Raw genomic sequence first — 220,067 nt, forward strand, 5'->3', positions numbered from 1 at the left:
ACCGGGAAATAGCGGTAGGGCGTCTGCACCCAGTGGTACGGGGCGAGCTCGCGGATGGCGGTGGCGAGTCGCTGCCGGTTGGCGTGCCCGCCGACGTGTTCGATCAGCGAGTTGGAAAAGACAAGATCAAAACGGGAGTGGCCGACGGCCTTCTCGAGCACCCGCACCGCGTCACAGGCGTCGCCGGTCACCGCGGTGATCCGGTCGTTGCTCTCGCCCGGCTCGAACAGGTTCACCACGGTGACATGGGCGGGCCGCACCGGCGACCGGAGCCAGGACTCGGCGGTCCCGCCGAGGTCGAGCACCCGCAGGTCCTCGATCGCGGGGAACCGTTGCCGGAACAACTCCCAGCGCCGGCTCCGGGCCTTGGCCCCGAGTGAGGTCGGCGAGTCGACGAAGGCGTTGCGGAGCAGGCTGGCGACGGACATGATCAGAACTCCCCGAGTGGCGCGGCCGTGGTCGACCTGGCGATGGATGTCGAGCCGGCTGGACCAGCAGTCCGGCCGAACAACTGGCGGATCGACCGCGGATCGATCAGCCGGCGTAGCGCGGCCCGGCTGGTCCGCCAGCCCAGGACGGCGCGGCTCGCCTCGCGCAGCATGATCGCCAGCCAGAACAGGACGGTCCGGGGCAGCGCGTTGCGGCGCCGGAACAGCCGCACGCGGTTCAGCACCAGCAGCGACCAGAGCGCCGGTGTCTGCCCGGATCCGCCCTCCAGGTGTACGGCCTGCGCGGTCGGGACATAGCGGACGGCGAAACCATGATCACGGGCACGAAGGTCGAACTCGGTCTCCTCGGAGTAGAGGAAGAACGACTCGTCCCACGATCCGCAGGTACGAAGACACTCGGCACTGATCAACTGCGTTGAGCCCTCGGCCCAGTCGAGATCGACCTCTCGCTCGTAGCGGGCCGGATCGCTGACCACCTCACCGAACCGCACCGTGCGGCCGGCCCGCTCGGCACCGACCAGGGCGTCGGCGAAGGCCCGGGCCAGGGTCGGCTCCCGCCGCTGGGACAAGATCAACTCTCCGGCCGCGTCGATCAGCCGAGGCACCGCGATCCCCACTCCGGGCGCCCGCAACGCGGTCAGCAGAGCCGGCAGGCAGCCCGGCTGCAGCCGCACGTCCGGGTTGAGCACCAACGCGGCGGTGTACGGAGCGGCGGCGGCGAGAGCGGCGTTCACCCCGGCCGCATAGCCGGCGTTCCGGCCGACCTGCACCAGCGTGGCTTCCGGCGCCAGCCGGCGCACCGTCGCGACCGAGTCGTCGGACGATGCGTTGTCGGCGACGACGAGGTGCCAGGCCACGCCGCTCGCGCCGGCGGGAAGCGAATCGACCAAGCCCTGCAGCTGGGCCGCGCTGTTGTAGGTGACGACGCAGATCGCCACGCTTTCGCTCGCGTGACCAGTCATGTCCGGGTCCCCATTTCCGTGCCGCGACGTTGCGGCAAGATCACGATCGGACGGGTTGTCAGGTCGCCCTGCGGACGGGTCAGATTGGCCACGCTGCCCGCCAGGCCGAAGAGCAGGAAGCCGAGCCCGGTGGCAAGCGGGAAGCCCCAGGCGTCGAAGGTCGCGTAGCTGAGCGCGATCCCGCAGATCGCGGCGGCGACGGCGAGGGCCAGGTGCCGCAGGGCCGGATCGACCGTCCGCCGCCGGGCCAGCAGTGCACCGAAGAACGCCGAGCCGATCGCGAGCACGAGCGCGATCAGGCCGAACAGTCCCAGCTCGATCAAGATCATCAGCAGCTGGTTGTCCAGGATCCGGTAGTAGCGGGGCACGAACGTGAACAGGCCACGGCCGAACCACGGGTTCTCCGCATAGAGCTGCAGCACGACCGTGTAGTCGTCGGTCCGGCCGGAGATGCTGGGATCGTTCCCCAGGTTCGTGAACAGCGATCGGATGGTGCCGATCAGTCCCGGTGCGAGCAGCCGCATCCCGACTGCGGCGAACGGCAGGATCACCAGGGCCCGCAGCCGCAGGCGCCAGCTCCAGCCGAGGAACAGGATCAGGCCGGCGACCCCGGCGGCCAGAATCGCCGACCGGGACACCGACATCGGCAGGGCTGCCCCGATCAAGATCGTCGGCACCCAGGTGATGATCCGGTGGCCGGTCGGTGAGCTCGGAAACAGACTCCGGTGTATGGCGAGCGGCAGCAGCCCGGCCATCACCACCCCGAACTCGATCGGGTGGGTCGCCGTGGCGACGACCCGGTTCACCACCGACCGGGAGTCGACCGCCCCGAAGTCGGAGTTCGCGGTCAGCCCGGGCAGCTGGAACAGGCCGGCGATGTCGAACCCGAAGAAGTACTGGACGATGCCGAGCACCGCGACGAAGGCACCGAACCGGACCAGCCAACGCAACACCAGATCCAGATCGGCACGCGACCGCAGCCCGTCCGCGGTGATCAACAGGATCCCGAGCCAGCCGGCGAACGCGAGCAGACCGCGGTCGGCGCCCGAGATCATCGTCGCGGTGACCTCCGTGACGGTCGTGGGCAGCAGCGTCCAGAACTCGTCGGTGACCTGCCGGATACTCGGCGGTGCGTACCAGCCGGAGACGTGCCCGGCGGCATAGCCGGCCAGGACGGACAGCGTCAGCAGGCCGAAGCCGACGCGCAGACCGGTCAGCCCGCGCACCGGATTGTGCCCGCGCAGCGTGATCAGGATCCACCAGATCAGGGCCCCGATCCCCCACAGCGAGGCCGGTGACCCGACGGCGCCCAGCGGCCTGATCACGAGCTGGGCCGGGATGCACAGCAACAACGCGCCGTAGCCGACGACGAAGATCGCCGCCGGCCCGGCGTACCCGGGATTCCTGATCCGGGCCAGCCAGGTCCGGAGCCGACGTCGGGACCGGGCGATCATGATCACCAGCGCCGGCCGGCGGGAGTCCGCTCCGGCTCCAACTCGGCGGCCTCCAACTCGGCGGCCTGCAACTCGGCGGGTTCCGGCTCGGCGGACTCAGGCTCCGGTTCGGCGGGCTCCGACTCCTCGGCGGCGGCATCTTCCGGGGCCGGATCGATCACCGATGCGGCCGGCCCTTCGACGGTCTCGGAGCGCGGCGATTCCGAAGCCATGTCCCACTCGGGTGCTTGTTCCGCTTGGGCGGCCGCGCGGCCGCGTCGCGGTCGAGGACGGGACCGGAGCCGGGCGGCGACCCGATCCCAGATCACGACGACGAACAAGAGCGCCAACATCCCCGCTGCTCCGACCGCCGCGACGGCCCGGGTGCGATCTCCCGTCAGCACCTCGGCCTCGTTGAAGGTGCTGTTCGTGCGGGTGTGGATGAACTGCCGCTTGGGCGCGTTCTCCTCGTTCTGGATCCGGTCCAACTCCCCCTGCAGCCGGCGAATGACCTCGTCCCGAGTTGCGATCGCCTGCTGCGGGTCCGGCCCCTCGGTCGTGATCACCAGCAGCGGTCCGGTGTTCGGGATCAACGCGATCGAGTACTCCGCGGTATGGCCGGCCTCCGCCACCGCCCGCTGGGTCTCGGGCGCATTCACCGTCGACGCGATCAGGGCGGCCGTCGTGGACAGTCCCGGATCGAGATTGAGGTACGGATTGATCGGCTTGTCGCCGCCGGCCTGCGGCGGCAGCAGCAACAGCAGCTGGCCGGTGGCCTGGTAGCTGACCGGCGACTTCAGCAGGACCGCGCCTGCTCCGCCGGCCACCAGCAGCAGTCCGACCAGCAGGACATACCAACGCCGCCGCACGATTCCCAGCACGTCACTCAGGTAGATCCCCGTCGCCGGACGATCGGGTGTCGCCGGACGTTCAGGAGACGAGTTGTCGTCCATACACTTCCTCCTCCACCACTCGGACCACACCGGACTGGGCCGGCGCCCAGCCGCGGCGCACCGACGCGGCGACCTCGACCGGGTCGGCCGGTGCGCTGACGATCATGGACAGCGCCTCGGCCATCGCGGACGGCGTCGGCCGGGCCCACCGGGCATGATCATTCTTCAGGTCGGCCCGGGCCCGCGGACTGTCGTTGATCACCGGCACCGTGCCGGCCGCGAGCATCTCCTCGGCGACCAGCGAGATGTTCGTGAACGAGAGGGCCAGGCCCGCGATGCACGTGTTGTACAAGGAGTTCAGCTCCACCGGGGTCAGCCGGCCGTGCCGGATCGCCTGGTACGGCAGTGTCCGCGGCGCGTCGCCGTACACGTGGATCGGTACGTCGTGGTGCCGACGCTGGAACTCCGTCAGGGCCAGGCTGCCGAGCCAGAAGCCGCGACGCGCCGTCCCCGGTCGGGCGTAGCAGACCACGCCGGTCCGCGGCTCGTCCGGGAGCAGCCGGTAGACGTCGGTGTCGCAGCCGAACGGCGCCACGTCCGGTTCCAGGCCGATCTCGTTCCGCAGCGCCGTGGCCACCATGTCGCCCAGCGCGATGCACCTGAACCCGAACCGGTACGAGTCCTCGGCCAGCGCGTACTCCGGGCTGTGCGGGTAGAAGTACGGCTCGTAGTCCTGGATGAAGTAGAGCCGCCGCATCGGGCCGACGCCGCGACTGGCCAGCACGTGGGCCGAGTCCCAGCCGGTGGCGATCCCGGCGTCCACCCCGCGGATCCCGTGCTTGGCGTCGCGCACCTCGGACTGCACCGCCGGCCAGCCCTGCCGGATCACCGCTCGATGATCATCGAGATCGCCGGAGTACCGGTCGTAGACGAAGATCACGCAGCGGTGCCCGGCGGCCTCCAGTGCCTCGACCATCCGGAACATCGTGGTGTGACCGCCGGAACCGAGGGCCGGTGGCGTGATCACCCACCCGATCGTCAGCCGGGTCCCGCGGACCGGCGCCGCGAACGGCACCGGCAACCGGAGTCGCTGGGAGTCGACCACGTCCTCCGGCAGCAGCAGCGGCTCCCAGGCCCCGGCACCCAGCCGGTGGTACGCGAACCGCGCGGTCCGCGCCGCCGCGCCGGACATCCCGTCCCGGCGGACGATGCCGACGATCTTGCCGACAGCCTTGATCATTCGGCCGGTCATCCCGATCTCCGTTCGCCCAGTGCCTTGATCAACACGTCGGCCACGCGCTCCTGCTGCCCGGCGGTGATGCCGGGGAAGATCGGCAGCGACAGGATCCGCTCCGCTGCGGCTTCGGCCTCCCGATAGCGCTCCCCGACGAACAGGTCCGCGAACGCCTTGATCCGGTGGATCGGCGCCGGATAGTGGATCCCGGCCCCGATCCCGGCAGCGGCCAGCTCGGCCAGGACCTGGTCGCGGTCGGGCACCTTGATCACGAACAGGTGCCAGACATGATCATTGCCGGGCGCCACCTCGGGCAGCTCGACCACGGGGTGTTCGGACAGTAGTTCCCGGTAGCGCGCGGCCGCGGCCTGCCGTTGCTCGTTCCAGCCGCGCAGCCGGCGCAGTTTGATCGACAGTACGGCGGCCTGGATCGAGTCGAGCCGGGAGTTCCGGCCGAGTTGATCATGCTGGTAGCGCTCGACGCCGCCGTGATTGCGCAGCGCCCGGAGGTTCGCGGCCAGGTCGGCCCGGTTCGTGGTGACGGCACCGGCGTCGCCGTACGCGCCGAGGTTCTTGCCCGGATAGAAGCTGGTCGCCGCCGCCACGCCGAACGCCCCGGCCGACCGGCCCAGCCGGGCCGCACCCTGGGACTGGGCGGCGTCCTCGAACAGCAGCACGTCGTCGGGCACCGCGGCGCGCAGCGTGCCGAAGTCGGCCACCTGGCCGTACAGGTCGACGCCGATCAAGGCTCGGGTGTGCCGGGTCAGCCGGGTCACCACGTGATACGGATCGATCAGGTGATCGGACCGGCAGTCGGCGAGCACGACCGTCGCGCCGACCTGGACCACGGCCTCGGCCGTCGCCACGAACGTGTTCGCCGGGATGATCACCTCGTCGCCGGGCCCGATGCCGGCGGCCCGCAGCGCCAGCTCGATCGCGTCGGTCCCGTTGCCGACACCGACACAGTGCCCGGTCCCGCAGAACGCCGCGTACTCCTCCTCGAACCGGGCCACCTCCGGCCCGAGCACGAAGGAGGTGCCGGCCATGATCGCCGCCAGCCGATCGCCCACCTCGGCGGCGATCTCGGTATGGGTCAGGGCCAGGTCGAGGAACGGCACCGGCAGTGCCGGGGCGAGGTCGACCGCCGGCGCGTCGAGCGGAACGTCCAGAGTCATGATCGAACGCCTTCCAGGGAACGGATCCGCCGCAACCACCAACGGTGCAGCGGGACGACATAGAGCCCGGCGGCCACCGCGGCACCGAGGGCCAGCACGGCCAGGTCGGGCAGGCCCAGTCCGGCCAGGACGAGCAGCGCCCCGACGGTCGGCATGATCACCAGCAGCGGGACGAGGCAGGACCGCAGCAACGCGGACGGCCTGACGCCGACCCGGTGCAGACAGAACAGGTAGGCCGGCAGGACGAAGCAGAGACCGATCGCCAGGTGAGCCAGCCCCGCGCCGGCCAGGCCGAGCCAGGAGATGCCCGCGACCATGCCCGGCACCATGATCAACAACCAGCCGACCTGGACCAGCAGCACCGGACGGGTCGCGCCGAGCGAGATCAGGTAGGTGGCGAACAGGTCGAACAGCACCCGCACCGCGCCGAACAACGCGAGGCCGCCCAGCGCCAGAGCGGCCGGTCGCCAGCGATCCCCGTAGAGCAGGCCGATCGCGGGCCCGGCCAGCGTCGCCAGCCCGACCCCGACCAGCAGCGCGACCGCCCAGACGGGTCCGCTCGCCGCAACCAGTGCCCGGCCCTGCTCGGCCCGGGTCTCCAGCCGGGCGAACGCGGGCAGTGCGACCACCCGGACCGATTGGCCGATCGCGGTCATCGGCCAGGACGAGACGTTGAACGCGAGCACGTACAGGCCGAGTTCGAACGGGCTCAGCACCCGCGCCACGATCAGGTTGTCCAGCGTGATCAACAACCAGGACAGCAGATTCGCGCCCGCGAGCGGCAGGCAGAAGGCAGCCGACTCCGCGGCGATCCGGCGGTCGAACCCGAGCCGCAGCCGCAGGCGAGTGGCGAGAAACAGCCCGAGCACCGTGACCACCTGCGTGGTCACCTGGCCGATCGCCAATGCCATCGGCCCGTGACCGAGCAAGGCCAGCACGGTCAGGGTCGCCGACGAGCAGAGCAGCGCGGCCCCGTTGATCAGGAACAGGGTGCGCTGCCGGAACGCGCGTTGCAGCATCGCCGCCGGAACGATCCCGAACCCGAACACGGCCAATGCGATCGCCATCACCATGATCACCGGAGCCGAGTCCGGAGACCGGAACGCCGCGGCCAGCGGTCCGGCCAGCAGGGCCATCCCCGCGGCCAGCGCCCCGCTGGTCAGCAGCCCCATCGTGGCTACGGTCGGGATCCGGCGCTCCGGGTCCCGGGCCCGGACTAGGTCCGAGCCGAGCCCGAACTCGGCCAGCGTGCCGAGCACGCTCCACACCGTCAGGGCGACCGCGAACACGCCGAACTGGTCCGGCGCGATCAGCCGGGCCATGATCAAACTCACCGCGAAGTTGCCGACCCGGAGCACCAGGTTGCTGACCGTGCTCCAGCCGAGGCCGCGCCGGACCTCGCGCCCTGACCCGGTCGAAGGGCCTTGATCGGTCTTCGACAGGCTCAGCCCGCGTTGGCCACTCATATCCCGTACCTCCGTTCGCGCCGCCACCACAGGTGGTGGCTGACCCGGGAGGCGAACCGGCGTACCGGAGCGGCCGGGAGCGAACGCCGGCTCAGCGGCCCGACCTGGCAGAGCCGCCAGAGCAGGTCGGTCCGGATCTTCGGGAACGTCTGCACCGCGAACTCGAGATGCTCCTCGATCATGGATCGGTCGGCATGATCACGGTGGGCCCGCAGCGCGAGCCGGAGCGACTCCCGGGCCAGCGCGCGCAGCGCCACCGGTCGCTGGGCCACCACGTCGGGCCGGTCGATCGCGTGCTCGTCGAACAGCAGGCCGAACGTGCGGCGACGTTCCCGCAGGTCGGTGATCATGCCGGCGTATGTGGTCAGGTGCATGTTCGCGTCGTGCACCCGGTAGAGCGCCTGGGCCGGTCCGTTCACGCGGCCGATGTCCCACCGCAGTGCGGTCCGTAGCCACAGGTCGAGATCGCCGGAGTGGGGCAGCCGCGGATCGTAGTAGCCGACCTGCTCCAGCGCCGCCCGCCGCATCACCACCTCGGGCGAGGAGATGAAGCACCGAGCCGTGCGGATCGACCAGCCCAGCCAGCTCGATCCGCGCCACCGACTCCAGTTCCGGACCGCGGTCGAGGTCTGCGGCGGTTCCGCGCTGAACGACCGGGCGTAACCGTAGACGAGGCCGACGGTGGGCTGCGCCTCCATCAGCGCCACGGCCCGGGCCAGCGCCCCGGGCGGCAGCAGATCGTCGGCCGACAGCAGCACCACGTACTCGCCGTCCACCGCGGCCAGGCCGTCGTTGTAGGTCTGGATGTGGCCGCGGTTCACGGGATGCCGGAGCACCCGGACCCGCGGATCGCCGTGCGCCAGTGCGGCGGCGACGTCGCCGCTGCCGTCCGGTGACGCGTCGTCGACGATCAGGACGTCCAGGTCGACTCCGGGCTGGGCCTTCAGCCCGGTGATCAACTCCGGCAGATAGCGGCCGTAGTTGTAGCAGGGCACCACGACGCTGACCCGTGGTCGCCGGGCCAGCGGCACCGGTCGCAGGAACGTCATCACGGCCGGGTCCTGTCGGAGAGCGGCCGGGCCGGCACGCCGGCCCACACCTCGCCGGCCGGGATGTCGCGGATCGCGGCCGCTCCCATGCCGAGCACCGCGTTCGCGCCGACGGTCCGGCCCTCCCGGACGCCGGCGTTCATGCCGACATAGGCCGCCGGACCGATCCGGACCTGGCCGCCGAGGGAGACGCCGGCACACAGCGTCGCGAAATCGTCCACCACGACGTCGTGGGTCAGGGTGACCCGCGGCATGATCACGACGTGTCGGCCGACCTGGACGTCGGCGGTCAGAACCGTGCCGGCCAGCACGATGCTGCCGACGCCGATCTCGCAGCTCTCCGGCACCCCTACCGTACAGTCGATCACGGAGACGTACCGATCGTCGGCGACGCCGGCGGCGTGCAGCCGGCCGGCCAGCGTGCGGCGGTCCCGGCCGCGGCCGGCGGCGATGATCACCGCGGTGTCCGGATGGTCACGGATCACGGCCGGCCGGCCGAGCACCGGCACGCCGTGGATCACCTTGCCGGTCAGCGCCGGGTCGTCGTCGAGGATGCCGCGTGGATGCAGCCGACCGCAGGACCGGAGCACCATGATCAGCTCTCGGGCCAGGCCGCTCGCGGCCACGATGATCAGATCCCGCATCAGCGCCGCCCGGCCTCGGACAGCACGCCGATCACCCGATCCTGATCGTCCTCGGTGAGCCGGTGGTAGAGCGGCAGGATCAGCGTGTGATCGGTCAGCCGCTCGGTGACCGGCAGCGGCGCCGTGATCAACTCCCGGTGGGGCGGCTGCCGGTGCGCCGCCATGATCCCCCGCCGCGCGGAGATCCCGTGCTCGGCCAGCTTGATCAACAACTCGTCCCTGCCGACCGGGAAGCCCGGGCCCACCTCCACCCAGTAGGACTGGAAGTTGCCGGTTCCCCATTCCGGGTCGGCGACCGGCCGCAGTCCGTCGATCCCGACCAGCGCGTCGGCATAGCGGGCGGCCAGGGTGCGGCGCCGTGCGATCAGGTCGTCCAGCCGGCCCAGTTGCACCAGCCCGACCGCGGCCTGCAGGTCGGTCATCCGGAAGTTGAACCCGACATCGGGGTAACTCTCGGCGGGTGCCAGCACCGACGCGTGCCGATCGGCGGCGGAGACGTCCATCGCGTGCTCCCGGAGCCGCCGGGCCCGGTCCGCCCAGTCCTGCCGGGGCGTGCTGAGCATGCCGCCCTCGCCGGTGGTGATGATCTTGCGCGGGTGGAACGACCAGGCGGCGACGACGGCCGACGCACCAACGGGCTCTCCCCGGTAGGTCGAGCCGGCGGCACACGCGGCGTCCTCGATCACGAGGATGCCGAGCGGCTCGCAGAGGTCCCGAAGTTGATCAAGATCGACCGGAACGCCGCCCTGATCGACCGCAATCACGGCCCGGGTCCGCGGCGTCAGGGTGCGCTCGACCGTCTCCGCCGTCAGGTTCCCGGTCACGACGTCGACGTCGGCGAAGACCGGTCGCGCGCCCACGTAGAGCGGCGCGTTGGTCGTCGCGATGAACGAGAACGACGGCACGACGACGTCGTCGCCCGGGCCGATCCCGGCGACGATCAGGGCCAGCTGCAGGGCCGTCGTGCAGGACGAGGTGGCGACCGCGTGACCCGCCGAGAACCGCTCGGTGAAAGCGTTCTCGAACGCCGCGACGCGCGGGCCCTGGGCCACCCAGCCGGAGTTGATCACGTCGGTGACGGCGTCGATCTCGGCCTGGCCCAGCTCCGGCATCATCACGTTGATCCGGGACATCGCGGTCTGGGTCATTCAGCTCACCGACACCCGGTCGCCGGCCGCCGCCGCGGCCCGCTCCGCACGCCACCAGCCGACCAGCCGGCGCAGGCCTTCGGCCAGGCCGATCTCGGCGCCGAAGCCGAGGTCCTGCGCGGCGGCAACGGTGCTGGCCAGCCGGCGCCGGACCCCGTTCACGGTCCGCTGCGGACCGAACTCGAGCTCCAGCTCCGACCCCATCGCCGCCAGCAGCGCCAGGGCCAGGTCCCGCAACGACGTCTCGGCTCCGCTGGCAACGTTGTAGACGCCGCAGTCGACGTCGCTGACCGCCGCCAGTACGTTGGCCCGGGCGATGTCGGTGGTGTAGACGAAGTCCATCGTCTGGCTGCCGTCGCCGAAGATCAACGGCGGCTGACCGGCCTCGATCCGTTCCATCCAACGGATCAGGACCTCGGTGTAGAGCCCGTGCACGTCCATCCGCGGCCCGTACACGTTGAAGTAGCGCAGCGCGACGAACGGCAGCCCGGTCATCGCGTGGTAGCTGCGCAACAGTCCTTCGTTGTACGTCTTCGCGGCGCCGTACAGAGTGTCGTTGTGGTACGGATGCTGGGCCTCCGTGGTCGGGAACTCGTCCGCCAGCCCGTAGACCGAGGCCGACGACGCGGCGACGATCTTGCGCACCTGGTGCCGGGCCGCCGCCTCGACCACGTTGAACGTCCCGTCCACCAGCACCTGGTGGGCCAGCCGTGGTTCCTCGGCACATTGGGTGATCCGGATCGCCGCCTGGTGGAAGACCAGATCGCAGCCGCGCATGGCAACGTCCACCTGATCGACATCACGGATGTCGCCGATGATCATCGTCAGTCGCGGATCCGTGGCCGCGTCGGCGAGGTTGGCCTCGCGGCCGCGGACCAGGTTGTCCAGCACCCGCACCTCGGCCGCGCCGGCCGCCAGCAGCTGGTCCACCAGCGTCGAACCGATCGTCCCGGCACCGCCGGTGACCAGGGCGACGGATCCCTCGATCTGGTTGGGGTTGCTCGTCACGCGTACTCCTTGATCATTTTTGCTGAGAGGTCCTGCACCTGAGCCGGTGCACCCGCGGAGGCGAGGCTGGCCGACGTCGCCTCCAAGATCGACAACACCCGCATCCCGGCCGTGCCGTCGGTGCTCGGCTCGCGCCGTTCGGCGATCGCGGCGGCGAATTCGGCGACCATCGAGGCCAGCGCCTCCCGCTCGCCGAGCGCCGGGGCCACCATGTCCCCCATCCGGTACGACACCGCGCGGGCCGTGCGCTCGCCGACGTCGGCGGCGGGCCCGGTCAGGTCCACCCCGCGGTCGTACACCGAGATCCGTTGCTGCGGGTTGAGGTCGTCCCAGACCAGGGTGCGCCGGCTGCCGCCGATCACCACCTGCCTGATCTTGGTCGGGGACAGCCAGTTGACGTTGACGTGCGCCGAACCGCCGGACGGCAGCGGCATCGTCAGATAGCCGATGCAGGCCCGGCCGGTGCCCAGAGGATCTGCGCCGACCGCGGACACGGCCTCCGGCCGCAGTCCGCCCGGCAACACGAAGTCCAAGATCGACAAGTCGTGCGGTGCCAGGTCCCAGAACACGTCCACGTCCGGCTGCACCAGGCCCAGGTTGATCCGGGTCGAGTCGACGTAGAGCACGTCGCCCAGCTCGCCGGCCTCGATCGTGTCCCGGATGAAGCGAGCCGCCGGCGTGAAGCAGTAGGTGTGGTCGATCATCAGCACCCGCCCGGCCCGGCGCGCACTCTCGATCATCAGCACCGCGTCCGCCGCGCTCTCGGCCAGCGGTTTCTCCACCAGCACGTGCTTTCCGGCCGCGAACGCGGCCAGCGCAAGCGAAGCATGGGTCCGGGCCGGCGTGGCGATCGCGACCGCGTCCAGGTCGTCCCGGGCCAGCAGCCGGTCCACCGACGTCTCCACGTCGACGGCGGTCCGGTTGCCGATCACCCGCCGGGCCCGCGCCTCGTCGAGATCGCAGACCGCGACCAGGTCCCAGTCGGGCGAGGCGAGGAAGTTCCGGATCAGGTTCGGCCCCCAGTAGCCGGCGCCGATCACGGCCACCCGGGGCGTCCCGTTCGTCTCCATGATCATTCCGGTACCACCATGATCACGTCGACCCAGAAGTTCGTCGCGGAGGCCGAGGTCGGCACACCGGACGGATAGCGGTAGCAGCCGCCCGTCGCCGGTACGGTCAGCGGCCCGGCCACGTACTCGGCGGTGAACTGGCCGCTGGTGACCGCGTACCGGCCGGCCGGCGCGAGATAGCTGGCCACGTACGTCGTGTTCGCCGCCACCTCGACCGGCGCGTCGAGCGCGACCACCCGCCAGCCGGTGCCGCTGGTCGAGTCGGCGGTGCCGCCGCCGAGCCGCGTACCGTCGGCGGACCACAGGGTCACCTTCGCGCCCGTGTTGCCCGGCCCGGCGTAGAACTTGATCGCCGTGATCACGCCGGCGGTCGAGGTCTGGAACCGGACGCCGAGCTCGGCCGAACTGGTGTCGTCCCAGGCCGCGTGCTGCGGCGTGGCCGACTCCGGGAACAGGCTGAACTGCTGCCCGGACGGCGGCCGGGCCGTGGTCGTGAACGTCCAGCTGTGCGGCTCGGACATGGCCACCCCGGACGTGCTCTTCGCCGACACCGTGGCGGTGAAGCCGGTCGCATAGGCGAGCGGATCGGCCGGCCGGAACGTCGCCGTCCGGGTCGCCGCGTCGTAGCTGGTCTGTCCGCTGACCGCTGCTCCGCCGGTCACCTTCAGGCTGAACTGGAGCGTGGCCGGGTCGATCCCGCGCTGGAACCGGGCCGTCAGGGCACTGCCGACCTTGCTCAGGGTCGAGTCGTCGGCCGGCGACGTCTCCGCCACGGCGGGCGCGTCGGCGTCGCGGTCATCGAACAGGACGTCGACGTAGTAGTGGCTGTTGCCCCAGCCGGCGTTCGGGAACCGGTCCGAGCCGTACCCGTACACCCCTCCGCTGCCGACCGACCGCAGCGGCGCGTTGATCACCGGCTCGTCGAAGAATCCGGCGGCCGCGGCGTAGTGCCCGTTCGGTGCGTAGTAGCTGGCGACATACTCCGTGCCGGCCCGGATCTCGACCGAGTTGTCGAACTCGGCGACCTGCCAGCCCGGCGGGCCGTCCGTGAACGTGAGCGTGGCCAGTCGATCCCCGCCCGCGGACCACAGCGAGCCCTTGTGGGTCCCGGTGTTGCCGGTCGAGCGGTAGTACCGCAGCCCGGTGACGAACCCGTCGACGGTCGAGGTGAACCGCAGGCCGAGGGTGACCGCGCCGCTGTCGCCGGCGTCGGCCGACGCGGGAACGGTGCTGGTCTCCAGCAGCGAGCACGGGCAGCCACCGGCCCCGGAGGTGGTGAACTTCGTCGTGTGCGGAGCGTCCATCGGCGCCCCGGACGGGCTCTTCGCTCCGCTGACGATCACCGTGTAGACGGTTCCCGCGGCGAGCGCTGCGCTCGGCCGGAAGACCGCGTCGTTGCCATCGGTGCCGTCGGACGTCGTCCCCGGGACGCTCGTGCCGTCGGGCCGCTGCACCTTGATCACCGCCGATCCGGGCTGGACGAGACTCGCGAACGAGACCCGGACCTGGGCCGACAGGGGAACCGACCTGGCCTGATGGCCCGGCGACACCGACGCCACCTCGGGCTTGGCCGCTGCCCCCGTGTTGAAGATCGGATCCACGAAGTAGTTGGTGTTCGAGGCGTACGTGGGCGCACCGGTGCCGTACCGGTAGCGGCCGGCCCCGGCTTCGGTGCGCAACGGCTCCCGAACCCGCAGACTCCCCAGGCCGCCCGGCTCCGCCGAGTAGCCCCCGTCCGGCGCGGTGTAGGAGGCGACATAGGTCGCGTTCGCCTGAATCGGCACCGGGCTCTCGAACATCGCCACCTGCCAGCCGGCGGTGCTCTCGGTGCCGGTCGTGGCGACGGCCAACCGGTTGCCGGCCTCCGACCACAGCGCGACCTGGTGCGGACCGGAGTTCCCCGGCGCCTTGTAGAACCGGATGCCGCTGATCTCGCCGCCGGTCGAGGACCGGAAGGCCACACCGAGCTGGACCGTCGCGTTCTCGCTGTCCGGTGGTCCGGTCGGGTTGGTCCCGTCGTCGTACAGGGTGCAGGGACAGATCCCCGGAGTCGCGTTCGGTTGGGCGCTGGTGAACGTCCACTGGTGGGGCGCCGGCATCGGCTGCCCATCGGCGGTCTTGGCGGTCACCGTCGCCGTGTACTTGGTCTCCGGAGGCAGGCTCTGGCTCGGCCGGAAGACGACCTGCCGGGCCGAGCTGTGGGTGAGCGTCCCGGCGACCTGCGCTCCCGCCGGGTTCTTCAGGGTCACCGCCACCGACGACGGCGTCACGTCCCGGGAGAAGTTGATCTTCACCTCGGCGCCGAACGAGACGGACGTCTGGCCGTCGATCGGCGTCACGGCGGAGACCGCCAGGGGTGTGGTGTCGGTGGTCGAGTAGAGCGCGTCGACGTAGTAGTTGCTCTGCTGGAAGCTCTCGCTCGGGAAGCCGTCGTTGGGGGTGAACACACCGTTGTTCGCGGTGCCGCCGCCCGGTGCGGTCATCCCGCCCGAGGAGTGACTCCGATAGGAGAAGAAGCGCTGGTCAGCCGCGTAGCCGCCCTTCGGGGCGAAGTAGGCGGCGACGTACTCCTTGCCGGCCACGACCGGGACCGCCGACGGGAAGTTCACCGTCTGCCAGCCGGTCGCCGTCTCGTTGCGGAACGTCGCCGTGGCGAGTTCGACCCCGTCGGCGTCGAAGAGCGTGCCGGTGTGGGTGCCGGTGTTCGTCGGCCCCTTGTAGAACCGGATCCCGGTGATGAAGCCCCCGGCGGCGACCGTGAACCGGGTGCCGAGGGTGACCGCGGCGGTGTCGTCGGTGCTGGCCGCGGTCGGGGTCAGCGCGCCGAACAGGCTGCATGGACAGTCCGCGCTGATGGTGATCTTGGTCGGGGTGGCCTGAATGTTCCCGGAGTCGTCGATCGCACGGACCTGGATCGCTCCGGCACCGCTGCCGGACAACACTCCGGTGTAGCTGTAGCTCTCCCGGCCCTCGGCCGGATGCCAGCTGAGGCCACCGTCGACCGACACCTCGACCCCGCCGATGCGGCCGCCGACATCGGTCGCCTGTCCCTTGACGGTGATCTTGCTGCCGTGTGCCAGCGTGCTGTTGTTGGCCGGAGCAGTGATCGTGCTGGTCGGCTTGCTCAGATCGGTCGAGGTGGTGGACCGGACCAGGCCGGGCTGGATCGTGCTCGCCAGGGCACCCATGTCGGCCAGGATGTTGATCGTCGCCTGACGAATCCGCGGGTCGACCGGCTCGGTCTCGCCGTCATGATTGACGTCGAGGCCCCACGACCATTGGATGGTTCCGGCCGAAAAGACCAGGGCACCGCTCGGCGCTCGATATTGAGTCAGATGATGCGTGGTCGTACCGGGCGTTACGACATTTCCGAAATCTTGTAGCAACTCCGGAGTCGGGCCGACCGTGGTCGACAGCCGAATCAATCCGGGCGGCCGGAAACCGTTGTCTCGATCCTCGTTCGATTCGTACCCGATCGTGTGCTTGGCCAGGGTCGCCGTGGAACCGGAGGAGAGGTTGGCCAACGTCGTGTTTCGCCAGAGCCGCAATTTCCCCTCGTCGGCGTTGACCTTGATCGCAAGATCGACGGAATTCGACTGATAGAGGGTTCCGGTGAGCTCATTCTCCGGGCCGTGGCCGAGATTGCCGAAGCGAGGATCTCGCCAGGTCGCGGTCGGCGTCACCGGGTCGATCTTGGTGTGCGCCCAGGTGTCCTTGTAACAGATCAGGGTCCGATTCGCCGTATTCGTGCCGTCCTGCGACGGCTCCCAGCGAGTCTTCCAGTAAACCTCGTTGCCGGAGAAGAACGCGAGGTTCGTGCCGGCGTTCCGCGCCGCCTGGACGTTGTCCCGCTGATCCTTTGACCAGTACTCGTCATGCCCCACCGAGAGGAACACCTTGTGCTTGGTGATCAAGGCGGGATCGAGGTGGGTGTCGAGTCCGGAGACATAGGAAACGTCGTAGCCGTTGGACTCCAGGAACCTGATCATCGGGTACTCGTTGGCGAACAGGAAGTCCCGCCCGTTGACCAGGTTCCGGGTGTTGAACGGCCGGTTGTAGCTGAGCTTGTACGCCCGCCCGTTGTCCTTGCCCCAGTAGAAATTCGAGCCGCCGTAGGTGTTGTACGCCTGCCACGTCGTGTCCGAGGTCTGGAACAGCACGTCGGACGTGTTGCCGTCCTTCCGGACGATGAACGGGATGTGCGAATCGCCCTGCGTGTCGGTCCGGATCAGCCGGGCGATGTAGACGCCCGAGACCGCGTCCGCGGGCACGTCCCAGGATGCCGAGACGCCCCAGGTGCCGCAGTCGTAGATCTCCGTCGCCGGGTCCGTCGCGCAGGCCGGCTGCCGCTGCGGGAGCGTTGCCCGCAGCGTCCCCGTACCGACCTGACGGGCGCCGTCGCCTCCGTAATAGCCGAGCCGATAGATCTTGACCTGATAATTCCTCGCATCGGTGTCGATCTTGAACTCGACCCGGGTACCGACGTTGACACTGATCTTCGTCGCGAATCCCTGAATCGAGTCGTCGCCGATTCCGTCGATATCCCATTCCGACTGCGGCGTTCCGGTCTTCTGGTTCTCGCACGCGATGGTATTTCCCGTGCAGGCGGCCGCCGCTGGCGGCGCGGCGACCGCGAGCACAGACATTCCGAGCACCAGAGCAAGAGCGATCACCCAGAATCGGCCAACCGAATTCGGGCATGCGCGAATCACAGGTCGTGCCATGAGAACTTCCCCCGATATCCCCCGTCGGCCCGTAGAACGGGCCAGATTTCCCCCCGTCGACGGCCGTGCGATACGCCCCGGCAGCCGAGCAACCGCAATCTAACCCGGCACCCTCAGCGCCAGCCCAACCGTGACCAAAACGTGATCTTTGCTTCTTGCCGCGTTCATCGCGCTCGCGGTCAAGAGTTCACTTGCACCGATTCCCGCCTGTATTTCCGAATCCATGCTTATGATCTTGAACAGGTGTGCGCCGGGTCGGTCAGGGGGGCCGACTCGGCGCGACGCCGAAGGAGCAATCACCATGGCCTCGCCCAGGCTGCCATCCATGATCATCTTCGCACTGCTCGCCGTTGCCGGCTGCAGCCAGTTCGACCCGGTGGTCCAGGGATCCGAACCGAGCGGGAGCCCAGCCGCCACCCGTACGACGGCGGCACCGGGGCCGAAGCCGAAGCCCACGAAGGTCCGCAACGACCTCCAGTCGGGCAAACTCAGCCACCGCCTGAACACCGACGACCTCGAGCTGCGGGTCGAGTACCGGACGACCCTGTCGACCAAGGAATGGACCGCCGGCGCGACGAAGCCGTTCAGGGTCACCGCCACGGCACGCACCCCGGACGCGGCCAGCCAACCGAAGATCTATCTGTCCAGGGTGACGATCAGCATGGACGGCCGGGACGACACCGAACCTGTCGACGCTCCGGCTCCGGTGGTCGACGAGGCTTCGATCGTGCCCGGCTTCCTGATCTCGAACCCGGCCTCGTACGGCCAGGAGTTCTTCCTGCCGACGCTGCCTCCCGGCACCAGGACGCTCACCCTGCGGCTCCGCTACGAACTGCTGATCGCCTCCCCGGGAGCCACGGCTGTCGAGGAGAGGGACTATTCACGGCGGACCGTGACCGACCTGCTGGTGGTGCCGATCGCCGCCCCGTGAGGCGCCGAGATCGATAACGAAAAGGTTGCGGTCACCGGATTGCCGATCCGGTTGGGGTCTGCGTACGATGAGCCAGCAAGGCCCAGGAACCCGTGTGATGACGATCGCGCAGGTGATCGGGCCGAGTTTGTGAGTCGGCGGCTGGACCGCTGGTTCGCATGGAGACTCGGGGGACTATCCATGGTGAACGCGTCCGTTCGACGTGTTTCGTTTTGCCCTGTTCATGCTCCGCCGTCACGGCGCACGCTGGACCTTGGGGCCGGGAAAGCTCGACGAGTCCGCAGGCTGCGTACGGTGGCCGGGCTGAGACCGCGGGGCAATCCGTAGACGCCCCCCACCCCGTCCGGATGCCCGACGGATCACGCCGTGGGCCTTCAGTGCCCGGGCCGTCCGGCCACCGTACGCTCTCCTGAAAACGGGCCGACTCCCCGTTCTACGGGAATTCGGCAGAACGTCTCGACCACGCTCCGATTCCGGGTTACGCTGCATGCGCCTGGAGATTCGGGGGATTCGCTCAGGCGTTCCTCAGCTTTTCGGCGTCGCGCCCTGCGCGCCCGAAACGGCTGAGCCTTCGAACGTCCGAACCTCCTGGCACGCATGATTCTGACCCGTCGGGGGACGGGGGCTTTCGGGGGAAAGTTGGGGGGACATGACTGTAGTCGAGCGCGTTTTCGCGCCCGAACGGACGGATGACGGGGCTAGGGGGCACACCCCTGAACCAGGTCGGGGACCGCGGCGGGGGCCGCGATTCCTGGACTGGAGCAGGCGGTATCTCGCCACGTTGATCTTGGTCGACGCCGTGATCGGCGTGGCCAGCCTGCTGATCGGGCATGCCGTCACGGGCGCACGCTATGACCATCTGCCTGAGCTGCTGCCGCTGGTGCTGGCGGCCGCGTTGGTCTGGCCGATGTCGATCGCGATGAACCGCGGTTACCTGCGGCACAACATCGGCGTCGGCAGCGACGAGATGCAGGCGACGGCCCGAGCCGGCATCGCCGTCATCGTGCTGGCCGCCGTGGTCGCCGAGCTGCGCGAGGCGCACGGGGTGCTCGGCATGGTGCTGGTCGCCGTGCCGGCCGGCATCGTGATCACCGTGATCGCCAGGTTCGCCGCCCGCAAGGTGCTGCACCACCGGCAACGAGCCGGGCGCAACGTGAAGGCCGCACTGCTGATCGGCCACACCGGCTCCGTTCACTCGCTGTCCGAGGTGCTGCAGCGGGAGGCGCACGCCGGCCTCCGCATGGTCGGAGTCTGCGTACCGGCCGAGGAGGTGCCGCTGGCCCGTGACCTCGGACTGCCGGTCTTCGGTGATCTTGATCAGGCGGCCCGGCTGGCGCGTGATCTCGACTGCGAGGCCGTCGCCGTGACCACCGGGGAACAGACCAGCCGGGACTACCTGCGCCGGCTCGCCTGGTCGCTCGAGGGCGCCCGGATCGAGCTGCTGGTGCACCCCGGGCTGGTCGAGGTGGCCGGACCGCGGATGCACATCCGGCCGCACGTCGGGCTGCCGCTGCTCAAGATCGAACAGCCGCACTTCACCGGCTGGCGACGGCTGATCAAGCGCGGCGCCGATCTGATCATGACCGGCGTGGGGCTGCTAATCATCAGTCCGCTGATGATCGTGCTGGCGCTGGCGATCAAGCTCTCCGACCGCGGGCCGATCTTCTTCCGGCAGACCCGGGTCGGCCTGGACGGCAGCACCTTCACCATGTGGAAGTTCCGGTCGATGCACGTCGACGCCGAGGAGCGGCTGGCCGCGCTGCGCGCCAGCCACCCCGAGGTCGGCCTGATGTTCAAGCTGCACGACGATCCACGGATCACCCGGGTCGGCCGGTTCCTGCGCCGCTACTCGCTGGACGAGTTGCCGCAGCTGTTCAACGTGCTGACCGGCTCGATGTCGCTGGTCGGGCCGCGGCCGCCGCTGCAGTCCGAGGTCGACGCGTACGAACACCACGCCCACCGCCGCCTGCTCGTCACGCCGGGACTGACCGGGCTGTGGCAGGTCAGCGGCCGCTCCCTGCTCAGCTGGGAGGAGACAGTGCGCCTCGACCTGCGCTACGTCGAGAACTGGACGTTGACGCTCGATCTGTTGATCTTGTGGAAGACGTTCTTCGCCGTGCTGGCGAAGCGCGGCGCCTTCTGATCATGCTCCGTCGCGGATTCAGTCCGCGGCGGAGCCGAAGGCGTAGGAACGGATCGGCTGCCAGCCCTGCGCACCCTCGGTGCTGTCGATGGCGGGCCCGGACCAGAGTTCCACATGATCAACAGGCTGCTCGAACGGCAACCGGGCCCGGACCTGCTGCTCGGCGGCGCGCAGCTCCTCGATCGGCCGCTCCATGGCGACAGTCAGATGCGGTACGACCTCGACGAACTCGCCGCCGTACGGCAGCAGCTCCGGGTACGCGGCGGTCACCCGCCTGATCAACGCGAGGATCGGCGCGGGATCGTCCGGCGCGACATAGAGGACCCGCTCGCCGAACCAGCCGGTCCGGCTGCCCCGCAGCACGAACGGTGCCGCCGCGCCACAGATCCGGCCCAGCTTCCGATGATCATCGTCGTCGAGTTCGTCCGACGGCTTGAAGGGATAGAGCACGGTCACGTGCGCGAGCAGTCCCTCGGCGGTTCCCGCCACCGCCCCGGAGATCACCGGCAACGCACGCGGACAGGTCAGCAACAACGCCGTCTCGAACGAACTCGCCACCCGCACACTGAACCACATCCGCGGCCCGGGCAGACCACCTCGCGACGTTCTTCTCGTCCGCGCCGTTGACCCGGCGGAATCGGGCCCGGTCAGGCGGTCCGGGTCAGGCTCCAGAGGGCGGCGATCAGGGGCCGGCGCAGGTCGGCCCGGCGGACGCAGAGCCCGATGGTGTGCGACTCCAGGGCCGGCTCGGCCGCGACCTCGGCCAGCCGGTCGGCCGAGGTGGATCGCTCCAGCACCAGGCGCGGCACGATGCCGGTCCCGTAACCGAGCGCGACCAGGGCCAGCAGGCCCTCGTGCCCGTCCGGTTCGGCGGCGATCACCGGCCTGATCCCGGCCCGGCGGAACCAGCGGAAGGCGGCCTCCCGGACCAGCCCTCGCGCCGGTACGACGAACGGCGGTGGGTCGTCCGGATCGAGCGGCCGGCCCGAGTCGCGGGCCGTCACCAGCACCAGGTCGGTCACCGCGACGGTCCTGGTGATCATGGTCTGCGGCAGCCGGGCCGGGATGCCGGCCACCGCCGCATCGACCTCGCCCTCGTCGAGCCGAGCCAGCGCGGTCGCCGCGTCACCGGTCCGCAGGTCCAGCCGGAGCTGCGGATGGGCGGCCCGGACCGGCGCCAGCAGGTCGGGCAGCAACGCCTGGCAGGCCGTCACCGTGGCGAACAGCCGGAGCTCGCCGGCCAGGTCGGCCGGTTCGCCGCCGCCGGCCCGGAAGTCGGCCCAGAGGGTGAGCGTCTGCTCCGCGTACGCCTGGAAGCGTTGCCCGTCGGCGGTCAGCGCGACGCCGCGCGGCCCGCGATCGAACAGCTTCACGCCGGTCCGGCGTTCCAGCCGCTGGATCGTCCGGGTCAGCGTCGCCGCGCTGACGTGGCCCTCGAGGCTGGTCCGCCCGAAGCTCAGGGTGCCGGCCAGATGCAGGAACAGCTCCAGCTCACGATGCTCCATCTTTCACTCTCCGCAACGGTCCGATGCGATTCTTGCGCTTGTCGCAATGCTCGGCTCCGACCTTAACTGAGGTTCATGAGCACCTTCACCTCATCGATCTTCCACACCGAGACCATGATCGTTCCGGGCGGCAGCGAGACCATCCTGCGCGGCGGCCGGGATCTGTTCCCGCTGCTTCCCGAGGCGCTGCACGGCGTCCGGCGGATCGGCGTGATCGGCTGGGGTCCGCAGGGACGCGCCCAGGCCAAGAACCTGCGCGACTCGCTCGCCGGGACCGGGATCACGGTGACCGTGGGACTGCGACCCGGCTCGGCCTCCGCCGATGATGCCCGCAGCCACGGCTTCACCGAGCAGGACGGCTCCCTCGGCGACTGGCTGGCGGTCGCCGCCGACTCCGACCTGGTGATCTTGCTCATCGCCGACGCCGCGCTGGCCGAAGAACACCGGACGATCTTCGACGTGCTCAAGCCGGGCGCGACGATCGGACTGTCCCACGGCTTCCTGCTCGGCCACCTGCGTGCGATCGGCAGCGACTTCCCGCCCGGGCACCCGGTGATCGCGGTCTGCCCGAAGGGGATGGGCGACTCGGTCCGTCGGCTGTACGAGCAGGGCGCGACGATCAACGGCGCCGGGATCAACGCGAGCATCGCCGTGCACGCGGACCCGGACGGTCATGCCACCGACCGCGCCCTCGCCTGGTCGGTCGGGCTCGGCTCGCCGTACACCTTCGCGACGACGCTCGCCGACGAGTACCGGTCCGACATCGTCGGCGAGCGCGGGATCCTGCTCGGCGCCGTGCACGGCCTGGTCGAGGCGCTCTACCGTCAGTTCCTGCTCGACGGTGCCGATCCGGTGACCGCCTACCGCCGCTCGACCGAGTCGGTCACCGGCCCGATCGCCCGGACCATCTCCGAGTCCGGCCTGCCCGCCGTCCGCGCCGGGCTGTCCGAGGCGGATCGGGAACTGTTCGACCGGGCCTATGCCGCCGGGTACGGGCCGGCCCGGGAGATCGTCGCGGAGATCTACGACGAGGTCGCCGACGGCACCGAGCTGCGCAGCGTGATCTTGGCCGACGGGCGGCTGGCGACCCGGCCGATGTCCAAGATCGGCGCCAGCCCGATGTGGTCGCACAGCAGCGAGGCACATGCGCTGCGGGACCGCGAGCCGGTGCCGGTCGATCCGGTCACCGCCGGCCTGTTCGTGGCGACCATGATCGCCCAGGTGGACGAGTTCGCCGAGCGCGGGCACGCGTGGTCCGAGATCGTCAACGAGTCGATCATCGAGGCGGTCGACTCCCTGCTGCCGTACATGCACGCGCGCGATGTCGCCTTCATGGTGGACAACTGCTCCCGGACCGCCCGGCTGGGCACCCGGCGCTGGGGTCCCCGGTTCCAGGCCGCGTACGAGCAGCTGGCCCTGCCCGCCCTCGACCAGCCCGCCGAACCCGCGCTGATCAAGGGATTCCTGGACAACCCGGTGCACGAAGCCCTGGCGGTTGCCGCGAAGCTCCGGCCCTCGGTGGACATCTCCGTCTCCTGAACAACCGTCTCCTGATCACTCCCGGCCGCCGATCGCCTCGACCGGCCGGTCCCGCAGCACCCGGAGCGCCGGAATGATCATGGAGAGTACGGCGATCGCCGCCGTCGCCGCGATGATCGCAAGATAGGTCAGCGGGTCGACGGCGGGGATCGGGTCGGCCCGCTCGGTCAGGCCGAGACTGACCCCGACCAGCGGCGGCACGGCGACGGCGGTCCCCAGCACGACCGCGATCATGATCACGACCGCCGCCTCGACCCGGACCATCCCGATCACCTGGCGCGGCTGGGCGCCGACCAGCCGGAGCAGCGCGAACTCGCGCCGCCGCGACGCGGTAGACATCACGAGGGTGTTGGCGACGCCGATGGCGATGTAGCCGAACACCGCGGACAGCAGGATCATCGTGCCCAGATTCTGCTGCTCGAACTCGCTGTGCCGGGCGACCGTGAAGTCGGCCCGGTCGAGCACGGCGACGCCCAGGTGGGCCGCGGCGAGCCGATCCAGCGTGGCCCGCAGGTCCGGCAGGGCGCCCGGCGCCGCGGTGATCAAGATCAGGTCGTCGAGTCCGTACGGGCTGTGCGCAAGCAGCCGGTCCCGGGGCAGCGTGACGTCGCCGAAGCCGAGTCCGTTGCCGTAGATCGCCACCACGGAAGGACTGATCGGGGAGCCGTCCGCGAGGTGCAGCCGGATCCGGTCGCCGACCTTGACCCCGAACACCTCGGCCGCGGTCTGGCTGAGTGCGACCGTGTCGCCCACCAGCTGGTCGGTGCTGCCCGAGCGCAGATCAAGATCAACGGTCCCGGCCAGCCCGGTCGACGCCACGCCCTGAGCCCCGAAGACTCGCCGGGTCGCGTCCCGTGCCCCGGGCAGCAGGTACTCCCCGATCACCTGGGACCTGATCACCGGTGTGACGGCCGCGGCCCCGGGCTCAGCGGCGATCCGCTCGGCGAGCTGCGGCGACAGCCCGGCCTGCCCGCTCACCACGACGTCGGCGACGAGCCCCGCCCGAGCCTGATCGGCGGCGACGGCCATCCGGGTGGTGCCGGTGAAGAGCTGGACGGAGGCGATCGCGATCGCCAGCACCAGCGGGGTGATCGCGGACGTCAGCCGGCGCGAGTTCGCCGCCGTGTTGGCCGCGGCGAGGTAGCCGCCGACCGGCGCGCCGCGCCGGATCAGCCGACCGGACAGCCGGATGGCGACGGAGACCAGCCGCGGTCCGAGCAGACCCACCGCGATCACCAGCACGATCACCGACATCGCCGCCGCACCGGTCGCCGCGTCGCCGCCGATGATCAACGGCAGCAGGGACAACCCGAGCCCGCCGGCCAGCAGCAGGGTACCGATCAGGGCGCGCGGAACGCCGAGCCGCGGGCTCTGCACGGCCGCCTCGCCCAGCGCCTCGATCGGCCGGATCCGGGCCGCCCGCTGGGCCGACGCGAGGGCGGCGACCAGCGCCGCACCGAGACAGAGAACGACCGCCACCAGCATCGGCACGGGCCCGACCGTGATCATGAAATCTGCCGGGATCACCCCGATCGCCGCGAACGCGTTCCGGAGCACCGAACTGAGCAACACCCCGGGGAGTAGACCGAGCAGCGCCGCCAGAACGGCGATGATCACGCTCTCCAGGGCGATCAGCCGGCGCACCTGCCGCGGCGTCGCGGCGATCGCCCGGAGCAGGGCGAGCTCGCGCCTGCGCTGCTGCACCTGCAGTCCCAGCGTCCCGGCGACGATGAACAGCGCGACCATCAGGGCGACGCCGCCGAACGACCCGGCGATCCCGACCAGGTTGCCGCGCGCCAGTGCCAGGTCGAGGAATTCGATCATGCCCCGCTCGTCGCCGGCGTACACCCTGGCGCCGTCCGCCGACACCGCAGCCGCCAGTGCGGTCTCGAGGGCCGCCAGGTCGGCGCCGGCCGCCGGGATCACTCCGATCGCGTCCACCTGGTCGGGATGACCGCTCAACCGGCGGGCCTCGTCGTCGGTGACGTAGGCCCCCAGCTCGCGTGGCTGGGGCGAACTCGGGGCCACCAGGCCGACCAGCCGGTAGTCGCGGCCCATTCCCCCGAGGCCGACGGTCAGCCGATCACCGACGCCGAGCCCCAGCAGCTCGGCGGCGCCCTGATCAAGGACAAGCTCTTCGGCGGTGGCCGGAGCACGGCCCTCGATCAAGGGGTACGGTCCGAGCTGCGTGGACGTCCAGCCGTGCCCGACGACGGACTGCCGACCAAGATCGATGATCTTGCCGTCCCGGGCGGGCAGCACCGGGAAGGCGACGTCGCCGATCGCCGACTGAACGCCCGGTACGGCGCCGACGGTCGCGACCAGTCCGGCCGGGACGCGGACCCGGCTGCCGAACGCCTGACTCGGCACGTTCGGGTCCGCGAGGGTCTGGTCCGCGCCGACCACCAGGGGCGCGCCGGCGTACCGCTGCGGCGGGGCCCCGGAGGTCAGTCCGGACTGGAGCAGGATGCCGCAGCCGGTGAGCAGGGCCGAGGCGGCGAAGAGGGCGACGAAGGCTCCGACGAAGCCGCCGGCCCGACCACGGATCGTCCGCAATGCCAGTCTGATCATGATCACCACTCACCGAGCTTGGTCATCCGTTCGGCCACCTCGTCCGGGGTCGGCCGGATCAGGTCGCCGGCCCGTCGGCCGTCGGCGAGGAAGACCACCCGGTCGGCCCGGGCGGCCGCCACCGGGTCGTGGGTCACCATCAGCACCCGCTGGCCGAGGGTCCGGACCAGGCGCGCCAGCAGGTCCAGCACCAGGGCCGCGGTTCTGGTGTCCAGGGCGCCGGTCGGCTCGTCGGCGAAGATCACCGCGGGCCTGGTGATCAGCGCCCGGGCGATGGCCACCCGCTGCTGCTGACCGCCGGACAGTTCGCTCGGTCGATGCCGTACCCGCTCCGCCAGCCCTACCTGCTGGACGATCGCGGCCAGCCAGGCCCGGTCCGCCGTCGCCCCGGACAGCCGGAGCGGCAGGGTGATGTTCTCCTCGACGGTGAGCGCGTTGATCAGGTTGTAGGCCTGGAAGATGAAGCCGATCTTGGACCGGCGCAGCTCGGTCAGCTCGGTCTCGGTCAGCCCGGCCAGGTCGATCGGACCGAGCCAGACCGATCCTGCGGTCGGCCGGTCCAGGCCGGCCGCGCAGTGCAGCAGGGTGCTCTTGCCGGAGCCGGATGGCCCCATCACGGCGGTGAACGACGCCGCGCGCAGGTCAAGATCAACTCCGCGCAGGGCCCGGACCGCGCCCGGTCCGCTGCCGTACACCTTGGTCACCGCTTGCAGCCGTACGTCCTCCGCAGGGTCCATGATCACGACCCTAGGAACGGAGCCAGGGCAGCGCAGGCCGGTGTTCCCCCGACCTCGTACTGCAGCTAACCCCACCGCCGCGACTGTCCGCAGGGTGGCCGAGGCCCGGGGCCAGGGGTGCGTCCCCCAGTGTTGTGTGCGAGGGTGGAGCGGGTGCGAAGCGATGCGACAGCGGTGGCCGGGAGGCGTCGGAACCTGTCCTGGTTGGGCTGCTGTGCGCTGGCCGGCCTGGTGGTCGCGCTGACCGGCTGGTTCTTGATCGATTCCACAGCGCTGGCGGCCGACGGCGACGAGGTGCTGCCGCCCTGCGTCGGTTCGGATTGTCCGGACGAATACCCCGACCCCGCTCCCGGCGTGGTCACCGGCCGCGATGCGGCCGTCAACGTTTTCGTCGGCGGTGACTACCGGGTCCGCACCAACGCGGCCGAGGTCGAGGGCCGCGTGGTCGTGCTCGGTGATCTTGACGTCGACAAGGACCCCGCCAATGCGCGCTACGACATGGGCGCGGTCGGGGTCGGCAGCGGCGTGGTGCCGCCGGACGGGAGCGACTTCGTCAGCGTCGCCGGCACGGCCTCGATCACTGACCAGAACACCGTCGGCATCGGCACCGTGGCCGACGGCGAGCGGGTCTACGGCCAGTTCGCGTACGGCGAGTCGGCCGCGACCGACCGGCTGGACATCCTGTCCCCGGGCACGGCGCGGCAGGACACCGGGATCGCCGACCGGTATGCCGATGTGGCCACCTCGATCCCGCACCTGTCCCAGTGCCTAGCTGAACAGACCGCCCTGGGTACGGTGACCAACACCGGCTCGCAGGTGATCTTCATCGGCGACGGGATGAGCTCGATCCAGGTCTTCAACGTGGACGAGGATCTGGCCAGCGCGGACGGCGGTTCGGTGGGACTGGAGTTCCAGGAGATTCCTGCCGACGCCACGGTGATCGTCAACGTGCTCGGCGCCGAACGCAAGATCAACACCTACAGCGGCGGAGGCTCCGATCCGATCAACCGGCTCCGGTCCCGGCTGATCTGGAACGTCCCCGAAGCCTCGTCCTTCACCGTGACCGGCCCGTCGCAGTTCCAGGGAGCGATCCTCGGCGGGAATCCGGACGGCGAGACCACGATCGAGACGCCCGGCACGAACGGCCGGATCGCGCTCGCCGGATCGCTGACCCATCGCGGTTCCGGTGCCGAGCTGCACAACTACCCGTTCAACGGGCGGTTCCCGTTCTGCTCCTCGACACCCTCGCCCTCCCCGAGCCCTTCCCCTTCGCCGAGCCCGAGTCCTTCGCCGTCGCCGAGCCCCTCCCCCTCCCCGTCGCCGCCGCCGTCGCCAAGCCCTTCGCCGTCGCCGAGCCCGTCCCCGTCGCCGAGCCCGTCTCCTTCGCCGACCCCGAGCGGATCGCCCACACCGAGCGGTTCGCCGACGCCGACCGTGCCGCCGACGACCAGCCCGAGCAGTTCCCCGAGCCCGAGCGCGTCGACCAGCACCTCGCCGACGCCGATCCCCTCGGAGTCCCCCAACCCGGCTGTACCGCCGTCGGACACGCCTCCGGCGTCGGCTCCCGGCGGTGAGGGCTCCACCCCGCCCGATGACGGCGGGCTGCCGTCCACCGGCGCCTCCATTCCCCCGGCCTTGATCATCGGCGTCGCCGCAATACTGGTGATCGGCGCCGCCCTGGTGATCATCGGCCTACGCCGTCGCCGTCGCTGACCGTACCGTCGAGGAAGACGATTCCCCTTCGCAGCAAGGCGTGTCAGGGTGGTCACCATGACCGCCGATGATCAGCTCAAGGTACGCCGCTATACCGCCGATGATCAGCCCGCTGTGCTGGCGCTGGCGCCGCGGCTGGCGGTGGGGGTTGCGCCCTGGCGTGATCCCGAGGCGGTGGTGGCGGCCGTGTCCGGCTGGATCAACGGCTATCCCGACGCCGAGCCGAGCGCCGCGGCCGCCGTCTTCGTCGCCGAGCGTTCCGGGCGGATCCTCGGCTTCGCCGGCGTGGCCGAGCGAACCCACTTCTCGGGCGAGCTCGACGGCTACCTCGGTGAACTGGTGGTGGCTCCCGATGCCGAACGTCAGGGCGTCGGTCGAGCCCTCGTCACGGCCGCGGAGGGATGGGCCGGCGCACGCGGCCTGCGCCGGCTGACCCTCGACACCGGCGCCGCGAATCAGGGAGCCCGGGCCTTCTACCGCTCGCTGGGCTACCTGGAGGAAGACGTACGACTGAGCAAGGAGGTCCTGCCGTGACCGAGCCCCACTTCACGGAATCCCTTCCCCGCAAGCGATCCGCAGCCGATTGTCTGATCATGGACCGGGCGGGACGGCTGCTCGTCCTGAAGCCGTCCTACAAGGAGGACTGGGATCTGCCCGGCGGGGTGATCGAGGAAGACGAGTCGCCGTTGGCCGGGGCCCGGCGCGAGGTGCGGGAGGAGCTCGGCCTCGACCTGGAGCCGGGACGGCTGCTCGCCGTCGACTGGATCGCCCGGGCCGGCGACTTCACCGAGGTGATCGCATTCCTCTTCGACGGCGGCACGATCCTGCCCGCGGACATCGACCGCATCGTCCCCCAGCCCGCCGAGGTGATCACCTTCAGGTTCGTCACCCCGGCCGAGGCGGGCCATCTCCTCGACGCCGGACAGTACGCCCGCGTGACCGCCGGCCTCGCGGCCCGGGAGCAGGGATCCACCGCCTACTTGGAGAACGGCCTCAGCCGTGCCGGATCGGCCGGTACGTGAGCTCCTGGGTGTGGCCGTCCAGCGTATGGCTCTCGATCAGTTCAAGATCGAAATCGTCGGCACCGCCGAACACCGGCGCGGTGCCGGTCCGGCCACTGATCACCGGGAAGATCGTCACCTGCACCCGATCGACGAGCCCGGCCGCCATCAGCGCCCGGTTCAGCGCCAGACTCCCGTGCGACCGCAACGGGACCTCCGACTCCTCCTTGAGCCGCGCCACGAGCTCGACCGCGTCGCCACGCACGACCGTCGCATCCCAGTCGAACGGCCCGTTCAACGTGCTGGACACCACCGTCGTCGGCAGATTCCGCATCCGGTAGTTGATCGGATCGTCCGGCCCGACGTCCCCGATGTACCTCATGAACTCCCGGAACGTGTTGGCCCCCAGCACCATCCGCTGCTCCGCCTCGTACTGCGACAGCCGCCGCGCCAGGAACTCCGGCCCCTGCTTGCCCCAGTAGCCGCCCCAGTCCCCGCCCTCGTCGTACGAGCCGAACCCGTCCAGCGTCGCCAGCACGTCAAAGGTGTACGTCGCGGTCATCCTGATCTCCTCGGTCGCTAATGGGCCGCCCGGTCCGGGCCGCCGCTCACCCTTGCGACGAACAGCAACACCCCGATCGGACACCCCTCGGTTCGGAGGCGGCGCAGAGAAAAGCGGTGGCCCGCCAGCAAGATCAGGGGAACGATCGGTCCCATGACGGCGATCGAACCGGACTTCGACTCGGATCCGGAGCGCGCCGGGTCGTGGGACTCGTCCTGGGTGGTGCCCGACCAGGATTGGGATGAGGGCGCCGGACGCCTGATCGACGAGGCCCTGGCCCCGGTGCTCGACGTCGGCTGCGGAAATGGCGCCTTCGCCCGCCGACTGCCGCCCCTGTCCCGTTGGATCGGCGTCGACGCGTCCACCGAGATGCTGGCCCTGACCACGGCTCGGCCGGTCGTCCGGGCCGACGCGCGGCGACTGCCGTTCCGGGACGGCAGCATGGGCGCCGTCGTCTGCAAGTACATGCTTTACCACTTCGAGGATCCGAGCCTCGTGATCACCGAGGCCCATCGGGTGCTGCGGCGGGGCGGCCTGTTCCTGGCGGTCACGAAGTCACGCTCCCAGGACCCCGAACTCGTCCCGGACGGCTATCCGGCGACCACCTTCGATGCCGAGGAAGCCCCGCACCTCGTCGCCTCGATCTTCGGAACGGTCGACGTCGAGACCTGGGACGGCCCGTACGTGACCCTTCCCGATCGCGCGGCGGTAGCGGCCTACGCCCGCCACCATCACCTCTCGCCCAGCCTCGTCGACCGCGTGGCGACCCCGCTCACCCTGACGAAACGCGGCTGCCTGGTCTGGGCCCGGAAGTAGCCCGCCGCCACTGGCACGATTTTGCACTTTCCGTCTTCGCGGCATCGATTTCTCGTCGTTCCAGCGACCGCAAACTGCAATCCCGTGCCACTCACTCACCGAACCGCCTTGACCAGCACGGTCCCCCGACCCGCCGCGCCCGCCTCGACGGTGGCCGCCCGGTCCACGACCCAGCCGCAGGACTCGTAGAAGCCAACCGCCGGCCCTCTTTCGGTCACCACCCAGACGCGTCCGAAGCCGAGCTCAACCGCCCACCGCTCGAGCCGAGCCAGCAGCGCCCTGCCGACCCCACCGCGCCGAAGCCCGGATGGACAACCATGCCGACGATCCACGGAGTCGCCCTCGGCAGCACCTCGGTCAGATCATGTTCGGCCAGGCCCACCCGCCCACAACATCACCGGTCCCATTGACAGCAACGAACGTCACCGGCAACCGCGCCCCCGACTCCCGGGCCGTCGCCGCGACCCAGTCGGCCCGCCGCTCGAGCCCCAGCTCCGGCCCCATCTCAAACCAACGCAGCTCCGCCAGCGACTCGATCAGTTCCGGCCGTCCGACCGCGTTCTCGATCACCAGCTCGCCGCTCATCCGACCGAGTCTGGCTCGGCGGGCGACACGACAGCAAAGGGATTTGGAGGTGGGATGGAGTGGAGCGGGTGACGAGAATCGAACTCGCATAACCAGCTTGGAAGGCTGGGGCTCTAGCCATTGAGCTACACCCGCGCGCGTGACGCGGTGACGATCATAACCGGTCCAGCGGCCGAGCCTGACATTCCCCTCGCGTGCCGCCGCATGTAAGAATCTGCGTGTGGATGCAGATAAGAAGATATGCGGGATGGACCCGGACAGCCAGTACGTTGAGCTTGCCGTCGAGGTGTTCGCGATGCTCGCGGAGGCGACCCGGGTCCGGATCATCCTGGCGCTGCGCAACCACGGGGAGCTCTCGGTCAACCATCTGGCCGAGCTGGTCGGCAAGTCGCCGGCGGCGGTGTCGCAGCACCTGGCGAAGCTCCGGCTGGCGCGCGTCGTCGCGACCCGGCAGCAGGCGCAGAAGATCTTCTACCGGCTCGAGAACGAGCACGCGGCCCAGCTCGTCACGGATGCGATCTTCCAGGCCGAGCATTCGCTGGGCGGTACGCCGCGCCACCACCACGGCGAGCCCGGAGCCGACGCATGACCACCTCCGATCACCGTCACGACCACGGTCACCATCATGATCACCCCCATTCCCACGGGCACGAGTCCACGCATACTCACGAGCACGGACATGACCACGGACACGGGCATGATCACGAGCACGGGCATGATCACGAGCACGGGCATGATCATGATCATGGCCACCACCATCATCACGGCCAAGGCATCCGCGGCATGCTCCGGGAGATCTTCGTACCGCACACCCATGATGCGGCCGACTCGGTGGACCACGCGCTCGAAGCCAGTACGGAGGGGATCCGTACCCTCAAGCTGAGTCTGCTGATCTTGCTCGCCACGGCGATCGGGCAGGGCATCTTTGTCGCGTTCAGCGGTTCGGTGGCGCTGCTCGCCGACACGGTGCACAACGTGTCGGACGCGCTGACGGCCGTGCCGTTGTGGGTGGCGTTCGCGCTGGGTCGGCGGGCCGCGTCCAGGCGGTACACCTTCGGGCTGGGCCGGGCCGAGGATCTGGCCGGGCTGTTCATCGTCCTGGTGGTCGCGTTGTCCGCGGTCGTCGCGGCCTGGCAGGCGATCGACCGACTGCTGAACCCGCGGCCGCTGGACCACCTGGGCTGGGTGATCGCGGCCGGCGTGATCGGCTTCGCCGGCAACGAGCTGGTCGCGATCTATCGGATCCGCACCGGGCGCCGGATCGGCTCGGCCGCCCTGGTCGCCGACGGCGTTCACGCGCGCACCGATGGGTTCACCTCACTCGCCGTCGTGCTGGGCGGAATCGGCGTGCTGGCAGGGTTTCCGCTGGCCGACCCGATCATCGGCCTGATCATCTCGGCGGCGATCATGGTGCTGTTGATCGGTACGGCGCGCAATGTCGGCCGGCGCCTCCTCGACGGAATCGAACCCGAACTGGTGGACCGGACCGAGCACGCACTCCGGCACATCCCGGAGATCAACCGGGTCGCCGACATCCGGCTGCGCTGGGTCGGCCACCGGCTGCACGGCGACGTGCAGGTCGTGGTTCCGCCGGTCTCCCTGACCGAGGCCAACCGGATCGCCGCGGCCGCCGATCAGTCGATACGCCGGCACGTCAGAAACCTGGAATCCCTCTCCATCCGTACGATCGCCGATGCCGAACCGGAGGGCGCGGCCGGCAACTCCTGATCATGACCGTGGCAGGATGCATCGATGGGCATACCGGACGGTGCGACCGAGGAACATCTCGAGGTCGACGGCGGACGGGTACGCCTGCTCCGCGGCGGCCGAGCAGACCGGCCGGTCCTGTTACTGATCCACGGCGGCGGTACGGACAACGCAGCGATCTCCTGGGCCACGGTGTTCCAGGACCTGGCCGAGCACTGGCAGCCGATCGCGATCGACCTGCCCGGCTTCGGCGGTTCGTCGGGGATCGAGCCGGTCGGCGGCCCGCAAGAGCTCGCCCGGTTCCTGATCATGGTGCTGGACCAGCTCATGATCGACCGGGTGATCGGCTTCGGCGTCTCGATGGGCGGCGACGTCGCCCTCAACCTCGCCCTGCTCGCACCGGAACGGGTCGACGGACTGGTCCTGATCGCGCCCGGCGGCCTGGCTGAGAGGGTCGGTAGCCGCCTCGTCCACACCGCCGCCTGGCTCGGCGCAAGCCTCCCGGATCCCCTGCTGCTGCCGCTGGCCCGGCTCGCCGGCCGGTTCACCGAACAGGCTCTGCGGGCGATCGTCCGCCACCCGGACCGACTACCGCCCGAGCTGGTCGAGGAATTCGTCCGGGAGGCCCAACGGCCCGGCGGCGGCATCGCGTACGGACGCTACAACCAGGCCACGATCGGTCGTACCGGCATGATCAACAATCTGCTCCCGGTGGTGTCCACGATCACCGTGCCGACCCTGATCGTGCACGGTTCCGACGACCCGATCGTCGACCCGCGCAATTCGATGCGGGCCGCCGACCTCATGCCGGTCGCGCAATTGGTCATGATCGACGACTGCGGTCACTGGGTCCAGGTCGAGAGGCCGGCTCAGTTCCTCGCCGCGGTCCTGCCCTGGCTGGACGCACAACGACGGCCGTAGGTGCTCAGCCAACACGACCCCAGGCCAGCAGGTGATTGCTGAGGTCACGCACGCCGGGGACCGGGCCGAACCGGCGGGCGATCGTGAGGGCCGGCTCGAGCAGATCGTCGCCCTCGGAACCCCGGACCTCGAGCGCGGGGCCGGCGGGACCCTCCAGGCCCTCGCACTCGACCAGTCCGGCCGATTCGAGTTCCTTGATCAACTCCTCGGCGGTGTGGAAATGGGCCCCGGGGGACCGGATGTGGTCGAACCGGAAGGTACCCCGCTCCAGCAGTTCGATCATGGACGGCGGCAGTGGATCGGGCGCCTCGTCGCCGAGCCAGGCCGAGGCGAAGGCCACGATCCGCGGGATGGCGGCGGCGAAGACCAGCCCGCCGGGACGGGTGACCCGGGCCGCCTCGGCCAGCGCCCGATGCCGGTCCTCCGCCGACGCCAGGTGATACAAGGGTCCGAGCAGCAGGGCGGCGTCGACGTCGCCATCCGGCCAGGGCAGCTCGCGGGCGTCGCCCACCTCGGCGCGGAAGGTCCCGATCTCGGCGGCGCGCTCCACCTGCACCGGCACCGGGTCCAGCAGGCGGACCCGGTGTCCGGCCGCGGCCAGCCATTCGGAGTGGACCCCGGTGCCGCCGCCGACATCGGCGACCCGTGACTCGGGTACCAGTCGCTCGGCGATGATCTCCCGGGTGCGCAGGAGTTCGATCTTGCCCGCAGTGGAGCGGGTGGTCAGCCGGGAACCCTCGTCGAACCAGGCTCCGTAGTAGTCCTGGATCGCCGCGTCGATCCCGCCCTGACCATGATCGTCGACGTCGTCGCCGTTCATCACCTTGTCCATGCTCGCGTACGTCCTCCTGTCGATCAGCGGGCGAACGGCGGCCGCTGGCCCGGTTCGATCATGGGTCCGGACAGCTGGATCCGGGCGATCCGCCAGGCTCCGCCGTCCTTGATCATCGTGAGGCCCGCACGGAACGAGCCGTTGTTCTCGTGGCCCCGGGCCGTCGTCCGCTGCGACTCCACGGCATGCACCACCGCCACGTCGCCGTAGCGGGCGATGTCGGGGTCGGCCACGTCGAACGCGTGATTGATCAGCAGGCCGTCCCGGTGCCGGTCCGCCCACTGGGTGGCGTTCAGGACGAAGCCGACCGGGCCGATCCCGGTGAACTCTTCGGTCAGCAGGTCGGCGAACCCGTCCGCGTCCTGGGTCCGCTCCAGCTCTGCCCAGCGTTCGACCAAGGCCCGGATTTGATCATCGTCAGCCGCGGCAGCGCCGGACTCCAGCGGCAGTCCCGCGGCGGCCCAGTCCGCGATTCCCTCCGCATAGGTGCGCACGTCGCGATAGCCCGCCGCGGCGAGCGCCTCGGCAAGCTCCGGGCCCCGGCCGCACGCGGAGTCGGAGGAGTACACCACGATGGCGGCGCCCTGGTCGGGCAGCACGGTCTCGGCCCGATCCAGTTCCTCGATGGTCAGATTGAGCGCACCGGGCAGGTGACGCTGGGCGTACGGCGCGGCCGGCAGCGCGTCGACCACCGTCACGGAACCGGCTTCGACGGCGACGGCAAGTTCGTCGCGGCTGATGGTGTTCATCTCGATGTCCCCTTTGTAGTAACGGCTCTGACGGACCGTTGATCAGCAGACTGACCCGGTTCGCCACCAAGTGGAAGTGGAGCTGTCACGATTTCGCGCGCACTCTGCACAACCACATGGCTAGAGTAGCTCTAATTTTAGGGTGACTTCAACTAGCTGAGCGAGTGGACGAACGCGGTCTTCCCGTCGACGTAGCCCTGGCGGTCGTCGCCGAAGCGTGCGGCCAGGTCGTCCTTGAGCCTGGCGTAGCGGTCCCGAGCAGCATCGTCGGCGCGGAGCCGATCCCGAAAGCTCAGGTACGCAGACCAGTGCGACCCGCCGTAGCGAACGAGGTGGGCGTTGACGAGCCGGACCCGCTCGTCCAACTCCAGACCGAAGTTGCGGTGCAGTTCCGGCTCGCCGGACTCGGCCCGGGGCAGGAAGCCGAACCGTTCGAGGGCCGCCGTCACCAGCGGCGCATCGGCATCGTGACGGGCCCCGATCACGACATCGAGGATCGCCTTCGCAGGCAGGCCCGGCACCGCAGTCGACCCGACGTGCTCCACCGCGACCACGGCAGCGGGCAGGTGCGGCAGCAGTTCGGCAACCAGCTCGTGGAAGATCACCGGCCACCGAGGGTCGTACGGCACGATCTCGACGACGCCCCGACCCAGCCCGAGGGAGTGACGGATCCGGCCGGCCAATCCTGCACTGATCACCGTTTCTGCAGACATGAGCCCAAGAATGCCCCACAACGACAGGTACAGCCCAGACCCGCCGAGGTCACGGCAGCCGACTCAAGATCATCAAGCGCACCGCCGGATCGCTGTCGGCCAGGTGATCAATCGCACCCGGCCGGCAGATCACCGCCGGGTGCAGACGAGTTCGCCACCGAGCCGGCCGGCCTGCTCCAGCACCGTGAAGCCGTGCTGGTCCAGTTCGCGACGGAGGGCCTCGGGGGTCAGGTGCCGGCGGTGCGGGACCCACCAGCCGCCGGCGCGCTCGACGGCGTCCGGGGCCGCCGGCTCGGCGGCGACCCAGACCACGCCGGTGGCCGGGTCGTAGTGGTCGTCCTCGTAGGCGCGGGCAGGGTCGTACATGGCGGTCGTGATCAGGTAGCGCCCGCCGGGTTCGAGGCGACTGCGCACCCCGGCCAGCACGGCGGCCCGATCGGCGTCGGTCACGATCGACTGCAGGCAGAAGCAGTCGATCACGTAGTCGAAACGATCATCGGGCTCCGGCCAGCGGCAGATGTCCTGGACGGCGAACCGCACGTCCAGCCCACGTTCGGCGGCGAACTGCCGGGCCATGGCGATCGCATCGGGGACCAGGTCGACCGCCGTCACGGCGAAGCCACGCGCAGCGAGGAAGCAGGCCGCCGCGCCGGTCCCGCAGCCGTACTCGAGCACGCTCAGACCCGTGCCGTCGGCAGGCAGCACCCGGTCCAGGAAGGAGCGCGTCTCGAAGTCGTCGTAGCCCTGACTGCGTTCGCCGGGATGAAGATCATTCCACTGGTTGAGCCCCTCCCGACGCAGTTGCCGGTAGGCCTCGACATGCTCTGCCTCGTAATAGCGACCGGACATCCGGCCAGTATGCCGAGCGACCACCCCGGCCACCATGGGTTTACAGTTAGGGCAGCCTAACTTTAGGGGGATGCATGGCGACGACCCGACGTGCCCTGCTGGCGGGAGCCGTACTGCTCGCGGCCGGCTGTGCCCGGACCACCGACGAGCCGTCCGCGGCACCGCCGGACGCGGCCGACCGGAGGACGATCAAGCACAAGTTCGGCGAGACCGTGATCGAGGGCAAGCCCGAACGGGTGGTCACGGTCGGCTGGAATGATCATGACTTCGTGCTGGGGCTGGGCGTCGTCCCGGTCGGCATCCGGGCCTGGTTCGACAACTACGACACGCTGCCCTGGGTGACCGAGGCGACCGGTGGGACGAAGCTGCCGACGGTCGCCGCCGACGAGATCGATCTTGAGGCGGTAGCCGCAGCGCAGCCGGAGTTGATCTTGGCGATCTACGAGTCGATCGACGAGGCCCTGTACGGCAAGCTCTCCCAGATCGCCCCGACCGTCGTCCAGTCGGCCGATCACCCGGACGAGGAGACGCCCTGGGACGTCCAGTTGATCACCACCGGGCAGGCGCTCGGACTGGCCGATCAGGCGGAGGCGACCAAGATCAAGCTCACCGACGCCATCGAGCAGGCCAAGACCGAGCATCCCGAGTTCGCCGGCAAGGTCCTGGTCGAGGACTTCGGGCCGGAGAACGGCGGGCACTACCTGATCGGCAAGGGAGATCCGCGCCGCGCCCTGCTGGACGCCCTCGGCTTCGACGCGCAGCAGGAGAAGGGCGACCTCAGCGAGGAGAACCTCCAGTTGCTGGACCGCGACGTGTTGTTCGTCGTCGGCGCGACCAAGGAACAGATGATCAAGTCCTCCCTGTTCGCGGCCCTCGCGGTGGTCAAAGAGGACCGGACGCTCTACACCACCTTCGAGTCCAACCTCGCCGCCGCGCTGTCGTACTCGGGACCGAGCGCCCTCGGCTACGCCCTGGACAAGCTCGTCCCGGAGTTGGCCAACGCGCTGAACGGACGACCGGTCACCGACCTCGCCGACGCGTAATGATCACCGGCGCACTGCGAAGCGCAGATGCAGCGCCCGGCGGCCCTGCACGACGATCGGGTCCTCCAGCAGCAGGTGCCCGCGATCCAGCTTCGCGAAGTACGGGATGCCCTCGCCGAACAGGACCGGGACCAGGCTGACGCAGACCTCGTCGACCAGGCCGAGATCCAACGCCTGCTGGGTGATGCTGGCGCTGGCGATCGTCACGTTGCCGTCCCCGGCGATCTCCCGGGCCAGCTCGACGGCGGTGGTGACATCGCCGACGAAGGTGGTCCGCGGCCACCGCTCGGCGGCGTTCTCCGGCACGCTGTGGCTGACCACGACGACCGGCGCCCCGACCGGATGTTGATCACCCCAGCCGTCGGTGAGGTCGAACAGGCGCCGCCCCGAGATCAACGCCCCCACGTCGATCAGTCCGCGCAGCACCTCGGCGCTCGCGGAGTCGACCGAGAGGCGGATGTCGGGATTGGCACTCTCGACCTCGACCTCGCCGTCGTCGTACCACTCGAAGAGTTCGTCGATGCCATCCTCGGGGTTCGCGATGAAACCGTCGAGCGACATCGTCATGTGGCTGAACACTCGTCCCATGATCGGGAGCTCCTTCCGGGTTCGGCGGCCGGTTGCCGCCCTTCACTCCCCGTACGGAACCGAACGCCCCGATCCGACACTTCATCCTCAAGATCGGGCGCATTCGAAGATTTCTTGGCCCGGTTGTCTGATTCGGCGATCCCTGTTCGACGGTGGGGTGAGAAGCCAAACAAGGGACATCGTCCCACCCGACCGAGGAGATCATCATGTACGACTACACGAGCCCCGAACTGCCGAACCAACGGTACGGCGAGCTGCTGCGGGCCGCGGACCAGGACCGGCTGGCCCGCCGGATCCTCAAGGAGCAGAAGGCCGCCAGCCGCGCCGCCCGGCGCCGGGGCCGGCACCAGCCCGCGTCCTACCCCGTGGTCCGGCCCGCCTGACGCGCGGGCCGACCATGATCGCCAACCTCGTGGTGCGTGCCGCTGGGCGGAGAACGATCCCCCACATCCTGCTCCCCCGCCGACGCCCGGCGCACGCCCCCCACGGTGCGATTCCGTTGAAGCATCACACATCGAGCCGTCTCGCTGCCAGGGACGAAGGTCCCAACTCCGCGGGCCTGCCGGTGGTGAATTCTTGACCCACCGACCATGATCACCGGATCGCCTCGCGGCGGCCGGATCGGCATACTCGGAGCATGATGATCCGACCGGCCGAACTCGAGGCCATTCGTCGCGGCGAGATCGACCTGGCGTTTCGGCGCTGGGACCGGGCCAGGGTCAAGGTGGGTACGAAGCTGCGGACCGCGGTCGGCCTGATCGAGGTCGTTGCGGTGGAGCAGGTGACGGCGGCGAGCCTGCGCGCGGCCGACGCCCGCCGGGCCGGACACCCGTCGCTCGACTCGCTGCGGGACGGGCTCGCGGCGCGGACCGACCGGCCGATCTTCCGGGTCGAGGTGCGCCATGCCGGCGCCGACCCGCGGGAGGCCTTGCGCGAGACGGTGCCGGATGCGGAGGAGCTGGCCACCATCGTCGCCGGTCTCGACCGGCTGGACGCGGCGTCGCCGATCGGCCCGTGGACCAGGGCGACGCTGCGGTTGATCGACGCCCATCCCGAGGTCCGGGCGCCCGAGTTGGCCGAGCGCGTCGGCCGGCCGACCGCCGAGTTCAAGACCGACGTCCGCAAGCTCAAGGACCGCGGCCTGACCGAGTCGCTGGCGATCGGCTATCTGGTCTCGCCGCGGGGCCAGGCCGTGCTGGACCACCTCGACGGCCCGAAGGTACGGACACCACGCAGGCCGGGCACCCCGCTGCCGCGCAACATCGGCGCCCCGGCCACCGGTGCGCTGCGCGCAGCTGAGGTGCACACGCTGGAGGCGGTCGCCGGCTGGCGTCGCGACGACCTGGCCGCCCTGCACGGGGTCGGGCCGGTGGCCCTTGATCGACTCGCCACCGCGTTGTCGGAGTTGGGGCTCGGCTTCGCCGACTGATCAGTCCGCTGGCGACACGATCCCTGAGCAAGGCGGAAGGGCGGACCACAGCTGGCTTGGCCCTTCGACAAGCTCAGGGCGCGTTACGGTACGGGCCGCTGCTCCGGTCCGGTGTAGGCGCTGAGCGGCCGGATCAGTGAGTTCGCGGCCTGCTGCTCCAGGATGTGCGCGGTCCAGCCGGTGATCCGGGACAGCACGAACAGCGGCGTGAACATGTCGATGTCGAAGCCCATCAGGTAATAGGCCGGGCCGGACGGGAAGTCCAGGTTCGGGTGGATCTGCTTCCGGTCCAGCATCGCCTGCTCCAGCGCCTGGTACACGTCCAGCCACTGCTGGCCGTCGGTCAGCCCGGCGACCTTGATCAACGACTCCTTCATGGTCGGCACCCGCGAGTCGCCGTTGCGGTAGACCCGGTGCCCGAAGCCCATCACCTTCTGCTTCGCCGCCAGCTGCTCGTCCAGCCAGGCCACCGCCCGGTCCGGCCCGCCGACGTCGATCATCATCCGCATCACGGCCTCGTTCGCGCCGCCGTGCAGTGGACCCTTCAGGGCCCCGATCGCCGCGGTCACGGCGGAGTAGAGGTCGGACATCGTCGACGTGACCACCCGGGCCGCAAACGTCGAGGCGTTGAAGCTGTGCTCGGCGTACAAGATCATCGAGGTGTCGAACGCGGCCACGATCTCCGGGTCCGGAACCTTGCCGAAGCACATCTGGAAGATGTTCTCGCTGAACCCGAGCGACGGATCCGGCGCGATCCGGTCCAGGCCCTGCCGGCGCCGGTAGAACGCGGCCATGATCGTCGGGAGCTTGGCGTACAACGCCTGCGCCTTGGCCAGGTTGGCCTCCCGGCCGGGCTCGTCCTCGGCCGGGTCCTCGGCGCCGAGCACGCTGGCCGCCGTCCGCAGCGCGTCCATCGGGTGGCAGGTGGTCGGGATTCGATCAAGGATCTCCAGCGTGGCCGAGCCCAGCTCGCGCTGCGACCGCTCCGTCTCCACGAACGTCCGCAGTTGATCTTCGGTCGGCAGCTCGCCGTTCCAGATCAGGTACGCGACCTGCTCGAAGGAACACTTGGCGCACAACTCCTGCACCGGATAGCCGTAGTAGGTGAGCGAATTGGTCTCGGGTACGACCTTGGAGATCGACGTCGTGTCGGCGACGACGCCGGCCAGGCCGCGGCGGACTTCGGTGTCACTGCTGCTCATTGATCATTCTCCTGTCGTCGCCGGGCCGGTGGGCCGGACGGGGATCTCGAAGTCGACCAGGTCCTGGTCGACCGCACGGTACGCGTCGTAGTCGATCAACTCGTAGAGCCGGGCGCGGGTCTGCATCCGGTCCACCAGATCCCGCTGGGTTCCCTTGTCGCGAAGGGCTCCGAGGGTCTCCTCGACCGTGCCCATCGCGGCCCGCAGCGTGGTCACCGGCCAGATCACGGCGTTGTAGCCGAGGTCGGTCAGGGTGGCGACGTCGAGCAGCGGGCTGCGGCCGAACTCGGTCATGTTGGCCAGCAGCGGTACGTCCACGGCCTCCCGGAACGCGGCGAACTCACGTTCGTCCTGCAGCGCCTCGGGAAAGATCAGGTCGGCACCCGCATCGACGTAGGCGCGGGCCCGTTCGATCGCCGCGTCCAGTCCCTCCACCGCGCGGGCGTCGGTCCGGGCACAGATCACGAAGCCGGGATCGCGCCGGGCCAGCACCGCGGCCCGGATCCGTTGCAGCATGTCCGACGACGACACCACCTGCTTGTGGTCCAGATGCCCGCAGCGCTTCGGGTTCACCTGATCTTCGAGGTGGCAGCCGGCCAGGCCCGCCTCCTCGAAGATCGTGATCGACCGGGAGACGTTGGCCGGTTCACCGAAGCCGGTGTCGGCGTCGATCAGCACCGGCAGGTCGGTCACCCGGGCGATCTGCTGGCCGCGGCCGGCGACCTCGGTGAGCGTGGTCAGCCCGATGTCGGGCAGCGCAAGATCAGCCGCGACCACGGCGCCGGAGACGTAGACGCCGTCGAAGCCGTACTCGGTGATCGTGCGGGCCACCAGCGGCGAGAAGGCGCCCGGGAAGCGGAGCAGCCGGCCCGAGGCCAGCCCCTCCCGCAGCGCCGCCCGCCGTTCGGTCGGAGTGGTGCGCGCCAGCCCGGGCGGCATCAGAAGATCCCCTGCGACTTCACGTCGGCCAAGGCGCCGTCAGGCAGCGTGACGGTCAGCTGCCGTACCTCCTCGGCGGACAGTTCCTCGACCCGGCCGGCCAGCTCCAGGAAACGATCTTGCTCGGCGGCCGGCACGATGCCCTCGGCGAGGGTACGGAACTTCGCGACGTAGTCCGGCCGGGCGTACGGTTTCGCACCGCGCGGGTGGGCGTCCGCGACGGCCAGTTCGTCGGTGATCGTGGTCCCGTCGGCCAGCACGATCTCGATCCTGCCACCGAATGCGCGCTCGTCGGGGTCGGGAGCGTGATATCGGCGAGTCCACTCCGGATCCTCGACGGTACGGATTCGTCGCCACAGGTCGATCGTCGAGGGGCGGTGCGCCCGCTCCGGCGCGTAGGACCGCTCGTGGTGCCAGCTGCCGTCCTCGAGCGCGACGGCCAGGATGTACATCAGGGAATGATCAAGCGTCTCCCGGCTGGCGTCCGGGTCGTACTTCTGCGGATCGTTCGCGCCGGAACCGATCACGTTGTGGGTGTGGTGGCTGGTGGTCACCACGATCTCGTTGATCTTGGTCGGATCGGTGATCTTGGACCGGACCCGGATCGCCAGGTCGATCAGCGCCTGCGCCTGGTACTCGGCCGAATGCGCCTTCGTGAACGTGTCCAGGATGCCCCGCTTCGGCTCGCCCGGGTCCGGCAGCGCAACCTGGTAGTCGGCGTCCGGGCCGTCCAGCAGCCAGGCGATCACGCCGTCCTCGCCCTCGTAGATCGGCGCCGGCGCCCCCTCGCCGCGCATCGCCCGGTCCACCGCCTCGATCGCGATCTTGCCGGCGAACGCGGGAGCGTAGGCCTTCCAGGAGGAGATCTCGCCCTTCCGGCTCTGCCGGGTGGCCGTCGTCGTGTGCAGGGCCTGGCCGACCGCCTGGTAGATCACCTCGGCCGGAAGTCCCAGCAGGGTGCCGATCCCGGCCGCCGCCGACGGCCCGAGATGCGCCACGTGATCGATCTTGTGGGCGTGCAGGCAGATCGCCCGGACCAGCGCCACCTGGAGTTCGTAGCCGGTGGCGATGCCGCGGACAAGATCATGACCGGTCTTGCCGGTGTGCTGGGCCACGGCGAGGATCGGCGGGATGTTGTCGCCCGGGTGCGCGTAGTCCGCGGCCAGGAAGGTGTCGTGGAAGTCCAGCTCCCGTACCGCGACGCCGTTGGCCCAGGCCGCCCACTCGGGCGAGTAGGCCCCGGCGATCCCGAACACCGTCGAACCCGGCCGATAGGGATGCGCCTCGGCCTGATGCCGCGCATGCACGACCGGGCCCCGGCGCAGCGACGCCACGGCGACCGCCGCGTTGTCGATGATCCGGTTGCCGATCATCTCCACGACTTCCGGCAGCACCTCGACCGGATCGACGGCGGTCTCCGCCAACCGCCACGCCAACTGCTGTTCCCGTGGCAACGCGTCCGCAGACGCCGCCACACCGACTCGAAGTGTCCTCACCCGGCCGAGTCTACGAAGCCGGGCGAGGATTTCAGGAGTAGGTCACCCGGTAACGCAGGTGGGTGACCCGGGTGCCCTCGACCAGCTGCAGCAACTCCAGGTGCGTGTGCTCGTTCTCGATCTTGTCGAAGTAGCGCACCCCGTCCCGGATCAGGATCGGCACCAGGTCCACCCGGAGCTCGTCCAGCACGCCGAGGTTCAGGCATTGCTGGGCGATGCTCGGCCCGGCGACGTTGATGTCGCGCCCGGCGGCGACGTCGCGGGCCTGGTCCAGCGCGCTCTCGACGCTGTCCACGAAGGTGAACGGAGCGTCCGGGACCGGCGGCCAGTCGGCCGGCGGCGGCCGGTGCGTGATCACGAAGGTCGGCGAGTCGTTCGGCGGCCTGCCACCCCAGCCGTTCGCATGGTCGAAGATCCCGCGGCCGCAGACGAACACGCCCTCGGTCTCGTTCCGGTGCCAGTACTCCGCGCTCGCGGCCGACATCCTGAACGTGATCGGATAGCCGGCCGGGCGCACCTCGACGTCGCCGTTGGTGTACCACTCGAACAGCTGGCCGACCGAGTCGTCGGGATAGGCGACGAAGCCGTCCAGCGACATCGTGAAGCTCGAGAAGACGATTCCCATGACGCTCAACTCCTGACCGGGCGGCACGTTGCGGCCGCCTCACCCGATGATCGGAGCCGATCGCGCGGACCGGACATCCCAACGCCGTTCAGAGGTACGGGCCGCCGACGGTCAGGGCTGGAGCCGTTCGGCCCGGAACCCCGTACCGTCCTTGAGATAGCGGAGCCGGCGGTGGAACCGGTCCGGGCTGCCGTGCCAGAACTCCAGCTCATCGGGTACGAGCAGCCAGGCGTGCCAGCCGGCCGGGCGGGAAATCGGCTCGGACGACGCGGCGAGGCGGTCCACGGTCTCGCGCAACTCGGCGGCATCGGTCAGCACGCCGGACTGGTGGGCCGTCGCGGCGACCGCCTGAGCGCCGCGCACCCGGCCCTGGAACAGCAGGTCGGACTCGGCGTCCCCGGCCGGGCTCAGCGTGCCGGCGATGGTGAGTTGCTGGAGCCGTTCCCGCCAGTACAAGTTGATCACCGCCCGCGGGTTCTCGGCGAGCTCGCGCCCCTTGCGGCTGGTCTCGGAGAATCCCATGATCACTCCGGCGGGCCCGATGTCCTTGATCAACAACGTCCGGGCCGAGACCCGGCCGGTGGCGGTCGCGGTGGCCAAGGTGGCGGCCCGCGGCTCCCGTACCCCGGAAGCCTCGGCGGCGGCCAGCCAATCGGCCGCCAAGGTCAGCGGGTCGACCGGTGGGCGGTCGAACTCCGGCAGCAGCAGCGTCGTATCTCCGGTCAGTGCTTCCACGCAAGCCATTCTGGCAGCACGACGACGCCCGGGAACGGACCAGAGAAGCCGCTGGACCGGGCAGGAGACCACCCGCATTCTGGACCGAGACACGCGCCCTCGGGGTGCCTAGGCTCGGTCCATGTGACCACCCGGATGACAGACGGATCCGCCGGTGACGCCGACTACGGGACGATCGGCACCGGCTACCGCAACTACCGCCGGCCCGAACCCGAATTCGAGGCCGCCATCGCCGCCCAGCTCGGCGACGCCCGGACCTTGATCAACATCGGCGCCGGCGCCGGATCCTACGAACCGCGCGACCGGATCGTGACCGCGGTCGAGCCCTCGGCCTCGATGCGGGCCCAGCGACCCGACTGGCTCGCCGAAGCCGTCGACGCCACGGCGGAGCAGCTGCCGTTCGACGACGACAGCTTCGACGCCGCGATCAGCACGTTCTCGGTGCACCAGTGGAGCGATCTCGACCGCGGCCTCGCCGAGGTACGCCGGGTCACTCGCGGCCCGGTGGTGATCATGACCTGCGATCCGGACCTGCTGGACCGGTTCTGGCTGGCCAAGTACGCGCCCGAAGTGATCGCCACCGAGGCCCGGCGCTACCCGACGCCCGCGCGGATCGCCGCCGGACTCGGCGGGACGACCGCCGTCGTCCCGGTGCCGATCCCGGTGAACTGTGTGGACGGGTTCGGCGAGGCCTACTACGGGCGGCCGGAGGCGCTGCTCGATCCGGGCGCGCGGCGGGCCAACTCGGCCTGGAGTTTCGTCGAGCCCGAGGTCGCCGAGGCGTCGGTCGAGCGACTCCGTACCGCGCTCGACGACGGCAGCTGGGAGGCGGCGCACGGGGCGCTCCGGACCCAGCCCCACTTCGAGGGATCGCTCGTGTTGATCACGTCACGGCCCTGACCGGCGGAAATCCACTGGACCGGCCAGCAGGAGGTCTGGTCTGATCCCGATCATGGCCGAGCACCGACCGCAGTTCGACGACGCGCTGGTCCGACAGCTGGTCGACGACCAGTTCCCGGACTGGGCCGGGCTGCCGCTGGACCGGGTCCTGCCCGGCGGTTCCGATCATGCGATCTACCGGCTCGGCCCGGAGCTCTCGGTCCGGGTGCCGCGCCACTCCGGCGCGATCAACGACGCCGCCAAGCACGCGTACTGGCTGCCGTTGCTGGCACCCCGGCTGCCGCTGGCCGTACCGGAGCCGGTGGCGGTCGGGCAGCCGGGACGCGGCTATCCGTGGTCCTGGCTGGTCTGCCGCTGGCTCGACGGCACGGTCGCGACGGCCGCCGAGTTCGCCGACTCCGTGGACGTCGCGCTGCAGCTCGCGGACTTCCTGGTGGCGTTGCGCTCGGTCGACCTGGAGATCCCCGAGGAGTGGCGGGACCGCATCGCCCGGGGCCGGATCAGCGGCCGGGATGCCGAGACGCGGAAGGCGATCGCGAAGGTCGGCGCGGACTTCGACCAGGACGCCCTGCTCGCCGTCTGGGAGGAGGCCGCGGCCGCCGAGCCGGGGCCTCAGAGCTGGGTGCACGGTGACTTCCACAGCGGCAATCTGCTCGCCCGGGACGGCCGGATCAGCACCGTGCTGGACTTCGGCAGCTTCGGCCGGGGCGATCCGGCCGCCGACCTCGACATCGCCTACTCGCTGATGTCGCCGTCGGTCCGGCAGCGGTTCCGCGACGCGGTCGGACTGGACGACGCCGCCTGGGTCCGGGCCCGGGGCAACGCGATCGCCGGCGGCGTGATCGCCCATGCCGCCTACGCGAGCACCCGGCCGGATATCCGCGCGTTGACCACCCGGCAGGTAGGGCAGGCGTTGATCGGCTGACCGAAATCGACGGCGATTCGCCCGTTCCGGGCCAATCCGGCGCAGCACGCGCGAGTTCCCGTCGATTTCGGTCACTCAGCCGCGGTCCAGCCGGTACACGACCTTGTCGTCCAAGATCAGGTCGAGCGCGTCGAGTGCCTCCTCCAGCTGGGCGAGCGACGAGGCGCCGAACAGCGGGATCGGGGTCGGTTCCTGGCGGAGCAGCCAGGCCAGCACCACCTGGTTCGGGGTCGCGTCGAGCTCCGCCGCCACCTCGCGCAAGGTCTGCAGCCGTTGGTACGCGCTCGGATGGGCGTAGCCGCGACCGGCCGGCAGCGGGCGTTCGGCGTGGCCGTAGCTGCCGGCGAGCAGCGGGCTGTAGGCGACCAGGGTGACGTCGGGGTGCTCGGTGACGTAGTCCAGCAGCTCCAGGCCGGCGATCTCGGGCCGGTTCGCGAGCGGCGTCGGCCAGAGGTAGGTGTATTCGGACTGGATCACCGTGAACCGCGGCAGTCCATGATCATCGGCGAGCCGCCGGGCGCGTTCCAGCCGCCAGGCGAGGTAGTTGCTGCAGCCGACCAGGCCCACGGCGCCCTGCTCGGCCAGCCGGCCGAGGGTGGTGACGGTCTCCTCGAGCGGGGCGGTGCGATCGTCGTAGTGGGCGTAGTAGAGGTCGATCCGTTCGACGCCGAGCCGGTCCAGACTGCCCCGGATCGCTGCCTCGATGGCGCTTCCGCCGAGGCCCTCCCAGTTCCCGATCACGTTCGGGTCGTCGCCCTTGATCATCTTCGCGCCGCACTTGGTGGCCAGCACGAGTTGATCACGGTTCCCGGTGGCCCGCAGCCAGTCGCCGAGCAGCTGTTCGCTCTCGTGGCCGGTGCCGGCCCACTGGTTGTAGTTGTCGGCGGTGTCGATGAACGTACCGCCGGCCTCGACGAACCGGTCGAGGATCCGGAACGCGGTCTCCCGCGGGGTGGTGGTGCCGAAGTTCATCGCGCCGAGGCAGAGGGCGCTGACCGTACGCTGCGCGCCCTCCGGGCCGATCCGGCGCTGCGGAATGATCTTGGTCGTTGCGGGCATGTCTGCACCCTAGGCCTGGCGGTACCCGGGCGAGCGGTCCGTTCCGGGCCGGGCTTTCCGGTCCAATCGGCTACCAGCCGGTCTGTCCGTCGACGGCCTGACGGAGCAGATCCGCGTGTCCGTTGTGCCGCGCGTACTCCTCGATCATGTGCAGCAGCTGCCAGCGCACGGACGCCGGCCGGCCGAACACCGGCGCGTGGAACACGTCGTCGAGCTCGAACCGGGCCGCCACCTCCCGACTGGCGGCGACCTCGTCGAGGAACCGCCCGTAGTCGTCGGCCGCCTGGTCCGGCTCGAGTTCACGCAGGTCCGCACCGCCGGCCGGATAGACCCGCGCCCGGTCCTCCGCGCCCGCCATCGACCGGGTGAACCAGGTCCGCTCGACCTGGGTCAGATGCCGCAGCAGCCCGAGCAGGGAAAGGTCCGACGGCGGAGCAGCCCGGACCGCGAGCTGGGCGCCGGTCAGCCCGGCACACTTCCGCAGGAACGTGCTCCGGTGCAGCTCCAGCCGGGTGTCGATCATGGTCCGTTCGTCGGCGATCAGCAGTTCGTGCGGATCGTCACGATCCACGTCGGGGGCGATCCAGGTCATCGGCAACTCCGTCCGGAAGGCTTGGCCCGGACATCTTCGACCCGCACCGGGGCCTTGCCGCAAGCCCCCGCTGCCGCTATAACGTGGGAGAAGGAGCCCAGTCCGTCCCGCGGCGCAAGATCAAATCCGTTGCCCGGGAGATCCGGAAACGGAAAGACTCGGGCCATGGAGCTGCTGGACGATGGTCAACGACGACGGCTCGTCACCTATCACCCGGGCGCCGAGGAATGGATCGAACGGCTGCCCGGACTGGTCGCCGAGTACGCGCGGAAGTGGCGGCTGACGATCGGGCCGAGCTACCGGCCCGGTGGCGACGCGAGTTGGGCCGCTCCGGCCGACCGGGCCGACGGGACGCCGGTGGTCCTCAAGATCGCCCTGCCCGATCCCGACTTCGCCGCCGCGTTCGCGGTGCTCCGGCACTACGACGGCCACGGTGCGGTACGGATCCACGAGGCCGACCCCGACGAACGTGCGACGCTCACCGAACGGTGCGAGCCGGGCAGCACCGCCTCCGAACACCCGCCCGAGATCGCCCTGGCCGCCGCGGCCGAGGTGCTGCCCCGGCTGTGGCGCTCCGAGCCGGACCCGAAGATCCCGGTGCCGCTGCTGCGGGACCTGGCCGCCGACCGAGCGGTACGCCTTCGGGAGCGGGCCGACCGGCTCGACGACGCGCTGCTCCGGGAGGGCGCGGCCCTCTACGCCGAGCTTGCGGTCGCGACCGAGGACGACCGGCTGCTGCACGGGGATCTCAACCAGCGCAACGTGATCCGCGGCGAGCGCGGCTGGCTGGCGATCGATCCCCGGCCCTGCCACGGCGACCCCGCGCACGAGCTGGCCGCGTGGCTGGTCAATCGCAGCGAAGCCGAGCCCGACCCGGTCGGCCAGGCCCGGCGGCTCGCCGATACCCTCGGCCTTCCGCAGGACCGGTCGGTGCGCTGGCTCGCCGCGCAGACGGTGCTGCTGTGCTCCTGGCTCATGGACAGCCGTGAACCAGGCCCACTGACCGCGTATGTCCGGACGGCCCGGACGCTGCTCGCCGCAGCTTGATCACCAGGGGGATGCATGGATGTCATCGTGGCCGCCGAGCAGCGGCAACGCGCGGCCGAGGCGATCCTCGGCGAGCTCGACCTGATCGGCCGGTGGTCGGCCGTGGGCCGGCCGGTGGTGGTCGGTGCGACCTCGTACGGGCTGATGGTGGCGCCCGACCTCGATCTCGAGATCTTCTGCGATGCCGAGCCGACGGCCGAGGCCGGCTTCGCGGTGCTGGCCGCCTGCGCCGCCCACCCGGGGACGATCAGAGCGGCCTATTCGAACCACCTCGACGGCGCCGACGAGGGCATCTACTGGAAGTTGGGCTTCCGGCACCAGGGCGAGGAGTGGAAGGTCGACATGTGGGCCCTCCGCCATGATCATCCGGGGCCGCTGTCGTCCTCGCTGGTCGAGCCGATGCGGGCGGCGCTGACGCCCGAGTCGCGGCGGACGATCCTCACGATCAAGCAGGAACTCGCCGCCCGCCCGGACCGGCGCTGCGGCTCGATCCATGTCTACCGGGCCGTACTGGCCGACGGCGTGGCGACCTTCGACGAGTTCGAGACCTGGCGGGCCGATCACGACACCGAGTCGCTGACCGACTGGCGTCCATGATCATCAGCGCCTGATCGTCAGCGCATGGTCGGCCGGGCCTGGACGAAGGTCCAGCGGTGCCCTTCCGGATCCTCGGCGACATACTTCCGGCTGCCGTGCCGGGCGATCTCCGAGATGATCACCGCGCCGGACTCCTTGGCTCGCGCGAAGTGGGCTTCGAGATCGTCCACATGCACCCAGACGCCGTGGGTCACCGGCCCGCCCGGCGGGCGCTCGCCCCGGAGCGGGAGCAAGATCAACAGCGAGTCGCCGATGTGCAGGTCGATCCAGCCCGGCCCGTCGCCCTCCTCCGGGACCCGGTCGACGTCCCAGGAACCGAGCCCGAAGGCCGACCGGAGCCACCGGGCCGCGGTGCCGGGATTCTTGTAGTACAAGGCGATCCCGAGCCGCCCGGTCTCTCGTGGTTCGCGGGGCGCGGTGTCCCGGCGCAGCGTCCAGGCCCGGAAGGTCGGCAGCATCGACACCCAACCGAAGCCCAGTCCGGTCGGATCGCCGCCGAGCACCAGCCGCTGCGCGACGCTGACCCTGGTGCCGCCGCCGGCCGGCTCGAAGCGCACCTCGGTCTCGGTGTCCTGCACGCTGTCCCGCATCACCAGCAGCACCCCCGGCTGCCAGGTGGTGATCCGAGCCGTCTCCAGTTGATCACCGGACGCCTCGTCGTAGATCTCGAGCATCCGCCCGCCGACGCCCGGTTCCAGCCGCAGCTCGGCGAGCCGGGACGCGTCGTAGTGGTTGATCGGGCCGCGGACCCACCACAGGTTGATCTCCTCGGTGAAGATCCGGAACGCCGTCTCGGGATCGGTCGCGATCTCCACGCTCGACTCGGCGGAGGTCCTGGTCATCGGCCGGCACCCTTCTCCAGCCGAGCGGCCGGCACCCGTACCTCCGCGTAGGCCTTGAAGCCGGCCAACTGCTCGTCCCAACTCGTCTGCAGCTGACCGAGCCACGCGCTCAACGGCGCGATGCCCTGTGTGCGCAGGCGGAACAGCCGCACCCGCGCATCGTCCGGCACGCGTTCGTCCTCGACCAGGCCGGCCTGCAACAGCGTGCGCAGGTGTCGGCTGATGATCGGGGCGGACACCCCGAGCAGCTCGGAGAGCTCGCCCGGCCGGTAGGCCCGGGAGCCCAGCAGGTCGACGATCCTGCGCCGGGCCGGATCGGCAAGCGCGGCGAGGACATCGTCGACGCCGTTCTGATCTGTCTCCACAAGGGCAATAGTTGCACATTTCGTTAATGATTGGCAGCATGGCCCCATGACCGAGGCAGCAACGACGCAGACTCCGACCCTCACCCCGATGCTGGCGTACGAGGACGCGAACGCCGCAATCGCCTTCCTCAGTGAGGCCTTCGGCTTCACCGAGACCATGCGCCTGGTCGGCGACGACGGACGGATCGGGCATGCCGAGCTCTCGTACGGGAACGGCAAGATCATGCTGGTCGACTTCGGCCGCGGCTACCAGAGCCCGCGGCACCACGCCGAGTCCTGTGCCGCCGCCCGGACCTGGCTCGACCATCCGTACATCGTCAACGGCGTCTACGTCGTGGTCGACGACGTCGCGGCGCACTTCGAGCGGGCGAAGGCGGCCGGAGCGACCCTGCTCTCGGAGGTCGAGGAGACCCCGCACGGCACGCTCTACCGGGCGGCCGACCCGGAGGGCCAGCGCTGGATGTTCAACCAGCCGCCCGCCCCGAGTTGATCATGCTCGGTCCGGCACCGCGTCGTCGAGCAGGTAGGCGCAGGACCTGAGGATCCACTCCGGCGGCTCGGCTCCCGCATAGGTGCCGAAGCCGAGATCGCCGAGCGCCAGGATCGCGCCGAGCACCGTCCGGACGTCGGCCGGGACCTCTCGCCGGACGAGTTCGCGGAGCAGGTCGCTCGCCTCGGGCTCGAGCCGCCCGATGCCGATCCCGGTCGACGCCATCCTGAGCAGATCGCGCCGCGCGTCGCCCGGCCGGGCACTCTCCCAGTCGAAGATCGCCACCAGCCGAGGCCCGTCGACCATCAGGTTGCGGTAGTGGAAGTCACGGTGCTCCAGGTCGGTGGCCCGCAGGTTCGTACCGTCGGCGGCGTCCAGGATCGCGGTGATCCGCCGAGCCAGCCGCTCCTGCGTCGTTCCGGCCAACCGTTCACAGAGCCGGTGCCCGATGGTCCGCGCCGCCGCTAACTCCGCCGGCCAATCCGCGCGCTCGGGTGCGGCGGCGCCGCGGTGGCGTCGCCAGAGTTCGTCCACCTGGCGTACGTGCGCGGCGGTGAGCAGGTTCGGCACGTCGCCGTCGACGAACTCCTGCACCGTGTAGACCTCGTCCTGCCGCCGACCATGATCAAGGAACCGCGGGATCGGGTACCCGTCCCGGCGCAGCCGGTCGGTGAGGCGGACCGCCAGAGTCACCCGTTCCAGGAGCCGGGTCTCGTGCCGCGGCATGATCTTGAGCACCACGCGCACACCGTCGGCATCGGTCGCCAGGTAGGCACCCCACTCGCCGCCGGCCAGCCGCCGCTCCACCGTGAGCCCGAGCTCGGCGGCCAGCCGTCGGACCGGCTGCGGCAGGTTCTCGGACTCGACCATGATCGGGCCAGTCTGGCGAGAACCGACCCGCCCGGCATCCGGATTTCCGCGCGCACGCTGCACGGACGCCCGAGGTTTCGAAGAATCTCGGGCGTCCGTGTCCGATCCGGGCTCGGCGATTCGTAGCAGAGGTGAGGAGCGGCCTTTACGATGGGCCCGCCCGACCAGAGGAGACGATCAGACGATGCAGTTCTTGATTTCCGTGATGGGCGACGAGACCGGCGCGGCCACGCCCGAGGAGCTGGCGGCCACCGACGAGTTCAACCAGCGGCTCGAGGCGGCCGGGCAGTTCGTCTTCGGCGACGGGCTCGCGGCGCCGAGCACGGCGACGGTCGTGGACGGCCGCGGCGAGGCGCCGGTGCTCACCGACGGCCCGTTCCTGGAGACGAAGGAATACCTGGCCGGCTTCTGGATCATCGAGGCACCGGATCGGGAGACGGCGCTCAAGCTGGCCGCCGAGGGATCGAAGGCCTGCAACGGCGTGGTCGAGGTCCGGCCGTTCCAGACCTTGTGACCGGGCCGGACGCCGAGGAGGCGATCACCCGAGCCCATCACGAGGAGTGGGCTCGCGTGGTGGCGTCCCTGACCCGACGTTTCGGTGATCTTGACATCGCCGAGGAGTCGGCCGCGGAGGCCTTCGCGACCGCCGTCGAGCGGTGGCCCGTCGACGGCGTACCGCCGAATCCCGGTGCCTGGCTGACCACCACCGCCAACCGCAGGGCCATCGACCGGATCCGGCGCGAGAGCAAACGCGACGACAAGCAGAAGGAGGCTCAGCAGATGTACGACACCGAACCGCCCGAGCCTCTCGGCGCGATCGAGGACGAACGGCTCCGGTTGATCTTCACCTGCTGTCATCCCGCTCTCGGCATGGAAGCCCGGGTGGCGTTGACGCTGCGCATGGTCGGCGGGCTGACCGTGCCCGAGATCGCCCGGGCCTTCCTGGTCCAGGAATCGGCCATGGGACGGCGGATCACCCGCGCCAAGGACAAGATCAAGGCGGCCCGGATCCCGTACCGGGTGCCGGACGCGGAGGACCTGCCGACCCGGGTCTCGGGCGTGCTGTCGGTCTTGTTCCTGGTCTTCAACGAGGGCTATCTGGCGACCAGTCCGGACGCCGACCCGATCCGGCACGACCTGACCACGGAGGCGATCCGGCTCACCCGACTGATCCGCAGCCTGCTACCCGCGGACGGCGAGGTGGCCGGCCTGCTGGCGCTGATGCTGCTCACCGAGGCCCGCCGCGCCGCCCGGGTCTCCACCACCGGTGAACTGGTCACCCTGGACGAGCAGGACCGCGGGTCCTGGGACCCGGAGTTGATCACCGAAGGCCACCGGCTGGTCCGGGAGCGGATCGCCACCGGCGTCGCGCCCGGGCGGTATCAGCTGCTCGCCGCGATCAATGCCGTGCACACCTCGGTCCGGGACATGCGGGACACCGACTGGTCCCAGATCGTCGCGCTCTACGACCAGTTCGTCCGGATCGACCCGTCCCCCATCGTCGAACTCAACCGCGCCATCGCGGTCGCCGAACTGGACGGCCCCGAGGTCGCCCTCGCGATCATCGACCGGCTGTCGGACGCGTTGATCAACTACCACGCCTTCCACGCGGCCCGGGCCGATCTGCTCCGCCGGCTCGGGCGCAGCCAGGATTCGCGGGCCGCGTACGACCGGGCGATCGAACTCGCCGGCAACACCGCGGAGACCGCCTACCTGACCCGCCGCCGCAACCAGCTGGCCTAGGAGGCGCTCCGCGCGGCCCGGAGTTGGCCGACCCACAGGTCCGCCAGCCGGCGCCCGTCCGGAAGTTGATCATTGGGCTCCCAGCGCCAACTCGTGTTCACGGCCAGGGCGAGCAGCCGGCAGTCGCGCAGCAAGTCCCGGTCAACGCCGGGATAGTGATCACCGACGGCCTCCGGTGCATGGGCGAGATCGAACTCGACCGGCCCGCGGCAGCAGGTCTCGAGGTCGATGAACAGCGGCCCGGCCGCTGTCGCCAGCAGGTTGCCCGGATGCGGCTCGCCGTGCAGCAGCTGGTCGCGGCCGCGCTCGGCGATCGAACGACCCAGCCCGGTCAGGGTGTCCAGCAGCAGTTCCCGGTCCGCGTCGCCGAGCTCGGGACTGCCGGCCCGGTTGCTGATGATCAACCGGGCCTCCTCCACCCGATCGGAGAAGTGCGGCGTCGTGATCTCCACCGTGCGCATGCCGGCATGCAGCCGGTGCAACGCGTCCGCGTAGCGGTCGGGCGGCAGTTCCCCGGTGATCACCGTCGCGTGGTACGTCCACAGGGTGATCACGAACCCGTCGCTCTGGTACGCCAGCGGCGCGACCCGCGGATCGAGGGCCGCCACCGGGCTCCCGGCCGCGACGAGGGCCTGGGCGAGCTCGATCTCGAACTCGGCGCACTGCTCGGCGACCGGCGCGACCCGGGCCAGCACGTCGCAGGGCAGCAGCCGGACGGCGGCCTTGTTCGAGTTCTGCAGCACGACCGCGTCGTCGACCTCCAGCCCGGCGTCGACGGCGATCCGGCGCGCCGCGGTCACCGCCCGCGCCAGTTCCGTTGCCTGCATCCTCGCCTCTCCCCTGCCTGGACCGAACTCGCATGCTATGCGGCCGGGCCGAACGAGGCTAACCTGTTTTCGACCCGTCGCCACCGCTGCCGAGGAGAAGCTGATCATGGACTACACCCTGATCCCACTCGCCGACCGACCGACCGGCACCGAGGGCGAGATGATGCTGTTCTCGCTCGACCGGGTGCACCGGCAGTTCGCCTGGAAGACCGGCGGGCTGACCGCCGAGCAACTGCAGCAGCGGCACCCGCCGTCGAAGCTGACCCTGGCCTGGCTGGTCATCCACCTGACCCGGGTCGAGGCGGACTGGACCGCCAAGGCCGAGGGACGCAGCCACGAGGAATCCTTGGACGGCATGGATTGGGACGAGCACGGCCGGCACCCGGACCGCCTCTACGGCCTCTGGTACGAGACGATCGCACGCACCCGGCAGTCCTGGGCGACCATGATCAACGACCTGGACACCGTCCTGCCGTGGGGGCCCGACTACACGGTGAACCGGCGGCGGACGCTGACCGACATCCTCGAGGAGAACCTGCTGCACACCGGGCACGCGTCGATCGTCCGCGAGGCCGTGGACGGGTTGATCGGCAACGACCCGCCCTGACTCAGGAGATCATGATCACGAGCCGCGCCTCGCCCGGCGCCGGCAGCGGGAGCGTGATCACGATCCGGCCCTCGGCCGGCTCCGCCGAACCATCCTTGGTGTACGGATTGTGCGGCAGCACGGGCCAGCTGAGCACCGCCTCGTCCGGCAGGGTCACCCGCCAGCCACGGTGCGCGAACCAGCCGCCGCAGTCGGCCCCGGTGAGCCGGATCGGCTTGGCGTCCAGCGTCCCGCCATGATCACCGGCCTGCCACGGCTCGCCGAGCTTCGCGACCAGGCCGGCCTGCGCGGCGACCGGCCGGTCGGACTCACCGTGCAGGCCGTACCGCACCGTGGCCGAGTCCTCGGTGAGCTCGAGCCGGACCGAGACCGGAACGCCCGCGTAGTCGAGATCCAGCCCCAGCTCGTCCGGTCGCAGCGTCGCCGAGGCCGGCAGATGATCCAGCCCGGGCCGTACCGAGAAGTCGGGATCCTCGTCGCCCGCGCGATGCGCCAGCAGCGCCGGATCACCGACGGTGAAGGTCGACCACAACGGTTGCAGCCGGGTGTTGCTGCCGCTCAAGATCAGGCCGACCGCGTCGTGATAGACGGACAGGTGCGCCTGCCGGTCCTGGATCCAGCGGTTCGGACCCTGCGGGCCGTGATAGGCCGAGACCGTCGCGAACCACGGTTCCCGGCGCTCCACCAGCGCGTCGTCCGCGCCGAGCACGAACCGGTGTTCGGCCCGTTCGGCCGCCACCTCCTCGGCCGGGCCGTCGTGGCCGTACTTGATCATCGAGGCGATGGTGTCGGCCGCCACCGGCCCGCCCTCCGAACCCTGCACCCGATGGAGCCAGCGCAGATAGCCGCGGCCGGCCGCCGACGCCAGGAAGCCGACGCTCAGCGAGGCCTGGCTGTGCCGGTAGTAGTTGCGTTCGTCGACGGTCTCCACCAGCGTCCCGTCGGGATAGGTGAGGTTGGCGTGGAAGGCCGCGGCCCGCTCCAGCGCCGGCAGCACCGCGCGGTCGCCGGACATCCCGAGATAGCAGCCGAGGGCATCGACGTACACGACGTTGTACGCCACGACGGGACCGCGATGCTCGGACCAGAAGCCGGCCGGGTCCTGCTCGGCGACGGTCCGGTGCAGATAGTCGGTCGCGGCCGCGGCCCAGTCGTCGCGGCCGAGCACCTGCGCCGCCGCGTACACGCCCATCGCGTGGTGCGCCGGGATGTTGCGGATCGGCTCGGTGAGCGCCGTCGCGACGATCCCGTCCACCGCAAGGGTCAGCGCGGAATCCCAAGCAGCACGGCGATCCGCGGGCATCGCGTCGCGGATCAGGCCCCAGGCCCGGATCCAGCGCGAGTACGTCCACGGCATGTAGATCGGACCCCAGGTCGAGTTGTCCTTCTTCCGGAACTCGAACTGGCCGCGCTCGTCCGCGGCGTCGATCAGGGCGTCGCCGCCGGCGATGATCGCCGCCAGCAGTTCCTGATCATGGTGGTACGGGTTCGGCCGCCCGGCGGCCGGCTCGGTGGCCCAGGCAACGGCGAGCGGCCAGAGCACGTTCTGGTCGTTGACGATGAACGGCTCGGTGCCGAACCGCCCGGTGGCCGGGTCCTGAGTGGCGAGGATCTCGGGAATCTGGGCCAGGAAGTCGGGCCACAGTTCGGTGACGAGCGCGTTGACGGAGGTCCCGTCGATCATGGAAAGGCTCCTCGGCTGCTCCGGGGTCCGCCCGGGCAGGTGGGGGTCAGCCAGACGACAATACCGAGTTGATCACCGGGCCGGTGGCTGCGGCAGGGCGGCGTCTCACCGGGCGGGCGGACCGGTCAGCCGGCCGTGCGGAGGTCGAGGCTGAAGCCCGGATACCGCGGATAGTCGCCCACCCGATCGGCCTCCAGCCCCAGCGACTCGTAGAAGGCGACCGCCTCCTGGCTCGCCTGCCAGTGCAAGATCATCGGCTCGGGCCGGCCGCGGGCCCAGGCGAAGACGCCGTCCATCAGCAGCCGGCCCAGGCCGTGCCGCCGGTGCTCCTCGGCGACGTAGAGATCGTGCAACCGGCCGATCGTGAACCGCAGCCGGAGATTCGGCCCGTAGTCCTGGGCGAGGGCGTAGCCGACGGGCTCGGCCTCCCGGTACGCCAGCAGCAGGCAGTAGTCGTCCCGGTCGACCAGCCGGGCGTAGCGATCATGGAACAGCTGCTCCGGCAGATCGATCATGCCGGGGTCGAAGCCCTCGATGACGGTACGGAAGTCGGCCCGGTCCCCGGCCGACGCGCGCCGGACGACCGCTGCGTTGGTCATGACGGCACGATGCCAGCGCGGTCCGGGCCGACGCCAGCGATATACCGGCCGCGAGGCTCAGGCGTCGTGTTCCTGGAGCAGCTCGTTCAGCCGCTTCAGGACCCGCAGCTGGGCCGGGTGGTACAGGTCGACGATGGCCTGCGCCATCGTCTCGCCGGCCTGCTTCGCTCCGTGCGGCGAGTCCGCGAGCGGGTCCCGCGCCCACGGGTTGTCGGCGCGGGACTTGATCACCATCGGCAGTAGCCGCTCCGCCAGCCGTTCGATCGTCTCGTCGTCCGCATCCTCGGGCAGGGCGTCGAAGTCGGCCTCGGTACCGTCGTCGGGCTGGCTGACCAGGGCGCGGAACTGCTCCTTGGACTCGTCGCTGAACAGGGTCGAGTAGACCATCAGCAGGGATCGCTGCCGGTCCGAGAGGTCCCGCGAGATCGGGGCGAACTCCGGTGGCACGTAGGCCGGTGCGCGGTGTTTCATGATCACGGCCAGTTCCGCCCGGACCCGGTTGAGCCGGTTCACGGTCGCCTCCAGCTCGGCGTCCAGCACCTGGATCGCCGCGTCCGGATCCTCGTCCGCCCGGCCCATCGTCGCCACGTCCGCCAGCGGGACGCCGAGCTCGCTCAACCGCCTGATCTGGAGCAGCCGGACCAGGTGCCCGACCGCGTACTGCTTGTAGCCGTTCGACCTCCGCTCCGGCAGCTCCAGCAGGCCGAGCTGGTGGTAGTACCGGATCGCCTTCACCGTCGTACCGGCGAGGTCGGCGAGCTGTTGGGTGCTCCAGGCCATGGCTCCAGTCCACACTCTGCCCCCGGGGCAGAGTCAAGGCGGGCCGCCGGGCTTGACCCTGCCCCGAGGTCAGGGTCTGAAGTGGTGGTCATGCGAATCCTGCGCGAACCCCTGCGGCTCATCCGCGCCAACCTGCGGGCCTACCTCGTCCTGAACGCCATCGTGTACGGACTCTGCCTGGTCGGCATGGCGGTGGCGATGATCTTCCCCCAACTGAACACGGCCCAGCAGACGATCATGAACGACAACGGCACCACGGGGCTGGTCACCTCGTTGCTCTCCAACGTCTGGCTGTTCGCGTTGACGATCTTCGCGGTCAACGTCGGCACGGTCGCGCTGCCGGTCATCCTGCTGCCGTCGCTGATCGTTCCGTTCTCCGGCATCGCCGTGTTCGCGTACCGTGCCTTCAACTTCGGCGTCACACTGGCGCCGGTCAACGAGGTGTCGGCGACGATCCTGATCCCGCACTCGTTGACCATGATCATCGAGTTCCAGGCGTACGCCGTCGTCATGTTCGCCGCCTACCTGATCGGCAAGGCCTGGCTGTGGCCGAAGACCGTCGACGCCAGCACCCGCCGGCAGGCGTACCTCCGCGGACTGGGGCAGGCCCGCTGGCTTGGCCTGCCCGCGCTGGCCCTGTTCGTCGTCGGCGCGGTCTACGAGGCGTTCGAGATCATCTATCTGGTACCGCCGCTGCTCGCCGGCTGAGCCGCGGACGATAGCGTTGGCGGCATGTGCGGCATCGTCGGAATGGTCGCGGGCGGCCCGGTCAACCAGCGGCTCTACGACGCGCTCCTGCTGCTGCAGCACCGGGGCCAGGACTCGACCGGCATCACCACCGCCGACGGGTCGACGTTCCACCAGTCCAAGGCCCGCGGCCTGGTCCGGGAGTCCTTCCGGACCAGGGACATGCGGTCCCTGCTCGGCAACGTCGGTCTCGGCCACGTCCGGTACGCGACGAAGGGCGATGCGGCCAACGAGCAGGAGGTCCAGCCGTTCTACGTGAACGCGCCGTACGGGATCTCGCTGGTGCACAACGGCAACCTGACCAACACCCGGGAACTCGCCGAGGACCTGTTCCACATCGACCGCCGGCACATGAACTCGACCAGCGACACCGAGATGCTGCTCAACGTCCTGGCCACCGAGCTGCAGGGTCAGATCGAGGGCCTCGACCTCGACCCGGACCAGATCTTCCGGGCCGTCGCCCAGGTACACGAGCGGGTCGAGGGGTCGTACGCCGTGATCTCCCTGATCGCCGGGCACGGGCTGCTCGCCTTCCGCGATCCGTTCGGCATCCGCCCGCTGGTGCTCGGCAAGCGCACCGAGGGCGGCCGGGACTCCTGGATGGTCGCCTCGGAGTCGGTGGCGCTGGAGGGCTCCGACTATCAGCTGGTCCGTGACGTCGCCCCGGGCGAGGCGGTCTTCATCTCGGCCGACGGCGAGTTCTTCTCGCGCCAGTGCGCCACCGCCCCGCGGCTGGTCCCGTGCTCGATCGAGTACATCTACCTGGCCCGCCCGGATTCGATCATGAACGGCATCTCGGTCTACGAGGCCCGGCTGCGGATGGGCGAACGGCTGGCGCAGACGATCAAGGAACAGCTGCCGCTCGGCGACGTCGACGTCGTGATGCCGGTCCCGGACACGGCCCGGCCGGCGGCGATGCAGACGGCCCGGACGCTCGGCATCGACTACCGGGAGGGCTTCTACAAGAACGTCTACATCGGCCGGACCTTCATCATGCCCGGGCAGGCGAAGCGCAAGCAGAGCGTCCGGCAGAAGCTCAACGCGATGAGTTCGGAGTTCGCCGGGAAGAACGTGCTGATCATCGAGGATTCGGTGATCCGCGGCACCACGTCCCGGGAGATCATCGACATGGCCCGCCGCTGCGGGGCCAACCGGGTGACCTTCGCCTCGGCCGCGCCGCCGGTCCGCTTCCCGCACGTGTACGGGATCAACATGCCGACCCATGGCGAACTGATCGCGCACGGCCGCGAACCGGACGAGATCGCCCGGCAGCTCGGCGCCGATCACCTCGTCTACCAGGACCGGGCCGGGCTCGAGTCGGCGATTCTCGCGGACTCCGAGGTGACCGAACTCGACCTGTGCTGCTTCACCGGCGAGTACGTGACCGGCACCGTGACGCCGGACTATCTCGACTGGGTCGGCCAGAACCAGCGCTCCTAACCTCACCGGCCGAGAACACGTTGACGGACGGCCGAACCCGTCCTACGTTTGGCCTACGGCATCCGTGCTGCGGATGTCGTTGGTGGTCCCAGACCCTGACCAGCTGTCGTTTCCCTTCGCCTTCTGTCGAAGCCGGGGGACGTGCGGCCCGGCACACGTCGGGGGGTCTCGGACCGCGCGTCCCCCGCACTAACAGTGGTTCGGGCACGCGGAACTTTCGTGCTGCCGAGGGGGCTGGACGCGTGAGCCTGGAACAGTTCGCCACCGATCCGGCGCGTTCGCGTCGGGTGGTGGGGCTGTGCCTCCTTGCGGTACGGACACTGCCGATCGACGGTGCCGCGGTAGTGCTGATCACCGACGGCGGCCATCGCGGCTATCTGGCGGGTGCGGGCGGCTTGTCGGCCGGGTTGGAGGAGTTGCTGACGCGGATCGGGGAGGGCCCAGCGATTGACGCGGCACGGCACGGGGTGCCGATCTTCGTACCCGATCTGGCGACCGCCGACTACCAGTCCCGCTGGCCGGTCTTCACCGTCGAGGCGTTGCTCTTCGGCGTCGCCGCCGTCTTCGCGTTTCCGCTGCGGATCGGCGCCATCGACCTCGGGGTCTTCGTCTGCTACCGGACGACGCCCGGCCCGCTGCCGCCGGAGGCGCTGGAACAGTCCCTGCGCCTCTCCGACACCGCCGCCTATCTGGCCCTGGATATGACCGCCCCGCTGACCGACGAAGCCGCGGCCCACCGCGACCGGCTGGCCGACCCCGGGTACGACGACGATCACCAGGTCAACGGCGCCCTCAACGGGGAGGGAGCGGACTTCATCGGGGCCGAGGTCCACCAGGCGTCGGGCATGCTGATGGTGCAACTCGGGGTGCCGATCGACGCGGCCCTGGCCCGCCTCCGTGCGTACGCCTTCGCTCACGATCGGCCGCTGGTCGAAGTCGCGCGCCGGGTCATCGCCCACCAACTGAAGTTTGAGAGATGATGACACCACCAATCCACCGCAGGACGGCGACATGAGCACAACACCATCCCGGGAAGTCCGGCTGGGGCGTCTGTTCGTCCGGCTGGCCGACAACCTGGTCAGCGAATTCGACGTCGTCGACCTCCTCGACGAACTGGTGGCCAGCTGTGTCGGGCTGCTGGACGTGTCGGCGGCCGGCTTGATGCTGGCCGATTCGCAGGGTCGGCTGCAGGTGATGGCGGCGACGTCGGAACAGACCCGCCTGCTCGAACTGTTCGAGTTGCAGAACCAGCAGGGGCCCTGCCTGGACTGCTATCGGAGCGGCGAGCCGATCACCGCGGCCGCTCCGGACGAGCAGTCGGACCGCTGGCCGATCCTGGCCCGGCGGTTCCGCGAACTCGGGTTCGGCCCGGTCTACGCGCTGCCGTTGCGGCTGCGCGACCGCACCATCGGCGCCCTCAACCTGTTCCAGCCGCCGGACACGCTGCTGTCCGACGACGCCCTGCAGATCGGCCAGGCCATGGCCGACGTCGCCACGATCACCCTGCTCCAGCACGAGTCGGCCGAGGCCAGCGAACGCCTCACCACGCAGTTGCAGACCGCCCTGAACAGCAGGATCACGATCGAGCAGGCCAAGGGCATCCTGGCCCAGTACGCCCGGATCGACATGGATCAGGCCTTCCAACTGCTCCGCAACCATGCCCGGACGGCCCGCGCGAAGTTGACCGACGTCGCCGCCGGACTGGCCACCGGCCAGCTCGACCCCGGCACCATCGCCAAGCCGAGCCCGAAGCCGTAGCCGCCGGCCTCAGGTGCGATCGGCGACCTTCGCCCCGGCGGCGGCCCGTTTCGCCGACTTGGTGGCGGTGATCGCGGCGGCCAGGGTGTCGTACTGCGCGTCGGAGCCGGCCAGGACCTCACCGTCCGCCGCCGCCAGCCGCCAGCGGTATTTGCCGCGGTTGTCCTTGTAGATGTCGAACGTAGCGGTCATGGCAGGTGTCCTGTTCAGGCGAGGTTGCGGGCCGCGGGGCAGTCGAACGGATCCCTGGCATGCAATCCGACCCGATTGAGATAGCGGACGATCCGTGCGTACGAGGCCGGCAGCGAGGTCTCCAGGTAGGGGATCTTGGCCTGCCGGCAATGCTCCCGGACGATGATCGCCGCGCGCCGAAGGTGCGGCCGCGGCATGCTCGGGAACAGGTGGTGCTCGATCTGGTAGTTGAGTCCGCCCATCAGCGTGGTCGTGCCGAAGCCGCGGATGTTGCGCGAGGTGAGCACCTGCTTGCGGACGAAGTCGAGCTTGCTGCGGGCGGAGATGATCGGCATCCCCTTGTGGTTGGGCGCGAACGACAGGCCCATGTAGAGGCCGAACACCGCCACCTGCACTCCGAGGAACGCCGCCCCCATGCCCGGCCCGAGGAGCAAGATCACGATCGTCGGATAGAGGGTCAGCCGGACCGTGATCAAGATCCGTTCCAAGATCGTCGCCGGGCCGCTCCGGCTGTACGCGCTGCGGACGGAGTCGAGGTGAAGCCCGAGCCCGGTGAACAACAGCAACGGGAAGAACAGGTAGCCCTGGCGGCGCGTGATCACGGCCCAGAGACCCTTCTTCCGGCGCGCGTTCTCCTCGTCGAACGACAGCGCCTCCATGTCGATGTCGGGGTCGCGGCCGATCTTGTTCGGGTTCGCGTGATGCCTGCTGTGCTTGGACATCCACCAGGAGTAACTGATCCCGGTGATGCCGGTGCCGACCAGGAGTCCGGCAAGATCATTCTTGCGGCCGGAGGCGAACACCTGCCGATGCGCGGCCTCATGGGCGAAGAACGCGAACTGGGTGAAGAGCACTCCGAGCCCGGCCGCGATCAACAACTGGAACCAGGACTGGCCGATCAGGAAGCCGCCCGTGACGACCATCCCGAGACAGGCACCGAGCACGGCCAGCAGGCCCAGATAGAAGCCGCGTCGGCGGTTCAACAGTCCGGCGTTCTGCACGGTCTTGATCAAGGCCCGGTGCAGGCTTTCCGGTTGATCGGGTTCGGCCGCCGGCGGCGGTTTGGCGAGAGTGGTGGTCGCCGCCTGGCGATCACTGAAAGTTTGCATGGTGAATTCCTCCTGACGAGGAAATCAAGGTCCAGGAGCCTCGTCCATCTGGTCTGCCCCAACCAAGGGTTGGGCCGGAGTGGTTGGCATCTCGAGACGGGACGTCGTCGAATTCCGGAACAGGGCCCAGCCTACTCCGCGGGCCCCTCCAGCCAAGGCGTTCGAGGGTTCTGGACGCGCGGCCAGGTGCCCTCAGGTAACGGGGAGTAGGGTCGGACACGATCGTGGATTCAGCAGAAAGGCCGGCCATGACCGCAGACCGGAGCGCACAGCGCCTCACCCGAGCCGTCAAGAGTCTCGGCCGTCGCGCTGCCGCCGTCATCGAGGACAAGATCAACAACGCCTTCGAGGTCCTCCGAGAACTCCTTCGCCTGCCCGGCGGCCGGACCCCGCAACCGGTCAGGGTGCGGGTCAGGAAGTAGCCGCCCACGGCGGGCCGGCCTTCCTGGGTGATCTTCGTTTGCTTCGACGGGGCAACTCCGGCGCGCTCGGACGGCCGAGGACGGGGAAACCCGACCGGAACGCGCCGAAGCCCCGATCGAGGAACGCGGGGAACATTCCTCCGCTCCATCGATACCCACGACGCGCCGTCCTGAAACACCGTCAGCCCGCTCGTCGCACCGATCGCGCCTCGAACCAGGCCCACAGGTCGTCGTCGACCGGATGCCCGGAGTACGCGTCGGCCTCCTGCCCGAGATCGACGGCCTCGGTGAGCAGCCGCCGGCGGCGCGGGTCGAGCCGCTCCACGAAGTCGGCGCCGAACCAGACCGGCTCCGGATTGCCCTGACCCGCGATCCGGGCCAGATCCTCGGCGCGGGTCACCGGCCCGCCGAAATGACAGGCCCGCTCGGCCGTCGAATCATGATCACGATTGGTGCTGATCGTCAGCACCGGCCCGGCGTCGACCCCGATCCCGGCCGCGATCGGCTCCCGGCCCTGCCGGCGCAACGCCTCGTTGACGACCCAGCCCAGCGTGTTCGCCCGCGCCGCAAGATCGAACACCGCGGCGATGTCGGACCGCGCCGGAGTCGCATAGACGGCGGTGATCCGATCACCGCCGGTGCCCAGGTGCCGAACCCGGCGGTCGTACAGCGCCTCCAGCACCTCCGTGGTCCAGACCTGATGAAGGCTGACCAGCTCGGCCGGCTGCTGCCGCGTCGCGGCGGCCGCGGAGACCCGCAACTCGGCCACGATCACCGCGCCCGGCCAGGCCAGCGCATCGCTGTCCGTACCGGCCCGCAGTTGCCGCGACGCGACTCCGGTCAACGCGCCGTCGATCCTGGCCGCCGCGGCCTCGGGGCTGAAGGGTTCGATCGGGTGCACGCCCTGCAGGTACCCACTCGGCCGGCGAACTCCTCGCGCTCACCGATGAGTTTGCGCCACTCCCGGTCTCTGTCCGTTCGAGACCCATCTCTTCGAGGAAAGTGAGCAAGGAATGCGCAACATCGTCGTCTCCACCATGGTCGGACTGGACGGCTGCTTCGACGGTCCGAACCGTGACCTCAGCCGACTGCCGATGGACGACTTCTTCAGCGCCCACAACGCCGAACGCATGCAGGCGGCGGAGGTGCTGCTGTTCAGCGGCCGGCGCACGTACCAGGACTTCAACGGCTACTGGCCCACCCAGCTGACCAGCGACGACGCGGCGCTGCGGCTGATCGCCCGGCGCTGCGAGGAACTCCCGAAGGTCGTCGTGTCCGACCAGTGGCAGGCCCCTCCGACCGGCGCCTGGGCGCCGACCACGACGGTCGTGCGGCGGGCCGAGGCCGCGGACCAGCTGACCCGGCTGAAACGCGAGGGCGACGGCGACATCGTCATGTTCGGCGGCCGCGCGCTGACCAACGCCCTGTTCGCCGCCGGACTCGTCGACGAACTGCACGTCATGATCGCGCCGGTCATGGTCCCGCACGGGATCAGGGCGTTCGACGAGGACGTGCTGCCGTCGCTGCGGTTGGTCGACGTGCGCCGGTACGAAGGCTCGGAGAACACCTTGATCACGTACCGACGGGCCTAGGCCGGCCGGGGCCGGGCACGCGGTTCGGCGGCCGCCGCTTGACAGGCCCCCTCCAGAACTCAATACTTAGTCATGTGACTAAGTATCCGGAGGGGGCCGAGGGCGAGGCCCAGCTCGACCGGATGTTCCGCGCACTGGGCGACAGCACCCGCCGGGCGATGGTGGCCCGACTGGTCCACGGACCGGCGTCGGTGAGCCAGCTCGCCGAGCCGTTCGGCATGGCGCTGCCCACCGTCGTCCAGCACCTCCGGGTGCTCGAGGCGGCGCAGCTCGTGTCGTCCGAGAAGGTCGGCCGCGTGCGTACGTACCAACTCGTGCCCGACGCCCTGGTCCCGGCCAACGCCTGGATCGTGGCGCAGCGCCGGCCGCAGGAGAGCCGGCTCGACCGCCTGGGCGACTTCCTCACCCAGCCCCAACCGACAGAGAAGAAGGACTGACATGACCGACCGCACCGCCACCCACGCCACGTTCGTGCTCGAACGCGAATACCCGGTCCCCGTCGACCGCGTGTGGGCGGCCTTCGCCGACCCCGAGCTCAAGCGCCAGTGGTTCGGCAGCGACGAGTTCGCCTACGTCGAGCGTGCCGACGACTTCCGGGTCGGCGGCGTGATGATCGACGACGGCCGGCACCGGGACGGCGGCCCGCTGTCGCGGTACCGCGCCACCTACACCGACATCGCACCGAACGAACGGATCGTCTACACCTACGACATGTGGCTCGACGAGGCGCACGCCTCGACCTCGATCACCACGATCACGTTCGAGCCCACCGACGACAGCGGCGCGGGGACCCGACTCACGTTCACCGAGCAGGGCGTCCATCTCGACGGCGTACACGGTCCCGGGCCCGAGGCCGCGGCCGGCCGCGAGTCCGGCACCGCCGGACTGCTCGACGCGATCGGCAAACTGCTGGTCGCGGTCGACTGAATCTCCATCGGAAAGGTTGAAGCTGATGACCGGAACAGTGCTCTTCAGTGTGGCGATGTCGCTGGACGGCTTCGTCGCGCCCGAGGCCGTACCCGCCGAGGATCTCTTCGGCCCGGCGCGGAAGCAGGACGATCCGAGAGTGCGGCTCTGGATGACGCGGTGGAGCGAACTGCATCAGGCCGCCTTCCCGCAGCGGTTCTTCCGGGAGAACCTCAAGCTCGGTACGGGCGGCGAGGAAGGGCTCGACAACGATCTCGCGCAGCAGACCCACGCCCGTACCGGGGCGAGCATCATGGGCCGGCGCATGTTCGACGCCGGCGAGCTGTCCTGGCCCGAGGAGGCGCCGTTCCACACCCCGGTCTTCGTGGTGACCCACTCCGAGCGGGAGCCCTGGGAACGGCCCGGCGGGACGACCTTCCACTTCGTCAACGACGGGATCGAGGCCGCACTCGACCAGGCCCGCGCGGCGGCCGGGGACCGCGACGTCCGGATCGCCGGCGGCGGCACGACGATCCTGGAATACCTGAACGCCGGCCTGGTCGACGAGTTCCGGATCACCCTGTCGCCGGTGCTGTTCGGCGTCGGAGTCCGCCTGTTCGAGGGCATCGATGCCGACCGGATCGCCTTGGAACCGGTCAGCGCGCAACCCTCGCCGAACGGGGTGACCCACCTGACCTACGCGGTACGGCAGCGGTAGCCGACCCCGAAGTTGATCATGAACCGAACCACTACCGGCCGGCGATGCCGAGGACGTGCGGCGTCGACGGTTGGGTGAACCGCCGCTCGGGAAACCGGAGTCGCTGGCTGGTCGTCACGGTGAAGCCGGCGGCGGTGATCAGGGCGACCGGGTCCGTGGCGGTGTGGCAGCCACCCGCGAAGCGCGGCCAGAAGGTGGCGTCGACCAGGCGCTGGACCGTTCGCAGTACGGGTGTGTCGGCGATGGTGTGCTCGAGGAAGTGCAGCGTCCCGCCCGGCCGCAGGACGCGTCGGATCTCCGCCAGCGCGCCGGGCCGGTCCGCCACCGAGCAGAGGACCAGGCAGAGGACGGCGGCGTCGACGCTGGCGTCCGGCAGCGGAAGCCGGCCGGCGGCGCCGGGTCGCACGGTGACGGAGACCGTTGCCGTCGTGGCCGCCCGCTCGGCCAGAGATCGCAGGTGTGGTTCGGGTTCGACGGCGATCACCCCGGTGACGGCGGCCGGGTAGTGCCGGAAGTTCATCCCGTTTCCGGAGCCGATCTCGACGATTCGTCCGGTCAGCGGGCCGAGCAGCTCCCGGCGAAGGGCGGCCAGCCCTTCGGTTTCGAGGGTCTCGCTGATCTTGGCGTAGAACCGGCTGAACCGGGGCCGGGGCAGGTCGGTCGCCGGCGGTTGATCTTGGGACTCGCTGGTATCACCTGACATCGATGGGCGTCCTCGTCGTTGCGGTCCGTTCGGTCGGAACTCCCGACGACCATCTCTCGTACGGCGACGTACCGCAAGGCCGGGCGCCCGTCCCCGGGTCGTGTGAGACGATGGGTGAGTTGGGACAAGCATCCCGGTGAATCTCAGCCACACCCCCTGCAGGTCGGGGTGCCCGGAGTCGTGGCCAGTTCATTCAGGAGCAAGATCAACTTCGCTGCCCGGGGACTCACTGGTTGATCTTGTGATCGCGCCACGTGGCACCGTCGCGAGGCCTACCGACCGGAGGAGGAAGCGATGAGGATCGCACCCGTGACCAGTTCGTCGTCAAGCTCGGCACCCGGGACCGGAACGGGGTCCGGACGGTGACGCGCGCCGAGGTCCTGGGCCTGGCCCGTCAGTACGTGGCCACCGACTCGCTGCAGCGCTGCATCGACGCGACCGCGAGCGGCCCGCGCTCCGACGCCGAGGTGATCGCCGACTACCTGGCCGACGCGAACCCGTACCCGGATCAGACCGAGGTCGAGGTCCTGGACCGGGTCTCCGGGACCTGGGAGCCGGCGATGATCGTCGAACGTTCCTGGCCGAACGAGTGGCGGATCGACTTCGACAACGCCCACCTCGGGCGGCGGTGGGCCGGCCACGCAGAGATCCGGTTCCTGGCCCATCCGGCCGGTCGCGCGAACGATCTCAGGCCGGCGACCGCACCAGGTCGTCGGGCGCTCTGACACCGCTCCCCATTCGGGGTCAGAGGTGTAGCCGCTTGGCGAGTTCATGGCGTACGTCCGGGCCGCTCACCAGCTGCAACGCGACCAGGGTGAGGACGCTGAGCGACCCGCAGATCGCCGACGGGACGGGGTTGGTCACCCAGCCGAAGGCGAGGAAGCCGATCGGCGCCAGGCCCAGCAACACCGTCAGTCCGCTGTAGACGATGTGCTCGCCGACCTCGATGCGCATCACCCTGACCGTGATCAACAGCGCGACGACCGCGCAGGCGCACACGATCGGCACCGCGTACGTCAGCGACCAGCGGTACCACCCGGTCAGATAGTCCCAGTAGACGCAGGCCAGCCCGATCAGGGCGACGAGGTAGACGATGCCCTTGGCGACGTTGCGCCGCTTCCGTACCGCCATCAACACCACCAGCCACATGGTGATCACGCCGAGCCACACCGAGCGGAGCACCCCGATCTCGTCGATCCCCCGGTTGAACAGCAGTTGGGCACCGTACGAGGCCAAGATCACCGCGATCGAGGTGAGGAACAGCACCCGCAGCACCCGGCGGCGCGAGAACGTGAGCGGCACCGCGGGCAGCGGGCTGCGGACCGCCTGACCCGCGACCGGCCCGGTACACAAGGGACAGTTGGCCCAGTCGCCCTCGATGTCGACGGCGCAGTCGGCGCACCGCTTCACCGTTCCACCTCCGCGAGTTCGGCCTCCGTCACGCGTGCCGCGGCGACCGTCACCTCAACACCGTCGGCGGCCAGCCGGCGGGCGAATTCCCGGACATGGCCGGTCTCCACGAACGGCGAAGTGAAGCTGACCGTGAGCAGCCCGGCATGGGACATGATGCCGACCTGAGGGCGGACGGCGGAGACGTGGAACAACATCCGCCCCACGTGCGCGCCGGCCGGTTCGGGCAGGCTCACCCGGCCCAGATTCGAGACCGCGACGGTGAGGCCCCGGTTGCTGCCCCGGTTGATCAGTCCCAAGATCACGTCCTTGAGCGGGCGCGGCACGATCCGCAGCACCGGCATCCGTTCGAACCGGCTGAACCGGCGCAGCTTCCGGTCCAGTGACTCGCGGGTCACCTTCCGGCGGAACTGATCATCGAGCTGGCGGCAGACCGTACCAAGATCATCGGCGCCCTCGCCGTACGTGTGTTCCACCCGGGTCGTCGCGAAGAAGTTCCGCGGCGACTGGGAGGGGAAGAACTGGCGCAGGTTCACCGGCACCGACGCCGTCAGCGTCCGGGACCGGCCCAGGCCGCCGGACGAGAGCCGGATGGACTCGAAGAGCAACCCGGTCAGGTACATGGTGAGCGACACGCCCTCGGCCCGAGCCAGGGTCAGCACCTCCGCCACCGGCATCGTGAACTCCACCAGGCGCGGGCGGTTGTCGGGCGTACGCGTCCCGTGGACCCGGTGCACCCGGCTGCCCGCGGGCCGGCCCTTGACCGGCTCGCCGCTGCTCATCGGTCCGGCCTCGACGCCGCCGCGGCTCCGGTTCTGGCGGAAGTAGTGGGCGAAGCTGTCCGGGACCAGCGCCCGCTGCCACTCGGCGTCGTCCTCGCCGGACCGGTCGATGACCTCCAGCGGATCGGGACTCCCGCCGGCAGAAGACTCGTCCGCTGCCGACGGCTCTCGTACGCGGAGCTGGACGTAGGCCGTGACCAGGTCGGACAGGAACCAGAGCGCGCCGATGCCATCGGACAGCGCGTGGAACAGTTCGAGGACGATCCGCTGCCGGTGGTGCATCACCCGGAACAGCAGGTTGCGCCGGTCCGCACGGTAGATCGGGGCGCAGGTGTACTGCTCGTCCGCCGTCACCTGGGGCCGCAGGTCGCTGTCCTGCAGGTAGTACCAGAACACTCCGCGGCGCAGCACCGCGTGATAGAGCCGGTACCGGTCGTACGTCGCGTCCAGCGCCGCCTGCAACACGACGGGATCCACGTCGTGATCCAGCTCCGCGCTGATCCGGAACACCTTGGGATCGGCATCGGTACGAGCAGCGAGAAAGATGTTGGACGCGTTGTCGAGCCGCACCCACTCCCGGTGGCGGCGCACGCCGGATCCCACCACGCCGAGAAGTCTGTCGAGCGTCCGCACAGCACCCATCATGGCCCGCGCCGCGCGGTCCGTCCGGAGCGGGACACGGTCGCCCGGCGTACTCCTAGCCGCCTTGGGTGCCGAACCCCGACCCGGGTCCGCCGTCCGGGCGGGTCAGCCGATCGAGGATGTCCTGAGCCTGCAGGTCGTTGCCCTGGGTCGCGGCCACCGTCATCGCGGCATCGGCCCGCTCGAACGTGGTCTCCGGAGGTACGACGACGAGGTCGATCCGTCCTCGCGCGGAGGCGCCGGTGAACGCGCTCAACAACCCGGCGGGATGGCTGTCGAAGTAGGCGACCCGAATGACCCGTCCGGCCAGGCCCAGCCGAACCGGCTGATGGGTCCAGTCGGAGCGGTGCAGCAGGATCCTGATCACCGGACCCTGAAGATGATCAAGGGCCAAGATCAAACCGGGCAGTTCGGCGACCGGGTTGGTCGAGCGAGGCCACCAGCCGCCGTCCAGCAACCCGTAGGGACTGCCCCGGCGTTGCAGCCGCAGCCGCGGCGTCGAGGGCTCGCCGATCGCCGTCGTCACGGCGTTGAGGTCATGAACTCGGGTCATCTGAAGATCACTTCCTGACAGGAAACATCGATCGAAGTCCCCGCCGCAGGACTCGCGGAATCATCACGGCTCGGAATGGGTCCTGGATCGCGCCGGTCTGGCTGCCATCTCAAGACGGGATGTCGTCGATTCCGGAACTACGTCCGAGTTTATCCCTCCGCCGTCAGGTCCAACCGCCCAGCCACGTCGGCCGGGACCTCCGGGTGGCGGACGGGTAACTCGGCCGCGGATCGTCCGAACAGATGGGTCCGAGAGGCCTTACGAGCGTCGCCGCGTCACCAGAGGCACCGGCCGTTCCGGTTCCCTGAAATCCAAGGAATGCGCTGGATCGAAGATTGGTCTGATGGATGCGGTGGCGGAACCAAGACGCCACGGCTCTCGTAAGAGGTCCACTGGCGGATGCCGTCAGACACCCTCACCTTACCCGGCCACCGAAACGGCAGCACCACCTTCGGGCAACCCTCGACCTAAGCACCAGGGTCCCCGCCGACCGCCCGGAGCGTCGCGATCGTGATCATGATCGGCGGTGATCAACACGGCGGTTCGGTACAAGACCGGCAGCCTCGGTTGTCGTTACCGTCCGGCCGTGGACTACAGCGGCCTCGTCAAACGCCTCTCGCTGCCGGCCGGGTGGGCCGCGCCGCGGGAGTTGATCTTCGAAGACCTCCGGGCCATCGCGCTCACCCGTGATCAACTGAAGGACGACGTCGCGGGGATCAACGCCAGCCTCGAGCTGATCCGCCGGACTCGCGGTGGCCGCTGGCCGACCGAACCGGTCACCGAGGACTACAACTACGTCGACCTGGTCTGGCACGAATGCGAATTCCGCGAGGGCGACTCGTACACCTACGCCGCCTACGACCTCGACGGCGGCTATCTGGGCTGCTGCTACCTCTACCCGATGGGACGGCGCCGGCCGCTCACCGAGGAGACGCTGGCCCACGACGTCGACGTCAGCTGGTGGGTGACGCCGGAGGCGTACCAGCGGGGCCGCTACGTCACGCTGTATCGCGCGCTACGCCACTGGATCGCCGCGCATTTCCCGTTCACGCATCCGTATTACTCCAACGCCGAGATCCCGCCTTCGGGTACGTCCCGATCCCTCAACAGCCCTGCCTGACGGTAGATCCGGCGCAGGTACTGGTGCATCTCCTCGGGCGTGATGTCGCCGGGTTGCAGGAGTCGGTAGATCAGCGCACCGACGGTCATGTCGATGATCACCTCGACGTCGGTGTCGGCGGGGAGGTGACCTTCCGCGACCGCGCGTTCGAGGACCGGGATCGCGACCGTACGGCGGGGCAGGATGTGGTTGTTCCAGTACGCGGCCATGATCGCCGGGTGGGTGAAGCGCGACCCGAAGGCCTGGGCCAGGAGCGCCCGGTACTCGGTGGTGACGAGGGTTCCGGCGGCCTCGGGCAGCGCCGCCTCGATGATCATGCTCAGCTGGTCATAGGTCAGGGCGGCGTCCGGCTCTCCGGTGGCCGCCTCGGCGTCGGTGCGGCCCGGGATCCCTTCCGCGGTTGACTCGATGGCGGCCGCGAGCAGGTCCTCCCGGGCGGTCCAGCGCCGGTAGACGGTCACCTTGCTGACCCCTGCGCGGCGGGCGACCTCTTCGATGCTGGCACCGGCGATGCCCTTGTCGATCATGAGCTCGCGCGCCGCGCGCAGGATCGCTGCGTCGGCCTCACTGCTGCGCGGCCGACCCGGGCGGGTCATCGCCCGAGCCCGAAGACCGACGCCAGCCGGTCCCGCAGGTCCGACAGTTCGGTGCCGCGCCAGGCCAGATGCCCGTCGGGCCGGACCAGCCAGAGCTCGTCCACGCCGTCGGCGCGATCCAGGACCACCGCGTGCTCACCGAGCGCCGTGGGGAACGCCCCGGCTGTACCGGGCGGCTGGAGGACGGCCCAGGTTCCGCCGAGCTCGGCATGGAGCCGGGAGCTGCCGCCGTCGGGTCCGGCGCAGGGCAGGTCGCCGACCCGGTCGCCGGGCCGGGGCACCGTGCCGTACGGGCGTCCGAGCGGTCCGCGTCGGTAGCTGACCCAGAGCTGGGACGCCGCCCAGGTCGCCTTGCGCTGGATCCAGGGCAGGCCGAAGAGCGGGGCGAAGACGCGGTCCCGGACGAACCGCCCCAGCGCGTGCCGGGTGACGTCCATGGCGGTCACCGCGGAGGTGCCGCGGAGGACGTCCTTGGCCAGCGGGCGACGTTCCGCTTCGTACGTGTCCAGCAGGGCCTCGCCGGCCTTGCCGTGCACGACGAGCGCGAGCTTCCAGGCCAGGTTCTCGGCGTCACCGATCCCGGTGAGCATGCCCTGGCCGCCGAACGGCGCGTGCGCGTGCGCGGAATCGCCGGCCAGGAAGATGCGTCCGGCCCGGTAGCGGTCGGCCAACCGCCGGTGGATCGTGAACTGCGACAGCCATTCGGGATCGCTGACCCGGACGTCGGCGCGGCCGCTGCGTTCGGGCAGGATCGCCCGGACCCGTTCGAGGATGGCGGCTTCGGTCAGCGGCTCGGCCGAGTGCTGGGTCTCCTCCGGGTCGTACGCCAGGATGCGCCACAGGTCGCCGGACGGGTGCGGCATGGGCATCACCCCGAGCAGTCCCGAGGGGTGGATCCAGCCGGTGGTGCCGGTCCGGTCCAGGTCCCAGTCCAAGTGGACGTCGGCGAGCAGGAAGCGCTCGGAGAGCCGGACTCCCGGGGCGCTGATCCCCGCCGCTTTACGCACCGTGCTGGCGGTTCCGTCGCACCCCACCAGCCAGCCCACCCGGACGCGTTCCCCGGTGCCGAGCACGGCGGTCACCTGACCGCCGTCCTGCTCGGCCGCGGTGAGCGCGGCGCCCCATTCGGGCTCGACGCCGAGTTCGCCAAGCCGGTGGCGCAGTTGGGCCTCGACCCGCGCTTGTGAGATCACCATCGGCGGCGCGGCGGTACGAAGACCGGGATCGCCGAACCTGAGGCTGACCAGGGGCCGGTCCCCGAGATAGCTCGTCACCGACATCGCGCGCTGCGATTCGTCCGGCAACGAGCCGAGCGCACCAAGACGGTCCAGCACCTCGGAACCGCGGGCATGCAGGAAGTTCGCCCGGGACGAGGTGGCCGGGCCGCCGGCCTTGTCGATCACCCGCACCGCGACACCGGCGAGCCGGAGCCCACAGGCGAGCGCGAGCCCGGTCGGCCCAGCGCCGACCACGAGCACCTCCGTCATGGCAACCTCCAACGACTTCATGAACGGTACCGTTCACATATTAGCCCATGCGCGCCGCACTCCAAGACGCGAAGGTGAGGAGATCGCGGCGACATTCGCCGAGGCGGGCGGGGACGCACACAGACCCTCGGACGGAACCGCAGTACTGGGGCGCTTGCCGGAGGGAACGCTCGGGGGTTCGTGCCCTCCAGCAAGCACGACCACGCTACTGGATTCCGACCCGCTGATGGAAGCCCACTCGACGGACTCCGGACCAATGACTCGAATGTTCTATGGTGGCAGACCCATTCACCTCAGGGAGGTCCTGATGATCGTCACCGTGGCCCGGACGACCGACCTTGATCGTTTCTTGGAGGTCTTCGAGACGATCGGCGCGAGAAAGCGGCGGGAACACGGCTGCCGCAGCGCCCGAGCTTTCGTCGATCCCGAGGATCCACAGCGGGTGTGGTCCGTCTTCGACTGGGACGCCGCCGACTACGAGGGATTCCTCGCCGACCCGGAGATCCCGGCCATCGCGCGCGAGCTCGCCCTCCAGGGGCCGCCGGTGCACGCGGTCGCCGCGGCCGAGCTCGACGCCTGACCTACCAGCAATCTGCCAGGACTCGCGCAACGGTCTCGTCGAAACCTTCCGCCGGACCGATGAATTCCTCGCTCAGGCCGGGAACCGGCTGGAAGCCGCGCCACCACCGGCGCAGATTGGCTTCCCAGGACTCCCGCGGCTGCGTCCCCGGCTTGGTCGCGGTCCGACGCACGGTCTCTTCGAAGGGCAGCTTCCAGAGGTAGGATCGCGAGACGCCCCGATGATCAGCGGCCAACCGGGTCAGCGGGTCGGTGTACCAGGCGGCGTTCAGGATGCCCTCGATGATCACGTCGACCCCGCGGTCCAGCAGGTGCCGGGTGATCATCTCCGTCAGCGAGATCGGATGGCCGCCCTGGTCCTCGCCGGCGCCCATGATCTCGCGCCGAATGACGTCCTGCCCGATGATCGCCACCGTCCCCGCGGGCCTCGCCGCCCGGATCGCGGCCGCGACCGTCGACTTCCCCGAACCGCTGTTTCCGCGGAGCGTGATCAGCCGGGTCGACTCCGTACCCAGACCTCGATCCGCGTCGTCGTTCGCCACCGGTCGATTCTGCAGGATGCACTGCCCTGCCGGTACGTGAGCAGCCGGCGGGTCACGTACCGGCCGGAGGCGGTGCGCCGACCGTCGACGTACCGAAGCGGTTTCGGTAGTCCGACGGGGCGATGCCGAGGATCCGGTGGAAGGTACGGCGCAGCGTCTCCGCGGTCCCGAACCCGTACCGCCGGGCGATGCCGTCGAGGGTGAGGTCCGTCTCGGCGAGCGCGTTCTGAGCCGCCTCGACCCGGACCCGTTCGACGTAGACCGTCGGCGGCATTCCCATCTCGCGGGTGAACCTGCGCTGGAAGTGGCGGGTGCTCAGCCCGGCGGACGCGGCCAGGTCCTCAATGGAGTGGCGATCACCGGGATTGGCGTGGATCGCGTCGACGGCCCGGTGGAGGGCGTCGCTGTTGGGCTGTGCCGCCCACAGCGGAACGCTGAACTGGGACTGACTTCCCGGCCGGTGCAGGTACAGCACCAGCTTCCGCGCCACCTTCAGCGCCACCTCCCGGCCGCGGTCGGCCGCAACCATGGCGAGCGCGAGATCCATCCCCGCGGTCACTCCGGCCGAGGTCCAGACCTTCCCGTCCTGAAGGTAGATCGGGTCGACGTCGACCATGATCGTCGGATACTCGCGCGCCAGCCGGTCCGCCTTGGCCCAGTGGGTGGTCGCGTGCCGGCCGTCGAGGACTCCGGCCGCCGCCAGCAGGAATGTTCCGGTGCACACGGACGCGACCCGGCGCGCGGCGGCGGCCGCTGCCGCGACCCACTCCACCAGGGCCCGATCCTGACCTGCATCGTGCACCCCGGCCCCGCCGGCGACGATCAAGATCTCGACGTTGCCCGGATCCGTGTCGGCGAGGGCACGGTCCGCGACGACCGACAGCCCGACGTCCGAGCGGACCGGGCCGGCGGCCGGCGCCACCACGGTGCAGGCGTAGCCGGCCTCGGCGAACACCTCGTACGGTCCGGTCAGGTCGAGTTGATCGTGCTCCTCGAAGATCACGAACGTCACCGATGCGGATCCCATGACGCCAGCATCCGCCCAGCAGGCCCAGGTCGTCTACGACATCCCGCCCACAGTCTGCGCCATCCGGCCGAGTTGATCTTGCGAGGGCGCATTGCGTGGGCAGGGCGTCGTTGACGCCCGTCCCGTTGATCACGGACGTTGGGTACGGGCCCGCCGTGACCCAGCAGAACGATCAAGCAAGGAGGAAGCCATGACCAGCCCCGCAGTGATCTACGCCGACCCAGCCGGGATGATCACGTACTGGAACGACGGCATGACGGCGCTCTTCGGACACAGCGCCGACGAGGCACTCGGCACCACCCTCGACCTCATCGTGCCGCCCGACTACAGCGAACGGCACTGGGCCGGCTTCCACGCCGCCATGAACCTGACCGACGGCGTGGTCGACCACGGATCGTTCGACGTGCCCGGCCTGCACAAGAACGGCAGCCGGATCAGACTCGAAGTCCACCTCCACCTCATTCACGACAGCAGAGGCCGGATCCTCGGCGCCCTGTCGGCCTTCAGCCCGGTCGGCGGACCGTCCGATTCGATCGAGCAGCTCTGAACACCGGTCGGACGGGCCTTCCTTCGGTACGAGTTGACTCGGCCCCAAGGGCACAGCGTGGGCTTGGTTTCACCAGAACGCTGTGACACGGAAGGCATCCGCATGACCATTCGACAGAGGACCCGACGACTGTCGGCGCTGGCGATCGCCGCCGGGATCGCTGCGGCGACGTTCCTGACCCCCGCCGCGGTCGCCGACCAGCAGGACACCGGCGGCGACGTCGCGGCTGCGCTCGGCTGGGGTGACTGCCCGGCCGGTACGGCACCGGGCAACCCACTGCTGCAGTGCGCGACCCTTGCGGTACCGCTCGACTACGACGATCCCGACGGCCGGACCATCGAGATCATGATCTCCCGGCTGCCCAGCCAGAACCCGGAGCGGCGACGCGGCATTCTGATCACCAATCCGGGCGGCCCCGGCGGGTCCGGCCTCTCCATGCCGGCCGACCTGCAGGCCCTGGGCGCCCCGTCCAGCCTGCTGGAAAGCTACGACATCATCGGCATGGACCCGCGCGGAGTCGGTCACTCGACGCCGGTCAGCTGCGGCTTCACCACTGATCAGGAGTACCTGTCCAACATCCCGCAGTGGGCGGCGGACCAGGAAGAGGTCAACCACTACGCCGAGGTCGTCAAGGGTGTCGCCGAACAATGCGCTGCCGCCGACACCGAAGGCCTGCTGCCACACCTCTCCTCCGCCAACACCGCCCGGGACCTGGAGCAGATCCGGACCGCGTTCGGCGAGGACAAGATCAACTTCTTCGGAGTCTCGTACGGCACCGCACTCGGCAGCACCTATGCCTCCCTGTTCCCCGAGCGGACCGACCGGATGATCATCGACAGCAACGTCGGCGGAACCGCGTTCGGCCGGGACGCGTTCCGCCGGATGGCTCGCGGTGCGGAGGAGGGTTTCGGCACCTTCGCCGGCTGGGCCGCCGCCCGTCACGACAGCTACGGCCTGGGCCGTACCGAACGCCAGGTCCGCCAGACCTGGTTCCGGCTCGCCGAACAGCTCGACGCCGAACCGGTCACCGACATCAACGGCAAGCTGTTCCGGTTGATCAGCTTCGGGATGCTCTACAAGGAGGACACCTTCCCCACCCTGGCCCAGCTGTGGCAGTCACTCGCCGAGGGCGACGAAGCGGCCGTCCGGCACTACCTGGCCAAGGATGCCCCCGAAGGCATCCGAGCAGCCGTGACGACCTCTGACCAGCCCCAGCCGTCCCCGAACGACAACGCCCTCTCCTCCTTCCTCGCGGTCACCTGCAACGACTCCCGGTGGAGCCGCGACGTGGACAGCTACCAGAGGTCGGTGGCCGAGGACCGGAAGAAGTACCCGCTGTTCGGAGCGGCCGCCGCGAACATCACCCCGTGCGCCTTCTGGCCGCATGACGGCGAGGAGATCGCCCTGGTCGACGAGGGCCCGCGGAACATCATGATCATGCAGAACCAGATCGACGTCGCGACTCCGTACATCGGAGGAATCCTGGCCCGCAAGGGATTCGGCGACCGCTCCAGGCTGGTCTCCGTCGACGGGTATCGGCATGGCGTCTACCTCTTCGACGACAACCCGTGTGCGCTCAACGTCGGCACGGCTTACCTGGTCGACGGAGAGTTCCCGCGGCGAGACCTCCACTGCCGGGCCGAGCGGGATTCCGGCCTGGCGCTGAACGCGGACCGACTCCGGCTCCGCGAACAGACCTTGGAGAAGCTGGGCCCGCGCCTCTGAGTCGCTAGGCGCCGTAGCCGCCGTCGATCCGCAGCACGGCACCGGTGACGTACGAGGCCTCCGGGCTGGCCAGGAAGACCACGCCGGCGGCGATCTCCTCGGGCCTGCCGTACCGTCCCAGGGCCGTCGTCGGAAGGAACACCGGTGCAGCGGAACTGTCGGCGGGATTCCCTTCGGTGTCGATGAATCCGGGCTGGATCACGTTCACGGTGACGCCCCGGTCCGCCAGGTCGCGCGCCGCGCCGCGGCTGAAGCCCTCGAGGGCCGACTTCGTACCCGAGTAGTAGGCCATGCCCCGGAAGCCCGCCCGGGTTCCCACACCCGAGCTGATGTTGACGATGCGGCCGCCCTCGGGGAGCAGCGGGACCGCCGCCCGGATGCCGGCCACCACGCTGGTGTAGTTGACCGCGAGCTGCCGGTCGATGGCGGCCTGGTCGACGGTCTCGCTGTCGACCAGTCCGCCACCGACCGCGGCCGCGTTGTTGATCACGATGTCCAGCCGCCCGAACTCCGCGGCGACGCTGTTGATCAGGCCCACGGCCTGCGCCTCGTCCGCCTGGTCGGCCTGGAACGCCGCCGCGCGCACGCCCTTGGCCTCCAGCTCGGCGACCACAGCCTTGGCCCGATCCGCCGAGGACGCATAGCTGATCGCGACGTCGGCCCCTTCGTCGGCCAGGGCCAGCGCCGAAGCCGCCCCGATCCCCCGCGATCCGCCCGTGACGATCGCCACCTTGCCGTCCAACTTCCCCATGATCATCCTGCCTCCCTGTCGATTCTTGACCGTTCGGTCCACCACCATAGGGAGTTATGGACCGTGCGGTCAAGAACGGGTATTCTGGCGGCATGGCACGTCCACGAGCGTTCGACGAAGAGCAGGTGCTGCATGCGGTCCGGGAGCAGTTCTGGACCGCCGGCTACAACGCGACCTCGTTGGAAGACCTGTTGCGGGTCAGCGGACTGGGCAAGGGCAGCCTCTATGCGGCCTTCGGCGACAAGCGCCGACTCTTCCTCCGGGCCCTGCACGGGTACACCGACCACGGCCATGATCAACTTCGGCGCATCCTGACCGACACGCCACGGGCCCTGGACGCACTGCGTACGCTCCTCGAAGCGCCGATCGACGAGACGAACGACGACGAAACGCGCCGCGGCTGCCTGATGGCCAACAGCACCTGCGAACTCGGCATCGCCGATCCGGACGTGCTCGCCCACGCCCACCGCACCTACGAGACGTCCACCGCCCTGATCGCCGACTGCGTGGTCCGCGCCCAGCACGAGGGCGACCTACCGGCCGAAGCCGATCCGATCGCCCTGGCCCGCGCCCTGCTCGCCGCACAGCAGGGGATCGTGTTCATGGGCCGGACCGGGATGGACACGGCCACCCTCACCGCCACGGCACGATCACTCGCTGATCACCTCCTGCCGGACCACTCAGCCACCCGCTCTCGCGGATGACGATCGAAGCAAGATCAAACCCGGTCACAGCCCCTGCGGACCGGCCCAGGCATTGAAGCGGCCCAGGCCACGGGGCCTGCGGCTCAGGCGGAGCGCTTCCCGGACGGCCGCGTACTGCTGTGATCTTGCCCGGTCCTTCGGCCGTGGCCGCTCGGGCAGCCGGCCGAGGACTGCGTCGGGATCGCAGACCCAGACCGGAGTCCCGGCGAGCACCATGAGGGTCGCGCCGGCGCGGAGCTCGTCGTACGTCCCGGTGAGCTCAGGCACGACGTCGAGTTGACCGAGCGTGGTGACGAACAGATGATCAAGCTGCCCCGGTGTCGCCGGCTCAGGCGTCCAGGCGCGGCACTCCGCCAGCGTGGCGGACTTGGACCAGCCTGGTTCGTAGCCAGGCGCGGCCTCGAGCTCGACGAGCACCTCCGCGAGGCGCTGCAGGTTCGCCGGGTCCGTTGCGGGGACAAGATCAAGATCATTCGGCTCGAGGTCGGCGCCGTAGAGGACGAGGACGGTCGAGCCGCTGAGCACCCAGTCGATCTCTCGCCGGTGGAGCAGTCGAAGCAGTTCGCCGATCTTGAGCGGGGGCCGGTCGCAGGGGTCGGGCACCCGACCGAGCTTACGTCTCCCGCTCGCCCGCTTCCATGATCACGAACCCTCGGAACACCCCGTCTCACACGAATGCGTCATATGCATGAATCTCTAGACAATGCGTCACGCGCATGCCAGGATCCCGGTTCATGGGCAACGATGCGACCATTCCTCTCAACCGCCGGCGCTTCGTCGCCCTCTCCGGAACCGGACTCGCGGCCACCGTCGTCGGGACCGAATTCCAGACCCAGACCGCTCACGCAGCCTTCACGTCCGACCCGTTCCAGCTCGGGTCCGCCACCGGCGATCCCACCACGGACTCGGTGGTGCTCTGGACGCGGCTCGCGCCCAACCCGACGGCGGCCGACGCCGGCATGACCGGGCAGCCCAGCCAGATCAACGTCGGCTGGCGGCTGGCGAGGACGTACGAAGACGTACGGGACAACGTGAACACGCTCTACTCGGGCACGGTGATCGCCCGATCGGACCAGCACTGGTCGGTACACGTCGACGTCAAGACCGCCACCGGCGGCGGACCGCTGCAGCCGGGAACCCAGTACTGGTACGTGTTCTCGATCCCCGACACGTCGTACCGCACCTGGATCGGCAGCACCCGGACCGCGCCGTCGGCGACGGCCGATGTCCAGGTCAACTTCGCGGTGATCAGCTGCCAGAGCGCCGCCACCGACACCGCCGCGAACAACGGCACCAGCTACTGGCACGGCTATGACCACCTTCAGGACAACCCGGTCGACTTCATGGTCCAACTCGGCGACAACATCTACCGCGAAGGCCACGTCAACACCGTCCCGCCCCGCTACTGCGCCAGCCTGGCCGACTACCGGCAACGCTGGGGCTGGTATCTCAGCCGCGCCGCCCTGCAACGCTGCCGGCGCTCTTACCCCACCTACTCCGTGATCGATGATCATGAAGTCGCCAACGATTTCAACGGCGCCGAGATCCCGAACAACTACGGGACCGGCTCCGCCGGTGACACGGCCCTGAACCAGCTGAACTGGGGACTCCAGGCGTACTGGGAGAACATGCCGGTCCGGGGCCCGGCACCGGTGGCGCCGACGGGCAGCGACAAGAAGAGGATGTCGATCGAGAAGTCGTCACTGCAGTGGGGGCGCCACCTGAACCTCGTCCTCTGGGACTGCCGCCAGGATCGCACCGATCCGGACACCGCCACCAACCCGACCATGCTCGGTGCAGCCCAGGTCTCCCGCACCATCTCGACGATCCAGAACAGCACGTCGACCTGGACCGTGATCGGTACGACCAGCCCGCTCAGCACCTATTGGGCCGCCATCGGCTCGGACGGGCAGCCGGTGCCGGCCGGCCGGGCCAACTGGAACGCCTACCCGGTCGAGCGCGAACGCATCACCGGAGCCCTCCGTGCCCGTCTCGATCAGCACAATGGATTCAACCCGGTGATCATCAGTGGTGACGTGCATTGCCCGTTCGCGTCCAAGGTCGTCCAGCGCACCGACCCGGCCGACCGAAGCTTCGTCGCCACCGAGTTCTGCGGCCCCTCCATGTCGAGCTACAGCGGCGTGAACTGGACCAGCCGGCTCAACGCCAACCCCGCGATCTTCGCCTGGATGGGATTGCGCGACGACACCTCCGGACGCTCGCCCCAGCCGCAACCACTCAAGGGCTACCTGCGCTGCGCCGCCAACGGATCGACGTTCTACTCGAACTACCTGGTGACGCACCAGACGAACGTCGCCACCGGGACGGTCACCTCGCAGTGGCGATCAAGAACGGCCGTCGGGACCATCGGCGCTGTCGGCTACTGACTCGCGGGACTACCGCTCCGGTCCCCTGAGCAGTCGATCCCGGCCGGCTTCGACGCCGGGAGGAAATCCCGTCACGTGGTAGTGGCGCACGTACCAGAGCCCGTGGAGAAGCCAGAGCGCACGGTAGGTGCGGTCGTTCGGGGGTTCGAACCACGAGCGGTCGCCATAGCCGGCCTGGATCCACTCGACCGGGAAGCGCCTGCCTTCCCGGAAGTCCCACAGGGCGAAGTCGTTCGCCGCGGGTTCGGCCGCGACCACACCGAAGTCGATGACCCCCGACAGCCTCCCCTCGTGCACCAGGACGTGTACGGCGAGGAGATCGTTGTGGCTCATCGTCATCCGAGGCGGGGCTGCGCGGAACGCGTCGACGATCTCGCGCACCCAGCCTCGGACCGTCGCCGGCTCGAATCCGGCGGCACGGCCGGCGTCCTCGAACACCTTCGCCTCCGCGGTGATATTGGCCAGCCACTCCTCCACCGTCTCGAACCTGCCGACACCGGAGCCGTCGAGGCTCCCGAGCCCTTGCACCGGGATGGTGTGGAGCTGCTTCAGCCAGGCTCCGACCTCTTCCAGCACGCGGCGAACGTCGCCCTCGCCGAGATCGAGGTCGGCGAGTCGCTCACCGGGCAGCTTCTCCATCACCATGACGGACCGGAGCTCGTTCCCGACCTCGACGCGACGAAGAGCGTGCACCCGCGGCGCCCGGATGCCCCGCGCCGCGCACTCGCCGAGGACCCACGCCTCCCGGTCGTGCGCCTCGGATCCGCGGTGCGAGATCCGAACGATCATGGACGGACCCTGCTCCACCGTGACGTCGTACACCTCGTTCACCTCGCCGTCGACGATGCGGCGGCACTCCACGACCGGCGACGTCGACACCTCGCCGACCACGGCCGTCACCACATCCAGCGGCGTCGCCCACGCACGGTGCAACGCGGCGAGGTGCTGACTGCGGTCGACGTCCGACGGTGACCTGACTTCGCGCTCCGACATCCCTCGACCGTAGGACAGACGCCCGATCCAGGCGACTGGGTTAAGCTACGTCGGTGAAGATGAAAACCATTGTCATTATGCTGATGGCCTTCCTCCTCGCCGCCTGCAGTACGACCGGGGGTCCGACCGACGACCGGAGTGCCGACGTCGGCGAAGGCAAGATCAGTTATCCGCTGAGCTACCGGAACTGTGGCGACCAGGTGACGGTCGAGCAGGCGCCGAGGCGGGCCGTCTCGCTCAACCAGTCGGCCACCGAGATCATGATCAGACTCGGCCTGGCCGGTCGGATGGTGGGCACCGCGTACGAGATCGAGCCGGTGCCGGACGACATCGCCGAGGCGTACCGGAGCGTGCCGCTGCTCACCGACGGCATCCTCAAGCACGAGGCCTTGCTCGAGGCCCAGCCGGACTTCGTCTACTCGTCGTTCGCGTCCTTCGTCACCGCCCAGAACGCCGGTGAGCGCGCCGAGCTGCACGAGCTCGGCATTCCGACCTATCTGACCGAGTTCGACTGCACGTACCACGCGTCCGTCGAAGGCGGCGCGAAGTTCGAGATGCTCGTCAACGAGATCGAGTCGATCGCCCGGATCTTCGACGTCGAAGCGGCGGGCCAGGAGCTTGTCGCCGGACAGCAGGCCACCATCGACGAAGGCCTGAAGATCGCCAAGGGGATCAAGGGCACGCCGAAGGTGGCCTGGTTCTACTCCACCGCCGCCTCGGCGAACACGCCCTCGGTCGCCGGCCCCGGCGGCCTGCCGCAGACGGTGACCGAACTGGTCGGCGCCGAGAACGTCTTCAGCGACGCCACCACGAAGTGGCCCGAGGTGAGCTGGGACGAGTTCGCGGCCAGGGAGCCGGACGTGATCATCCTGGCCGACCTGACCCGCGGCTACCCCGGTGACACCGCCAAGGAGAAGATCGACTTCCTCAAGAAGGATCCGCTCACGTCGACCATGGCGGCGGTCCGGCAGGACCGGTTCATCGTCATCCCCGGTCAGTACATGGATCCGTCGATCCACAGTGCGCAAGCGATCCCGGCCGTTGCGAAGGGACTCGTCGAGCTGGGGCCGTCATGGTGAGCCGGGCCGAGCAGCTGGGCCGACTGCTGCAGAGCTGGGATGATCAACAGGCCGCCTACATCAACCACCGCGAGCAGCGGTTCGCGATCATGCTCGAGGTCATCGGCCGCTACCTCGCGGCGTCGGCCGAGGCGGACGAGGACGGCAGCGGCGTGACCGTGCTCGACCTCGGCTGCGGGCCCGGCAGCCTCGGCGGTCGCGTCCTGGACCGCTTCGCCGGCATCCGGGTGATCGGGCTCGACTACGACCCGCTGCTGCTGGCCATCGCGAGCGAATGGCTCGGTGATCGACATGGTGAGCGGTTCACCGCCGTCGACGCCGACCTCGCCTCCGACGGCTGGCAGCGATCACTCTCTGAGCGACCGGTCCAGCTGGCCGTGTCCTCGACCGCGCTGCACTGGCTCCAGCCCGCCGAACTCGTCGCCGTCTACACGACGCTCGGGCGACTACTGCCGGCGAACGGGATCTTCCTGAATGCCGATCACCTGCGCTACTCCCCGCGTACCCAGCCATGCCTGGTGGCAGCGGCGGACGCCGATGATCAGCGCACGCAACAGCTGGCCCACGGGCAGGGCGTGCTCACGTGGGACCAGTGGCTGGAACAGCCCATGATCATCGACTGGTTCGGCCCGCAGCGGACGTTGCGCGAGCAGCGGTTCGCGGACCGGCTGCCGCCGCCGCACGCGCCGCTCGACCTGCACCTGCAGGCGTTGATCACCGCCGGGTTCGCCGAGACCGGAACCCTCTGGCGGCACTACGACGACGTCGTCCTGCTGGCCCGTCGATGACCCGGCTCGCCGAGCCTCGGCTGGTCACCGAGGGACCGGTAGCGAAGGAACGCCGTGGGCGGAGGACCGTACCGCAGGCGGCGTTCCTGCTCGGTGTCTTCGCGATGATCTTGGTCGTCTCCATCGTCGTCGCAACCCTTGTCGGTACGGCGAGCATCGGGCCGCTCGACGTACTCGGCATCGTGCTGCGCCGGCTGGGCCTCGAGACTCTCGCACCGACGCCGCCCGCTCCCCCGCTGATCGACGCGCTGATCTGGCAGTCCCGCCTGCCCCGGGTACTGCTCGCCGCCACCGTCGGGCTCGGGCTGTCGGTGTCGGGGGCGGTCCTGCAGTCGATCACCCGCAACCCGCTGGCCGAGCCCTATCTGCTCGGGGTGTCCTCGGGCGCGTCGACGGGTGCCGTGCTGGCGATCGTGTTCAGCCTCGGTACGGGCGCGTCGGTGTTGTCGACCGGCGCCTTCGCCGGTGCGCTGCTGGCCTTCGGCATCGTGATCATGCTGATCGGCGGCGGACGAGTCTCGAACCCCGCCCGGGTGGTGCTCACCGGTGTGCTCGTGTCCCAGTTCTTCTCCGCAATCACCTCGTTCGTGCTGATGATCAGCGGCGATGCAGACCTGACCCGGGGCTTCACGTACTGGCTGCTCGGCTCACTCGGTGGCGCCCGCTGGGAGCCGTTGTTGGTGGCGTCGGCGGTGACCCTGATCGGTGCCGTCGGCTGCCTGTTCTTCGCGCCGGCTCTCGACGCGTTCACGTTCGGCTGGGACACCGCAGCATCGCTGGGCATCAGGACCACCCAGGCCCGCCTGGTGCTCATGGTCCTCACCGCCCTGATGACGGCCGCCGCGGTGGCGGCCTCGGGAGCGATCGGGTTCATCGGGCTGCTGGTCCCCCACGTGGTGCGACTGCTCGCCGGCGGAACCCACCGAGTGCTGCTGCCGCTGTGCGGTCTCGGCGGGGCGATCTTCCTGATCTGGGTCGACCTGTTCGCACGGTCGGCGTTCACGCCGCACGAGGTTCCGGTCGGAGTGATCACAGCCTTGCTCGGCGCGCCGGTCTTCGCGGTCGTCCTCAACCGGGCGGCGGCCAGGCGATGACGGAACTGAAGGCTGATGATCTTGCCTGGAGCGTCGGCGGCGCCCGCATCCTCGACGGGGTGGACCTGCACGCGCGGGCCGGCGAGGTGCTCGGGGTTCTCGGGCCCAACGGCGCCGGTAAGACCTCGCTGTTGCGGATCCTGGCAGGGCTGCGACGGCCCGACCGCGGGACGGTCGAACTAGGCGGCATCTCGCTGCGGACCATGGCGCGGCGCCGGGTCGCCCAGCAGCTCGCCATCGTCGAACAGTCGCCCGAGGCCCATGCGGAGATCACCGTCGACGAGGCCGTCGCGCTCGGCCGTTCGCCGCACCGCGGAACCTTCTCGGCCATGACCGGGTCGGACCGGGTCGCAATCGATCGTGCCCTCGAGCTGACCGGGATGGCCGGGTTCCGGTCGCGATCTTGGCGGACCTTGTCCGGCGGTGAACAGCAACGCGCCCAACTCGCCCGGGCGCTCGCCCAGCAACCCGAGATTGTCGTACTCGACGAGCCGACCAATCATCTCGACATCCGTTACCAGCTGGACGTCCTCACGCTGCTCCGGCAGCTCGACCTGACCGTGATCACTGCCCTGCACGACCTGAACCTTGCGGCCCGGTTCTGTGATCAACTCGCCGTCCTGGACCGGGGTCGGGTGGTGGCGGCCGGGCCGCCGGAGGACGTATTCACGACTGAGCTGATCCGCGCGGTGTACGCCGTGGAGACCGTGATCGAGCCATCGCCGCACACCGGGACCCTGTCGGTGACCTACCTGGCACCCTCGGAACGGAGCGGCGCCTCGCGCGACGTTTCCGTGTAGCGCTCGCACAGCTTGAGCAGTTCGGCGATCACCCGGTTGGTCTCTGCCTTGGACAGGGCACCGCCGCGACTCCGCTCAACCAGGTAGTCCGCCGTTCCGTGCATCGTGTTGTAGAGCAGGACGACGGCCAGCGACGGGTCGGTGAGGGCGAAGGCGCCAGACTCGGACCCGGCCTGGATGATCTCGGCCAGCTCCGCAGCGTGGCCGTTGTGCGCCGGGTCGGCCGGGTGCCCGGTCGCCGATTCTGCAGCGTCCCCGTCGTGCTGGAACAGCGCGTCGTGAAGCTCGGCGTGGGCCAGGTAGCCGCGAAGACTCAACTCCATCCAGCGCCGGAGACGTCCCGGCCAGTCGTCGGCCGGGAGTCGGCGCAGCGCGGCCCGCTGCCGGGCGACCAGGTCGTTGATGAAGCGTTCCCGGAGTGCCCGGACGAGCTGCTCCTTCGACCGGAAGTACAGGTAGAACGTGCCCTTGGCCACCTGAGCCGCGTTCGTGACGTCCTCGACGGTGAATCCCGAGATCCCCTTCGCGAGGACGAGCTCCGCCGCCGCATCCAACAGCGCCGTCCGGCGCTGCTCCGGTGGCGCGGTCCGTGGCTTCATCCAGGCCCTCCTCGAATTCGATGATCCGAACATTCTGCCCCATCTTGTTTTCGACAATCATTGTCATTAGAGTGACTGGCGGTCAGTCAGCGAGAGGAATCAGATGACTTCAGAGGGGGCAGCGCCGGTCGCGGTGCCGACACCGCCGGCAGTGATGCCGTCCCGGGCCCGGCGGTTCGCGGTGATCGCTTCGCTCTACCTGGTGAGCGACATCGGGTACGCGTTCTTCTTCGGCGCGCTGACCACGATCCTTCTGCAGCGCGGCGTCCCGCTGAGCCAGTTGGCGTTGATCAACTTGCTCGGCCTGCTCTACTTCGGCCGGTTCCTGCTGGGACCGCTGATCGATCGACTCGGCCGCTATCGCGGCTGGTTGATGATCACTCAGGCTGCCCTTGTCCTGGTCTGGCTCGCTCTCGTACCGCTCGATCCGGGAGCGGACCTGATCATGGTGCTCGCCCTGACGGCGGTAGCCCTGGCGCTGTCCGCGTTCCATGACACCGCGATGAACGGACTCACCGTACGGCTGCTGCCGCCGGCGGACCGGGGCATCGGCAACGGCCTGCAGGCGGGCATGGCCTGCTTGTCGATCATTCTCGGTACGGGTGGCGCCCTGTTCCTGTACGCCCGGCTCGGCTGGGGCTTCACCGTGGGCGCCGTGGTGGTGATCTTCCTGATCCCCTTCCTCGTGCTGCTGCCGCTGCGGGAACCGCCGTCAGAGCCCGGGCCGGAGCGACACCGCCGGCCGTTCGCGGAGTTGATCACTCTGGTCCGCCGGCCCCGGATCGGGGTCTGGATGATGGTGATCCTGCCGATCTTCACCGTGGGCGGGTTCCTCGCCTCCGCGCTGCTGGCACCGATGATGATCGCGGCGCACTGGTCGATGGACCGGATCGCCCTGGTGCAGGGCACTCTTTCCGGCCCGGCCGGGCTGCTGGCCTCCCTGCTGATCGGTGCGCTGATGAACCGGATCGGCCGGCGTGGCTGTGCGATCCTCGTCGGCTGCTGCTGGACCGCCTCGATCGCACTGCTGCTGCCGTTGTCCTTCGGCGGCGCCCATCCCGTACTGGACGGCATCGCGGTGTTGTCCACCGTGCTCGGCTACTCCGGGGCAGCCCTCTGCGCCTACACCGTCTCGATGGACCTCAGCCGTCCGGCGAGTGCGGCCACCGACCTGACCGCCCAGGTCTCCGTCCTCGGCGTGCTGCGGCTGGTGATCACCCCTGCCGCGCTCGCGCTGGCCGGAGTCACGAGCTTCGCACCGCTGATCGGCGTCGCCGTGCTGCTCTCCGGGATCGGCACCTGGGTCACGGCGCGATGGCTGCGCCGACACCCGATCTCATCCACCACCTCGAAGGAGGACACATGACGACAGGCATCTTCCAGCAGGCCGTACGTTCAGCGCGCCCGCGCCTCGCAGCCACGGTCGCGATCGGCCTCGGCATCGTGATCACCCGGCTGGTGCAGGCCTTCGGCGTGGCCGTGCTGGTCACGGCGCCACTGACCGGCCGGCCCTGGGACACCGCCCTGACCGGGGTGGCACTGGCCGTGGCGATGGTGGTGCTGCGGGCGGCCCTGCTGTGGGTCGACGAGGCGATCGCCGAGGACACCGGTCAGCGGGTGACCCAGCAGGTCCGCCGTACGGTCCTTGATCAACTTCTGCGGCTCGGCCCCGGCTACCGGAGTGGCCGATCCACGGGAACGATCACCGCGCGGCTGGTCGACGACAGCGCCGCGCTGGAGGTGGCCGTGGCCCGCGGCGTGCCCGGCGGTCTGCTCAGCTGGCTCGGTCCGCTCCTCGCCACGGCCACCGTCGCGGTGATCGATCCGCTCGGTGGGCTGGTGCTCGGCGTCGCCCTTCTGGTGGCGAAGTTCGCCGCGCCGCTGTGGAACCGGATCGGACGGCGCGGGCACGACCAGGTGTTCGTCGACCTCGGCGCCATGGACGCCGGCTTCGTCGAAGCCGTTCAGGGCATGGCGACGGCCAAGGCCTTCGGCGCCGTCGGCCGGGTCCGCAAGCGGCTGGCCGGTCAGGCCGAGCAGGTCAGGGTCGCCGGGATGCGGGTCCTGAACGCGCTGTTCACGCACATGATCATCACCCGTCTCGCGATCACCGGCGCGATCGTCGTGATCATCGTCCGGGCCGGCCTGCTCGCCGCCCAGGGCCGGCTCGATCCGACCTCGGCCCTGACCGTCGCGCTGATCGCCTTGATCACCTTCGTACCGCTGGACGATCACGGGAAGTATCTGCACTCGACCCTGACCGCGCCCATGACCGCGGCGCGTCTGGATGCCTTCCTGGCCGAGAAACCGCCGCTCGCCGATCCCGGTGCGCCGCTCCCCCTGCCCACCGGACCGATCCGGCTCTCGCTGCGGGAGGTGCGGTTCCGCTATCCCGACCGGGATGTCGATGCCGTCGCCGGCATCGATCTCGACCTGGCCCCGGGACGGACCATCGGCCTGGTCGGACCGTCGGGCTCCGGCAAGACGACCGTGGTGTCCCTACTGCTGCGGCTGATCGATCCGACCGCGGGACAGGTGTTGATCAACGACCGCGACGCGGCGGGAACGTCCCGGCGGGACTGGTGGCGCCGGGTCGCGGTGGTCAGCCAAGACATCCACCTCTTCCCCGGCAGCCTGCGCGAGAACGTTGCTCTGGCCCAGCCCGAAGCCTCCGACGAGGAGATCCAGCACGCGGTGGCGGCCGCCGGCCTCGCGGCCGACGTCGCCGCGTTGCCGGAGGGACTGAGCACCCAGGTCTCCGAGCGCGGGACGAATCTGTCCGGCGGCCAGCGACAGCGGGTGGCGATCGCCCGGGCCCTGCTCACCGACCCGGAGGTGTTGATCTTGGACGAAGCCACGGCATCACTCGACGAGGAGACCGAGCGCCTCGTCCACGACGCCGTCCATCGGCTGTTCGCCGACCGGGCCGTACTCATCGTCGCGCATCGGATGAACACCGTCCGCGACGCCGACGAGATCATCGTCCTCGACCATGGCCGCATCGTCGAGCGCGGCGGTCACCACACTCTGCTGACCCTGGCAGGCACCTACCACAAGATGATCAACGCAGGAGCCACGGCATGACCACCACCTCAGACACTCCGACCGACCGCCGCCCGTTGCTTCGGCTGCTGCCGTACATGGCGTCGCGGCCACTGACCTTCGGGCTGGTGATCTTGTCCGGGCTGATCTACTACGGTGCCGTTGCCGTCCTGCCGGCCCTGGCGGCCTACCAGCTCGGCCTTCTGGCCGGCACCGGGGCGGTCGCCCCGGAGACCGGGCTGGTGGTCGCGCTCGGCCTCGGCGTCGTCGTGGCGGCGGTCGGCCAGTGGTGGCAGGGCAGCATCGGCCACGACTGGGCCTACCGGCTGCTCAAGGAGTTGCGGATCCGCATCGTCGACGGGATCGCCCGGGCGACGCCGGGGCGGCTGCTCGGTCGCCGTACCGGAGAGCTGGCCGACATCGCGAAGAACGACGTCAACGCCACCGAACTGTTCTTCGCCCACACGGCCGCCGACTACATCGGGGCCGGACTGGTGTCGGTCGCCACCCTCGTCGTGGCGGCCGTGCTCAACCCGCCCACCGCGCTCGCGCTCGCCGTGCCGATGCTGCTGGTCGCGGTGGTTCCCGCTCTGCTCGCTCGGCGCGCCGGCGCCCAGGGCCGCCGGCTCCGCGCGGCCCGCGGTCAGGTCGCCGCCGAGACCGCCGACGTCGTGCAGGGGTTGCGCGAGCTCGCGCTCGCCGGCCGGGAACACGACTTCGCCGCCCGGGTGCAGGACCGCAGCCGCGAGGTGACGTACGAACGACGGCGCTACGTCTGGCGCAGCGGCATGGAACTGATGATCACCGAACTGATCCTCGGACTCGGGCTGTTGCTCGTGACCGCCGTCGCGGCGAGCCAGGTCAGCAGCGGCGCGCTGCCGCTGCCCTGGCTGCCGGTCATGATGGTCGCGGCGACCTCGGCCCTGGCACCGATCGCGACCGTCTCCACGACCGCCCGATCACTGGGCGACGTGCGCGCCGCCGCAGCCCGGGTGCTGGCGATCATCGACTATCCCGCGCAGGTCGCCGAGCCGGACCGACCGTTGATGATCACCGACCCGGTCCCACCGGTCGAGTTCGATCAGGTCTCCTTCAGCTACCCGAGCCGTACCGAACCGGTGCTGCACAACCTGTCGCTGCGGATCGCTCCGGGCGAGACGGTCGCCCTGATCGGACGGTCCGGAGCCGGCAAGTCGACCTGTGCCAACCTGCTGCTCCGGTTCTGGGACCCGTCCAGCGGCATGATCAAGATCGCCGGCGTCGACCTCCGCGAACTTTCCGACGTGGGTCTTCGCCGGACGGTCTCGTTGGTCCCGCAGGACATCTTCCTGTACGACGACACCATCGCCGCGAACCTGAGACTCGGGCGACCGGACGCGACCGATGACGAGGTACGAGACGTCGCCCGGCTCACCGGCGCCGGCGGGTTCATCGAGGCGCTGCCGGAGGGCTACCAGACCAGAGTCGGCGAGTCCGGCTCGACTCTGTCGGGCGGTCAGCGGCAGCGCCTCGCCATCGCCCGCGCCCTGCTCACCCAGGCGCCGGTGTTGATCTTGGACGAAGCCGTGTCCAGCCTCGACACCGACAGCGAGCGAGCGCTGCACGAGAGCCTCGACGCCACCCGCGGCACCCGGACCACGCTGGTCATCGCCCACCGGGCCGCGACGATCCTGCGCGCCGACCGGGCCGTCCTGCTGGATGCCGGAAGGATCGTCGCCGACGGACCGCCGGAGGAGGTGCTGAACGCGGCCCGGCACCTCGAGGCCCGTACCGCTCCCTGAACGTCGCCGGAGGTCTAGCCGGCCTGGCCCCAGAACCGGTCCTCGGCGGGGCCGTCCTCGGAGAACAGGTGGACCTCGACGATCTTGCCCTCACGCACCGTGAGCAGATCGACTCCGCGCATGTCCATCGTCGCGCCACCACGGCTGCCGCTGAACCGTACCGGCACGGCCACCAGGTCGCCGTTGATCATGGCTGCGCCGTCGACCTTGAGCTGGAAGGTGCCCTGGCTGGCCTCCATCATGCCGCCGAGGAGCTGCCCGACCCCGGCACCGCCAACATGGTCGCCGCTGAACTGGTTGGCGCCCGGCTGGTGCCACACCACGTCGGGTGCGAACAGCGCCATCGCACCGGGCACGTCCCCCTGGGCCAGCGCATCGAAGTAGGTCCCGGCGACGGCGGCCGGCTGCTGATCGGACATCGGTTCTCCTCGGAGTCTGTAATCGAATCGACCCCTATAGTTACAATCGGTTACCTGTTACCTCAACGTAACTAACGGAGGGTGAGGAATGTCGACTCCGGTGTGGGATGTGATGGCGGAGGCCTGTCCGTCACGGACGTCCCTGGCCAAGATCGCGAACAAGTGGACCGCGATGATCGTGATCGCCCTCAGCGACGGACCGCTGCGGTTCGGCGCGATCCGCGAAGTCGTGCAGGGAATCAGCGGCAAGGTGCTGACCGACACCCTTCGTGATCTTGAACGGGACGGAGCCGTGGAGCGGATCGCCTACAACGAGATGCCGCCCCGGGTTGAGTATGAGCTGACCGAGCTGGGTCGGACGCTGAAGGAGCCGCTGGGCGCCCTCGGCCGCTGGGCGGAGCAGCACATCGAGCAGGTTCTCCGGGCCCGGGAGGCCTTCGATCAACAGCAGGACGCCGAGAGCGAGAGGTCGGCCGCGCGGGGAGTTCGGCGCGGCGCCCGGCTGGGCCGCTAGCGCGTCCTGGCCGGGGACTGGCCGGACAGTCAAGATCAAATGATGGTCAGCGCGCAAGGTCCGCCAGCGCACGCCAGTCAATGGGGTCTGGGCTGAACCCTCGCCGGTCCAGGTATTGCTGGGTTCGGGCCCGGCCGTCTTCGATCCAGTCCTGCCAGGAGCCGGTGTCGTGACCGCCGGTCAACGCCCCCGGGATTCGTCCCGGCCGGAATGACCACTCCCGGCCGGCTCCGGTGAGGTCACCGGTGACCTGCAGGGAGATCATCTCGCCCGCATGACCGTCGTGGCGATGCCAGAGCAGAGCAGCCTTGCCGTTGGTTCCAGCGAAGGCATCGGGGGTCTGCAGCTGCAGTTCATCACCATCGGTCGAGCGGGTGATCGTGGCTCGAGTTCCGGTCGGGTGACCCTCCAGGTCCCTGCTGGCAAGGATCACGCTCGGATAGCGGTCGACCGCGTCGGAGACTCGGCCGGGCAGGGACGCTGATTCGTCCGGGTACGGCTCGTGCCTGCCGCCCACGGGAAGCCGTACCTGAGTGATCAACCGGTCCGGGCTGACGTACAGCGGAAGCCGCAGGTAGTACCAACTCATGGTGGCCCGGACGGCCTCGTCACGCGTCTCGTCGGCCAGCCCCGGATTCCTCCTGAACAGTTCGGCCCAGTACGCCGGTATCTCGGCCGGCGTGACGACGCGGTCCGGTGCGGTCGCGGTCCCCTGCACCAGCAGACTGGGCGAACCGTCAAGGCCACTCCCGGTGAAGTCGGAGAACAGCAGCGCCACCCGGCCGTCGCGCCGCAGGTCGAACGCCTTCTGCGAATAGGCCAGCGGCGTCGTGATCAGGATGTGGCCCTCATCCGGCAGCCAGGCCCCAGCCATCGGGAGAATCCTCGGCCCACCGTCCTTGCCGATCATGATCAGTTCCAGCACTCGCACCTCGGCGAGTACCTTCGCCTGCTCAACAGCGATCTGCAACTCCGACTCCTTCAGCTCAACCACCCGTTGCCTCGACCATGCGGCCTGGTGGAAGGACCGTAGGAGCTCAACCTGCCTTGAGGTCAAGAATGATCACCTGCGGCCAACCAGCTCCTTGGTAACTACCGCGCAATTCGCGTTGCGGGTGGTGCCGTGGCATGCCAGTCTGGGGAGGTGCGGTCTTGAGCAGTGATCCCAAGTCCTCGCCCGCAAAGCGCGTGAGGTAGTCGCTCCTGCTCCCGAGAAGGTCAACTTTGTTCTGCTCAGCTCACGCTCATGCATTGATTCCCTTCCTGCCAAGACATCTGAGAATTCATGGCTGCCAGGCTCGCTCCGGCATCGGAGGTGGTGGCCATGGCTGAGGAGTCGCCAGCCTTGGTCGAGGCGCTTGAACGCGTACGCTCGTCAATCCTCACTCCGACCCGGCTCCGTCGAGCCGTTGCTGCCGGCCGACGGCGCGGTGAGAGTGTTCCGTGGCGACGTGCGGAGCTTCGCTACGTCGAGTTGAAGTCCGGACGATCACTCCAGCTGACCACTTACGACGACAGCCGCGCAACAGTCCAGAACGCACCCGCCCGTTCAGCGCAGGCCGCGGACCTGGTGGACCGCATCCTCGGTCTGCCCTTTGCCCACTGGCGGGTCGAGACCACCGATTCGGTCCTGCAGGTACGGGTGACGAAGAAGGGGCGGGCGATGGTCCACGTGCAGACCCTTGATCAGCCTCTGTCGGTGGATCACTCCCACGACCGCCAGAAGCCGCGGATGTTGACTCCTGATCATCCCGTGCTGCGAGCCGTCGGCATCACCGACCGGGAGGGGCGGGTGAAACCGAGCCGGCAGGCCAAGTACCGGCAGGTCGATGAGTTCCTCCGCCTCCTCGCATCGGCCGTCGACAGCGCGCTTGCGTCCGGGCGAATACCGCGACCGACCGTCGCCCGGCCGCTGCGGATCGTTGATCTGGGGTGCGGAAACGCCTACCTCACCTTCGCGGCGATCGCTTACCTGCTTGACGTCCGGCGCGAGCCGGCCCGCATGGTCGGAGTCGATCTCCGACCCCAAGCCCGGCACCGGAACAGCGACCTGGCGACGGCGACCGGTCTGGCCGATCACCTGACGTTCCAGGAGTCCGCCATCGCGACAGCCGAACTGACTGAGCCGCCCGACGTGGTGCTCTCGCTGCATGCCTGCGACACGGCTACCGATCAGTCGTTGGCCCGGGCGATCCAGTGGCGTACGCCGGTCGTGCTGGCGGCGCCGTGCTGCCATCACGATCTTCAGACCCAGCTCAGCCGAGTCCGTACCCCTGCTCCTTATGGATTGCTGGCCAGCGACGGGATCCTCCGCGAACGATTCGCCGACGTCCTCACTGACGCCTTCCGGGCCGCGATCCTGCGGCTCCATGGCTATCGGGTGGACGCGGTCCAGTTCGTCGAAAGTCACCACACGCCGCGCAACACCCTGTTACGCGCCATCAGAACCAACGCCCCTCCATCGCGGTCCCTGCAACGGGACTACGCCAACCTCACCGAGGCGTGGGGAGTTGAGCCGGCGCTCGCCCGAATGCTCGCCGAGTCGTCGCAAACGACTGCCGAGGCCAGCAATGATGAGAGGGCCCGCCACCATGTCTCATGATCATGAAACGCCGCTGATGCCCAACCCGGCGGCTCCCCGAGTGGCCCTTCACGACAACGAGATCCCCATCGACGAGAACGGTGTTCGGTCGTTGCTGGCGGAACAGTGTCCGCAGTGGGCAGACCTGCCGTTGTCGCTGGCAGGAGCCGGCACGGATAACCACATGTACCGGCTCGGCGATGATCTTGTGGTGCGGCTTCCCCGCACAGCAGAGAAGGCGCGTTCGTTGCAGAAGGAGCATCAGTGGCTGCCACGTCTGGCGCCACTGCTCACCTACGAGGTTCCTGAGCCGGTCTACGCCGGCGTACCGTCCGGAGACTTCCCCCTCGACTGGTCGGTCTTCCGCTGGATCTACGGTGAGGTGGCAGGCCCGGACACCGTCACGGACTGGGCCGGCCTCGGCACCGGGCTTGCGGAATTCGTACGGGAACTGCACGGCGCCGGCCTGATGGGTGCCGCGAGGGGCGACCTCAGCTCGAGCCAGGCCCGCCGCCCCCAGGGAGCCCGGCGGCACGGTCACATCGTCGAGCAGGTCCAACAGAACTTCGACAACTGCAGAATGATCATGGGATCGGAACTCGACCTCGACGCCCTGGAACAACTATGGCTGGCATCGCTATCGCTGCCGGAGCCTTCCGGACCTCACGTGTGGCGGCACAATGACCTCAAGCCCGCCAATCTCCTGGTCCGAGCCGGAAAGCTGCACGCCGTCATCGACTTCGGCGGCGGCCTCTCCGTCGGCTTTCCAGAATCAGAACACGATTCCCTCTGGCAGAGTCCACCCGAGACACGACAGGCCTACCGGGAGGCTCTTGAGATCGACGACCTGACCTGGATGCGCGTCCGTGCCCGCGTGATAGCCGGCAGCCTCGTCGGAATCCAGTACTACCGGCACAGCTGGCCCGCCGTCGCCGCCCGCTGCCAAGCGCTGCTCGAAGAAGTCCTTGCTGAGTCCACCGCATAGGTTGTTGGCCCGACTCATACACCGGCGGGTCAAAGCAGCAGATGCGCGATGTCGGCGCGCAGGCGCCCGGGGTCGGTGTGGTGGTAGGCGGATCCGCCCCAGGCGCGGAAGATCTGGCAGGTGTCGGCGCAGTCGTCGATGAGGACGGCGTCGGCCGGGGTCAGGCCGTAGCGCTCCAGGGTCGGGCCGAAGAATCGCTCCGGTGACTCCTTCTTCAACGCCCCGACCGACGAGGAGACGATCAACTCGTCAATGCGCAGGTCGCTCGTGAGCGCCCGTGGAGTGGCGCGGACAAAGCAGTCCATGTTGTCGGTGGCGACGGCGAGGAACGCGCGGTCGCGCAAGGCGCGGACGATGTCGGCCATGGCAGGATTGATCTTCGCGTCGCGGCAGTCGCGCAAGAGCTCTCGCAGGAGATAGTCGTCCTGGTATCCGTTTGGCAGGTTGAGATTCAGGGATGCGATGGCCTGTTCGTCGGTGACGTGGCCGCGCATCCAAGCACGGACGAATTCCTTACGACCACGGAACAGATCTTCCACCGCCGCGTTCAAGGGTCCCGCGAGAGGATGATCTCTGTCGCCGAGGATCGAGTCCCAGAACTGGGCGGTGGACAGAGTGTTGTACCAGTCGAAGAACACGAAGATCGGGGGCACGCTCTGACCTGTGGTCTCGGATGGCTTCGTCATTCTGTCGGGTTACGGGTCTGGCGTGGCCGGTGAGTGTACGAGCATCTGATTCGCATTCCAGATCTCGAGCGCCTTGCGCCGGCGTCTGATCTCGGCCACGATCCGCTGTCGCCGAACAGACAGGATCGCTACTTCGCGGATCGCCATGTTCCGGGTCCGGTTCCGTCCGCTGCCGTCGGGCATGCTGACGGTGCGGATCGCCTCGTCGACCTGGCGGAGCTGGGTCTCAAGATCGCCGAGCGAACATCCGGACAGGTCGGAGTCCGCGTCACCAACTGACATCCCTGATCCGCCCCTGCCTCTGTCCGCTCCGACACCGAAACTGCGGCAGCATCTTAGCCACGGGTGAGCAACGATCTCGTCACCACAGGTGGCACGGCATTTCAGCAGTCCTTGATCATGCTCGGCGTACTCGAACCGACCACGCTCCAGCCGACCAGTAGTCACCTCCGATGACGCTGATCTAGGGACCTTCGACCCGGTGTCGATCGGGGGCGCGGCGCCTATCGTGAAAGTGCGACAGCAGCTCTCCCGAGTCTGTACGCAGAACCGGGAGTCCCTCGAAGACTCCCGGTTCACCCATGACGTTGAAGGGCCGCACCCGCCAGTGCGGCCCTTCAACCGTCTCCAACTCCGACCGACGGCGGTCTGGTGCCTTTCGGCCCTACCTGCCCCGGCTGACGACCGGCAAGATCAGTCGAGAGGGGCTCACACCCGCCGAACCTGCGCAGGTGGGTCACCCTTAGGACGCCCTGCGGGGGGACCATGTCATCGGGGGAATGGTCTCGCGTCCGCCCCACACCCCGACCTACGGGGGACCGGGCCGATCGCGTGTCCGGATCAAGCCGGATCGAAGGCCCGACTGGCCAATTCCAGCCCTGCCTCCACCGTCCCCACGGTCAGTCCCGCCATCAGGTGCGGCCGGCGCACGCCGCGCCGTTTCAACTCCTGCAGCAGGACCCGGTGCCCCACGGTCGTCACCGCTGCGACACCCACGCTGATCAACAGACCGCGCTCGATCCTGCGGCGGGAGACGCGGAACCTCGGCTCATCCAGGACAGCGCGCACCGCGTCGGGACCGTCCTCACGAGCAGACCGCAGGGCAGCCACGTATTCGGGCTCTCGGTCCGTGCTCGATCCGCACCGGGTCTGATGGAGACCCAGCCCGAAGGCTCCGACAAGTTCAACGGCGCCGACGGCCCACCGAGCCCGCCGGCCGCCGAGATCACGCCTCACGCCGTCCAGAATCCGCAGGCCGAACCGCCCGCCGACCTGGATGATCATGGTCAGCCGAGAAGGTGGAACAACCGGCGCCTGCTTACCGCCGTCGACACTCATCTTCAAGATCACCACCTGGTTCCCTTGGGCCGTTCCGAATCGGCCCTCCGCAGCCGATCCTCGTCCTGCAACAGATCCCGCAGCTGGAACGCCTGGAGGAGCAGCCGGGAAAGTTCCCGCGGTGCCGCGGTCAGCGGGTTGTCCCGTTGCGCGGCCGCACTGACGTCGACGCCCAACTCGGTCACCGGATTTGTCCCCGCGTCGAGCGCCTCCTGGAGATCGAAATCCACCGCCTCGACCTCGCTGGCGAGCTTCCGGACCGCGCGCTGGGCCTGAGCCAACTGATCGCGGTAGGTGCCGCGGGCGAGAGCGATCAGCCCGTCCCGGTCGGGTAGCCCGGTCGAGTCGAGATGGTACGAGCCGGCATGCGGAATCGCATCCGGCAGCGCACCGACGCGGACCAGCGCGTGGATCAGTTGGCGACTGACCTGGAGCTGCTTGGCGTACCTGGTCGCCGAAATGGTCGACAGGTTCTGAGCCGCAGTCATCGTTCGGCCGACCCCCTTCTCGCTCGGGTTTCCGCTGCGGTCGCAACGGGAGCTCTCGACGCCTCACCGGCGGTTCCGGCAGGCCGTGATCGAGATCCGGCCTCGGCGCCGGACCCGGTCGCACGGTCGACGGTGGATGGCTGGTCGACCGGCATGGACCAAGGGAGTCGTACCTCGGCCACGACCCCGCCACCTGGCGCCGGGCGCAGGTTGAATTCGCCACGATTCGCCTGGACAAGGTTGCGGGTGATGGCGAGACCGAGACCGTGGCCGTCGCCGCCGACCCGGGTCCGGGTGAAGGGGTCGGCCAGCGTGTCAAGATCATCTTGGGTCAGGGTGTGACCGGTGTTGGTCACCGTCAGAACGGCCCAATCGTCCTGACGGGTGGTGGCCAGCTGGACGCGCCCACCCTGGACGTTGTGCTGAATGGCATTGCTCAGCAGGTTGGTGATGATCATGTGGACGAGCTGCTGGTCGGCGTAGCAGTCGATGTCGTTGAAGACGTAGCTGAGGTCGATCTGGCGGCGAACCGCCGTGGCACGAGTCTCGATCAAGACGTCCTGGCTGATCTGATCAAGGCTGATCAACTCGGGTTCGACCCGCGCATTCTCGGAGTCGGCAAGATCAAGGAGCGCTTCGACCAGGTGGATGGAACGGTTGTTGGTGGTACGCAATCGGTCGATCAAGAGCCGGAACTCCGCCGGGGTCGGCGGCGGCACCGATTCGTCGGCAGCGAGATCCAGGATGGCCTTGGTCGTGGCCAAGGGCGTCCGAAGCTCATGGGAGGCATTCACGGCGAAGCGTCTGTGGCTCTCGAACTGCTGATCAAGTCGACCGAGCATCTGGTTGAACGTCACTGCGAGGCGGGTCAACTGGTCCGGCGGACCGGTGACGGCGAGCCGATGGCGCAACTGCCCGCGCGCCGCCCGCCGGGCCGCGTCGTCCAGGTCGGACAACGGAGCCAGGGCTCGGCCGGCAACGATCCAACTCACGATGAACGAGGCGATCACCAGGACCAACACCACGCCTCCGGACACCAGCCACAGCGTGCGGAACAGGGCATCCGGTGTCGCGACACTGATCGTCCTTCCACGAGTGAGCCTGGTGACCGGAATCGACTCGTTGTTTTCGATCACGCGCGGAACAGCGAACATGTACGTCGGCAGCTGCTGCATCAGCACGTTGATACCGACCACCGCGACCACGCCGACGAGGGTCGCCAGCAACCCCGTCGTGATGGCGAGCCGCATCCGTACCGTGGGCCGAACGAACCGACGAAGCAGCCGGCGCAGTCTAGGCAGCATGATCGCCCTCCAGGATCCGGTAGCCGACGCCGGACACGGTGCCGATGATCGGTGGATCGCCGAGCTTCCGGCGAATCATGGAGATCGTGATCCTGATCGCGTTGGTGAACGGATCCGCGTGCTCGTCCCAGGCCTTCTCCAGCATCGTCTCCGCGCTGACCACGCCACCTCGAGCCTCGACCAGGAGCGCCAGCACGGCGAACTCCTTCTTGGTGAGCCGCACGAACTGGTCGCCGCGGAACACCTCGTGCCGGTACGGGTTCACGGTCAGACCCCCGTACGTCATCACCGGGTCCCGGCTGTCCGGATTGCGCCGGGCCAGGGCACGGAGCCGAACCACGAGTTCGGGCATGTCGAACGGTTTGCTGAGGTAGTCGTCGGCCCCCAGCTCGAAACCTGCGACCTTCTCGTCCAAGCGCCGCGCCGCCGTCAGCATGATGATCCGGACCTCCGGATACAGCCCGACCACCCGCCGGCACACCTCATCGCCATGCAGACCCGGCAAGTCACGATCCAAGATCACGACGTCGTAGTCGTAGATGCTGAGGTTCTCCAACGCCCGGAATCCGTCGTGTATGATGTCTGCCGCGATCGCCGCCCGACGCAGACCCTCATGGATGGCGTCGGCGAGCAGCACTTCGTCCTCGACGATCAGCACCCTCATCGCATCCACCTGACCTGTCTGCCCGTCCGGCTGGATCCGACCGAACGTTGATGCCCCCGCCTGCCAAGCCGCGCGGACCGGCAGCCCGGCCCCGTTCCCCCGAGGACGAGGCCACCCGCAGGTTGGCTGCCGGCCAGCCGATCGGATTCAACCGGCGCGACCAGTAAACCGACGGACTTGTACGGAAAACGTATGGAAGCCGGCCTCGGCTGATGGCCCGCCGCGAGGCCGTACCCACGGATCCTCACGACCGGCCCCCGCCCGTCGCCTCGGCGGGCGCCGTCAGATAGCGCTGCAGGGTGTCGCCGAGCCACGTGATCAGTTCCGCGCGTGGCATGTCGGCCACCGGTGGCAGGCCGAGCACGTACCGGCACAGGGCGGTGCCCAGGATCTGGCTCGCCACCAGACCGACCCGAGCGGTCGCCGAGTCCGGGTCCGGCGCAACCCGTGCGGCGAGGGCGGACAGCTCGGAGGTGAAGATCACCTGGTAGAGCCGGTCCCGTGCCGCCGGGTAGCCGACGGCGGCGTGCAACAGCGCGGTGAAGGTCTCGTCGCCTTCCCAGCGGTCCAGGAAGTGTTCGGCGAGCCGGCGCCCGATGGTGTCGACGTCCGCGCCGGACAGGTCCGGCAGGCGCAGATCGAAGTCGGCCGCGGCAGCGAAGAGCCCGTCCTTGTTGCCGAAGTAGCGCATCACCAGCGCAGGGTCGACGCCGGCGTCCGCCGCCACCGCGCGGATCGTCGTCTTCTGGTAGCCGTCGGCGGCGAACCGGTCCCGCGCTGCCGCCTTGATCAGGGCCTGAGTAGCGGCGGAGTTTCGGGGGCGCGTGGCGGACGTCATACCGGAAGCCTATGTCTACAACTGTTGATAACGGCCGGATCGGCCCTACCCTGGGTCATGTCAACAGTTGTTGACTTCCCTCAGGGAGGAGTTGCCATGACAGCAGCAACAGCGGACGTCATCGTGGTCGGCGCGGGGCCGGCGGGCCTGATGGTGGCCGGTGACCTGGCCGAGGCGGGCGTCGAGGTCGTGCTGATGGAGCGCCGCGCACCCGCGCAGTCGAACCTGACCCGGGCCTTCGTCGTGGCGCCCCGCACGCTGGAACAGTTCGACGCCCGTGGCATCGCCGATGACCTGGTGACGACCGGAAGCAAGCTGACCGAGATGCGGCTCTACGGTCGATTGCGGGTCGACTTCTCGAACCTTCCCAGTCGGTACCCCTACGAGTTGCTCACCCCGCAGTTCCGGACCGAGGCCGTCCTGCAGGCGAGGGCCGTACGGGCAGGTGTGCGGTTCCAGTGGCAGACCGAAGTCACCGGGCTGAGTCAGGACGAGGACGGGGTGGAGCTCCACACCACGGAGGGACCATGGCGGGCCCGGTACGTCGTCGGTGCCGACGGAGTCCGCTCCTCGGTGCGGCGGGCGCTCAGACTGCCGTTCCCGGGCGAAGTCGTGCTGCAGTCGATGATCTTGGCCGACGTGCAGTTCACTGATCATCCGGACGCGGAGATGCGCGCCGACGCCAACCGGGACGGCTTCGTCTTTCACGTACCGTTCGGCGACGGCTGGTACCGGCTGATGGTGTGGAACCGGAACAACGAACAGCCGGCGCACGCCCCGGTCGCCCTGGACGAGGTCCGGGGCATGCTGCACTCGATGTACGGAACGGACTTCGGGATGACCGAAGCCCGCTGGACCTCCCGCTTCCAATGCGACGAGCGCCAGGTCGCCCAATACCGAGTCGGCCGGGTGTTCCTGGCCGGCGATGCGGCGCACACGCACACACCGTCCGGCGGGCAGGGCATGAACACCAGCCTGCAGGACGCGGCCAACCTCGGCTGGCGACTCGCGGCCGCAATCCATGATCACGGACCCGCTCACGTCCTCGACGACTATCACCGGGAACGGCATCCGGTCGGCCGTCAGGTGATCGCCAGCAGCGGCGCCATGATGCGCGTGGCCAAGACCGGTTCACCGATCATCCGCGCCCTGCGGACTGCAAGAATCGGTGGCATCTCCATGCACCGTGCCGCACCGCAGCACGTCGCCGACGGACTGTCCGGAATCGGCTTCGACTACCCCGCACCCGCCGGCGCGGACTCTCGGATCGGCAATCGAGTTCCCGATCTCGAACTGGAGGACGGCAGCAGACTCTACGAAGCGCTGCGAGGCGGCCGTTTCGTGATGATCAAGGGAAGTGGCGGCAACGGCGACGCGGCGGCCGGCTTCGGCTGGCGCGGCCCGGTCACCGAGGTCGCCACCGCGCAACGGCCCGAAGCCGATCTCCTGATCCGTCCCGACGGCCACCTGGCCTGGGCGAGCTGACCATGATCACGTGCCGCACCCTTCCCACGAACCGGGCAACACGATGATCAACAACGCCGCCCGCCAAGATCACGGCGGTGCGCCGTCCCCGGTATCCGGGTCAACGAGGCTGGTTGGCAGCAGCCTCGGCGAGCGCTTCCGCGGAGTCTCGGACGGCCGCCTCCAGCTCGAGAGCCAGCTTGTCGAGGGCCGCTGTGTCGGGCTTGCCGCCGGCCGCCTCGATCAACGCCTCGGCCCTGGCTCGAGCCCGGGCGACCTCGGCCAGCCGGCTCCCCTTCTGCACCCGCGCCAGCAGTTCCTTCGACGGCTCGTACCCCTCGATCTCGCTGCCGGCTGACTGGAGCTGGTCAGCGTAGGACTCCAACCGGATCTGGGCTGCCGACCGCTCCGGGCAGTTCCGGTCGGGGTCCTCGCTGCCCGTCGCCTCACAGAAGAAGTACGGAGCCGCCGCCTCGGTCGTCGCCGGCGCGGAGCTGGTGGCCACCACGACCACGCCGACCCCGGCGACCACCGCCGCCACCACCCCCGCAACGGCGTACAACGTCCGCCGTCCGCGACCACCGCCCACGGCTTTGACCGGGACCGCGGCCGGGCTTTCGGCTGGCGGAGCCAGGTCCGCCGTCAGCGCGGACAGCGCGCTCGGCGTCTTCGCCTGCAGCGCCAGCCCGACCCGGTCGTCGAGGTCGACCTGGGTCAGCCGGCCCAGCGCGTACTGCCGCTGGATCTGTTCGATGCACGCCTCGCGCACGGCTTCGATCATGGGCTCGAGTTCCGTCGCCGCAGCCGGCTTCGGTCGCTGATCGGGCATGCCCGCCTCCTCCGTCGACATCGGGGAAGGGATGTCGGCTTCAGTGTGCCCCAGCGTGACCCCCTCGATCCGTTGCCGCGCCGGACGGACGGAGGCCAGGCAGGTCAGCCGATGGGGCCCTCGAACGCGTACACCTGGTCATCGTGCGGCAGTGGCTTGGGCTCGCAGACCGACTCCGACACGTACCCTCCGTCGCGCAGGAACCGGTCCCCGATCTCTTCGACACAAGGGGAATAGCCCTCACTCCAGAGTGCGTGGGCGCCGTTGTCGTTGAGGCTGATCAAGATGGTGGACGTGCGGTTCAACTCATGGGCATTCCGCGCACCTTCGTACGGCGTTGCCGGATCACCCTCGGACTGCACCATCAGGATCGGCTCCGGTCCGGAGAGCTCGATCGTGCGGGGCGTCGGCTCGTACTCCCAGAACGCGCAGGCCTCGGCGGCGTTGACGTACCCCACAAAGGGATACTCGGCTCCGTCTTGATCAGCTCGGGAGGTGTAGTAGCTCGGGAGATCGTTCCACTGCGAGTCGTTGCACTGGATGGCGATCGAGGCGTCAGCCAGGTCCACCTCGGTGGTCAGTTCGGTGTCGGGTGCCTTCTTCGCGGCATCGACCAGATCCTGGGCGGACGGCTCGGCGCCCTGATCCTCATCGATGGCGGCCGCACCTTCAACGGCAACCTTCTGGTGGTACTGCATGGCCTCGGCCACCTCGGGGAACTTGTCCCCGTACAGGCCGCCCGAGACTGCATCATCGAAGGACTCCGGCCGCATCACGGCCTCACCGGCGGCCGACCGCTCGGCGATCTTGGACCGGATCTCGTCATAGGACCGGGCCACGTCCTCGACGGTCTTGCCGAACTTGTACGTCTCGTGGTGTCGGGCCAACCAGGGAAAGAACATCCCATCGCGCCGCCGCTGGAACGCCCAACCGTCGCCGGCGACCACGGAGTCCCAATCACCGGTCCAGTCCATGTTCGAGTCCAGCATGAACCGACCGACCCGGTAAGGGAACGTATCCGCATACCAGGCACCGAGCCAGGTGCCATAGGAGAATCCCACGTAGTTCAGGACCTCCGCCTTGAAGTAGGCGCGCAGGAAGTCGAGGTCGTACACGGTCTGCTGGGTGCTGACGAACTCGGCGTACTCGACGTCACCGCAAGCGCTGGCCACCAACTGGGCCAGATCGGTCTCGGCCTGCCAGGTCTGATCGTTGCGGACCTTGTGGTCCGGGACGGAGGTCAGTTCGGCCAGCCGGCCGTTGGTCGCCTGGCACGACAACGGCGTACTCTCCCCCACCCCGCGCGGGTCGAAGCCCACCAGCTCGAAGCGCTCGAACAGCCAGGGCTTGCCCTTCGCCATCTCGGCGGGCAGCTTCACTCCGGCGATGTTCGGGCCGCCCGGGTTCGCGGTCAGGAGCCCGCTCGATGATTCGGAGGTCGGCAGGCTGCGCGAAATCGAGAGCTCGATGTCCGGATGATGGTTGGGATTGTTCCAGTCCATCGGCACCTTGATCATCGCGCACTTGATCTCCGGTGCCTTATCGAAGGACTCCTTGATCTCACCGTTCCAGTCGCAGGTCTTCCAGGTGACTTCTTGATCAAGGTAGCGCTGTGGGATCTCGGGTGTCTGAGCTTCCTCGGCCTGTGCCGCGGGCGCACCGCTCAGCACGGAGATGATCAACGCGGCCGCGGCCAGGGCCGAGACAGCAAGACGGGGACGAAGACGCATGGACGACCTTCCGCAATGATCTGTGAGTCCCCGAGTCGACGCTTCGACCGACCCTATCCGGGCCTCTCTCGCGCCAACAACTCCGGTGGCAGGTGGAGCGACGAAGGCCGGCGATCAACTCGTAGGTGATCAAGGCAGTGCGCTCCCCTCCCGAGACCTGCCACCGATGTCGCCGTGGCACGGCCTTCGCTGGTGATCACGTATTGCAGTCGGATCTGCACGCCGCACTCAGCGCGAGTTCGATCCCAGGACCAGGCAAGGGATCAGCCGGCGGGTGCGAAATCGCCGGACCGCCACGGCATCTCCTGCAGCACCCACGTGTTGCCGTCCGGATCGGCGAAGGGGACGAAGAGCATCCCGCCGGGGTGCTCGTCGACCTCCCCGAGCTCGACGCCCCGCGCCGCCAACTCGGTCCGGGCCGCGCGCGCATCGGCAACGACGAGATGCAAGGCGCGGAGCGAGCCCGGCACCTGGTCGGCAAGGTCCGGCAGGCCCGAGCACAAGGTGATCGAACAGGCAGAGCCCGGCGGGGTGAGCTGCACCACCCGGATCCCCGGCTTCGGTTCGACATCCACATCAACGGCGAACTCGAGCAGTTCGGTGTAGAACGCCTTCGCCCGGTCGATGTCGGCGACCGGAACCGGCACCAGTTCAAACTTCATCTCGATCATGGTCTGTCTCCCTCACTGTTGGTTGTCAGGTGAGACTGGCGCAGCCGGCCGTACTCATCGGCCTTGCGCGCCTGAGGTCAGCAGCCAAGTGATCAAGCGGACCTTCTCACCGGAACCCGATCCGGCCTACAGGGCCGTTGACACGATGAAGGCCAGGACGCCGATGAAGACGATCAACAGGATCGCCAGCAGCGCCAGGAAGACGATCCGGAAGACTCTGGCTCCGCCGCTCTTGGGACTGCCTTCGGCCTTGACCCTGGCCCCGGTGGTGAGGTTGCGCAGTTCGACGACTTCGATCCGTCCTGACCTGTCCGGCCGATCAGGGACTTCGACCTGATCACCCTCGTGGACGCTGCCGGCGATCGACAGGCCACGCAGCATGACCTCGACCAGCGACTCGTCTGGTCGACGGAGGCGAAAAGTGAGCGTGGTCGACCCGGACCGGCCGGTCGAATCGCCGATGCCGACCTGGCCGGGCTGGGTCACCACCGACACCGACTCGGCGCGGCCGACCAGTGGTCTGGCTGGCCCAGCTGCGGAGTGGGCCGGCTCGGGCAACCGGCCGCCGTCGTGGTTGGGAAACTCCGTCGACTCGGTCATGAGATGACTCCTGGTGGTCGCAGCCTGATCGAACAGCCTTCGAACCCTAGCTTCCGGGCGTGCGAAACGGCCGCTTCTGTACGGGCCCGCGATCCTGCGAGATCCAGGATTACTTGAATTCAGGCCTTGGCGACGCGACACGGTCCGGATCGTCAACCCCGGCAGCACCTAGCGCCGAGGTACGGAGCGAACAAGATCACGAACCGACCTGACGCGCTGACCCCGGCGGCTACGGCGCCGTGCCGACCAGTAGCTGCCTACGGGGCAGTCGCCTGGTGGAGTGCCGTCGAAACGCCAACTGATGGCACCGGGACCCGAACGCCTCGCACTGACGTATGATCCACCGACTGATAACACCGTTATGCCATGGGCCTGACACCGATCGCCAACAAAGGAGACCGACATGACCCAATACTTCCTAAGCCTTCCGCACGACTCCGAAGAAGAGCCGACGATGGCCGACATCGACCCCGCGGAGCTGCAGGAGCTGTTCGCCGCGGTCGGTGCGTTCAACACCGCGCTCGAGGAGGCGGGAGCGTTCGTGACCGCCGGCGGCCTGCAGCCGCCCTCGACCGCAACGACCGTTGACTGCTCCGGGGACAGCCCCGTCCTCACGCCGGGCCCGTTCGTCGAGGCGAAGGAGTACCTCGGTGGGTTCTGGATCATCGAGGCCGAGAACGACGACGCCGCGATCGAGTGGACCAAGCAGGCCTCGCGGGCGTTGCGCAGCCGGGTCGAGGTGCGGGCCCTCCAGGAAGCACCGGCCTGAGTTCACGTACGGCAAGCCCTACAGCGCCTGATTCAGGGGCCGGTGGGTGGCACCGTGCAAGCCGGGCGGCCGGCTCGGGTCAGGAGTCCGGCGTGGCGGGTGAGTAGACGAACAGCTGGTTCGCACGCCAGGCCTCGAGTGCCGCTTGCCGGCTCCTGATCTCGGCCGCGATCCGGCGCCGGCGAACCGACAGGATCGCCACCTCGCGCATCGCCATGTTCCTGGTCCGGTTCCGACCGGCACCGTCGGGCATGCTGACCGTGCGGATCAACTCGTCGACCTGGGTGAGCTGAGTCTCCAGCTCACCCATGGAACAGCCGGACAGGTCGGAGTCTTCGTCACCAGACTGCCCTGTCCGCTCTTCCGTCCGAACAACACCGGGGGTCACGCGTGCCGGAACCGCCGCGAGCCCCTCATCCACGATCACGTCCTGGACCGCCTCGGCAAGATCCTCCCAATGCCGCACCCAGTCGTATCGTCCAGCCGCACGGGCCTGCTCAGCCGCACGCAGCACCTCGGCGCGCAACTCGTATAGACTCGACGCCGCTGCCCTCATCCTGGCTGCCTCCCCCACGTTCACCAGGTGCATTCCCATCGCCCGTGACAGACCCCGCAGCAATCCGCACGCACCAGGATGCCCGACCAACCACCTGTCGTGTCAACCGGTACCAACGGTCACCGAGACTCGTCAACCCCGACATCGTCGATCCGTACCGGCCGATTGCCGCGGCCGCCGGGTACCGCCCGGCGGTGCAGACGCCTACCGTGACCCGCATGGAAAACCGCGACCGGCGTGATGGCGGCGGGTGTGCATGAGTGCTCCACGGCCGCCGACCGGATACCTGCTGCCGCCGAAAAGGCATGCCACCGCGGCGATCATCCTCAACCTTCTCGGCATCGCCGCCATGCTCTGGATGCTTTACGAGGCGATCGGGATCGAGCACATCTTCGACTACCAGGGACTCTCGAACGACGACGCCGAAGCGAAGGCAGCGCGCGACATGGCCGAGTTGGTGTGGGACCCCGCCGGGCTCGCCGCGACGACGTTCATCCTCGTGGTGTCCATCGTGATCCACCTGATCGCACGGCACCTCGCCAAGCCGGGTCGGAGCACCACCACCAAGGTGACCATGATCATCTCCGTCGTGTTCTACACGCTCTCGTTCTTCAGGATCTCCATGGTGATCCCCTTGTTGTTCTCTGCCGTGGGAAGCGTGAGCGCAACAGCACAGAACGAGCCGGACACGCGCATCCCGAGCGCGCAGGAACTGAAGATCGAAGAATCCCGGCTCGTGGTGTATCACGACACCAACGGCACCCGCGTGACGACCGTGCTCACGAATGCGACCGACGAGCACTGGCAGTCCGCGACCATCAAGATCACCGTCCTTGCTGCCGATGGTGCGGCCTGCACAGAGGGCAAGGTGGAAGAGGAGTGGCTCGCACCAGGAGAGCGCAGGGAGGTCGTGACCTCGTTCCTCGACCCGACAGACGATTTCTCCGACCCCTCGTGCGTACCTGAGAACGTCAAGGTGTCCCGGGTACGTGTCGATGTGGACTCTCGAAAGGAGATCGATCCCTTCGAGTACACGAGCAGCGCGGCTGAACCCGTGTTCACGTCCCTCTCGCCCGTCGAGGAGACCGAGAGCCATTCGAGCGAGGTGAAGGTGTCCGTAGCAGGGATTCTCGCCCCCGAGTCCATGAAGCTTCGCGACCGCACCGGGTCACTGCCAAGAAGGTTCGAGATCGCTGACGCACAAGGACGTCGACTGGCTTGGTGCTTCGAGCCTGGCAAAGTCGCGGAAGACGGCAGCTTCACCACCGACGAATATCTCCGCCGGGTTGACCCTGGCAAGTTCGTCAAGGCGATCACGGTCCCGGAATGCTAGGGCGGGCAGCCACGATCGGGCTTCTGGTCGGCGAGCTGGTCGAGCACGAAGGTCAGAATCGGCCGCTTCCAGTGATGTCGGTGGGCGCGTGGGACTCGAACCCACAGCCCGCGGATTGCAAGCGCGCAGCAATCCGCTGACACCCGTGTTTCTGAGCCTCAACAGATACCGCCAGTCCGCCGGAGGACGGTCCCGCGGCCGCACGTTGACACCAGTTGACTCCACGCACTTGTCAGCTTGAGCCTTCGAGAGGTTGTGCAACAGACACGATCTGGTTCCCGGCGGACGGCTTCTGCGGCAAGGGCAGGCATCCGTGCGGGCTGACGCTCTCCGGCTGGCGGACCTGATCGGAGGGCTGTGCGGGTTGTGCGGTTCGGCTCGCTGGCATGACGGCGGCCGTACAGCTGACCCCGTCTCGGCTCACAGAACTTCACCGCCCGGAGGTCAACGATGCCCCAGCAAGGTTTGAGCCGACGTTCCCTGATCCACACCGCAGCAGCCGTCGGAGCCGGCGCCGCGATCACCGCGGTTACCAGACACGATTTCATGGACAGGACCCTGGACAGAGCCGGCCGGCCCGCACAAGATTCGAACACTCGCCAGGAATCACAAATCCACAACTCGAGACCACCTGCACGTCATCCGACCAGGCCCAGGAGGCCGGGATGAGTCTGCGGTCGAGTTGAGGCAGGGTGTCCTGCGCTTCGCCGCCGATCTACTCGGCTGGACTCTCGCGTGAGTTGACGCTGGTGGCCGCCCAGGTCGCGAGGAGATGGAGTTGATCTTCGGCGGGTGAACCGGGGGCGGCGGTGTAGGCGATAAGGACGAGGCCATCGGCGGGGAGTTCGAGGGCGTTGCCGGTGAGTTCGATGTCACCGACGGCGCGGTTGTGGAGGAGTTTGCGGGTGGTGCGGTGCAGGCGGACGTTCTGGGTGGCCCAGCGGGTGACGAAATCGTCGCTGCGGGTGGAGAGTTCGCCGACGAGGTCGCTGAGGGCGCGATTGCGGGGGTCGCGGCCGGCTTGGGTGCGGAGGGCGGCAGCGAGGTCGTCGGCGACGGATTCCCATTCGAGGTAGACGTCGCGGGCGCGGGGGTCGAGGAACAGGAACCGGGCCAGGTTCAGCGGGAGTTTGTCGTTGTCGAGGGCGCCGCCGTAGAGGGCTTGGCAGAGCGGGTTGGCGGCGAGGATGTCCATGGTTTCAGTGCGGACGTAGGCGGGGATGCCGGTCAGCCCGGCGAGGATCGAGGTGACGGCTGGCCGTAGTTCGCTTCGCTGGGGCCGCGCCGGCCGACGAGCTGCGGCTGGTTCGTGGGATGCGCGGGCGAGGTCGAGGAGGTGTTGGTACTCGGCTTCGTCGAGCCGCAACGCTCGGGCGACGGCCTCGAGGACAGCGTCGGAGGCACCGGCGAGGTGGCCGCGTTCGAGCCGGGCGTAGTAGTCGACGCTGACCCCGGCGAGAAGTGCGACTTCTTCGCGGCGGAGGCCGTTGACGCGGCGGCGGTCGCCGAAGGCCGGGAGGCCGACTTGTTCTGGGGTCAGCCGGGCTCGGCGGCTGGTCAGGAACTCCTGGATGTCGCTGCGGCGGTCCACGTTTCCGACGGTACGGGCTCCACCGCCCGAGAAGACAGGTTCTGCCAGTACATGGCTCAGCAGTCACTGGTTCCGCCCGTGGCCGACGCGTTTGATGGACGACACATCGAACAGAAGGGCACTACAGATGCAACAGGTACGACTCGGATCGTCGGGGCTGAAGGTCAGCCGGATCGCGCTGGGCTGTATGAGTTTCGGTGACGGCTCCCGGATGCCGTGGGCGTTGGGGGACGAGGCCGGCGAGCCGATCTTCAGGCAGGCGATCGAGCTGGGCATCACGTTCTGGGACACCGCCAACATCTACGGCCACGGCAGCTCGGAGGAGATCGTCGGCCGCGCGCTGCGGAAGTACACCAGCCGAGACGACATCGTGCTGGCCACCAAACTGTTCCAGCCGATGCACGACGGCCCCGGCGGTGGCGGACTGTCCCGGCGGGCCGTGATGGAGCAGATCGACGCCTCACTGCGCCGGCTTCAAACGGACTACATCGACCTGTACCAGATTCACCGGTTCGACCCGGCCACGCCGATCGAGGAGACGATGGAGGCGCTGCACGACGTCGTGAAGGCGGGCAAGGTCCGCTATCTCGGCGCTTCGTCGATGTGGGCCTGGCAGTTCGCGTCGATGCAGCACGCCGCCGACCTCGGTGGCTGGACCCGGTTCGTGACCATGCAGGACCAGTACAGCCTGCTGCACCGCGAAGAGGAGCGGGAGATGTTCGGCCTGCTCGCCCACCAGGGCGTCGGGTCACTGCCCTGGAGCCCGCTCGCCGCGGGCCGACTGGCCCGGCCGTGGGGCGAGACCGGCACCGAACGATCGGCCAAGAACCCAGACGTCGACATGTACGGGACGCCGCTGTTCCTGGACAGCGACCCGGCGATCGTCGACACCGTGCAACAGATTGCGGAAGCTCGGGGTGTGTCGATGGCGCAGGTCGCGCTGGCTTGGGTGCTGCACAACCCGGTCGTGACCGCGCCGATCATCGGATCGACGAAGCCTCATCACCTCACCGACGCTGTGGCGGCGCTGGACATCGTCCTGACCGAGGACGAGCTGACCGCACTGGAGCAGCACTATGTTCCGCGCCGCCCGACCTACTTCCGCTGACGTTTCGTTACCTGCAAGGACATTGATCATGATCACCAGAACACTCGGCGCCAGTGGGCTCGAGGTCTCCGCGCTCGGGCTGGGCTGCATGGGACTCAGTCACGGCTTCGGCCAACCCGTCGATGATGATCACGGCATCGCGCTGATCCGTGACGCCGCCGACCGCGGTGTCACGTTCTTCGACACCGCCCAGGTCTACGGGCCGTACACCAACGAGGAACTCGTCGGGAAGGCCCTCGCCCCAGTCCGAGACCAGGTCGTGATCGCCACCAAGTTCGGCTTCGGCATCCAACCCGGCCAACCGAACACACTCGACAGCCGTCCCGACCACATCCGCGAAACGGTCGACGCGTCACTACAACGGCTCGGCGTCGAGAAGATCGACCTGCTCTACCAGCACCGCGTCGACCCCGACATTCCGATGGAGGAAGTCGCCGGCACCGTCAAGGACCTGATCACCGCGGGCAAGGTCGACCACTTCGGCCTCTCCGAAGCCGGCGTCGAGGCGATCCGCCGCGCCCACGCCGTCCAACCCGTCACCGCGCTGCAAAGCGAGTACTCACTGTGGTGGCGCGAACCCGAAGCCGAGATCCTGCCCACTCTCGCCGAACTCGGCATCGGGCTCGTCCCGTTCAGCCCACTGGGCAAAGGATTCCTCACCGGCGCCGTCAGCACTGACTCGACGTTCGAGGCCGGCGATGTCAGGGGCCGGCTGCCGCGGTTCGGTCGGCCGGAGCCGCAGGCCGACCGCCGCCTGGTCGACCTGGTCACCGAGATCGGGGCGCGCCACCAGGCCACCGCCGCACAGGTCGCACTCGCCTGGCTGCTCGCCCGTCACGACTGGATCGTGCCCATCCCCGGCACCACCAAGCTCCACCGGCTCGCCGAGAACACCGCAGCAGCCGACCTCCACCTCACCGCCGACGAACTCGCCCAGATCACCGCCGCCTCCGACCAAGTCGACAACACCGGCGACCGCTACCCGGCCGCCATGCAGGCCTGGATCAACCGCTGAATTCCGCCCCGATGACCGCACCCCTGCCGCGCCGCACCCTCCTGCTCGGCGGCCTCGCTCTCGGCGCCGCCAGCTGCACCCGCACCGAGCCCGACGACCAGACGCCTTCGCCATCCGCCGGCCGGTCTGGGCGGGTGCTGCTGGCCTACTTCTCCCGAGCCGGGGAGAACTACTACAACGGTGACCGCCGCAACCTGACCGTCGGCAACACCGAGGTCCTCGCCACCATGATCAGCGAGCAGATCGACTGCGATACCTACCGCATCGAGGCCACCGACCCGTACCCCGACAGTTACGACGCCACCGTACAACGCAACACCACCGAACAAGACGCTGACGCCCGGCCCGCGATCGCCAACCCGCTCGCCTCGATCACTGACTACGACCACGTCCTGCTCGGCAGCCCGATCTGGAACCAACGACCACCGATGATCATGACCACCTTCACCGAAGCCCACGACTTCACCGGCCTCACCGTCCACCCCTTCGTCACCTACGCCGTCAGCGGACTCGGCAGCACCGAACGCGTCTACACCGACACCTGCACCGGAGCCCGCATCAACCCCGGCCTCGCCATCCAAGGCGAAGAAGCTGGCGACCACCCCACAGACGTCGAGGATTGGCTCCGCAGATCCAACCTCATCTCCTGACCGCTGAACCCCTCGAACGTGATCGGATACCAGGACATCAACTCCACGTCGGCGGTCGGTCTGCAGGTGATCAGTCTGGTCTGCTGTCGTGCTTCGCCGGGTTGTGCCGGCCGCGGCGGGTCCATCGATTGCGTGATCTGCCATGATCGGACGGCGCCGAGGGGGTGTGTCGGACGAAGATCACGAGTTGCTGACCCTGCGGGAGGCGGCCCGGGGGCACCGAGCCGCCCTTCTCCATCCCGTACCCAGATCGATCGGCCGCAGACCAACCCGCTCACGGCGAGTGGTCTCGCATGCAGGGACTAGTCGGGTGTGGATTGCTGGTCGTTGATCCGGCGGGCTTCGGCGAGTTGGTCCTCGAGGATGATGATGCGGCAGGCGGCGTCGAGGGCGGTGCCCTGGTCGACGAGTTCGCGGGCGCGGGCGGCGAGCCGGAGCTGGTAGCGGGAGTAGCGGCGGTGTCCGCCCTGGGACCGTTGCGGGACGATCAGTTTCGCCTCGTCCAGGCTGCGCAGGAAGGCGGGCGTGGTGCCGAGCAGTTCCGCGGCGCGGCCCATGGTGTAGGCGGGGTAGTCCTCGTCATCGAGGTTGGACGGGCCGGGATCCGGCGTCGTGCTCATACAGGCTCCATCTGAGGGCGGATGCGCGCCCCCTTTCCACGCGAAAGGGCCCCCGGGTGCCTTCTGGCACCCGGGGGTCTCTGTCAGGAATTTCCCATTCCCGGCCGTGAGGCCGGGCCTGTGCTTGGACAGCGCATGGAAGCTGTCACTCCTACGGGGACTGCACACTGCGTAACTGGTGACCACCTCCTTCCGCGACGGGAACATCCCGCCCGCCGCGCGTTCCGCTGGCGGGCGCCGGCGTGTTCCTGTCCTGCCTTTCGCAACCAACAAACGAAATCTCCCGGCTGGCCGGCGACAGTTACTGCTCGGGGTGTCTCCGACCAGCCGGGGCCCTACCTACGCTCGCCGGGGCTTCGAGCGACCTTCGACCAACAGGCCCCGACGGTGTAGTCCTGCGTTCCTTCACACTCTTCAGACCTTGGACAGATCGGTAGTCTGTCCGCCTCAGCTCCACTAATCGACTCTTTCGACTCCAGAAACGCTACTCATTCCGAGTATGGATGTCTACATCCGACACTAGAGATTTCTGAGGCTGTCCGCGACGGCCAGAGGTCGTCAGCGTCGACGCTTAGCGCGGAAGCCGACGGGCGCCGTGTGGGCTCCCCGGATGGTCCTCAAATGTGAGTGACCCTGCCCTCGGCGGTCACGGTCTCGGCTGGGTGATGGTGGCTGGGTCGAGTTGTCCGGTGGCGATCTGGGTGGCCAGGTCTGTGAGGAGGTGGTGGCCGGCGCGGGCGTGGTCTCGGAGCAGTTTGAATGCCTGGTCCATGTCCAGGCCGGCGTGCTGGGCCAGGACGCCCTTGGCCTGCTCGATCGCGATCCGGCTGTTCAGCGCGGTCTGCAGCTGGATCGCGAGCCGTTCACCGGCCTCGGTGGCCTGGTGCTGCAAGAGGGCAATCGTCGCGACGTCGGCCATGGCCTGACCGACCTGGATCGCGTCTCCGGACAGCAGAGTCCCTGGTCGCTGGAACAGGTTGAGCGCTCCGATCGTGCGGTCGCGCAGTCGTAGCGGAAGAGCGTAGATCGGGCCGAACCCGACGGCCCGGAGCTGCACGGCCAGGACCGGCCACCGCGCCGCCTGCTCCGCCAGAGTCGGCGCCGCGATCGGTGTGCCGGACCGGTAGCAGTCCAGACACGGGCCCTGCTGGTTCTGCAACTCGAACAGCTCCAGCAGCCGGGTCCGCTCCGACGATGCCGCCATCACCCGCAGCCGGCCGCGGGGATCGGCCAGCATCAGCCCGGCCGCGGCCACGTCCAGCACTTCGACCGAACTTGAAACCAGCACGTCCAGAAGGTCAACGACATCGAACTCGCCGACCAGATTGTCGGCCAACCGAACGAACAAACGTCCGAGCTGGACCTCGCGGGAATCGATCATGCTCATCTCACTGCCCTCTTCGTCACAGTCATCATCTCGCAACGCCGGCTCCCGGTCGATCACCGGACGCACCGCCTCGATCAACGGCTGATCGTTTCGATTCGGGGCAGGAGACGTGACCTCGGCAGGTAGTCCATAGGCGTCGCTCCGCCGGGATGTTGCGGTCGACCTCTGGGTGCGCGAGGGGCGCCTACGATGGCCTCATGGGAACAGCGACCAAGATCATCATTGCTGTTCTGCTCGTCGCCTCGGCCGTTGTGCTCGTCGTCCTCATCGCTGATCCCGGACCTGCAGAACTCCGAGCCGCCGACTCGGCCTGGCTCGAATGCGTTGACTGATGCCTGAGGCGGGCCTAGGTTGAGGGCACGGCATCCACGATGACGGGTGCCCGTTAGTGGTCCTGGACCCCGACCGACGTCGTCCCTAGCCATCTTTCAAAAGCTGGGGGACGCGCGATCCGGCGAATGTCGGGGGGCTTCCGGGTCGCGCGTTCCTCGCACCGTTTGTTTGACCGAGCACCCCGCGCTCGGTCGTACCACGCCGTCACCGTTGACGGGGTGGATCTGGACCCCCGATTCTCTGGACCTCAACGGCCGGTGCCTCTGGGGACGCGGCGAAGCTCGTAAGACCCTACGGACCCACCGTTTGGTCAATCCACGGCCGAGCTACCCGTCCGCCAACCAGAGGCCTCGGCCAGACCCGACTCGGCAGCCCGCTGTGGACCGGTCGCGTTGGGGCCGCGGCGTAGACTTGGGGTAGTTCCGGAATCGACGGCATCCCGGTTTGAGATGCCAGCCATACCGGCCCCGTTGAGGGCGGACACGATGGCACGACAGCCGGCTTCACAGGTCTCCGGCGTCTCCTCCCGATGTCGACGACCGGCCGTCACTGGCTCGATGGTCAGGTCCAGGTCGTACGCGATCGTCCGTCCTCTTCAGGAGGAACTCCCATGACCAATGACCGTGACCGCAACCTGGTCACCACAGCTGTCGCCGAGCCGTCGACTCCGCGGCTCCGGCTACGGAACACGACCAGCCCCAGCAGCGCGTTGGACGGCGGTTGGTGGCCGCGCTCGACGAACCCGGTCGCCGAACTGCCCGGCCTGATCCTGGCACTGGACAAGATCCACGGCCCGGTACAGCGGATGGTGCTCCACCGCGCCGATTGGACCCACCGACCTCGGCGCCTCGGGCTGGACGGCCGAGTCATCCGGCTGGCCTACTTCGACAGCCACCCATCAGGCCTGGTGACGGCATTCAGCTCGACCTTCCTGAGCGGCCGGACCGACCTCTTGGTCGTGCCCGCCACGACCCGGCGTGACATCGCCACCGCCGCAATGAACGCCGCCGCAGACCAGGGCAACCGCCTCCGGGCCCGGCAAATCCTGACCTACCTGACCGACACGATCGAACAATCCGGCGTGCCCGGCGCCGAAGGCGACTGGGAGAACGAAGGCGGCAGCCGGCCAACACCCCTGCCCCAGATGATCTCCAGCACGGGATGACCCGAGACCACCGACCAAACGCCGCGTCCGCATTTGATCATGAAACGGCCCGAGTCAGTGAGCCACCACCGACCTGAGCCTAGGAGCCCGGCACCCGCTCGCAGCAAGGCCCGGATCCATAGAAAACAAGCCTAACCAAGGCGGAGGAAACCCGGACCGAGGACCGCGACCTCGTGACCGCGGTCCTCGGTTGACCGGCGTCCGTTCACAGTTCCCGACACAGGTGTCGGAGTGCTGGCCGGAGAGAACGCTCGGGGTTCGTCCCCTCTGGCAAGCACCACCGACGCAACTGCAGGCCACGTTCGCAGTACCAGACCTGCAAAGAAGGTCAACGCGCCGGAAGTAGGGACTTTCGACCGGTGCCAACCCCACCCCGCGATCCCTACCGTGAGAGGGCGCGACTGCAACTCATCTCCCGAGTCTGTGCGCCGAACCGGAAGTCCCTCGAAGACTCCCGGCTCACCCATCACGTTGAAGGGCCGCACCCGCTAGTGCGGCCCTTCAACATTTCTGGAGCTTCCAACCGGCCCGCCGTTCGAGCGACACTTCTCCCCCACCGCCGGCCCAGCTGCGCCAGCGACGCGCAGGCCCGGTACTCAACGATCACCTGATCCCAATCGACCGCGTCCACAACCGGCCTCAGCTGGGCTGATGTTCCGGAACGCTCCACGCCCAAATCTTCCAGCCAGTCCCTTCGTGGCCGCCTGATCGCGCCTCGGCGCACTCATCGGCCACACCGTCAACCTGATCCAACTCCCCCGGCACCATGAACGTCAGCTGGCATCCGGGCCACCTGATCGGCCCGGTCACCGACATGATTACACGTGACCGTTTTGAGCAACTCCGCCGATCGGCTAGCACCACAGAATTCCCTTGTATCCAAGGGACTCACAGGGTGGGCCCCGTGGGACTCGAACCCACAACCCGCGGATTAAAAGGGCGCAGCACGCCACTGACTCCCATGTTTCTGAGCCTCAGGAGTCGACACCAGTTCGCCCCGCGTGGTCTCCCGTAGCCACGTGTTGACTCCATTTCGCACCACGAATGATTACACGGCCGGGAAGCGTGAGCCTTAGGTTCGAGACCCCAGCTCCAGGAGGTCGAGCGCACCAGTGAGGCTGCTTACACGGCCCGCCCGAGCACGGGCATCGGATCGTCGTCGATCGACGGGGATCGCGCGAAGGCCGGCATGCCTGGAGTTGCTCGGCCTGCGCGCGGCGCTCCTCGGCGGTACTGGTGCTCTTGATCTTCTTCGGCATTGCGATCACTCCTCTGCTCGGTGGCCATTGGGTGGCGGCAGCCCCTGTCTTTGGGGGCCCGCCGACTGCTGCCGCATGCCGGCCCGGTAGAGGCTCGAAGGTCAATCAGGGTCCGTGACGTTCTCGATCTGGCGGACAAGGAAATGAGCGGAGCTTGCGGAGCGCCGACGCCCGTCAGGCGAGAACGTCACGGACCCTGATTGAGGTTGGAGGGACCGGGCTGGCACCAGGCCACCGAACCCGGCCAGGCGCTCTCTTTCCGTCCCCAGGGTCGTACTCGCGCGGCGGCTGAGCTCAGCCACATCGAGGTCGCATCGTGCACCGGAGTCTTCGGCGCCCTGATCTGTCTCGACTGCGCGGCCATGATCACGTAGGCACCTCGCAGCAGTCTCTATGTCCTCTTCTGCGGGCGGATGGCTACCTCCCGGTTCACGGGCGCCCCGCTCGGGCGGATAAGGGAGTGCGGCATTTCACAACCGGGGTACCAGTTCACGTGTTCTGGAGCTACGTTCGACAAGGAGGCGCCATGGATCGCAACGAACTCATCGCGGAGATGGAACGTGTTCAAGATGACTTCGCGCGGATGGTGACCCGGGCTTCAGCTGTCGATCTGAAACGGCGCAGCAGCGGCACCCGGTGGACGAACCGAGAGTTGCTCTTCCACATGGTCTTCGGCTACCTCATCGTGCGGACCCTGATGCCTCTGGTCCGGGTCCTGGGCCGACTGGGCTGGAGCCGGAGGTTCGCCATCACCCTGGACGCTGCCCGACGACCCTTCCACGCCATCAACTTCTTCGGCTCCTGGGCCGGCGGACACGTCGTACCACCGAAGGGCATGATCAACTTGTTGCGGCGCACACTGCGGGCCATTGAGCGCCGGCTCGACCGCGAGACCGAGGCGAGCCTTGCCCTGACTATGCACTTCCCGCCCAGCTGGGACCCGTACTTCCGTCCCACCATGACCGTCCGCGACGTCTATCGCTACGGGACCGAGCATTATGATCATCACCGCGAGCAGCTGACTCTCCCCAGAGCGGCACCTGAGTGCAGCGCGTGGGGCTAGGTCGAAATGATCAAGCCGCGCCAGGGGGCTTCTCGCGGCCTCACGAGCGCGCCCCCGTGAGGACGGCTGCACGAAGCGTGGCCGCCGCCGACTCGCCGGTCCGCGTCAGCCACGGTTCACCGTCGAGATCGAACGCGACCAGTCCTCGCAGGACCAACGTGACGAGGGTCCATTCCGTCGGATCGCCGTCGAGCAGCCAAGGCCCGAGGCGGCCGAGGAGTGGGTCGGGCGCGAGCTGCTGGTCCCGCACGGCCAGCAGGACTCGCGCCTGGCGCGACGTCAACGGTCGGCCGCGCCTCAACCTCCACCAAACCATAGATTTCAGTCTATATTTTGGCGGCGGGTTGCCTAGACCCCCAGGTCGCGGCCGTCGGGTCGCCAGGCGACCACCACGGCGGGCCGGGCGAAGCTGCCGTTGGGCCAGTTCGATGCGGGTTGATCGACGGTGGCGCCGTCGATCTCGCCGGGGTGCTGGACCGAGACGACCACGCTCTTGTTGTCATCCAGAACATAGGCGGACGCCTGCTCGGCACCGGGCGGCACGGACAGGAACTGCTTCACGTGGCCGCGCTCCGACCCCTCCAGCGACACGGCAAACAGGCCGTCGTTGTAGTTCTCTCCGCCGGAGTCGGTCAGCGCGTTTCCGTCGGTGGAGATCCAGAGGTTGCCGTGGGCGTCGAAGTCCAGGTTGTCCGGGCAGGAGATCGGCGAGACCTTCGACTTGTCGTAGCCCGCGAAGTACGTCGACGGGTCTTCCGGATCGCCACAGACGATGGGCAGGCTCCAGGTGAAGGTCTCCGCGGCGGCATCGTCACCGTCCTCGATCAGCTCGAGGATCTGGCCGTGCTTGTTACCCGTCCGAGGGTTCGCCTCGTCGACGGCCGGCTGGCCCGCCGCTCCACGGCGCGAGTTGTTGGTCAGCGCGACGTAGACCCGGCCATTGTTGGGGTGCACCTCGATGTCTTCCGGCCGGTCCATTTTGGTGGCTCCGGCCTTGTCGGCCGCGATCCGGGTGTGCACGAGGACCTCGTCGATCGACATGCCTTCGATCATGGACCGAGTGCCCCGGGTCAGCGGGATCCAGCGCCCGGTGCCGTTGAAGGCGCCGTCGTCTGGGATCGCGCCGGAGCCGTCGATCTCGTCCGCGCTGGTGAAACCGAGCTGGGCGACATAGAGGGTGCCGAGCTCCAGCAGGCTGCGGTTGTGCCGGCGGTCGGTGGCGGAACTGCCCTTGCGCAGCTTCCGGTCCGAGACGAACTTGTACATGTAGTCGAAGCGCTCGTCGTCACCCATGTACGCCGCGACCCGGCCATCCTTGGCCACGGTGAGCGCCGCGCCTTCGTGCTTGAACCGGCCGAGTGCCGTGTGCTTCTGCGGCGTCGAGTCCGGATCGTACGGATCGATCTCCATGATCCAGCCGAAGCGGTTGGCCTCGTTGGGGTTCTTGGCAAGATCAAATCGTTCGTCGGCCTTGTCCCAGTGCCGACTCCCGTCCGGATAGCGTGCTGAGGTGTTGATGCCGTAGCGGGCCAGGGCCGGCTTGACGGTCGCCGGTGCGCCGTCGCCGCCGACGAAGTACTGATTGAAGTTCTCTTCCCCGGACAGCACGGTCCCCCACGGAGTGATGCCACCGGAGCAGTTGTTGAGCGAGCCCAGCACCCGGCGGCCGTGCGGATCGGCAGCGGTTCGCAGCAGCGGCGAGCCCGCGGCCGGGCCGGTGAACTCCATCGGGGTTTCTGCTGTCGTCCGTCGGTTGTAGCGCCGCGAGCCCTTGCGGACCAGCCGCCATTCGCCGGAACCGCGGACCCGCTCGACCTCGACCACGCTCAGGCCATGGGCGGCCAGGGCCACGTTCGTCTGCTCGACCGTCGCAGTGGCGCCGTCGACGTACCCACGGAACATCAGTTCCTCGTTGGTGTACTCGTGGTTCACGACCAGCAGGCCGCGGTCGCCGCGTCGGTCCAGCGGTACGACGACGAGGAAGTCGTTGTTGTAGCCGAACTGCTTCCGCTGTGCCTCGGCGGTCTGGCGGTCGACATCGAACCGCGGCGCGCCGGGCAGGATCGGATCGCCCCATTGCACGAGGACCGAATGGTCGTAGCCGTTCGGCACGATCACCGCATCGAGCCGATTCGGCGGTACGGGCTTGAAGCTCAGCCCCGGAGCCGTGGCCGGCTTCGCGGCAGCCGGCTCCGGCGTACCCAGGACGCCGGCGCCGGCCGCGCCGACGACCATCGCGCCGATGGCAGCGGCCTTCAGCAGACCACGGCGGGACACCTCGGCTTGGACCAGATCGCCGAAGTACGGGTTGTCGGACTCGTTGGGGGCCGGATGCGCGCAGGCGTTGCCGCACCGGTACAAGCAGGTCATGGCGGTGCGGTTCGACCCGTGCAGCAGGGGCAGCAGGCGGCGATCGTTGACGGAGGTCATCGGTCGGTCCTCTCGGCTCGGTGGATTACCTGACAGCCGGACGATAATGTTTCGATAGACGCAGATCTATGGCCCCCGGTGTCTGATCGGCGACCTTCAGGTGAACATCCGGGAACAGGGTCGGCGCCGGTGAGCATGATCACCAATGTGGTCAATGTCGCCACAGCTTGACGGCGGAGATGATCAACAGCAGGGCGAGGGCCGGAATCAAGATCAGATTCGGTATCACCCCGAGGAGCATGGCACCGACGAGCGTGCCGACCACCGACCCAGCGGTCATGCTGATCATGAATCCGCGGTGCCGGGCCAGAACGGTGAACGCCTGATCCCGACTGTATCGGGCGATTGCCACCAGCATTGTCGGAAGAGAAACGGCGAGTGAGATGCTGCCGGCAACCTTGATGTCGAGGCCGTAGAGCAACACGATGGTGGGGATCAGGAGTTCGCCGCCCGCGACGCCCATGACAGCTGCGACAACGCCGATCCCGAATCCCGCAACGACTCCGAGCAACAGCTGGGCCACGGCCGGGAGCATCAAGCCGTGGGAGGCGCCGAAGTGAGTGAAGATCAGGGCGGCAGCCATCAGCACCAGCAGCCCGGCCAGAACACGATGCAACCTGGTCGCGGTCGCCCTGGCGGCCCAAGAGGCGCCGGCCCATGCCCCGATCAGGCTCCCGGCCAGCAGGTTGACGGCCACCGCCCAGTTCGGAGCCAATTCCGCGAAGGGGACTGCCATGAGTCGGGCCGGTAAAGCGGTGATGACCACGACCAGGCTCATCGCCTTGTTCATGATCACTGCCTGCAAGGCCGCGAACCCGAACAGCCCGATCAGGAACGGCAACCTGAACTCCGCCCCGCCGAGCCCGATCATGCCGCCCAGCAGCCCGACGGCCGCTCCGACCAGGAACGCCGCGAGGAGTGACTGCCGAAGGGAATCGAGCCATGATCGGGAGTCGCCGGTCGGCTGATCTTCCGGCGCCATCCGGAAACGCCGGCGGCGTCAGGTCACAACCGGTACGGAGAGTTCCCCGAGCAGCTTGATCACCCGGTTCTTGATCTCGTCCCGGATCGGCCGGACCGCCTCGATGCCCTGGCCGGCCGGGTCGTCCAGGACCCACTCCTCGTAGCGCTTGCCCGGATAGAACGGGCAGGTGTCGCCGCAGCCCATGGTGATCACCACGTCGGAAGTCTGTACGGCCTCGTCGGTGAGGATCTTCGGCCGTTCGGCCGTGATGTCGACACCTTCCTCGGCCATGGCCTGGACGGCGACGGGATTGATCTGGTCCGCGGGCTCGGAGCCGGCGGAGCGGACCTCGACGGCACCGCCGGAGAGCCGGCTCAGGTAGCCGGCCGCCATCTGGGACCGGCCCGCATTGTGGACGCAGACGAAGAGAACGGAGGGCTTGTCGGGCATCAAGATTCCTTCGGTTCAAGATCGAGTTCACGGAGCAAGGTGGACACACGCTGGGTGAGGTCGTCCCGGATCTCGCGGACGGCCTCGATCGACTGACCGTCGGGATCAGCGACCTCCCAATCAAGGTAGCGCTTGCCTGGATAGATCGGGCAGGCGTCCCCACAGCCCATGGTGACGATCACGTCGGCGGCGCGGACGACCTGATCCGTCAGCGGCTTCGGGTAGGCCTCGGTGAGCTGGATGCCCCGCTCGGCGAGGGCCTGGATGGCGACCGGGTTGACCACGCCGGTCGGCTCCGAACCGGCGGACCGGACATGCACCCGGCCGCCCGACAGGTGATCGGCGAGCGCGGCCGCCAGCTGCGACCGGCCGGCGTTGTGGACACAGATGAACAGCAGTTCGGGTACCTGTTTGGTCACCGCTCCGGTCGCCTGGGCCGCGGCCAGGAGTTGCTCCTTGGCGAACCGTGCGGTCAGGACCGGGAGGAAGGTATGGATCTTGGCGTTGGGCTCCAGCGCGAGGCGGGCGTCCTCGACGGCCTGCCGGATGGTCTCGGTCGAGAACACGCCCTCGTAGTCGTAGCTGAGGTCGTCGACGATGCCTTGATAGGCGGTACGGGTTTCGTGCTGACTCATGATCGTGCCTCCACAGTGGGATCCGTTGCCGGATCGGGGTTCGCAGGGGGAAAGCGGCGGCGCAGGGCGAGACTGACATAGACGAGCCCGACCAGGACCGGGACCTCGATGAGCGGGCCGACCACCCCGGCCAGGGCCTGACCGGAGGTGGCGCCGAAGGTGGCGATCGCGACGGCGATCGCGAGTTCGAAGTTGTTGCCGGCGGCGGTGAAGGCCAGCGTGGTGGTGCGTTCGTACGAGAGCCCGAGCAGCCGGCCGAGCAGGTAGCCGCCGCCCCACATCAGCGCGAAGTAGGCCAGCAGCGGCAGGGCGATCCGAGCCACGTCCAGGGGCTGGCTGGTGATCCGGTCACCCTGGAGCGCGAACAAGATCACGATCGTGAAGAGCAGCCCGTACAACGCCCAGGGCCCGATCTTGGGCAGGAACCGGTCCTCGTACCACGTCCGGCCCTTGGTGCGCTCGCCGATCACCCGGGACAGGAAGCCGGCCACCAGCGGCACCCCGAGGAAGATCAACACCGATTGTGCGATCTGCCACGGGCTGACGTCGAGCCTGGCCTGGTCCAGCCCGAGCCAGCCGGGAAGGACACTCAGGTAGAACCAGCCGAGCGCGGCGAAGGCAATCACCTGGAACACGGAGTTGATCGCGACCAGCACGGCCGCGGCTTCCCGGTCGCCACAGGCGAGGTCGTTCCAGATGATCACCATGGCGATGCAGCGGGCCAGCCCGACGATGATCAAGCCGGTCCGGTACTCCGGCAGGTCGGGCAGGAAGAGCCAGGCCAGCGCGAACATGAGCGCAGGCCCGATCAGCCAGTTCAGGACCAGCGAGGAGATCAGCAGCTTCCGGTCGCCGGTCACGGTGCGGACCCGGTCGTACCTGACCTTGGCGAGCACGGGATACATCATGATCAACAGCCCGAGCGCGATCGGCAGCGAGACCCCGTCCAGCTCCACCGCCCCGAGCCAACCACCGAGGCCCGGAACCAGCCGACCGGCGAGCAGGCCGACCACCATGGCCGCCACGATCCAGACCGGCAGCCAGCGATCGAGGGTCGACAGCTGGCGCAGCACCTGCGGCTGCTCCGACGTACGGGTGCTCATGCGCACTCCCGCCGATCGCCCGACGTCGCCCGGGCCCGGTCGGCAAGCGCCGCGATCCGGCTCGCCGTCCGGTCCAGCACCTCGGGCACAACGCGGTAGTACGTGTAGCGGCCGTAGGGCTCGGCCTCGACCAGCCCGGCCTCCCGCAGCACCTTGAGGTGGTGCGACACGGTCGGCTGCTTCGCGCCGGTGTCCTCCACCAGATGACAGGTACAGGCGGGCTGCTCGGCCAGCAGCTCGACGATCTGTTCCCGCAGTGGATCAGCCAGCAGCCTGATCACATCAACCTCGGCTGATATCAACATGTCTCGATAAGACACCGCGGGCACCACCGAAGTCAACTCGGGCCCGGTGAACACTCGGCCAACGACAAACTATAGACGGCGTTCGATACGATGGGTTCATGGTGGGGCCTCAGAACAAGCCGGCGGTGTCTCGGTTGCGTGCCGTGGTGTCGGACCCTGCGACGCTGCGACCGTTGGCGCGCGACGCCGCCGAGTCGCTGGCGCAGACGCTGCGGGTGGTGGCTGATCCGACCCGGCTGCAGTTGTTGAGCATGATCCAGGGCAGTTCCAGCCAGGAGGCGACGGTCGGCGACCTGGCCAACCATCTCGGATTGCGGCAGCCGACGATCACCCATCACCTGCGGCTCATGCACGAGGAGGGTCTGCTGCTGCGGGAGCAGCGCGGCCGCAATGTCTGGTACTCGATCGCGCCGGATCGCCGCAGCGCCATCGCCGATCTGCTCCGGTGACGCGTGTCCGAGCCGCCCAGGTCCTTCGGGACCCCGCTGGATCCGCAGTCGGCGACTGATCGGGCCCGGCAGATCGGGGCCCTGGCCGAACCGGACCGGCTGCGGGTGCTGAGCGCCCTGGCCTCGGTCCCAGGTGCGGTGTCCGATGCGAAACGTCTCGGCCTGTTGGTCGGGCTGGAGGCGTCGGTTGTCGATCGGCATCTTGCGGTGCTCTCCGGCGTCGGACTGGTCGCCGAGACCGATCAGAACGCCGACCTGTTTCGGCCCACGGCCGACAGTTGGGCCCGGTTCGGCCGGTTGCTCGGGACACCCTCTGTGCCTGATCATGCCGAGCCTGACGGCGACGGCGGACCGGCACCGTCCTGGACCGACATGCCGCCGGTCATCCAACGGATCGCGGACCGGCTCGCGTACCGGTTCAGTACGACGTTCTCGAAGGAGACCGTGCAGCGCTACGTTGCCGAGAGCTACCAGTTGCTTCGCGACCGGGCCCGAGTCACTCAGCACCTGCCGTCCCTGACCAGTAGGTTCGCCGGCGACCGCCTCAGCGCCCTCGCCGTCGCGCGGGGGTACGACGGCACCGGCATCCCGGAAGTCCTGTTCATCTGCGTCCAGAACGCCGGCCGGTCGCAGATGGCCGCCGCGCTGCTCCGGCAACTCGCCGGGCCCCGGGTCCACGTGCGCACGGCCGGATCACGGCCGGCCGGAGTGGTCGACGAGACGGTCGTCGCGGCCCTCGACGAGGCCGGCATTCCGATGGCCGCCGAGTTTCCGAAGCCGCTGACCGACGAGGTCGTCCGCGCGGCCGACGTGATTGTCACCATGGGCTGCGGGGACGCGTGCCCGATCTATCCGGGACGTCGGTACATGGACTGGCCGACAGCCGATCCCGTCGGTCGGCCGATCGAGGAGGTCCGGGCGATCCGCGACGAGATCCAGGGGCGGGTCGTCGAGTTGTTGGACGAGCTCGGCTTTCCTGTCGCCCCGAGGGCCTAGTCGGGATTGCGCAGTCGATAGCCGACGCCGCGTACGGTGACCAGCCAACTTGGCCCGACGCCGCCGGCCGCGGCGTCGAGCTTGTGCCGGATCCGGACGGCCAGTCGTTGGGCACGGATGAGGACGTTGTTGCTGGCAGCGACACCACAGGCCGTGAGGAGCTCGGCGAATCCGACGACGCGGGGCGCCTCGGTGATCAGATAGCGCAGAGCTTCGAATTCGCGGGGAGTCAACGCCACCTCGGTCGTCTGCACCCTGGCCTCGTGGGTCGCCGGATCCAGGTGGATCGGGCCATGGCTCACCGGACTCGGCGGTACGTCCTCGGCCCGCAGCCCGACGTTGTGCAGCGCGCCGAGCAGTTGGTCCGGCTCGAACGGGACCATGATCAAACCGCGGGCACCCTTCTCCAGTGCCTCATAGGCGAGGTCGAACGTCGACGGATCTGCGTCGACGCCGATGATCACCGGAATCTCGGTACACGTGCTGACGGCTTCGACGAAGGCCAGCAGGTCGACCTCCGCCAGCTTGGCCGGCACCAGCACGGCCGCAGGTTCGTCCGCGACCAGGCCGAGCAGTGCGGCCGCCGCGCCACGAAACGGCCGCAACTCGAGTCCGTGCTGCAACAGCCGGGCGCCGTCGGCACGGGTGAGCTGCAGGCCCTGGTCGATCACGACGACCCGGATGGCCCGTCGGAAGTGATTGAACTCGAGTAGCGCGCTCCGGTCCCGGGCGGTCGAGTGCCACCGCATGGAACGCCCCTCTCCCCCGAGCGCTTCTCGTTGCACGGCTCAGCCGAAGCGTCCGGAGATGTAGTCCTCGGTGCGCTTGTCGTCCGGGTTCTCGAAGATCTTGGTGGTGCGGTCGAACTCGACCAGAACGCCGGTACGGTCTCCGGTCGTCTCGTCCGCGAGCGCGGTGAAGAACGCCGTCCGGTCCGCGATCCGGGCGGCCTGCTGCATGTTGTGCGTGACGATCACGATCGTGTAGTCGTCCCGCAACTCTGACATCAGGTCTTCGATCTTCGTCGTCGCGATCGGATCGAGCGCCGAGCAGGGTTCGTCCATCAAGATCACGTCGGGCTTGACCGCAATCGTCCGTGCGATGCAGAGGCGTTGCTGCTGACCGCCGGACAGCCCGAACGCGGACTGCTTCAGCTTGTCCTTGACCTCGGTCCAGAGTGCCGCCCTGGTCAACGCCTCCTCGACCAGGTCGTCCATCGACGACACCCGCATCTTGGTCACCCGCGGTCCGTACGCGACGTTGTCGTAGATCGACTTCGGGAACGGGTTCGGCTTCTGGAACACCATGCCGATCCGGCGGCGGACCTCGATCGCGTCGACTCCGCGCGCGTAGATGTCCTCGTCGTGGAAGGTGACCTGGCCCTCCACCCGGGCGCCGTCGACAAGGTCATTCATCCGGTTCAGCGAGCGGAGCAGCGTGGACTTGCCGCAGCCGGACGGGCCGATCAGCGCGGTGATCTCGTTGTGTCCGAAGGCGAGGTCAACACCCGTCACGGCGCGGAAGTCGCCGTAGTAGACGTTGACGTCGTGACAGGCCATCACCGCGTACGGCGAGGGAGAGAGGTCGTCCACGCCGTGATGCAGCTGAGCCTGACCGGCGATCGAGGTGAGTTCGGTGTTCATGATCATGCCTCGTGTCTGCTACCAGCGCTGCTGGTAGCGGTTGCGGATGAAGATGGCCAGCCCATTCATGGCCAGCAGCAGTCCGAGCAGCAGGATGCTCGCGGCCGCCGCCAGCACGTGGAACTCCGCCTGCGGACGACCGGTCCAGTTGAAGATCTGAATCGGCATCGTCGTGTAGCCGCTGAGGAACCCGTTCGGGTCGTACGTCACGTAGACCAGGCCGCCGAGCAGCAGCAGCGGCGCCGCCTCGCCGAGCGCCCGCGACAGGGCGAGGATCGTCCCGGTGGCGATGCCCGGAACGGCGGCCGGCAGCGTCTGGCGCCACACGGTCTGGATCGGCGTCGCGCCCAGGGCGAGCGATCCGTGACGGATCTCCTCCGGCACGGCCCGCAGCGCTTCACGGGTCGAGATGATGATCACCGGCAAGATCAGCATGCCCAGCGCCAGCGCTCCGGCGATGACGATGTTCTTGTTCTGCACTCCGACCAGGGACAGTGCCGACAGCGCCAGCAGGCCGTAGACGATCGACGGCACCGCGGAGAGATTCTGGACGTTGACCTCGATCAGCCGATTGAACCGATTCCGCGGGTCGGCGAACTCTTCAAGATGAATGGCCGCGGCGATCCCGAGCGGGATCGCCAGCAGGGCCGTGGTTCCGATCACCCAGATCGAGCCCAGAATGGCTGCCCGCGCTCCGGCCCGTTCGGGCGACGACGACGAGTACTCGGTCACCAGGCGACCGTCGAGACGGGGCAGGGCTTCCAGGAGCGTCGAGCCGATCAGGACGACAAGGAAGATCATCGCGACAAGCAGGCTGAGCCAGAGCAGCCCGAGGAAGACCAGCGAGCGGAGGCTTTGCTCGCCACCACGCGCCCTGCGCCGGATGCTGGGCTGTGCCGATGCGTAGGCGGTGACCATCAGTACTTCTCCCGGAAGCGTCGGACGATGCGGATGCTGATCACGTTGATCAGCAGGGTGATCAGGAACAGCAGCAGGCCGACCGCGAACAGCGTGTCGTACTCCAGCGACCCGACCCGCGAATCACCCAGCGCGGCGTTGGCGATGAACCCGGTCATGGTCTGGCCCTGCTCCAACGGGCCGGTGACGATTCGGGCCTGGCTCCCCGCGGCGATCGCCACGATCATGGTCTCGCCCACGGCCCGGGAGATGCCGAGGACGATCGCCGCGACGATGCCCGACAGAGCGGCCGGAAAGACCACCCGCAACGTCGTCTGCATCCGATTGGCTCCCAGCGCCGCGGAACCCTGCCGCATCGCGTTCGGCACGGCCGACATGGCGTCCTCGCTGATCGACGCCACGGTCGGAATGATCATCACGCCCATCACCAGACCGGCCGCAAGGACGCTGAAGGCCGCGGTCGGGAGATTCAGGACACCGCGGAAGAGGTCGGCCTGGACGAACTGGAGCGCGAACAGTCCGTACACGACTGTCGGCACGCCGGCCAGGATCTCCAGAATCGGCTTCAGCACCCGGCGAACCCTGCGATGCGCGTACTCGGCGAGAAAGATCGCCGCCCCCAGTCCGAGCGGTACTGCCGTCAGCAGGGCGATGGCCGTCGTCCAGGCCGTGGCTGTGATCAGCGGCAGGACTCCGAACGAGGCGTCGGCGAACCGCGGCGCCCACCGGCTCCCGAACAGGAAATCGACGATCGGCACCTGCTGGAAGAAGCCGACCGACGGCACGACCAGCGCGATGACGATCCCTGCGGTGATCACCACCGACAGACCCGCCGCCGCACGCAGCGCGATCGCGGCCACCCGTTCGCCGTAGCGCGGGCGGGACGGGCCGAGCATGGACCGAGGCCGCCGGCCCCGCGCAAGCGCGGGGTCGGCGGACCCGTCGGTCACGATCCTTGGCCGTTTGATGACCTGACTCATCTCTGCTTCACTTCAAGAGCGATTCGAGCTCGGACTTCGCCGTCTGCTTCTGCTCCGGCGTCAGCCCGATGAAGAGCGCCTCCTCGGCGATCTTGGCCTCGTTCTCGACATAGAAGTCGATGAAGGCCCGCAACTCCGCCTTGTCCTTGTAGTGGGCGTTGTTGACGTAGATGAACAACGACCGGCCGAGCGGCTGGTAGCTGCCGTCCTGGACCGTATCGCTGGTCGGCGCCACGCAACCCTTGCCGCCGTCCACTTCGACGGCCTTGATCGCGCCGGGGTTCTCCTCGACGTAGCTGAGGCCGAAGTAGCCGACCGCACCCTTGTCACCCTGGACGCCCTGAATGGTGACGTTGTCGTCCTCCGAGGGGCTGTAGTCGGTGCGCGTCGCACCCTCCTCGCCGTTGATCGCCTCGGTGAAGTAGTCGAACGTGCCCGAATCCGTACCGGCACCGAACAGCGTGAGCGGCTGATCCGGGAACGACGGATCGATCTGTTTCCAGTTGTTGATCTTGCCCTCGGACTCCGGCGACCACATGGTCTGCAGTTGCTTCACGGTCAGACACTTGGCCCAGTCGTTCTCCGGATTCACTACGACGGAAAGGCCGTCGTTGGCGATGACGATCTCGGTGAACTCGATCCCGGCCTGCTTACAGGCCGCCACCTCTTCATCCTTGATCGCGCGCGAGGCATCCGAGATGTCGGTCTCTCCGGCACAGAACTTCTTGAACCCGCCACCGGTACCGGACGTCGCGACGGTGACGTTCACCCCGGGCTGTTCGGCCCGGAACAGATCGGCGGCCGCCTCGCTGAGCGGAGCGACTGTCGAGGACCCGTCGATGGCGACGGTCCCGCTTACTCCTCCCTCTCCGCCCGGGTTACCGGTGGTGTTGCTCTGCCCGCCACATCCGGACAGCACGATCGATGACGCGGCGAGCGCTGCTCCAGCCACGGCCAACCAGCGTTGACGAAGTTGCACCCCAACGTTCCTTTCCGATGTCTCCCTGCCCCCTCAGGCAGTGGCCGAAGAGATCACGCTCAGCAACCTCTTCGAAGGTATAGAAGACGATCTATGTGAACAAGGGGTAAACGACTGAGATGGGCTCAGAATCTATAGGCGAACACCTATGGATGAGACCAGGGCCGTCGATCGACCAAGGTCGCGCAGCCGAAACGACTCAGCAGCAGATGCTGAGATAGCGCTGGAGATCGCCGAGCGCCGCCTGAGTGCCGGTTCGGTCGGCCCGGTACAGCACGACCTTGCCATCCCTCCGGGACGTCACCACTCGCCCTCGCCGCAGGATCGCGAGCTGGCTGGAGGCGGTCGACTGGCCGATACCGGCACGCTCGGCCACCTCATTGACTGACAGCTCCGCACCGCGAGCGAAGAGGAGCATGATCTGCTGCCTGGTCGGACTGGCCAAGGCACGGAGGAACTCATGGGTGGCCGGGTCGAGTTCACTCAGATCCGCGACACTGCCCGGGATCGCGGCCGCGAGGTCCAGTGCGCCAGCCATCTCCCACCTCCGTTCCTCAGATCCCAGGATAGCTCACATCTTCATATTGACATATCTCGATCTTGCGATATGTTCGTCTCGTGACTCGCAGAATCATGATCATCGGCGGCGGGCAGTCCGGCCTGGCCGCGGCCCGGACTGCCCGAGACGCAGGCTGGGACCCGGTCGTGCTCGAGGCCGGAACCCGGCCGGTCGGATCGTGGCCGGACTACTACGACAGCCTGACGCTGTTCTCCCCTGCGGCCTACAGCGGATTCCCCGGCTACAACTTCCCCGGCCACCCTGACCGGTACCCGGCACGGGACGAGGTGGCGGCGTTTCTGAACGGCTACGCCGCCTGGCTCGGGGTCGACATCCAGACCGAGACGCGGGTGATCGACGTGTCCCCGACCGGTCCCGGATTCGCCGTTCACACCGACGACGGCCGTGTGCTGAGCGGCGACGCGGTGGTGGCCGCATCAGGTTCCTTCGGACATCCGGTCCGGCCACGGTTCCCCGGGCGGGACAAGTTCACCGGCGAAGTCCTCACGGTTGCCGAGTACCGGTCGCCCGAACGTTTCGCCGACCAGCGGGTGGTCGTCGTGGGCGCCGGGAACTCGGCCATCCAGGTCGGCTACGAACTCGCCGGAGTGGCCCGCGTCTCGCTGGCCGTACGGTCACCGGTACAACTGGTGCCCCAGGTCCGCGCCGGCCGAGACATGCACTACTGGTTCAAGACACTTCGGCTCGACCTGCTGCCGCCGGCAGCCCTCGCCAGACTGTTCAAAGGAACCCTCGTGTTCGACACCGGGACCTACCGGGCGGCCCTCGACTCGGGACGATTCGACCAACGACCGGTCTTCACCGAGTTCACCGAAACCGGCGTCCGCTGGGCCGACGGCACGACCGAGCCAGTTGACACGGTCATCTTCGCCACCGGATACCGGCCCTCGCTGCCGTACCTGGCCGAGCTCGGCGCGCTCGATCCGACGGGACTGCCGCTCCATCGGCGCGGGCTGTCCCTGACCCACCCGCGGCTCGCGTACCTCGGGCTGGAGTTCCAGCGTTCGTTCTCCTCGAACACGCTGCGCGGCGTCCACCGCGACGCCGGTTACGTCATCAACGTCCTGTCCAGCAGAGTCGCCACCACCGCGCTCACCGACACCACAAGGAAATGATCATGACCAAGACACCGGAGACGCACCCTGTCGTCGTCATCGGAGCGGGCCCGGTCGGGCTCGCCGCTGCCGCCCACCTGGTCGAGCGGGGCCTCGACCCGATCGTCCTCGAACAGGGCGAACAGGTCGGCGCCGCCATCCGCGACTGGGGCCAGGTCCGACTCTTCTCGCCCTGGCAGTACGACATCGACGCCGCCGCCCGACGGCTGCTGCAGCGCGCCGGCTGGACCGAGCCGGATCCCGACGGACTCCCGACCGGCGCCGATCTTCTTGATCAATATCTCGTCCCGCTTGCGGCGACACCGGAACTGGCTTCGCGGATCCGTACCTCGACCCGGGTCATCGGTGTGTCCCGGCGCGGCATCGACAAGACGCGCACTATCGACCGCGAAGATCAGCCCCTGCTGGTCCGCACCGTCCGCGACGGACAGGTCGAGGACATCGAGGCCAAGGCGGTCATCGACGCCTCCGGCACCTGGGGACATCCCAACCCGCTGGGCAGTTCCGGGCTGGCCGCACCCGGCGAGCACGAAGCCGCCGGTCACCTCGCCGGACCGCTCCCCGACGTCCTCGGCGCAAGCCGTACGCGATTCGCCGGACGTCACACCGTCGTCGTCGGCATGGGCCACTCGGCCGCGAACACCCTGCTCGCCCTCGCCGAACTCGCCGACGCCGAACCCGGCACCAAGATCACCTGGCTGATCCGTCGCGGCACCCCCGCCCGCCTGTACGGCGGCGGGGACGCGGACGGGCTGCCCGCCCGCGGCCGGCTCGGCACCAGCCTCAAGGCCGCCGTCGAGTCCGGCAAGATCACGCTGGTCCGCAACGCCACGATCACCCGGCTCACGGCCACCGACGATGGGCCCGTGAGCGTCGAGGCGGACACCCGTGACGGTGCCCAGACCTGGCAGGCCGACGCCATCGTGAACGCGACCGGCTTCCGGCCCGACCTGGACCTCCTCCGCGAACTGCGCCTCGAGCTCGACGCAGGAACCGAAGCCCCCGTTCGGCTGGCGCCCATGATCGATCCGAACTTCCACAGCTGCGGGTCGGTCCCGCCGCACGGCGAGTCCGTGCTGTCCCATCCCGAGCAGGGGTTCTACCTCGCGGGAGCCAAGAGCTACGGCAGGGCGCCGACCTTCCTGCTGGCCACCGGCTACGAACAGGTCCGCTCCATCGCCGCCGCCCTCGCCGACGACCGCGCCGCCGCCGACCTGGTCCAGCTCAACCTGCCCGAGACGGGCGTCTGCAGCTCCAACCCGCCAACCGAGGAGGAACTCGCCTCGGGCACCGCGACCGACAGCGCCTGCTGCGGCTCCAGCCCCGAGCCGCAGTTGATCACCGTCGGCTTCCGTACCGGACAGGAACACGGACTCGCCGGGGAACGGGAACGTGCCGACGCCTGAATCGGCAACCCTCACCGCCGCCGGGGCCGACACCGAACGGCCCCGGCTCGGATCCGTCCTCGCGGCGCTGTGCGTCACGGAGATCATCAGCTGGGGCGTGCTCTACTACGCCTTCCCCGTCCTCGCTCCGGCGATCACCGCCGACACCGGCTGGCCGACGACCATGACGACCGCCGCGTTCTCCGCGGCCCTCGTCCTCGCAGCCGTGGCCGGCATCCCGATCGGCCGGATCCTCGACCGGCACGAACCCGGATGATCATGACCGTCGGATCGATCATGGCCACCGGAGCAGTCCTCATGATCGCCTGGTCACCACATCCGGTGATCTTCGCGGCGGGCTGGCTGCTCGCCGGCCTCGCCATGTCCGGAGTCCTCTACCAGCCGGCCTTCGCCGCACTCACCCGCTGGTACGGGCCCCGGCGGCTCACCGCGCTGACCGCCGTCACCCTCGTCGCCGGCCTTGCCAGCACCGTGTTCGCCCCACTCACCAACGCGCTCGGCACCCGGCTGGACTGGCGGACCGTCTACGTCGTCCTGGGCGCACTCCTGGCCGTGACCACCATTCCCCTCCACGCGGTCGCACTGCGACGGCCCTGGCCCGCCGAGCCCCATCCCACCCTGCCGACGGCAGGCGCGGACGACGGCGACTACGCCACCAAGATCATCCGCAGCCGCAGCTTCGTCAGCCTCGCGATCGGGCTCACGGCCGCGTCACTCGCCATGTATGCCGTCGTGATCAATCTCATTCCACTCCTCACCGAACGCGGACTCACCCCGAGCCTGGCCGCCTGGGCCCTCGGCCTAGGCGGCGTCGGACAAGTCACCGGCCGACTGCTCTACGCCCCTCTCGCGGCCCGTCTCAACCTCAGGACCCGAACCATGATCGTCTTCGGGTTCGCCGCGGCCGCAACGGCTGCCTTCGCAATCGTCCCGGGACCGGCTGGACTCCTCATCGCCATCTCGATCGCCGCCGGGCTCGCTCGCGGAATCGCCACCCTCCTCCAGGCCACCGCCGTCCCCGACCGTTGGGGCAGCCGCAGCTACGGCAGGATCTCCGGCCTCCTCGCCGCCCCGATCACCATCACCAGCGCCCTCGCGCCCTGGATCGGCGCCGGCATCGCCGCCTTCACCGGCTACCAGACGATGTTCCTCTGCCTCGCCGTCATCGGCGCCGCGGCCGCTATCGTACTCACGGCGAGCACCGTCCCGACCGCCCGTCTACCCAAGATCATTGACTGACGTTGGCAATGGGCGGTCTGCAGCGAGGACGGCACCTGAGAGTGGGCCCCGTGGGACTCGAACCCACAACCCGCGGATTAAAAGTCCGCTGCTCTGCCAATTGAGCTAGAGGCCCGGTGCGCGTACGTACTGTACCTGGCACCCGCCCCCGAGACCCAACGGATTGGGGTGGACGTCGAGGGCGCGCCGACGCGTCAGAGCCGCGTCAGTGAGAGGGACCAGAGTGGGTCCGGTCGCAGGCCCCGGTCGCCGTTACGATCTTGGACCGCGCGCAGAGAGTGAGGAAGGAGACCCATGGCCTGGCCCAACCAACCCGGACCGCCCCCGCCGCCACAGCAGTGGGGACATCAGCAACCGTGGAGTTGGGATCGGCCGACCATGCCTCGTCCGGCTCGTCAGGCACCACCTCGGCACTACCCGCCGCCGGCCAATCCCCCGTACCCGCCGGCCGCACCGGCCGGACCCCCGCGCCGTCGGCCGACGAACACCGGGCCGGCGCACTACCCACCACCCCAGCCCGGACCACCGCAGCACCATCCGGCCCCGCCGCCCCCGCCTCCCCGCCGCGGCGGTGGGATCGCGGTGTTCGTGATCATCGGCGTTGTACTGGTTCTGGGACTCATCGGTGGGATCGCCGGGGTCAACTGGTACTTCGACCGGAGGGACGAGACGTCCGATTCGCCCGGCACGGCCTGGACGCCGCGGTCCACGGACCGGCCGCCGACGACCAAGGTGCCGGAGCCGTCCGAGCCCGAGCCGTCCGAGCCCGAGACGACGGAGCCGGCCCGCCCGACGAAGGAGCCGACCAGGACGCCGCCGCGGACCACCAGCCCTCCGACGAAGGCGCCGACGACCCGGCCGCCCACGAAGAAGCCGCCGGCCAAGAAGCCCGTACCGGCGCACCTCCGGCCGCAGCGCGGCTACGAGACGGTCCCGCTGCCCAGCTACGGGGACGATCTCGAGGAGGCGTCGGAGATCGCCCGGGACAACAGCGTGTACGGTCAGAAGGTCGCCAAGACCAAATGCTCGAACCTGCCGAACCTCTACAACCGCCCGTTCCCGGCGCTGTCAGAGAAGAAGATGCGCAAGGGGCTGCAGACGATGGCCGACTGCGTCGCCGCGATGTGGCAGAAGCCGATGGCCAAGGCCGGGTACCAGGCGACCAAGATCAAGATCCGGACCTTCCTCGAACCGGTTCGATCACCCTGCGGCAACAGCAACGCGGGCGCCTACTACTGCTCCGCGAACCAACAGATCTACATGGGGCGTGGCATGGGTCTCGGCCGGCGCGGCTACGGATACACCTGGGCGCAATACTTCGACACCATGGGTCACGAGTACGGACACCATCTCCAGGCCCGGACCGGCATCCTGCTGGCGGCCCATTGGCACCGGTCGAACTCTTCTGAGAAGGACTCGCTGGTGATCAGCCGGAGGATCGAACTCCAGGCCACCTGCTTCGGCGGCATGGCCATGAAGCAGACCGGCGAGCTGGAGGGCTCCCATTTTCGGAGGGTGGTCAGCTTGTACCTCGGCGACGAGGTGCACGGCACCAAGGAGCACATCCAGGGCTGGGCGATCCAGGGCTACCGGAACCGCGAGATCTACCAGTGCAACACGTTCCGCGCCCCGACGAAGGACGTCCGCTAGACGGGTTCGGGCTGGCCCGATTCGATGGACCGGTGTACGGCCTCGAGCAGGGCGATCACGTCGCGGGACGACTGCGGGTCGACCAGCGGCGGACGACCCTCGAGGATGCAGTCGATCATGTGCTGCTGGGCCGCCGTCACCGCGCCGCCCCGCCGTCCGTGCAGGTCGGCGCCGATCGACAGCCGCGGATACTCGTGGCTGTCCTCGGTGGTCAGCTGAAGTTGATCATCGACCCGGGGCAGCTGGATCACGCCGTGCTCGCCGACCACCTCGATGAACGAGTCGGTCATGGTCGGGAAGGTGTCCGGATAGATCCAGCACGACTCGAAGGTGGCCACCGCGCCGCCCTCGTAGGTGACCTGGGCCTGGATCGCGTCGGGCGTGTCGATGCCGCGCTCGCGGAGCACGCCGGAGACGGCGCTGGCGTACACCCGAACCGGCCGGGCGCCGAGGAACCAGCCGACCAGATCCATGTCGTGGCTGGACAGGAACCAGGCGCAGGTGGTCCGTTCCGACCAGGACAGCATGGTCGTCGGCACATGGATCCGATCGTTCTTCCGTGCGTACGCCAGCCGCGGCCGACCGATCCGGCCGGCCGCGATCTCGGCGCGCGCCTGGGCGTATGCCGGGATCCAGCGGTGGTTGAACGACACCATCAGCGTCGCCGCGGACTCCCGCTCCACGGCCAGGATCCGGTCCGCTTCGGCGAGCGAGGTGGTGAGTGGCTTCTCCACCAGGACGTGCTTGCCGGCGTTCAACGCGGCCAGGCAGATCTCCGCGTGCAGGTGGTCCGGCGTCGCGACGATCACCAGGTCGACCGCCGGGTCGGCCAGCAGGTCGGTGTAGTCGTCGGTCACCGTTTCGATCCGGTACGTCTCCGCCAGCTGGACCGCCGTCTCGCGCGGCAGCCCGGCCACCGAGCGCAGCCGTACCCGCGGATCTCCGACCGCCGAGGCCGCATGGCTGCGGCCCATGATCCCCGCCCCGATGATGCCGACGCCGACGGTTCCCGTTTCTCTGTTCAAGATCAACTTCCTGCCGTGCGCCGCCCGAACTGCGGCAACCGATTGCTTCGAGGGTACGGATCGGCGATGATCAAGGTCAAGCTCGGAACGGGGTGCCCGGATGAAGATCGCCGTCGTCGGACTCGGCGTGATGGGCCGCCTGCATGCCCAGGTGTTGCTGGCCGAACCGGCGGTGGAGTCGGTGATCGGGGTCGAGACCGATCCGGGCCGCGCCGCGGTGATCACCGCCGAGCTTGGCCTCGAGGTCCGGGAGACTCTGGACGAGGTACTGCCGGAGGTCGACGCGGTCTCGGTCACCCTTCCCGATGATCTTCATGTCGAAGCCGCGACGCTCGCCCTGACGGCCGGAAAGTATGTCCTGGTGGAGAAACCGCTGGCCACCACGGCCGTCGGCTGCGAGGCGATCCTGGCGGCCCAGCCTTTGCCGGGCCGGCTGATGGTCGGCCACCTGCTGCGCTTCGACGAGCGGCTTCGCGAGCTCAAGCGCCGGATCGACGCGGGAGAGTTGGGCCGGCTCCGCTACCTCCGGATCCACCGGGTGAACACCCGCAGCACGGCCGACCGGATCGCCGCCCGGGCCTCGGTGACCGCCTTCCTCGGGGTGCATGATCTCGACCTGCTGCTCTGGCTCACCGGGCAGGAGCTCCAGTCCGCGTCGGCGGCGGGGCGGCGGGTGTTCGGCAGCTATTCGGACGTCACCGTGGCGACCCTCGATCTCGCGGACGGAACGCTGGCCCTGCTGGAGAACCACTGGCTGCTGCATCCTGCGTCGGCGCGGAGCTGCCTGGCCGGCGTCCAGGTGTTCGGCGACGAAGGCTCGGCCCTGATCGACCTGTCCACGGACGAGCTGGAGTTGATCACCGAGACGGAGGGCCGTTCGGTACGGGTCGACACCAGGAACTGGACCCACGACCCGCAGATCTCCGGCGGCTCGCTGCGCCGCGAGCTGGCGTCGTTCGTCAACGCCGTGGTGACCGGGAGCCCGGTCGAGGTCAGCGGCGAGGACGGGCTGCGCGCGGTTCGCGCGGTCGAACTGGTCGAGGCGGCCGCGACCCGGCCGGCCGAGGACTGAGCGTAGACGCCGGGGCGAGAGTCAGGGCCGGACGGGACGGCCCTCGGCCTTCCGCCGGGTCCGCCACGCCTGCACGATCGGATCGACTTCGAGGGTCGCGATCGTGATCTTGAGCCCGTCGGTACGGCGGCGCCGCGCATCGACGATCCTGGCGTTCAGGTCGGTCACGATCTCGCGGACCACCTTCTCCGAGCGCTCTCCCGCGACGGTGTCGGAGAGCTTCTCGATCTCCTTGCGCAGGGCCAGCGTCTCCGGCAGCGGCATGTCCAGCTTCTCCCGCTTCAGATAGCCCTTCAGCCACCAGTCGGGATCCTGCCGGCGCCCGAGTCCCTCGATCGGCTTGCCGGCACCGGGCAGATCGTCGAAGTCCCCGCGCTCCTGTGCCTCACGGATCTGTGCGTCGATCCAGGATTCGCCCATCATGATCACCTCCGCCAGGGATCGGCCCATTCTAGCCAGCGCAGGAAAAATGGTTGACGGGTGGGTCAGGATGGCTGCATGACCACCCGCGCCCTGACCTTCGGTGCCGACGCGCCCGGCTACGAGCGGCATCGCCCCGGCTATCCCGATTCCCTGGTCGCCAAGATCATCGACTACGCGGAGCTGCCGATCCGGACCGCCCTCGAGGTGGGCGCAGGGACCGGGAAGGCGACCCGGGTGGTGGCGGCGCACAAGATCAGCGTGATCGCCAGCGAGCCGGACCCGCGAATGCTCGACGTACTCCGCGAGCAGACCGCCGGCCTACCGGTACGGACCGTGGTCGGAACGTTCGAGCAGCTGTCCCTGGACGACCTGGCCGGCCGGGTCGAACTGGTCTACGCGGCCGCCGCCTGGCACTGGACCGACCCCGCCACCCGGTGGGACCGACTGGCCACCATCCTGCCGGCCGGCGGCACGGCCGCCTTTTTCGGCGGCGAACTCGAGCTCGCCGATCCGGACGTCCGGGCCCGGTTCCAGCAGGCGATCGGCGACGACGCCGACCCGCACGCCGGTCCCCAGCTGAATCCGGTGGACCGGGTCGGCTGGGCCTGGCCGGCGAACGAGATCGCGGAGGATCCCCGGTTCGGGGCGATCGAGGAACACACCATCCCGCGCCGGCTCCAGTTCAGCCGGGACGACTTCATCGGCCACATCGGGACCCAGTCCCGCTTCCTGATCATCGAACCCGAGCAGCGGAAGTTGATCTTCGACCGGGTCCGGTCGGTGATGCCGGACACGATCGAGTTCGTCAGCGACCTGGTGCTCCACCTGGCCCGCCGGGTCTAGATCCCGGGCCGGCTCACTTCTCCGGAGTACGGATCACCATGCCTGCGTAGGCGAACCCGCCGCCGAAGCCGAACAACAGGGTCGGGGTGTCGGCCGGCAGTTCGTCGGCCCGGTACAGCTTGGAGAACGCCAGCGGGATGCTCGCGGCGGACGTGTTGCCGGAGGCGCTGATGTCGGTCGCAACGATCGCGTCGGTCAGGCCGAGCTGGCGGGCCAGCGGCTCGATGATCCGCAGATTGGCCTGGTGGCTGACGAAGACGCCGATCTCGGACACCTCGTAGCCGGCCCGCCGGACGCTCTTCCGGGCCAGCCCCTCGGCCGCCGAGATGCCCCACTTGAAGACCGATTTCCCTTCCTGGGCGAACTTTCCGGTCGGCGGCTCGATCCGTACCGCATCGGCGAGTTCGGGCACCGAACCCCAGGTGACGTCGCTGACCGTCGGCCGGTCGGTGCGCTGCAAGATCATCGCGCCGGCGGCGTCGGCGACCAGGACGCAGGTGGTCCGGTCGGTCCAGTCGGTGAACTCCGACAGCTTCTCCGCCCCGATCACCAGGGCCGTCGTCGCCGAGCCGGCCCGGATCGCCTGGTCGGCGACGGCCAGCGCGTGGACGTACCCGGAGCAGGCCACGTTGATGTCCATGATCGCCGGCCCGTTCAGACCGAGCCGCTGGGCCACCCGGCCGGCCGTGTTCGGCGAGCGCTGATCGGAGGTGCAGGAGGCGACGATCACCAGATCGATCTCGTCGGCCGTGATCTCGCCGGAGTCGAGGGCGTCCCGGCCGGCGGCCTCGGCCAGATCGACCACGGTCTCGTCGTCGCGAGCGATCCGTCGGGTGGAGATGCCGGTGCGCAGCTTGATCCATTCGTCCGAGGTCTCGACGATCGTCGCCATCTCGTCGTTGGTCAGCACCCGCTCCGGCTGGTAGTGCCCCGTCGCCACGAGCCTCGAACCGATGCGCACCGTCTCACTCATGATCAGACTGTAATCGAGCCGACCCGTGGCAGGCTGACGGGCATGGATTCCTGGATCCTCGGGCTGGTCGTGGTCGCGGTGATCGGCGTCGCCGTGATCGTCTACGGCGCAGTCTCCGACCGCCGCCGTCGCCGGCACGCCCTCGATCAGCTGGCGTCGCCGCCGAAGCGGGACATCCCGCGGTTCTCCCCGGACGCGGCGTCGCCGCACTACCTGAACGACCTGGAGGCGCACCGCCCGCCGGAGCACGCCCCGAGCACCGAGCTGTCAGCGAACGAGCGCACCGAACTCGCCGCGTTGATCAAGGATCCGGCGACGGTCACGCTGCCGGTCCGGCGGGCGTCGGACCACTTCGTCACGGACCAGGAGAGCGACTGGAGCGTGCTGGACGCGCCACGGGTGCTGCTCTGCGCCGACCCCATTCATTCGGTACGGGAGCTGCTCGGAGTCCTGGAACGGACGATCGCCGCCCGCGGCTCGTTGGTGATCATGGCACCCGAGTTCGCCGCTGACGTACGGAAGACGCTGGAGGTGAACCGGATTCGCCGGATGCTCGGCGTCCTGGCCGTGATCGGGGACGCGGAGGCGTTGGCGGCCGCCGCCGAGGCCACCGGCGCGACCGTGACGCCGGCGGGAGATCTGCGGGCCGGTTACCTCCCGGACGACGCGCTCGGCCGCTGCGCGCGCTGGGTCGCCGAGGCCAAGGTGAGCCACGTCGTCGTCGCAGCCGAGAAGTAGCGCCGGAGCGCCCACCACTAGGATCACAGCGTGACCGAACCGCCGTCCGGAGAGCCGGACCGCCGTTGGCCGCGCCACGTCTACGGTGTCGGCACGGAGCCCGATCCTCGGTTCACGCTGGCCAACGAGCGGACCTTTCTGGCCTGGATCCGTACCGCACTGGGGTTTCTGGCCGGCGGCGTCGGCGTCATGGCGATCGCCGGGATCGGCGGCCCGGTCCACCTTGAGGTACGGGTGGCAGCGATCGCGCTGATCGCCTGCGGCCTGGCCTGCGGCGTCGGCGGGCTGACCCGGTGGATCCGTAACGAACGGGCCCTCCGCCTGAAACTGCCGCTGCCGTCGTCGCCGTTGCTCACCCTGATCGCCGTCGGCATCGCCGTGGTCGCGGTCGTCGCGGTCGTCGTCGTGCTCCAGTAGCCGATCATGCCGACGGACCCTGGGCTGCAGAACGAACGGACCTCACTGGCCTGGCAGCGCACGACGTTGTCCGGCCTGGCCTGCGCCTTGATCATCGCCCGGCTGGTGTTCGGCGAGTCGCCGGCGTTGGCGATCATGGTCGCCGCGGTGGCGATCATCGTCGCAGGCGGGCTGGGCTGGCTGTCCGGCCTCCGCTACAAGATCAACAACGCCACCTGGCACACGAACCGGCTGGCCACCGACGGCCGTACGGTAGCCGGGCTGACCCTGCTGGTCATGATCATCGCGCTGGGTGCGACGAGCTACATCCTGCTCGGCTAGTGTCGCGGATCGACCAGGCGAACAGTCGGCCAAGACTTTGCACAGGTCTTCCACATCAGGTAAGGATCTGCCAGGATCGCAAGGGTGATTCCATCGAAGCTTCTGCGGGGCTCGATCGTCGCCGCCGCCACCACAGTCCTGGCCGCCCTGGTGAGTTCACTGGGCGTCACGCCCGCGCAAGCGGTCGCTCCTCAGTACGTCGCCCTCGGCGACTCCTATTCGGCCGGTGTCGGCACCCGGGACAAGCAGGACGACTGCTACCGGTCCCCGTACGGCTATCCGGCCCTGATCGCGGACACGTACGGGCTCGCCCTGAGCTATCAGGCGTGCAGCGGCGCGGTCACCGCCGACGTCGCCGCGAACCAGCTGCAGGCACTGAGCAGCGGCACCGCGCATGTCTCGATGACCATCGGCGGCAATGACGCGCACTTCGCCGACGTCATCACCGAATGTGCCCAGCCCGGCTGGCTGAGCGACTGCGAGGGCGCCATCGCCGACGGGAACGCGGTCATCGCCAACCAGCTTCCGGGCCGGTACGACTCGCTGTTCACTGCCATTGCGACCGCGGCACCCAACGCGACCGTGGCGATCGGCGGCTACCCGTGGATCTTCAACGGCGAGGACTGCAACCTGGCCACGTTCTTCAGCCCCTCCGAGCAGTCCGCGCTCAACGCCGGCTCCGACAACCTCGACGAACTCATCGCCGCCAAGGCCGCCGGCCACGGCTTCGCGTTCGTCGACCCGCGATCCTCGTTCGACGGCCACGCGGTCTGCGATGACCCGGAGTGGATCAACGGCCTGAGCAACCCGATCGAGGAGTCGTACCATCCGAATCGGGACGGCAACGTGGGCTACGCGGCGCTGTTCGGCCCGGCCCTGACTGGCTCCCCGTTCGACCCGACCAGCCTGAGCCGGACCGCGGCCGCCAAGCCGCGGGAGACTCGGGACGCGAAGCTCCGCCGCGAGGCCGACGTGGTGCTGTCCTTCGACCTGGACACGCCGGCCAACCTCCGTGCCGCCCGGCGGCACGGCATCGCGCCGGCCGAGATCAAGCGCCTGGTCCGCGCCCTGGATTCGGACGACCCGGCCGCCGTCGAACGCGCCCTCACCGAGCTGCGCCGCCTGGACCGCCAGACCAGCTGACGTTCCCGCGGGAACGTTTCGTCGGGCCACGGCGTGCCCAGCCGGCCCGGTACTGCGCCCTTCCTGATCGCACCCGCCCTCCCACCGACTGGGCAGTTCGGCACCGACACGCCGCCAGAAGGCCTGCGTTTGTGCCCGGTCGGCGGAGTTGGGGTTGGGGTGTCAGGCGTAGCCGAGGGCGTGTAGGCGGTCGTCGTCGATGCCGAAGTGGTGGGCGATCTCGTGCACCACGGTGATGTGGACCTCCTCGACGACGTCGTCGAGGGTGTCGCAAATAGCCAGGGTGGGCCGCCGGAAGATGAAGATCCGGTCCGGCAGCACGCCGGCGTAGTCGGTGCCGCGCTCGGTCAGTGGGATGCCGTCATAGAGCCCCAACAGGTCCGGTTCCTCCGGCGGCGGGTCATCCTCGACCAGGATCACGCAGTTGTCGATCAGGGCGGCCAGCTCGGGCGGGATCTCGTCGAGGGCGAGCGCCACCAGTTCCTCGAACCGCTCGGTCGACAGGTCGATCGCCACGCCCCACCTCTCGCGTCGCCGTACTTTCTCAGGCTTCTGCTGCCGGTTCGAGTTCTCCCTGAGGGTTCCGGCACGCCCGTACGGAGAGCGTAGCGACCACCTGCAGAGGGGTTCCATCGCTGGTCAGGGCGGAATAACACCGGTGTGATTTTTGACCCGCTGACGGCGTGTCGACTTGAAATCAACCTTAGATCCCTACTCAACCACTTGCCGTGACGGATGTTACGAGATTAAAGTCCTGCGCAGCTTGGGGTTGTTGTTACTGGCGTGACTTGGGGGACGCAGGTGACAGCGTCACCAGGGGTTCCGTTCAGACGGTCCGGGAAGGCCGCCTTAGGAGGAAGAGTCCGTGAGTATCACCATCCGCGCGGTCAAGACCGTGTCGGCCCTCGCCGTAACGGCGGGCGTGGTGGTCGGCCTGCTGGGGACGCAACCGGCCGAGGCCGGCTGGCAGGCCACCGCCACCGAAGGGGTCAACATCAGGTCCGGCCCGAGCACCTCGAAATCGATCATCGGCGGCCTGTACCGGGGCGGCACGATCACTGCTCTCGGTTCCAGCAACGGCTGGACCAAAGTCCGGTTCAACGGCAACGTCGCCTACATCTCCAGCAAGTACCTGGAGAAGGAGTCGGATCTGCCGGCGCCCGGTGACATCAACACCGGCAGCGTCAAGATCACCACCACGGATCTCAACGTACGCAAGGGCCCTGGGCTCTCCTACGATCGCGTCACCACCCTGCCCGAGGGCATCAAGGTGACGCTCACCGGCAAGACCTCACGCGGCTTCGCCGAGGTCGCCCTGAGCCAGGGCAAGGGCTGGGTCAGCACCCAGTACCTGGCCAGCTCGAACGGGCTGCCCAAGATCACGGGCACCCGGACTGCGACCGCCGACCTGTTGATCAGGACCACGTCGGACGCAGACTTCGGCATCATCACCGAGGTCAAGAAGGGCACCAAGCTCCAGGTCACCGGCGCCACCCAGAACGGCCGCGCGCAGATCATCTACGGCAACGCCGTCCGCTGGGTCACCGCCAAGTACCTGTCCAACACCAAGGTCAACACCCCGGTGGTGCCCAAGCTGCCGAAGGTGGTCGGCACCCGGTACGCGACCACTGAACTCATGATCAGGTCGAGCAGCTCGGACACCTTCAAGGACCTCGGCGATGTCCCGAAGGGCACCAAGCTCAAGATCACCGGCGTGACCCAGAACGGCCGCGCCCAGGTGATCTACGACAACGCCGTCCGCTGGGTCACCGCCAAGTACCTGTCGAAGTCGAAGCCGAAGAGCGACGACTCGGACGACTCCGGTGACGACAGCGGCCCGTCGATGGACGCCGGCGACTACGCCGACGAGAAGGGCCTGCAGGCGAACACGATCAAGGTCCATCGCGCGATCTTGGAGAAGTTCCCGCAGATCAAGACCTTCTACGGGGTGTCGCCCGGCTCCTGGAACGCGGAGCACCGGGACGGCCGCGCGATCGACATCATGATCCCGAAGTACGGCACTTCCTCCGGCAAGGCGCTCGGCGACGAGATCGCCTCCTGGCTGAAGAAGAACCACAAGACGTACGGGATCAACTACCTGATCTGGCAGCAGCGGATCTGGAACATCGAGCGCAACGACGAGGGCTGGCGCTGGATGGCCGACCGCGGCGGCGACTCGGCGAACCACTACGACCACGTCCACGTCACCACCTTCTCGTCCGGCCACCCGTCGGCCGGCGGCTCGGGCAACGTGGAGAAGTCCGGCGATGCGGGTGGGTCGGAAGACTCGGGCAAGTCCGAGGACTCCGGCAAGCAGGGCACCTGCAAGGCCTCGTTCTACGACGAGCCTCAGGTGACGGCGACCGGTGGCTGGTTCGACCCGTCGAAGCTCAGCACGGCCCACAAGTCGCTGCCGTTCGGCACCAAGGTCAAGGTGACCAACCTCAACAACGGCAAGACGGTGACGGTCCCGGTGACCGACCGCGGGCCGTACATCGAGGGGCGTTGTCTCGATCTCTCCACCGCGGCGATGAAGGTCATCGGTGGAATCTCCGCAGGGGTCGTCCCGGTCAGGTACGAGGTGCTGTAGCCCGACCCGGACCACCTCCGCCACGGATCATCCAGCCCGTAGCTCACACCGAGCTGCGGGTTGGATTCCGTTCCGGGCCATAATGAACGGCGTGACCGCACGCATCCTCGACGGAACCGCCACCGCGCAAGCCCTGCTCGACGAGACCGCCGAACGCGCGGCCAAGCTGACCGAGCAACTGGGTCGCAAGCCCTGCCTGGTGACCGTGCTGGTCGGCGAGGATCCGGCCTCCGTGACGTACGTGAAGATGAAGGGCACCCGCGCCCGGAAGTACGGGCTCGAGTCGCGCCGGATCGTGCTGCCGGACACCAGCAGCACGGCCGAGGTCGTGGCCCAGGTCGAGGCGCTCGCCGCGGACGACACGGTCGACGGGATCCTGGTGCAGCACCCGGTGCCGAGCCAGGTCGACGAGCCGGCCGTCTTCGAGGCGATCGGCGCCGCCAAGGACGTGGACGGCGTCACCATGGCCTCGTTCGCCGCGATGGGCCTCGGCCGGCCCGGCTTCCAGTCCTGCACCCCGGGCGGCATCATCCGCCTTCTCGACGCGTACGAGGTGCCGCTGGCCGGGCAGCACGCCGTCGTCGTCGGCCGCAGCCCGATCCTCGGCAAGCCGGTCGGCCTGCTGCTGCTGGAGCGCAACGCCACGGTCACCTACTGCCACTCCAAGACGCGCGACCTCGCCGAGGTGGTCCGTACCGCGGACGTCGTGGTCGCGGCGGTCGGCAAGCCGGAACTGATCCGGGGCGACTGGATCAAGGAGGGCGCCGTGGTCGTCGACGGCGGCTACAACCCGGGCAACGTCGGCGACGTCGAATACGCCGCCGCGGCCGAGCGAGCCAGCTGGATCACCCCGGTGCCGGGCGGCGTCGGGCCGATGACCATCGCCACCCTGCTCGCCCAGACCGTCGACGCCGCGGCCGCCCGGGTCGGCTGACCAAAGCCCTTCGACAGGCTCAGGGCACGGAGGGTTCAGGCGGCGAGCAGCATCGCCAGAGCGGCCGTGTCGGCGTCCGTGTTCGGATCAAGATCACCGCGGCTGACCAGGTGGGTCACCGTGCCCTCGATGTCGGCCTCGACCCAGGCCGCCCGGTGATCAAGTCCGAGGTACGGCAAGCCGGGCAGGAACACGCACCCCGACGCGACGTCATGATCACGTACGGTCGGGATGGTCTGCGCCGGCGGATGCAGTACGAAGAGCCCGGGCGGCTGTTCCTCGCCGGCGAACTGACCCGGCTGCAGCGCGTCGTCGCCGATCAGCGAGCCCTCGGCGATGACCAGCCCGACGGCGGTCGGCGTCAGATCCGGCTTGTCCTCGCGGACCCGGTAGACGGTGGTCGTCGGCACCAGACCGGGCACCGCGGCCAGTTGAACGGCCAGGATCAGCACCTTGGACCACTCCACCACGTCCTCCGGCCAGCGGCCCGAGACCACGAAGCCGTACAGCGATCCCTGGGACTGCAGTGGAGCGATCTCGATCGAGCCGGAGCGTTGATCGTCCATGATGACCCCCTCCCGACGAGGTGCCCGACACACAGGCCCCCGGAATGGATCCAACTCTGTATTTCATGATCAACGATCACGGCGTTAGCAGACAAGGGAGCCGGAGTGCCAACCATGTAACAGAATCCCGGCACGGGCACCGTGGGAGGGAACCGGTTTGGGTTGCGGGCGCGGTTCCGGCTACAGTTTTCCGGTCCGAGTCCCCATCGTCTAGTGGCCTAGGACACCGCCCTTTCAAGGCGGCAACGCGGGTTCGAATCCCGTTGGGGATGCCAGGAGCAAGCGGTCCTGACCAGGCAAAATGCCGGGTCGGGGCCGCTTTACCTTCCGGTGGTCAACGCGGCGGACACACTTGAGACACGGTTATGGCCTGCCGAGCAGATTGTCGAGCCGGTCGACAGCCGCCTCAGTTCCGTCCGGGAACAGCCATCGCGGTCCTTGCTGACCTCATGACGCCGAGTTCCGCATCAGACAAATCCGATCCCGTCGCCACCACAGCCCAGTGAAAAATCGTTCACCGGCCCCCGATCCCTTCGTCAATGACGGCCTTCAGACCCACGGCATGTTCCCCGTAGTGGTCGACCAGGACGGCATGCATGCCGGCCGACATCGCACCGGCGACGTCCTGCTCAGGGTGATCACCGACGAACAAGCACTCGGCCGGAGTCACGCCGAGCTTCCCGGCTAGGACCTCAAACGCGCGTTCGTCCGGTTTCCAGACGCCGAGGTCTTCGGCGGTGCAGACGACGTCGACCAGACCCTGGAGGCCGATCGCCTGCAACTTGTCGACCTGCTGTTCCTGGCTCCCATTCGTCAGGACGCCGAGACGTATCCCGCTGGCTCGCAACGAAATGAGGACATCCGCAGCACCCGGAAATGCCCTCCAAGCCGCCCGGTACTCACGCAAGTACTCCGCAAACAGCATGTCGAGTCCTGCTGGGTTGTCCGGGGGCGCGATACCGACAGCGGGGAGGACAAGGTTGAGTCGGTATCGGCGTTGCTCTTGAAAGCTGATCTGTCCGGATCGCCACTGCTCGTAGCCGGCCTCTTCGGCGGAGAACCACAGCGTCCGGATAGCGTCGGTTGGTTCGACGCCGAGTGAGCGGAGGAAGGCGTTCACGCCAGCAGTCGCTGAGTTCAGATGGTCGAACAGTGTCCCGTCGAGGTCGAAGCCGACAGCGCGAATCTCGGTCACCACCGCAACTCTACGATCGGGGCTGTCAGTCCCCGACTCCCAAGTCGAGAGCAGCAACGCCACCATTGCCAGACGTGTCCCACTCGGATCCAGTTCGGGCCACACATAGGGCACACGAGACTAGATCTCGCTGAAGCGTCCTGGTGACGGCGGCCAGTTCTGGCTGACCGGGAGATAGCTGTTCAGCGTGCGCCAGTGGGCGGCGTGATCCTCGGTGTCGTGGTGGGGCCTGCTGAAGTCGTGGACGTAGGCCGAGATCTCGCTCAGGTGCCAGTCGGCGCGGATCAGCTCGATCACGTCACGGCGCGGGGCGGCCGGGCCGGCGGTGCGCTGGTAGGCCCGGAGGATCTCGCTGTCGTCGTCGGCACGGCGCCGGTCGTGCGCGACGTACAGGAGGAGCCACAGGTCCCGTTCTCGGGGCGCAACCATCAGGTCGTCACAGTCGATCAGCCGGAGCTGTCCGCTGTCGTCGAGCATGGTGTTGCCGCCGTGCGGCTCGCCGTGCGTGATGACCCAGGCCTGGTCCGAGGCGGCGAGACGAGCGCTGAGGCTGTCGTGGAGTTCCAGTAGCTCGCGGACGCCGGGTAGGCCGGCCAGGAACAGGGCTTGGGCTCGGGCGGCGTAGGGCCCCGAATCCCAGGGGGCGTCGAGTCCGGCGGCCATGAGCCGATCGAGTTCGGGTCTCCAGAGACCGGGAGCCCAACGTGGCGCGTTGGGCATGGGAGGGCAGCTGTGCAGTCGGCCGATGGTCTCGGCGATCCGGCAACGTTGGGCGCTGTCGGCGAAGTCGGGGTTGCGACCGTTGATGAAGGGGAAGACGGTGAGCTTCCAGGGTCCGACCTGGCGTCTGAGTTCACCGGAGCGGCTCCGGATCGCGGCGTGCACCGAGTCCAGGCCCCCGTCCCGCAGCTCGGCCGCCGTCTGGTGGGCGGACTCGCGGAAGGCGGGCTCGGCCCGGTCCGCCTTGACGAACAGTTTCGTCCCGTCGTCGGTGCGCACCGTCCAGTTGTGGCTGCCGTGCCCGATCGCCGCGTACTCCGCCTCGGTTGCGGCCAGGCCCCAGTGCTCACGCAGTGTCGCCAAGATCAGCTCGGCGGTGAGGTCGGGCGGCGCTTCGAGCATCCCCTGAAACGCTACTTCTTCTTGGGTGGCAGTGAGGCGGCGTAGGCGACACCGACGGCGACCCACGTCGCCAGCTCGGACTCGCCCGCGATCAGCGGCTCGGGGACCAGCAGCCAGCCGTCCAGTTCGCGGCCGCGCATCTCCATCCGCTCGGCGCCGGCCGCGACCCGCTGGTCGGTCTCGGCCGGGTCGCAGCGCAGCATCAGTCCGCCGCGGCCGCTGGCGGCGGCGACCATCCGGCCGCGGAGCAGGAAGGCCAGGCCGCCGAACATCCGCTGCTCGGTCACGTCCGCCGCGTGCTCCGGATACTCCGCCAGCGCAGCCCCGATCCGCCGCGCCAGTTCCTCGTCGTAGGCCATGCCGGTCACGCTACGCGCCGGACCCGACAACCGCCGGTCGGAAGCGCAGGGCGGCTCGGGTCTGGCCCTTCGACAGGCTCAGGGAACGATCTGGCCGCCCTCCTAGGGCTCGATCGGGCGGATCCGGGTCCCGTACGCGGCGAGCCGGGCGGCGTTGGCCTGGTCGCCGTCGGGCAGGTTCATCGAGCGGTAGACCGGCGGCGTGACGCCGGCGGCGAGCATCCGGCGGGCGATGCCCTCGGTGAGCAGCTGGACGATCACGACGCCGACCAGGTTGGACAGGGCGCCGATCCTGGTGCCGTCGGTCAGCTCGAGGGCGGCGTCGCCGGCCGGGGCTCCGGTGTCGATCACGACGTCGGCCAGGTCGGGCAGACGGAGGCCGCTCGGGTGCCGGCTGGGCACCGCACTGCTGTGCGCGAGCGAGCAGACGGCGACCACGGGATGGCCGGCCTCGCGGACCAGCCGGGCCAGCTCGACGACGGAGCCGTTGATCCCGGAGTTGGAGGCGATCAGCCACGGGTCGCCCGGCCGCGGCGCGGCCAGCCTCAGCACGTCGGCGGCCAGGGAAGGGTCCCGTTCCAGGGTCGGGTCGAGCAGGCTGGCCGGGGCGCGGTCGCCGAAGAAGACCAGGTCCTGGATCCGGACCAGGTTGACCGGCATCAGTCCGCCGGCCCGGCCGGCCATCTCGTGCACGACCAGCCGGGCGTGGCCGGTGCCGAACGCCTGCAGCACGCCGTCGTCCAGCAGCGCCGCGGCGATCAGGTCGGAGGCTTGATCGATCCGCTCCGACTCCTCGGCGAGCAGCCGGTCGATGGCCGTCCTGGCGAGTTCGGGATAGTCATAGTTCATGGGTGTGCCTGTCGGTGGAGGGTGGACAGCAGGGCGAGGGCTCCGGCCACGACGGCTTCGGCCCCGGCCTCGTCGAACAGGCTGCTCAGTGCCTCGTAGCTGCCGTTCGCGATGGCCTCCGCATCCGCAAGGTAGCCGAAGTAGCCGTCCGCGTAGCCGATCACCCTGGTGTGCCGGTACGGGCTCGCCCGCTTGATCCGCAGCCCCAGCGAGGCGAACGGCTCGACCGGCAGGTGGATCCAGGCCAGGTCGCCGAGCGCGACCGCCGTGATCGGCAGCGTCCAGCGGTCCGGCAACTCCGCCTCGGCCAGGTCGGCCAGCACCCGGGCCCCGTCCAGCCGGGTCTGCGCGATCCGCAGCAGACCATGATCGGTTTCGTCGGACAGCGCGCCCAGGGCCGCCTCCGCTTCGGCCATCTCGGCCCGGGCCTGATCATGATCGGGTACGGACCGGCCGGGCACCAGCAGCCCGCTCCGGATGATCATCGGCGGCCCGTCGACCGGTACGGCGTCGGGGCCCTGGAGCACCTGCTCGGCCAGCCGGCCGCCGATCCGGTCCGCCTCCGCGAACGTCTGCCCGGACCGGACGAAGCGGGTGCTGATGTCACCGGCGGCGCCCTGCAGGAACAGCACCGGCGGCTCGCCCGGCAGGCCCGCGGCAACCCTTCGCCGGCAGGCGCCGGGCCAGTCCGCCGTGTGCTCAAGGTTGGCGGCCGGCAGCACCGTGGGATGACATCCGTGATCGATGATCACAGCGGCCAGGGTACCGTCCGAGATCCGTTGCAGGGTGAGGATCCCGGCCGTTGCGTCGTACGGCCCCGCCGGGTCCAGCCGGTTGCTGCCGATTCCGGTCACCGGGCGTTCGGCGAACGTGGGCCGTACCTCGGCGGCGGGTTGATCATGAACGGTGCGGAACAAGCCGGTCAGCCGGTCCGCCAGTTCCGCGACCGCGTCCTGGTCCACGTCGGCCGGGTGTCCGGGATGGAGTGAGCCGACCCAGCCGGACGGCGCCCCGTGCGTGTGCGAGGCAGTCATGATCAACTCCGGGACCGGGTCGAAGACCGTCGCCAGCCGGCGCCGGCAGGCGTCCCGCAACACCGGCGTCACGCCGATCACGTCGAGGGCGAGCCAGATCAGACCGGCATCGGCCGGACCGGACCGGAGCCAGACGGCGCCGGCCACGAGGTCGTCGTGGGTGCCCGTGCTCAGGGCCCCGTCCCGCGCCGCGTACCCGGACAACGGGCCCGGCCGACCCGGAGTGATCACGGTCATGGCCGCACTGGCCAGCAGCATCCGACTCACCTGATTCCCGCCGTCATCGCGATACCGCTGACGAAGCGTCGTTGCAGCGCCAGGAACAGCAACACCGTCGGCAGCAGGGCCAGCAGCGCCGCCATGACGATCACCGGGACCCCGGTGTCGCCGAGCTGGTTCGCCTGCATCGCCGCCAGGCCGACCGGCAGCGTCCGGTGATCATCGTCGGAGGCCACCAGCAACGGCCAGAGATGGCTGTCCCAGTTGGACATGAAGATGAACAGGGCCAGCGCGCTCATCGGCGCGGTCACCCCGGGCACCACGATCGAGACCAGCGTCCGCAGCTCCCCCGCACCGTCCAGCCGGGCCGCCTCGAGCAGCTCGTCCGGGACCGAGTCGATCGACTGCTTCATCAGGAAGATGCCGAACGCGCTCGTCGCGGCCGGGATGATCAAGCCGGCGAAGCTGTCCACCCAGTCGAGCCGGTAGACCAGGTGATAGAGCGGCACGTACAGCACCTCGAGCGGCACCATCAGGGTGGCCAGGACGACGACGAACGCCGCGGTCCGGCCCGGATAGGTGAACTTGGAGAAGCTGTAGCCGGCGGCGGTGCAGGTGATCACGTTCAGTACCGTCACCGCAACCCCGACGACGATGCTGTTCCGGAAGTACGTGGCGAACGGCGCGACCTGGAACGGCGCCAGCAGATTGCCCCACTGGAACCGTTCCGGCCACCACGGGCTGCCGGCACCGAATCCCTCCCCCGGCGACTTGAACGCGATCAGCACCGCGTACAGCAGGACCGAGACGACCAGCAGACCGCCGAACAGGCAGACGGCCAGGACGATGATCTTGGTCGGCAGGCGCAGCGTCATGATCAGTCCTTCCGCCGCAGGGCTCGCAGCTGGACCAGCGCCAGGGTCAGCAGCAGGAAGAACATCAGCACCGCGACCGCCGAGGCCCGGCCCATCCGGGAGCTCTCGAACGCGGTCTTGTAGACGAACAGGTTGATCACCTCGGTGCCGAAGGATCCGCCGGTCAGCACCACCTGCGGACTGAACGACTGGAAGCCGCGCAGCACGGCCATGATCGCGCAGACCACCGTGATCGGCCGCAGCAGCGGCAGGGTGAGATGCCAGAACCGCTGCCAGGCCGTGGTTCCGTCCAGCCGGGCGGCCTCGTACACGTCCCGCGGGACCGACTGCAGCCCGGCCAGGAACAAGATCAGGAAGAAGCCGGTCTCCTTCCAGACACTCATGATCACCAGCCCCCAGCGGGCGGTGCTGGAGCTGGTCAGCCAGTTCACGTCGAGCCCGAGCACGGTGTTGAGCAACCCGTCCGGGTGCAGCACCACCCGCCAGATGATCGAGACCGCGACCCAGCTGGCCGCCAGCGGCAGGAAGTAGAGCAGCCGGACCAGGCCCATCCCGGGCATCCGCAGCACCAGGCCCTGAGCCAGGACCAGCGCCAGCACCAGGGCCGGCAGATAGGTGCCGACGGCGTAGATCACCGTCTGCAGCAGGGCCTGCCCGAACCGCGGATCCCCGGCCAGGAAGGCGAAGTTGCCGAGGCCGACGAACTCGGGTGGCGAGGTCAGGCTGTAGTCGAACAGGCTGAGCACGAACACCTGGCCGATCGGGTAGATCGCGAAGACGCCGAACAGCACCAGGGCCGGCAGTGCCAGGGCGAACCCGATCAGGTGCCGCCGCCGGCGAAACCCACTGAACGAGGAGTGCATCAGTTCTGCAGGATCCGGGTGATCGCCTCGGTGGCTTCGGCGGCCGCGCGGTCGACCGGTACCTGATCGAAGACGGCGGCGTTCACCATCGTGGTCAGGGCGTCCTGCACCTCCGCGTAGTGCGGCGTGACCTGGTCGAACCGCCCGGTCGGGTAGGCGGCCGACCAGACGTCGATGAAGTCGATCTTGCGGGCGGCCGGCGTCTTGTCCCAGCCGACCACCGGCTGGACGAAGTTCGTCCCGGTTAGGAAGTCGTCCGACCGGCCGGCCAGGAAGTCGATGAACGCCCACGCCTCCGGCTGCTGCCGGCTGGCCCGGTTGACGGCCCAGTAGTAGCCGTACACCCGGTTGGCCGGCGCCGCCGCGTCCAGCTGCGGCAGCGGCACCACCTTCAGCTGCTTGTACACGTCAGGGTTGGTCTCGGCGATCTGATCCATCGCCCACGGGTAGACGATCGCCATCGACTGCCGGCCGGTCGCCAGGTCCTGGAACGGTACGGTCGCCTCGCGGCTGGTCTGGTTCGGATCGGCGGTGCTCCGGCTGCCGCCGGCGAGATCGACCCAGGTCTGCAGGGCCCGCTTCGCGGCCGGTTGATCAAGAGCACCATGATCACCGTCGGCGAGGACACCGCCGGCCTGCCCGAGCAGGGTCTGGAACTGCTGGCTGTACCAACCCGAATGCAGGTAGAGGAAGCTGAACGCCTGGGTGTGCCCGGCGGCGATCAGCTGCTGCCCTGCCTCGGCGACCTCGTCCCAGCTCGCCGGCGGGTCGTCCGGGTCCAGGCCGGCGTCGGCGAAGTGCCGGGTGTTGATCGCCAGCGCGGTGCCGTTGAACTCGCTGGGCAGGCCGTACAGCCGGCCGTCCGGCCCCGCGGCCCCGTCCAGCGTGCCGGGCACGTACCGGCTCTTGATCTCGTCCACCGACCCGGCACCGACGGCGGCCGGATCGATCGGGGCGACCAGGTCCTTGGTGATGTACTCACCACGCAGCGCGGAGTCGTCCATGTTGATCACGTCCGGGCCGGTGCCGTTGCTCAGCGAGGTCAGCATCTTGGTGCCGAACTCGTTGTTCGGGATCGTCTGGTAATCGATCTTGATGCCGGGATGCTCGTTCTCGTACTCGGTGATCAACTTCTGGTAGACCTCGATCATCGGCGGATGCGTGTGGGTCCAGAAGGTGATCGTCGTGGGGCCACCCGGTTCGGGGGTGCCACCGGCGCAGGCGGCCAGCAGGGTCAGCCCTGCGACCACGACCGCAGCGGCCGTGATCCGACGTCGTCTCATGACGCAAGTGGACCCGATCCGGCATCGGATTGACCAGGGAACTTCGGGGGTTGGGTTAGACCACTGCGCTGACGCTCCGGTACGAAATCCATGCCTGGAAGCCGATCTGGCGACCCGGCCACCCGGTCTTGGTCTATTCCGAACCCCTGCGGCACGAAGCCGGACGGACCAGCCGGGTCCACGAAACCGTGGATCCCGGTGGCGAGCCGACCGGATCGGTGCCTACCATCAGGCAGTGCAGCGGTTCGGGGTCCGTTTGACGATCACCGACGGCGATTCGGACCGGACCGCGCCAGCCGAGGAGACGCCGCGAAGTTGACCACCCCGACCGAGGACGACACGCCCCCGGCGCGACCGCCCGCCCGGCCGGCCCGCGAACTGGAGGCCCCGGACCTGGACGCCCCACAGCTGGCCACCCGGCCGGAAGCCGCGACACCGGGCCTGAGACCGAACCGCAACGGTCGCCGGACCTGGCTCGTCCCCCTGCTCACGCTGCTGCTCGGACTCGCCGTCGGCGCCGGCCTCGGCCTCGGCTGGGGCCGCTGGTGGCAACCCCAGCCGACCGTGATCTCCAGTGCGGCCCTGCAGCCGACCGCCGACTGGCCGACCGCCAGCGGCAGCGTCACCGTCGAGGTGACCCCGCAGGGCGAGCGGTACGTGATCGCGCAGATCGCCACGCCACCGCCGCGGGACGGCTACCGGCAGCTCTGGCTGGTCAGCAAGGACGGCCAGGGCTACTACCCGCTCGGCGCCATGGTCGGCGACGAGCGCCGATTCCCGTTACCGCCGGGCGTCGATCTCAGCGCCTTTCCGACCGTCGAAGTCAGCTACCAGCTGGTCAACGGCCACCCCGGTCCCTCCGGCGACACGATGCTCCGTGGCACACTGGCCTGAGTGCCTCGCTCGTCGTCTCAGAACGCATTTGGCGAACCCGGGCAGGCGTGCGTTATAGTTTCGCGGGCACCAAGTTTGAAGGTGTTCCTCTAGGCCCCGTGGCGCAGTTGGTTAGCGCGTCGCCCTGTCACGGCGAAGGTCGCGGGTTCGAGTCCCGTCGGGGTCGCGAGGGTGGTGCTGCCGGAAACGGCGGCACCGCCAACGGCTGGCGGCCGGCTCAGGCGCCGGCCATGGCCAGGTAGCTCAGTTGGTAGCAGCGTTCGCCTGAAAAGTGAAAGGTCGCCGGTTCGACCCCGGCCCTGGCCACTCCGAGCCCTCCGCGTGTTCGGTGGCAGATGCCACCTTCCCGGGGGCCCGTCGTCATTTGTTGCGGGGGCCGAGCCCCCGCAGGCCCCCACGTTCCGGTGAGTTGCGTCCCGCTGGGGTTGGTTTGATTGGCCCGACCCTCCTGTCGATGGGAGGGATCAGTCTGTGCGGGTAATGTCCTCCGGGATGATCTTGGCATCGCATTTCCGGAAGCACTGGGCTGAGGCGCCTGACGACTTCTTCGCGGTCGAGGCTGCCGGGCTTCGGTGGCTTGCCGAGGCCGGCTCCGCGGCCGTTGTCCCCGTACTCAGTGTCGGGCCCACCGAAATCACGGTGGCTCGGCTCGAATCCTCGCCGCCTACGCTCGCTGCGGCCTCGGCGTTCGGTACGGCGCTGGCGGGGACGCATCGGGCGGGGGCCGACAGTTTTGGCGCTCCTCCTCCTGGCTGGGACGGCGACGGGTACATCGGGCGGCAGCGGCTTCGGCTCCGGCCGGAGCGGCAGTGGGGGCGCTTCTACGCGGAGCAGCGGATGCTGCCGTACGCCCGGGCCGCGCGGGATCTCGACCATCTCACGGCACAACAACTGCGGGTGATCGAGCGGGTCGCCGAGCGGATCGCGGCCGGGGACTTCGACGACTCGCGGCGGCCGGCCCGGATCCACGGCGATCTCTGGTCCGGCAACCTGGTCAGCACGGCCGACGGCATGGTGTTGATCGATCCGGCCGCGCACGGCGGGCACGGGATCACCGACCTGGCCATGCTCGCGCTGTTCGGCGCACCGCACCTGGACACGATCCTGGCCGCGTACGCGGAGGCCGCCGAACTGCCGCTCGGCTGGCGGCAGCTGATCGGGCTGCACCAGCTGCACCCGCTGCTCGTGCACGCCGTCTCGCACGGCCCGTCGTACGGCTCCGAGGCCGCGGCGATCGCCCTGCGCTACCTCTGAACCCACCCGGTGACAGCCCGGCCGCGGGCGATGTCAGGTCAGTGTCAGGTCGGTGACAGGCGGTGCCGGAAATCTAGGGGTCACGGAGGCGGAACACCCGCCCACCACCCCGAAGAGAACGGCAGACGATCATGACCACGACCATCGCAGAGTTCACCACCAAGGTGATCGGTGACAAGCGGCGCTGGCGGGCCTACAAGGCTCGGACCCGGCAGCTGCCCGAGCCGTACCGCAGGACGATCAAGGCGCTGGAGCGCTACCTGCTCCGGTTCGGCCCCGCCGACGCCGACCAGGCGGCCACCGCGTTCGAGAACCTCGCCACCCGGTTCGAGCAGGCGGCCGCCGCCGGCACCCCGGTCCGCGAGATCGTCGGCGACAACCCGGTGACCTTCGTCAAGGCCTACCTCCAGCCGTACACCGACGGCGGCCTGTCCGCCGAGGAGCGGGAGCGGCTGATCTCCGAGATCGCCGGCGACAACCCCGTCGTGTTCGACGCCTTCCTGCAGGACTACGCCCGAGGCGGCTGGGTCGCCAAGGAGCGGAAGCGCCTGACCAAGGCCGTCGACCGCGCCGACGTACCGGCCGGCCGATGATGACCACCACCAACAGCCAGGAGGGCGGGACGATCGCTCCCGCCCTCCGGGACCCCGCCATCCGGGTCCAGGGCATCACGAAGTCGTTCAAGGACCTGCCGGTGCTCCGCGGCGTCGACCTCGAGGTCGCGGCCGGCAGCATCTTCGCGCTGCTCGGCTCCAACGGCGCCGGCAAGACCACGCTGGTACGGATCCTGTCCACCCTGCTCAAGGCCGACGGCGGCAACGCCACGGTGTACGGCCACGACGTCGCCACCGAGCCCGGCGAGGTCCGCGAGTCGATCAGCCTGACCGGCCAGTTCGCGGCCGTCGACGAGGTGCTCACCGGACGGGAGAACCTCGTCCTGATCGCCAAGCTGCGCCACCTGAAGAACCCGGCCGCGGTGGCCGACGACCTGCTCGCGCGGTTCTCGCTGACCGACGCGGGGAAGCGCAAGGCGGCCACTTACTCGGGCGGCATGCGCCGCCGGCTCGACATCGCGATGAGCCTGATCGGCGACCCGCCGATCATCTTCCTCGACGAGCCGACCACCGGGCTGGACCCGCAGGGCCGGATCGAGGTGTGGCAGACGATCAAGCAACTCGCCGACGGCGGCACCACCGTGCTGCTGACCACCCAGTACCTCGACGAGGCCGAACAGCTCGCCGACCGGATCGCCATCCTGCACGAGGGAACGATCATCCAGAACGGAACCCTCGCCGAACTCAAGCAACTCCTGCCGCCCGCCAAGGTCGAATACGTCGAGAAGCAGCCCTCGCTCGAGGACGTCTTCCTGACCCTGGTCGGCTCTTCTGCGAAGGAATCCTGATGACCACGCACGTTCTCGCCGACACCGGCGTCCTGACCAGTCGCTCGCTGCGCCACATCCTGCGCAGCCCGGACACGATCATCACCACCGCGGTCACCCCGATCGCACTGATGCTGCTCTTCGTGTTCGTGCTCGGCGGCGCGATCAACACCGGCGTCGACACGTCCTACGTCAACTACCTGCTGCCCGGGATCTTGTTGATCACGATCTCGTCCGGCATCGCCTACACCTCCTACCGGCTGTTCCTGGACCTGCAGGGCGGCATCTTCGAACGCTTCCAGTCGATGCCGATCGCGCGGTCCAGCGCGCTCTGGGCGCACGTGCTCACCTCGCTGGCCGCGAACCTGGTCTCGGTCGCGTTGGTCATCGGGGTGGCGTTGATCATGGGCTTCCGTACCGGCGCCTCGCCGTTGGCCTGGCTCGCCGTCGCCGGAATCCTGATCTTGTTCACCCTGACGCTGACCTGGATCGCCGTGATCGCAGGGCTGTCGGCCAAGTCCGTCGACGGGGCGAGCGCGTTCAGCTACCCGTTGATCTTCCTGCCGTTCATCAGCTCGGCGTTCGTACCCACCGCGTCGATGCCCGGCCCGGTCGCCTGGTTCGCCGAGCACCAGCCGGTCACCTCGGTGGTCAACACGATCCGGGCGCTGTTCGAGCAGCAGCCCGTCGGCAGCGACATCTGGGTCGCCCTGGCCTGGCTGGTCGGCATCCTCGTGATCGCGTACGCCTTCGCGATCGTCATCTACCGACGCAAGATCAACTGAGGCCCCGCCTATGCGGTGCCGAACAGGCGGCCGAGCAGTCCCGGCCGAGGAGCGGCGGCCGGGCCGGTGCCCGGCAGCCGCTTCGTCCAGTCCAGCGGAGCAATGTCGATCTTGCTCCGCTGGTCGCCGTTCCAAGTGGCCGGCAGCTCCTCAGCGATCAGCCGGCTGAGCACCTTCGGCATCATCCGGGCGATCCCGGCGTCACAGGTCGCCGGGTCCGGGCCGACCGCGAAGTAGCCGAGCCGCAGCACCCGGGTGTCCAGTGCAGTCTCGAGGTCCTGCTCGGTGTAGTAGACGCCGCCGAGGACGCCGGCCCGGGAACCGCCCCGGTCCTTGCACTCGGCCGCCACCAACTCCATCGCCGCGTCACGGGTGTAGCCGGCGTTGTGCACCGCCACCACCTGATCGGTCCGGTTCAGCCGGGCGAAGGCGCGGTCCAACCGCTCGAACGCCGTCGGGCCGATCCAGTCGCGCTGCTTCAACTCCGCCTCCGCCACCCGGCGGTCGATCTCGGCGCCGATCGTGGCCCGTTCCTGGTCGGTGACGTTGCCGTCCAGATACTCGTCGAAAAGCGCCGTCCGTATCTCGCTCGGGGTAAGGAATCCACCGTCGATCAGATGATCGAGAACGCGATCGTCATCGTCGTCCAGCGGAGCCATGCGGGCAGCCTACCCGGCCACCGGTCACCTGAAATCAGGGAGATCCCGGGCTCAGGAGCCCTCGATCGCCTTCTTCCGGGCGGGGGTGTCGAGCACGTCGCCGACGATCGCCCCGGACCGCTTCGGGCCGCCGTACCGGGAGATCAGATTGATCATGGTCTGGACCCGGTTCCGGTTGCCCAGCAGCGAAACGATGTGGACGGCGATCCAGACCAGCCAGGCGATCAGGCCGCGGCCCTTCACCCCGATCGGCAGCTGCATCACGGCGTCGGCCCGGCCGATCGTGGCCATGGTGCCCTTGTCGTGGTACGCGAACGGCTCGGGCAGCTCGTGCCGGTGCAGCCGCGCGATCTGGCGGGCCGCGTGCTTGCCCTCCTGGATCGCCGGCTGGGCCAGCTGAGCCTGCGGGTCGCGCACGATCAGGGCGATGTCGCCGGCCGCGAAGATCCGCTCCTGGCCGATCACCCGGAGGTCCGGCTCGACCTCGATCCGGCCACCCTTGCCTAGCGGCAGACCCCAGTCGGCCAGGCCCTTGTCGCCGGCCACCCCGGCCGCCCAGATCACCAGGTCGACCGCCATCGAGGTGTCGTCGGCGAAGTCGACCCGGTCCGCGTGCACCTGGGTGATCGCCGTCTTCAGCCGTACGTCGACGCCGCGCTTGATCAACTCGCGCAGCGCGTACTGCCGCAGCGAGTCGTCGAACGGCGCCAGCACGGCGTCGCCCATCTCGACCAGCACCACGTGCACCATCGCCGGGTCCAGCTCCGGATAGACGGTCCGCACCGCGTTGTCGCGCAGCTCGGCGAGCGACCCGGCCATCTCGACGCCGGTCGCGCCACCGCCGACGACGACCACGGTGAACCGGCCCGGGCCGGTCGCGGGATCGGTGTGGCTGGCGATCGTCTCCAGGCCGCCGAAGATCGTGTCCCGGACCCGGAGCGCCTCGGCGCGGGTGTACATCGACATCGAATACTCGGCGGCGCCGGGGATGCCGAAGTGGTTCGTGGTCACCCCGGTCGCCACGATCAGGTAGTCGTACGGGATCCGCAGGTCGTCCGCGCAGAGCAGCGCCCGATGATCATGATCGATCCCGGTCACCATGGTCCGGCGGAACCGTACCCCGCGGCGCCGGGCGGCGAAGAAGCGCAGCGAGTACGTGACGTCGCCGGGGTTCAGCCCGCCGGTGGCCACCTGGTAGAGCAACGGCTGGAACGTGTTGTACGGGTGATGATCGACAAGGGTCACCCGGAATCCCGACTTCGCCAGCTCGGCGGTCGCCGAAATCCCAGCGAATCCTGCCCCCAACACCACGACATGAGGCATCTCGGTCATATTCATAGTCAACCAGTCCGGGCCGGGCCGGATTCCTGGGCCACCCTGTGGCGTCGGTCTCGCGGCGCCTCGGACCCGGGCCCGTACGCCCCGAGCCAGTAGCCGAGCTCGTCCAGCACCGTCGTCCGGACCGGCTCGGCGGACAGCAGCAGATCGTGGATGCCGCCGTCGAACCGCAACACGGTCACCTGCCGGCCCAGCTTCGGCGCCCGGGCAACGATCTGGTCGACGTCGAGCACGATGTCGGCCTCCAGGAACGTCTCCTTCCAGCGCAGCCCGAAGTCGCTCCGCCCGGCCGCCATCACCAGGATCGGCTGGGTCAGCGAGAGCCCGGCCGCGATCCGCTGGTGGCCGCGCAGGATCGCCCGCAGCCAGCCGACCCGGACCGGCGGCGACGGCGACTGCTTCCAGGTCTGGTCGTAGTCCCATTCGCCGCCGAGGCCGCGGTGCAGCGTCCGGGCGTAGTAGCCGCGGTCGGGCAGCGGCAGGGTCGCCGTGGGCCGCCGGCCGCCGATCGCATCGATCACCGGCGAGCCGAGCGCCCGGACCACCCAGGAGCCTTGCAGGTCCAGCCACGGCGAGTTGAGCACCAGCGCCGACAGGAGTTCCGGATGCCGCTCCGCCCACAGGCTCGCGACCAGCCCACCGGTCGAGTGGCCCATCAGCACCAGGTGGTCGTGCTCGGCCAGCACCTCCGCGCTGGCGGCGTCCAGCTCGGCGTCGTAGTGGTCGAGATCGGAGACGAAGCCGGCCAGCTGACCGGGCCGCAGACTGCGTCCGTACCGGCGCAGCTCGACGGCGTAGAAGTCGTAGCCGAGGGCGATCAGCGCGTCGGCCAGGTGGGTCTGGAAGAAGTAGTCGTTCCAGCCGTGGACATAGAGCACGGCGACCCGGGACCGCCGGCCCGGCCGCAGCCGGCGGACCAGCGTGCCGACCAGCTCGGTGTCCGGCGCCTCGCCGATCGCCAGCTCGGCGCCCGGGAGTTCGAGATCAAGTCGTTCGTAGCCGTCCAGGACGTCCGGACGCCAGCCCGTCATCGCCCGCGCCCCACTTACCGTACGATCCGCAGATTCACCGGATAACGGTACTGCTCACCGCGATGGACGGCCATCGTCGCCAGGATGCACACGATCACCGCGGCGATCCCGACCAGCGGCACCAGCAGGACCCCGATCAAGATCACGATCAGCAGCGTGGAGACGACCTGCGCGATCGTGTAGAGGATCGAGAAGTTCAGCGCCTCCGCGGTCGTCTCCCGCAGCCAGGCGCTGCGGTGGGCGAACGCGAACCACACGATGGTCGGGCCGACGAACCCGAAGACCGGGATCGAGAGATGCGCAACCGTCGCCCACAGCCGCTCGTCACCCTGGGACAGCGACGGCATCGGTGCCGTGCCGAACGGTTCGGGTCCCGGCTCGCCGGGTCCTTGCGGGCCGTGGCTGTACGGGCCAGCGCCGCCCGGGCCGGGCCGAGGGTCGTGACTCATGGGCTCAACGTAGACCGGCCAGGCCGGTCGTCCGCGGGATCATCCGGACTTGCGGAGATCCCCGAAGCCGTCCGAATTGGAGTCGGAGTCCTGGTCGTACTCGGTAGCCAGGTCCTCGTAGCCCGGAGGTACATGACCCCCAGGATCGCTACGAAGCTCTTGCTCGAGCGAAGAAATATCCATATCCACCGGACGATATTTCAGCTCGCGGGCTACCTTCGTCTGCTTCGCCTTCGCACGGCCGCGCCCCATATCGGGTCGACCCCCTCGCATGTGTCTGCCGGCGGACTAAGCCGCGGGCTCAAGTCGGTCATGTCGTGACAGACAGGCTACCCAATGGTCGGGACACCGCCAACCTGAGGGCCGTTGTCCCGCGCGCCGGATTCGGAGTCCGGACACCGCTTACCTCCGGCGGTGATTCCCGGTCAGTGAGACGCGTTCTCCGGCGACGGCCGGATCGGCGGCCACGGTCTCCCCGCAAACCCAGGCCTGGACGCCCCGATCGGCGAGTACGGCGAGCGATGCGTCGGCCGCATCGGCCGGGACGACGGCGATCATGCCGACACCGAGATTGAGCGTCGCCTCGAGATCCGGGACCGAAATGTCGCCGATCTCACGGATGAGATCGAAGACCGGCTGCGGCGTCCAGCTGGACCGGTCGACCGTGACCTGGACCTGGTCCGGGATCACCCGGGCCAGGTTGGCCGCCAGGCCGCCGCCGGTGACGTGGGCGAAGGTGTGTACCTCGACCGCGTCCAGCAGGGCCAGGCAGTCGAGGGCGTACACCTTGGTCGGGGTGAGCAGTTCCTCGCCGAGGGTGCGGCCGAGCTCGGGCACGTCGCGGTCGAGCGCCCAGCCGGCGTCGGTCAGCAGCACCTTGCGGGCCAGCGAGTAGCCGTTGGAGTGCAGGCCGGAGGAGGCCATCGCGATCACCGCGTCGCCCGGGCGGACCCGGTCCGGCCCGAGGATCTTGGAGCGCTCGACGACACCGGTGGAGGCGCCGGCGACGTCGTACGCGTCCGGCTCGAGCAGGCCCGGATGCTCGGCGATCTCGCCGCCGACCAGGGCACAGCCGGCCGCGACACAGGCCTCGGCGATGCCCTTGACGATCGCCTCGATCCGCTCCGGTACGACCTTGCCGCAGGCGATGTAGTCGGTCATGAACAGCGGTTCCGCGCCGCACGCGACGAGGTCGTCGACCACCATGCCGACCAGGTCGAACCCGATCGTGTGGTGGACGTCCATCGCCTGCGCGATCGCCACCTTGGTCCCGACGCCGTCGGTCGAGGTGGCCAGCACCGGGTGGTCGTACCGCTTCAGGGCGGAGGCGTCGAACAGCCCGGCGAACCCGCCGAGGCCGCCGATCACCTCGGAGCGGGTGGTCTTGCCGACCCATTCCTTGATCAGGTCGATCGACCGGTCCGCGGCGTCGATGTCCACGCCGGCGGCCGCGTAGGCCGACTTCTGTTCAGTGCTCATGGGCGGTCCGTCGTTCATGGTCGAGATAGGGCGTCGGCGGCACCGAGGCCGGCGGTCAGGGTGGCGACGCCGTCGAGATCGGTCCGGCGTTCGGTGTCCAGGACCTGCTTGCCGAGGCGTTCGGCCAGCGGCAGCTCGACCGGGTAGACGCCGTCGAAGCAGGCCCGGCAGAGGTCGTCCTTGGGCACCGTGGTGGCCTCGATCAGGCCGTCCAGGCTGACGTAGCCGAGCGAGTCGGCGCCGATCGAGCGGCAGATCTCGTCGGTGCTCAGGCCGTTGGCGATCAGCTCGGCCCGGGTGGCGAAGTCGATGCCGTAGAAGCAGGGCCACTTCACCGGCGGCGACGAGATCCGGACGTGCACCTCGGCGGCGCCGGCCTCACGGAGCATCCGGACCAGGGCGCGCTGGGTGTTGCCGCGGACGATGGTGTCGTCGACGACCACCAGCCGCTTGCCCTCGATCACGTCGCGGAGCGGGTTCAGCTTGAGCCGGATGCCGAGCTGGCGGATGGTCTGGCTGGGCTGGATGAAGGTCCGGCCGACGTAGGAGTTCTTGACCAGCCCGACGCCGTACGGGATGCCGGACTCCTCCGCGTACCCGATCGCGGCGGGGGTGCCGGACTCGGGCACCGGGATCACCAGGTCGGCCGTCGTCGGATGCTGGCGGGCCAGGATCCGGCCGATCTCGACCCGGGTCGAGTGCACCCGGCGGCCGGAGATCGTGGTGTCCGGACGGGCCAGGTAGATGTGCTCGAACAGGCAGCCCTTCGGCTCCGCCGCGGCGAATCGGCGGGACCGCAGGCCGCCGGAATCGATGGTGATCAACTCGCCGGGCTCGACCTCGCGGATGAACGAGGCGCCGACGATGTCCAGGGCCGCGGTCTCGCTGGCGACCACCCAGCCGGACTCGAGCCGGCCCAGCACCAGCGGGTGGATGCCCTGCGGGTCGCGGGCCGCGTAGAGGGCCTCCTCGTCCATGAAGACGAGGCAGTACGCGCCGCGCAGCCGGGGCAGCACCTCGGCGGCGGCGTCTTCGGTGTTGAGGTCGGGGTAGGTGGCGATCAGGGCCGTCACCAGCGACGTGTCGTTGACCGCCTCGCCGCTCAGCGCGCCCGGCACCAGGGAGCCGCCGGAGCGGTCCCGCTCGGCCAGCCAGTCGGACAGCTCGACGGTGTTGGTCAGGTTGCCGTTGTGCCCCAGCGCGATGCCGCCGGTGGCGGTCGGCCGGAACGTCGGCTGGGCGTTGGCCCAGACACTGGCGCCGGTCGTGGAGTATCGGGTGTGGCCGACCGCGACGTGGCCGCGGAGCGACTCCAGCGAGCGCTCGTCGAACACCTGGGAGACCAGCCCCATGTCCTTGAAGACCATGATCTGGGACCCGTTGCTGACCGCAATCCCGGCCGACTCCTGGCCGCGGTGCTGCAGCGCATAGAGGCCGAAATAGCTCAGCTTGGCGACTTCCTCACCGGGCGCCCAGACCCCGAACACGCCACACGCATCGCGAGGGGTGTCGCCGTTGCTGGGGGTGTCGGAGGAGTCGCAGGGGTGGGCCGGTCGGTGATCAGCACGTGCCACTGCTTCATCGTAGCGTGACCTGCTGTTCCGGCCGCATTTCCGAATCCGGCACGTTCGGGGTAGCGGACTCGCGGGGCGTACGGGCGAGGCGCAGCCAGCTCGCGACCGCGACGACGGCGAGCAGGACCGCGCCGACCACGGCGACCGCGACCAGACCCTGGGTGAACGCCTGCCGGGCCGTCGCCGCCAGCACCTCGCCCTGGTCGGCCGGCAGTTCGGCGGCGATCGCCAACGCCTTGGAGATGCCGGACGAGGCCTCGGAGCCGCCGGCCCCGCCCAGGCCGGCCCGGTAGACCAGCGTGCCGATGCTGCCCAGCAACGCGATGCCGAGCCCGATCCCCAGCTCGTTGCCGGTCTCCGAGATCGCCGAGGCAGCGCCGGCCTGGTCGGGCGGGGCCGAGCCGACCACCAGGTCGGTGGCCAGCGCCGTCGCCCCTCCGATCCCGCCGCACGCGACGGTGAAGCCGATCACCGGGATCAGCGGACCGCCGGTCGCGGTGGTCAGGGCCAGGATCGCGAAGCCGATCATGGTGATCACGATCCCGGCGAAGATCAACACACCGCGGCGCACCCAGCGCAGCAGCACCGGCGCGGCCAGACTGGAGATGATCATGACGACCATCTGCGGCAGCAGCCAGAGCCCGGCCTCGATCGGGGCCAGCCGGGCCACCGTCTGCAGGTAGAGCGACACCAGCAGGAACGTGCCGCCCATCAGCGAAGCCGACACCACCATGATCACGATGACGGTACGGAAGGTGGGCTCGGTGAACAGCCGGAGCTGGAGCAGCGGATCGGCCAGCCGACGCTGCCGCCGGACGAAGATCACCGCGCAGGCCACCCCGATGATCACCGGCAGCACGCTCAGCCAGACCGGCGCACCGCGGGCGAACTCCTTGATCCCGAAGACGAACGGCAGGATCGCGGCCAGCGACAGCCCCACGCTAGGCAGATCGATCCGGCCCGGCTTCGGCGCCCGGAACTCGGGCAGCAGGAACGGCCCGGCGATCAGCAAGATGATCATCACCGGTACGGCGATCAGAAAGACCGAGCCCCACCAGAAGTGCTGCAGCAGCAGCCCGCCGACCAGCGGCCCGGCCGCGCTACCGCCCATGAAGCAGCACATCCACGCCCCGATCGCGATCGCCCGCTGCCGCTCGTCGCTGAACAGGTTGCTGATCAACGCCAGCGTCGATGGGGCGACCGTCGCGCCCGCGATGCCGAGCAGGGCTCGGGCTGCGATCAGGATCTCGATCGTGGGGGCGAACGCGGCAATCACTGAGGCGATGCCGAAGATGACGGCGCCGATCAGGAGCAGGCGGCGGCGCCCGATGCGGTCCCCCAGGTTGCCCATGGTGATCAACAGGCCCGCAACCACGAAGCCGTACACGTCCGTCACCCACAGTTGCTCCGTCTGACCGGCACCGAGGTCTGTGCTGAGTCGCGGCAGAGCCAGGTAGAGCACACTCATGTCCAGCGACAGCAAAACTGTCGGCAGACCGAGCACTACTAGGCCTAGCCAGCGCTTCAACGATCCTGATCTTTCCATGCGTGCCAGCCTAGGTCATTCTGATTGCAGATTGCAAGCAGTGTGAGAGGGGGCAGGGAATCATGCCGCGGGAGGTCTGGGGGTTTGTGCGCGGACAACCATCCGCCCGCGATGGCCTGGGTGCCGCTGCCGCAGTACTGCGATGCGGGCTCCCGCCAGGCCCGTCCACGTCCGCGCACAAACCCCCAGACCTCCCGCTTCCTTGTGGATGCTCAGTCAGGGTTTATAGGTCCCGAGCCGCGCGTGACCAGGTCTGCGGTCCTCGCCAGACCGAGCGCTCGGTGGAGTCCCTACGGTGCAGTGACTGTGTTCTGGCGAGGGGCAGTTGATCTTCGTGATCATGGGGTTGCTTGGGCGGGGGCTGGTTCAGAGGGCCGGCGGCTCGTGAGTCACGGGTGTCCATGCGTTCGTCACTCACTGAATAGTTGATCTTCAAGTCACCCCCTGAACCAGCCCCCGACCCTGCATCCCCCACCGATCCACCAAAAGTGCAGCGCACGTACTCGCTCCACCAACACCCTCGTGACCCCCACCGAGCGCTCGGTCTGGCAGTCGGGGCAGGTCTGATACCGCGCGGCTTTGACCGAAAAATATGACCGTACGGCCCAAAGAGAGCGGGAGGTCTGGGGGTTTGTGCGCGGACGTGGACGGGCCTGGCGGGAGCCCGCATCGCAGTACTGCGGCAGCGGCACCCAGGCCATCGCGGGCGGATGGTTGTCCGCGCACAAACCCCCAGACCTCCCGCGGCATGATTCCCTGCCCCCTCCCGAAGACAGACAACCAGCCCGAATTGCAGCAACGCTCTAGTCGGAGTCGGAGTGGGCGACCGTGGGTGCGTGGCGGAGCAGGACGGTGGCAACGACGGCCAAGATCAGGACCGCGCCAGAGGCGGCCCAAGCAGTGAGTTGGAGCGCCGAGGTGAAGGCGGTCCGGGCGGCGGCCAGGACCTCGTCACGAAGGGCCGGCGCGAGTCCCTGAACGGCCTGGTAGGCGCCGGCCAGGGAGTCGACGGCGAGTGCGCGGGCGCCGGCGGGTAGGCCGGGCAGCGCGTGGCCGGACATGATGGCTTGGTAGTACGCGATGCCCAGGCTGCCCAGGATGGCGATTCCGGAGGCGTTGCCGAGTTCGTTTCCGGTCTCCGACACGGCGGCCGCGGCTCCGGCTCGCTCGGCCGGCGCGGAGCTGATGATCAAGTCCGGGCCGAGGGTCCCGGCCGGGCCGAAGCCGAGTGCGGTGAGGAAGGAGCCGATCACGATTGGCGCGATGCCGCCGCCGGGATCGACCCGCGTGAAGGAAATCAGGCCGGCGATCGCGATCACCATCCCGCCGGTGATCAGATACGCCGGCCGGATCCGCCGGGCCAGGCGCGCAGCGAGCGTCGAGGAGATGATCAAGGCGGCGGTCTGCGGTAGCAGCCAGAGGGCGGCGAGCAGGGCGGGCAGGCCGCTCACCAGCTGCAGGTACTGCGCGGTGAACAGGTAGGTGCCGGCCATGGTCGTACCGATCAGGAGATTCAGCCCGACCGCGGTGGAGAAGGCGGGGATCTTGAACAGGGACAGGTCGAGCAGTGGATGGTCGATGGTTCGTTGCCGCCGGATGAAGAGAAGGCCCAAGATCAGGCCGGCCAGGCCGGTGCCGATCGCGACCGGGGTCGGGCCGTCCTTGGCCAGGGTCTTCATCGCCAGCACCAGGGCCAACATGGTGGCGGTGGCCAGCACGGCACCGAGCAGGTCGAACCGGCCGGGAGACGGGTCCTTCGACTCCAGCAGCAGGGCCGGCGCCAAGATCAACAGCAGGGCCATGATCGGCAGATTGACCAGGAAGACCGAGCCCCACCAGAAGAACTGCAGCAGCACCCCGGCGAGCAGCGGGCCGACCACGATGCCGATCGAGAAGCAGACCACCCAGATCGAGATCGCGAAGGCCCGCTCGTCCCGGCGGTGGAACAGCGATCTGATCAAGGAGAGGGTCGACGGCATCAGCGTAGCGCCGGCGATGCCCTGCACCGCCCGGGCCGCGATCAGCCACTCCGGACCCGGTGCGAAGGCCGCCAGCGCGCTCGCCGCGGCGAAGGCGGCAGCGCCGAACATCAGCAGGCGGCGCCGCCCCAGCCGGTCACCGAGCGTGCCCATCGTGATCAACGCGCCGGCGATCAGGAAGCCGTAGATGTCGGTGATCCAGAGCGCCTGAATCCCATCCGGGCGAAGATCGACCGACAACGACGGCAGCACCAAGATCAACACCGACAGATCCATCGAGACGAGCAGGGTCGGCAGCGCCAGCACGGCCAGCCCACCCCAGGCCCTCGGCCCGGCCTTCGCCGTCTCGCCACTGACGGAGGTTCCACCCACCGGTTCCTGGCCCGACATCCTGCGCTCCCTTCCGCGAGTTTCGTTACGATCTGTACCGTAACATAAGTGCTAGGATGCGGACCATGACGAGTCCGGCGGAATCACGGCGTGGTGGCCGGCCGCGTAGCGCGGAGATCGATGCGGCAGCGCTGGACGTGACCCTGACGCTGCTCGACGAGGTCGGCTATCGGCGACTGTCGCTGGAGGAGGTCGCGCGCCGGGCCGGCACCTCACGGCCGGCCCTCTATCGGCGCTGGCCGACCCGACCGGCGCTGGTGCTGGCCGCGCTGGCCGGCCGGCTGGGCGCAGTCGGCGTGCCGGACACCGGCTGCACGATGTGTGACCTGGGCGAAGCGATCGGCGTCTTCGTCGCCGTGTACCGCCGACTACCACCCGACGTGATCGGCTCGCTGCTGGCGGACTGCGCCGGCGACGCCGACCTGCACGCGTTGTTCATGACCGCCCTCTTCGACCCGCCGCGGCAAGCAGTCCGGCAGACCCTCGCCAAGGCCGTGGCCCGCGGCGATCTTCGTCCCGACCTCGATCACGAACTCGCCGTCGACCTCCTCGGCTCCTGGGTACACCACCGGGTCCTGTTCGGCCACGCCTCGTTCGACGACGCCGACATCGAGACCGCGGTCGAAACCCTCCTCGGCGGCATCGCCGCCGACTACCCCGCCCTCCGAGAAGGCAGCCGCCAAGACCTAGCCACCCCCACCCCCCTCCACGGCCTCCACTCCGACACCGCATCCCCGAGGTAGCGGCCTCGCGGCGCCTCTGCCCCTCCGACCCGAACCGCCAGCTCCCTAGTGACTCCACCGAGCGCTCGGCCTGACAGTCGAGGCAGGCCTGATCACCGCGCGGCTTCGACCGAAAACAATGACTGTGTCGGCAAAAGGAAGCGGGAGGTCTGGGGGTTTGTGCGCGGACGTGGACGGGCCTGGCGGGAGCCCGCATCGCAGTACTGCGGCAGCGGCACCCAGACCATCGCGGGCGGATGGTTGTCCGCGCACAAACCCCCAGACCTCCCGCGGCGTGAGTCCCTGCCCCCTCCCGAAAGGCCCTTCGACAAGCTCAGGGCACGTACAAAGACAAGGATCAGGCCGGCGGCCCAGACCGAATCCGCTCCAACAGCCGATCAGGCGCCACCTCAGATCCGTCCTCCAACCACCAGGTCACGCCGGCATCCTCGTACTCACCGGCCCGGCTCGAATCGGGAGCCCAGGTCGGGTTCGGCGACCAGATGACCACATCACCGCCGGCGCGCCCGCCGGCCCGTTCGAAGTCGGCCCGGATGGTGATCAATTCCTCCGGCGTCGGGATCCGAAAGTCGTCGGACTCGTCGCGAACCTGCGGAAACAGACCGTCTGCGCCAAGAGCGCCGCGCACAGGCCCGCGGCGGGGCCAGAAGCCGCTCGTCCAGAGCGGTACGTCGATCGGCGGGAACCGTACCCCGCTCACCTGGTAGTGATCACCGGCATGATCGACCAGCTCACCGGCCAGCAGCCGGCGCAGCACCGGTACGCCCTCGTCGAGCCGCGCCGCCAGTACGGAGCGCTTGCCGGACTCACCCCAGCGAGTGAAGTCGCCGCCGCCCCCGGTGGCGAGCCCGAGAATCAATCGGCCACCGGACAGGGATTGCAGCGTGCTCGCCTGCAGGGTCAGGGTGCCCAGCCGGCGTCGCGGCAGCGGGGTCGACAGCGGGCCGATCATGATCGACTCCGTCGCCTGGGCGATCGCGGCCAGGGACACCCACGGGTCGGCGAAGGGCGGTTCGTAGTCCGCCGGGGTGATCAGGTCCCACATGAAGAAGCCGTCCCAGCCGGCCTGCTCCGCCGCGACCGCAAGATCACGAAGGGCGGCCGGGTCACCGTACGGTCCGTAGGAAGGTACGTACACTCCGTAGCGCATGATCAACACAGCGTCACGGGTGCGCCGGATTATTCCGCTCAGCTTCCCGTGATCACGCCGATCGCGATGCCGAGCGTCGCGGTGTTGTACAGAAACGACAACACGGCGTGCGAGAGCAGTTGCGCGCGGATCGGCGTGGCCCGGGTCTCGACATCGGAGACCGCGAAGGACACCCCGATGGTGAAGGCGAAGTAGGCGAATTCGACCAAGGTCGGCTCAGGCTTCTCCGGGAAGTCCAGGATCCGTTCCGGCAGCGCGTCCTCGTAGAGGTGGGCGTAGCGCTCGGCGTACCCGAAATGGAGGATCGCCCAGGACAGGATGACGGCCGGCACGGCGAACACCTTCGACAGGGCCGGCGGGATGCCCTCGAAGAGCGCCTCGTCGAACCGGTCCCCGATCACGATCGCCAGGCCGGCACCGATCCCGGTCAGACTGATCAACAGCGTGAACAGGTAGCCGAGCCGACGCGGCATCAACGCGTCGCGCCAGTCGGGAGCCCGGCCGAGCCGGACCCGGCGGAGCCGCCGGCCCCGGATCAGCAGGTAGCCGATCGCGGCGACGGTCCAGGCCAGCAGGACCAGGAAGTCGTCGTTGACGACCAGGGCAAGACTCAACGCGATCAACGTGAGGTCGAGCACCCGGGCCGGCAGGTACTTGAGGTTCCGCATCCCTCTCCCTCTGGAGCCGATGCGGAGACCGTAGCAGTGGGCGGCCCGGCCCCCGCGAACCGACGGGGGACGGTACGGGAGCCGGGCCTGTGGCGGGTTGTGGGGGGCCTTGGTCAGAGACGACCCGCCTTCATCTCGCTGACCAAGTAGTCGGCCTGACGGATCGCCAGCGCGACGATCGTCAGGGTCGGGTTGGCGGCGGCCCCGGTGGTCATCACCGACCCGTCGCTGATGAAGAGATTCGGTACGGTGTGCGCCCGGCCCCAGCGGTCCACGACGCCGTCCTCGGCCCGCTCCGACATCCGGCAGGTGCCGAGGTTGTGCGTCGACGGGTACGGCGGCGTGTGGTGCACGCTGAGCGCCCCGACGGCACCGTAGAGCGCATCGGCCGCGGCATAGGCGTGCTCGCGCATCGCGACGTCGTTCGGATGATCATCGAAGTGGACGTTCGCCACCGGGATCCCGTGTTGATCATGGACCTCGGTGTTCAGGGTGATCCGGTTGGTCGGCTGCGGCATGTCCTCGCCGACGATCCAGAGCCCGGCCGTGCGGACGTACGCCTCCAGCTTCTCGGTGAACGGCCGGCCCCATTCGCCGGGTTCGATGAAGCTGGCCAGGAAGGCCGGACCCAGCGACAGGGTCTCCAGGTAGTAGCCGCCGGCGAACCCGCGGCCGGGATCGTGCCGGGCCTCGTCGGCGATCAGCCCGGCCATCGTCTCGCCGCGATACATCCGGACCGGGTTCTCGAAGGTCGCGTACGCCGAGCCGGTGGTGTGCCGCAGGTAGTTCCGGCCGACCTGGCCGGACGCGTTGGCCAGCCCGTCCGGGTGCAGCGAGCTCTCGCTGAGCAGCAGCAGTCGCGGTGTCTCGATCGAATTCCCTGCCACACAGACGATCCGGGCCGCCTGCCGGTGCAGCCGGCCGGCCGCGTCGACGTACTCCACCGCGTCGATCTTGCCGGCCGGGTCGTGAGTGATCTTGGTCGCCTGGCACTCCGGACGCAGGTCGAGCTTGCCGGTCGCCAGCGCCCGCGGGATCTCCCGGACCAGGGTGGACCACTTCGAGCCGTTCTTGTCGCCCTGGAAGTTGAAGCCGTCCTGGATCGAAGCCGGCCGGTCGTCGTAGGGCTCGGCGTTCGTCGCGTACGGGCCGGTCGCGTAGAACTTGTAGCCGACCCGCTCGGCGCCGTTGGCGAAGACGAAGTAGTTGCTGTTGGCCGGCAGCGGCGGCCGGCCGTGCCGGTGGGTGGAGCCCATCGCGAGCTCCGCCTTGTCGTACCAGGGCGCCAGCTCGTCGAGCGTGATCGGCCAGTCCAACAGGGCGGCGCCGTCGAGGTCGCCGTACACGGAACGGGTGCGGAACTCGTGCGCGAGGAAGCGCGGCGTCGCGCCGGACCAGTGCGTCGTCGAGCCGCCGACCGCCTTGACGATCCAGGCCGGCAGGTTCGGGAAGTCCTGGGCGATCCGCCAGGAGCCGCTGGTGGTCCGCGGGTCCAGCCAGGCCATCTGCTGGAACGCCCGCCACTCGTCGTTCTCGTAGTCGTCGTTGGTCAGGTGCGGACCCGCCTCGAGCAGGACGCAGGGCACCCCCGCCACGGTGAGTTCGTACGCCAGCGTGCCGCCGCCGGCCCCGGACCCGATGATCACGACCGCCGGTTCGCCGGTGTCGATGGCAGCCATCAGTGATCACCGCCGACCAGCTCGACCCGCGGCTCCGCGGTGTATTCCTCGACCCGCGGCCGGGGCAGCCAGTCAAGATCGTCGAACCCGCGGTTCAGGTAGCCGCCCTTGTCGAAGGACGGACCTTCGTAGCCGAGCAGCTCCCAGACTTCATGATCATCGTAGAGCGCGACGATCACGGTCCCGTGCACCAGGCCGAAGAAGTCGGAGTCGGCGATCCGTTCCACCGCGGCGGTCGCCTCGTCGTCACCGAGCCCGGTGAACGAGCCGCCGGCCTCGGTGTCGAGTTGATCAAGGCCTTCGGCGAGTGGCCCGCCGGCGTTCTGCACCGCCTCCGCGGCCCGCTGGTACGGGCCGTCCGGGAAGTCGGGGTGCGGGTAGGCGACCCTGATCAACCGGACCAGGGTGTTGCGTTGCGCCTCGGTCAGCGGTCCCGGTTCATGATCAGGTTCGGTCGTGGTGTCCTGGCGCAGGTCGACCGGTTCGAGTTGATCTTCACCTGGCGATTCGTTCGGCATCAGTGCCCCCTTGTCCCGCACCGCAGCGGGATAGCAGGAGGCTAGCCTCGCTGAACCTCCTTGACCACAACGATTCTCACTCGCCGAGAGGCCGGCCGATCAGGTTTCGGAGCCCCGCAGACAGGCGCCGACGCGGGACGCGACCTGCCGCAGCCGGGCCGCCAGCCGCTGCTCGGCACCGGTCAATCGCTCGGGCTGCGCGGACACCGCGACGGCGCCGAGCAGGGCCGAGTCGCCGCCCCGGACCGGCACCGCGGCACAGGCCCAGCCGGGCAGGAATTCCTCGTGTTCCCAGGAGATCCCGCGGCGCGCGACCTCGTCCAGTTCGGCATCCAGGGTGATCCGTTCGGTGATCGTGTTCGCGGTCAGCGCCCGCAGCGGGTGCCGGCCCAGGAAGAGGTCGCGGCCGGCGCGGTCGAGATCGGCCAGCAGGATCTTGCCGAACGCGGTGCTGTGCGGGACCTCGTGGAAGCCGAACCGCAGCGGCTTGAGGCGAGGGCAGTCCGGCGAGTCGACCACGTGCACCAGCACCAGTTCGCCGCCGCGGTAGAGCGCGAGATAGGCGGCGAATCCGGTCGACTCGTGCAGCGCGGCGATCTCCCGGGCGACCGGCCGGGACAGTCCGAGCTGGCGGTGCAGGGCCAGGCCGAGCCGGTGCAGCTTGTAGCCGAGTTCGTACCGTCCCTCACTGCGGATGTGCACCAGGTAGTCGCTGTCCACCAGGTCCTTGGTCAGCCGGTAGACGGTCGGCAGCGGCAGCCCGAGGGCGTCGGCGACCTCGCGCGCGCCGGCTCCGCCTCGCTCGGCGACGAGTTCGAGGATCGCCAGGGTGCGCTCCACCGGACCGGAGCGGCCTTGATCAGGCGACCGCGCCTGCTCAACCATGGGTCCATCGTGCCCTACCGAGCCCGCCCGCGTGGGCGATTCGATGCCATGATGGCCGCATCCCGTACCCCTGAGAGCGGAGGCGCCGATGCATTTCATCGTGGTCAAGTTCACCACCAAGCCGGACTGGTCGGAGCGCTGGCTGGAGCTGGTCGCCGGCTTCACCGCGGCGACCCGCGCCGAGCCCGGCAATCTCTGGTTCGACTGGTCCCGCAGCGTCGAGAACCCCGCCGAGTTCATCCTCGTGGAGGCGTTCACCGACGACGGCGCCGGGCCGCACGTCAACAGTGATCATTTCAAGCAGGCGATGCAGGACATGCCGCAGGCGCTGGCCTCGACGCCCAAGATCATCAGCCGGTCGGTCGACGGCGACGACTGGGACGACATGGGCGAACTCACCGTCGAGTGAGCCGCCGGCCGCGGGTGAGGTCCCGGACGTAGTCGGCCACGGCCTCGGCGGACTCGGAGCCGTGGAACGGGCCCAGGTAGTAGGTCCGGCGTTCGGCGCGCAGTTCGGCCAGCGGATCGGGCCCGAACAGGTCGTCCAGGACCCGGTCCAGGTCGGCCAGGTCACGGTCGATCACGTAGCCGGCGCGGCTGATCGGGAACGCGGCTCGGAACGCGTCGGCGTCCGGCTCCGACATCGCGGTCATCGCGTACGGGCGCCCGGAGGCGAGGAAGTCGGTCACCACGGCCGACACGTCGGAGATCAGGGCGTCGGCGGCGTTGATGCACTCGGCCAGTGACCGGTCCAGCTCGGCCGCCGCGCCCCACAGGTGCTTCCGGCCGCTCTGCGCGCGATCCTCGGCGAGCATCATGTGGGCCTCGGCGATCGCCGTCCGGTCGCCGGCCTGGCGGCCGCCGAACGGGTGGCCGCGGAAGATCACGGTCAGCTCGCGGTCCAGCAGGGCCTCGATCAGTCGGGTCGCCAGCGGCAGCGACGTGTAGTCGTAGCGGGCGTCGATGCCCCGCCAGGTCGGGGCGTAGAGCACGGTCGTCGGGGTGGCCCCGGGCCGCGGACCCTCCGCGATGTCGCCCGCCTGGGGCCGGCCCAGCACGTCGAACTGGTCCCGCGGGATCTCGATGCCGTGGGCCGCGTACCGCTCGATGCCGGCCTCGCCGCAGGTGACGATCCGGTCGTACTCGGCGTGCCGCTGGTTGAAGTTGGCGGGCTTGTCGGAGTCGCCGTGGTTGAGCCAGACATGGGTCATCCGGTCCAGCTTCAGGAAGGTACGGTTCCGCTTGCTGTTCTGGACGTAGAACGCGGCCCGGACGGTCTTCGGCAGCACCAGCTCGAGATCGTCCGGCGTCGGGTCGGGGACCAGCAGCAGCGGCGCCCGGGTGACCTGGCGGATCAGGTCCGCGGCGCCGGCATCGCTGGTCAGCAGGAGGTACGGCTCGCCGGAGGCGGCCAGGTACGGCTCCCACATCTGGCACTGGTAGCGGGCCCCGCCGTGTCCCGCGTACGGCATCGCGAAGGTCGGCCGCAGCGTGCGCAGCGCCCGGCCCAGCCGGGCCCGGTCGGCCCTGCCGACCCGCGGATCGGCGGAGGTCTCCGCCGGTGCCCCGGGCAGGTTCCAACTCGTGATCACCGGCAGCGGCTCGCCGTCCGCCGTGTCGTTGCCCCGTCGCCGCGGAAGCAGCCGTCCGATTGCTGCCCGCATCTCGCGTTCCATCAAGCCCCGCCGCTTTCCCTGGAAGGGAGCCCGTCCTCCCCTCGTGCTGATCCACCGTACTGCCGCGGAAATCCAACCGGGCCCGCGACGCGAGGTTTACGCTGGCCGGGTGGCCGCGCTCCCGGCCCGCCTCGGGAAGCTACGTCGACTCCCGATCGACCCCGTCTGGCATGGCCTGATCAATCTCGGGTCGGTGGCGGCTGTGGCCCTGCTGCTCGCCGGCGGCGGACTCGGGACCCTGATCCTCGGCATCGTCTGCGGCCTGGCCGCCCTGGCACTCCTGGTCCGGCGGCTGCGTCGCCCCTTGCTCCGGCCCGCCGGGGCCAAGGCGGAGGCCGCGACGGTCGGCGCGCGGGCACTGCTCGTCCTCGCCGTCGCTGCCGGGGCTTCGATCCGCCGCCCGGAGGATGCCGGCTGGTCCTACCTCGCCGCCGGGATCGCGATGCTGCTGGTGCTCAGCGAGCCGACGGTCCGGACCCTGCTCACGGCGCGCGGGCAGCGGGCGGTGCAGTTGCCGGGTGCGCCGACGATCCCGCAGCCGCGGCTGCCGTCCGGGATCCAGGTGCAGGCCTGGCTGGCGGTGATCATGATCGGCGGCGTGCTGGCGGCGGTCGGCGCCCCCGGCTGGGGCTGGCTGATCGTCGTGCTGCTCGCCGTACCGCTGCAGGCGATCGTCGCGTTCGACGCGCTGCTGGCGCGGCTGGCCGAGCGGCGTGCGGTCCAGGGCATCCCGGCCGCGCTGGCCCGGTACCGGCCCGAGTTCGTCGTCTACTACGCGGCCAGCTCCGGCGTGGACTACCAGCTGGGCATGTGGCTGCCGTACCTGGAACGGCTGGGCCGGCCGTACTTCGTGATCACCCGCGAGACCGCAACGATCCCCGCCATCAGGGAACTCACCAGGGCACCGATCATGGTCCCGGACCCGGCCGACGTGTCGCGCAGCCTGGACCGGATGGTGGTGCCGACGCTGCGGGCCGCGTTCTACGTGCAGGGCAGCCCGGCGAACCAGACCTTCCAGCGGTTCCGCACCCTCACCCACATCTGGCTCAACCACGGCGACTCCGACAAGCCGGCCAACTTCCATCCCCGGCACGCCAGCTACGACCGGTTGTTCGTCGCCGGACGGCTCGCGATCCAGCGGTACGCCGACCACGGGATCACCGTGCCGGACGAGAAGTTCGTCCTGATCGGCCGGCCCCAGATCGAGCGGATCGCCGTGGCCGACGAGGCCCGGCCGGGCGATCCGCGGACCGTGCTCTACGCGCCGACCTGGCGCGGCGGACGGGAGAGCACGAACTACTGCTCGCTGGCCTGGGGCGCCGGGATCGTCCGGGCGTTGCTGGACCGCGGCGTGATCGTGATCTTCCGGCCGCACCCGCTGAGCCACCGCGATCCCGACGACGCGCGCCGGATCGCCGAGATCCACCGGCTGCTGGCCGATGATCAACAACGGTCCGGCCGGCCGCACCGCTGGGGCGCGGCCGCGGAGGTGGACGCCGAGGTGGCCGACTGCTGCAACGCCGCCGACGTGTTGATCACCGACGTCTCCTCGGTCGCGTCGGACTTCCTGGCCTCCGGCAAGCCGTTCGCGATGATCACCACGAAGCTCGACGCCGACGCCTTCCGGGCCGAGTTCAAGGTCGCCAACGCCGGTTACGTGATCGGCCCCGAGCTGGCCGGGCTGGAGCCGGTTCTTGATCAACTTCTCGGGCCGGACGAGCTGCGGCGGGACCGGCTGGCCTTCCGTACCCGCTGTCTGGGGGATCGGCTCGGCCCGGCGGCAGCCGAGCCCTTCCTGGAGGCGGTCACCGAGATTCTGGACCGGTCCAGCGATACTCCACCTCCGGGCGGCCCGGCCCACCGTAGCGAGAGTCCCGCTCAGCCAGCCGGGTCTCGGCCAGGTGCTCCAGGTAGCGCCGCGCCGTGACCCGGGAGACACCCACCGTGGCAGCCACCTCGGCCGCCGAGGCCGCGCCCTGCCGGAGCAGTGCCGTGACCCGCTGCAGCGTGTCCGGGCTGAGGCCCTTGGGCAGTTCCTCCTGGCCGGGCGGCGGGCGGAGCAACCCGATCATGGCGTCGATGCCGGACTGGTTCACCACCTCGGGCCCCGCGGCCAGCTGCTCCCGGTAGGCGGCATAGGACTCGAGCTTGGCCCGGAAGCCGGCGAAGGTGAACGGCTTCAGCAGGTACGACACCACGCCCTGCGCCACCGCCTGCCGGATCAGCGCCACCTCCCGGGCCGAGGTCACCGCGATCACGTCGCAGGCGCGGCCGGTGCCGCGGACCAGCCGGAGCAGCTCGAGGCCGTGGGTGTCCGGCAGGTTCATGTCCAGCAGGATCAGGTCGACCGCCGGATCGGCGTTCAGCACCCGGACCGCATCGGCGGCCGAATGGGCCACCCCGGCCACGGCGAACCCGGCCAGCCGGCGCAGATACTCCGCCGCGGCCTCGGCCGCGATCGGCTCGTCCTCGACCACCAGCACTCGGAAGGTCATCCTGGTTCCCCGTTCGGTGCCGCCGTCGGCGCGACCATGATCACGAACTCGGCGCCGCCCAGGTCGCTCCGGCCGACATCGATCCGGCCGGACAGCCGCCGCACCGTCTGCACGACCAGGGCCAGGCCGATCCCACGGCCGTGGGCGCCGGCCGGCTTGCTGGACCAGCCGCGGTCGAATGCGTACAGCCGGGCGGCGGCGCTGAGCCCGGGACCGCTGTCGCCGACGGCGATCCGGAGCGACTCCCCGCGCAGGGTGATCTCGATCTCGACCTGACGGGTGCCGTCCGGCCGGGCGGCCGCGGCGTCGACGGCGTTGTCGATCAGGTTGCCGATCATGGTGATCAGGTCGCGGGACTGGAACCGGTGATCACCGACGACGTCGGCCGACTCGATGATCAACTCGACGCCCCGTTCGCCGGCCTGCTCCACCTTGCCGAGCAGCAGCGCCGCGACCACCGGATCCTCCACCTGCCCGACCACCCGGTCGGTCAGCCGCTGGGCCAGTTCCAGTTCCGCCGTGGCGAAGTCGATCGCCTCGTCGGAGCGGCCCATCTCGATCAGGGACACCACCGTGTGCAGCCGGTTGGCGGCCTCGTGGCCCTGCGCCCGCAGCGAATCGGCCATCCCGCGCACCGCGTCCAGCTCGGTGGCGATCGCCTGCAGCTCGGTGTGATCACGGACCGTGACGACGAAGCCGAGGCTCCGGCCCTCGCTGGTGGTGGCCCGGCGGTTCAGGACCAGCAGCCGGTCCCCGACCAGCTGGACCTCGTCCCGTACCTGATCATCGCCGGTCAGCGCCGCGGTCAGCGTCTCCGGCAGTCCGAGCTCGCCGATCGGCCGGCCGGCCGGGTCGCCGGACAGGCCGAACAGGCGCACCGCCTCGTCGTTGGCCAGCCGGACCCGGCCGGACCCGTCGAGCAGGATCAGGCCCTCCCGGATCGAGTGCAGCACCGCGTCGTAGTACTCGTACATCCGGCTCAGCTCGGCCGGCCCGAGCCCGTGCGTCTGGCGGCGCAGCCGGCGGCCGATCACGGCGGCGCCGATCACGCCGATCAGCAGCGCGATCCCGATCGCGCCGACCAGCGCGGGCAGGCTCCGCAGGACGGCGGCATCGATCCGCGCGATGGTGATCCCGACCGAGACCAGTGCCACCACCCGGCCGTCGGCGGTCACCGGGACCACCGCTCGCATCGAGGGCCCCAGCGTGCCGGCGTACTGCTCGACGTGGCTGCGGCCCTGCCGCGCCGGTTCGATCGAGCCGAGGAACCGTTGGCCGATGACGGCCGGATTCGGATGCGTGTAACGGATCCCGTCCGGGTCCATGATCACGACGAAGTCGGTCTCGGTGTCCAGCCGGACCCGCTCCGCGTACGGCTGCAGGGTCGCCGACGGGTCGGCCGCGTCGACCGCCCGGACGATCTCCGGCGAATCGGCGACGCTGCGGGCGATCGCGAGCGCGCGGTCGCCGGCCCACTGCTCGGCGTCCAGCCGGGCGTCGACGTACCCGAAGCCGGCGGCCAGCCCGATCACCACCAGCGCCGCGGCGAGTTGCAGCGCCATGATCTGGCCGGCAACGGTCGGGCCTCGTGACTTCGTTGCCACCGCGCCCCCCTTTCTTCTGGAGCAAGGGGGGCGACCCCCTTGAACCCCCGCTCCGCTCCGCGAACGGACAGGCACACTTCCTTGCCGATTCCGAAGAACTCTATGTACGAAAGCCCGTCCCGGGCACCCACCTGCCCCACCGTGAGAGCACCGTCCGGATTCGAGAACAGCGTCGTCCCGAGGAGCCACCATGTCATCCACCGGCAGCGAAACCGTAATCCCGCCGCCCCTGTCGGGCCGCAAACGGAAGCGCGACAAGACCCACTTCCTCTACATCGCGGTGATCGTCGCCGTCCTGCTGGGCATCCTGGTCGGCCTGGTCGCCCCGGACGTCGGCAAGGCCATGAAGCCGCTCGGCACCGGCTTCGTCGACCTGATCCGGATGATGATCACCCCGGTGATCTTCTGCACCCTGGTGCTCGGCATCGGTTCGGTCCGCAGCGCCGCCCAGGTCGGCCGGGTCGGCAGCATCGCCCTGGTCTACTTCATCGGGATGTCGACCGTCGCACTGGCGATCGGGCTGGTGGTCGGCAACGTGCTGCATCCCGGCGAGGGGCTGCGGCTCACCGACGAACTGGCCGGGCAGGGCCAGAAGCAGGCCGAGGGCGGCGAGGAATCGACCGTCGACTTCGTCCTCAACATCATCCCGGACACCCTGTTCTCGGCCCTGACCACGGAGACCGTGCTGCAGACGCTGCTGGTCGCCCTGCTGGTCGGCTTCGCCTTGCAGGCGATGGGCAAGACCGGCGAGCCGATCCTGCGCGGCATCGGGCACCTGCAGAAGCTGGTCTTCCGGGTGCTCGCGATGATCATGTGGGTGGCCCCGGTCGGCGCCTTCGGCGCGATCGCGGCGGTGGTCGGCGCGACCGGCGTCGACGCGCTGCGCAGCATGGCGGTGATCATGGTCGGCTTCTACGCGACCTGCATCGTGTTCGTCTTCGGCGTGCTCGGCCTGATGCTGAAGATCTTCACCGGACTGAACATCTTCAAGGTGCTGCGCTATCTGGCCCGGGAGTTCCTGCTGATCGTCTCCACCTCGTCGTCGGAGTCGGCGCTGCCCCGGCTGATCGCGAAGATGGAGCACCTCGGCGTGTCCCGGTCCACCGTCGGCGTCGTGGTGCCGACCGGCTACTCCTTCAACCTCGACGGTACGGCGATCTACCTGACCATGGCCTCGCTGTTCATCGCCTCGGCGATGGGCGACCCGCTCCAACTGCCGGAACAGATCTCGTTGCTGATCTTCATGATGATCGCCTCGAAGGGAGCGGCCGGGGTCACCGGTGCCGGCCTGGCCACCCTGGCCGGCGGCCTGAACTCGCACCGGCCGGACCTGGTCGACGGCGTCGGACTGATCGTCGGCATCGACCGGTTCATGTCGGAGGCGCGAGCGCTGACCAACTTCGCCGGCAACTCGGTGGCCACCCTGCTGGTCGGCACCTGGACCAGGACGATCGACCGGGATCAGGTGCGCCGGGTGCTCGCCGGCCAGGATCCGTTCGACGAGACGACCATGGTCGACGACGATCATGAACCGGCCCGGGAGTCGGTCGCCGAGCCGGTCAAGGAGCCGGCGAACGCCTGACCGGCACTGACCGCAATCGGTTGCACCGAGCGGCGAGACGATCTTGACGCGGCTCGCTGGGGCCACCAAGCTTGTGCGGAAACCCCTCCCGGACAAGGATTTCCATGAGCACAGTCCCCGCTCCGGCCCGCACCGGGCTGCGCGGCCGGCTCGGCCCGGCGTTCATCACCGCCGCCCTGGTCTTCGGACCCGGCAGCATCACCACGGCGAGTTCGATGGGCGCCGGGTTCTCGTACCAGCTGGTCTGGGTGCCGGTGATCGCGACGCTGCTGATGCTCTGCTTCGTCGACCTCGCGGTCCGGATCGGGCTGAGCACCGACACCGGACCGGTGGCCACGATCGAGCGCCGGCTCGGCCGGGTGGTCGCGGCCGGTGTCGGGATCGGCGGGTTCCTGGTGACGGCGTCGTTCCAGGCCGGCAACTCGGCCGGCACCGGGGCGGCCGGCTCCGTGCTGTTCGGCGGCGGCGCCGCGATCACCGCCGCCGTGTTCACCCTGCTCGGGATCGGCTTCCTCTGGCTGCCGTCGTTCTACAAGTACCTCGAGCGCACCATGGTCGTGATCATCCTGGTGATGCTGCTGATCTTCGTGATCACCGCGGTGGTGTCCCGGCCCGATCCGCTGGCCATGCTCGGCGGGCTGGTGCCGTCCCTGCCCACCGGGTCGGCGGCGCTGGTCGTCGGCGCCGCGGCGACCACGTTCTCGGTGGTCGGTGCGCTCTACCAGATCCAGCTGGTCCGGGAGAAGGGCTGGGGTCCGGCGGACTACCGCACCGCCCGCCGGGACGCGGTCGTCGGCACCCTGATCCTCGGCACGCTGTCGCTGGTGATCATGGTCGCCGCCGCCGCGGTGCTCCACCCGGCCGGGGTGAAGGTGACTGCGCCGACCGACATGGCGGCGATCCTGACCCCGACCGTCGGCCGTTGGGCGACTGTCCTGTTCGCGCTGGGCCTGTGGGCCGCCGCCTTCTCGTCGCTGGTCGGCAACAGCACGATCGGCGGCGGCCTGCTGGCCGGCACGTTCAAGATCGACCGCGGCGGGCTGCAGTCGGTGCCGGTCAAGATCTGCATCACCGCGGTGATGGTGCTCGGCGGCGTGGTCGCGATCGCCTTCGGCCGGGTGCCGCTGCAGTTGATCATCACGGCCCAGGCCGTCACCATCCTGGTCGCCCCGTTGATCGGGATCGTGATGCTCGTGCTGGCCCGGCACCGTGATCGCGGTGCGCTCCGGATCGGCATCCCGCAGTTCGTCCTCGCCCTGGTCGGGCTCGCGTTCCTGTTCCTGCTCGCCGCGAACTACGTCCGGAACCTGCTGGCCTGAGCCTGATCAACCGGCGAGCCGCTCCAGGAACAGCGCCTCGGCCAGGCAGGCGGCCCGGAAGTCGCCCAGGTGCAGGGATTCGTCGATCCCGTGCGCCCGGCAGGCCGGGTCGCCGACGGCGGTCAGGAAGATCGCCGCCTCCGGGTACGCGGTCGCGAACTCGGCCGCCATCGGGATCGACCCGCCCTGCCCCATCAGCACCGGCTCGACGCCCCAGGCCTCCGTGATCGCCCCGCCCAGCGCGTCGGCGAACCGGCCCTCGAACGGGATCCGGGACGGCTGCCCGAGATCGCCCGGGGTGACGGTCACCTGGGCACCCCAGGGCGCGTTCGCGGTCAAATGCTCGGCCAGGCTGCGCAGTGCGGTCGGCGCGTCGTCGCCGGGCGCCAGCCGCATGCTGATCTTGGCCCGCGCCGTGGCGTGCAAGGTATTGGAGGCCTTCGCCACCGGCGTCGCGTCCAGCGCGATCACCGCGATGGCCGCCTTCTCCCACAGCCGCTGCCCGACCGATCCCTCGCCGAGCGTCCGTACCGAATCGAGCATGCCCGACTCGGCCCGGAACCGCCCCTCGGGATAGTCGAGGTCCGGCCCGGCGCCGGCGACCAGGCCGGGCACGGCGACGTTTCCTTGATCATCGTGCAGAGTGGCCAGCAGCCGGCAGAGTGCGGTCAGCGCGTCCGGGGCGACCCCGCCGAACGAGCCGGAGTGGATCGCGTGATCAAGGGTGCGCACCTCGACGACGCAGTCGGCCAGGCCGCGCAACGTCGTGGTCAGCGCGGGCCGGCCGGCCTCCCAGTTGCCGGAGTCGGCGATCACGAACGCGTCCGACGCGAGGGCCTCCCGGTGCGCCGACAGCAGCTTGGCGAGCCCGGGCGACCCGATCTCCTCCTCGCCTTCGATGAACAGCTTCACCCCGACCGGCGGCCGGCCGTCGAAGGCCCGCAGCGCCGCCAGATGGACGGCCAGGCCGCCCTTGTCGTCCGCCGTGCCGCGACCGTACAGCCGGCCGTCCCGTTCGGTGGCCTGGAACGGCGGCGTGGTCCACTGCGCGACGTCGCCCTCGGGCTGCACGTCGTGGTGCGCGTAGAGGCAGACGGTCGGCGCGCCGGGCGGCGCCGGGAACGAAGCGATCACGGCGGGCTGGCTGGCCTCGGTGACGATCTCGACCGTCTCGGCCCCGGCCTCGCGGATCAGCTGCGCGGCCAGCTCGGCGCTGGCCTGCACCTGGTCGGCCCGGCCCGGATCGGCGCTCACCGATTCGACCGCGACCAGCCGCTTGAGATCGTCCAGGACTCCGGGCAGCACCCGCTGCATCGCTTCACGTACAGTCATGTGGAACACCCTACGGAATACGGAATGCGAGCAGCCATGCGTCCGATCATCCAGAGCCGCAAGCTTCGCGGAGTCCGCTATGACGTCCGCGGCCCGATCCTGACCGAGGCGGAGCGGCTCGAGGCCGAGGGCCACAAGATCCTCAAGCTCAACATCGGCAACCTGGCCCTGTTCGGTTTCGACGCCCCGGAGGCGATCGTCGCCGACATGGTGCACCACCTGCCGAACTCGCAGGGGTACGGCGACTCGCGCGGCCTCTACTCGGCCCGGACCGCGGTCGCCCATCACTACCAGGCCAGGGGCCTCACCGAGACCACCGTCGGCGACGTGTTCATCGGCAACGGGGTGTCGGAGTTGATCACGATGGTGCTGCAGGCCTTCGTGGACGACGGCAACGAGATCCTGGTGCCGGCCCCGGACTACCCGCTCTGGACCGGCGCGGTGACCCTGGCCGGCGGCACCCCGGTGCACTACCGCTGCGACGAGGACAACGGCTGGGACCCGGACCTGGCCGACATCGAGTCCAAGATCACCGAGAACACCCACGCGATCGTGATCATCAACCCGAACAACCCGACCGGCGCGGTGTACGCCGAGGACACCGTCCGCAAGCTGGTCGACATCGCCCGCCGACACGACCTGGTGATCTTCTCCGACGAGATCTACGAGAAGATCATCTTCGACGACGCGGTGCACCACCACACCGCGGCCTACTCCGGCGACGACGTCCTCTGCCTGACCTTCTCCGGCCTGTCCAAGGCCTACCGGGTCTGCGGCTACCGGGCCGGCTGGGTGATGATCTCCGGCCCGCGGCACCTGGCCGGCGACTTCCTGGAGGGCCTGACCCTGCTGGCCAACATGCGGATGTGCCCGAACGTTCCGGCCCAGCACGCGATCCAGACCGCGCTCGGCGGCTACCAGTCGATCAACGAGTTCATCGAGCCCGGCGGCCGGTTCTACGAGCAGAGCAAGCTCGCCTGGCGGATGCTGAACGAGATCGAGGGGATCAGCTGCGTCGAGCCCCGCGGCGCCCTCTACTGCTTCCCGAAGCTGGACGTGGAGATGTTCGGGGTCGACGACGACGAGAAGTTCGTGCTGGACCTGCTGCGGGCCAAGAAGCTGCTGGTCACCCACGGCACCGGCTTCAACTGGCCCGCCCCGGACCACTTCCGCCTGGTCACCCTGCCCGACACCGAGGTGCTCACCGAGGCCATCGAGCGGATCGCCGACTTCCTGGACAGCATTCGACGTTGATCATCGTCGTCCCTGGGTGAGCCGGACCCGAACCAGCGCGAAGCCCCGTTCCAACAGCGCCGAACGATCCGCGGCCCCGTCCGACCGCAGCCATTCGCCGGCAACCGCATCGAGGACGGCCGCCGCCGCGTTGGTGAGCAGATCCGCCGTGTACGCGTCGATCCCGGCTCCCGGCCACGCCTGCAGCGCCCGGCTGACCTGATGACGCCACTCGGCCCGCCGCTGATGGAGCCGTCCGCCCAGGGCCGGATTGGCCTCGATCAGCCGCAGCGCCGTCGCCGCCCGCTCGCTCCGATGGATCTCCTCCTGCCAGTCCCGCAGCACGTGGTGCAGGGATTTCCACGGGTCCTCGCCGGCGGGCCGCGCCCCGAGGTCGGCCACCACCCTTTCCCCGGTGACGTCGATGCCTTCGAAGACGACGTCCTCCTTGGTCGGGAAGTAGCGGAAAAAGCTGCGCTTCGTCAGCCCCGCCGCACGCGCGATCTCGTCGACCGTCGTCGCCTCGAAACCCTGCCGCGCGAACAGATCCACCGCGACCTCGGCCAGCTCCGCCCGTACCGCTCGACGCGTTCGATCCCGTAGTCCCTCTGGCATGGCACTCAGCCTACTTTGTAGCATGTAGTGTCTATCTTGACACCGAGTGACACGAAGGAGAAGTGCCGCATGACGATGGAGGGAAAGATCGCGCTGGTGACGGGGAGCACCGGAGGAATCGGCAAGGAGACCGCGCGGCAGCTGGCCGAGCTCGGCGCCGGCGTCATTCTGGTCGGCCGCAACCCGGACCGGGCCGAGGCCGCGGCCGCCGAACTCCGCCGGGCCACCGCCAACGATGAGGTCATGGCCCTTCCGGCCGACCTGTCCCGGCTCGGCGACGTTCACCGACTCGCCCGGCAGCTGGCCGACCGCGCCGACCGCCTGGATGTCCTGATCAACAACGCGGGCGCCGCCAGGTCGCAGCGGGAACTGACCGAGGACGGCATCGAGACCGCGTTCGCCGTCAACGTCGTCGCGCCGTTCTGCCTGACCCACTGGCTGCTGCCGGTCCTGATCAATTCACCGCAGGCACGAGTGATCAACATCGCCGGCGGCGTTCCGCGGGGGCCGATCGACCTGGACAACCTGCAGGGCGAGAAGTCCTACGTGGGCCTGTCCTTCTACAACCAGACCAAGCTCGCCTCGATGGCGATGAGCTACCGCTTCGCCGAAGAACTCGCCGGCACGGACATCTCGGTGAACTCCGCGTACCCGGGTCACGCCTACACGTCGATGAACCAGGATCTTCCGACCGAGGCCTACCCGGCCGTCGCCCGCCCGATCGTGCCGCTGCTGCGCCGGGCCATGCCCGTCCTGTACGGCCGGCGCGCCCTGATCAACGCCACCCGCTCCAGCGTCTCCCTGGCCTCCGGCTCCGAGGTCAGGACCGGCAGCTACGTCAACAGCAAGGCCAGCCCGGCCCGGTGGCCGAGGGCCGTCCTGGACCAGAACACCCGGGACACCATCTGGGACCTCTGTGAGCGGCTGCGCGATCGCTGGGTGTTGTCGCAGAAGTCCCCCGCTGTGGGGTGAAAGGGCCGCATTCAGCCACTTTCGCCCAGAGCGAGGGACCTTCGCGACAGTGGTGCCCCTAAGGTCAGGCGACCCCGAGTGTCTCGGGTACGGGAGCGGTCCAGGTCTCCCGGATCCGGTCCAGCGGCAGCGTGAACTGGTCGGTGACGGCGAGCTCGGCCGCCTCGGTCACCTCACCGAGCCGGGTCCGCGGGACGCCGTGGGTGGCGCAGAGGCCGAGGAACTCGGCGCGCGACTCCGGGCGGACCGAGACCAGCACCCGGCCGGAGCTCTCCGAGAAGAGGGACACGAACGGGGTCGGGCCGGCCGGCAGCTCGACCGTGGCGCCGAGGTTGTTGCGCAGCGTCGTTTCCACCAGGGCCTGGGCCAGGCCGCCGTCGGACAGGTCGTGCGCGCTGGCCAGGATGCCGCGCCGGGACCCGGTGATCAACAACTCGGCCAGCCGGCGTTCATGATCGAGATCGAGCTCCGGCGGGCGGCCGCCGAGATGATCATGGACGACGCCGGCCCAGACCGACCCGGCCAGCTCGTCGGCCGTCTTGCCGAGCAGGAAGATCACGTCGCCGGCCTGCTGGAAGCCGGACGGCGTCCGCTTGGTCACGTCGTCGATCACGCCGAGTACGCCGACCACCGGCGTCGGCAGGATCGCCACGTCGCCGGTCTGGTTGTAGAAGCTCACGTTGCCGCCGGTGACCGGCGTGCCGAGCTCGCCACAGGCCTCGACCAGGCCGCGGATCGCCTCCGAGAACTGCCACATCACGGCGGGTTCCTCGGGTGAGCCGAAGTTGAGGCAGTCGCTCACCGCGACCGGGCGGGCACCCGACACGGCGACGTTGCGGTACGCCTCGGCCAGCGCCAGTTTCGCGCCCTGGTAGGGATCCAGGTAGCAGAACCGGCCGTTGCAGTCGGTCGCCAGCGCGACGCCGAGCCCGGACTGCTCGTCGATCCTGATCATGCCTGCGTCCTCGGGCTGGGCCAGCACCGAGTTGCCGCGGACATAGCGGTCGTACTGATCGGTCACCCAGGACCGGTCGCACAGGGCGGACGAGCCGGCCAGCCGGAGCAGCGTCTCGGCGAGCTCCTCGCCGGTCTCCGGCCGGGCAAGATCATCGACGCCGCGGGCCTGCACCTCGTCCTGCCAGTCCGGCCGGGCCAGCGGGCGTTCGTAGACCGGCCCCTCGTGCGCCACCGTACGGGGATCGACGTCGACGATCGTCTCGCCGTGCCAGTCGATCACCAGCCGCTTGTCGCCGGTCACCTCGCCGACCACGGTCGCCTGGACGTCCCACTTGGCGCAGATCTCCATGAACTTCTCGACGTCGGCCGGTGCGACGACCGCCATCATCCGTTCCTGGGACTCGCTCATCAGGATCTCTTCCGGCGCCAGCGTCGGGTCCCGCAGCGGCACCAGGTCGAGCTCGACGTGCATGCCGCCGTCGCCGGCCGCGGCCAGTTCCGAGGTGGCGCAGGAGATCCCGGCCGCGCCGAAGTCCTGGATGCCGTTGATCACGCCCGCCGCGAACAGCTCCAGCGTGCACTCGATCAGCAGCTTCTCCATGAACGGGTCGCCGACCTGGACACTGGGCCGCTTCGCCGTACTGCCGTCCGCAAAGGATTCCGAGGCCAGGATCGACGCGCCGCCGATGCCGTCACCACCGGTCGCGGCGCCGTACAAGATCACCTTGTTGCCGGTGCCGGTCGCATGCGCCAGGTGCAGGTCCTCGTGCCGCAGCACGCCGACGCACAGGGCGTTGACCAGTGGGTTGCCAAGATAGGTGGGATCGAACGCCACCTCGCCGCCGACGTTGGGCAGGCCGAGACAGTTGCCGTACTGGCCGACGCCGGCGACCACGCCGGGCAGCACCCGCGCGGTGTCCGGTGCGTCCAGCGGGCCGAACCGGAGCGAGTCCATCACGCCGATCGGCCGGGCGCCCATGGCCAGGATGTCGCGGACGATGCCGCCGACCCCGGTCGCGGCGCCCTGGAACGGCTCGACGTAGCTCGGGTGGTTGTGCGATTCGATCTTGAACGTGACCGCGTAGCCCTGGCCGACGTCGATCACGCCGGCGTTCTCGCCGATCCCGGCCAGCATCTTGCCGACCGGCGTCTCCTGGGTCAGCTCACCGAACCGGCGCAGGTGCACCTTGGACGACTTGTACGAGCAGTGTTCGGACCACATCACCGAATACATGGCCAGCTCGGCCGAGGTCGGCCGGCGGTCCAGGATGGTCCGGATCCGCTCGTACTCGTCGGCCTTCACTCCGAGGTCGGCCCAGGGCTGTTCCTGGTCAGGCGTCTTGATCGCGTTCTCAACGGTGTCGGCCACGTGACAATTCCTAGGTACGGGGCCGTCAGGCCCGGGCGGCGAGGAAACTCAGGACGCTCTCGAAGAACGGCCGGCCGTCGGTGGTCGGTCCGGTGAGGGTCTCGACGTTGTGCTCCGGGTGCGGCATCAGGCCGACCACGTTGCCGCGTTCGTTGCAGATCCCGGCGATGTCGCGGTACGAGCCGTTCGGGTTGCCGTTCAGGTAGCGGAACACGACCCGGCCCTCGCCCTCGAGCTGGTCCAGGGTCGGCTCGTCGGCGACGTACCCGCCCTCACCGTTCTTGAGCACGATGGTGATCTCCTGGCCCTGCTCGAACGCCGAGGTCCAGGTGGTGTCGGTCGACTCGACTCGCAGCCGCTGGTCCCGGCAGACGAAGGTCCGGACATCGTTGCGGACCAGCGCCCCGGGCAGCAGGTGTGCCTCGCAGAGGATCTGGAAGCCGTTGCAGATGCCGAGCACCGGCATCCCGGCCTGGGCCGAGCTGATCACCTCGGTCATGATCGGGGCGAACCGGGCGATCGCACCGCAGCGCAGATAGTCGCCGTACGAGAAGCCGCCGGGCAGGATCACCGCGTCGACCCCGTCCAGCGAGTCGCTGCCGTGCCACAGCGGGACCGACTCCGCGCCGGTCAGCCGGATCGCGCGCAGCGCGTCCTGGTCGTCGAGCGAACCGGGGAAGGTGACGACGCCGATGCGAGGCATCAGGCCGTGACCTCCGCGGCCGCCGGTTCCTCGGAGTCGGCCTCGACCCGGACCGTGAAGGTCTCGATCACGGTGTTCGCCAGCAGCGTCTCCGCCGCCTTCTCCACCTCGGCCAGCCGCTCCGGGGTCGCCTCCCCGTCCAGTTCCAGCTCGAATCGCTTGCCCTGCCGGACCGAGATCCCCGAGAAGCCGAGTCGACCGAGTGCGCCGGTGACGGCCTTGCCCTGCGGATCGAGAATTTCCGGCTTCGGCATCACATCCACCACTACGCGCGCCATGCTCGGAATCCTATCGGCAGCTCGCCGATCACTCGACATCGCGGCGGATGGTGAGCAGCGTCCCGATCACGCCGGGAACCAGACACCAGCCGATCAGCACCAGCGCGGCCAGTCCGGGCGGGAACGGGTTCGCGCTCAGCATCATCAGCGGACTGTGGCTCTGCACCATCGCGGCGGTGGCGCCGCCGGGCAGCAGATTCTGGACCAGCGTCCAGCCCTGCTGGGCGAAGATCGCGGACAGCGTCGGGTCGACCAGGAAGCAGAATCCGAGCACCACGGCGAGCGTGATCACGACGTCGCGGATCAGCACGCCGGCGGCACAGCCGATCAGCGACCAGACGGTGACCGACAGCACCCCGAGCAGCAGCGCACCCCAGGTCCCGCCCTGGTCCAGGAACAACGAACCGCCGCAGGCGATCACGAAACCGATCGCGACGACGAGGCCGATGACGACGCTGATCAGCCCGATGATCAGGCCGACCAGCAGCTGGGCGCCGGCCTTGGCGCCGATCACGCTGTAGCGGTTCGGGGTGGAGAGGTACGTCTGCGCGAGCGTCTTGTGGCTGTACTCCCGGCACATCGCCATCACGCCGGACACGACGGCCAGGATCCGGGTCATCGGGATGGCCCCGTTGAGGATGGCGATCACCGCACTCGGCTCCCGGCTCAGCACCGTCACCGGCTGCCCGGCAGCCAGTTCGGGCTGGATCACCAGCAGGCCGGCCAGGACCGCGGAGCCCAGACCGAGCAACAGACCCAGCAGCACCAGCACCCGGCTCGGCCGGTCGGCCCGGACCTTGAGGAGCTCCGCTCGCAGGACACGGATCATGCAGCGCCCTCGAGCGCGCTGAAGAACAGCTGCTCCAGGTCCAGTTCCTCGCGGACGAGTTCATACACGATGATGTCGGAGCGGTAGAGCCGGAACCCGATCTCGGTCACGTCCTGGCTTCGTACGCGGAGGAAGCGGCCGTCCTCGTCATTGCAGACGATCGTCTCGGCCAGGTCGGCCAGCGCGGTCCGGGCGGCGCTCAGGTCGTCCACCCGCAGTCGGGTGGTCCCGACGCCGGTCGCGGCCAGCCCGGCCATGTCGATCGTGTCGAGCAGCCGGCCGTCCCGGATCACCACCACGTCGTCGACGATCTGTTGGGCGTCCTTGAGCAGGTGGGACGAGATCAGCACGACCCGCCCGGTCGCCGCGAACGAACGCAGGAAGGCGCGCAGCCAGCGGATCCCCTCCGGGTCCAGCCCGATCGCCGGCTCGTCCAGGATCAGGTAGTCCGGCTCGCCGAGCAGGGCGCCTGCGATCGCCAGCCGCTGCTGCATCCCGAGCGAGTACGTCTCCGCGGGCCGGGCCGCCGCGTCGGCCAGGCCGACCAGGTAGAGCAGGTCGTCCACCTGCTCGTCGCTGACCCCGGCCGTCGCGGCCGCCACCCGGAGGTGGTCCCGGCCGCTGTGCCGCGGGTGGAAGTTGCGGCCGAGCACCGTACCGACCCGGCGTTGCGGGTGCCGCAGGCCGGCGTAGGAGTGGTCGCCGAACGTCGCCGTACCGGAGGCCGGCCGGGTCAGCCCGACCAGCATCCGCAGCGTCGTCGTCTTGCCGGCGCCGGTCGGCCCCAGCAGGCCGGTGACCCGGCCCGGCTGGGCGGTGAAGGACAGGTCCCGGACCGCCCATCGGTCGTCGAACTGCTTGCTCAGCCCGTCGATCAGGATCGGCTCGACGTCGACCGCCGGCATCAGGTTGGCGTCGACCTGGAGCGCACCGCTGCGGGCCCCGGAGCGCCGGCCGCGGCCGCGGGCCCCCGGCTCGGGGCGGGCTTCCAGTTCGGGGCGGGACCGCTGCCTCGGCTCCGGCCGGGCGACCGGCTCGGGCCGTTCCCGGCGCTCCGGCCGGGTCCGCGGGTCAGGCTTGCCGCGGGTCTCGGGGGCGAGCCACGAGCTGGGGTCGATCCGGCGTTCCGGGCCGGGCGGCGGTTCGGACCGGTCCCGGGGTTCCGGTCGCGGCGGCGCATCGGCGGCAAAGCGGGTGGTGCGTTCCGCGGGCTCGGCCGGGCTGGGCTGGGCCGCGGCGGCCGACCGCCGCGAGGGCCGCCCGGTCGGCACCGGGGCACCGGAGATCAGGGCCTCGAAGGAGCGCTCGCTGGGGTGCACGGCCCGGTCCGGTGCGGGATCGGGGCGCGAAGGTTCGGCCCCGCGGCTCGGCGTCGGCTCGGAGCGCGCAGCCAGGGACTCCCGGGCCGGCGTCTCCCGGGCCGCCGGGGACACCTCGACCGGTCGCGATGAGGCCCGGGCGGGCGGCCGTTCCGGCTCGGCCGGACGGCTCGGCGGGGTGGCCGGCCGGGCGGGTGCCGAGGAACCGAACAGGTCCGTGGTGGACGAGGTGTCCTTCCAGTACGAGCTGTCGATCGCGATGGGCGACGGCAGCGACAGCGGTGACGTGCCGGAGTCGCGGGACGGGGTCGGATCGGAGATCCGCGCCGACGGGATCGGGGCGGCAGATCGGGACGGCCGGACCGGGTCGGCCGACCGGGACGACGGCGGCTGCTGCTCGGCGGCGCGGGACGTCGTGGTCCGTGGCTCCGCGACCCGAGGCGGTACGGGCTCGGACCGGACGGCGCGGTCCGAACGTGCCGAAAGATCGGAGCGCTCCGGCGTCGTCGGCTCGGCGCGGGGCGGGCGAACCGGCTCCGACGAGGGGTGTCGCTCCCGTACGGCCGAGCGTTCCGGCGCCGACGACCGCTCGGCTGTCGACGAGCGTTCGGGTGCCGCTGACCGTCCGGGGGTGAAGGACCGATCCGGGGCGACAGGGCGTTCCGGGGCGACGGGGCGTTCCGGGGCGACGGGGCGTTCCGGCGCCCGGTACGGCTCGGGGGCGACGGACCGGGCCGGACGCCAGGAATCCCGCGAGTCCTGCGCCGAGCGGTCCGGGTCGTGGGCCGCGCCGCGGCCCGGCTCCTGATAGGCCCGCGAGGGACGATCCGGACGGCTCCCGGCGGGCGACGCTTCGGCCGCCCGGCGGCTCGCGGAGGTCGGTGTGGACGGTGCGGCGGCCCTGGCCCTGGCACCCGAGGCGGGTTCGGGCGGAGCGGCCCGGCGGCTCGGCGCCTGGTCCGCGTGCCGCGAGGGCGTGGCGGCCGACCGGGCCGGCACGGCGGAACGGGACGCCCGCGGCGACTCGGCGGAACGACCGGGCTCCGCGGCCCGGCCGGGCTGGACCGGACGCGAGGGATCGAGGCCCGTCGACCGTCCCGGGGTCACCGAACGGCCCGGTTCCGCCGGCCGGGGCGGCGCGGCGGAACGGGTCGGAGCCGCGGGGTGGCTCGGCGCGGCCGGTCGTCCCGGCTGGTCGGCGTACCCACGCGAGGGCGGTGCCGCGGCACGACCGGGTTCGGAGCGGCGACTGCCGACGGCCGGATCGACGGGACCGGAGCGTCGCGCGCCCGGTGCCGGATCCGCGGGACTCATCGGGGGTTCGCCGGTGTCGTCGGCCGATCTCGGCGGCCGCGCGTAGTGCTGTGCTGGTGTCTGGGGTACCGCCGCCCGCCCTGCCACCGCTCGGCGCGCGGGATCGCGCGCTGGCTCGGATACCGGGGCCGATTCCCGTACCGGAAGGGTTGTCGGCGCAGCCTTATCCGCGTCGTCAACAACCGCTCGGCGCGGATGAACCACGTTCGCCTACCTCGTCCGGAGAAAGGTACATCGCAGCAACCCCCGAAGCCGCCCAGGTTCAGGCCAAGGGTTAGCGGAGAAGGTGAGTAACCACGGCCTTGAGGGCTAACCTACAGCGCTCAGCAGCGCCCCGAGGACAGGGTTGCCGAACGTGTCCACATCCGGGGACGGCCGACCTCTCGGGGTCTCACCCATCGGGTCCCTGAGCGGCTCCCGGAGGATGCCTGCACAACGGCCTTCAGGTGGGTACGGATACGGCAGAGTGGGTTCAACGAAGGAACCCGATCCAGTCCAGGAGGACACCATGGCTAGCCTCGCCCGACCGCGCACCGACCGGATGATCGCGGGGGTGTGCTCGGCCATCGGCCGCCGGTTCGGCATCTCCGCCAACGTGGTCCGCATCATCTTCGTCCTGTCGATGCTGCTGCCCGGACCGCAGATCCTCATCTACATCGGCGGCTGGCTGTTGATCCCGGAAGAGGGCTCGACCCGGTTGTGAACCGGGTCACCCTGCGGAACCCGGCCCGGTCATCGAGACGTTGCACCCGATACCGGCCGGCACTGTCAGACGTCAGGTGTTCAGTAGCGGCCAGAGTCGTGAAGGAGACAAGAATCATGAAGGAGATCACTCTTCCCACACCCACCGCGGCCGATTACCTGGCCGAGGAAATCCAGGCTCGCGGCTGGGGGGTCGCCGGGTTTGCCGCCCGATCGGGGATCGCACTCGAACTGTTGAAGGACATCCTGAGCGGTGCCACTTCGATCAATCTGCAGACTGCACGCCGGCTCGCCATCGCGACCGGCACCACCATCTGGACCTGGCTCCGGGTCGGCGAGGACGACTTCGCCTTCGCCTGATCCGTCAGGACGCGACCTGACCGTGGTAGAGAGTGCGGACGATCTCCTCGATCGCCGGCTCCTCCAGGGTCAGGTCGACCACCTCGGCCTGGGCCGAGACCTCGGCCAGCACGCGCGCCGCCGTCGTCTGATCCGGCGAGAATGCGAGCCGCTGCCGCTGGCCGTCCAGCTCCGTCCCGATCGTCTCCGCGCTCGCCACCGCCAGCGGTGCGTGGGCAGCCGTGAGATCGACCACCAGCACTCGTTGTAACGCGACCCGTTCGGCCAGGCCGTTCAGGGTTCCGTCGTACGCGAGCCGCCCGTGGTCCACCACCAGCACCCGCTCGCAGAGCCGCTCGATGTCGCCCATGTCGTGGGTGGTCAGCAGCAGCGTCGTACCCTGCTGGGCCCGCTCGGCCTGGAGGAAGTTGCGCAGCCGCTCCTTGCTGATCATGTCCAGGCCGATCGTCGGCTCGTCGAGCACCAGCAGCCGCGGCCGGTGCACCAGCGCGGCGGCCACCTCACCGCGCATCCGTTCGCCGAGCGACAGCTGCCGGACCGGGGTGTCGAGGAGGTCCCCGAGCGCCAGGTCGGCGATCAGCTGGTCGATCCGCGGCCGCGCGTCCTCGGCCCGGATCCGGTGGATCGCGGCCAGGATCCGGAACGACTCCCGCAGCGGCAGGTCCCACCAGAGCTGGCTGCGCTGGCCGAACACGACGCCGATCTCGCGGGCCAGCCGGCGCCGGTTGGCCACCGGCTCCATCCCGCAGGTCCGGACCCGGCCCGCGGACGGCACCAGGATCCCGGTGATCATCTTGATCGTGGTGGACTTGCCGGCCCCGTTGGCGCCGATGTAGCCGCACGCCTCGCCCGGCTGGATGGTGACGCTGATCCCGTCGACGGCGTGCACCTCACGCTTGGCCCGGCGCAGCAGGCCGGCCTTGGTCCGGACCACGAAGGTCCGGCGCAGGTCGGTGAACTCGATGATCGGTTCGGTCACGGTTTAACCTCCGGCTCCGGTGAACTTGCGGACTCCCGACCGCCAGGCGAACGCCGCCAGCAGCCAGGCCCAGATCGCGAACAGCGGGGCGAACCAGCCGAGCCAGCTCGGCAGCAGCGCCGGCCCGGGTTCGCCCATGATCAACAACGCCGGCAGGTAGGCGGTCACGGTGGCCGGGATGACGAACGTGAACAGCACCCGGACCGGCAGCAGCAGCACGCTGCCCGGCAGCTGGCCGGCGTAGCCGCCGCCGTAGACGAACGCGTTGGTGAACTCGGCCCCGTCGATCACGTAGAACTGGATCCCGCCGGCCAGGGTGAACATGGCACCGTAGATCGCGGCGCCGGTGATCGGCGTGATGATCAACAGATAGAGCGTGCTCGGTGTCATCGGCAGCCCCAGGGCGACCCAGGCGATCACCAGGATGACCAGGCCGACCAGGGCCCGGCCGAGCCGGCGCAGCTGGAGGTCGGACGTGATCATCTGGGTGATCAACGGCATCGGCCGGACCAGGAAGGATTCCAGCCGGCCCATCCGCAGGTACTGCGGGATCGAGTCGAGCTGGCCGAAGATCATGTCGGCGATCGAGAAGCCGAGGTTGGCCAGCGCGAACACCAGCGCCGCCTGGGCCAGGCTGAGCCCGCCGAGCTGCGGCACGTTGGCCAGCAGGACATAGATCTCGGCGAACTCGACGATCCCGACCAAGATCGAATTGAAGGTCTCGACGGTGAAGCTCAGCCGGTACGAGGCCTGGGCCCGGATCCGCGAGCCGATCACCGTCCGGTACGAGTCGATCACGGACAACTCAGCCACCTTGCACCACCAATCGTCGCGACGCCCGGTGCTGCACCAGCCGGGCCAGGGCGAAGGTCCCGGCCAGCCATGCCGCCTGGACGCCGATCACCTGCAGCGCAGCGAAGCCGGAGGCGCGACCGGAGAACACGTCGATCGGGAACTGCAGGATGGATGGGAACGGCGTCGCGTACGCGATCGTCCGGAGCCAGTCCGGGAACAGGTGGACCGGGACGAACAGCCCACAGAAGAAGCTGCTGACCACCACCGAGACGCCGACCAGACCACGGATGTCGATCACCCAGAAGGCGGCCAGGTTGATCAAGAACTTGAGGGTGAAGCTGATCGAGACGGCCAGCACCATGCTGACCACTCCGATCAGGTACGACAGCGGAGTCGGCGGCAGCGCGACGCCCATCACCAGCGCGCCGATCAGGAACGGCGGCAGCCCGCGGGCCGGCAGCGTGAAGGCAGCGCGGCCGAGATCCCTGGCCCACCAGGAGAAGTAGAGGTCCACCGGACGCGCCAGGTCGACGGCGATGTCGCCGTTCTTGACCCGGTCGGCGATCTCCGACCAGCCCCAGATGGCCACCGAGGCGAGCAGCGCCTGCCCCAGCCAGACATAGCTGGACGCCTGCTCCCTGGTGTAGCCACCAAGATCACCACCGGCACTGTCCACCGCACCCAACAGCACGCTGGCCCGGATGAATCCGAAGACCGAGTTGGTGAACACGCCGGCAACGACCGCCATCCGGTAGCTGCTGAACCTCCGGAACTCCGCTCGGGCGAGTTCTGCGAAGGTATGCACAATCGCGGAACTCTAGGAAGCCCCCGGCCGGGCGGTCAACGGGGCAAGGTGTGTCGGCGGTCCCGTGCGGCGTGTCGTTGCGGTGATCAGCGGAGCCGGGCACGCAGCTCCCGCGGGCCGCAGCCGAAGTGCTGCCGGACGGCCTTGTTGAACGCCTGCAGGTCCGGCATGCCGAGCTGGCCGGCGATCACCGCGATCGGCATGTCGGTGGCCAGCAACTGCTGCGCCTGCTGCATCCGGCGCCGGCGGATGTAGCCGACGATCGAGTCGCCCTGCGCCTGCCGGAACAGCGCCAGCAGGTGGCCGTGCGAGTAGCCGGTCGACGCGACCAGGTCCCGGACCGAGAGCCGGGTGTGCAGGTTGGCCTCGATCCGCTCGACCAGCGTCGCGATCACGTCCGGCGGCCCGGCCGGCCGGTAGGCGTCGCCGATCAGGAACAGCAGGTCCCAGAGGGCGATCTCGGCCCGGTCGCGATCCTCGGCGAAGCAGCGGGTCACCACGGCGAACCGGTCCCGTACCCCGGCCGCCAGGTCGCCCGGGTCGAACGCCATCGGCACCCGCGGCGCGTCCGGTGGCGGCGCCGGGCAGCGGAAGTGCGCCACGTAGTGGCTGCTCGCCCGGGTGTGCCGGTAGTCCTTCGGAACCCCCGGTTCCATGATCATCACCGTGCCGGGCCGGAGCTGCACCTGATGCCCGTTGAGGATCGCCCGAGCCGGATAGTTCACCTGAAGCAGACTCCACAGGTCGGGCAGCCGGTACTGGTGCCGGCCCGGCCGGATCGCCATCAGACCGGCAAAGGCGAGCCGCGGCCGGGTTCCGGTCGGCAGCGGCGTATCTGAATTCGCTACCACAAATCATGACTCTAACCAATGGTCCGCGGAGCCGGTCCCTGATCGACTGGTGATCATGAACGATGGATCGCTGCCCCGGCGTCGGCTGCTCGCCGGCGGCCTGGCCGGGCTGTCCGTACTGACCGTGCCGGCGGCCGGCTGCGCCCCCGGCGAACCGACCGGCGGCAGCGGCGCCGAGGGACCGACCGGCAGCCCGGTGGACCTCGGACCCGAGACGGCCGGGATCGACTATCCGGACCCGTACACCGGCCCGCGGGCGCGCACCGTGGAGCCGTTCGGTGACCCGACGGCGCCGTTCCGGGTGGTGGTCCGGCAGGACGCCGAGGTGGTCGGTGACTGGGCCCGGAACGGCTTCACCCGCTGGCTGGAGCAGCGCACCGGCGTCAAGATCGACTTCCAGACGGTGCTGGTCACCGGCTCCGACGGCTCGACCGACCTGACCAAGATCAACGCGATCCTCGCCTCCGGCGATTTGCCGGACGCCTTCCTCGGCATCCCGCTGACCGACGACCAGATCTCGCTGTACGGCCAGCAGGGCGCACTCACTCGGCTCGACCCGTACCTGGAGACCCAGGCCCCGCAGCTGAAGCAGGCGATGACCGACTACCCGGACCTGCGCACCCTGAGCAAGGCCACCGACGGCGGGATCTACCAGTTCCGCGGCCTCAACGACTGCTTCCAGTGCCGCGCCGCGACCGGACGTTCCTACATCAACCAGGCCTACCTGGAGCGGGTCGGCGCCGAGGTGCCGACCGACCTGGACCAGTTCGCCGAGGTGCTCCGGTTGTTCCGGGATCGGGACCCGAGCGGGACCGGCGGCATGATCCCGTTCGGTGCCGGCGTGAACCAGCCGATCGACGGCTTCGTGATGAACGCCTTCCTCTACAACCCCGGCGGTACGCCGAGCGGCGGCTGGCTGGCCCTGGACGGCGATCGGGTCGCGTTCCAGGCGACCAAGCCGGAGTGGCGGGCCGGCCTGCGTTACCTGCGGTCGCTGGCCGACGAGAAGTTGATCACTCCCGAGGCGTTCACCATGACCGACGACGCGATGCGTCGGGTCGGCAACCAGGGCCGGTTCGGCGCCGTCCGCGCGTTCGCCTGGATCACCTTCGTCGACGTCACCCCGGGCCGGGAGGGCCGCTGGACGGACTACGTCGCGCTGCCGCCGCTGGCCGGCCCGGACGGGGTCCGCTACGCGGCCTGGGACCACTACTCGGGCATCCGCGACGCGGCCGGCCTGGTGATCACCAGCGCCTGCCGCAGCCCGGAGACCCTGGTCCGGTGGGCCGACGCGCAGTTGGAGCTGGAGGCGACCCTGCGCGCGTACGGCGGCACTCCGGGCGAGAACTGGGACTGGGCGAAGCCGGCCGATCGTGGCATCGACGGGCGGCAGGCGATCTGGGACCTGAAGGAGTTCCCGCCGCCGGCCGGGCAGTCCTGGAGCCAGAACTCGGTGATGTACCGCTCCAACGACTTCCGGCTCAGCCAGCGGGACGACCCGACCCGGCCCACCCTCGCCGGCCGGCTCTACCGGGACGCGCTGACGTACCAGAAATTCCAACAGCCCAAGGAACATCAGCTGCCACCGCTGATCTTCGACGAGGCCGACGCGGCTCGCCGGGCCGATCTTGGGGCCGCCCTGGCTGCCGCGGTTCGGACCGCGACGGCGGAGTTCTCGCTGGGCCGGCGGCGGGTCGACGACGAGGCCGACTGGCAGGCCTACCTTGATCAACTCGCCGGCATCGGCGTCCAGGACTACGTCGACCTGCACCAGCGGGCGTACGAGACGAGGCCGCGATGACCGCCCGGCGCAACGTGGTGATCATCCTGGCCGACGACCTCGGCTGGGCCGACACCGGCTGCTACGGCGCGGCCGCGATCCCGACCCCCAACATCGATGCCCTGGCCGGCCGCGGGGTGCGGTTCACCGACGCGCATGCGGCGTCGGCGGTCTGCACGCCGAGCCGGTACGCACTGCTGACCGGCCGGTATCCGTGGCGGAGCCGGATCAAGCACGGCGTGCTCGGCGGCCTGGACGCGCCGCTGCTCGATCCCGGCCCGCCGACCCTGGCCGATGCGTTCGGCGGCCTCGGCTATCGGACCGGGATGTTCGGCAAGTGGCATCTCGGGCTCGGCTGGCACCGGCGGCCGGACCGCGAGCCGATCCCGGCCGGCGCTCCCGATCCCGGTTACGACGTCGACTACGCCGCCGGGTTCGACGACGGCCCGACCCGGCGCGGCTTCGACCGGTTCTTCGGCATCTCGGCCTCGCTCGACATGCCGCCGTACTGCTTCCTCGACCAGGACCGCACCGTCGAGCTCCCGACCGAGGACAAGGACGTACGGGAAACCGGGCAGCGGCCCGGTCTCACCGTCCCCGGCTGGCGGGACGACCGGGTCGACCTGACCGTCGTCGACGAGGCGGCCCGCTGGATCGGCTCCGCGGCGGCCGCGGGCGACCCGTTCCTCGCCGTGGTCGCCACCCTGTCGCCGCACCGGCCGTGCGTTCCGCCGGCCGAGTTCCAGGGCGCGACAGGGCTCGGCCGGCGGGCCGACGCGGTCGTCTTCCTCGATCACCTGGTCGGCCGGATCCTCGGCGCGCTCGGCCCGGCCCGGGACGACACGATCGTCGTCTTCACCAGCGACAACGGTGCCCCGGTCTGCTATCCCGACGACGGCGACACCTTCCGGCACCGGCCGAACGGCCCCTGGCGAGGCCAGAAGGCGGACATCTGGGAGGCCGGTCACCGGGTCCCGCTGATCATCGACGGGCCGGGCCTCGCGACCGCCGAGTCGCACCGGACGGTGTCGCTGCTCGACCTGTATCCGACGCTGCTGCGGACCGCCGCCGGGACCGCGGCGCCGACACCGGTGGACGGCGTCTCCTTCGCGGGCCTGCTCGGTGCCGCCGAGCCGGAGCCGGCCGAGCGGCTGCTCGGGATGCAGGCGCTCAACGGCATGCTGGCGCTCCGCCGAGGGCCCGGCAAGGCGATCCTCGGTACGGGTTCCGGCGGCTTCACCGAGCTGCGCGGCGGGGCCGACTGGCGGCTGGACCGGGGCCAGTTCTATGACCTGGACCGGGACCCCGGCGAGCAGTTCAACGACTGGCGCCGGCAGCGCGAGCAGGCGGCGCACTGGTATCGCGAGTTCGCCGCGGCGACCGGATTCACGGCCGCCGATCAGCCCTGACCGGCGCCCTCGGCGTTGGCCTTGAGCGCAGCGGCGAAGGCGCGGCCCGGGGCCGGGTCGACGCCGAAGGCCGCGGCGTACCGCTCGTGGGCCTCCGCCCAGGCCTGGTGCGCGACCTCCTCCGAGACCGGCTGGCCGGCCAGGTGCGGCTCCAGCCGGGACAGGTAGGTGTGCCAACCGGTCGCGGTCTGCGCCAGCGGCATCCCGTCGCCGACCACGTGGATGAAGACGAGCCGGGTGCCGTCACCTTCGGCAGTCAGGTCGAAGCTGTGCACCTGGCCGGCGTAGGTCCAGGCCAGCCGGTGCGGCGGGTCGACCTCCGTGACCTCGCCGACCGCGCCACCGGCCTCGAAGGTCTCGCCGACCGCCGGCGTCCAGTCGGCCGCGGCCGGGAACCAGTTCACCAGCTCGGCCGGGATGCTGACCGCCCGCCAGACCCGCTCCACCGAGTGCGGCAGCACCCGCTCGAAGCGCAGGGCCGGGCGGCCGTCGATCGTTTCCAGGGTTCCGTCGGTCATGGGTTCTCCTCAAGGTGTTGTTCCAGGGCGTCGAGACGACTCGACCAGTACGCGCGGTACGGCTCCAGCCAGCGATCGACCTCGGCCAACGGCTCCGGCCGCAGCGCATAGAGCCGCTGCTTCCCCTCCGCCCGTACGACGACGAGTCCGGCCTCCCGCAGCACCTTGAGGTGCTTGGACACGCCCGGCTGGCTGAGATCGAGCCGCTGCACCAGGTCCCCCGCAGCCCGCTCCCCGTCACGCAGCAGATCCAGAATCTGCCGGCGATGCGGCTCGGCCAGGGCGGCGTACGCGCTCATGCAGAACATATTACCGATCGGAAATATGAAGTCAAGCGAACCATCGGGCGTCTCTGTTCGACACTGAGTGGACGCTTATGGCAGGTCTGGGCGCGGATGGCTGCCTTTTGCGTCCACTCGATGAAGTGCGGCGAGCCCTACTCGATTCGGCGAGGAAGTCAGCTGGTCGCGGCCGCGGACCGCCGGAACAGTTCCACGAGCAGGTTGGCGTAGCCGAGGGCGTCGTCGATGGCACGGTGGGTGTGCGGCACGTCGCCGAACCAGGCCGGCGGCAGCGTCTCCGGGCCGGCGTCGGCGACCGGCAGTCCCGTCACCGCCGCCGCATAACTGCGCAGGCAGAGGCCGGGGCCGTCGAAGAGCCGCTCCGACTCGTACGGCCCCTGGGCGAGGCCGTACCTGGTGTAGCGGCGCAGGTAGTAGTCGAACCAGGTGCCGTCGAACGCGATCGGGCAGGCAGCGAACATCCGCCGGCCGGGCAGCTGGGCGACCCAGGCCGTGAAGTCGGCCAGCACCTCGGCAACCGGCCTCGGGTCGGTGGTCGCGGCCGCCCACGCTTCGCCCTGGGTCTGGAACCAGGCCAGCGTGTCCGGGTTCGGTGCCGCACCGGGCAGGGGTTCCAGCACCGCCTCGAAGACTCCGTGCCGCTCGCCGGACGCCGTGACGGCGACGGAGGCGAAGGATCGCATCGAGTTCGGACCGGGCCACGGCCCGTCGGTCTCGATGTCGGTGACGATGTAGGTCCAGTCGTCGGCCGTGATCATGGACCGGTCAGAGGGTGGGGCCGGGGGTGTAGCCGGCGGCTTCGGGGTGGGTTTCGGTGATCTCGGCGATCCGGGCAGCGAGGGCCTGGACCTGCTGCGGGGCCACGCCGGCCAGGTCGAGCGGGTCGGCGACCAGGGCTTCCAGGTCGGCCCGGGTCAGGCCGAGCCGCGGGTCGGCGGCGAGCCTGTCGTAAAGATCATTCCCGGGGCTGCCGGACTGGCGTTGATCAAGGGCGACGGCGACCGCGTGTTCCTTGATCGCCTCATGCGCGGCCTCCCGGCCGACACCCTTCCGGACCGCGGCCATCAAGATCTTGGTGGTGGTCAGGTACGGCAGGTAGCGGCGCAGCTCGGCGTCGATCACGGCCGGGTAGGCGCCGAAGTCGTCCAGCACGGTGAGGAAGGTCTCGAACAGCCCGTCCAGCGCGTAGAAGGCGTCCGGCAGAGCGACCCGGCGGACCACGGAGCAGGAGACGTCGCCCTCGTTCCACTGATCACCGGCCAGCTCGCCGATCATGGAGACGTAGCCGCGGATGATCACCGACAGCCCGTTCACCCGCTCGCAGGAACGGGTGTTCATCTTGTGCGGCATCGCGCTGGAGCCGACCTGGCCGGGTCGGAAGCCCTCGGTGACCAGTTCGTGCCCGGCCATCAGGCGGATGCTGGTGGCCACGTTGGACGGGGCGGCGGCGGCCTGGGCCAGCGCGGTGACCACCTCGTAGTCCAGCGAGCGCGGGTAGACCTGGCCGGTGCTGGTCAGCACCGCGTCGAAGCCGAGGTGCGCGGCGACCCGCTGCTCCAGCTGGGCCAGCTTGGCAGCGTCCCCACCGAGCAGGTCGAGCATGTCCTGGCCGGTGCCGACCGGGCCCTTGATCCCGCGCAGCGGATAGCGGGTGATCAACTCCTCGATCCGCCGGTAGGCGATGATCAACTCGTCGGCGGCGGTGGCGAACCGCTTGCCCAGCGTGGTGATCTGGGCCGCGACGTTGTGCGACCGGCCGGCCATCGCCAGCTCCCCGTACTCGACGGCGAGGCGACCCAGCCGGGCCAGCACGGCGACGATCCGGTCCCGGACCAACCGCAGCGAATCCAGCTGCTGCAGCTGCTCCACGTTCTCGGTGAGGTCCCGGCTGGTCATGCCCTTGTGGACGTGCTCGAAGCCGGCCAGGTCGCTGAACTCCTCGATCCGGGCCTTGACGTCGTGCCGGGTGACCCGCTCCCGCTCCGCGATCGAGGCGAGATCAACGTGCTCGACGACCTTGGTGTACGCGTCGATGACGGTCGCCGGGTCGTCGCCGCCGAAGTCGACCCCGAGATCACGCTGGGCGGCGAGCACGGCCAGCCAGAGCCGGCGCTCGGCGATGATCTTCTGCTCCGGCGACCAGATCGCGCGCATCGCCTCCGACGCATAGCGCGAAGCCAGCACATTCGGCACCACCATGATCAACTCCCTACTCTGTTCAGCAAAGGGGGGCGACCCCCTTTGGATCCCCCGCTCCGCTCCGCGGACGGACCTGGCTGATTGTCGGCGGCCGCCGCTGCAGCCCCGATGTCACGCCGATAGAAGGATCCGTCCAGGCCGATCCGCTCGATCCCCCGGTACGCCAGCTCCCGCGCCGACCCGAGATCGGCGCCGGTGCCGACCACGGCCAGCACCCGGCCGCCGGAGCTGACCAGCCGACCTTGATCATCGAGCGCGGTACCGGCGTGCACCGCGTGCACGCCGTCCGGAAGTTCGGGGATGGACAGCGGATCGAGGCTGCGCGGCGCCTCCGGATAACCCTGGCTGGCCAGCACCACCGTCACGGCGGCGCCGTCGGCCCACTCCAGTTCGGGCTGCCCGGCCAGCTCGCCGGCGGCCGCGGCGGCCAGCAGCGTGGCCAGCGGCGTCCGCAGCAGCGGCAGCAGGGCCTGAGTCTCCGGGTCGCCGAACCGGGCGTTGAACTCGACCACCCGGGTGCCGCGGCCGGTCAGCGCCAGGCCGGCGTAGAGCAGGCCGACGAACGGCGTGCCGCGCCGGCGCAGCTCGTCCACGGTCGGCTGCAGCACCGCGGCCAGTACGTCGGCGACAAGATCATCGGGCGCCCACGGCAGCGGCGTGTAGGCGCCCATCCCGCCGGTGTTAGGGCCCGCGTCGTCGTCGTACGCCCGCTTGAAGTCCTGGGCCGGGCGCAGTGGTCGTACCTCGGTGCCGTCACAGATCGCGAACAGGCTCACCTCGGGCCCGTCCAGGAACTCCTCGATCACCACCGGCGCGCAGCGCAGCGCGTGTTCCAGCGCGAGCGACCGGTCGTCGGTCACCACGACGCCCTTGCCCGCGGCCAGCCCGTCGTCCTTGACCACGTAGGTCGGGCCGAACTCGTCCAGCGCGGCCTCGATCTCGGCCTGGGTGGAGCAGTTCCGGGATGCCGCGGTCGGCACCCCGGCCGCGGCCATGATCTCCTTGGCGAACGCCTTGCTGCCCTCGATCCGGGCGGCCGCGCCGGAGGGACCGAAGACGGCGATCCCGGCCTCCCGGACCGCGTCGGCGACGCCGGCCACCAGGGGCGCCTCGGGCCCCACCACGACCAGGTCGGCCGCGAGCCGGACGGCCAGCGCGGCGACGGCCGGTCCGTCCAGCTGATCGACCGGGTGCAGGGTCGCGATCTCGGCGATCCCCGGGTTGCCGGGGGCGACGTGGACCTCGTCCACCGCCGGATCTGCTGCGATCGCGAGGGCGAGCGCGTGCTCGCGCCCGCCGGAACCGATGATCAGGACGCGCATGCGGTCAGCCTAGTGGTGCGGTCCGGCGCGGGAATAACCGGCGGCGGACCGGGCTTGCAGCCTGACGTGACCGATTTCGACCCCCGCGACCTGCTCGCGGCGAGCAGCCTCGGCGTGCTGGCGACGATCAAGTCCGACGGACTGCCGCAACTGTCGCCGGTGACGCCCTTCTACGACCGGGAGAACGAGACGATCCTGGTCTCGATCACCGAGGGCCGCGCCAAGACCGCGAACCTGCGCCGGGACCCGCGGGCCGCCCTGGAGGTGACCAGCGCCGACGGCGGTTCCTGGGCCACCGCCGAGGGCCCGGCCACCCTGATCGGACCGGGCACCGACCCGGCCGGCCCCGAGGTGGAGGCGCTGGTCGACTACTACCGCAAGGCGGGTGGCGAGCATCCGGACTGGGACGAGTACCGGTCGGTGATGGTGTCCGACCGTCGGGTGCTGCTGGTGCTGAAGGTCGACCACGTGTACGGCGCCAAGCTCCGCTAGGAGATCCCCGGCAGACCGCGGGCGCCGACCTGGGTACGCCACCACGGCGTCTCGACGAAGCCGCGCTTCGGATTGAGCAGCTCCATGCTCGCCTCCCAGCCCTCGACGCCCTCGAGGTGGGACAGCGTCTCGGTGATGAACCGGTAGAGCTCCTCATTGCTGCCCGCGATCACCTCGCAGAACAACGAGTTCTGGTCCAGCGTCGCGGACAGATAGCGCACCGACGAATGCGGGACCAGCCCGTCCACGACCCCGTCCAGGTAGCCCGGCCGGACCTTGACGATGATCAAGGTCTCCGCGCCCATCCCGAGCGCCGCGGCCGGCACCAGGGTGATCACGTCCACGCAGCGGTTCTGCCGCATCCGCTCGAACCTGCGGCGGACACTGCTCTCGTTCATCCCCAGCTCGGCGCCGATCGCCTTGAAGGTGGTCCGGCCGTCCTGCTTCAGCGCCGCCAGGATCTGCCAGTCGACGTCGTCGAAGTGGTCCGGGGCGCACTCGGCCGGCGTACTGGCCGGCGGTTCGCCCGGTTCGGAGGCCAGCCGCTCGGTGAGCAACTGCCGGCTCCAGTCATGGCCCACCTTGTAGACGTGCAGCAGCAGGTCGCTGCGCCAGCGCTCGATCCCGTCGATCGACTGCAGCGGCGAGATCAGGTCCGGGTAGTGCGAGGCGCCGCCGCGGACCATGATCTCGGCGACGATGTCGTACTTGCCGGTGACCAGGGACAGGAACCGTACGTCCGGCCGGGAGACCAGGGCCCGGGCGACCTCGAGCTGGGTCCCCGGGGTGCAGTTGATCCGGACCACGAACATGTCGACCTGGCCGAAGCTGCTCGGCGTCGGCAGCACGGTGATCTTGACGACGCCGTCGGTGATCAGCTGCTGGCCGCGCCGGGTGACGGTGGCCACCGACGACCCGATGATCTCCGCGATCGAGGTCCAGCTGGCCCGCCCGTTCTGCTGCAGGGCGACGATGATCCGCCGGTCGAGCTCGGTGAGATCGTCGATGACACGAAGATCCACGGGTGCGGTCAGCGCGTCGTAGACGTGGAGATCCCCGGATACACCTCGGCCAGGAAGTCCCGCACCGTCCTCGTCCATGCGTCCGCCTCCTCGATCTGTGGCGAGTGCCCCGACCGCTCGAAGATCGCCAGCCGCGAGTCGGGGATCAATCCGCCAATCGTTTCGCTGCAGGATACGGGGGTGATCCAGTCGGTGCGGCCGACCGTGATCAACGTCGGCGCGGTGATCCCCGGCAGCTGCGGCTTCAGGTCGTAGTTCGGCAGGTTGGTCGAGAACGCGTAGTTGTGCGCCTGATAGCGGTACGGGGTCGCAGCGACCTTCCGCTCCACCGAGGCCGGATCGTAGTGGAAGTCGTACAGCGGAAGGATCTCCCGCCAGCAGTCGCGAAGATCATCGTCGTCGGCGACCTGGCCGGCATCGATCCGGTCGAACTTGGCGATGTCCACCTTGACCCGGTCGGAGGCGAGCGCGTTGCGCCGGGCCAGCTCCGCGTGCGCGTTGTCCGGTGCGGTGTCGCGGAGCACCAGGGCGGCGACCCGGTCCGGGTAGCGGATCGCGTACTCCATCGCCATGAAGCCGCCGTACGAGCCGCCGGCCATGCAGATCCGGTCCGCGCCGATCCACTCCCGCAGCGCGTCGAGGTCGGCGGCCCACTGCTCGTGGCTGAAGGTGCCGTTTCCTTCGCTCTGGCCGGAGCCGCGGGCGTCGAAGACGACCACCCGGTACGCATCCGCGAGCCGGCCGAAGCTGGCCTTCGGCTCCGCCCGGGAGCCGAGCCCCGGCGCGCCGTGGTGCGTGATGATCACCGGCGCGCCCTCGGGCCCGAGCACCTCGACGGCGAGCCGGTTGCCGTTGATCATGATCATGTCGGCGTCGCCGTCGGCGCGGGCGAACTCGGCGGTGGTATCGGTTCCGGACATCGGCGGCTCCTCAGCGTTTCCGTGATCTTGGGTTGCGGGCATCGTTGTACGCGATCGAGAGGCAGGTCGCCGACAGCACCAGGAGCAGGATCGCCGCCGACGGGAACAGCGTGAGCCACCAGGAGCTGGACATCGCGCCGGACTGCTGGGCCTCGTAGAGGATCCTGCCCCAGGACCAGGTGTTCGGGTCACCGAGGCCGAGGAAGGCCAGGCCAGCCGCGGAGAGCACGGCCCGGGACGCGGTCACCACGACCGAGACGACGATCACCGGCGTCACCGCGGGCAGCACGTGCCGCCCGATGATCCAGACCGGCGAGGTGGTCATCAGCCGCGCCGCGTCGACGTACGGCAGCCCGACCACGGTCAGCGCTTGGGACCGGACGATCCGGGTCACCTCCGGCCAGGAGAACGCCGCGACGACCGCGATGATCGTGCCGGTGCTGGGCCCGACCAGGGCCGCGGTCAAGATCATCAGGGGCAGCACGGGCAGCGACAGCACCAGGTCGACCAGCACGCTGATGATCTTGTCCAGCCAGCGCAGGTAGGCGCCCACCACGGCCAGCAGGGTGCCGATGACGATCGCGATCGCCGAGGCGGCGAAGGCGACGAGCAGGCTCTGCCGGCTGCCCCAGACCACCGACGCGTAGACGTCCCGGCCCAGGGCGTCGGTGCCGAACCAGTAGTCGGCGCCGGGCGGCCGCAGCACGTCGACGCCGTAGCTCGCCGGGTACGGGGCGAGCAGCGGAGCGGCCGCCGCGACCAGGATCAGCACGATCAGGATGGCACCGGCGAAGACGCCGAGCGGTTCCCGCCGGAAGGCGTGCCAGGTGGCCGAACGCGGGCTCTCCACGGCGGGCGTGGTCACGGCGGTCATGTCTGCACCCGCGGGTCGAGGAAGCCGTAGACCAGGTCGGTGATCATGTTCGCCGCGACCACGGTCAGCGCGAGCAGCAGGAACGCGCCCTGCAGCACGGCGTAGTCGAGCTGGGTCACCGCCTCGTAGATCACCCGGCCGATGCCCGGGTAGGCGAACACGGTCTCGGTCAGCACCGCGCCGCCGACCAGGAAGCCGAGCTGGAGCCCGATCAGGGTGGTCGCCGGCAGCAGTGCGTTGCGCAGCGCGTGCTTCCAGAGCACCCGGGCCGGCGACAGCCCGTTCGCCCGGGCCAGCGTCACGTAGTCCTCGCCGAGCGCCTCGATCAGCGTCGAGCGCATCGTCAGTACGTACGAGCCGAGCTGGATCAACATCAGCGACACCGCCGGCAGGATCAGGTGCCGCAGCACGTTGCCGTACCAGGCGGTGCCGTAGACCCCGGTGTCGTAGGCGCCGCCGATCGGCAGCCAGCCCAGCCGGAGCCCGAACAGGAACAGCAGCAGCACCGCGAGACTCGGCACGAAGATCGACTGGCCGGTGACGCCGAAGATCTGCACCGCCCGGTCCAGCAGCCCGCCGCGCCGGGACGCGGCGAGCACGCCGAGCGGGATGCCGATCACCACGGTCAGCACCAGCGCGGTGCCGGCCAGCAGCAGCGTCCACGGCAACCGGGCCAGCAGCACGTCGGCGACCGGGATCTGTTGTGTGAAAGAGATCCCGAGGTTGCCCTGGAGCAACTGGCCGAGGTAGAGGCCGTACTGGACCGGCAGCGGCTGGTCCAGCCCGTAGGAGGCGAGGATCGCCGCCCGGGTCTCGGCCGTCATGTTCGTGCTGGCCAGCGCCAGGGCCGGATCGCCCGGCAGCAGGCGCAGCATCAGGAACGTCACGGTCACGGCGAACCAGACCGTGAGCACGCCGCGACCGAGCCGGGCCAGCACGAACCTCAGCACCGGGTCACTTGACCTTGGCGGCGCCGGCCACCGACTCGGGATTGACGATCGACAACAGTTCGGACGGCTTGGCCTGGAACCCGTCCCACTCGTCGGAGTAGGCGAAGTAGAGGTTCTGCGTGTACATGATGTTGTCGTACATCTGGTCCCGGACGATCTTGGCCGCCTGGCGCATCAGGGTGATCTTCTGCTGCTTGTCCTGAGTCACCGCGGCGTCGTTGATCAGCTTGCTCAGCGCCGGGTCGTCGACGTAGCTGTAGTTGATCACTCCACCGGGCAGGTAGGTCAGGGACATGTTGGTGACCGGGTCGTCCATGATCGCGAAGTTGCCGGCGTAGATGTCGAAGTCACCCTTGTCGGTCTTGGCGAGGTAGGTGTTCCGCTCCATCCCCTGCAGTTCGATCTTGATCCCGGCCTCGGCCGCGGAGTCCTTGATCATCGTCACCCACTGGTCGGTGACGCTGTCCTGCAAGGAATAGATCAGCCGGAAGCTCGGCTCGAACATGCCGTCCGCACCCGGTTGGTAGCCGGCCTGCTCCATCAGCTGACGGGCCTTGGCCGTATCGAACGGGTACTCGGTGATCGACGGATCGTGGTAGTCCGACAGCACCGGCATCAGCGGGCTGTGCCCGGTCGAGACGGCCTGGCCCTGCAACACCACGGTGCGGATCGCGTTGTAGTCGACCGCGTGGGCGAGGGCTTGCCGTACCTCGACCTTGGCCAGGTCCGGCTTCGTCATGTTGTACGTCAGGTGGGCGTAACCGAGGCCCTTGGACTCGGCGATCTTGACCCCGGCCGTGCTGCGCAGCTTCTCCACCTGGGCCGGCGGCAGCGCGTTCGCGATCACGTCCACCTCGCCGCTCTGCAGGGCGAGGATCTCGGTGTTCACGTCCGGATAGACCCGGTAGACGACCTGCTTCGGGCCGGGTTTGCCGCCCTCGACCAGCGGGTAGCCGTCCACCCGGTCCAGCGTGTAGCTCTGGCCGACCTGGACGCTCTTCAGCTGGTACGGGCCGGCGCTGACCCAGCCACCGTCGGACCCGTCGTTGGCGAACGTGGCGACCGACTTCGCCTTGCCGAACACGTGTTTCGGCACGATGTTGCCCCAGAAGCCGATCTCTTCGATGATCGACGTGTCCGGCTTGGACAGCTTCAGTTCGACCCGGGTGGCCGAGACCGCCTCGGCGGACTCGAAGTTGGCCAGCTGGCCGTAGAAGGTGCCGGACGGCTTGTCCTGCTTCACCGTGTTCAGGGTCCAGGCGACGTCCTCGGCGGTCAGCTTGGTGCCGTCGCTCCAGGTGAAGTCGTCCCGGATCTCGTAGAACCCGGTGGTCGGGTCGACGTAGCCCCACTCGGTCGCCAGATGGGCCGTCTTGCTGCCGTTGTCGGCGATGCCGAGCAGATGCGGGTACATCAGGTTGGTGATCCAATAGTCGCTGCGACTGTTGCCGATCAGCGGGTTGTAGTTGACCACGTCGGTGGTCGTCGCGATCGTCAGGGTCGGGTCGGCCACGGCACCGCCGCTCGGTGCCGCCGGATCGCCGGCGGGGCCGGTCGGGGCGGTCGGCGCGCAGGCGGCGACCATGATCATGATCACCGCCCCGGCCAGCAGAATCAGAGCGTTGGCACGTGCGCGCGGACGCGGGTCCATCAGATCCATACCTCCTCGAGAACCCGCAGCGTGTTGCCGCCGACGACGGCCCGGATCTCGTCGTCGGAGTAGTCGTGCTTGACCAGCCAGCCGATGATGTTGAAGAACTCCTCGGCGGGGTTCTCCAGACCGTCGACGTACTCGACTTCTTCGAACTCGACGCCGGCATGGGCCTGCCCGATCGACAGGTTGCCGGCGAACGCGTGATGCAGTCCGACGTGATCACCGAACAGGGTGTCCGGGCCGAAGCTCACGTGCTCCAGGCCGACCAGGTCGACGCAGTAGACGAAGTGATCCATCACCGACTCCAGCGAGTGCCGGGGATGCTGCGGCGACAGGGTCGTGTGCGGCGCCGCCTCGAGCCCGATCACGCCGCCGCGCTTGGCACATTCGGTGATCGTCTCGTCGGTCTTCATCCGGTTCGTCGGCCAGACCGACCGGGCACCGGCGTGGGTGATGAAGACCGGCTTCTTGGACGCCTTGATCACGTCGACGCAGGTCTGGTCGCCGGAGTGCGAGATGTCGATCGCGATGCCCAGCTTGTTCATCCGCTCGACGGCACGTTCGCCGAAGTACGTCAGCCCGCCGTCGCGGCGCTCCTTGAGTCCGCTGCCCAGCGTGTTCGCCTCGGAGTAGGCGATGCCCATCTGCCGGACCCCGAACCCGTACAGGACATCCAGCCGGTCGACCTCGTTCTCGATCATGGTCGAGGCCTCGAGCGCGAAGACGTGCGCGATCCGGCCGGTCTGGTGGGCGTACTCGAGGTCCGCCAGCGTCTCGCCCTTGATCACGAAGTCCTGGTGCGCCAGGTCGGCCATCCGGACGCCCAGGTCGAACAGGACGTCGGTGTACTTCCAGCCGGCGTCACTGCTGATGCAGCAGGTGCCGTCCATCCCGTTGTCGAACACGGCGGTCAGCCCGGACCGGGACAGGCCTTCGTAGCCGGTCGGTTCCCGGCCCTGCCGGATGTGATCACGCAGCTGCCCCATGTCCTCCGGGAACACCTGGACGTGATCATGGAGCGAGATCACCTTCTCGTCCGCCAGCAGGCGACGGGTGCGCTCACGCTGGGCGTCGTTGAGGTCGAGGCCCGTGTATTCCGGGACTCGGTTGAGCTGCTTGGCGTAGCGGAACTCCCGGAAGTCCTTGCCGGCCTCCAGGTAGTCGTACGCCGTGTAGCCGGTGTAGCGCTTCGCGGGCTCCAGCACAGTCGATCTCCTTCGTCGAACGTCGGCCTGTGCTGCCTCTCGAACCTTCGGCACAGGCATCGCAAGGTTGACCGATCGTCGGCACGAATGTCAATGTTGATGACGAATCTCGGCACAGATCGCTCACAGCTGATACATATCGGTAACAATGGACGTGTCATGATGAATTCCGTGGACAACTCTCCGCCCGAACCCGGGCCCGAACCGGTGCTGCGGGTGCGCGGCCTCGACGTCCGGTTCCGCACCCGGTCGGGCGACCTGTCGGTGGTCCGGGACGTCGACCTCGAGGTGGGCCGCGGCGAGGTGGTCGCGCTGCTCGGCGAGTCCGGTTCCGGCAAGTCGGTCACCGCCCGGGCGATCATGGGACTGCTCGAGGACACCGCGACCGCGACCGCAGACGAGTTGTGGCTGGCCGGCCGGGACCTGACCGCGCTGGACGAACGGGGCCGGCGGGAGCTGCGCGGCACCGAGATCAGCCTGGTCATGCAGGACGCGCTGTCGGCGCTCAATCCGGTGCTCAGCGTCGATGATCAACTCGGGGAACTGTTCCGTGTCCGGCGCGGGCTGAGCCGGTCGGCGGCCCGGGCCAAGGCCGTCGAACTGCTCGGTCTGGTCGGCATCCCGGCGCCCCGCCAGCGGATCCGTGATCATCCGCATCAGTTCTCCGGCGGCATGCGGCAGCGGATCCTGATCGCGATGGCGATCGCCCTGGAGCCGAAGGTGCTGATCGCCGACGAGCCGACCACCGCCCTGGACGTGACGGTGCAGGCCCAGATCCTCGACCTGCTGGACCGGCTGCGCGATCAGCTCGGGATGGGCATCCTGTTGATCACTCATGATCTTGGAGTCGTGCTGGAGGTCGCCGACCGGCTGGCGGTGATGTACGCCGGCCGGGTGGTCGAGGCCGGCGCCGCCGACCCGGTGCTGGACCGGCCGGCGCATCCGTACACGCAGGCTCTGCTGCGGTCGATGCCGCAGGCGGCCGGCCAGGGATCGCCGTTGATCGCCATCCCTGGTTCGCCGCCGAACCCGGCCCGGACGCCGTCCGGCTGCGCGTTCCATCCGCGGTGTCCGGTCCGGCTGCCATTGTGCCGGGAGGTCCGCCCGGAACCGGCCGAGCCGGGTCCGGGCCGGATCGCCGCCTGTCACCGGAGCCGGGAGTTGATCACCGGCACCATGATCAGTGAGGAGCCGGTTCATGGCGGAGTCTGAGGTGGTGCTGGCCGCGACCGACCTGGTCCGTACCTTCCCCACCGGATCGGCGCTGAGCCGGTCCCGGGTGTCGGCCGTGGACGGCGTCAGCCTCGACCTGCAGGCCGGCCAGACCCTCGGCGTGGTCGGCGAGTCCGGCTGCGGGAAGTCCACCCTGGCCCGGCTGCTGGTCGGCCTGGAACGCCCGGACTCGGGAACGTTGCGCTATCGCGGCACCGACGTCACGGCCGGCCGGTCGCGGGACCGCAAGCTGCTCCGGCAGGGCGTCCAGTTGATCTTCCAGGACCCGTACACGTCGCTGGATCCGCGGATGACCGTGCTCGAACTGGTCGCCGAGCCGCTCGCCGCCAGCCGGACCGGCCGCCCCGCGCAGCGGCGGGACCGGGTCGCCGAGCTGCTCGACCTGGTCGGGCTGGATGCGGACATGATGGCCCGGTTCCCGCACCAGTTCTCCGGCGGCCAACGGCAGCGGATCGGGATCGCGCGGGCGCTCGCCCTCGATCCCGACGTCCTGGTCTGCGACGAGCCGGTGTCCGCGCTGGACGTGTCGGTGCAGGCCCAGGTGGTCAACCTGCTCGGCGACCTGCAACGGCGGCTGGGCGTGGCGATCTTGTTCATCGCTCATGATCTTGCGGTCGTCCGGCACATCGCGGACCGGGTGGCCGTGATGTATCTGGGCCGGGTGGCCGAGCTCGGCCCGACCGAGGAGATCTACTCCCGGCCGCGGCACCCGTACACCCAGGCCCTGTTGTCCGCGACGCCGCCGGCCACCCGGGCGGAGCGCGGCAAGCTCTCCCGCCGCCGCGCCCTGACCGGCGAGCCACCGTCTCCCGTCGACCCGCCGGCCGGCTGCCGCTTCCATCCGCGCTGCTGGCTGGCCACCGACGAGTGCCGTACCGTCGTGCCGGTGCTGCGGGTGCCCGAGGGCGACCATGATCATCGCCGCAGCGCCTGCCACCACGCGGAGCAGCTGGACCCGCTGCCGGCCTGATCAGAGCCGCGCGGCCGCCGCGGCGACGAACGCGTCGAGCGCCGGATCCGGTTCGTCGTCGCTGCCGGTCCAGGAGATGACATCGGTCAGATCCCAGTACGGGTGGTAGTCGGCCGTACCCGTGATCGTCTGCCACATCGCCAGGAAGCGATCCGCGACCTCGAGGTCGAACTGGCGCGCCAGGTTGGCCCGGCAGTGCGCGACGTCCGCCTCGGCGGCGCCGACGCAGGCACTCGGCCAGTCCACGATGCCGCTGAGTTGATCTTGTGACCACAACACGTTGCCGGGGTGGTAGTCGCGGTGCAGGAAGACCTGCGGCACGTCCGGCTGCGGCCCCTCGTACAGCTCGATC

General features: G+C 69.3%; 229 protein-coding genes, 6 tRNA genes and 1 pseudogene (2 of these 236 cut by a window edge). 96 read left to right on the top strand and 140 right to left on the bottom strand.

The window, feature by feature from the left end; all coding sequences use genetic code 11:
* From ACFQU4_RS13625 to ACFQU4_RS13690, 14 genes are all read right to left on the bottom strand, one after another.
* Positions 1–428: the 5' portion of a hypothetical protein gene (locus ACFQU4_RS13625; protein WP_377492587.1), read on the bottom strand. Its footprint begins 241 nt before the window's first position; 428 of the gene's 669 nt are visible here — the first part of the coding sequence; its start codon is at positions 426–428; the stop codon falls past the left edge of the window.
* 2 nt (positions 429–430) lie between these two features.
* The gene (locus tag ACFQU4_RS13630; RefSeq protein ID WP_377492590.1) at positions 431–1,411 is read right to left on the bottom strand and encodes a glycosyltransferase family 2 protein; all 981 of its coding nucleotides are present in this window, start codon (positions 1,409–1,411) and stop codon (positions 431–433) included.
* On the bottom strand, positions 1,408–2,865 hold the full coding sequence (locus ACFQU4_RS13635; protein ID WP_377492593.1) for an O-antigen ligase family protein: 1,458 nt from the start codon (positions 2,863–2,865) through the stop codon (positions 1,408–1,410). Before ACFQU4_RS13635 ends, ACFQU4_RS13630 begins: the two co-directional genes overlap by 4 nt.
* A gap of 2 nt (positions 2,866–2,867) precedes the next feature.
* A complete protein-coding gene (locus tag ACFQU4_RS13640) occupies positions 2,868–3,797 on the bottom strand; it encodes a hypothetical protein (protein ID WP_377492596.1) in 930 nt (309 codons plus the stop codon).
* Positions 3,775–4,989 carry a glycosyltransferase family 1 protein gene (locus ACFQU4_RS13645; protein WP_377492600.1) on the bottom strand — a complete coding sequence of 405 codons (1,215 nt, stop codon included), beginning with the start codon at positions 4,987–4,989 and terminating at the stop codon, positions 3,775–3,777. The genes ACFQU4_RS13640 and ACFQU4_RS13645 overlap by 23 nt, the downstream gene beginning before the upstream one ends.
* Positions 4,986–6,146: a DegT/DnrJ/EryC1/StrS family aminotransferase gene (locus ACFQU4_RS13650; protein ID WP_377492603.1), complete on the bottom strand. Its 1,161-nt coding sequence runs from the start codon at positions 6,144–6,146 to the stop codon at positions 4,986–4,988. The genes ACFQU4_RS13645 and ACFQU4_RS13650 overlap by 4 nt, the downstream gene beginning before the upstream one ends.
* A complete protein-coding gene (locus ACFQU4_RS13655; protein ID WP_377492606.1) occupies positions 6,143–7,612 on the bottom strand; it encodes an oligosaccharide flippase family protein in 1,470 nt (489 codons plus the stop codon). Before ACFQU4_RS13655 ends, ACFQU4_RS13650 begins: the two co-directional genes overlap by 4 nt.
* Complete coding sequence (locus ACFQU4_RS13660; protein ID WP_377492609.1) at positions 7,609–8,661, bottom strand: glycosyltransferase family 2 protein; 1,053 nt, start codon at positions 8,659–8,661, stop codon at positions 7,609–7,611. The genes ACFQU4_RS13655 and ACFQU4_RS13660 overlap by 4 nt, the downstream gene beginning before the upstream one ends.
* Positions 8,661–9,305 (bottom strand): NeuD/PglB/VioB family sugar acetyltransferase, encoded by a 645-nt coding sequence (locus ACFQU4_RS13665; protein ID WP_377492612.1) that lies wholly within the window; start codon positions 9,303–9,305, stop codon positions 8,661–8,663. Before ACFQU4_RS13665 ends, ACFQU4_RS13660 begins: the two co-directional genes overlap by 1 nt.
* On the bottom strand, positions 9,305–10,453 hold the full coding sequence (locus tag ACFQU4_RS13670; protein ID WP_377492615.1) for a DegT/DnrJ/EryC1/StrS family aminotransferase: 1,149 nt from the start codon (positions 10,451–10,453) through the stop codon (positions 9,305–9,307). The genes ACFQU4_RS13665 and ACFQU4_RS13670 overlap by 1 nt, the downstream gene beginning before the upstream one ends.
* The gene (locus tag ACFQU4_RS13675; protein ID WP_377492618.1) at positions 10,454–11,461 is read right to left on the bottom strand and encodes an NAD-dependent epimerase/dehydratase family protein; all 1,008 of its coding nucleotides are present in this window, start codon (positions 11,459–11,461) and stop codon (positions 10,454–10,456) included.
* Positions 11,458–12,537, bottom strand: a complete 1,080-nt coding sequence (locus ACFQU4_RS13680) for a Gfo/Idh/MocA family protein (protein ID WP_377492621.1) — start codon at positions 12,535–12,537, stop codon at positions 11,458–11,460. The genes ACFQU4_RS13675 and ACFQU4_RS13680 overlap by 4 nt, the downstream gene beginning before the upstream one ends.
* Positions 12,534–17,177 (bottom strand): DUF4082 domain-containing protein, encoded by a 4,644-nt coding sequence (locus ACFQU4_RS13685; protein WP_377492623.1) that lies wholly within the window; start codon positions 17,175–17,177, stop codon positions 12,534–12,536. Before ACFQU4_RS13685 ends, ACFQU4_RS13680 begins: the two co-directional genes overlap by 4 nt.
* 177 nt (positions 17,178–17,354) lie before the next feature.
* Positions 17,355–17,588 carry a hypothetical protein gene (locus ACFQU4_RS13690; protein WP_377492626.1) on the bottom strand — a complete coding sequence of 78 codons (234 nt, stop codon included), beginning with the start codon at positions 17,586–17,588 and terminating at the stop codon, positions 17,355–17,357.
* Between ACFQU4_RS13690 and ACFQU4_RS13695 the strand changes: the two genes are divergently transcribed.
* Positions 17,581–18,186 carry a hypothetical protein gene (locus ACFQU4_RS13695; protein WP_377492629.1) on the top strand — a complete coding sequence of 202 codons (606 nt, stop codon included), beginning with the start codon at positions 17,581–17,583 and terminating at the stop codon, positions 18,184–18,186. The genes ACFQU4_RS13690 and ACFQU4_RS13695 overlap by 8 nt on opposite strands.
* A 781-nt stretch (positions 18,187–18,967) precedes the next feature.
* On the top strand, positions 18,968–20,329 hold the full coding sequence (locus ACFQU4_RS13700) for a sugar transferase (protein ID WP_377492632.1): 1,362 nt from the start codon (positions 18,968–18,970) through the stop codon (positions 20,327–20,329).
* Between the two features lie 18 nt (positions 20,330–20,347).
* On the opposite strand, the gene ACFQU4_RS13705 is transcribed toward ACFQU4_RS13700, so the two are convergent.
* A complete protein-coding gene (locus tag ACFQU4_RS13705) occupies positions 20,348–20,887 on the bottom strand; it encodes a 2'-5' RNA ligase family protein (protein WP_377492635.1) in 540 nt (179 codons plus the stop codon).
* Positions 20,888–20,976: 89 nt separating this feature from the next.
* Positions 20,977–21,834, bottom strand: coding sequence for an HTH-type transcriptional activator IlvY (gene ilvY / locus ACFQU4_RS13710; protein WP_377492638.1), 858 nt, complete (start codon positions 21,832–21,834; stop codon positions 20,977–20,979).
* A 75-nt stretch (positions 21,835–21,909) separates the two neighbouring features.
* Here ilvY and ACFQU4_RS13715 point away from each other — a divergent pair, with 75 nt between their 5' ends.
* A complete protein-coding gene (locus ACFQU4_RS13715) occupies positions 21,910–23,373 on the top strand; it encodes a ketol-acid reductoisomerase (protein WP_377492641.1) in 1,464 nt (487 codons plus the stop codon).
* A 15-nt stretch (positions 23,374–23,388) separates the two neighbouring features.
* Here ACFQU4_RS13715 and ACFQU4_RS13720 read toward each other — a convergent pair whose 3' ends face one another.
* Together ACFQU4_RS13720 and ACFQU4_RS13725 are read right to left on the bottom strand one after the other, a co-directional pair.
* Positions 23,389–25,944, bottom strand: a complete 2,556-nt coding sequence (locus tag ACFQU4_RS13720) for an ABC transporter permease (RefSeq protein ID WP_377492644.1) — start codon at positions 25,942–25,944, stop codon at positions 23,389–23,391.
* A gap of 2 nt (positions 25,945–25,946) precedes the next feature.
* Entirely contained in the window at positions 25,947–26,681 is a 735-nt protein-coding gene (locus tag ACFQU4_RS13725; RefSeq protein WP_377492647.1) for an ABC transporter ATP-binding protein, read from the bottom strand.
* 153 nt (positions 26,682–26,834) lie between these two features.
* Here ACFQU4_RS13725 and ACFQU4_RS13730 point away from each other — a divergent pair, with 153 nt between their 5' ends.
* Genes ACFQU4_RS13730 through ACFQU4_RS13740 form a run of 3 tightly spaced genes read left to right on the top strand, consistent with a single transcriptional unit; the run spans position 26,835 to position 29,416 of the window.
* Positions 26,835–28,394, top strand: coding sequence for a choice-of-anchor A family protein (locus ACFQU4_RS13730; RefSeq protein ID WP_377492650.1), 1,560 nt, complete (start codon positions 26,835–26,837; stop codon positions 28,392–28,394).
* Positions 28,395–28,451: 57 nt separating this feature from the next.
* Positions 28,452–28,928, top strand: coding sequence for a GNAT family N-acetyltransferase (locus ACFQU4_RS13735; RefSeq protein WP_377492653.1), 477 nt, complete (start codon positions 28,452–28,454; stop codon positions 28,926–28,928).
* Positions 28,925–29,416 (top strand): NUDIX domain-containing protein, encoded by a 492-nt coding sequence (locus tag ACFQU4_RS13740; protein WP_377492656.1) that lies wholly within the window; start codon positions 28,925–28,927, stop codon positions 29,414–29,416. Before ACFQU4_RS13735 ends, ACFQU4_RS13740 begins: the two co-directional genes overlap by 4 nt.
* Here the strand turns inward: ACFQU4_RS13740 and ACFQU4_RS13745 are convergent.
* On the bottom strand, positions 29,388–29,957 hold the full coding sequence (locus tag ACFQU4_RS13745; RefSeq protein WP_377492659.1) for a dihydrofolate reductase family protein: 570 nt from the start codon (positions 29,955–29,957) through the stop codon (positions 29,388–29,390). The genes ACFQU4_RS13740 and ACFQU4_RS13745 overlap by 29 nt on opposite strands.
* Positions 29,958–30,110: 153 nt before the next feature.
* Between ACFQU4_RS13745 and ACFQU4_RS13750 the strand changes: the two genes are divergently transcribed.
* The gene (locus tag ACFQU4_RS13750) at positions 30,111–30,773 is read left to right on the top strand and encodes a class I SAM-dependent methyltransferase (RefSeq protein ID WP_377492662.1); all 663 of its coding nucleotides are present in this window, start codon (positions 30,111–30,113) and stop codon (positions 30,771–30,773) included.
* Between the two features lie 95 nt (positions 30,774–30,868).
* On the opposite strand, the gene ACFQU4_RS13755 is transcribed toward ACFQU4_RS13750, so the two are convergent.
* The 3 genes from ACFQU4_RS13755 to ACFQU4_RS13765 form a co-directional block, all read right to left on the bottom strand.
* Entirely contained in the window at positions 30,869–31,105 is a 237-nt protein-coding gene (locus ACFQU4_RS13755) for a GNAT family N-acetyltransferase (protein ID WP_377492665.1), read from the bottom strand.
* Positions 31,106–31,130: 25 nt separating this feature from the next.
* Entirely contained in the window at positions 31,131–31,358 is a 228-nt protein-coding gene (locus ACFQU4_RS13760; RefSeq protein ID WP_377492668.1) for a hypothetical protein, read from the bottom strand.
* Between the two features lie 60 nt (positions 31,359–31,418).
* Positions 31,419–31,493, bottom strand: a tRNA-Gly gene (locus ACFQU4_RS13765).
* Positions 31,494–31,605: 112 nt separating this feature from the next.
* Here ACFQU4_RS13765 and ACFQU4_RS13770 point away from each other — a divergent pair.
* From ACFQU4_RS13770 to ACFQU4_RS13780, 3 genes are read left to right on the top strand one after another with little or no spacing between them, the layout of a single operon-like run.
* Positions 31,606–31,947 (top strand): ArsR/SmtB family transcription factor, encoded by a 342-nt coding sequence (locus ACFQU4_RS13770; RefSeq protein ID WP_377492671.1) that lies wholly within the window; start codon positions 31,606–31,608, stop codon positions 31,945–31,947.
* Complete coding sequence (locus ACFQU4_RS13775; RefSeq protein ID WP_377492674.1) at positions 31,944–33,086, top strand: cation diffusion facilitator family transporter; 1,143 nt, start codon at positions 31,944–31,946, stop codon at positions 33,084–33,086. The genes ACFQU4_RS13770 and ACFQU4_RS13775 overlap by 4 nt, the downstream gene beginning before the upstream one ends.
* Before the next feature lie 24 nt (positions 33,087–33,110).
* Entirely contained in the window at positions 33,111–33,986 is an 876-nt protein-coding gene (locus tag ACFQU4_RS13780; protein ID WP_377492677.1) for an alpha/beta fold hydrolase, read from the top strand.
* Between the two features lie 4 nt (positions 33,987–33,990).
* Here the strand turns inward: ACFQU4_RS13780 and ACFQU4_RS13785 are convergent, their stop codons facing one another.
* The 4 genes from ACFQU4_RS13785 to ACFQU4_RS13800 form a co-directional block, all read right to left on the bottom strand.
* Complete coding sequence (locus ACFQU4_RS13785) at positions 33,991–34,818, bottom strand: class I SAM-dependent methyltransferase (protein ID WP_377492680.1); 828 nt, start codon at positions 34,816–34,818, stop codon at positions 33,991–33,993.
* 23 nt (positions 34,819–34,841) lie between these two features.
* Positions 34,842–35,567: a DUF4440 domain-containing protein gene (locus ACFQU4_RS13790; RefSeq protein ID WP_377492683.1), complete on the bottom strand. Its 726-nt coding sequence runs from the start codon at positions 35,565–35,567 to the stop codon at positions 34,842–34,844.
* Between the two features lie 152 nt (positions 35,568–35,719).
* Positions 35,720–36,280: a GrpB family protein gene (locus ACFQU4_RS13795; protein WP_377492686.1), complete on the bottom strand. Its 561-nt coding sequence runs from the start codon at positions 36,278–36,280 to the stop codon at positions 35,720–35,722.
* Between the two features lie 129 nt (positions 36,281–36,409).
* Entirely contained in the window at positions 36,410–37,129 is a 720-nt protein-coding gene (locus tag ACFQU4_RS13800) for a class I SAM-dependent methyltransferase (RefSeq protein ID WP_377492689.1), read from the bottom strand.
* Between the two features lie 74 nt (positions 37,130–37,203).
* Here ACFQU4_RS13800 and ACFQU4_RS13805 point away from each other — a divergent pair, with 74 nt between their 5' ends.
* Positions 37,204–38,172, top strand: coding sequence for an ABC transporter substrate-binding protein (locus ACFQU4_RS13805; protein ID WP_377492692.1), 969 nt, complete (start codon positions 37,204–37,206; stop codon positions 38,170–38,172).
* Positions 38,173–38,175: 3 nt separating this feature from the next.
* On the opposite strand, the gene ACFQU4_RS13810 is transcribed toward ACFQU4_RS13805, so the two are convergent.
* A complete protein-coding gene (locus ACFQU4_RS13810; protein WP_377492695.1) occupies positions 38,176–38,760 on the bottom strand; it encodes a dihydrofolate reductase family protein in 585 nt (194 codons plus the stop codon).
* A 206-nt stretch (positions 38,761–38,966) separates the two neighbouring features.
* On the opposite strand from ACFQU4_RS13810, the gene ACFQU4_RS13815 reads away from it, so the two are divergent.
* Positions 38,967–39,143: a hypothetical protein gene (locus tag ACFQU4_RS13815; protein ID WP_377492698.1), complete on the top strand. Its 177-nt coding sequence runs from the start codon at positions 38,967–38,969 to the stop codon at positions 39,141–39,143.
* Between the two features lie 254 nt (positions 39,144–39,397).
* Positions 39,398–40,189 carry a hypothetical protein gene (locus ACFQU4_RS13820; RefSeq protein WP_377492701.1) on the top strand — a complete coding sequence of 264 codons (792 nt, stop codon included), beginning with the start codon at positions 39,398–39,400 and terminating at the stop codon, positions 40,187–40,189.
* Between the two features lie 83 nt (positions 40,190–40,272).
* Here the strand turns inward: ACFQU4_RS13820 and ACFQU4_RS13825 are convergent, their stop codons facing one another.
* The 5 genes from ACFQU4_RS13825 to ACFQU4_RS13845 form a co-directional block, all read right to left on the bottom strand.
* A complete protein-coding gene (locus ACFQU4_RS13825) occupies positions 40,273–41,391 on the bottom strand; it encodes a bifunctional 2-methylcitrate synthase/citrate synthase (protein ID WP_377492704.1) in 1,119 nt (372 codons plus the stop codon).
* Between the two features lie 3 nt (positions 41,392–41,394).
* A complete protein-coding gene (prpB, locus tag ACFQU4_RS13830; RefSeq protein WP_377492707.1) occupies positions 41,395–42,330 on the bottom strand; it encodes a methylisocitrate lyase in 936 nt (311 codons plus the stop codon).
* Entirely contained in the window at positions 42,330–43,826 is a 1,497-nt protein-coding gene (locus tag ACFQU4_RS13835; RefSeq protein WP_377492710.1) for an MmgE/PrpD family protein, read from the bottom strand. The genes prpB and ACFQU4_RS13835 overlap by 1 nt, the downstream gene beginning before the upstream one ends.
* Before the next feature lie 31 nt (positions 43,827–43,857).
* A complete protein-coding gene (locus ACFQU4_RS13840; protein ID WP_377492713.1) occupies positions 43,858–44,451 on the bottom strand; it encodes a dihydrofolate reductase family protein in 594 nt (197 codons plus the stop codon).
* A 111-nt stretch (positions 44,452–44,562) separates the two neighbouring features.
* Positions 44,563–45,186 carry a pyridoxal 5'-phosphate synthase gene (locus tag ACFQU4_RS13845; protein ID WP_377492716.1) on the bottom strand — a complete coding sequence of 208 codons (624 nt, stop codon included), beginning with the start codon at positions 45,184–45,186 and terminating at the stop codon, positions 44,563–44,565.
* Positions 45,187–45,321: 135 nt separating this feature from the next.
* Between ACFQU4_RS13845 and ACFQU4_RS13850 the strand changes: the two genes are divergently transcribed.
* Both ACFQU4_RS13850 and ACFQU4_RS13855 read left to right on the top strand, forming a co-directional pair.
* Positions 45,322–46,086, top strand: coding sequence for a class I SAM-dependent methyltransferase (locus tag ACFQU4_RS13850; protein ID WP_377492719.1), 765 nt, complete (start codon positions 45,322–45,324; stop codon positions 46,084–46,086).
* Positions 46,087–46,138: 52 nt separating this feature from the next.
* Positions 46,139–47,011: a phosphotransferase gene (locus ACFQU4_RS13855; protein WP_377492722.1), complete on the top strand. Its 873-nt coding sequence runs from the start codon at positions 46,139–46,141 to the stop codon at positions 47,009–47,011.
* 75 nt (positions 47,012–47,086) lie between these two features.
* Here the strand turns inward: ACFQU4_RS13855 and ACFQU4_RS13860 are convergent, their stop codons facing one another.
* Positions 47,087–48,070, bottom strand: coding sequence for an aldo/keto reductase (locus ACFQU4_RS13860; protein WP_377492725.1), 984 nt, complete (start codon positions 48,068–48,070; stop codon positions 47,087–47,089).
* Positions 48,071–48,140: 70 nt separating this feature from the next.
* Positions 48,141–48,662 (bottom strand): DUF664 domain-containing protein, encoded by a 522-nt coding sequence (locus ACFQU4_RS13865; RefSeq protein ID WP_377492728.1) that lies wholly within the window; start codon positions 48,660–48,662, stop codon positions 48,141–48,143.
* Between the two features lie 165 nt (positions 48,663–48,827).
* Here ACFQU4_RS13865 and ACFQU4_RS13870 point away from each other — a divergent pair, with 165 nt between their 5' ends.
* Both ACFQU4_RS13870 and ACFQU4_RS13875 read left to right on the top strand, forming a co-directional pair.
* Positions 48,828–49,709, top strand: a complete 882-nt coding sequence (locus tag ACFQU4_RS13870) for an aminoglycoside phosphotransferase family protein (RefSeq protein WP_377492731.1) — start codon at positions 48,828–48,830, stop codon at positions 49,707–49,709.
* 15 nt (positions 49,710–49,724) lie between these two features.
* On the top strand, positions 49,725–50,306 hold the full coding sequence (locus ACFQU4_RS13875) for a hypothetical protein (protein ID WP_377492734.1): 582 nt from the start codon (positions 49,725–49,727) through the stop codon (positions 50,304–50,306).
* A 17-nt stretch (positions 50,307–50,323) separates the two neighbouring features.
* Here ACFQU4_RS13875 and ACFQU4_RS13880 read toward each other — a convergent pair whose 3' ends face one another.
* Positions 50,324–51,148, bottom strand: coding sequence for a VOC family protein (locus tag ACFQU4_RS13880; RefSeq protein ID WP_377492737.1), 825 nt, complete (start codon positions 51,146–51,148; stop codon positions 50,324–50,326).
* On the bottom strand, positions 51,145–51,513 hold the full coding sequence (locus ACFQU4_RS13885) for an ArsR/SmtB family transcription factor (RefSeq protein ID WP_377492740.1): 369 nt from the start codon (positions 51,511–51,513) through the stop codon (positions 51,145–51,147). Before ACFQU4_RS13885 ends, ACFQU4_RS13880 begins: the two co-directional genes overlap by 4 nt.
* A gap of 46 nt (positions 51,514–51,559) precedes the next feature.
* On the opposite strand from ACFQU4_RS13885, the gene ACFQU4_RS13890 reads away from it, so the two are divergent.
* Positions 51,560–52,003, top strand: coding sequence for a VOC family protein (locus ACFQU4_RS13890; RefSeq protein WP_377492742.1), 444 nt, complete (start codon positions 51,560–51,562; stop codon positions 52,001–52,003).
* Here the strand turns inward: ACFQU4_RS13890 and ACFQU4_RS13895 are convergent, their stop codons facing one another.
* Positions 52,004–52,873: a phosphotransferase gene (locus ACFQU4_RS13895; protein ID WP_377492744.1), complete on the bottom strand. Its 870-nt coding sequence runs from the start codon at positions 52,871–52,873 to the stop codon at positions 52,004–52,006. It abuts the gene before it with no gap.
* Between the two features lie 184 nt (positions 52,874–53,057).
* Here ACFQU4_RS13895 and ACFQU4_RS13900 point away from each other — a divergent pair, with 184 nt between their 5' ends.
* Entirely contained in the window at positions 53,058–53,387 is a 330-nt protein-coding gene (locus tag ACFQU4_RS13900; RefSeq protein WP_377492746.1) for a YciI family protein, read from the top strand.
* Positions 53,384–54,616, top strand: a complete 1,233-nt coding sequence (locus ACFQU4_RS13905; RefSeq protein WP_377492748.1) for an RNA polymerase sigma factor — start codon at positions 53,384–53,386, stop codon at positions 54,614–54,616. Before ACFQU4_RS13900 ends, ACFQU4_RS13905 begins: the two co-directional genes overlap by 4 nt.
* On the opposite strand, the gene ACFQU4_RS13910 is transcribed toward ACFQU4_RS13905, so the two are convergent.
* A complete protein-coding gene (locus tag ACFQU4_RS13910; RefSeq protein WP_377492750.1) occupies positions 54,613–55,443 on the bottom strand; it encodes an aminoglycoside phosphotransferase family protein in 831 nt (276 codons plus the stop codon). The two genes, ACFQU4_RS13905 and ACFQU4_RS13910, sit on opposite strands and share 4 nt — an antisense overlap.
* A gap of 106 nt (positions 55,444–55,549) precedes the next feature.
* Here ACFQU4_RS13910 and ACFQU4_RS13915 point away from each other — a divergent pair, with 106 nt between their 5' ends.
* Positions 55,550–56,050, top strand: a complete 501-nt coding sequence (locus ACFQU4_RS13915) for a DUF664 domain-containing protein (protein WP_377492752.1) — start codon at positions 55,550–55,552, stop codon at positions 56,048–56,050.
* 1 nt (position 56,051) lies between these two features.
* Here the strand turns inward: ACFQU4_RS13915 and ACFQU4_RS13920 are convergent, their stop codons facing one another.
* The 3 genes from ACFQU4_RS13920 to ACFQU4_RS13930 all read right to left on the bottom strand — a co-directional run bounded on the left by ACFQU4_RS13920 (position 56,052) and on the right by ACFQU4_RS13930 (position 59,113).
* Positions 56,052–57,734: a hypothetical protein gene (locus tag ACFQU4_RS13920; protein WP_377492754.1), complete on the bottom strand. Its 1,683-nt coding sequence runs from the start codon at positions 57,732–57,734 to the stop codon at positions 56,052–56,054.
* A gap of 125 nt (positions 57,735–57,859) precedes the next feature.
* The gene (locus ACFQU4_RS13925; RefSeq protein WP_377492756.1) at positions 57,860–58,333 is read right to left on the bottom strand and encodes a GNAT family N-acetyltransferase; all 474 of its coding nucleotides are present in this window, start codon (positions 58,331–58,333) and stop codon (positions 57,860–57,862) included.
* A 57-nt stretch (positions 58,334–58,390) separates the two neighbouring features.
* Positions 58,391–59,113, bottom strand: a complete 723-nt coding sequence (locus ACFQU4_RS13930) for a MerR family transcriptional regulator (RefSeq protein ID WP_377492758.1) — start codon at positions 59,111–59,113, stop codon at positions 58,391–58,393.
* 84 nt (positions 59,114–59,197) lie between these two features.
* On the opposite strand from ACFQU4_RS13930, the gene ACFQU4_RS13935 reads away from it, so the two are divergent.
* The 4 genes from ACFQU4_RS13935 to ACFQU4_RS13950 all read left to right on the top strand — a co-directional run bounded on the left by ACFQU4_RS13935 (position 59,198) and on the right by ACFQU4_RS13950 (position 63,058).
* The gene (locus ACFQU4_RS13935) at positions 59,198–59,821 is read left to right on the top strand and encodes a hypothetical protein (RefSeq protein WP_377492760.1); all 624 of its coding nucleotides are present in this window, start codon (positions 59,198–59,200) and stop codon (positions 59,819–59,821) included.
* A gap of 24 nt (positions 59,822–59,845) precedes the next feature.
* The gene (gene purF, locus ACFQU4_RS13940) at positions 59,846–61,300 is read left to right on the top strand and encodes an amidophosphoribosyltransferase (protein WP_377492762.1); all 1,455 of its coding nucleotides are present in this window, start codon (positions 59,846–59,848) and stop codon (positions 61,298–61,300) included.
* Positions 61,301–61,542: 242 nt separating this feature from the next.
* Positions 61,543–62,280, top strand: a complete 738-nt coding sequence (locus ACFQU4_RS13945) for a GAF domain-containing protein (RefSeq protein ID WP_377492764.1) — start codon at positions 61,543–61,545, stop codon at positions 62,278–62,280.
* A gap of 31 nt (positions 62,281–62,311) precedes the next feature.
* Complete coding sequence (locus tag ACFQU4_RS13950; protein ID WP_377492766.1) at positions 62,312–63,058, top strand: GAF and ANTAR domain-containing protein; 747 nt, start codon at positions 62,312–62,314, stop codon at positions 63,056–63,058.
* Positions 63,059–63,067: 9 nt separating this feature from the next.
* Here the strand turns inward: ACFQU4_RS13950 and ACFQU4_RS13955 are convergent, their stop codons facing one another.
* A complete protein-coding gene (locus tag ACFQU4_RS13955) occupies positions 63,068–63,250 on the bottom strand; it encodes a YegP family protein (RefSeq protein WP_377492768.1) in 183 nt (60 codons plus the stop codon).
* A gap of 14 nt (positions 63,251–63,264) precedes the next feature.
* Positions 63,265–64,359, bottom strand: a complete 1,095-nt coding sequence (locus ACFQU4_RS13960) for a fatty acid desaturase family protein (protein WP_377492770.1) — start codon at positions 64,357–64,359, stop codon at positions 63,265–63,267.
* A 248-nt stretch (positions 64,360–64,607) separates the two neighbouring features.
* On the opposite strand from ACFQU4_RS13960, the gene ACFQU4_RS13965 reads away from it, so the two are divergent.
* On the top strand, positions 64,608–64,781 hold the full coding sequence (locus ACFQU4_RS13965) for a hypothetical protein (protein ID WP_377492772.1): 174 nt from the start codon (positions 64,608–64,610) through the stop codon (positions 64,779–64,781).
* Between the two features lie 181 nt (positions 64,782–64,962).
* Here ACFQU4_RS13965 and ACFQU4_RS13970 read toward each other — a convergent pair whose 3' ends face one another.
* A complete protein-coding gene (locus ACFQU4_RS13970) occupies positions 64,963–65,682 on the bottom strand; it encodes a hypothetical protein (RefSeq protein WP_377492774.1) in 720 nt (239 codons plus the stop codon).
* A gap of 112 nt (positions 65,683–65,794) precedes the next feature.
* Between ACFQU4_RS13970 and ACFQU4_RS13975 the strand changes: the two genes are divergently transcribed.
* From ACFQU4_RS13975 to ACFQU4_RS13990, 4 genes are all read left to right on the top strand, one after another.
* Positions 65,795–66,373 carry a dihydrofolate reductase family protein gene (locus ACFQU4_RS13975; RefSeq protein WP_377492776.1) on the top strand — a complete coding sequence of 193 codons (579 nt, stop codon included), beginning with the start codon at positions 65,795–65,797 and terminating at the stop codon, positions 66,371–66,373.
* Between the two features lie 74 nt (positions 66,374–66,447).
* Positions 66,448–66,810 carry an ArsR/SmtB family transcription factor gene (locus ACFQU4_RS13980; protein ID WP_377492778.1) on the top strand — a complete coding sequence of 121 codons (363 nt, stop codon included), beginning with the start codon at positions 66,448–66,450 and terminating at the stop codon, positions 66,808–66,810.
* Position 66,811: 1 nt separating this feature from the next.
* Positions 66,812–67,300 carry an SRPBCC domain-containing protein gene (locus ACFQU4_RS13985; RefSeq protein WP_377492780.1) on the top strand — a complete coding sequence of 163 codons (489 nt, stop codon included), beginning with the start codon at positions 66,812–66,814 and terminating at the stop codon, positions 67,298–67,300.
* A 25-nt stretch (positions 67,301–67,325) separates the two neighbouring features.
* Complete coding sequence (locus ACFQU4_RS13990) at positions 67,326–67,997, top strand: dihydrofolate reductase family protein (RefSeq protein WP_377492782.1); 672 nt, start codon at positions 67,326–67,328, stop codon at positions 67,995–67,997.
* A gap of 31 nt (positions 67,998–68,028) precedes the next feature.
* Here the strand turns inward: ACFQU4_RS13990 and ACFQU4_RS13995 are convergent, their stop codons facing one another.
* A complete protein-coding gene (locus ACFQU4_RS13995; RefSeq protein ID WP_377492784.1) occupies positions 68,029–68,700 on the bottom strand; it encodes a class I SAM-dependent methyltransferase in 672 nt (223 codons plus the stop codon).
* A gap of 362 nt (positions 68,701–69,062) precedes the next feature.
* Here ACFQU4_RS13995 and ACFQU4_RS14000 point away from each other — a divergent pair, with 362 nt between their 5' ends.
* Positions 69,063–69,425 carry a hypothetical protein gene (locus tag ACFQU4_RS14000; RefSeq protein WP_377492786.1) on the top strand — a complete coding sequence of 121 codons (363 nt, stop codon included), beginning with the start codon at positions 69,063–69,065 and terminating at the stop codon, positions 69,423–69,425.
* A 19-nt stretch (positions 69,426–69,444) separates the two neighbouring features.
* On the opposite strand, the gene ACFQU4_RS14005 is transcribed toward ACFQU4_RS14000, so the two are convergent.
* The 3 genes from ACFQU4_RS14005 to ACFQU4_RS14015 form a co-directional block, all read right to left on the bottom strand.
* Positions 69,445–70,110, bottom strand: a complete 666-nt coding sequence (locus ACFQU4_RS14005; protein WP_377492788.1) for a DUF6320 domain-containing protein — start codon at positions 70,108–70,110, stop codon at positions 69,445–69,447.
* Entirely contained in the window at positions 70,107–71,498 is a 1,392-nt protein-coding gene (locus ACFQU4_RS14010) for an alcohol acetyltransferase (protein ID WP_377492790.1), read from the bottom strand. The genes ACFQU4_RS14005 and ACFQU4_RS14010 overlap by 4 nt, the downstream gene beginning before the upstream one ends.
* A gap of 91 nt (positions 71,499–71,589) precedes the next feature.
* Entirely contained in the window at positions 71,590–72,087 is a 498-nt protein-coding gene (locus ACFQU4_RS14015) for a DUF5994 family protein (protein ID WP_377492792.1), read from the bottom strand.
* Between the two features lie 586 nt (positions 72,088–72,673).
* Between ACFQU4_RS14015 and ACFQU4_RS14020 the strand changes: the two genes are divergently transcribed.
* Positions 72,674–73,207, top strand: a complete 534-nt coding sequence (locus tag ACFQU4_RS14020) for a GNAT family N-acetyltransferase (protein WP_377492794.1) — start codon at positions 72,674–72,676, stop codon at positions 73,205–73,207.
* Here the strand turns inward: ACFQU4_RS14020 and ACFQU4_RS14025 are convergent.
* Positions 73,147–73,803, bottom strand: a complete 657-nt coding sequence (locus ACFQU4_RS14025) for a TetR/AcrR family transcriptional regulator (RefSeq protein ID WP_377492796.1) — start codon at positions 73,801–73,803, stop codon at positions 73,147–73,149. The two genes, ACFQU4_RS14020 and ACFQU4_RS14025, sit on opposite strands and share 61 nt — an antisense overlap.
* A complete protein-coding gene (locus tag ACFQU4_RS14030) occupies positions 73,800–75,290 on the bottom strand; it encodes an FAD-dependent monooxygenase (protein WP_377492798.1) in 1,491 nt (496 codons plus the stop codon). Before ACFQU4_RS14030 ends, ACFQU4_RS14025 begins: the two co-directional genes overlap by 4 nt.
* 307 nt (positions 75,291–75,597) lie before the next feature.
* Here ACFQU4_RS14030 and ACFQU4_RS14035 point away from each other — a divergent pair, with 307 nt between their 5' ends.
* On the top strand, positions 75,598–75,870 hold the full coding sequence (locus ACFQU4_RS14035) for a hypothetical protein (RefSeq protein ID WP_377492800.1): 273 nt from the start codon (positions 75,598–75,600) through the stop codon (positions 75,868–75,870).
* 1 nt (position 75,871) lies between these two features.
* Here the strand turns inward: ACFQU4_RS14035 and ACFQU4_RS14040 are convergent, their stop codons facing one another.
* Together ACFQU4_RS14040 and ACFQU4_RS14045 are read right to left on the bottom strand one after the other, a co-directional pair.
* The gene (locus tag ACFQU4_RS14040) at positions 75,872–76,411 is read right to left on the bottom strand and encodes an AAA family ATPase (RefSeq protein WP_377492802.1); all 540 of its coding nucleotides are present in this window, start codon (positions 76,409–76,411) and stop codon (positions 75,872–75,874) included.
* A 52-nt stretch (positions 76,412–76,463) separates the two neighbouring features.
* Positions 76,464–77,438 carry a GlxA family transcriptional regulator gene (locus ACFQU4_RS14045; protein WP_377492804.1) on the bottom strand — a complete coding sequence of 325 codons (975 nt, stop codon included), beginning with the start codon at positions 77,436–77,438 and terminating at the stop codon, positions 76,464–76,466.
* Between the two features lie 190 nt (positions 77,439–77,628).
* Here ACFQU4_RS14045 and ACFQU4_RS14050 point away from each other — a divergent pair, with 190 nt between their 5' ends.
* Together ACFQU4_RS14050 and ACFQU4_RS14055 are read left to right on the top strand one after the other, a co-directional pair.
* Positions 77,629–77,985, top strand: a complete 357-nt coding sequence (locus tag ACFQU4_RS14050) for a PAS domain-containing protein (RefSeq protein WP_377492806.1) — start codon at positions 77,629–77,631, stop codon at positions 77,983–77,985.
* Positions 77,986–78,087: 102 nt separating this feature from the next.
* Positions 78,088–79,710 carry an alpha/beta hydrolase gene (locus tag ACFQU4_RS14055; protein ID WP_377492808.1) on the top strand — a complete coding sequence of 541 codons (1,623 nt, stop codon included), beginning with the start codon at positions 78,088–78,090 and terminating at the stop codon, positions 79,708–79,710.
* Positions 79,711–79,714: 4 nt separating this feature from the next.
* Here the strand turns inward: ACFQU4_RS14055 and ACFQU4_RS14060 are convergent, their stop codons facing one another.
* Positions 79,715–80,467 carry an SDR family NAD(P)-dependent oxidoreductase gene (locus ACFQU4_RS14060; RefSeq protein WP_377492810.1) on the bottom strand — a complete coding sequence of 251 codons (753 nt, stop codon included), beginning with the start codon at positions 80,465–80,467 and terminating at the stop codon, positions 79,715–79,717.
* Between the two features lie 86 nt (positions 80,468–80,553).
* On the opposite strand from ACFQU4_RS14060, the gene ACFQU4_RS14065 reads away from it, so the two are divergent.
* Complete coding sequence (locus ACFQU4_RS14065; RefSeq protein WP_377492812.1) at positions 80,554–81,165, top strand: TetR/AcrR family transcriptional regulator; 612 nt, start codon at positions 80,554–80,556, stop codon at positions 81,163–81,165.
* 24 nt (positions 81,166–81,189) lie between these two features.
* Here ACFQU4_RS14065 and ACFQU4_RS14070 read toward each other — a convergent pair whose 3' ends face one another.
* Complete coding sequence (locus ACFQU4_RS14070; RefSeq protein ID WP_377492814.1) at positions 81,190–81,768, bottom strand: hypothetical protein; 579 nt, start codon at positions 81,766–81,768, stop codon at positions 81,190–81,192.
* 131 nt (positions 81,769–81,899) lie between these two features.
* Here ACFQU4_RS14070 and ACFQU4_RS14075 point away from each other — a divergent pair, with 131 nt between their 5' ends.
* Complete coding sequence (locus tag ACFQU4_RS14075; RefSeq protein WP_377492816.1) at positions 81,900–83,552, top strand: alkaline phosphatase D family protein; 1,653 nt, start codon at positions 81,900–81,902, stop codon at positions 83,550–83,552.
* 9 nt (positions 83,553–83,561) lie between these two features.
* Here the strand turns inward: ACFQU4_RS14075 and ACFQU4_RS14080 are convergent, their stop codons facing one another.
* A complete protein-coding gene (locus ACFQU4_RS14080; protein ID WP_377492818.1) occupies positions 83,562–84,545 on the bottom strand; it encodes a phosphotransferase family protein in 984 nt (327 codons plus the stop codon).
* 83 nt (positions 84,546–84,628) lie between these two features.
* On the opposite strand from ACFQU4_RS14080, the gene ACFQU4_RS14085 reads away from it, so the two are divergent.
* Genes ACFQU4_RS14085 through ACFQU4_RS14100 form a run of 4 tightly spaced genes read left to right on the top strand, consistent with a single transcriptional unit; the run spans position 84,629 to position 88,306 of the window.
* Positions 84,629–85,624 (top strand): ABC transporter substrate-binding protein, encoded by a 996-nt coding sequence (locus tag ACFQU4_RS14085; RefSeq protein ID WP_377492820.1) that lies wholly within the window; start codon positions 84,629–84,631, stop codon positions 85,622–85,624.
* The gene (locus tag ACFQU4_RS14090) at positions 85,618–86,412 is read left to right on the top strand and encodes a class I SAM-dependent methyltransferase (protein ID WP_377492822.1); all 795 of its coding nucleotides are present in this window, start codon (positions 85,618–85,620) and stop codon (positions 86,410–86,412) included. Before ACFQU4_RS14085 ends, ACFQU4_RS14090 begins: the two co-directional genes overlap by 7 nt.
* The gene (locus ACFQU4_RS14095; protein ID WP_377492824.1) at positions 86,409–87,506 is read left to right on the top strand and encodes a FecCD family ABC transporter permease; all 1,098 of its coding nucleotides are present in this window, start codon (positions 86,409–86,411) and stop codon (positions 87,504–87,506) included. The genes ACFQU4_RS14090 and ACFQU4_RS14095 overlap by 4 nt, the downstream gene beginning before the upstream one ends.
* Positions 87,503–88,306: an ABC transporter ATP-binding protein gene (locus ACFQU4_RS14100; RefSeq protein WP_377492826.1), complete on the top strand. Its 804-nt coding sequence runs from the start codon at positions 87,503–87,505 to the stop codon at positions 88,304–88,306. Before ACFQU4_RS14095 ends, ACFQU4_RS14100 begins: the two co-directional genes overlap by 4 nt.
* Here ACFQU4_RS14100 and ACFQU4_RS14105 read toward each other — a convergent pair.
* The gene (locus ACFQU4_RS14105) at positions 88,255–88,905 is read right to left on the bottom strand and encodes a TetR/AcrR family transcriptional regulator (RefSeq protein ID WP_377492828.1); all 651 of its coding nucleotides are present in this window, start codon (positions 88,903–88,905) and stop codon (positions 88,255–88,257) included. The genes ACFQU4_RS14100 and ACFQU4_RS14105 overlap by 52 nt on opposite strands.
* A 103-nt stretch (positions 88,906–89,008) precedes the next feature.
* On the opposite strand from ACFQU4_RS14105, the gene ACFQU4_RS14110 reads away from it, so the two are divergent.
* The 3 genes from ACFQU4_RS14110 to cydC are packed head-to-tail and all read left to right on the top strand — an operon-like array spanning position 89,009 to position 93,728.
* Positions 89,009–90,271, top strand: a complete 1,263-nt coding sequence (locus tag ACFQU4_RS14110) for an MFS transporter (RefSeq protein WP_377492830.1) — start codon at positions 89,009–89,011, stop codon at positions 90,269–90,271.
* Positions 90,268–91,989, top strand: a complete 1,722-nt coding sequence (locus ACFQU4_RS14115) for an ABC transporter ATP-binding protein (RefSeq protein ID WP_377492832.1) — start codon at positions 90,268–90,270, stop codon at positions 91,987–91,989. Before ACFQU4_RS14110 ends, ACFQU4_RS14115 begins: the two co-directional genes overlap by 4 nt.
* A complete protein-coding gene (cydC, locus tag ACFQU4_RS14120) occupies positions 91,986–93,728 on the top strand; it encodes a thiol reductant ABC exporter subunit CydC (RefSeq protein ID WP_377492834.1) in 1,743 nt (580 codons plus the stop codon). The genes ACFQU4_RS14115 and cydC overlap by 4 nt, the downstream gene beginning before the upstream one ends.
* Positions 93,729–93,742: 14 nt before the next feature.
* On the opposite strand, the gene ACFQU4_RS14125 is transcribed toward cydC, so the two are convergent.
* Entirely contained in the window at positions 93,743–94,147 is a 405-nt protein-coding gene (locus ACFQU4_RS14125) for a nuclear transport factor 2 family protein (protein WP_377492836.1), read from the bottom strand.
* An 88-nt stretch (positions 94,148–94,235) separates the two neighbouring features.
* On the opposite strand from ACFQU4_RS14125, the gene ACFQU4_RS14130 reads away from it, so the two are divergent.
* Positions 94,236–94,661 (top strand): winged helix-turn-helix transcriptional regulator, encoded by a 426-nt coding sequence (locus ACFQU4_RS14130; RefSeq protein WP_377492838.1) that lies wholly within the window; start codon positions 94,236–94,238, stop codon positions 94,659–94,661.
* Positions 94,662–94,707: 46 nt separating this feature from the next.
* Here ACFQU4_RS14130 and ACFQU4_RS14135 read toward each other — a convergent pair whose 3' ends face one another.
* Entirely contained in the window at positions 94,708–95,631 is a 924-nt protein-coding gene (locus tag ACFQU4_RS14135) for a pyridoxamine 5'-phosphate oxidase family protein (RefSeq protein WP_377492840.1), read from the bottom strand.
* A 354-nt stretch (positions 95,632–95,985) separates the two neighbouring features.
* Here ACFQU4_RS14135 and ACFQU4_RS14140 point away from each other — a divergent pair, with 354 nt between their 5' ends.
* Both ACFQU4_RS14140 and ACFQU4_RS14145 read left to right on the top strand, forming a co-directional pair.
* Positions 95,986–97,263 carry a class I SAM-dependent methyltransferase gene (locus ACFQU4_RS14140; protein ID WP_377492842.1) on the top strand — a complete coding sequence of 426 codons (1,278 nt, stop codon included), beginning with the start codon at positions 95,986–95,988 and terminating at the stop codon, positions 97,261–97,263.
* Positions 97,253–98,227, top strand: a complete 975-nt coding sequence (locus ACFQU4_RS14145; RefSeq protein WP_377492844.1) for an aminoglycoside phosphotransferase family protein — start codon at positions 97,253–97,255, stop codon at positions 98,225–98,227. The genes ACFQU4_RS14140 and ACFQU4_RS14145 overlap by 11 nt, the downstream gene beginning before the upstream one ends.
* A gap of 29 nt (positions 98,228–98,256) precedes the next feature.
* Here ACFQU4_RS14145 and ACFQU4_RS14150 read toward each other — a convergent pair whose 3' ends face one another.
* Positions 98,257–98,913 (bottom strand): HAD family hydrolase, encoded by a 657-nt coding sequence (locus ACFQU4_RS14150; RefSeq protein ID WP_377492846.1) that lies wholly within the window; start codon positions 98,911–98,913, stop codon positions 98,257–98,259.
* Positions 98,914–98,946: 33 nt separating this feature from the next.
* On the opposite strand from ACFQU4_RS14150, the gene ACFQU4_RS14155 reads away from it, so the two are divergent.
* Positions 98,947–99,192 (top strand): hypothetical protein, encoded by a 246-nt coding sequence (locus ACFQU4_RS14155; RefSeq protein WP_377492848.1) that lies wholly within the window; start codon positions 98,947–98,949, stop codon positions 99,190–99,192.
* 561 nt (positions 99,193–99,753) lie between these two features.
* Here the strand turns inward: ACFQU4_RS14155 and ACFQU4_RS14160 are convergent.
* The 5 genes from ACFQU4_RS14160 to ACFQU4_RS14180 all read right to left on the bottom strand — a co-directional run bounded on the left by ACFQU4_RS14160 (position 99,754) and on the right by ACFQU4_RS14180 (position 103,545).
* Positions 99,754–100,197 (bottom strand): hypothetical protein, encoded by a 444-nt coding sequence (locus ACFQU4_RS14160; RefSeq protein ID WP_377492850.1) that lies wholly within the window; start codon positions 100,195–100,197, stop codon positions 99,754–99,756.
* Between the two features lie 62 nt (positions 100,198–100,259).
* Entirely contained in the window at positions 100,260–100,739 is a 480-nt protein-coding gene (locus tag ACFQU4_RS14165; RefSeq protein WP_377492852.1) for a hypothetical protein, read from the bottom strand.
* On the bottom strand, positions 100,736–102,043 hold the full coding sequence (locus tag ACFQU4_RS14170) for a sensor histidine kinase (RefSeq protein WP_377492853.1): 1,308 nt from the start codon (positions 102,041–102,043) through the stop codon (positions 100,736–100,738). The genes ACFQU4_RS14165 and ACFQU4_RS14170 overlap by 4 nt, the downstream gene beginning before the upstream one ends.
* Positions 102,033–102,707: a response regulator transcription factor gene (locus ACFQU4_RS14175; RefSeq protein WP_377492854.1), complete on the bottom strand. Its 675-nt coding sequence runs from the start codon at positions 102,705–102,707 to the stop codon at positions 102,033–102,035. The genes ACFQU4_RS14170 and ACFQU4_RS14175 overlap by 11 nt, the downstream gene beginning before the upstream one ends.
* A 244-nt stretch (positions 102,708–102,951) precedes the next feature.
* Positions 102,952–103,545, bottom strand: coding sequence for a TetR family transcriptional regulator (locus ACFQU4_RS14180; protein ID WP_377492856.1), 594 nt, complete (start codon positions 103,543–103,545; stop codon positions 102,952–102,954).
* Between the two features lie 96 nt (positions 103,546–103,641).
* Here ACFQU4_RS14180 and ACFQU4_RS14185 point away from each other — a divergent pair, with 96 nt between their 5' ends.
* A complete protein-coding gene (locus ACFQU4_RS14185) occupies positions 103,642–105,030 on the top strand; it encodes an FAD-dependent monooxygenase (RefSeq protein WP_377492858.1) in 1,389 nt (462 codons plus the stop codon).
* Between the two features lie 100 nt (positions 105,031–105,130).
* On the opposite strand, the gene ACFQU4_RS14190 is transcribed toward ACFQU4_RS14185, so the two are convergent.
* The 4 genes from ACFQU4_RS14190 to ACFQU4_RS14205 all read right to left on the bottom strand — a co-directional run bounded on the left by ACFQU4_RS14190 (position 105,131) and on the right by ACFQU4_RS14205 (position 108,839).
* Positions 105,131–105,838 carry a DUF1707 domain-containing protein gene (locus tag ACFQU4_RS14190; protein WP_377492860.1) on the bottom strand — a complete coding sequence of 236 codons (708 nt, stop codon included), beginning with the start codon at positions 105,836–105,838 and terminating at the stop codon, positions 105,131–105,133.
* 104 nt (positions 105,839–105,942) lie between these two features.
* A complete protein-coding gene (locus tag ACFQU4_RS14195) occupies positions 105,943–107,568 on the bottom strand; it encodes an alpha/beta fold hydrolase (protein WP_377492862.1) in 1,626 nt (541 codons plus the stop codon).
* A 263-nt stretch (positions 107,569–107,831) separates the two neighbouring features.
* Complete coding sequence (locus ACFQU4_RS14200; RefSeq protein ID WP_377492864.1) at positions 107,832–108,230, bottom strand: VOC family protein; 399 nt, start codon at positions 108,228–108,230, stop codon at positions 107,832–107,834.
* 135 nt (positions 108,231–108,365) lie between these two features.
* Positions 108,366–108,839, bottom strand: a complete 474-nt coding sequence (locus ACFQU4_RS14205) for a hypothetical protein (RefSeq protein ID WP_377492866.1) — start codon at positions 108,837–108,839, stop codon at positions 108,366–108,368.
* Between the two features lie 403 nt (positions 108,840–109,242).
* On the opposite strand from ACFQU4_RS14205, the gene ACFQU4_RS14210 reads away from it, so the two are divergent.
* The gene (locus tag ACFQU4_RS14210; RefSeq protein ID WP_377492868.1) at positions 109,243–109,608 is read left to right on the top strand and encodes a YciI family protein; all 366 of its coding nucleotides are present in this window, start codon (positions 109,243–109,245) and stop codon (positions 109,606–109,608) included.
* A 79-nt stretch (positions 109,609–109,687) separates the two neighbouring features.
* On the opposite strand, the gene ACFQU4_RS14215 is transcribed toward ACFQU4_RS14210, so the two are convergent.
* Positions 109,688–110,164 (bottom strand): hypothetical protein, encoded by a 477-nt coding sequence (locus tag ACFQU4_RS14215; RefSeq protein ID WP_377492870.1) that lies wholly within the window; start codon positions 110,162–110,164, stop codon positions 109,688–109,690.
* A gap of 256 nt (positions 110,165–110,420) precedes the next feature.
* On the opposite strand from ACFQU4_RS14215, the gene ACFQU4_RS14220 reads away from it, so the two are divergent.
* On the top strand, positions 110,421–111,497 hold the full coding sequence (locus ACFQU4_RS14220; protein WP_377492872.1) for a hypothetical protein: 1,077 nt from the start codon (positions 110,421–110,423) through the stop codon (positions 111,495–111,497).
* 82 nt (positions 111,498–111,579) lie between these two features.
* Here the strand turns inward: ACFQU4_RS14220 and ACFQU4_RS14225 are convergent.
* Positions 111,580–111,655 (bottom strand) — tRNA-OTHER (locus tag ACFQU4_RS14225).
* A 557-nt stretch (positions 111,656–112,212) separates the two neighbouring features.
* The gene (locus ACFQU4_RS14230) at positions 112,213–113,088 is read right to left on the bottom strand and encodes a helix-turn-helix domain-containing protein (RefSeq protein WP_377492874.1); all 876 of its coding nucleotides are present in this window, start codon (positions 113,086–113,088) and stop codon (positions 112,213–112,215) included.
* A 127-nt stretch (positions 113,089–113,215) separates the two neighbouring features.
* Here ACFQU4_RS14230 and ACFQU4_RS14235 point away from each other — a divergent pair, with 127 nt between their 5' ends.
* The 3 genes from ACFQU4_RS14235 to ACFQU4_RS14245 are packed head-to-tail and all read left to right on the top strand — an operon-like array spanning position 113,216 to position 115,861.
* Complete coding sequence (locus ACFQU4_RS14235) at positions 113,216–114,196, top strand: aldo/keto reductase (RefSeq protein WP_377492876.1); 981 nt, start codon at positions 113,216–113,218, stop codon at positions 114,194–114,196.
* Between the two features lie 28 nt (positions 114,197–114,224).
* Entirely contained in the window at positions 114,225–115,211 is a 987-nt protein-coding gene (locus ACFQU4_RS14240) for an aldo/keto reductase (RefSeq protein ID WP_377492878.1), read from the top strand.
* An 11-nt stretch (positions 115,212–115,222) separates the two neighbouring features.
* On the top strand, positions 115,223–115,861 hold the full coding sequence (locus ACFQU4_RS14245) for a flavodoxin (protein WP_377492880.1): 639 nt from the start codon (positions 115,223–115,225) through the stop codon (positions 115,859–115,861).
* Between the two features lie 302 nt (positions 115,862–116,163).
* Here the strand turns inward: ACFQU4_RS14245 and ACFQU4_RS14250 are convergent, their stop codons facing one another.
* Together ACFQU4_RS14250 and ACFQU4_RS14255 are read right to left on the bottom strand one after the other, a co-directional pair.
* Entirely contained in the window at positions 116,164–116,481 is a 318-nt protein-coding gene (locus ACFQU4_RS14250; protein WP_377492882.1) for a MerR family transcriptional regulator, read from the bottom strand.
* A 646-nt stretch (positions 116,482–117,127) separates the two neighbouring features.
* Positions 117,128–117,868 (bottom strand): ANTAR domain-containing protein, encoded by a 741-nt coding sequence (locus ACFQU4_RS14255; RefSeq protein WP_377492884.1) that lies wholly within the window; start codon positions 117,866–117,868, stop codon positions 117,128–117,130.
* Between the two features lie 197 nt (positions 117,869–118,065).
* On the opposite strand from ACFQU4_RS14255, the gene ACFQU4_RS14260 reads away from it, so the two are divergent.
* From ACFQU4_RS14260 to ACFQU4_RS14270, 3 genes are all read left to right on the top strand, one after another.
* Positions 118,066–118,200, top strand: a complete 135-nt coding sequence (locus ACFQU4_RS14260) for a hypothetical protein (protein ID WP_377492886.1) — start codon at positions 118,066–118,068, stop codon at positions 118,198–118,200.
* Between the two features lie 530 nt (positions 118,201–118,730).
* Positions 118,731–119,366, top strand: a complete 636-nt coding sequence (locus ACFQU4_RS14265; protein ID WP_377492887.1) for a DUF5994 family protein — start codon at positions 118,731–118,733, stop codon at positions 119,364–119,366.
* Positions 119,367–121,151: 1,785 nt separating this feature from the next.
* Positions 121,152–121,688 (top strand): DinB family protein, encoded by a 537-nt coding sequence (locus ACFQU4_RS14270; RefSeq protein WP_377492889.1) that lies wholly within the window; start codon positions 121,152–121,154, stop codon positions 121,686–121,688.
* 40 nt (positions 121,689–121,728) lie between these two features.
* Here the strand turns inward: ACFQU4_RS14270 and ACFQU4_RS14275 are convergent, their stop codons facing one another.
* The 7 genes from ACFQU4_RS14275 to ACFQU4_RS14305 form a co-directional block, all read right to left on the bottom strand.
* Positions 121,729–121,971, bottom strand: coding sequence for a hypothetical protein (locus tag ACFQU4_RS14275; RefSeq protein ID WP_377492891.1), 243 nt, complete (start codon positions 121,969–121,971; stop codon positions 121,729–121,731).
* A 65-nt stretch (positions 121,972–122,036) separates the two neighbouring features.
* Positions 122,037–124,118, bottom strand: a complete 2,082-nt coding sequence (locus ACFQU4_RS14280; RefSeq protein ID WP_377492893.1) for a PhoX family protein — start codon at positions 124,116–124,118, stop codon at positions 122,037–122,039.
* A gap of 151 nt (positions 124,119–124,269) precedes the next feature.
* Positions 124,270–125,100: a TSUP family transporter gene (locus tag ACFQU4_RS14285; RefSeq protein WP_377492895.1), complete on the bottom strand. Its 831-nt coding sequence runs from the start codon at positions 125,098–125,100 to the stop codon at positions 124,270–124,272.
* Between the two features lie 18 nt (positions 125,101–125,118).
* Positions 125,119–125,532: an arsenate reductase ArsC gene (locus ACFQU4_RS14290; RefSeq protein ID WP_377492897.1), complete on the bottom strand. Its 414-nt coding sequence runs from the start codon at positions 125,530–125,532 to the stop codon at positions 125,119–125,121.
* Positions 125,532–126,167: an arsenate reductase ArsC gene (locus tag ACFQU4_RS14295; protein WP_377492899.1), complete on the bottom strand. Its 636-nt coding sequence runs from the start codon at positions 126,165–126,167 to the stop codon at positions 125,532–125,534. The genes ACFQU4_RS14290 and ACFQU4_RS14295 overlap by 1 nt, the downstream gene beginning before the upstream one ends.
* The gene (arsB, locus tag ACFQU4_RS14300) at positions 126,164–127,270 is read right to left on the bottom strand and encodes an ACR3 family arsenite efflux transporter (RefSeq protein WP_377492901.1); all 1,107 of its coding nucleotides are present in this window, start codon (positions 127,268–127,270) and stop codon (positions 126,164–126,166) included. The genes ACFQU4_RS14295 and arsB overlap by 4 nt, the downstream gene beginning before the upstream one ends.
* Positions 127,267–127,575, bottom strand: a complete 309-nt coding sequence (locus tag ACFQU4_RS14305) for an ArsR/SmtB family transcription factor (protein ID WP_377492903.1) — start codon at positions 127,573–127,575, stop codon at positions 127,267–127,269. Before ACFQU4_RS14305 ends, arsB begins: the two co-directional genes overlap by 4 nt.
* Positions 127,576–127,673: 98 nt before the next feature.
* Here ACFQU4_RS14305 and ACFQU4_RS14310 point away from each other — a divergent pair, with 98 nt between their 5' ends.
* A complete protein-coding gene (locus tag ACFQU4_RS14310; RefSeq protein WP_377492905.1) occupies positions 127,674–128,024 on the top strand; it encodes an ArsR/SmtB family transcription factor in 351 nt (116 codons plus the stop codon).
* Positions 128,025–128,027: 3 nt separating this feature from the next.
* On the top strand, positions 128,028–129,020 hold the full coding sequence (locus ACFQU4_RS14315; protein WP_377492907.1) for a three-helix bundle dimerization domain-containing protein: 993 nt from the start codon (positions 128,028–128,030) through the stop codon (positions 129,018–129,020).
* Here the strand turns inward: ACFQU4_RS14315 and ACFQU4_RS14320 are convergent.
* The 6 genes from ACFQU4_RS14320 to ACFQU4_RS14345 form a co-directional block, all read right to left on the bottom strand.
* Positions 129,017–129,769 (bottom strand): winged helix-turn-helix domain-containing protein, encoded by a 753-nt coding sequence (locus tag ACFQU4_RS14320; RefSeq protein ID WP_377492909.1) that lies wholly within the window; start codon positions 129,767–129,769, stop codon positions 129,017–129,019. The genes ACFQU4_RS14315 and ACFQU4_RS14320 overlap by 4 nt on opposite strands.
* A gap of 39 nt (positions 129,770–129,808) precedes the next feature.
* Positions 129,809–130,579, bottom strand: a complete 771-nt coding sequence (gene pstB, locus ACFQU4_RS14325; RefSeq protein WP_377493406.1) for a phosphate ABC transporter ATP-binding protein PstB — start codon at positions 130,577–130,579, stop codon at positions 129,809–129,811.
* A gap of 102 nt (positions 130,580–130,681) precedes the next feature.
* Positions 130,682–131,581 carry a phosphate ABC transporter permease PstA gene (gene pstA, locus ACFQU4_RS14330; RefSeq protein ID WP_377492912.1) on the bottom strand — a complete coding sequence of 300 codons (900 nt, stop codon included), beginning with the start codon at positions 131,579–131,581 and terminating at the stop codon, positions 130,682–130,684.
* A complete protein-coding gene (pstC, locus tag ACFQU4_RS14335; protein WP_377492914.1) occupies positions 131,581–132,561 on the bottom strand; it encodes a phosphate ABC transporter permease subunit PstC in 981 nt (326 codons plus the stop codon). Before pstC ends, pstA begins: the two co-directional genes overlap by 1 nt.
* 7 nt (positions 132,562–132,568) lie before the next feature.
* Positions 132,569–133,513: a PstS family phosphate ABC transporter substrate-binding protein gene (locus ACFQU4_RS14340; RefSeq protein WP_377492916.1), complete on the bottom strand. Its 945-nt coding sequence runs from the start codon at positions 133,511–133,513 to the stop codon at positions 132,569–132,571.
* A gap of 226 nt (positions 133,514–133,739) precedes the next feature.
* On the bottom strand, positions 133,740–134,078 hold the full coding sequence (locus ACFQU4_RS14345; RefSeq protein ID WP_377492918.1) for an ArsR/SmtB family transcription factor: 339 nt from the start codon (positions 134,076–134,078) through the stop codon (positions 133,740–133,742).
* Positions 134,079–134,158: 80 nt separating this feature from the next.
* Between ACFQU4_RS14345 and ACFQU4_RS14350 the strand changes: the two genes are divergently transcribed.
* The 4 genes from ACFQU4_RS14350 to ACFQU4_RS14365 are packed head-to-tail and all read left to right on the top strand — an operon-like array spanning position 134,159 to position 137,880.
* Positions 134,159–135,235, top strand: a complete 1,077-nt coding sequence (locus ACFQU4_RS14350) for a flavin-containing monooxygenase (RefSeq protein ID WP_377492920.1) — start codon at positions 134,159–134,161, stop codon at positions 135,233–135,235.
* Between the two features lie 2 nt (positions 135,236–135,237).
* The gene (locus ACFQU4_RS14355; RefSeq protein WP_377492922.1) at positions 135,238–136,641 is read left to right on the top strand and encodes an FAD-dependent oxidoreductase; all 1,404 of its coding nucleotides are present in this window, start codon (positions 135,238–135,240) and stop codon (positions 136,639–136,641) included.
* Complete coding sequence (locus ACFQU4_RS14360) at positions 136,628–136,897, top strand: hypothetical protein (protein WP_377492924.1); 270 nt, start codon at positions 136,628–136,630, stop codon at positions 136,895–136,897. Before ACFQU4_RS14355 ends, ACFQU4_RS14360 begins: the two co-directional genes overlap by 14 nt.
* Positions 136,894–137,880: an MFS transporter gene (locus tag ACFQU4_RS14365; protein ID WP_377492926.1), complete on the top strand. Its 987-nt coding sequence runs from the start codon at positions 136,894–136,896 to the stop codon at positions 137,878–137,880. Before ACFQU4_RS14360 ends, ACFQU4_RS14365 begins: the two co-directional genes overlap by 4 nt.
* 42 nt (positions 137,881–137,922) lie before the next feature.
* On the opposite strand, the gene ACFQU4_RS14370 is transcribed toward ACFQU4_RS14365, so the two are convergent.
* Positions 137,923–137,995 (bottom strand) — tRNA-Lys (locus tag ACFQU4_RS14370).
* A 473-nt stretch (positions 137,996–138,468) separates the two neighbouring features.
* Between ACFQU4_RS14370 and ACFQU4_RS14375 the strand changes: the two genes are divergently transcribed.
* The gene (locus tag ACFQU4_RS14375) at positions 138,469–139,530 is read left to right on the top strand and encodes a neutral zinc metallopeptidase (protein ID WP_377492928.1); all 1,062 of its coding nucleotides are present in this window, start codon (positions 138,469–138,471) and stop codon (positions 139,528–139,530) included.
* On the opposite strand, the gene ACFQU4_RS14380 is transcribed toward ACFQU4_RS14375, so the two are convergent.
* Positions 139,527–140,555 (bottom strand): Gfo/Idh/MocA family protein, encoded by a 1,029-nt coding sequence (locus ACFQU4_RS14380; protein WP_377492930.1) that lies wholly within the window; start codon positions 140,553–140,555, stop codon positions 139,527–139,529. The genes ACFQU4_RS14375 and ACFQU4_RS14380 overlap by 4 nt on opposite strands.
* Before the next feature lie 100 nt (positions 140,556–140,655).
* Here ACFQU4_RS14380 and ACFQU4_RS14385 point away from each other — a divergent pair, with 100 nt between their 5' ends.
* Complete coding sequence (locus ACFQU4_RS14385) at positions 140,656–141,627, top strand: Gfo/Idh/MocA family protein (protein WP_377492932.1); 972 nt, start codon at positions 140,656–140,658, stop codon at positions 141,625–141,627.
* Between the two features lie 21 nt (positions 141,628–141,648).
* Here ACFQU4_RS14385 and ACFQU4_RS14390 read toward each other — a convergent pair whose 3' ends face one another.
* Entirely contained in the window at positions 141,649–142,077 is a 429-nt protein-coding gene (locus ACFQU4_RS14390) for a DUF1992 domain-containing protein (protein ID WP_377492934.1), read from the bottom strand.
* A 48-nt stretch (positions 142,078–142,125) separates the two neighbouring features.
* On the opposite strand from ACFQU4_RS14390, the gene ACFQU4_RS14395 reads away from it, so the two are divergent.
* Positions 142,126–142,893: a class I SAM-dependent methyltransferase gene (locus ACFQU4_RS14395; protein WP_377492936.1), complete on the top strand. Its 768-nt coding sequence runs from the start codon at positions 142,126–142,128 to the stop codon at positions 142,891–142,893.
* Positions 142,894–142,906: 13 nt separating this feature from the next.
* Here ACFQU4_RS14395 and ACFQU4_RS14400 read toward each other — a convergent pair whose 3' ends face one another.
* Positions 142,907–143,866 carry a beta-ketoacyl-ACP synthase III gene (locus ACFQU4_RS14400; RefSeq protein WP_377492938.1) on the bottom strand — a complete coding sequence of 320 codons (960 nt, stop codon included), beginning with the start codon at positions 143,864–143,866 and terminating at the stop codon, positions 142,907–142,909.
* 42 nt (positions 143,867–143,908) lie between these two features.
* Between ACFQU4_RS14400 and ACFQU4_RS14405 the strand changes: the two genes are divergently transcribed.
* From ACFQU4_RS14405 to ACFQU4_RS14420, 4 genes are all read left to right on the top strand, one after another.
* Positions 143,909–144,604, top strand: coding sequence for a hypothetical protein (locus ACFQU4_RS14405; protein ID WP_377492940.1), 696 nt, complete (start codon positions 143,909–143,911; stop codon positions 144,602–144,604).
* A 30-nt stretch (positions 144,605–144,634) separates the two neighbouring features.
* On the top strand, positions 144,635–145,021 hold the full coding sequence (locus tag ACFQU4_RS14410; RefSeq protein WP_377492942.1) for a YidH family protein: 387 nt from the start codon (positions 144,635–144,637) through the stop codon (positions 145,019–145,021).
* Positions 145,022–145,027: 6 nt separating this feature from the next.
* Positions 145,028–145,342, top strand: a complete 315-nt coding sequence (locus ACFQU4_RS14415; RefSeq protein ID WP_377492944.1) for a DUF202 domain-containing protein — start codon at positions 145,028–145,030, stop codon at positions 145,340–145,342.
* Between the two features lie 84 nt (positions 145,343–145,426).
* The gene (locus tag ACFQU4_RS14420; protein WP_377492946.1) at positions 145,427–146,485 is read left to right on the top strand and encodes a GDSL-type esterase/lipase family protein; all 1,059 of its coding nucleotides are present in this window, start codon (positions 145,427–145,429) and stop codon (positions 146,483–146,485) included.
* 162 nt (positions 146,486–146,647) lie between these two features.
* Here ACFQU4_RS14420 and ACFQU4_RS14425 read toward each other — a convergent pair whose 3' ends face one another.
* A complete protein-coding gene (locus ACFQU4_RS14425) occupies positions 146,648–147,001 on the bottom strand; it encodes a metallopeptidase family protein (protein WP_377492948.1) in 354 nt (117 codons plus the stop codon).
* A 349-nt stretch (positions 147,002–147,350) separates the two neighbouring features.
* On the opposite strand from ACFQU4_RS14425, the gene ACFQU4_RS14430 reads away from it, so the two are divergent.
* Positions 147,351–149,075: an SH3 domain-containing protein gene (locus ACFQU4_RS14430; RefSeq protein ID WP_377492950.1), complete on the top strand. Its 1,725-nt coding sequence runs from the start codon at positions 147,351–147,353 to the stop codon at positions 149,073–149,075.
* 91 nt (positions 149,076–149,166) lie between these two features.
* Positions 149,167–150,009 (top strand): bifunctional 5,10-methylenetetrahydrofolate dehydrogenase/5,10-methenyltetrahydrofolate cyclohydrolase, encoded by an 843-nt coding sequence (locus tag ACFQU4_RS14435; protein WP_377492952.1) that lies wholly within the window; start codon positions 149,167–149,169, stop codon positions 150,007–150,009.
* 35 nt (positions 150,010–150,044) lie between these two features.
* Here the strand turns inward: ACFQU4_RS14435 and ACFQU4_RS14440 are convergent, their stop codons facing one another.
* Positions 150,045–150,575, bottom strand: a complete 531-nt coding sequence (locus ACFQU4_RS14440; RefSeq protein WP_377492954.1) for a peptidase — start codon at positions 150,573–150,575, stop codon at positions 150,045–150,047.
* A 199-nt stretch (positions 150,576–150,774) separates the two neighbouring features.
* Between ACFQU4_RS14440 and ACFQU4_RS14445 the strand changes: the two genes are divergently transcribed.
* Positions 150,775–150,850: transfer RNA gene (locus tag ACFQU4_RS14445), tRNA-Glu, on the top strand.
* A gap of 239 nt (positions 150,851–151,089) precedes the next feature.
* Here ACFQU4_RS14445 and ACFQU4_RS14450 read toward each other — a convergent pair.
* The 8 genes from ACFQU4_RS14450 to ACFQU4_RS14485 form a co-directional block, all read right to left on the bottom strand.
* Positions 151,090–151,770 (bottom strand): HAD family hydrolase, encoded by a 681-nt coding sequence (locus tag ACFQU4_RS14450; protein ID WP_377492956.1) that lies wholly within the window; start codon positions 151,768–151,770, stop codon positions 151,090–151,092.
* Between the two features lie 120 nt (positions 151,771–151,890).
* Positions 151,891–152,892: a phosphotransferase enzyme family protein gene (locus tag ACFQU4_RS14455; RefSeq protein WP_377492958.1), complete on the bottom strand. Its 1,002-nt coding sequence runs from the start codon at positions 152,890–152,892 to the stop codon at positions 151,891–151,893.
* Positions 152,893–152,903: 11 nt separating this feature from the next.
* A complete protein-coding gene (locus ACFQU4_RS14460) occupies positions 152,904–153,251 on the bottom strand; it encodes a TfoX/Sxy family protein (protein WP_377492960.1) in 348 nt (115 codons plus the stop codon).
* 102 nt (positions 153,252–153,353) lie between these two features.
* On the bottom strand, positions 153,354–154,100 hold the full coding sequence (locus tag ACFQU4_RS14465) for a sugar isomerase domain-containing protein (protein ID WP_377492962.1): 747 nt from the start codon (positions 154,098–154,100) through the stop codon (positions 153,354–153,356).
* Positions 154,097–155,392, bottom strand: a complete 1,296-nt coding sequence (locus ACFQU4_RS14470) for a hypothetical protein (RefSeq protein ID WP_377492964.1) — start codon at positions 155,390–155,392, stop codon at positions 154,097–154,099. Before ACFQU4_RS14470 ends, ACFQU4_RS14465 begins: the two co-directional genes overlap by 4 nt.
* 5 nt (positions 155,393–155,397) lie before the next feature.
* A complete protein-coding gene (locus ACFQU4_RS14475; protein ID WP_377492966.1) occupies positions 155,398–156,228 on the bottom strand; it encodes a carbohydrate ABC transporter permease in 831 nt (276 codons plus the stop codon).
* 2 nt (positions 156,229–156,230) lie between these two features.
* Complete coding sequence (locus tag ACFQU4_RS14480) at positions 156,231–157,091, bottom strand: carbohydrate ABC transporter permease (protein WP_377492968.1); 861 nt, start codon at positions 157,089–157,091, stop codon at positions 156,231–156,233.
* A complete protein-coding gene (locus ACFQU4_RS14485; RefSeq protein WP_377492970.1) occupies positions 157,091–158,374 on the bottom strand; it encodes an ABC transporter substrate-binding protein in 1,284 nt (427 codons plus the stop codon). Before ACFQU4_RS14485 ends, ACFQU4_RS14480 begins: the two co-directional genes overlap by 1 nt.
* Before the next feature lie 315 nt (positions 158,375–158,689).
* Between ACFQU4_RS14485 and ACFQU4_RS14490 the strand changes: the two genes are divergently transcribed.
* From ACFQU4_RS14490 to ACFQU4_RS14520, 7 genes are all read left to right on the top strand, one after another.
* Positions 158,690–159,268 carry an anti-sigma factor gene (locus ACFQU4_RS14490; RefSeq protein WP_377492972.1) on the top strand — a complete coding sequence of 193 codons (579 nt, stop codon included), beginning with the start codon at positions 158,690–158,692 and terminating at the stop codon, positions 159,266–159,268.
* A 92-nt stretch (positions 159,269–159,360) separates the two neighbouring features.
* Positions 159,361–159,434, top strand: a tRNA-Asp gene (locus tag ACFQU4_RS14495).
* A gap of 66 nt (positions 159,435–159,500) precedes the next feature.
* Positions 159,501–159,574: transfer RNA gene (locus ACFQU4_RS14500), tRNA-Phe, on the top strand.
* Between the two features lie 186 nt (positions 159,575–159,760).
* Complete coding sequence (locus ACFQU4_RS14505; RefSeq protein ID WP_377492974.1) at positions 159,761–160,522, top strand: fructosamine kinase family protein; 762 nt, start codon at positions 159,761–159,763, stop codon at positions 160,520–160,522.
* Between the two features lie 131 nt (positions 160,523–160,653).
* Positions 160,654–161,115, top strand: coding sequence for a DUF1048 domain-containing protein (locus ACFQU4_RS14510; protein ID WP_377492976.1), 462 nt, complete (start codon positions 160,654–160,656; stop codon positions 161,113–161,115).
* A complete protein-coding gene (locus ACFQU4_RS14515) occupies positions 161,112–161,924 on the top strand; it encodes an ABC transporter ATP-binding protein (protein ID WP_377492978.1) in 813 nt (270 codons plus the stop codon). Before ACFQU4_RS14510 ends, ACFQU4_RS14515 begins: the two co-directional genes overlap by 4 nt.
* Complete coding sequence (locus ACFQU4_RS14520; protein ID WP_377492980.1) at positions 161,924–162,688, top strand: ABC transporter permease; 765 nt, start codon at positions 161,924–161,926, stop codon at positions 162,686–162,688. Before ACFQU4_RS14515 ends, ACFQU4_RS14520 begins: the two co-directional genes overlap by 1 nt.
* Positions 162,689–162,696: 8 nt before the next feature.
* On the opposite strand, the gene ACFQU4_RS14525 is transcribed toward ACFQU4_RS14520, so the two are convergent.
* From ACFQU4_RS14525 to ACFQU4_RS14565, 9 genes are all read right to left on the bottom strand, one after another.
* Positions 162,697–163,347: a DUF6891 domain-containing protein gene (locus ACFQU4_RS14525; RefSeq protein WP_377492982.1), complete on the bottom strand. Its 651-nt coding sequence runs from the start codon at positions 163,345–163,347 to the stop codon at positions 162,697–162,699.
* Between the two features lie 51 nt (positions 163,348–163,398).
* The gene (locus tag ACFQU4_RS14530; protein WP_377492984.1) at positions 163,399–164,679 is read right to left on the bottom strand and encodes an NAD(P)/FAD-dependent oxidoreductase; all 1,281 of its coding nucleotides are present in this window, start codon (positions 164,677–164,679) and stop codon (positions 163,399–163,401) included.
* Positions 164,680–164,687: 8 nt separating this feature from the next.
* Entirely contained in the window at positions 164,688–165,716 is a 1,029-nt protein-coding gene (locus ACFQU4_RS14535; protein WP_377492986.1) for an alpha/beta hydrolase, read from the bottom strand.
* A gap of 14 nt (positions 165,717–165,730) precedes the next feature.
* A complete protein-coding gene (locus tag ACFQU4_RS14540) occupies positions 165,731–166,165 on the bottom strand; it encodes a DUF4870 domain-containing protein (RefSeq protein WP_377492988.1) in 435 nt (144 codons plus the stop codon).
* 39 nt (positions 166,166–166,204) lie between these two features.
* Positions 166,205–166,417, bottom strand: a complete 213-nt coding sequence (locus ACFQU4_RS14545) for a DUF3073 domain-containing protein (protein WP_377492990.1) — start codon at positions 166,415–166,417, stop codon at positions 166,205–166,207.
* A 150-nt stretch (positions 166,418–166,567) separates the two neighbouring features.
* Entirely contained in the window at positions 166,568–167,644 is a 1,077-nt protein-coding gene (purM, locus tag ACFQU4_RS14550; RefSeq protein WP_377492992.1) for a phosphoribosylformylglycinamidine cyclo-ligase, read from the bottom strand.
* 14 nt (positions 167,645–167,658) lie between these two features.
* Positions 167,659–169,218 (bottom strand): amidophosphoribosyltransferase, encoded by a 1,560-nt coding sequence (purF, locus tag ACFQU4_RS14555; protein ID WP_377492994.1) that lies wholly within the window; start codon positions 169,216–169,218, stop codon positions 167,659–167,661.
* A gap of 4 nt (positions 169,219–169,222) precedes the next feature.
* Positions 169,223–170,764 carry an MFS transporter gene (locus ACFQU4_RS14560; RefSeq protein ID WP_377492996.1) on the bottom strand — a complete coding sequence of 514 codons (1,542 nt, stop codon included), beginning with the start codon at positions 170,762–170,764 and terminating at the stop codon, positions 169,223–169,225.
* Positions 170,765–171,567: 803 nt separating this feature from the next.
* Positions 171,568–173,133 (bottom strand): MFS transporter, encoded by a 1,566-nt coding sequence (locus tag ACFQU4_RS14565; RefSeq protein WP_377492998.1) that lies wholly within the window; start codon positions 173,131–173,133, stop codon positions 171,568–171,570.
* A 65-nt stretch (positions 173,134–173,198) separates the two neighbouring features.
* On the opposite strand from ACFQU4_RS14565, the gene ACFQU4_RS14570 reads away from it, so the two are divergent.
* Positions 173,199–173,876: a TetR/AcrR family transcriptional regulator gene (locus tag ACFQU4_RS14570; RefSeq protein ID WP_377493000.1), complete on the top strand. Its 678-nt coding sequence runs from the start codon at positions 173,199–173,201 to the stop codon at positions 173,874–173,876.
* A gap of 337 nt (positions 173,877–174,213) precedes the next feature.
* Here the strand turns inward: ACFQU4_RS14570 and ACFQU4_RS14575 are convergent, their stop codons facing one another.
* From ACFQU4_RS14575 to ACFQU4_RS14595, 5 genes are all read right to left on the bottom strand, one after another.
* Complete coding sequence (locus tag ACFQU4_RS14575; RefSeq protein WP_377493002.1) at positions 174,214–175,026, bottom strand: LLM class flavin-dependent oxidoreductase; 813 nt, start codon at positions 175,024–175,026, stop codon at positions 174,214–174,216.
* A gap of 38 nt (positions 175,027–175,064) precedes the next feature.
* Entirely contained in the window at positions 175,065–175,694 is a 630-nt protein-coding gene (locus ACFQU4_RS14580) for a DUF1345 domain-containing protein (protein ID WP_377493004.1), read from the bottom strand.
* A gap of 113 nt (positions 175,695–175,807) precedes the next feature.
* The gene (locus ACFQU4_RS14585) at positions 175,808–177,373 is read right to left on the bottom strand and encodes a GMC family oxidoreductase (protein WP_377493006.1); all 1,566 of its coding nucleotides are present in this window, start codon (positions 177,371–177,373) and stop codon (positions 175,808–175,810) included.
* Positions 177,373–177,891: a hypothetical protein gene (locus ACFQU4_RS14590; protein WP_377493008.1), complete on the bottom strand. Its 519-nt coding sequence runs from the start codon at positions 177,889–177,891 to the stop codon at positions 177,373–177,375. The genes ACFQU4_RS14585 and ACFQU4_RS14590 overlap by 1 nt, the downstream gene beginning before the upstream one ends.
* 99 nt (positions 177,892–177,990) lie before the next feature.
* A complete protein-coding gene (locus ACFQU4_RS14595; protein ID WP_377493010.1) occupies positions 177,991–178,776 on the bottom strand; it encodes an IclR family transcriptional regulator in 786 nt (261 codons plus the stop codon).
* An 88-nt stretch (positions 178,777–178,864) separates the two neighbouring features.
* Between ACFQU4_RS14595 and ACFQU4_RS14600 the strand changes: the two genes are divergently transcribed.
* Positions 178,865–179,185 carry a putative quinol monooxygenase gene (locus ACFQU4_RS14600; protein ID WP_377493012.1) on the top strand — a complete coding sequence of 107 codons (321 nt, stop codon included), beginning with the start codon at positions 178,865–178,867 and terminating at the stop codon, positions 179,183–179,185.
* Here ACFQU4_RS14600 and ACFQU4_RS14605 read toward each other — a convergent pair.
* Positions 179,172–180,440, bottom strand: a complete 1,269-nt coding sequence (locus tag ACFQU4_RS14605) for a CDP-glycerol glycerophosphotransferase family protein (RefSeq protein WP_377493014.1) — start codon at positions 180,438–180,440, stop codon at positions 179,172–179,174. The two genes, ACFQU4_RS14600 and ACFQU4_RS14605, sit on opposite strands and share 14 nt — an antisense overlap.
* Positions 180,441–181,404: 964 nt before the next feature.
* On the opposite strand from ACFQU4_RS14605, the pseudogene ACFQU4_RS14610 reads away from it, so the two are divergent.
* A pseudogene (locus ACFQU4_RS14610) lies at positions 181,405–182,040 on the top strand (CDP-glycerol glycerophosphotransferase family protein); the annotation flags it as partial.
* A 217-nt stretch (positions 182,041–182,257) separates the two neighbouring features.
* Here ACFQU4_RS14610 and ACFQU4_RS14615 read toward each other — a convergent pair.
* Together ACFQU4_RS14615 and ACFQU4_RS14620 are read right to left on the bottom strand one after the other, a co-directional pair.
* Positions 182,258–182,947 carry a response regulator gene (locus ACFQU4_RS14615; RefSeq protein WP_377493016.1) on the bottom strand — a complete coding sequence of 230 codons (690 nt, stop codon included), beginning with the start codon at positions 182,945–182,947 and terminating at the stop codon, positions 182,258–182,260.
* Complete coding sequence (locus ACFQU4_RS14620; RefSeq protein WP_377493018.1) at positions 182,944–184,551, bottom strand: ATP-binding protein; 1,608 nt, start codon at positions 184,549–184,551, stop codon at positions 182,944–182,946. The genes ACFQU4_RS14615 and ACFQU4_RS14620 overlap by 4 nt, the downstream gene beginning before the upstream one ends.
* Before the next feature lie 190 nt (positions 184,552–184,741).
* On the opposite strand from ACFQU4_RS14620, the gene ACFQU4_RS14625 reads away from it, so the two are divergent.
* Positions 184,742–186,133: a cation:dicarboxylate symporter family transporter gene (locus ACFQU4_RS14625; protein ID WP_377493020.1), complete on the top strand. Its 1,392-nt coding sequence runs from the start codon at positions 184,742–184,744 to the stop codon at positions 186,131–186,133.
* A 104-nt stretch (positions 186,134–186,237) separates the two neighbouring features.
* A complete protein-coding gene (locus tag ACFQU4_RS14630) occupies positions 186,238–187,452 on the top strand; it encodes an Nramp family divalent metal transporter (RefSeq protein WP_377493022.1) in 1,215 nt (404 codons plus the stop codon).
* Between the two features lie 6 nt (positions 187,453–187,458).
* Here the strand turns inward: ACFQU4_RS14630 and ACFQU4_RS14635 are convergent, their stop codons facing one another.
* Positions 187,459–188,784, bottom strand: coding sequence for a dipeptidase (locus ACFQU4_RS14635; protein ID WP_377493024.1), 1,326 nt, complete (start codon positions 188,782–188,784; stop codon positions 187,459–187,461).
* A 36-nt stretch (positions 188,785–188,820) separates the two neighbouring features.
* On the opposite strand from ACFQU4_RS14635, the gene ACFQU4_RS14640 reads away from it, so the two are divergent.
* On the top strand, positions 188,821–190,038 hold the full coding sequence (locus tag ACFQU4_RS14640; RefSeq protein WP_377493026.1) for a pyridoxal phosphate-dependent aminotransferase: 1,218 nt from the start codon (positions 188,821–188,823) through the stop codon (positions 190,036–190,038).
* Here ACFQU4_RS14640 and ACFQU4_RS14645 read toward each other — a convergent pair whose 3' ends face one another.
* Positions 190,039–190,632, bottom strand: a complete 594-nt coding sequence (locus tag ACFQU4_RS14645) for a TetR family transcriptional regulator (protein ID WP_377493028.1) — start codon at positions 190,630–190,632, stop codon at positions 190,039–190,041.
* Between the two features lie 69 nt (positions 190,633–190,701).
* On the opposite strand from ACFQU4_RS14645, the gene ACFQU4_RS14650 reads away from it, so the two are divergent.
* The gene (locus ACFQU4_RS14650; RefSeq protein WP_377493030.1) at positions 190,702–191,604 is read left to right on the top strand and encodes an SDR family NAD(P)-dependent oxidoreductase; all 903 of its coding nucleotides are present in this window, start codon (positions 190,702–190,704) and stop codon (positions 191,602–191,604) included.
* A gap of 64 nt (positions 191,605–191,668) precedes the next feature.
* Here ACFQU4_RS14650 and purL read toward each other — a convergent pair whose 3' ends face one another.
* Genes purL through ACFQU4_RS14675 form a run of 5 tightly spaced genes read right to left on the bottom strand, consistent with a single transcriptional unit; the run spans position 191,669 to position 197,011 of the window.
* Positions 191,669–193,930 (bottom strand): phosphoribosylformylglycinamidine synthase subunit PurL, encoded by a 2,262-nt coding sequence (gene purL, locus ACFQU4_RS14655; RefSeq protein WP_377493032.1) that lies wholly within the window; start codon positions 193,928–193,930, stop codon positions 191,669–191,671.
* A 25-nt stretch (positions 193,931–193,955) separates the two neighbouring features.
* Positions 193,956–194,633 carry a phosphoribosylformylglycinamidine synthase subunit PurQ gene (purQ, locus tag ACFQU4_RS14660; protein ID WP_377493034.1) on the bottom strand — a complete coding sequence of 226 codons (678 nt, stop codon included), beginning with the start codon at positions 194,631–194,633 and terminating at the stop codon, positions 193,956–193,958.
* Positions 194,633–194,911, bottom strand: coding sequence for a phosphoribosylformylglycinamidine synthase subunit PurS (gene purS / locus ACFQU4_RS14665; protein ID WP_377493036.1), 279 nt, complete (start codon positions 194,909–194,911; stop codon positions 194,633–194,635). The genes purQ and purS overlap by 1 nt, the downstream gene beginning before the upstream one ends.
* A gap of 28 nt (positions 194,912–194,939) precedes the next feature.
* On the bottom strand, positions 194,940–195,740 hold the full coding sequence (locus ACFQU4_RS14670; protein WP_377493038.1) for a hypothetical protein: 801 nt from the start codon (positions 195,738–195,740) through the stop codon (positions 194,940–194,942).
* Positions 195,737–197,011 carry an ATP-binding cassette domain-containing protein gene (locus ACFQU4_RS14675; RefSeq protein ID WP_377493040.1) on the bottom strand — a complete coding sequence of 425 codons (1,275 nt, stop codon included), beginning with the start codon at positions 197,009–197,011 and terminating at the stop codon, positions 195,737–195,739. The genes ACFQU4_RS14670 and ACFQU4_RS14675 overlap by 4 nt, the downstream gene beginning before the upstream one ends.
* Between ACFQU4_RS14675 and ACFQU4_RS14680 the strand changes: the two genes are divergently transcribed.
* The 4 genes from ACFQU4_RS14680 (at position 196,935) to ACFQU4_RS14695 (ending at position 199,435) form a co-directional block, all read left to right on the top strand.
* Positions 196,935–197,867, top strand: coding sequence for a hypothetical protein (locus tag ACFQU4_RS14680; protein WP_377493042.1), 933 nt, complete (start codon positions 196,935–196,937; stop codon positions 197,865–197,867). The two genes, ACFQU4_RS14675 and ACFQU4_RS14680, sit on opposite strands and share 77 nt — an antisense overlap.
* Before the next feature lie 75 nt (positions 197,868–197,942).
* Positions 197,943–198,419, top strand: coding sequence for a hypothetical protein (locus tag ACFQU4_RS14685; RefSeq protein WP_377493044.1), 477 nt, complete (start codon positions 197,943–197,945; stop codon positions 198,417–198,419).
* A 462-nt stretch (positions 198,420–198,881) separates the two neighbouring features.
* On the top strand, positions 198,882–199,076 hold the full coding sequence (locus ACFQU4_RS14690) for a PspC domain-containing protein (RefSeq protein WP_377493046.1): 195 nt from the start codon (positions 198,882–198,884) through the stop codon (positions 199,074–199,076).
* Positions 199,077–199,192: 116 nt separating this feature from the next.
* Positions 199,193–199,435 (top strand): transcriptional regulator, encoded by a 243-nt coding sequence (locus tag ACFQU4_RS14695; protein WP_377493048.1) that lies wholly within the window; start codon positions 199,193–199,195, stop codon positions 199,433–199,435.
* 4 nt (positions 199,436–199,439) lie between these two features.
* Here the strand turns inward: ACFQU4_RS14695 and ACFQU4_RS14700 are convergent, their stop codons facing one another.
* The 4 genes from ACFQU4_RS14700 to ACFQU4_RS14715 all read right to left on the bottom strand — a co-directional run bounded on the left by ACFQU4_RS14700 (position 199,440) and on the right by ACFQU4_RS14715 (position 202,865).
* Positions 199,440–200,414, bottom strand: coding sequence for an ATP-binding cassette domain-containing protein (locus tag ACFQU4_RS14700; protein WP_377493050.1), 975 nt, complete (start codon positions 200,412–200,414; stop codon positions 199,440–199,442).
* A 3-nt stretch (positions 200,415–200,417) separates the two neighbouring features.
* Complete coding sequence (locus tag ACFQU4_RS14705; protein WP_377493052.1) at positions 200,418–201,227, bottom strand: ABC transporter permease; 810 nt, start codon at positions 201,225–201,227, stop codon at positions 200,418–200,420.
* Positions 201,220–201,957 (bottom strand): ABC transporter permease, encoded by a 738-nt coding sequence (locus ACFQU4_RS14710; protein WP_377493054.1) that lies wholly within the window; start codon positions 201,955–201,957, stop codon positions 201,220–201,222. Before ACFQU4_RS14710 ends, ACFQU4_RS14705 begins: the two co-directional genes overlap by 8 nt.
* A 143-nt stretch (positions 201,958–202,100) precedes the next feature.
* Positions 202,101–202,865 (bottom strand): helix-turn-helix domain-containing protein, encoded by a 765-nt coding sequence (locus tag ACFQU4_RS14715; RefSeq protein ID WP_377493056.1) that lies wholly within the window; start codon positions 202,863–202,865, stop codon positions 202,101–202,103.
* Positions 202,866–202,920: 55 nt separating this feature from the next.
* On the opposite strand from ACFQU4_RS14715, the gene ACFQU4_RS14720 reads away from it, so the two are divergent.
* Positions 202,921–204,666, top strand: coding sequence for a hypothetical protein (locus ACFQU4_RS14720; protein ID WP_377493057.1), 1,746 nt, complete (start codon positions 202,921–202,923; stop codon positions 204,664–204,666).
* Positions 204,663–206,054 (top strand): arylsulfatase, encoded by a 1,392-nt coding sequence (locus ACFQU4_RS14725; protein ID WP_377493059.1) that lies wholly within the window; start codon positions 204,663–204,665, stop codon positions 206,052–206,054. The genes ACFQU4_RS14720 and ACFQU4_RS14725 overlap by 4 nt, the downstream gene beginning before the upstream one ends.
* Here ACFQU4_RS14725 and ACFQU4_RS14730 read toward each other — a convergent pair.
* The 5 genes from ACFQU4_RS14730 to purD form a co-directional block, all read right to left on the bottom strand.
* Positions 206,045–206,572, bottom strand: coding sequence for an SRPBCC domain-containing protein (locus ACFQU4_RS14730; RefSeq protein ID WP_377493061.1), 528 nt, complete (start codon positions 206,570–206,572; stop codon positions 206,045–206,047). The two genes, ACFQU4_RS14725 and ACFQU4_RS14730, sit on opposite strands and share 10 nt — an antisense overlap.
* Positions 206,569–206,871, bottom strand: coding sequence for an ArsR/SmtB family transcription factor (locus ACFQU4_RS14735; protein ID WP_377493063.1), 303 nt, complete (start codon positions 206,869–206,871; stop codon positions 206,569–206,571). The genes ACFQU4_RS14730 and ACFQU4_RS14735 overlap by 4 nt, the downstream gene beginning before the upstream one ends.
* A gap of 158 nt (positions 206,872–207,029) precedes the next feature.
* On the bottom strand, positions 207,030–207,632 hold the full coding sequence (locus ACFQU4_RS14740) for a hypothetical protein (RefSeq protein ID WP_377493065.1): 603 nt from the start codon (positions 207,630–207,632) through the stop codon (positions 207,030–207,032).
* 7 nt (positions 207,633–207,639) lie between these two features.
* Positions 207,640–209,073: an adenylosuccinate lyase gene (gene purB / locus ACFQU4_RS14745; protein WP_377493067.1), complete on the bottom strand. Its 1,434-nt coding sequence runs from the start codon at positions 209,071–209,073 to the stop codon at positions 207,640–207,642.
* A 2-nt stretch (positions 209,074–209,075) separates the two neighbouring features.
* Positions 209,076–210,395 (bottom strand): phosphoribosylamine--glycine ligase, encoded by a 1,320-nt coding sequence (purD, locus tag ACFQU4_RS14750; protein WP_377493069.1) that lies wholly within the window; start codon positions 210,393–210,395, stop codon positions 209,076–209,078.
* Between the two features lie 66 nt (positions 210,396–210,461).
* Between purD and ACFQU4_RS14755 the strand changes: the two genes are divergently transcribed.
* Entirely contained in the window at positions 210,462–210,887 is a 426-nt protein-coding gene (locus ACFQU4_RS14755) for a PPOX class F420-dependent oxidoreductase (RefSeq protein WP_377493071.1), read from the top strand.
* On the opposite strand, the gene ACFQU4_RS14760 is transcribed toward ACFQU4_RS14755, so the two are convergent.
* From ACFQU4_RS14760 to ACFQU4_RS14785, 6 genes are read right to left on the bottom strand one after another with little or no spacing between them, the layout of a single operon-like run.
* Positions 210,884–211,909: an Lrp/AsnC family transcriptional regulator gene (locus ACFQU4_RS14760; RefSeq protein WP_377493073.1), complete on the bottom strand. Its 1,026-nt coding sequence runs from the start codon at positions 211,907–211,909 to the stop codon at positions 210,884–210,886. The two genes, ACFQU4_RS14755 and ACFQU4_RS14760, sit on opposite strands and share 4 nt — an antisense overlap.
* Positions 211,910–211,917: 8 nt before the next feature.
* The gene (locus tag ACFQU4_RS14765) at positions 211,918–212,829 is read right to left on the bottom strand and encodes an alpha/beta fold hydrolase (RefSeq protein ID WP_377493075.1); all 912 of its coding nucleotides are present in this window, start codon (positions 212,827–212,829) and stop codon (positions 211,918–211,920) included.
* Between the two features lie 10 nt (positions 212,830–212,839).
* Complete coding sequence (locus ACFQU4_RS14770) at positions 212,840–213,703, bottom strand: ABC transporter permease (protein ID WP_377493077.1); 864 nt, start codon at positions 213,701–213,703, stop codon at positions 212,840–212,842.
* Positions 213,700–214,653: an ABC transporter permease gene (locus ACFQU4_RS14775; RefSeq protein ID WP_377493079.1), complete on the bottom strand. Its 954-nt coding sequence runs from the start codon at positions 214,651–214,653 to the stop codon at positions 213,700–213,702. The genes ACFQU4_RS14770 and ACFQU4_RS14775 overlap by 4 nt, the downstream gene beginning before the upstream one ends.
* Positions 214,654–214,657: 4 nt before the next feature.
* A complete protein-coding gene (locus ACFQU4_RS14780; protein ID WP_377493081.1) occupies positions 214,658–216,304 on the bottom strand; it encodes an ABC transporter substrate-binding protein in 1,647 nt (548 codons plus the stop codon).
* Entirely contained in the window at positions 216,304–217,512 is a 1,209-nt protein-coding gene (locus ACFQU4_RS14785) for a dipeptidase (RefSeq protein ID WP_377493083.1), read from the bottom strand. The genes ACFQU4_RS14780 and ACFQU4_RS14785 overlap by 1 nt, the downstream gene beginning before the upstream one ends.
* Before the next feature lie 162 nt (positions 217,513–217,674).
* Between ACFQU4_RS14785 and ACFQU4_RS14790 the strand changes: the two genes are divergently transcribed.
* Both ACFQU4_RS14790 and ACFQU4_RS14795 read left to right on the top strand, forming a co-directional pair.
* Positions 217,675–218,724: an ABC transporter ATP-binding protein gene (locus tag ACFQU4_RS14790; RefSeq protein ID WP_377493408.1), complete on the top strand. Its 1,050-nt coding sequence runs from the start codon at positions 217,675–217,677 to the stop codon at positions 218,722–218,724.
* Positions 218,711–219,715 carry an ABC transporter ATP-binding protein gene (locus ACFQU4_RS14795; protein WP_377493085.1) on the top strand — a complete coding sequence of 335 codons (1,005 nt, stop codon included), beginning with the start codon at positions 218,711–218,713 and terminating at the stop codon, positions 219,713–219,715. The genes ACFQU4_RS14790 and ACFQU4_RS14795 overlap by 14 nt, the downstream gene beginning before the upstream one ends.
* Here ACFQU4_RS14795 and ACFQU4_RS14800 read toward each other — a convergent pair whose 3' ends face one another.
* Positions 219,716–220,067, bottom strand: partial view of a phosphotransferase family protein gene (locus ACFQU4_RS14800; RefSeq protein WP_377493087.1) — the 3' end only. Its footprint extends 563 nt past the window's final position; only the last 352 of its 915 coding nucleotides appear in the window; its start codon lies off the right edge, out of view — the gene reads right to left on this strand; the stop codon is at positions 219,716–219,718.

Source organism: Microlunatus sp. GCM10028923 (genome assembly GCF_042666975.1).
In the GTDB taxonomy this organism is placed as follows: Bacteria; Actinomycetota; Actinomycetes; order Propionibacteriales; family Propionibacteriaceae; genus Microlunatus.

Excerpts from the sequence above, each read along its gene's own strand:
- purD (WP_377493069.1), bottom strand. The coding sequence starts at position 210,395 with ATGCGCGTCCTGATCATCGGTTCCGGCGGGCGCGAGCACGCGCTCGCC.
- ACFQU4_RS14105 (WP_377492828.1), bottom strand. The coding sequence starts at position 88,905 with ATGAAGCCACGGACCGCGCCACCGGAGCAGCGCCGGACGGCGCTGTTG.
- ACFQU4_RS13670 (WP_377492615.1), bottom strand. The coding sequence starts at position 10,453 with ATGACCCAGACCGCGATGTCCCGGATCAACGTGATGATGCCGGAGCTG.
- ACFQU4_RS13955 (WP_377492768.1), bottom strand. The coding sequence starts at position 63,250 with ATGACCGCTACGTTCGACATCTACAAGGACAACCGCGGCAAATACCGC.
- ACFQU4_RS13895 (WP_377492744.1), bottom strand. The coding sequence starts at position 52,873 with ATGGTCGAGTCCGAGAACCTGCCGCAGCCGGTCCGACGGCTGGCCGCC.
- ACFQU4_RS14255 (WP_377492884.1), bottom strand. The coding sequence starts at position 117,868 with ATGAGCATGATCGATTCCCGCGAGGTCCAGCTCGGACGTTTGTTCGTT.
- ACFQU4_RS14060 (WP_377492810.1), bottom strand. The coding sequence starts at position 80,467 with ATGATCATGGGGAAGTTGGACGGCAAGGTGGCGATCGTCACGGGCGGA.
- ACFQU4_RS13815 (WP_377492698.1), top strand. The coding sequence starts at position 38,967 with ATGTACGACTACACGAGCCCCGAACTGCCGAACCAACGGTACGGCGAG.
- ACFQU4_RS13985 (WP_377492780.1), top strand. The coding sequence starts at position 66,812 with ATGACCGACCGCACCGCCACCCACGCCACGTTCGTGCTCGAACGCGAA.
- ACFQU4_RS13770 (WP_377492671.1), top strand. The coding sequence starts at position 31,606 with ATGGACCCGGACAGCCAGTACGTTGAGCTTGCCGTCGAGGTGTTCGCG.
- ACFQU4_RS14440 (WP_377492954.1), bottom strand. The coding sequence starts at position 150,575 with ATGGACGATCAACGCTCCGGCTCGATCGAGATCGCTCCACTGCAGTCC.
- ACFQU4_RS14480 (WP_377492968.1), bottom strand. The coding sequence starts at position 157,091 with ATGCACTCCTCGTTCAGTGGGTTTCGCCGGCGGCGGCACCTGATCGGG.
- ACFQU4_RS14405 (WP_377492940.1), top strand. The coding sequence starts at position 143,909 with ATGGATTCCTGGATCCTCGGGCTGGTCGTGGTCGCGGTGATCGGCGTC.
- ACFQU4_RS13975 (WP_377492776.1), top strand. The coding sequence starts at position 65,795 with ATGCGCAACATCGTCGTCTCCACCATGGTCGGACTGGACGGCTGCTTC.
- pstC (WP_377492914.1), bottom strand. The coding sequence starts at position 132,561 with ATGAGTCAGGTCATCAAACGGCCAAGGATCGTGACCGACGGGTCCGCC.
- ACFQU4_RS14280 (WP_377492893.1), bottom strand. The coding sequence starts at position 124,118 with ATGACCTCCGTCAACGATCGCCGCCTGCTGCCCCTGCTGCACGGGTCG.
- ACFQU4_RS14150 (WP_377492846.1), bottom strand. The coding sequence starts at position 98,913 with ATGACGAAGCCATCCGAGACCACAGGTCAGAGCGTGCCCCCGATCTTC.
- ACFQU4_RS14595 (WP_377493010.1), bottom strand. The coding sequence starts at position 178,776 with ATGGTTGAGCAGGCGCGGTCGCCTGATCAAGGCCGCTCCGGTCCGGTG.
- arsB (WP_377492901.1), bottom strand. The coding sequence starts at position 127,270 with ATGAGCACCCGTACGTCGGAGCAGCCGCAGGTGCTGCGCCAGCTGTCG.
- ACFQU4_RS14250 (WP_377492882.1), bottom strand. The coding sequence starts at position 116,481 with ATGAGCACGACGCCGGATCCCGGCCCGTCCAACCTCGATGACGAGGAC.
- ACFQU4_RS13840 (WP_377492713.1), bottom strand. The coding sequence starts at position 44,451 with ATGGGAATCGTCTTCTCGAGCTTCACGATGTCGCTGGACGGCTTCGTC.
- ACFQU4_RS14565 (WP_377492998.1), bottom strand. The coding sequence starts at position 173,133 with ATGTCGGGCCAGGAACCGGTGGGTGGAACCTCCGTCAGTGGCGAGACG.
- ACFQU4_RS14195 (WP_377492862.1), bottom strand. The coding sequence starts at position 107,568 with ATGCGTCTTCGTCCCCGTCTTGCTGTCTCGGCCCTGGCCGCGGCCGCG.
- ACFQU4_RS14515 (WP_377492978.1), top strand. The coding sequence starts at position 161,112 with ATGATGACCACCACCAACAGCCAGGAGGGCGGGACGATCGCTCCCGCC.
- ACFQU4_RS13925 (WP_377492756.1), bottom strand. The coding sequence starts at position 58,333 with ATGACCAACGCAGCGGTCGTCCGGCGCGCGTCGGCCGGGGACCGGGCC.
- purQ (WP_377493034.1), bottom strand. The coding sequence starts at position 194,633 with ATGCCTCGCATCGGCGTCGTCACCTTCCCCGGTTCGCTCGACGACCAG.
- ACFQU4_RS14650 (WP_377493030.1), top strand. The coding sequence starts at position 190,702 with ATGACGATGGAGGGAAAGATCGCGCTGGTGACGGGGAGCACCGGAGGA.
- ACFQU4_RS13820 (WP_377492701.1), top strand. The coding sequence starts at position 39,398 with ATGATGATCCGACCGGCCGAACTCGAGGCCATTCGTCGCGGCGAGATC.
- ACFQU4_RS14305 (WP_377492903.1), bottom strand. The coding sequence starts at position 127,575 with ATGTTGATATCAGCCGAGGTTGATGTGATCAGGCTGCTGGCTGATCCA.
- ACFQU4_RS13965 (WP_377492772.1), top strand. The coding sequence starts at position 64,608 with ATGACCGCAGACCGGAGCGCACAGCGCCTCACCCGAGCCGTCAAGAGT.
- ACFQU4_RS14045 (WP_377492804.1), bottom strand. The coding sequence starts at position 77,438 with ATGGGATCCGCATCGGTGACGTTCGTGATCTTCGAGGAGCACGATCAA.
- ACFQU4_RS14170 (WP_377492853.1), bottom strand. The coding sequence starts at position 102,043 with ATGCTGCCTAGACTGCGCCGGCTGCTTCGTCGGTTCGTTCGGCCCACG.
- ACFQU4_RS13910 (WP_377492750.1), bottom strand. The coding sequence starts at position 55,443 with ATGCAGGCAACGGAACTGGCGCGGGCGGTGACCGCGGCGCGCCGGATC.
- ACFQU4_RS14175 (WP_377492854.1), bottom strand. The coding sequence starts at position 102,707 with ATGAGGGTGCTGATCGTCGAGGACGAAGTGCTGCTCGCCGACGCCATC.
- ACFQU4_RS14415 (WP_377492944.1), top strand. The coding sequence starts at position 145,028 with ATGCCGACGGACCCTGGGCTGCAGAACGAACGGACCTCACTGGCCTGG.
- ACFQU4_RS14475 (WP_377492966.1), bottom strand. The coding sequence starts at position 156,228 with ATGACGCTGCGCCTGCCGACCAAGATCATCGTCCTGGCCGTCTGCCTG.
- ACFQU4_RS14165 (WP_377492852.1), bottom strand. The coding sequence starts at position 100,739 with ATGACTGCGGCTCAGAACCTGTCGACCATTTCGGCGACCAGGTACGCC.
- ACFQU4_RS14725 (WP_377493059.1), top strand. The coding sequence starts at position 204,663 with ATGACCGCCCGGCGCAACGTGGTGATCATCCTGGCCGACGACCTCGGC.
- ACFQU4_RS14460 (WP_377492960.1), bottom strand. The coding sequence starts at position 153,251 with ATGGCCTACGACGAGGAACTGGCGCGGCGGATCGGGGCTGCGCTGGCG.
- ACFQU4_RS14780 (WP_377493081.1), bottom strand. The coding sequence starts at position 216,304 with ATGGACCCGCGTCCGCGCGCACGTGCCAACGCTCTGATTCTGCTGGCC.
- ACFQU4_RS13810 (WP_377492695.1), bottom strand. The coding sequence starts at position 38,760 with ATGGGACGAGTGTTCAGCCACATGACGATGTCGCTCGACGGTTTCATC.
- ACFQU4_RS14385 (WP_377492932.1), top strand. The coding sequence starts at position 140,656 with ATGAAGATCGCCGTCGTCGGACTCGGCGTGATGGGCCGCCTGCATGCC.
- ACFQU4_RS13990 (WP_377492782.1), top strand. The coding sequence starts at position 67,326 with ATGACCGGAACAGTGCTCTTCAGTGTGGCGATGTCGCTGGACGGCTTC.
- ACFQU4_RS14485 (WP_377492970.1), bottom strand. The coding sequence starts at position 158,374 with ATGAGACGACGTCGGATCACGGCCGCTGCGGTCGTGGTCGCAGGGCTG.
- pstA (WP_377492912.1), bottom strand. The coding sequence starts at position 131,581 with ATGGTCACCGCCTACGCATCGGCACAGCCCAGCATCCGGCGCAGGGCG.
- ACFQU4_RS14075 (WP_377492816.1), top strand. The coding sequence starts at position 81,900 with ATGGGCAACGATGCGACCATTCCTCTCAACCGCCGGCGCTTCGTCGCC.
- ACFQU4_RS14050 (WP_377492806.1), top strand. The coding sequence starts at position 77,629 with ATGACCAGCCCCGCAGTGATCTACGCCGACCCAGCCGGGATGATCACG.
- ACFQU4_RS14090 (WP_377492822.1), top strand. The coding sequence starts at position 85,618 with ATGGTGAGCCGGGCCGAGCAGCTGGGCCGACTGCTGCAGAGCTGGGAT.
- ACFQU4_RS14590 (WP_377493008.1), bottom strand. The coding sequence starts at position 177,891 with ATGCCGAACGAATCGCCAGGTGAAGATCAACTCGAACCGGTCGACCTG.
- ACFQU4_RS14015 (WP_377492792.1), bottom strand. The coding sequence starts at position 72,087 with ATGACCCGAGTTCATGACCTCAACGCCGTGACGACGGCGATCGGCGAG.
- ACFQU4_RS14395 (WP_377492936.1), top strand. The coding sequence starts at position 142,126 with ATGACCACCCGCGCCCTGACCTTCGGTGCCGACGCGCCCGGCTACGAG.
- ACFQU4_RS14525 (WP_377492982.1), bottom strand. The coding sequence starts at position 163,347 with ATGGCTCCGCTGGACGACGATGACGATCGCGTTCTCGATCATCTGATC.
- ACFQU4_RS14790 (WP_377493408.1), top strand. The coding sequence starts at position 217,675 with ATGAATTCCGTGGACAACTCTCCGCCCGAACCCGGGCCCGAACCGGTG.
- ACFQU4_RS14240 (WP_377492878.1), top strand. The coding sequence starts at position 114,225 with ATGATCACCAGAACACTCGGCGCCAGTGGGCTCGAGGTCTCCGCGCTC.
- ACFQU4_RS14215 (WP_377492870.1), bottom strand. The coding sequence starts at position 110,164 with ATGAGGGCAGCGGCGTCGAGTCTATACGAGTTGCGCGCCGAGGTGCTG.
- ACFQU4_RS14740 (WP_377493065.1), bottom strand. The coding sequence starts at position 207,632 with ATGATCACGGCCGACGACTGGACCTACATCGTCACCGACATCGAGACC.
- ACFQU4_RS14765 (WP_377493075.1), bottom strand. The coding sequence starts at position 212,829 with ATGTCCGGAACCGATACCACCGCCGAGTTCGCCCGCGCCGACGGCGAC.
- ACFQU4_RS14510 (WP_377492976.1), top strand. The coding sequence starts at position 160,654 with ATGACCACGACCATCGCAGAGTTCACCACCAAGGTGATCGGTGACAAG.
- cydC (WP_377492834.1), top strand. The coding sequence starts at position 91,986 with ATGACCACCACCTCAGACACTCCGACCGACCGCCGCCCGTTGCTTCGG.
- purF (WP_377492762.1), top strand. The coding sequence starts at position 59,846 with ATGTGCGGCATCGTCGGAATGGTCGCGGGCGGCCCGGTCAACCAGCGG.
- ACFQU4_RS13630 (WP_377492590.1), bottom strand. The coding sequence starts at position 1,411 with ATGACTGGTCACGCGAGCGAAAGCGTGGCGATCTGCGTCGTCACCTAC.
- ACFQU4_RS13870 (WP_377492731.1), top strand. The coding sequence starts at position 48,828 with ATGGAGCTGCTGGACGATGGTCAACGACGACGGCTCGTCACCTATCAC.
- ACFQU4_RS13735 (WP_377492653.1), top strand. The coding sequence starts at position 28,452 with ATGACCGCCGATGATCAGCTCAAGGTACGCCGCTATACCGCCGATGAT.
- ACFQU4_RS14545 (WP_377492990.1), bottom strand. The coding sequence starts at position 166,417 with ATGGGGCGCGGCCGTGCGAAGGCGAAGCAGACGAAGGTAGCCCGCGAG.
- ACFQU4_RS14260 (WP_377492886.1), top strand. The coding sequence starts at position 118,066 with ATGGGAACAGCGACCAAGATCATCATTGCTGTTCTGCTCGTCGCCTCG.
- ACFQU4_RS13875 (WP_377492734.1), top strand. The coding sequence starts at position 49,725 with ATGGATGTCATCGTGGCCGCCGAGCAGCGGCAACGCGCGGCCGAGGCG.
- ACFQU4_RS13775 (WP_377492674.1), top strand. The coding sequence starts at position 31,944 with ATGACCACCTCCGATCACCGTCACGACCACGGTCACCATCATGATCAC.
- ACFQU4_RS14345 (WP_377492918.1), bottom strand. The coding sequence starts at position 134,078 with ATGGCTGGCGCACTGGACCTCGCGGCCGCGATCCCGGGCAGTGTCGCG.
- ACFQU4_RS14535 (WP_377492986.1), bottom strand. The coding sequence starts at position 165,716 with ATGACGGGCTGGCGTCCGGACGTCCTGGACGGCTACGAACGACTTGAT.
- ACFQU4_RS14200 (WP_377492864.1), bottom strand. The coding sequence starts at position 108,230 with ATGAAGTTTGAACTGGTGCCGGTTCCGGTCGCCGACATCGACCGGGCG.
- ACFQU4_RS14180 (WP_377492856.1), bottom strand. The coding sequence starts at position 103,545 with ATGACGTCCGCCACGCGCCCCCGAAACTCCGCCGCTACTCAGGCCCTG.
- ACFQU4_RS14140 (WP_377492842.1), top strand. The coding sequence starts at position 95,986 with ATGGCTGAGGAGTCGCCAGCCTTGGTCGAGGCGCTTGAACGCGTACGC.
- ACFQU4_RS14670 (WP_377493038.1), bottom strand. The coding sequence starts at position 195,740 with ATGATCCGTGTCCTGCGAGCGGAGCTCCTCAAGGTCCGGGCCGACCGG.
- ACFQU4_RS14035 (WP_377492800.1), top strand. The coding sequence starts at position 75,598 with ATGATCGTCACCGTGGCCCGGACGACCGACCTTGATCGTTTCTTGGAG.
- ACFQU4_RS13850 (WP_377492719.1), top strand. The coding sequence starts at position 45,322 with ATGACAGACGGATCCGCCGGTGACGCCGACTACGGGACGATCGGCACC.
- ACFQU4_RS14095 (WP_377492824.1), top strand. The coding sequence starts at position 86,409 with ATGACCCGGCTCGCCGAGCCTCGGCTGGTCACCGAGGGACCGGTAGCG.
- ACFQU4_RS14605 (WP_377493014.1), bottom strand. The coding sequence starts at position 180,440 with ATGCGGGCAGCAATCGGACGGCTGCTTCCGCGGCGACGGGGCAACGAC.
- ACFQU4_RS14575 (WP_377493002.1), bottom strand. The coding sequence starts at position 175,026 with ATGCGCTACGGAGTGTACGTACCTTCCTACGGACCGTACGGTGACCCG.
- ACFQU4_RS13760 (WP_377492668.1), bottom strand. The coding sequence starts at position 31,358 with ATGAGCGGCGAGCTGGTGATCGAGAACGCGGTCGGACGGCCGGAACTG.
- ACFQU4_RS14730 (WP_377493061.1), bottom strand. The coding sequence starts at position 206,572 with ATGACCGACGGAACCCTGGAAACGATCGACGGCCGCCCGGCCCTGCGC.
- ACFQU4_RS14585 (WP_377493006.1), bottom strand. The coding sequence starts at position 177,373 with ATGGCTGCCATCGACACCGGCGAACCGGCGGTCGTGATCATCGGGTCC.
- ACFQU4_RS13780 (WP_377492677.1), top strand. The coding sequence starts at position 33,111 with ATGGGCATACCGGACGGTGCGACCGAGGAACATCTCGAGGTCGACGGC.
- ACFQU4_RS14795 (WP_377493085.1), top strand. The coding sequence starts at position 218,711 with ATGGCGGAGTCTGAGGTGGTGCTGGCCGCGACCGACCTGGTCCGTACC.
- ACFQU4_RS14130 (WP_377492838.1), top strand. The coding sequence starts at position 94,236 with ATGTCGACTCCGGTGTGGGATGTGATGGCGGAGGCCTGTCCGTCACGG.
- ACFQU4_RS14615 (WP_377493016.1), bottom strand. The coding sequence starts at position 182,947 with ATGACCTTCCGAGTGCTGGTGGTCGAGGACGAGCCGATCGCGGCCGAG.
- ACFQU4_RS13880 (WP_377492737.1), bottom strand. The coding sequence starts at position 51,148 with ATGACCAGGACCTCCGCCGAGTCGAGCGTGGAGATCGCGACCGATCCC.
- ACFQU4_RS14400 (WP_377492938.1), bottom strand. The coding sequence starts at position 143,866 with ATGAGTGAGACGGTGCGCATCGGTTCGAGGCTCGTGGCGACGGGGCAC.
- ACFQU4_RS14580 (WP_377493004.1), bottom strand. The coding sequence starts at position 175,694 with ATGCGGAACCTCAAGTACCTGCCGGCCCGGGTGCTCGACCTCACGTTG.
- purS (WP_377493036.1), bottom strand. The coding sequence starts at position 194,911 with ATGGCGCGCGTAGTGGTGGATGTGATGCCGAAGCCGGAAATTCTCGAT.
- ACFQU4_RS14235 (WP_377492876.1), top strand. The coding sequence starts at position 113,216 with ATGCAACAGGTACGACTCGGATCGTCGGGGCTGAAGGTCAGCCGGATC.
- ACFQU4_RS13720 (WP_377492644.1), bottom strand. The coding sequence starts at position 25,944 with ATGATCAGACTGGCATTGCGGACGATCCGTGGTCGGGCCGGCGGCTTC.
- ACFQU4_RS14145 (WP_377492844.1), top strand. The coding sequence starts at position 97,253 with ATGTCTCATGATCATGAAACGCCGCTGATGCCCAACCCGGCGGCTCCC.
- ACFQU4_RS13960 (WP_377492770.1), bottom strand. The coding sequence starts at position 64,359 with ATGCAAACTTTCAGTGATCGCCAGGCGGCGACCACCACTCTCGCCAAA.
- pstB (WP_377493406.1), bottom strand. The coding sequence starts at position 130,579 with ATGGCCTGTCACGACGTCAACGTCTACTACGGCGACTTCCGCGCCGTG.
- ACFQU4_RS14125 (WP_377492836.1), bottom strand. The coding sequence starts at position 94,147 with ATGTCCGATCAGCAGCCGGCCGCCGTCGCCGGGACCTACTTCGATGCG.
- ACFQU4_RS14285 (WP_377492895.1), bottom strand. The coding sequence starts at position 125,100 with ATGGCGCCGGAAGATCAGCCGACCGGCGACTCCCGATCATGGCTCGAT.
- ACFQU4_RS13900 (WP_377492746.1), top strand. The coding sequence starts at position 53,058 with ATGCAGTTCTTGATTTCCGTGATGGGCGACGAGACCGGCGCGGCCACG.
- ACFQU4_RS14505 (WP_377492974.1), top strand. The coding sequence starts at position 159,761 with ATGATCTTGGCATCGCATTTCCGGAAGCACTGGGCTGAGGCGCCTGAC.
- ACFQU4_RS13860 (WP_377492725.1), bottom strand. The coding sequence starts at position 48,070 with ATGCCCGCAACGACCAAGATCATTCCGCAGCGCCGGATCGGCCCGGAG.
- ACFQU4_RS14690 (WP_377493046.1), top strand. The coding sequence starts at position 198,882 with ATGGCTAGCCTCGCCCGACCGCGCACCGACCGGATGATCGCGGGGGTG.
- ACFQU4_RS14265 (WP_377492887.1), top strand. The coding sequence starts at position 118,731 with ATGTCGACGACCGGCCGTCACTGGCTCGATGGTCAGGTCCAGGTCGTA.
- ACFQU4_RS14210 (WP_377492868.1), top strand. The coding sequence starts at position 109,243 with ATGACCCAATACTTCCTAAGCCTTCCGCACGACTCCGAAGAAGAGCCG.
- ACFQU4_RS14080 (WP_377492818.1), bottom strand. The coding sequence starts at position 84,545 with ATGTCGGAGCGCGAAGTCAGGTCACCGTCGGACGTCGACCGCAGTCAG.
- ACFQU4_RS14295 (WP_377492899.1), bottom strand. The coding sequence starts at position 126,167 with ATGAGTCAGCACGAAACCCGTACCGCCTATCAAGGCATCGTCGACGAC.
- ACFQU4_RS13635 (WP_377492593.1), bottom strand. The coding sequence starts at position 2,865 with ATGATCGCCCGGTCCCGACGTCGGCTCCGGACCTGGCTGGCCCGGATC.
- ACFQU4_RS14115 (WP_377492832.1), top strand. The coding sequence starts at position 90,268 with ATGACGACAGGCATCTTCCAGCAGGCCGTACGTTCAGCGCGCCCGCGC.
- ilvY (WP_377492638.1), bottom strand. The coding sequence starts at position 21,834 with ATGGAGCATCGTGAGCTGGAGCTGTTCCTGCATCTGGCCGGCACCCTG.
- ACFQU4_RS14735 (WP_377493063.1), bottom strand. The coding sequence starts at position 206,871 with ATGAGCGCGTACGCCGCCCTGGCCGAGCCGCATCGCCGGCAGATTCTG.
- ACFQU4_RS14085 (WP_377492820.1), top strand. The coding sequence starts at position 84,629 with ATGGCCTTCCTCCTCGCCGCCTGCAGTACGACCGGGGGTCCGACCGAC.
- ACFQU4_RS14270 (WP_377492889.1), top strand. The coding sequence starts at position 121,152 with ATGGATCGCAACGAACTCATCGCGGAGATGGAACGTGTTCAAGATGAC.
- ACFQU4_RS14245 (WP_377492880.1), top strand. The coding sequence starts at position 115,223 with ATGACCGCACCCCTGCCGCGCCGCACCCTCCTGCTCGGCGGCCTCGCT.
- purM (WP_377492992.1), bottom strand. The coding sequence starts at position 167,644 with ATGAGCACTGAACAGAAGTCGGCCTACGCGGCCGCCGGCGTGGACATC.
- ACFQU4_RS14025 (WP_377492796.1), bottom strand. The coding sequence starts at position 73,803 with ATGACCCGCCCGGGTCGGCCGCGCAGCAGTGAGGCCGACGCAGCGATC.
- ACFQU4_RS14645 (WP_377493028.1), bottom strand. The coding sequence starts at position 190,632 with ATGCCAGAGGGACTACGGGATCGAACGCGTCGAGCGGTACGGGCGGAG.
- ACFQU4_RS14110 (WP_377492830.1), top strand. The coding sequence starts at position 89,009 with ATGACTTCAGAGGGGGCAGCGCCGGTCGCGGTGCCGACACCGCCGGCA.
- ACFQU4_RS14055 (WP_377492808.1), top strand. The coding sequence starts at position 78,088 with ATGACCATTCGACAGAGGACCCGACGACTGTCGGCGCTGGCGATCGCC.
- ACFQU4_RS14635 (WP_377493024.1), bottom strand. The coding sequence starts at position 188,784 with ATGACTGTACGTGAAGCGATGCAGCGGGTGCTGCCCGGAGTCCTGGAC.
- ACFQU4_RS13655 (WP_377492606.1), bottom strand. The coding sequence starts at position 7,612 with ATGAGTGGCCAACGCGGGCTGAGCCTGTCGAAGACCGATCAAGGCCCT.
- ACFQU4_RS13930 (WP_377492758.1), bottom strand. The coding sequence starts at position 59,113 with ATGGCCTGGAGCACCCAACAGCTCGCCGACCTCGCCGGTACGACGGTG.
- ACFQU4_RS14720 (WP_377493057.1), top strand. The coding sequence starts at position 202,921 with ATGAACGATGGATCGCTGCCCCGGCGTCGGCTGCTCGCCGGCGGCCTG.
- ACFQU4_RS13680 (WP_377492621.1), bottom strand. The coding sequence starts at position 12,537 with ATGATCATGGAGACGAACGGGACGCCCCGGGTGGCCGTGATCGGCGCC.
- ACFQU4_RS14560 (WP_377492996.1), bottom strand. The coding sequence starts at position 170,764 with ATGGAAAGATCAGGATCGTTGAAGCGCTGGCTAGGCCTAGTAGTGCTC.
- ACFQU4_RS14640 (WP_377493026.1), top strand. The coding sequence starts at position 188,821 with ATGCGTCCGATCATCCAGAGCCGCAAGCTTCGCGGAGTCCGCTATGAC.
- ACFQU4_RS13695 (WP_377492629.1), top strand. The coding sequence starts at position 17,581 with ATGATCATCTTCGCACTGCTCGCCGTTGCCGGCTGCAGCCAGTTCGAC.
- ACFQU4_RS14625 (WP_377493020.1), top strand. The coding sequence starts at position 184,742 with ATGTCATCCACCGGCAGCGAAACCGTAATCCCGCCGCCCCTGTCGGGC.
- ACFQU4_RS13995 (WP_377492784.1), bottom strand. The coding sequence starts at position 68,700 with ATGTCAGGTGATACCAGCGAGTCCCAAGATCAACCGCCGGCGACCGAC.
- ACFQU4_RS14310 (WP_377492905.1), top strand. The coding sequence starts at position 127,674 with ATGGTGGGGCCTCAGAACAAGCCGGCGGTGTCTCGGTTGCGTGCCGTG.
- ACFQU4_RS13800 (WP_377492689.1), bottom strand. The coding sequence starts at position 37,129 with ATGTCCGGTCGCTATTACGAGGCAGAGCATGTCGAGGCCTACCGGCAA.
- ACFQU4_RS14630 (WP_377493022.1), top strand. The coding sequence starts at position 186,238 with ATGAGCACAGTCCCCGCTCCGGCCCGCACCGGGCTGCGCGGCCGGCTC.
- ACFQU4_RS13725 (WP_377492647.1), bottom strand. The coding sequence starts at position 26,681 with ATGGACCCTGCGGAGGACGTACGGCTGCAAGCGGTGACCAAGGTGTAC.
- ACFQU4_RS13715 (WP_377492641.1), top strand. The coding sequence starts at position 21,910 with ATGAGCACCTTCACCTCATCGATCTTCCACACCGAGACCATGATCGTT.
- ACFQU4_RS13855 (WP_377492722.1), top strand. The coding sequence starts at position 46,139 with ATGGCCGAGCACCGACCGCAGTTCGACGACGCGCTGGTCCGACAGCTG.
- ACFQU4_RS14710 (WP_377493054.1), bottom strand. The coding sequence starts at position 201,957 with ATGGCGGTCGTTGCCGGCGTGTTCACCAACTCGGTCTTCGGATTCATC.
- ACFQU4_RS13785 (WP_377492680.1), bottom strand. The coding sequence starts at position 34,818 with ATGGACAAGGTGATGAACGGCGACGACGTCGACGATCATGGTCAGGGC.
- purB (WP_377493067.1), bottom strand. The coding sequence starts at position 209,073 with ATGGTGGTGCCGAATGTGCTGGCTTCGCGCTATGCGTCGGAGGCGATG.
- ACFQU4_RS14530 (WP_377492984.1), bottom strand. The coding sequence starts at position 164,679 with ATGACCGAGATGCCTCATGTCGTGGTGTTGGGGGCAGGATTCGCTGGG.
- ACFQU4_RS13660 (WP_377492609.1), bottom strand. The coding sequence starts at position 8,661 with ATGACGTTCCTGCGACCGGTGCCGCTGGCCCGGCGACCACGGGTCAGC.
- ACFQU4_RS14695 (WP_377493048.1), top strand. The coding sequence starts at position 199,193 with ATGAAGGAGATCACTCTTCCCACACCCACCGCGGCCGATTACCTGGCC.
- ACFQU4_RS14065 (WP_377492812.1), top strand. The coding sequence starts at position 80,554 with ATGGCACGTCCACGAGCGTTCGACGAAGAGCAGGTGCTGCATGCGGTC.
- ACFQU4_RS14540 (WP_377492988.1), bottom strand. The coding sequence starts at position 166,165 with ATGAGTCACGACCCTCGGCCCGGCCCGGGCGGCGCTGGCCCGTACAGC.
- ACFQU4_RS13795 (WP_377492686.1), bottom strand. The coding sequence starts at position 36,280 with ATGTCTGCAGAAACGGTGATCAGTGCAGGATTGGCCGGCCGGATCCGT.
- ACFQU4_RS13640 (WP_377492596.1), bottom strand. The coding sequence starts at position 3,797 with ATGGACGACAACTCGTCTCCTGAACGTCCGGCGACACCCGATCGTCCG.
- ACFQU4_RS13890 (WP_377492742.1), top strand. The coding sequence starts at position 51,560 with ATGACCGAGGCAGCAACGACGCAGACTCCGACCCTCACCCCGATGCTG.
- ACFQU4_RS13745 (WP_377492659.1), bottom strand. The coding sequence starts at position 29,957 with ATGACCGCGACGTACACCTTTGACGTGCTGGCGACGCTGGACGGGTTC.
- ACFQU4_RS13865 (WP_377492728.1), bottom strand. The coding sequence starts at position 48,662 with ATGACCTGGATCGCCCCCGACGTGGATCGTGACGATCCGCACGAACTG.
- ACFQU4_RS14470 (WP_377492964.1), bottom strand. The coding sequence starts at position 155,392 with ATGCTGCTGGCCAGTGCGGCCATGACCGTGATCACTCCGGGTCGGCCG.
- ACFQU4_RS13665 (WP_377492612.1), bottom strand. The coding sequence starts at position 9,305 with ATGCGGGATCTGATCATCGTGGCCGCGAGCGGCCTGGCCCGAGAGCTG.
- ACFQU4_RS14570 (WP_377493000.1), top strand. The coding sequence starts at position 173,199 with ATGACGAGTCCGGCGGAATCACGGCGTGGTGGCCGGCCGCGTAGCGCG.
- ACFQU4_RS14455 (WP_377492958.1), bottom strand. The coding sequence starts at position 152,892 with ATGCTCGAAGCGCCGCCCGACCTCACCGCCGAGCTGATCTTGGCGACA.
- ACFQU4_RS14100 (WP_377492826.1), top strand. The coding sequence starts at position 87,503 with ATGACGGAACTGAAGGCTGATGATCTTGCCTGGAGCGTCGGCGGCGCC.
- ACFQU4_RS13805 (WP_377492692.1), top strand. The coding sequence starts at position 37,204 with ATGGCGACGACCCGACGTGCCCTGCTGGCGGGAGCCGTACTGCTCGCG.
- prpB (WP_377492707.1), bottom strand. The coding sequence starts at position 42,330 with ATGCCGCCCGGGCTGGCGCGCACCACTCCGACCGAACGGCGGGCGGCG.
- ACFQU4_RS14600 (WP_377493012.1), top strand. The coding sequence starts at position 178,865 with ATGCATTTCATCGTGGTCAAGTTCACCACCAAGCCGGACTGGTCGGAG.
- ACFQU4_RS14365 (WP_377492926.1), top strand. The coding sequence starts at position 136,894 with ATGATCATGACCGTCGGATCGATCATGGCCACCGGAGCAGTCCTCATG.
- ACFQU4_RS13645 (WP_377492600.1), bottom strand. The coding sequence starts at position 4,989 with ATGACCGGCCGAATGATCAAGGCTGTCGGCAAGATCGTCGGCATCGTC.
- ACFQU4_RS13750 (WP_377492662.1), top strand. The coding sequence starts at position 30,111 with ATGACGGCGATCGAACCGGACTTCGACTCGGATCCGGAGCGCGCCGGG.
- ACFQU4_RS14205 (WP_377492866.1), bottom strand. The coding sequence starts at position 108,839 with ATGACCGAGTCGACGGAGTTTCCCAACCACGACGGCGGCCGGTTGCCC.
- ACFQU4_RS14290 (WP_377492897.1), bottom strand. The coding sequence starts at position 125,532 with ATGCCCGACAAGCCCTCCGTTCTCTTCGTCTGCGTCCACAATGCGGGC.
- ACFQU4_RS14190 (WP_377492860.1), bottom strand. The coding sequence starts at position 105,838 with ATGCCCGATCAGCGACCGAAGCCGGCTGCGGCGACGGAACTCGAGCCC.
- ACFQU4_RS14390 (WP_377492934.1), bottom strand. The coding sequence starts at position 142,077 with ATGGGCCGATCCCTGGCGGAGGTGATCATGATGGGCGAATCCTGGATC.
- ACFQU4_RS14465 (WP_377492962.1), bottom strand. The coding sequence starts at position 154,100 with ATGAACTATGACTATCCCGAACTCGCCAGGACGGCCATCGACCGGCTG.
- ACFQU4_RS13825 (WP_377492704.1), bottom strand. The coding sequence starts at position 41,391 with ATGAGCAGCAGTGACACCGAAGTCCGCCGCGGCCTGGCCGGCGTCGTC.
- ACFQU4_RS13950 (WP_377492766.1), top strand. The coding sequence starts at position 62,312 with ATGAGCACAACACCATCCCGGGAAGTCCGGCTGGGGCGTCTGTTCGTC.
- ACFQU4_RS14030 (WP_377492798.1), bottom strand. The coding sequence starts at position 75,290 with ATGACGGAGGTGCTCGTGGTCGGCGCTGGGCCGACCGGGCTCGCGCTC.
- ACFQU4_RS13790 (WP_377492683.1), bottom strand. The coding sequence starts at position 35,567 with ATGAACACCATCAGCCGCGACGAACTTGCCGTCGCCGTCGAAGCCGGT.
- ACFQU4_RS14220 (WP_377492872.1), top strand. The coding sequence starts at position 110,421 with ATGAGTGCTCCACGGCCGCCGACCGGATACCTGCTGCCGCCGAAAAGG.
- ACFQU4_RS14355 (WP_377492922.1), top strand. The coding sequence starts at position 135,238 with ATGACCAAGACACCGGAGACGCACCCTGTCGTCGTCATCGGAGCGGGC.
- ACFQU4_RS13685 (WP_377492623.1), bottom strand. The coding sequence starts at position 17,177 with ATGTCTGTGCTCGCGGTCGCCGCGCCGCCAGCGGCGGCCGCCTGCACG.
- ACFQU4_RS14185 (WP_377492858.1), top strand. The coding sequence starts at position 103,642 with ATGACAGCAGCAACAGCGGACGTCATCGTGGTCGGCGCGGGGCCGGCG.
- ACFQU4_RS14320 (WP_377492909.1), bottom strand. The coding sequence starts at position 129,769 with ATGCGGTGGCACTCGACCGCCCGGGACCGGAGCGCGCTACTCGAGTTC.
- ACFQU4_RS14770 (WP_377493077.1), bottom strand. The coding sequence starts at position 213,703 with ATGACCGCCGTGACCACGCCCGCCGTGGAGAGCCCGCGTTCGGCCACC.
- ACFQU4_RS13650 (WP_377492603.1), bottom strand. The coding sequence starts at position 6,146 with ATGACTCTGGACGTTCCGCTCGACGCGCCGGCGGTCGACCTCGCCCCG.
- ACFQU4_RS14520 (WP_377492980.1), top strand. The coding sequence starts at position 161,924 with ATGACCACGCACGTTCTCGCCGACACCGGCGTCCTGACCAGTCGCTCG.
- ACFQU4_RS13915 (WP_377492752.1), top strand. The coding sequence starts at position 55,550 with ATGGACTACACCCTGATCCCACTCGCCGACCGACCGACCGGCACCGAG.
- ACFQU4_RS13690 (WP_377492626.1), bottom strand. The coding sequence starts at position 17,588 with ATGATCATGGATGGCAGCCTGGGCGAGGCCATGGTGATTGCTCCTTCG.
- ACFQU4_RS13920 (WP_377492754.1), bottom strand. The coding sequence starts at position 57,734 with ATGATCGACGGGACCTCCGTCAACGCGCTCGTCACCGAACTGTGGCCC.
- ACFQU4_RS14160 (WP_377492850.1), bottom strand. The coding sequence starts at position 100,197 with ATGATCATCCAGGTCGGCGGGCGGTTCGGCCTGCGGATTCTGGACGGC.